Raw genomic sequence first — 165,711 nt, forward strand, 5'->3', positions numbered from 1 at the left:
AGCAGGACAAGCAGTCCGACCGTCTGCCCGACCGTATCACGGACACTGAACGCCTGCGCCGTGTCCAGGCTCGTCACCGTGACCCAGTTCGTCGTCGGGACGGGTGCGAACGCGTACACGCGACCATCGGAAACTGCTGTCACCGGTGTTGCCGTACCGTTTGCGTCGCGGATCGCTGCGAGGCTCTCACTGTGGGTGTCGGCATCGAACTCGCGGTCGATGTTCAGTACCGTCTCGTCGTTGGTGTTCAGAATCGTGGTTTCTTTCGTGGAGTTCGTATCGCTGAGGCGGTCGACCTGGCTCTGGATGCGCGTGACGACGACGAGATGCGAGCCGTCACGCTTCGGGACCGAGCTAGCGAACGCCATCACGGGCTCGTCGTTGAGGACCGGTGAGCGGTACGACCGACTACTCGACCACACCTGAGTGTTGTTCCCAGGCCCTTCCGGCACTTCGGCGTTCGTCCACGGCGCGTCAAGGTCTGACAGCGACCGCCCCTCCAGCGGGAGTTCCGTGCTGGCGACTACTTCGCCACGTGTGTCGTTTACGAGGTGCATACTGACAACATCGTCGGGCAGTAGCTGGTCCTGCAGAAGGATGTACGCCGCGGCGCGCCGGTCGCTCCGGAGCGGCTCGCCCTGCGAAACGGAGCGCGTGTGCGTGCGCTGTTGCTCGACCCACGAGCCGATAGCGTCCCCTTCCAGTTGGCTGGTTTCAGCGAGCTGTCCGGTCGTCTGGCGCTCGACTGCTGTTGATGTCGCCTGGAAGGTGAACGCGCCAGCGCCCGCGATGACGAGCAACACGGCGAGGAACGCGACAGCGAACTTCGCAGCGAACCGCTGCCGGACGAACTCGGGGGCGACCCGATCAAGTGCGCTCGCCAGCTCATCGAGCGGACCGCTCGCCATCAGGCACCACCCGTGCTGGAGCGCTCAGTGGGGACGACGATGTCGCCGGCGGCGATCTGCTCCCGCGATGTCGACAGTGCCGTCCTGACGTCATCGGGAATCGCCGGCTCGAGGGAAGTGCCATAGACAATGCCGACCCCGTCACTATCTAGCCCGAGAGAGACGACCTCACCAGCGGGGAGGCTGTCCGCGACCGTCGCCGTCGCCGCGTCGTAGACTGCGACGTTCACCCGCTTGACCATGCTCGCCAGCACGACATCAGCGTACCGGGGGTTACTGCGAGACTGGTCTGAGTCCACTCCGATTGCGTACCGGCCGTGGGCCTGTGCGGCCTGGAAGATGCCAACACCTGCACCACCCGCTGCGTGGCAGACAATATCCGCCCCATCATCGTACATCCCGGCTGCGATGTCGCGGGCGCCCTGCACGTCGTCGAAATTCCCGAGATACTCCGTGAGGACATCGACGTCCGTGTTGGCGTACTCGACGCCGGCTCTGAAGCCGGCCTCGAACTTGTGGATGAGGGGCTGGTCGAGGCCGCCGACGAATCCGACGGTCGTCTCGTCCGGGTTCGTCGAGCCTGCCCCGAGGTCGATATCTCTGGTCGTGAGCAGCCCAGCGAGGTTCCCGGCCTGGAACGACCCCTCGTGTTCTCGAAACACGTAACTCGCCACGTTGTCGGCATCCACGACAGAGTCGACGATCATGAACTGCTGGTCCGTGTACTCCGTTGCAGTCTCAGATAGCCCCTCAGCCTGCAGAAAGCCGATACAACAGATCAGGTCGTATGACGGGTTTGTCGAACTCGCCAGCTCAGCCTGTACTTCGGCGAATCCGGCGACACTGGTTGGCTCGTGGTTCGTGTATTCGACCCCGTCATCGAGCCGCGCGCGCTGAATGCCGCGGTTCGCCGCATCGTTGAACGAGCGGTCATCGAGTCCGCCCAGCGCGTACACCATTCCGACAGTCGCCGCCGCATCGCTCTCGTCGATGCCACTGGCGGTCGCTTGCTGGCTGTCGCTGGCCACTTCATCTGCCTCTCCACTCCCCGCAAAACTCTCGAAGCGGCTCCCGCAGCCAGCGAACGCTGCGGTTGCAGCCACGCTACCGCTGGCGAGAAGCCGCCGTCTTGTGATTTTTTGTTTACGCACGGTTATTCTATTCTGAGTGGACCAGGTATACCAGCAAAAAATACTGGTCCCAGTTCTCGACACTGATACTAATACCACCCCCGTACAGCCGCGGTTCAGTTCCACCCCGGTTTGCGAACCTTCTTAGGCCAGTGGGCACAACCACTGTCCACTCAGATGGCGACCGCCGAGAACACCGAACTCATCGACCGCTTCGAGGAGTTCTACCGCAACTACTACCGCAACGAAATCGGTGAGCTCGCCCAGAAATACCCGAACGACCAGAAATCGCTGTATATCGACTGGGACGACCTCTATCGCTTCGATCCGGACCTGGCGGACGACTACCGGACCAAGCCAGAGCAGATTCAGGAGTACGCCGAGGAGGCCCTTCGACTGTACGACCTCCCGGTCGACGTCTCGCTTGGCCAGGCTCACGTCCGCGTCCGGAACCTCCCCGAGTCGGAGGACATCCGGGACCTGCGCCACGAACACCACGGCAACCTCGTCGCCGTCCAGGGCATCATTCGGAAGGCGACCGACGTGCGGCCGAAGGTTATCGAGGCCGCATTCGAGTGCCAGCGCTGTGGCACACTCACGCGCATCCCACAGGCTGCCGGTGACTTTCAGGAGCCCCACGAGTGTCAGGGCTGTGAGCGACAGGGGCCGTTCCGGCTCAACACCGACCAGTCTCAGTTTATCGACGCCCAGAAGCTCCGCGTCCAGGAGTCCCCCGAAGGACTCCGCGGCGGCGAGACGCCCCAGTCTATCGATGTCAACATTGAGGACGACATCACGGGCCACGTCACCGCGGGCGACCACGTCCGCGTGACCGGTGTCCTCAAACTCGACCAGCGGGGATCGGACAACGAGAAGTCCCCGATGTTCGACATCTACATGGAGGGTATCAGCGTCGAAATCGAGGACGAGCAGTTCGAGGATATGGAGATCACCGACGCCGACAAGAAGGAAATCGTCGAACTCTCCAACGAATCCGACATCTACGACAAGATGGTCGGCGCTATCGCCCCCTCCATCTACGGCTACGAGAAGGAGAAGCTCGCGATGATGCTCCAGCTCTTCTCGGGCGTGACCAAGGAGCTTCCTGACGGCTCGCGTATACGCGGGGACCTCCATATGTTGCTGATAGGTGACCCTGGGACGGGGAAATGCGTTCACGGTGATACCAGAGTGACACTCGCAGACGGTCACGAACGCCCGATACGGGAGCTCGTCGAATCGAACTTGGACGACCCCAAACCGGTCGACGACGGGGTGTGGGACACCGCTGATTTCGATGTCCCGTCACTCCAGTCCGACGGAACGATAGCCGCCCAGCGAGCGACAAAGGTCTGGAAACGCGAAGCACCGGACTCCCTGTATCGGATACGGACCGCGACTGGGCACGAACTCGACGTCACTCCGTCCCATCCACTGTTTGTCCAATCCGCCGGTCGGTTCCAGGCCAGGAAAGCCGAGGACTTGGAGACCGGGACTCACATCGCAGTCCCTCGGAACCTCTCTACAGCCGCCTGCGACGAACTGGACGTCACGTTCCGAAAATCACAGGCGAACAACAGGGTCGACCTCGACCTGCCGGCGACGTGGACTCCCGAACTGGCCCGGCTCATCGGATACATCGTCGCCGAAGGGTACGTCGAACAGCGCCCGGACAACACCGGCTTCGTTTCGATAACGAACAACGACTCCGAAGTGCTCGATGACGCGAAATCCGTTCTAGAGTCGCTCAATCTCAACGTCACGGAGCGCGACTCCCACGACGGGAAGGCTGCCCGCGAACTGCTGTGTTCGGCCGGTGAGTTCGTGAGCTTCCTCGCATCTCTGGACGAGACGCTGCTCGCGTCGTCGGCGGACAGACGCGTTCCGCGAGCTATCATGCGGGCTAGCGACGACGTCGGCTCCGGATTCCTTCGGGGATATATCGAAGGGGAGGGCCACGTCTCGAAGTCACAACGGGAAATTACCGTTGCTTCGATGAGTAAACCGCTGCTGGAAGATGTCCGGACACTCCTCGTGACACAGGGAATCACGGCGCAACTCCAATCCCGAAACAACGGAAGTTACCGGCTCCGCATCTCCGGGCAGTCCGTCCACGAGTACGCGGAAACCATCGGATTCGTTACGGAGCGAAAGACTGAGGCCTGCCAGAAATTCGAGGGCACCCGCGGAGATACGAACCTGGATACCGTCCCTGCTCTGGGTCCGGAACTCCGTCGCATCCGGGAGACGCTTGGACTGACGCAGTCCGAATGTGGCCTTCCACGGTCGACGTATCAACACTACGAACGGGGGCGCAGAAACCCGAGTCGTGACAGTCTCGAATCGGTTCTCGATGCGTTCGAGACGCGGTTAGCTGAGATGAGTCACGAGCCTCCGTCCGGTGACGTTGCGGCCAGCGACGGGGGCGGAACCGGCTCACTCCGTCAAGACCTGGATGCACTCACTGCACTCGTCGAAGGAGACGTCGCGTGGGACCGAATCGAATCGATAGAACCCATCGACCACGACGAAGAGTGGGTCTACGACCTCGAAATCGAGGGCACGCACAATTACCTCACTAACGGGGTTGTCTCGCACAACTCCCAGATGTTATCATATATCGAGAATATCGCGCCCCGCTCTGTCTACACCTCCGGGAAGGGGTCGTCGAGCGCGGGGCTGACCGCCGCGGCCGTGCGCGACGACTTCGGCGACGGCCAGCAGTGGACGCTTGAAGCGGGCGCACTCGTGCTCGCCGACCAGGGTATCGCTGCCATTGACGAACTGGACAAGATGACGCCGGAGGACCGGTCGGCGATGCACGAGGCGCTGGAACAGCAGCGAATCAGCGTCTCGAAGGCCGGCATCAACGCGACGCTCAAGTCCCGCTGTTCGCTGCTGGGCGCGGCCAACCCGAAGTACGGCCGCTTCGACCAGTACGAACCAATCGGCGAGCAGATAGACCTCGAACCGGCGCTTATCTCCCGGTTCGACCTCATCTTCACCGTCACCGACAAGCCCGACGAGGAGGCCGACCGGAACCTCGCCGAACACATCATCCAGACCAACTACGCCGGCGAACTCAACACCCACCGGACGCAGAATCCGACCTCGAATTTCAGCGAGGAAGAGGTCGACACGGTCACCGAGGAGGTCGCACCGACCATCGAACCAGATCTCCTCCGGAAGTACGTTGCCTACGCGAAGCGCAACTGCTTCCCGACGATGACTGAGGATGCGAAATCGCGAATCGAGGACTTCTACGTCGACCTGCGGCTCAAGGGCCAGGACGAAGACGCGCCGGTCCCGGTCACCGCCCGGAAACTGGAGGCGCTGGTCCGGCTTGCCGAGGCGTCCGCCCGGATTCGGCTGTCGGACACCGTCGACGAGGCCGACGCCGACCGGGCCGTCGACATCGCCCACTACTGCCTGAAAGAAATCGGGGTCGACCCCGAAACCGGCGAGTTCGACGCCGATGTGGTCGAGACAGGCCAGTCCAAGACCCAGCGCGACCGCATCCAGAACATCAAGGGCATCATCTCCGACATCGAGGACGAGTACGACGAGGGCGCACCCGCTGACGTGGTCATCGAGCGCGCGGAGGAGGTCGGCATCGACGAGTCCAAGGCCGAACACGAGATTGACAAGCTGAAACAGAAGGGCGAGGTGTACGAGCCCCGGACGGACCATCTCCGGACGACCTGAATATGGACCGTATTTCCGCACTCCGCAACATCGAAGAGGCGCTGGCCGACTTCGAGGCCGGGTCGAAATCGCTCGGTGACCTCGAACGGGACGTTCGCGGAACGCTCCGGACCTACGCAACTGAGTTCGAGGGCGACCTGCAGGCATACCGGGCGAGCGGCGGGGCCGCCGTTGACGGGCTCGTTGTCCTTGCGCCGTCCGAGACAGCAGCCCGCGAACGGGTTCGAGACCTCGTTTCGGACGCCGGTGAGTTCACCGTCACGGCCGTCGAGTAGGCCGCCTCGGGGTCGTGGGACTGTCGACTTCTTCTGAAGGCTGTACCGTTTGTCCCGATTACCATCTATTTTCTCCTCCAGACCTTCATATATTCACTATAAAACTACTTCAATTCAGTAAAATTTTATAGCAATAATAGCAATGTCTATCCAGTGCTACTCGTCGTCACGTACTCCCGGCCGGCACGCAGAGACCTGCGGAACGTCTGTCGTGCCCACGAAGATTGTGTCGTTCGGCAGTTCGGGAGAGCAGCGTTGTTCTCCGGGACCGAGTTCGGGGCGTTTCAGGCGCTCCGACTCCACGAGAAACACGGGCTTGACGTTCAGATCGAGCGCGTTGAGCCGTTCGAACCGACGGATGTCCCGAAACACGTTCGTGAGGCGGCCAGGCGGTACGAGGCACGCGAGCAACCGGCGACGCCCTACGAGCGGTTCGCGTCGGGACGTGATCTCCCGGACCCGGACCAACTCCGAGGCGTTAACCTGTGAAGCTCCGCGTCGCTGGAACTACTTATACGGGTGCTGTCGTCGACCTCCGTGCCCGAACCGTCGACGGTCGGACCGTCGCCGCGAGCATCCGCGGACGGCGGTGCCTTCCGGCTGTGTCCTGTCCGGAACCGCCGGCCGTGTACGTTTACGCCGGACACGTCCACCCGTCGATGGGACTCCGAACGCGAACTGCACTTGCGGCTGCCGCCCGGTCACGGGGATACGAGACGCCGCAGGACGACGCTATCGCGGACTGCCGCGCAAAACTGGCCAAGCTTGAGTGTTCGCCGCCGGAGCTGCCGGACCCTGTCGACCCGGTCTCGGAGTCGACCATCGACGGCCTGCAGGAAGCGGTCGCTACCCACCGCGGGCGTCTCACCGCTCGGCAGGCGGTCGGTGCAGACGACGAAGCGGCACAGGCCGCCCTCCGCGACGCGGCAACGGAACTGAGCGAACGGGAGACGCGGCGGGCTGCCGTCAGCGAAACTCGCGAACTCCGCCGGGAGCGGGCACGCGCCTACCGGGACACGCTGGAGGAACAGCGTCGGTTTGCCGACGAACTGGCCAACCTCCGGCGGAGCGCTCGGGCAACTCTCGTCGACCGATGTACCGAGACGTTTGCTCGGGCCATCGACACCGTTCCGGGGCCAGTTCCGGACAGCCCGTTCGACGCCGATCCAGTAACGGCCGCTCTGGGCGTGCTCCGGTTCGCGAAGACGCCCGCACCGGTCGTCCTCGAAACGAACCGGTTCAGATCGCCGACAGCTGCATCAGACTGTCTCGACGCCCCTGTCGTTCGTTGCTGACTTTTAAATCAGAGGGCCAGGCCACCGACCCTATGGTTACCTTCGACTGTCGCGCCGAGCGAGTCGACGACGTGACGCTCGTCACGGCCACTGTCGGCGACATCCTCGAACCGACTCGAATTACCGTTCAGAACCGTCTCGATGGTCCGCTCTGGCCACCGAGGACGCAGGGCGTCCCTGAGGCCGGCTGGTCGGAAGGTGGGTTCGAGGGAGTCGTTAGGCCGGGGACACACGCGCTCGGGTACGCGACGCCGGCCCCGCCGGCCGCCAAGCCGGCGGAGCTGGTGCGTGCCGAGCCAGCGCCTGAGACTACTATCGCCGACGAGCGACTCGACTCTGCAGCTGCCGTACTCAGAGAGCTGGGTGACCCGTCACCGCCTTCTGATGCTGTGCCAACAGCTGAGTCGGCCCACGTATCCCAAACCTCGAGCGCTGGACCGCTCGGCCCCACACCCGGGCGGGACATCGAACGACTGCCAGAGGGAAGTCATCAGTCAACCGGGCCGGGGGCGTCCGGCCGGTGTCCGGAGCAGCAACTCCCCGATGCGGTCTTGCAGTGGCTCGAAACCGTTGCTCGGCGGGTAGACTGTGCCGAGCGGCTGGCTGAGGCAGAGTCGCTGTCGGCGGCGACAGCTGCAGTTCGCGCGGCAGACGGCCTCTCCGGCGTCCGGACGGTTGCGGCACGCGGCGATACTGACGAGCAAATGCTCCGGGCGCTGGCCCGGCGGGCCGAGCGGCTCGCCGACCGACGAGCGGCCGCCACGGTGCCGACCGAAACGCTGGCCCGGCTGGCATGATTCTGGCAGTCACCGGCGGCAAGGGCGGCGTCGGCAAGTCGACTGTCGCGTACAATCTCGCGGCGGAACTCGACGAACTCGAACGGGCTGACAGCAGGGGTTCGTTCTCGAACCCGAACGCGGGGAGCGTCGTCGTCGACGGCGATCTTGGGATGGCGGACCTCCCGTCCAGCCACGGTCCCGACCTGCACGACGTTCTCGCTGACCGCGCCGACCCACACGAGGCTGTCCGCGAGGACGGTCCCGTGACTCTCGTCCCGTGCGGACGAACGCTGGCCGGCGCTCGAAGTACCGATTTGCAGGCCCTCACAGACGTATTCGCCGCGCTGGAGCGGACCTATCGCTGGGTCATCGTGGATTCGCCAGCCGGCCTGCACGCCGACGTGGGGCTGCCCCTTGCAGCCGCCGACGCCGCGGTACTCGTCACGACGCCGGAAGGTGCGGCCCTCGCCGACGCGCTCCGGGTTCGGGCGCTGGCCCGCGAACTCGACGCCGGACTCTGTCGGGTCGTTCTCAACCGAGCCGGTCCGAACTCTGCGACCGGCGCCGCCGCAGACCGGTTCGGTGCGCCAGTCGTTGCCATCCCGGAAAGTGAGCCACTAGCGACGGCACAGGCGCACGGACAGCCGCTTCGAGACATAGCCCCGGACACGCCGGCCAAACACTCGCTTGAAGCGCTCGCCGACGCCGCTTACTCCTGTAGCTCGGTGTAGGTCCCCCGTAACGTGACCGGCGTTACGTCTGCTGTCTCTGCTGCTTCGGCCTGCGTGAGCGCCACGTCCTGCTCCTGGGCTGCGGTGTAGAGACACGCCGCAGCGACACCGGCCGGATTGCGCCCGCTGACCAGTCCACGGTCCTGTGCCACGTCGACGAGCCGCTCTGCGCGCTGTCGCACTTCCGTAGGCAGGTCCAGCGTCGTTGCGAACCGGGGGACGTACTCGCGGGGGTCAATCGGCCCAGTCGGTAACCCGAGTTCTCTGTTCAGGGCGTCGTACGCCGCGCGAAGCTCTGCCTGGGTCGCTTTGGCGACAGTACAGAGTTCGTCGACGGTCCGGGCAACGCCTTCGGTTCGGCAAGTGGCGTAGATGGCCGCGGCTGCGAACCCTTCAAGCGTCCGTCCCTGCAGCAGGCCCTCGTTCTGTGCGGATTCGAACAGCACGCACGCTCGGTCTCTGATTGCGTCTGAGAGCGCCATCGAACTGATGATACGCCGTATCTCGGTGAAGGCATACACCTTGTTTCGCTCACGCTTCGAACTGATCTGGGCGCGGTTGTGTTCGCGGCGGAGGCGAGCAAACTGACGGCGTTTGCGCCCTTTGAGCCGCGTCGACCGGCCGATTTTCGTCGAAAGGCCGCGGTCGTGACGGGACCGCGTCAACGGCGCGCCCGTGCGTGCCCGGTCCGTGTCGTCATCGTCGAACGACCGCCACTCTGGGCCGGGATCAATGGCGTCCTCACCGACGACTAACCCACAGCCGCTACAGACCGACTCGACGCCCTGCTGTTTGACTGACCCGTTACACTCCGGACATTGCGTTACCGTCGTACTCATGTTTCCACCTACGGCTGGATGGCGGGTTAAAAAACCGATGCAAAGACGGGTTTCCGGGCGGTTTTCGTCGAAACTGCCAACCGGTAACCGGTAGGTAGCTGTCGGGGTCGGTACCAGAGTCTATCGGGATACCGACAGCATTAAATTCCAATACGGAAAAGAAAATTTTTAATGGCACTGTCGGATATCGCTGCCGGTGTCGAGGTCACGACCCACCAGCGTGACCACGGCGTCGCTGCTGTCGACGAAACGGACGCGCCGCTCTCGGAGCGCTTGGCTCCCGTGGCCGACGACCTCCCGTGCTCGGCGGCGACAGCGGCGACCGTCGTCGAGGCCTACGCAGCCGGCAAGAGCGTCGGCGATGCGGGCCGCACCGCCGGTGTTGCGCCTGTGATGGCCGCCAAGACGCTCCATCTCGTCGGTGAGCAAGTGTCACCGGTCGGCCCACAGGGCCGTGAGATAATCGCCGATTGGCTCGCCGGGGACCTCTCTCGCAGCGATGCCATCGCACTCGCTGACGTAACTGAACAGGAGTTTGCCCTGGCGGTGTACATCGAAACGCACGAGCCGTTGCCCGCGGCCCGCGATGCGGTCGAGGGCGCACTGACGACTGCGGAACGGGACCCGTTAAGAGAGACGATGAGCGACATCGGCGAGCTGTTGTGAGGGTGTGCGCATAACTCTCTCGGCGAGGTCGGGAGTGAGTAACATCGGCGAGCTGCTGTGGGGGTGTCGAAACCGCTGTCTCGCTCCTCGCGACCTGTCTGGGGCATGCTTAACACCTATGGCTGCAAACGCGGAGTTATGTCGGCTTCGGAACTGGCAGACCGGGTGGCCGAGGTGCTTGCGGCGGATAGCGAGTCGTTCAACGAACAGGCGCGCGAGGAAGCCGAAGCGCTCAAATCCGCTGTTCGCGACGGGACGTTCGACAACACGGAAGCGATCGTCGGTATGGAACTGGAGCTGTACGCCGTTGACGAGCAGACCGACGCGCTCCAGCGGGTCCCTCGACAGTTGCTCGAACTCATCGGATTCGAGAAGGAACTCGGCCTGCACAACGCGGAGATGCAGACGAGTCCGCAGCCGCTGAATACGCATGGGCTGGCGGCCCAGCGAAACGAACTGAAGGCGTCGCTGATGCCGGCCCAGCAACGGGTACGCAACGAGGGTATCCGGCTCGTCTCCGACGGTATGTGGACCGTTCCACCCGCCGGTGAGACGGCCCGGGAGTACCTCTGTGACTGCGTCGAACAGAACGGCGTCCGCATCGGGACGAACATGTCCGACTCCGTCCGCTATCACACGATGGCCAACACGGACTACCCCTCGGCGTTCGAAATCGACGCGCCACACGTCTCGCTACAGGCCGAGACGGTGATGCCGGAGTCGCTCATCACCTCGATTCAACCCCACTACCAGATTCCACACGCCCCGGACCTACCGGAGTATTTCACGTACGCACTCCGAATTGCTGCGCCGCTGCTGGCGCTTGGCGTCAACTCTCCGTTTTTCCCGCCGGACCTCTACGACGACGCGCCCGATCTGGAGATCGTCGCCGGGGCGAACATGGAGAACCGTATCGGCGTCTTCGAGTCAGTGCTCAACCCGCCCGACGGCGATTCGACGCCACCGAAAGTGTGTTTTCCGCCGGATTTCGACTCAGTCGAGGCGGCCATCGACGATATCGTCGAGGACGACACCATCGTTCCGGTCGAACTACAGTCGGGGACCCGCTTCGACGACGATTTCGTCCACTTCCGACACAAGCACGGCACGTACTGGCGGTGGGTCAGGCCGGTGTTCGAGGGGCCGACCCGGTCGGCGGCCAACGCTCGCATCGAGTTCCGCCCGCTGGCTGCACAGCCGACCGTCGACGATGCAATCGGATTCGCCGCTGTCTTTGCTGGCCTGATGGAGAGCCTACCACAGCTCGAACACCCTATCCGGTCGCTGGACTGGGAGACGGCGAAGAAGAACTTCTACACCGCCGCCCGGAACGGTCTCCGGGCGAAAATCGAGTGGATAACCGCCGACGGGGCGACGACGACCAGCACCGAAGAAATATACGGCGAACTGTTCGAGCACGCACGCGAGGGTCTCGAACAGCGCGGTCTCTCGGCTGAGGAGGCCCACAGCTACATCCGGCCGCTGCGCGAGCGCGTCGATCGCCGGCTCACGCCCGCACGGTGGAAACACGACTACGTTCGCCGCCGCGTCGAGGAGAACGTCCCGCTTGCTGAAGCGATCTGGGGGATGCAGGCCACCTACATCCGTCATCAGGAAGAGAATCTGCTTGAGGGGAGTTTCGTCGACTGGTTCGAGTAACCTCAGTCACCGGTCGCCAGTTCCGACTGCTCTGTCTCCCCGTGTCGGTCCGCAATCCCTGCGTACGCGACGACGTCTTCGCCCAGTTCCTCGATGCGGTCAGCGATGTCTCTGTTGGTGATGCTGCCGTCCTCGAAGGCAGCCCACGTGTCGGGGTCGAACAGCGAGAGGTCCCACTCCCGCAGGTCGATGTGCGCAATCGTTGCGCCAGCCCCCGCCGCCGCGTCGAGGGTGCGCTGAACGGCGACTCTGGTTCCGATGTCGTCTCGAAGGCTGCCGTTGATCCCGATAACGTGTGGCGTGTCGTGCATGGTGTGCCTGTCCATAGCCGGTGCCTATTGGTGAGTACTCTGAGAAATAAATTTCAGTACGCACTCTGAGAGGTAGCTACGCGGCTAGACGGTCCAGAGTGACATTATGAAACCGTCGCCACGGCCGACGATACTGAACACTGATCGCCCCCTCTCAATCACACCGCTGAAGAGCCACGGGCTCCGACCGGTACGCACCTGCGATCGGAACTTGATTTCCTCTCGCTTACTGAAGATCGTCCTGCCGATCGCCGCTGTCGCTGTCTGTGACTACTTTTGATCTTCGTCGCTCTCCGCTGTCCCGTCTATCTCCTCGTCGACTTCCGACTCCGCCGTCTCGTCCATTGCCTCGTGTTCGTCGCTCTCGGCGAACTCGACTTCAGCTTCTAGTTCGATTTCGACGCCCTTGCCTTCCAGTTCGGCTTCGAACTCCGCCATATCTTCGACTTCTGCTTCCAGTTCCGCTGTGTCTATCTCTACCTCGACTTCGACTTCGACGGACACGTCGTCTCGGTCCATACCCACGTTCCGAGGGGCTGACATAATTCCGTTTTGCAACCGGCATGCTGCGGACAACTTCGACATCGCTATGTGCGTCAACCGCCGACAACTCGCTATGAGTGATCCCGTGGACGTGACCGTCGACACCGACGGCGAGTCGGAGTCGGTCCGCATCCACGACGACGGTGGCGAGGTCGAAGCCGGCGACGCGACCGTCCGGTTCAGTTTTTCGGGCACTGGCGACAACGACCAGCCTGGCGATGACGACGAGCGGTCACCCAACGGCAACGACGACGGTGCGGACCCGCGCCGCATCGTCGCGCTCGATTCGGTGCCCACCGACAGCACGCTCGTGTTCGAAGCGCGCGACGGTCGACGAGGTGTCAACTGCATCCTGCATCGTGCAGGCGACGCCGTCGTCGCCTGGCGTAACTCCTGTCCCCACCAGCCCGAGGTCCCGCTGGACCCCGGTCGGGGCGCGATTGTCCGCGGTGACCAACTCGTGTGTCACAAGCACGGCGCGCAGTTCGAACCCACGGACGGCGTCTGTACGCACGGTCCATGTGCCGGTGACGCTCTCGACGGTGTTGAGGTCGCAGTACAGGACGGCGACGTGTACCTCACGGACGAGCGCTTCGAGCGGGCCGAACGGCGCTGACTCACGTCTGCGTTTTTCTGCGGTTGTCTCCCAGCAAGCGACGCCGTCAGTCGTCAGCGACGGCTGGTTCGCTGCCGGCCCGCGCGTCGGCGTCGCGCCACGTTCCTCGGAGGAACCAGGCGGCGGCGATGAAAGCAGCGAGTACGTTCGAGACGGCGAAGGCGAGCCAGATACCCTGTTCAGCCAGCGAGTACGCGAAGAGGTCGACGACCTGCGGGCCAAGCCACGCTGGGACCGTGACCGGTCGGGATGCGACCCAGGCGACCGGGAGTCGGATAATACCCAGCATGGTAATCGCCAGCGCCGCCGCGGTGAGGGTCTTGCCGGCCCCGCGGAACCCGCCAGAGTAGGCCCGAACGATGCCGATGAAGCCGAAGGTCGGGGCGACCCACTGGAGGAACTCGGCCCCGATGCGGACGACCTCGGGGTCGTCGCTGAACACGCTGACGACGGTCGGTGCGGCGAAGATAGTGACCGCGCCCAGCACGGTGAGGATGACGAACGACACCTTCGCGGCGAAGTGGTTGGCCGTCGCCGCGCGGTCAGGCCGCTCGGCACCGAGGTTCTGGCCGGTCATCGTCTCGACGCCGCGGTCCATCGCGATGGCCGGCATGAACACCAGCGAGAACACGCGGATGCCGACGCCGAAGGCCGCCACGACGGTGACCGAGAACGTCCCGACGATGAACAGCATGGCGTTGACCGACAGCGCACGCCCGGTCCCCTCGACGGAGGCCGGGACGCCCAGCCGCAGCAGTTTCCGGAGGTACTCCAGGTCGGGCGACATGTCGCCGAGGTGAATCCGCACGCCGCGCCTGCCCGACAGCAGGATGGCGATGCCGACGACCAGCGCGACACCACGCGAGAAGATGGTCGCGACGGCCGCGCCGACGACGCCCATCTCGGGGAACACCCACCAGCCGAAGATGAGGAACGGGTCGATGACGATGTTCAGGACGACGGTCCCGAACATCACCAGCATCGGCGTGATGGTATCGCCGGCTCCGCGCATCAGCGAGATGAATACGAAGAAGCCAAACATCGCCGTCAGCCCGAGCGAGACGACCTGCAGGTAGCCGGTCGCGCCCGGGAGCACCTCGCTGGATGCGCCTAGCAGTGACAGGAAGTCCTCGACGAAGAAGTAACCCGTCGCGCCGAGCAACACAGAGGCCAACAGCGCGAACGTCACCGTCTGGGAGGCGGCGTACTCGGCCTCGCGGTGCTCCTCGGCCCCGGTGTGTTGGGCGACCAGTACGCTGCCCGCCACTGACAGTCCCATGCCGAGCGAGATGAGCAGGAAAATCATCGGGAAGGCAAAGGAGATGGCCGCAAGCGCCGTCGTGGAGTACTGGCCCAGCCAGAACGTGTCCGCGAGGTTATACGCCACCTGTAGCAGGTTCGTGATGACGATGGGGAACGAGAGAAACAGTAGCGGCTTGCCGATGTCGCCACTGGTCAGGTCCAACTCATCCTGTCCCTTGAACAGGTTCCCGAGTCGCGCACCCAGCCGAGCCAGTTTCTGCCGGACGCTCACGCTGTGACCTCCTGCTGGCCGTCCAGAAGATGTGTCTCGACATACTCGGTGAGCATCCGTCTGGTACACTCGACCGGGCGACCGGTCGTAACGCGCTCGGTCGCTGCGCCGGTCAGCACGGTGACGATGAACCGGGCCGTTTCCTCGGCGTCGAGGTCTGATTTGAACGTCCCGTCAGCGATGCCGTCTTCGAGAATCGCTTCGAGTTCGTCGATGAGGTACTCGTCGAATTTCGTCAGCCGCTCACGAAAGCCGGGTTCGTATGGTGCGTGGGCACGGATTTCGAGAATCGCCGTCCCGAACTCCTCGCTCCCGTCGTCCGGCTTGTCAAGCACAGAGTCAACGAGCGAAAGCAGGCGCGCGTGTGGAGTTTCGTCCTCCGGGTCTTCGATCCGGTCGACAAACCCGTCGTACAGGTATTCGAGAAACGCACAGAGGAGGTCGTGCTTGCTGTCGTAGTGGTAGTGGAGGGCGGCCTTGCTCTTGTCCGACTCGTCGGCGATGTCCTGCATCGTCAGGTCCGCATAGCCGTGCGTACACAGCGCACGGTAGGTCGCATCCATAATATCGTCGGCCGTGTCGCCGTCGTTCATTACGCGAAACTAACTGACTGGTCAGTCAAGTATTCGTCGGTACTCTCTGCGGATGGGTGTGCATGCCATGCCATCGATGGGTCAGACTCACGAGAGCTGTCGCTCTGAGAGCGTTCGGCACGATGGTAGAAGGGCGGTCGCTACTCCTTCAGATCGAGGTCGAACTGCTCGTGTTCGCTGGCGGCGTTGAGCACAACGGAGGTGTTCGACTCCCTGATGTCGGGGTCGGTGAGCAGCTCCTTTATGTGAGCATTCATGCCGTCGGTGTCGGTGAACTTCCCGACCGCGATGATGTCGTAGTCGCCGGTGACCTCGTACACCGAAATCATCTGCTTGTGCTCTTTGAGGTCCTCGGTGACCGCCGGGAGCGACGACCCCTCAACCTTGAGCTGGATGATTGCCGTCACGTCGTAGCCGAGCTTGTCGTAATCGACCTTGGGAGTATACCCGTTGATGATCCCCTCGTCTTCGAGGTCGGAGAGGTGGTTCGAGACGGTCGTTACCGACACGTCGAGGTCTTCTCCGAGGCTCCGGAGGCTGGCACGGCCGTCACCCAGAAGTGCATTCACCAACTCACGGTCGAGATTTTCGTACGTCATTACGCTTGGAGACGCCCCCCAGGGATTAGAATTTTACGAATGTCCAAATGTAGGCGAAAGCGTCGAAACCTTTGCGCAAATCAGCAGGGTTTTAGTAGTAGCACCGCTCCTATCGGGTGTCCAAAGATGACAAGCGAACTTTCAGAGGCGGCGGAGGAGGTACTCGACGAGATCGAAGAGAAGAACGTCGACTTCCTTCGGCTCCAGTTTACCGACATCCTCGGCACGATCAAGAACGTCTCGATCACAGCCGACCAGGCAGAGAAAGCGTTCACAGAGGGCATCTACTTCGACGGGTCCTCCATCAACGGCTTCGTCCGGATTCAGGAGTCCGACATGCGCCTGGACCCGGACCCGTCGACGTTCTCCGTGCTCCCGTGGAGAGAAAACGTCGAAGGCGGTTCCAGCGCCCGCCTCATCTGTGATGTCATCGACACCTCAACCGGTAAGCCGTTCTCCGGCGACCCGCGTGGCGTCCTGAAGCGTGCCATTGAGCGCGCAAACGACATGGGCTATACGGTCAACGCCGCACCCGAGCCCGAGTTCTTCCTCTTCGAGGAAGACGAAGAGGGTCGCGCGACCACCAAGACCAACGACGCCGGTGGCTACTTCGACCTCGCGCCGAAGGACCTCGCCTCCGACGTGCGCCGTGACATCATCTACGGCCTCGAAGACATGGGCTTCGACATCGAAGCCTCCCACCACGAGGTCGCACAGGGCCAACACGAGATCAACTTCACCTACGACGACGCCCTGACCACGGCCGACAACGTCGCCACCTTCCGGTCCGTCGTTCGCGCCATCGCGGCCGAACACGACCTGCACGCGACGTTCATGCCAAAGCCCATCCCGAAGATCAACGGCTCCGGCATGCACACGCACATCTCGCTGTTCACCGAGGACGGCGAGAACGCGTTCCACGACGAAGACGACGAGTTCAACCTCTCCGAGACGGCAAAGAGCTTCACCGCCGGTATCCTCGAACACGCACCGGCCATCACCGCGGTCACTAACCCGACGGTGAACTCATACAAGCGTCTGGTCCCGGGCTACGAAGCCCCGGTCTACGTCGCCTGGTCGGACCGCAACCGCTCGGCGCTCATCCGCAAGCCGGCCGCCCGAACCCCGGCCGCAAGCCGTATCGAGGCTCGCTTCCCCGACCCGTCGTGTAACCCGTACCTCGCCTTCGCGGCGCTCATTCACGCCGGGCTCGACGGTATCGAGCGCGACCTCGAATGCGAGGACCCGGTCCGGGAGAACATCTACGACTTCGACGAAGAGAAACGCGAGGAGTACGGCATCACCACGCTGCCAGAGAATCTCGGCGAAGCCGTCGACGAACTCGAACAGGACGAAGTCATCAGCGACGCGCTCGGCGAGCACGTCTTCGAGAACTTCGTCGAGGCAAAGCGTCAGGAACACAAAGAGTACCTGGTCGACGTCTCCGACTGGGAACTCGACCGCTACCTCGAGAAGTTCTAAACGGCCACCGCTTCAGTATTTTTTCGCGAGTCGCTCACCAGCCAGCGGTAGCGTCAGCAGGGCTCCGGTCCCGAGCGCCGCAAGCAGCGTGACGGCAACCGGTGACGGGTCTAATCCGAACGTCACGCCGAGGAACGTTCCGACTGAGACAACGCCCAGCAACGCCGTGATACCGACACCGTGCCGGGTCGGCTCCGGAATCGTATCACCCAGTCGCGACCAGACCACAGCGCCCGCGACAGCAACGCCTAACGCTCCGGCCGAATTACGAGAGACGCCGCTGACGAGCAGCCCTATGACGGCGATGACAGCCGCGAGTCCGAACACCCGCTCGGGCGTTTTGAGCGTCTCGAGGGCGAGTGCGAGGGCCGTCCCGGCGATGACAAAGCCCGCGAGGATGTCGGCGAGGTAGTGGACGCCCAGTACTAGCCGAGAGAGTCCGATGAGGGCAACGATTGTCGCGGCGACAGCGGTGCGCTGTCGGCGCGTGCCGACCCGGAGCGCCCACGCGATACCGCCCCAGACGAGCAGCGAAAGGGTGGCGTGGCCGCTCGGGAAGCCGAACCCTTCTCCGGTCGCCATCGACTCGTAGACGCCCCGCAGCGCCGCTGGAAGTAGCTCGGCGTGGGTGGCCGTGCCTGCCCCGGGCGGCCGCGGCAGTGCAAACATACCCTTCAGTGACACGACGAGCGCGACACCGACTGCGAGCAGCGCCACCAGCATCGCCGTCCGGTCGCGAGTGAGGTCCCGACCGAGTTTCGGTGTCCACGGGCCGAGCCAGTACAGCAGGCCACAGGCCAGAAAGGTGAACCAGAAGTCCCCAAGCTGGGTGAGCAGCGCGAACAGCACGACGACTGGACCGGGCAGCGCCGACAGCACCTCGGTGATGCCGACAGCCCGTATCACTGTCGCCAGTCGCGCACGCGGTCGATGAGCCGTCCGGGGAGGCCGGTGGCAGTCAGTGTCACGCCGACCGCAATCATGATGATATAAAGGCCCAGCACTGACAGCCAGATGACCAGCATCGCCAGCACGGCCCACATGCCCTGCAGGTAGTAGAACGCGCCAAGGGTCATGATTGTACCGTACAGCAAGACGATGTAGGGACCCCACTGCCGGGCGTGGCCGCGGCGCATCCGGCGGCGGACGTACTGCTTGAGGTCCGATTTCACCTCGTCACGGTGGAGCGTTCGGTCCTCGACGTCCTCGCGGAACGATTCGAACTCCTCGCGGAGGTCCTGCAGTTCCTCGTCTGTCAGCGCATCGGCGTCTCGTCCGGTTCCGGCCGGCGGGGGCGTGTCGGTTTCGTCAGCGTCCTCACTCATCGCTTTGCCGGACCGTCGGTGCGATACCTGTTGTAGTTGCCGGTCCGTGAGCGCCGCGTTGACCGCTGCCCCCACGAGCAGCACCTGTCCGGCGAAGTAAAACCACGTCACGAGCAGCAGGACCCCGCCGATGATCCCGTACACCTGATAGGAGTCGGCCTGTGCCGCGTAGACGTTGAACCCCGTCCCGAGCACCGTCCACCCGACACCGGCAAACACCGCGCCGGGGACGGCCTCCCGCAGCGTCATTTTCTGATCGGGGAACAGGTAGTACAGCGGAAGGAACGCGATCGCCAGCACGGGAACGAGCGCGAGCCCGCCGAGCGCGACTTGCACACCGAGTACCGTCCCGAACGCGCCGATGATACCGAGCCCGACCAGTGCGATGCCGATGCCGCCCAGCGCGGCCAGCCCGTCGACGAGTTCACCGACGATGGAGTCGGGGCCGTCCGTCCCGTAGACGCGACTGAAAGCTGTATCCAGCCCGCGGAACACCTTGAGCGCGCTCCAGAGTGTGACGCCGACACCGAGCACAGTCGCACCCCCGCGGCCGGCCCCGCTGGTCAGCGCGTCTTCGAGCAGTGTCGACGCCGCCGGCGTAAGCACGTCACCGGCGGCGCTGACGACTCGCTCGGCGAAGGCCTCCCCGCCCGCCAGCGTACCGACAACCAGCGTCAGCAACAACAGCGGCAGCAGGGAGACGAACATGTAGTAGGCGATGCCGGCTGCGAGAAAGGAGACCTCCTCCTCCCGTACCGTGCGGATGACCTCCTGACCGACGGAGACAGCGCGTGTGCGGTCCACGCGAGCATGTCGGAGTGGGGCTACAAATATACTGTCGACTGATTGATGTCAGTCGTCGAGCGCCGCGTCGGGCCGGTAGGATCGGCTCACGGCCCGCCACGTCCCCGAGTGGAACCGATAGTAGGTCACAGCCGCGGGAACCGCCGTCTCGAACACCAGCGAGGCGTACAGCGCAAGCGTGCCCAGCGGCGTGACGTAGCCGAGATACGCAAGCGGGAGGGCGAACAGGTACATCCCGGCCAGCTGTGAGTAAAACGGCCAGCGCGTGTCGCCGCTGGCACGGAGCGGTCCGATTGCGCCGCCGTCGACGCCCCGGAACACGACACTGCCACACGCGACGGCGACGAACACCGTCACCAGCGGGAGCACCGCGGGGTCCGAGACGAACAGGCGGGCGATGCCCCGTGAGAACGGGAGCAGTGTCGCTGCGACGACGATGTACACCCCGATACTCAGCCGGAGCACCGTCTGTGCCCAGACGCTCGCCTCGGCCTCGTTCCCGTCGCCCAGCGCCTGCCCGACCAGGCTACTGGACGCGAGACTCAGGCCCCAGTTCGGCGTATCGAGCAGCGCCCGGACGCGAAGCGCCACGACGTAGGCCGACACCACGCCCGGTCCGAACAGGCCGACGATGAACAGCCGCGGGAACTGCGCACCGGTCCGCGCGAGGTTGGCCCCGACCAACGGCGTTCCAGTTTCCGCGAGGCCCCGCCCCAGTTGTCGGTCGAGGAACGGGCGCGACACCGGAACCCGGACCGGAAACGCGCCGATGATCGGCAGGCCACCGCGAGCTAGCCCCACCGCGAACCCGACCGTGACCAGCGCGTTCGCGATGACCGTGCCAAGCGCCGCACCGACGACGCCGAGGCCGAACCCGAAGATGAAGACGGCGTTCAGCGCGATGTTGACGACTGCGCCGCCGGCCCGCAACAGCATCGGCGTCCAGGCGTCGTCGGCCCCGACCAGCGTCCGGCTGCCGATAAGATTCAGTGCGGCGAAGGGGACACCGAGGGCGATAATACGCAGGTACTGGACCCCGTACCCGACGGCTTCGAACCCCGTTCCGACGAGGTCGACGAGTAGTCCGGGGACGACCCAGTACGCCGCCGCCAGCGGGAGTGTCAGCCCGAGCACGACAGCGGCGCTGGTCGTGACGGTGACCGCCAGTTCCCCGTCGGCGTCGGCCCCGTACCGCTGTGACACCATGCCGATTGTCCCGCCGGCAACACCTGCGCCCAGCGCGAACACCAGTTCCCAGAACGGCGCGGCGAAGCCGACGCCGGCGATGGCGGTCGGTCCGAGCGCCAGCCCCACCATCGCCACGTCGACTGTCGACTTCGACATCCGTGCGAGCCCGGTGACGATTCGGGGCCAGGACAGGTCCGTCGCCCGGCGGACCCGCTCGTGCTCGACGAGGTCGTATCGTGCGAGCAGACTGCCGACGAGCAGTAGGACGCCACGGACCGGATTGAACGTGAAGGGCACGTCTCGCCACTGCTTTGCGGTCGACTCCGAAAGGTGTTAAGAAAGCGACGCCGCCCTCACAGGCTTTATACAGCGCCGCTGCAACGACCGGATATGGATACGGAAGCGGCCATCCGGCACGGGACGATGCAGGTAACCGTCCTGTTGCTCGTCGCGGCCGCGCTGGCTATCGGCTTCGGCGTTGCCGGCATCGGTGCGTCCCTGCCGATTGTCGTGGGGCTGCTGGTACTGACGGCTGTTCTGTTTGTTGCCCGTCCGGACGCGGACCGGTTCGGTCCCGTGGCTGGTGTCGATGTAGGCGGTATCGCCCGGTCGCTGTGGCTCGCGCCGCTCGTTACGGCGCTGGCGCTGCTCGTCCGCCTGTCGGCCACACCCGGAGAGGTACAGGCCATTGGCGGGCTGCTCGGTCTCGCGGGGATGGCGAACTACTTCCTGCGCCCGGTGTATCTGCTCGGCTACGATTTCGTCGCTGCGGTCCGGGAGAGCGTCGGGCGGGCGAACGGTCGGTAGGCATTGCTTCAACGCACATTTCTGTCGCAATCTGTGGCACTGTCCCCGATTCCCGATTCTACGACTCCGCCGTCGCCTCGCGGATTTCGACCACGTCGGCGTCCGTTTTGAACGTCGTCCCGCCGTAGTGCGTGCGTGAGGCCTCGTAGCCGGCGTCGCGCAGTTTCTCGATGAAGGTGTCCATCGCCTCTGCGCCGCGGCCCCAGCGCTTGCAGAGGCGGTGCTGGTCGTAGTGGGTCGGCGTGTCGAGTTCGGCCGACAGCGCCGCCAGCAGGTCCGTCGCCTCGTCGGCGGTGCCCATTTCTTCGGTCACGTGGCCGGCGACGGCGTCGGCGAAGTCGCGCTCGCAGGTCCGGCCGAGCCAGATGGGGCCGGCGGTCTGGAGGTGCTCGTCACAGACCGGACAGGCGTCGGGGACGTCGGCGATGAGGCCGTAGTCGTGGTCGCGCCAGAGGCAGTGCTGGCAGTGGTGGACGTAGCCCAGTTCGTCGATACAGTCGTTGGCGACTTTCGCGCCGTGGTCGAACTCCAGATAGGTCCGGGCGTAGTGTTTCGTCGCGTGGCTGAGAATCGGCCGGGCGGCGATGTCGTAGCGGGCGGCCGTGCGGACCATCGCCGACAGGAGGACGCGCATCCCCATCTCGGCGTGGAACTCGGTGTTGCGCGGCACCGCGCCGTAGGACCGGACGCCGCTCTCGAAGTGGGCCCCACACAGCGGCGCGGTGTCGGTGGCCGTCACACAGAGGAGGTGCTTGGTCCCCTGGACGGCCGCGTCGGCGAAGGGAATGGGCGTCCCGAACGGGTCCACGTCGACCACGTCGAAGGCCTCCGAGTGCATGAGGACGTTCGCGTCCGACCGCCGGACCGAGGCCGCGAGGTCGTTGCGAGCGAGGTTCTCCTCGCACAGCGCCGTCGCGTCGTCGTCGATGTCACACAGCGTCGTCTCCCAGTCGTTGGCCGCGGCGCGGACGCCCCGGATGCCGCTGGCGGCGGTGGCGTCCAGATACGTCGACACGCGGGGGGTTCGCTCGCGGTAGGCCCGCAGCGCCGCCACGGTGATGTCGCGGTTCAGCTCCTGAACGGGGTTGAAGAACACGTCCGCGCCCTTCCCGGCGTCGGGCTGTTCCGGCACCGTGACGCTCACTCGGCCCTCACTGACGCGCATACTCCCCGGTCCGTGCGGGCGCCGTTAAGTCGTTCGGACCTGCCTGTTGGGTCTGGCGGTGCTTGATTTATTACGAACGGCCAGAAAGCCCCCGGCCGCTCGACTACTGCGACTCGTTGCGCCCTTCACTCGCCACGCTCGTTCCAGTGCTTACGTCGTCTCGCACGTCGAGCGGCCGGCCCCTTTCGGTCCCACCCGATGTCGGCTGTGCAATGGCACTGAGTCTGGTCGGTTGTGGCGGCTGCCTACGTCGATTACCACATTCACGCCGCTTCGGTGGCCGTCCGCTCCTGTGGCAGTCGGACGGTCGCCGTCGTCCCGTCGCTCGTGTCGAAATCGAGGTCCCCCTCAAGCGTCGTGGTCGTCCAGCGGACGAGCCAGAGGCCGATGCCGCTGCCGTGGCTCAGGTCCGTCTCGCGGCCCCGCTCCAGCACGCCGAGTTCGTGCTCCGGCACCCCGGGACCGTCGTCGCTGACCGTCACCACCACGTCGTCGCCCTCGATTGTTGCGCCGACGGTGACGGCGGCGTCCGGGACGTGCTGGAGGGCGTTCTCGACGAGGTTGGCGAGCAGAATCTCTAACAGGGCGGGCTGGGTCGTCAGCCGGAGGTCGTCCGGTATCTCCACGGCGACCGAGCCGCCGTACTCCTCGCGGGCGGCCGCCACGACCTCGGCGGCGAGGTCGGCCAGCACGACGGGTTCGGGGGCCGCGTCGCCAGCCCCGGCTTCCGCGAGGGTGCGGGCCTTCTGGCCGGACTCGACCAGGCGCGTGACCGACCGCTCGATGGTCGTCGCGTGGTCGGCCTGTTCGCCGTCGAGCTCCGACGCCAGCAGTTCCGCCCGAGCCTGGATGACGACGCTTTCGTTGCGGACGTTGTGTCTGAGAAAACGGTTGAGCACTTCGAGGCGGCGCTCGCGGCGGATTTCGTCGGTGATGTCCTGAAAGACGACCGTGTAGCCCAACTGGGTGCCCGCCTCGTCCCGGAGCGCTGTCTGTTGGACTTTGAACTCGCGGTGTCGACCACCGGCCTCAACGGACACCCGTGAACTCCCGCCGTCGGTCGCGATGTCGTCGTCGCCGAGAAAGTCGTTCAGCGGCTCCGTCAGTGTCTCGTGCTTGTCGACGGCGAGCATCCGCTCGGCGGCGGGGTTGAGGTTCACCACGCGGCCCTGCCCGTCGACGATGGCGACCGGCGTGGCGATGTCGTGGATGGCCGCCCGCTCGCCGGCCCGGCGGGTCGCCGGGTGGAACTCGAACATGTCGCTGCGGACGAACGCGTACAGGTCCAGGGCGACGTGGGGCAGGAACATGAGCGTCGTCAGGTTCACCGCCGGCACCGGCCCGACGCCGCCGGCCCACAGCAACACCGCAGCGCCGGGCGGTATCGGACTCAGTCCGACCGCCAGCGCCTCGCGCCGGTACAGCGGGCCGTAGCTGACGACCGTATCGAACACCAGCAGGGTCCCGAAACTGACGAACAGCATCGCGACGATAATCGTGAGCAGTCCGACCGGCAGGACGGCGTACTCGGCCCCCGCGCTGCCGGCGGCCGGTACGACACGGAACCCCTGCCAGACCACGGTATGGAGCGGGTTCGTGACGACGAGCGCCGTGCCGGCCAGCGGGAGCGCTGCCACAGCCCGATACCACCAGCTCTCTAGGACGGTCGTCCGGCCGGTGTATCCCAGCGCAAAGGAGAGGAAACAGAAGCCTATCCAGATGATGCCCAGCCAGGCGACCATCTCCAGCGCGAGGCGAAGGGTCGGGTCGAACACCAGCAGCGCCACGCCGTAGCTGAAACACCAGACCGTCTGCGTGACGATGGTCGCGACGAACCACCGCGCGCCGGGCTTGTCCCAGTGCGTCCGGAGCTGTGCCAGCAGATACAGCGACCCGATCCCCGAGGCAAACGAGCCCAGCGCCAGCCACGGGAGGTCGAGATTCATGTCGGAACAAATCTGTACTCCGTGTTTATCTTTCTGGGCACAGTACAAGCATTGATAACTCCTCCGTCGCCTGCCAGATAGCCGGGACGTGGCTATTGAAGCCGACGCCGTTTTGTCACCCCTTTCCGTAGCATGGATGTGACCGGAGTCGAGGAGTGGGTGGCCGACCTCGAAGCCGCCGGGGAGCTGACCCCCGACGCAGTGTCGGCTATCGTCGATGTCCACGGCGACCGCGGCCACCAGGCCATCGAGGCTGTCGGCGAGAGCCGGGTCAAGCAGTACCGGGATTTCACCGTCGTCGTGGGCCACGACGACGAGTACATCGTCGAGGACGGCGGCTGTACCTGCGCCGACAGCGAGTACAACCTCGACGCCGACGACCCCGACCAGCTCTGCTGGCACGCCATCGCCGTTCACGTCGCCGAGGCCATCGACGCCGTCGACGAGCACGATATGTGGTACTCTGAGGTCCGGGAGTTCCTGTAGACCACCTTTTTCAGCGTCGGGTTCGAGTCGCGCTCCCCGAGCGCGCTCGAACCACTCCTTGAAAAACGTGGGCGAAAAAGGCCGGATTCGCCGCTTGCGGCGAGTCCGGGGAAACCGCACGCCGTCGGCGCGCGGTATGCTATGCGGCACGGCTTCCGCACCGCTCTGCTCCGTTCCTGCTACTGCACCGCCCCGCTACCGCTCCACCGGTCGCCCAGCGCCGTACGCGATCCGACCATCCAGCGAGAACCGAAGGACGGACCGGGTACCGAGGTCGAGGGAGCGGAGCGTGTCGGCCCGCTCGTGGTTGCCCAGGTCCACGTCGACGCGGTTGCTCAGCGGTGCGATCCCCAATTTCCCCTGGAACTCGATTAGCGTCCGTTCGAGTTGTCCCTCCCGAACTGCGTAGCTCTCGACCGTTTCCCGGCGCTTCCAGGCTCGGGGCCAGTCTATGCCGACCGTTGCCACGCGGCTACCGTCCTCGACGACCGTCGTCTCGCGGCGGGTCGCGTCGTCGCGGTGGGTGATGTCGGCGACCGTTTTCGGATAGCCCCAGATTTCGTCGCCGAGGGCGCGAGCGGGTTCAGTCGTAACCGGGAGTGACCAGACGTAGCCGCCGACGTCGCGAGTCAGCAGTGGAAGCAACGGCGGCCGCCGCCCGTCTGGCGTCGCCGCGACTATCACCGCGAACTCGTCGTAGGGGGCCATCGCGTCGTCGCCGATGCGGTGGTACTCGACACAGAGGACCACGACCGCGGCCCGGCGGGCCGTCGCCCGAACCGGCGCCAGCCCGTCGGGTAGCAGTGACTCCGCAACGTCGTGCCGCGCCGGGAGCACCGCGCCGGCGACCGTCGCCTCGGTGACCAGCGGGAGCGTCACTTCGTGGCCGGTCGAGAGCCGAACTCTGTCGCCGTCGCTCAGTCGCTTCACCGCAGCCACCGCCCCAGAAACGAACTCGCTCGACCGAACCCGCGGTGAATCGGGTCCTGCAGTCGCGCCGGAAGCCAGTGGGTCCACCGGACGAACGTGGCGAAGGCCCCGACGGGGTAGCGAGCCTTTGGCGCGGTGTCTGTCGCCGCGGCCAGCACCGTCGCGGCGACTGTCTCCGGGGTTGTCGCCAGCGGTCCGCCGGTGAGTACCCAGCCGTCCTCCAGCGCCTCGTACGTCTCGTCGTAGGCTGGCGTCCGGCCCTCGTCACGCAGACTCCCCAGCGCGCCATCAGCGAAGCCGGTGTCTACCCACGCCGGTTCGACGAGCGAGACGTGGACATCGTCCGCGCCGGCGACCTCTATCCGCAGTGCGTCGGACAGCGACTCGACGGCGGCCTTGCCGGCCGAATACACGCCGAGCCCGGGCGAGGCGGTATGGCCCAGCACGCTAGAGACAGTAATGATGCGCCCGCCGTGCTCGCGCATCTCGGGTAGCACTGCCTGTACGAGCCGGTGTGGGCCGTGGACCAGCACGTCGAACTGCTTGCGAACGTCGCCGCTGCCAGTGTCCTCGACCGGGCCGGCGACGCCGTAACCGGCGTTGTTCACCAGACAATCGAGTCGTCCCGCCTCTTCGACGATGTGGTCGACGACGCCCTCGACCTGCGCCTCGTCGGTCACGTCGAGTTCGAGACAGCGACAACGCTCGTGGATATCTTCGGGAAACGCCGTCCGAACGTCCGTCGCGTAGACGGTCCAGCCGTCGTCGGCGAACGCCCGCGCCGTCGCCGCTCCGATACCCGACGCTGCCCCGGTGAGCAGGACGACAGAATCTCCTGTAGACATACGAACGAATCCCGAGTCCAGAACTCAGTGGTCGAGGCAGTAGTCGACGTAGTTCCGGAGGATGCGCAGCCCCGTCTCGCCCGACTTCTCCGGGTGGAACTGCGTGCCGAAGACGTTGCCGGCGTCGTTGGCGACGATGGAGGCGAAATCCGTCCCGTAGTCCGTCGTCGCCACCGTCGCGTTCTCGTCGTCCGGGACGGCGTAGTAGGAGTGGACGAAGTAGGCGTGCTCCCCATCCACGCCCTCGACGAGCGGGTGGTCCCGCGTCACGTCGAGTTCGTTCCAGCCCATGTGCGGGACGGTCTGGTCGCGGCTGAACCGGACGTTCTGTCCGGGGATGAGGTCGAGCCCCTCGGCGTCGCCCTGCCCTTCGTGGTCGGCCTCCTCGCTCGTCGTCAGGAGCATCTGCATCCCGAGACAGATCCCGAACAGGGGCTTTCCGGCCTCGGCCTGTTCGACCAGCGCCTCGCGGAACGGGCCGGCGTTGTCCATCCCTTCGGAGAAGGCCCCGACGCCGGGCAGAACGATGCCGTCGGCCGCGTCGAACTCCGCGGGGTCCTCTGAGAGGGTCACGTCCGCGCCGGCGCGTTCGAGGCCGCGCGTGACGCTCCGGAGGTTCCCCAGTCCGTAATCGACGACGACCACGTCCGCGGTCGTCTGTCTGACACTCATACGTCGTCGTAGGCGAACGGAGGGTAAGTGATTTCCTGTTCGCGCAAGGCTGGACTCAGAACTCGCCGAGCCGCGACTGTCCGCTCCGAGCGTCGGTGAACTCCGCGGCGGTTTCCAGCGCCGCCTCGAACGTCTCCTTCTGGCTCGGGTCGTACAGCGTCGCCGCCGGATGGACAGAGACGAGGATGCGTCGTGGCTGACCGGCGATGGCCACGTCGAACACGTCGCCCGCTTCGCCGGTGACGGCGACGTCACGCCCAAGCAGATGTTCGGCCGGGACTTTCCCGAGCGTGACCACGACCGCCGGGTCGACACGGTCGATCTCGGTTTCCAGGTACTCCCGGCAGTTCGCCAGTTCGCCCGCCCGCGGGTCGCGGTTGTCCGGCGGGCGACACCGCACGCAGTTCGTGATGCGAACGTCGCCGCGGTCAAGGCCGGCATCGCGTAGCCCATCGTCCAGCACGTCGCCGCTGCGACCGACGAACGGCTCGCCCTGTTCGTCCTCGTTCGCGCCGGGAGCCTCCCCGACGAACAACAGATCCGCATCCGCGGGGCCGACACCGTTGACGATGCGCGAGCGCGAGTGACAGAGGTCATCACAGCGCTCACAGCCGACGACGTTGAGGCCGTCCATCTGCTCCATGCGCTGCCGTTTGCACTGGGGACTCTCAAACGCAGCGGTCCGCCGCGCGGTCGCCGACGAGGCCGCCGGCAACGACTACCGTTTCACACCCGTTGCTTCGATCTGCACCGCCGCGTCGTTCGGCAGGCTTGAAACGCCGACGACGGTCCGTGACGGTCGCTGTCCGTCGAAGAACTCCGCGTACGCCCGCTTGACTGCCGGTAGCTCGTCCATCTCGGCGAGGTACACGGTCGTGCGAAGCAGGTCGTCCGGTTCGAGGCCGGACTCGGCCGCCATGGTCCGAACCCGGTCGAGCGCGTCACGTGTCTGCTCCCGAACGCCGCCGCTCCGGGCCGTCTCCCTGTCGGGGGTCTGCCCGTCGAAGAACACGAGCTGGCTGTCCTGCCGGCGCGTCCCGTAGACGCTGCGGTCCGTCGGCTGGTCGCTTTCGTACCGGGTGACGGTACTGTCGACGTTGCGCTGTTCGTTCTGCTCTACCGATTCGACGGTCTTCCTCGTGCGCGTTCTGCTTTCGGCCATCGTGGTCCTACGTACACCGTGCCGTACAATCAGTGTGGGTTTAGTAATAGCTAAAGAATTGCCTGAGTCTGAACAGGGCAGATAGCCTTTTCCTCCACTTTCTGAGAATGCGTTAGTGATAGGTAAGCCAGTCACCGGCAGCGTCACGCCATCTCGACCAGGCCCCGCGCCGCCAGTCGGGCGACACGGAGCGGTTCCGGACGGCCGCCCTCAGGCGTGAACGCGCGGACGACGTCGGCGGCGGCACTGTCGTTAAGACCGACGCTCCGGACGTACACTGTCTCGTCGTTCACCGTCACCGGTCGGCGCTCCGGCTGGGTGCGGTAGGTCGCCAGCCGGTCCTGTACGACATCGGGGTTGTCGAACGCCTCGCGGATGGCCCCTTCCAGCCCCGGCGAGGACTCGAAGGTGACAGAGACGACTGGCAGGTCGGTGTGGCCGTGAATCTGTTGGAGGTCAAGTATGTTGAACCACGCCGGCGCGATACCCGCCACCAGCAGGCAGCGGATGTCCTCCCGGTCCAGTCGGTCAACCATCGCACACACCGTCTCGGTCGCGTCGCTCCCACCGACCGTGGCAGTGCTGAAAACAAAGCCGTCAGTCACTCTACTGGCGCGGACGACAGCGCCAGCGAACTGACTGGTTTCCGCTCGGTACGACTCCGCAACGCCGAGGGCCCGTGCCCCTGATTTCACGTGTTCTGGTTGTCTTTGATGTCTTCCAGTCTGTCGAGTAGTTCGTCGTTCGACGCGGTGAACTCGTATTCGATGTCGCCCTCGTGGGCGTTTTCTTCAGCATCGAGGCCGTCCTCGTCCTCGAAGTCTGTGTCGTACTCCTGATTGTCTTGTTCCGATTCGTCGTAGCTCCCGAACCCCATGGTACGTGTACAACTATGACGTTCACAGTAAAAAATCACTCGCCGACCCAATCGTATAAGTGAATTAATACGACGGGGCGTCGCTCTTGGAGACGCTGTGGCGACCGGCAGCCGGGACAGTACACTCAAGCGGGCCGCGCCACAGGGTTCGTGTATGGACGTTCACAACGTCACCGCCGAGGCCGAGACGTTCACCTGCAACGCCTATCTCGCGACCGGCGAGCAGACGACGCTGGTCGACGCCGGCGCGATGCGCGGCGTCGTCGACGTCATCCGCGAGCACGTCGATACGCTCGACGCCGTCGTCTTGACCCACCAGCACGGCGACCACGTCCAGCAGCTCGACGCCGTCCTCGACGCCTTCGACGTGCCGCTGTACGCCTACGGCTCCTATCCGCGCCGGGACCACGCACTCGCCGACGGCGACACGCTCACCGTCGGCGACGAGGAGTGTGAGGTCATCTACACGCCGGGCCACGCCGACGACCACGTCTCGCTCGTCTCCGAGTCGTCCCTGTTTTCCGGTGACGTGGTTGTTCACGACGACGGCGCGTTCGGCGACGGCTCCTTCGGCCGCACGGACCGCCCCGGTCAGTCCCGCGAGCGCCTCATCGAAAGCATCGAGACCCTCCTCGACCGCATGCCTGCCGGCGTCGAACACATGTACTCGGGTCACGGCGGCGTCTTCCACGGCGATGTCCGCGAGGTCGTCGAGCGCGCCCTCGAACGGGCCGAGCGCCGCGAGCCGAAGTATCCCGACGAGTGACCACCCGAAACCGGCACAACGCTCTCGTGGGCGGGCCGATATTCGACACCATGAACCAGCGACTTCTGACGGGGGCGGCCCTGGCGCTTTCCGGCGTTGTACTGGCCGCCATCCAGGTGCTTCACGCGGTCCAGCAGACCCGGATTCCAGTGGCGGTCGCGGTAGATGCGCTCCCCTTTGCGGCGATGGGGCTGGCGATAGCGTACGCGGGCGTCTGGCTCGCTCGCGACACAACGTCCGAGGGGGCAGCGTCCCGGGTGGCCGCGTGGGCCGCCGGCGGAACTGTGACGTTCGCCGCTGTGGCGGCGCTGCTGTTGTTCAGCCAGCGCGTGACCTCCGGCTCACTCGCCCGGGCGTCGTACGTAACGGTCGATCTCGTTACCGTTGGCGCGCTGGCCGGTGTTCTTGTCGGTCTGTACGACGCCCGGAGCCGCAGTCGGCTCCGCGAACTGGCGGCCGAGCGCGACCGCATTGAGGCGTTCGCCGGGAAGGCGGCCGACGTAAACAACTACGGACGCGCCATCGCCAGCGCCCCCAGCGTCGACGGCGTCGCTGCCTTCGTCGTCGAGGCCTTCGGCACGATGACCGGCATGGAGGAGACGGCCGTCATCCGGCTCAGGGACGGCGATGCGGTGGCGCTCGCGAACACGATTCGAACCGTGCCGGTCGACGCCGTCGGCTCGCTCGCACGGGAAGTCCGGACACAGCAACAGGGCGAGGTCACCGTTCACGACCGGCCGTTCGCCGTCGACTTCCCCGAGTCAGTCACCGATTGCGTGTCGGCGGTGGTTCTGGACGACGCGGACACGACGACAGTCGTTCTCTCAGTGACGACAGACGAGACGACTGTCGGCGAAGAAGACACAAAACTGCTGGAACTCATTGTCTCACACGCATCGGTTCGCCTGGCGACGCTCGACCGGCAGGCAGTGGACAAAGACCCAACTGACCGGTAAGCTGCCGACGAAGTGCCACCGGATACCGGCGGCAACTGATCCGAAAATTAGGCGCTGCGGGTTTCTTTCGCCTTCGGACGCAGGTTGCCGTAGCCACACTTCCGACACTGTTGGGCGCGCTCTGGGTTCCGAGCGTTACACCGCATGCAGATCTGCTTGTTGAGGAGTCGATCGGACGCTGTCTCGAAGCTAGCCATGCGCGCTTATTTCCGGTGCGCGCGTTTAAGCTTTGAGTTTCGGTCCGGGACCGATTCAGCGTGGACCGACATTGAAAGACAGGGAGACACCGTAAGTCGCCGCCGGCTTTAGATACCCGAGCGGCGAAGCCGGCGTATGTACGAGCAGGTCGCAGACCTCCCGGTCACCGTCGAGCGCTGTGCGTTCGAGCGCCGAGAACGGGCGACGTCCAGCGGATTCGACCGGGTGACGACCGGTATCCGACTCTCCGGCGCGGGGAAAACCGGCAGTGGGGAGGACGTGACGTACAGGACAGAGGCCCACGATGCACTGCAGGATGCCGACGCGTTGCAGGGCGCGGACTTCCCGCTGGTCGGCGAGTACACCGTCGATTCCTTTTCGACGGCGCTGGCCGAGGCCGACCTGTGGCCCGAACCCCCAGACGAGGAGCGCTTCCGTCACTACCGGCGCTGGGGGTTCGAGAGCGCGGCGCTCGACCTGGCCCTGAAGCAGGCCGACACGGACCTCGGGTCGGCGCTCGGACGGCAGTACAACCCGGTGAACTTCGTCGTCTCGACGCGGCTCTCGAACGCGGACGACGACACGCCACCGACGGCTGACAGACTGGCGATGCTGTGTAAGCGTTACGGCGACCTTTCGTTCAAACTCGACCCCACGCCGTCCTGGAGCGACGCCCTCATTGACGAGCTGACGGACTACGACGTTCGGGTGCTGGACCTGAAAGGGCTGTACGAGGGGACGGATGTCGACGTAGAGGCAGACCCCGAGTTCTACCGCCGTGTCGTCGACGGCCTCCCGGACGCGCTGATTGAGGACCCCGACCTGACCGACGCGACTCGGCCGGTTTTCGACGGACAAGAGGCGCGCGTCACCTGGGACGTGCCTATCACCGGCGTCGAGAGCATCGAGGCGCTGCCGTTCGAACCGGAGTGGCTCAACATGAAACCGTCCCGTTGCGGGACCGTCGAGTCGGTGCTTGCGACCATCGACTACTGCGAGGAACACGGCATCGACCTGTACGGCGGCGGCCAGTTCGAACTCGGCGTCGGCCGCGACCACATACAGGCGCTGGCGTCGCTGTGTTACCCTGACGGGCCGAACGACGTCGCGCCCGGCGGATACAACGACCCCGAGCCGAATGCGGACCTACCGACGAGTCCACTTACGCCACCTGACGAGCCGGCCGGAATCGGGACCGGGTTCTCGTAGGCGACCTTAGATATGAAGCCGAAGTTACATTATTGTACGCATACTAACTATTGTTATGCGGTGTCAAGTCTGCGGAGAACGCATCGACGACGTGCTGGAGGCACACGCACGGCAGGCCTGTCCACACTGTGATGCGCCGCTCCTCGAAAAGCCAGCAACGCCACAGTGACTACTCCTCGGCGAGGTAGTCGTCCTGTACGTCGATGACGTCGCTCGAATCCTCGCAGTTCGCGTACCGTCCCAGCGGCTCCTCGTTCAGTTCCAGAAACGTGTGGCCCCAAGAGAACGTCGACAGAATCCGTTCGGCGTGGTCGCGCTCCCCGAGAATGACGAGTGCGCCGGCGAACGCTTCGACGGTATTGAGCTGGAAGGCCGTCCCGTAGTTGACCGGATTGCCGGCGACGAGAAACGGGAGCGAGCGGTGTATCCCCTCGAGGTCGAACGCCTCCCGTTCGGCGGTCTCCCAGGAGCAATCGAGCGCGACCAGGCGGCTGTGGCGAGCGCCGTCGCCGGCGGTCGGCCGGTCGGCCGGGGACAGCGCCTGCTCGGCGAAGGGGTTGAGCACGATTCCGGGCGGCGTCGACCGCGTCGCGCGGTGGAGTTCGGCCTCGTCCATTCGGGCCAGCTTCCGCGCGCTACATTTGTCGGGGTCGTCGTCACCCTCATATCGGACGTGCAGTTCCACACGAACGGTACCACCGTAGCCGATAAAAACGCCTCGCTCTGCGATAGTGTGCAAACACTGTTATAGCCGGCCTCAGTTGTACAACGTGTGCTTTCAGAGGGGACAGCGGCACCACTGTTCGAACTACCGGCGCTCGTTGATGGCGACTGCCAGCGAGTCGGACTGGCAGACTATCTCGGCGAGGATGTCGTCATCCTCGCGTTCTATCCGGCGGATTTCAATCCGGCCTGTGACGAGACGTCCTGTGATCTGGACGAACTCGACCTCTTTACGATGCAGAAAGACGTGACTATTCTGGGGATCAGCCCGGATTCGGTGTACAGCCACCGGGCTTTTGCCGACCGCTACGGCCTGAAAATTCCGCTGCTGTCCGACACTGACCACGAGGTCGCCCGCGAGTACGGACTCGACTTTATCGACGATATCGGCCAGCAGCTCATCGAGCGCGCCGTTGTCGTCATCGACCACGACGGCGACGTGCAGTACGCCTGGAGTACCGACGACCTTCAGGCACTTCCCCGTGTCGGAGAAATCAAAGACGCTATCGCGGACACCGGCGGTGACGACACTGCGTTCGCCCGCTACCGCGTCGGCCACGCCCACTACACGGAGGGGCGGCGCGCATTCACGTCGGCGATGAGTGCCTTCGGCGAATCGGAGTGGATGGTCGCACAGGGCGACTTCCAGCAGGCACGCGACGAGTTCGCCGACGCCGAAGACCACTTCGACACCGCTGTTCGGTTCGTCGACGACGAGTCTCTGAGACCGATTTACGAGGACGCAAAGACGAAGGCGAACTCGCTGTGGCAGGCCAGCGACTGGCTCACACAGGCCGCCCGTGCCTACTCTAGCGGGAACGGCGCCGAGGGCCAGCAACTCCGCGACGACGCGGAGCGGCCGCTTGAAACCGCCCGCGGCTACGAGGAACCCCCGGACCCTGACGGCCCGTGGCCGCCAGATGTGGAGACGCTGGAAACAGAGGCAGACGACGACCGACCAGCCTTCCTCACACAGGACGAGACGGCTGTGGATACTTCGCTCGACGTAGATATCGACGAGGAAGTCGAACAGACGGACCGCGAACTGTCTGAGACAGCGCCGCCGCCTGAGGACGCCGATGCGGCCGATGACACGCGAGATGGTGCCGATGGGCCGACGATAGAAGCAGCCGAGGAGACGACGGCGGGGACAGCTGACCAGCCACCGAATTCGGCGGAGACTTCGACCAGCGACGCGACCGCTCTTGCGGACCAGTCGACAGCGGCGGAATCTGATGCTTCGTCGGCCGACGACGGCCCGCCGGAGTCGGTGTCGCCGCCGGACGGGGACGGTGAGCTTTCGGACGTTGATGACACCGATATCGAGGAGATTCAGGCCGAACTGGCCGCCAGCGACGCCGAGAACGAGCCGACGGAGCCGCTGGACGAGACCCCGACCGCGATGGTCGAAGCGCCTCCAGACACAGTCGGTCGCGGGGACGACGCTCCCACACAGGATGCGCCGGACGGCGAGCAGTCGACCGCCGGCTCGTCGCCGGACGCCGCCACCGCCTCAGGGACGGAGACCGACGACGCAGTTGAGCTGGACCTAGCCGACCCGACGGGCGACGACGGCGACACGGGAGAAGCAGCCGAACCGGGACACACTGACGATGCTGTCCCGGACGCAGCTGACGAGCCGTCCGATGCGGAGAGCGATAGAGACACGCCTGACGACCACGAAGCAGACCTGTGATGCGACCCGCGCTTCTTCGGCGGACACGGGCCTACTACGACGCCATCGACGGCGACGACTACGACCAGTTGGCCTCGCTGCTCACCCCGTCGTTCGTCCACGACCGCCCCGACCGGACCATCGACGGCCGGGACCAGTTCGTACAGTTCATGCGTGAGGGACGGCCCCAGACGGACACCACGCATCCGCTGGACGGCCTCTACTGTCGGCAGAAAGACAGCGCGGCCGAGTCGATAGACGGCGACGACACGGCGACGGCGGAAGTCATCGCTCGCGGTCGCCTACTCGATGCTGACGGTGAGCGTATCGTCGGGTTCGTCGACGTGTTCACGTTCGCCGGGGACGACATCGAGCGCATCGAGACGTACACGCGCTGATGCTGCCCGCCCGCGGCGTTATTAGTTCACCCTCCCGGTAGCGACAGCCGAACGCCGTACATCGACCCGTCGGTTTCGGTCTCGACGAGCGCGTCCACGGTCCACGGGGTCTCGCTGACCGCGGTACGGAACTGCGAGGGTGTAATCAGTAGCAGGTCCGTCCACGGGCCGGCCAGCCCGTCGTACTCGACGCGGAAGGTCCGGTAGGCGACACCGAGCTGGACGAGGTGGGCCGCGTCAGTCTCCGGGTCTGCCGGGTCGAGCGTGTCCATGTCGGCGACGAGACGACCGCCGGGCCGCGTCACCGCCGCCAGTTCGGTGAGCGTCGTCCGGAGGTCGGCCAGCGAACTGCCGAGGCCGAGTTGTTTGCCCAGGGCCACGACCGTCTCAAACCCGTCACCGGGTGGCTGTCGAAGGTCGACGACCACCGGACGCGTGACGCCGCGCTCGCTGGCGACCGCGACAGCCCCCGGACTCCGGTCGACCGCTAGCACGCTGTGGCCGCGCTCCTGTAGCGCGAGTGTGTGCCGGCCGACGCCACAGCCGGCGTCGAGGACACGTCCCGTCACGTCCGAGAACAGATCCCGCTCGATAGGATGCCATTCCGACGGCCGCTCGAAGTAGCCTGCCAGATGCGCCTCGGTCACATCGTCGTCGTCGCGGCGATAGCGGGGCCGTTCGGCGAGGTCCCCGCGGTGGAAGTCCAGTACCATCTGCCCGAAAGCGTCGTCCAGCATACTTCGGCGGTGCCGGCGAACGAATGTAATACTGTATTGAAATATGGTTCCGTGTAACACGACGCATACGAGAAAGCGGGACACCGGCTGAGCGAAACGGACCGCGGCGGCCTACTCTTTCTCGCCAGCGCCAACGGCGCTCTCGCCGATTTTCTCGGAGCCCTCGATGACTTCCTGGCCGCCCATGTACGGGCGGAGGGGTTCGGGCACGGTGATGGTGCCGTCGTCGTTCTGGTAGTACTCCATGATGGCGACGAGGACGCGGGGCACGGCCAGTCCGGACCCGTTCAGCGTGTGGAGGTAGTCGGCGGACTCGTGGCGCTCGGGGCGGTACCGCAGGCCGGCGCGGCGCGCCTGGAACTCCTCGAAATTCGACACCGAGGAGACTTCGAGCCAGCGGCCACCGCGGTCGGGACCGTCCTCCATGTCGTCGCCGGGAGCCCACACCTCGATATCGTACTTCTTGGCCTGCGTAAAGCCCATGTCCCCGGTACACATGTCGAGGACGCGGTAGGGTAGTTCGAGGCGGTCGAGCACTTCGGCAGCCTCGTCAAGCAGGCTCTCAAGCCGGTCGTAGCTGTTCTCCGGGCGGACGAAGTTGACGAGTTCGACCTTGTGGAACTGGTGGACGCGGACGTACCCCCGCGTCTCGGTCCCGTGTTCGCCGGCCTCGCGGCGGAAGTTCGGCGAGAACGCCTGATGTTTGACCGGCAGGTCGTCGTCCAGCAGAATCTCGTCGCGGTACATGTTGGTGACCGGCACCTCCGCCGTCGGCAGGAGCCACAGGTCGTCGCTGTCGTAGTCGTCGTCCTGTCTGGCTCCGACGCGGTAGGCGTCCTCGGCAAATTTGGGGAGCTGGCCGGTCCCTTCCATCGAATCGGAGTTGACGGGAATCGGCGGGAGTACGTCGACGTACTCCTGCTCGCGGTGGACATCGAGCATGAACTGGACGAGCGCGTGCTCTAGGCGCGCGCCCTCGCCCTTGACGAACTGGTAGCCGCCGCCGGACACCTTCGCGCCACGCTCGAAGTCGAGCAGGTCCAGTTCCTCGCCGAGGTCGTAATGCGGGACGACCTCGTCGGGCAGGTCCCGCAGGTCGTCGAATCCCTCGCGGTAGCGCTCGACGTTGTCTGCCTCGTCCTCGCCGGTCGGGACTGACTCGTGAGGGATGTTCGGCAGTTCAAGCAGGGCGTCTTCCAACTGGGACTCAAGTTCGTCGGCCCGCTCCTCGATATCCTGCAGTTCGTCTTTGAGTTCCTGCGAGCGGTCGATGGCCTCCTGTGCCTCCTCGTCCTTGCCCTCCTGTTTGAGCTGGCCGATTTTGCTCGACACTTCGTTGCGTTCCTGTCGCAGACCGTCGCCTTCGGCTTTCAGTTCCCGCCACTCCTCGTCTATTTCGAGGATTTCGTCGAGGTCGACGCCCGTGACGCCCTTCCGCTCGATAGCGTCACGAACCGTCTCGGGGTTCTCCCGGACGAACTGTCTCGATAACATGGCCGACGGTTCTCGACGGCAGAAATTAGTCGTGTCGGTCCCGCGGCAGAGCGACCCCGGCTGTCGGCCCGTCCCGCTACGACTCGCCGCCGACCTTGGTCGCAAGTACCGGGACCGGCGAGGCCCGAACGACCGACTCGGTAACGCTGCCGATGAGTTCCCGGGACGGTCCGGTCCGGCCCTCCGTCGCCATTACGATGATGTCGATGTCGTGGCGCTCGACGTACGCCACGACTTCCTCGTGGGGCACGCCCTGTTCAACTGCTGTCGTCACTGCGTCGATACCGGCGTCTTCGGCCTGTGCACGCAGGTCGTCGACAGCCTGCTGCCCAGCGTCGGCGAGGCGGTCGTAGATGCTGCTGTCCTCGAAGTCGGGAATCTGGTCGACTACCTGTTCGGTTTCGAGGACGTGTAGCGCGTGCAGACTCGCGTCGTGGCGCTGTGCGAGGTCGATGGCGTGTTCGGCTGCAGTGGCAGACCCGTCGGAGCCGTCGGTCGGAACGAGTACGGCGTCGTACATACAGTGGTGTTTCTGATTCCGGGTAAATGGCTTTGCGCTTCCTCCCTATCAACTGTCAGGACAGCCGCAGCACAACGGTTTTGCCCCCGCCGGTCACGAGGAACTGTATGGGAATCGGTGACGTTTACGAGGTGACGGTCGGGGACTGCACGGACGTCCACTACGTCGACACCGGGATGTACGACGTAGCCGAGTACGGTTCCGTCTACATCATCGACGCCGAGCGACCGGCACTGGTCGACACTGGTATCGGTGCGCGACACGAGAACATCCTTTCAGCCATGGAGTCAGTCGGCATCGCGCCTGAGGACCTGGAAGTCATTGCGGCGACCCACGTCCATCTGGACCACGCTGGCGGGGCCGGCTACCTCGCCGAAGACTGCCCAAACGCGACGGTCTATGTCCACGAATCCGGCAAACGCCACCTCGTCGACCCCGAGCGGCTCTGGGAGGGGACAAAACACGCCGTCGGTGACCAGATCGAGTTCTACGGGAAGCCGGTCCCGGTCGCCGAAGACCGTATCGAGACGCTGACCGACGGCGACGTGATCGACCTGGGCGACCACTCGCTGGATGTCCTGCACGCACCGGGTCACGCCCCCCATCAGGTCGTCTTCTACGACCCCGCCGTCGACGGCGTGTTCACCGCCGACGCCGCCGGTATCTACACGCCGTCGACCGACGAGATGCACGTCACGACCCCGCCGGTGAACTTCACGCTTGAGGGTTCCCTCGACGACGTGGCGATGTTACGGGACCTCGACCCAGAGATTCTCATGTTCGGCCACTACGGCCCAGCCGAAACCGGCGACAAACTGGCGACATACGCCGAGATTCTGCCCGAGTGGGTCGCCGAAGTCGAGCGAAAGCGCGCGGAACTCGACGACGACGAGGCGGTCATCGAGCACTTCGTCGAGCAGGCCGACACCGATCTCTGGGGCGAGCGCAAGGGCCGCGCCGAGATGCGCCTGAACGTCCGCGGCGTCCTCGTGGCGCTCGATAACCGGAAAGAATAGTCAGTGTCATAACGGGCCTGAAACTGGGTGATGGTGCCCCCGTCTGCCGGTGAGTGAATGCGCTTATACGGTGGCGACGCGATAGCCCGGACAGATGGAGGCCAACTGTGGCTGGTAGTTCGGGGCTACTGATTCCGCTCGTCGCCGGCATCATCGGACTTGGCGTCCTTGCACAGGTCCTCGCCGCACGCCTGCGCGTCCCCAGTATCATCTTCTACCTGCTGGTGGGTGTCATCATCGGCCAGCCTGGACTGGACATCATCGGTGATGGTACCTTTGGCGGGGCGCTGTCGGCAATCGTCGGCTTAGCAGTCGCAATCATCGTTTTCGAGGGGGCCTATCACCTCCGATTTGACCGTCTGCGCGAGGCCCCGGCCGCCACGTTCAGGCTCGTAACCGTCGGTGCGGCTATCGCACTCGTCGGCACCGCTATCGCCGTCAAGTTCGCGTTCAGTTCCGCGGCCGTCTCCTGGAACCTCGCGTTCCTTATCGGTGCGTTGCTGGTCGCGACCGGGCCGACGGTCATCACGCCGATTCTCGATGTTGTCCCGGTTCGAGACCGCGTTGCCGCCGCGCTGGAGACGGAAGGGATCGTCAACGACGTGACCGCGGCCATCATCGCTGTCGTCATCTTCGAGACGGTCAATCCGGCCGTCGCCAGTGAGAACCTCCTCCGGGGATTTGCCCTTCGACTGGGGACGGGGCTACTGGTTGGCCTCATCGTCGCTGGCGTGGTGTACTACCTCCTCCAGTACGTCGACCTCTCGCCCGGTGACGCACCGCGGAACTCCCGACTGCTCGTCCTCGCCGGGGCGCTCATCGCATACGCGGGCGCGAACACGATAGCGACCGAGGCCGGCGTCGCCGCCGCCGCCACGGCGGGGATGGCGCTCGGGAACGTCGACCACCCGTACGAGGAAGATATCGAGGAGTTCAAAGGCGACATCACGTTGCTGGTGCTGTCGTTCGTGTTCATCGCCCTGGCGGCGCAACTGGAACTGGCCTCGCTCATTGATGTCGGGCTAGCGGGCATCATCGTCGTCCTCGCGGTCGCTCTGCTCATCCGCCCGCTGCTGGTGTTCGTCTCGACTGTCGGTGACCGGTTTACGACCAACGAGAAGCTGTTCGTCAGCTTCGTGGGGCCGCGCGGTATTATTCCGGCGTCCGTCGCGACGCTGTTTGCCGTTGAACTGAACGCCGCGGCCGAGGAGGTCACCGGGGCACAGGCCGAACTGCTGGGGACGCAGGCGGATATCCTGCTGGGCACCGTCTTCCTCGTTATTTTTGCGACCGCCCTGTTTGAGGGCGGACTGGCGCGCTACATTGCGGAAAAACTGGATGTGATACCAATGCGAGTCATCATCGTCGGCGGCGGACAGGTGGGCCGAGCGCTCGCCGCACGCCTCGAAGACCGGGGCGAGAACGTCGTCATCATCGAACAGGACGAAGAGACCGTCGAACGAGCCCGCAACGAGGGATACGCCGTCGAGATCGGCGACGGCACCGACACCGACGTGTTGCGGTCGGCCGGGGCCGAGAACGCCAAGACCGTCGTCGCGGCGACCGGTGACGATGACGCGAATCTGCTGGTGTCTCAGCTGGCGAGTTCGAAGTTCAGCGTCGACCGAGTGATAGCCCGCGCGAACAATCCGGACAACGTCGAAGCCTTCGAGGACCTCGGCGTCCGGACCATCTCCTCAGCGATGGCGACGGCATGGGCCATCGACAACCAGATCGAGCGCCCGGCTATCGCTCACTGGATGACCGATGTCGGTCGGAGCGGCGATGTTCAGGAGGTCGCGGTCAAGAACCGGGAACTCATCGGCAAGCCGATCCGCGAGATCGGGCCGATGCTGCCCGACGCCTGTCTGGTCGCGCTCGTCAGCGGGGACCTCCACGAGAATGCCGAGGTACCCACGGCCGACTACGTCCTCGAAGAAGGCGACATGGTGACGCTGCTGGGCCGCCGAGAGTCCGTGCGCGACGGAATGAAGATGGTCAGTGGCGATTAGTCGTCAGTCAGGTGGGTGACCTCTGATTCGTCGACGCCTGCTGTCCACGGCGACTCCCCGCGATCGCCGTCCGTCTTGTACGTCCCACGAGCGCTTGCGATGTGGTGGCCGTCGGTGTCGTACACTTCTGCATCGACGACGGAGACGCTCCCGCCGCTTCGGATGACCTCCGCCTCAGTCCGTAAATCGGCGGTCGCTGGCGCGAGGTAATCGATCCGCATGTCGACCGTCGGTGAGACGGTGCCGGATTGCGAGACGACGGCCGCCCCGCCGACGGTGTCGACGAGCGAGTACGTGACGCCACCGTGTGCGATTATCGATTCGGGGTTCGAGGAGTGGCCGTCCTCCAGCGGGAGTTCGCCCGCCGCATACCCGTCATCGACAGCCGTGATCTCCATCCCTAACTGCTTGACAAACGGGATGTCGTTGAACATCGATTTGAGACTCATAGCTGTCCCCACGGAATCGAGTCTGATAAGCCTCCGAGAACGGACAACAACGGGTCAGGTGTGGGCGTTTACCCGGATCCGCTCTGCTGTCAGTCGTTTACTCCCAATCACTGTCCCTCTTTGGCCCCTGATGACCTAATATGATTTTAGGCAGATATGTGGGTACTACTATATGTTCCCCGTCGCAACCAGATGCTATGCAACCACAGCGGGCGACGTACGTAAAGAAAGCCTGTGCCTACATCACCAGAAACGGGTCGGAACTTCTGGTGTTCGACGGGCCGGGCCACGACGGGCTACAGATACCAAAAGGAACTGTTGAACCGGGCGAGGAACCGCGGGTCGCCGTCCAGCGCGAGGCCGTCGAGGAGAGCGGTCTAGCCTCCTTCGAGCACCTGCGACATATCGCCACCGACGTCTGGACGCGTCGCCAGTCCCCGCCGAAGCGGTACGTGCGGTCGTTCTACCATCTTCCCGTTCACGAGTCCCGGGACCACTGGGTCCACACCGTCACCGGGACGGGCGAGGAGCGCGGCGCGGAGTTCGAGTTCTCGTGGGTTGACCTCCCGACCGATGCCACCTTCGCACTCGACCTTGACGACTATCTCCACTCGCTGACGAGTCCCGCCAAGGCGACGACAGCTGGCGATGTGGCTGCCGATTAGCGACAGCCTTCTCTCAAATAGTGGTCACGCGAGCGTCGCAACGGTCGCAAATCACGGAGCCACAAGCGACGGACTGCGGTAGCGTACTGCACCCGCGCCGACAGCGGCCGTTCAGGGTAGCCGGAACTCGATGGCCGCACCCTGACCGAAGCCGACACACTCGGTCGCCAGACCAAGCTCCGCGTCACGGCGGTTCATCTCGTGGACGAGCGTCACTGGCAGTCGGGCACCGGAGGCCCCGAGCGGGTGACCGATGGCGATTGCGCCGCCGTTGACATTGTAAATGTCGTCGTCGAAGTCGAGTTCGCGCTGACAGTACAGACACTGGGATGCGAAGGCCTCGTTGAGTTCCACGAGGTCGTAGTCGCCCGTCTCACGGTCCGTCCGTTCGGTGAGTTTGCGAACGGCGGGGACTGGCCCGATACCCATTACCGTCGGGTCGACGCCGGCGACTTCGTGGGAACCGATTTCCGCCAAGATGTCGAGTCCGCGATCCTCCGCGAACTCGCGTGACGTGACCATCAGCCCCGCCGCGCCGTCGGAAACTTGCGAGGCGTTGCCGGGTGTGACCGTCCCGTCCGATTTGAACACCGTCGGAAGCTGGGACAGCTTTTCCAACGTGGTGTCGGGACGGATACCTTCGTCTGCTTCGAGTTGCCCGTCATCGGTATCGATAGGGACAATCTCGTCGTCGAAGCGACCGGACTCCGTCGCGTCGGCGGCGCGCTGGTGGCTCCGGAGTGCGTACTCGTCTTGTTCCTGACGGGTGACTTCCATCTCGCTGGCGACCTTTTCCGCGGTCATTCCCATCTGGAGTTCGCCGATGTTGTAGTGTTCGGCCAGTCGCGGGTGGACGTTGTGGGTGTTCTCGTCCATCTGCACGCGGGACATCGACTCGACGCCGCCGGCGATGAGCACGTCGCGCTGGCCGGCCGCGATAGCGTCGGCAGCCCGCATCAGCGCCTCGGCGGAGGACGCACACCAGCGGTTGATCGTCGATGCGGGGACGCTCTCGCCGAGGTCGGACAACAGCGCGATGACTCGGGCCATGTTGTTGCCCTGTTCCCCGCGCTGCTGGGCACACCCCCACAGCAGGTCGTCGGCCTCGTCGGCCTCGACGCCGGTCGACGCGAGCAACTGGTTGATAAGCGGCACCGAGAGGTCTTCGCTCCGGACGCCGGCGAGTGCGCCGTCCTCCTTTCCTTGTGGCGTTCTGACTGCGTCCACGATGACAGGTGTGGGCATGGACAACGGAACGTTTCGGCCTGTGTTAAATCCTGACAAACTCGACACAGTGGGGGAACCGTTGTCGCCTGCCCGGTCCGACCGCTACCCGTCGCGGTCGGGCGACGGGGTCACTCTGGCTCGAACCCCGGTGGGAGGCCAGCGTGTCTGAGTCCTTCCCGCTCGTCGATATGGAAGCGGTAGACTGTGATGTCGCCGTCTTCGATAGCGTCCCTGAACAGTTCCGGCCGCCATGCCGTATCGAGCACGCCCGCGAGGTCGTCCCACTCGGACTCGGGGACGGCCTCGATACTGCCCTGCAACAGGACGCTCTCCCAGTGGAACATCGACTCGACTTTGTACACGAGCACGGTCGCGTCCGCTGCCGCTTCGGTCAACTGTTGCTTGCGGCTCGCCGACCCGCCGACGAAGGTGAAATACAGCGCGCTGTCGCCGTCGTAGCCAAACGACAGGGGAATCATGTACGGGCCGCTCTCGGTCGGCAGGCCGAGCACGCCGACACGCTGGTTCGACAGGAACGCCCCGATGTTGTCGTCGTCCATGCGCCTGAGTCCGGCCGCTTCGAGCCTCTCTACTGTCATATGAGTGTAACTTCGACCGAAAACTGCTTAATTAATTCGGCTATTCTTCCTGACGGAGAATCCCGGTCCGAGGGGCGCTCCGGCGACGCTACTCCGTTTGCGGCGCACCAGGCGGGTGGCGCTTGACCCGCTTGATTGCGGCGACGGCCTTGTTGCGCTCGGCGTACCCCTCGCCGGAGTCGGCGACGATTTCGCCATTGTGGTGGCAGAGCCGCCAGCGCCACTCCGCACCCCGGTCCTCGTACACTTCGAAGGCCGCACTCCCGGTCTCAAGCAGGTCGGCGTAGGACTGGACCCGCTCGCGGCTCGCCTGTTCGGCGGCCTGGGACTGCTGTGTCGCTTCCCGCGCGGCCGTCTCGGCCTCCCGGGTAGCCTGTTCGGCTACTTCCGTCGCTGTCCCGTCCGTATGGCCTCGGCATCGACCTCTTTCCGGCCGGTCAGCAGCGGAGAAACGACCGCGCCGACTGCCATCAGCGCCAGCCCCACGATGTACAGCGTCACCGCCGGGTTCCCCTCGGGACCGGTCCAGTTCGACGGGTAGAACGTGGTGAACCACACGATTGCGACCAGCCCGACCACGACACCGACGGACGTGAGTATCAGGCCCCGGCGTGTCAGCGGCAGTCTGGTGGTAGGGCCCGCAAACAGCGAGATGAGCCCGATAGCACCGAGGAGATAGGCCAACTGCCGGGGCGTGCTCCGCGAGCCTGTCAGGTAAAACAGGAGAAGGCCGACGATACACAGCACGATGCCGAACACGAACAGCCAGTACCCGTAGGCCTCGTCGTCGGTCGTTGGTCACCGATGCGGTCCCGGTACACCGAGAGTAGTGTGTTATTAGTTGCCACGATAAGGGTTCACTGGGGTGATATATTACCTTGGTGTCGGCCACCGGGGCTTCGAGTGACTTATACCGGTCGCGTGGTAACATCAGTGGGAATGAGCAATCCGGAACTGGATGTCGTTGAGTTTCTGCTGACGGCCACTATCTACAGCGAGCGGCGAGACCTCGAGCCGGACGACCTGCCGGCCTCGTACCGGTCCGTCTTCTGGAGCGACGGCGAGATCGAACGGCCGTTGTCGGTCACTAACACAACCGCGAGCGAGGCCACCGGCGTCGAGCGCCCCTGGGCGGCCATCTCCGGCCTGATGTTCACCGACCGCGACGACTTCTCGGGGAGCATCTCCCTGACCGACCGCGACCTCGCCGAGGAGTGGTTCCTCGAACGGGTCGACGTCTCGGCTCTCGAAGACAACCCGGTTCTGGCGAAAGCCTTCGAGGACCAGGTCGAGGGTGCTGACTACGAGCGGGCTCGCGAGCAGAACCGACCGTCGCGCGCCGACCGCGCGTTCATCGACGCCAAACTGGAGGAGGCGTTCGACACCGACGACGAGGACGACGAGGAGATGCTGGACCTGGTCGACGTGCGCGCCCCCGAGGAGGTGGAGATGACGCTGGCCGATCTGGTGTTGACTACTGATCAGGAAGACGAGATCCAGAAGATCGTCAAGGCCATCGAGCATCGCGACTACCTCGCCCGGATCGGCCTGCGAGAGATCGGGAAACTCCTGTTTGTCGGCCCGCCGGGGACCGGGAAGACCAGCGTCGCTCGCGCGCTCGCACACGACCTCGACCTCCCCTTCGTCGAAGTGAAGCTGTCGATGATTACCAGCCAGTACCTCGGCGAGACGGCCAAGAACGTCGAGAAGGTCTTCGAGGTCGCAAAGCGGCTCTCGCCGTGTATCCTCTTTATGGACGAGTTCGACTTCGTCGCCAAGACCCGCTCCTCGGACGAACACGCCGCCATCAAGCGCGCCGTCAACACGCTCCTCAAGAGCATCGACGAGATTTCGCTCATTCAGGACGAGGTGTTGCTCATCGGCGCGACGAACCACCCCGACCAGCTCGACGCCGCCGCCTGGCGACGTTTCGACGAAATCGTCAATTTCCCCAAGCCGGACCACGGGATGCGCGCGGACATCCTCCGCATCGTCACCCAGCAGATGGATATCGACGATTTCGACCCGGAGACACTGGCGGACCTCACCGAGGGGCTGACCGGCAGCGACCTCCGACTCGTGCTCCGTGAGGCTGTCCTCAACGCGCTAACCGAGGAGCGCACCACGCTGACCCAGCAGGACCTCGAAGACGCCATCATCGACTTCGAGGAGCGTGACAACCTCAAGAACATGGACATGATGGACGGCGATGCCGACGCGCTGGTCGCCGGGAGCGGCGGCTTCTCCGGCGACGGCGGCAGCGATCACGACCACTGAGGCGGCTTATCAGCGCAGGAACCCGTTCCGGCTGTCGGTATGAGCGATTTACTTATCACTACAGAAACCATTCTCTGCAGCCATGGCTGACGACCCCGTGTTCACTGAGACAGACGACCCCGCCGAGTCGTGGGTTGACGTTCGCATGACTGATCCGCAGGAAGGCGAGTGGGACGTAGACGTGGTTATCGCCGAGAAGCAAGTCGAGTACGTCGACCTGCGCATCCGGCCGGAGTTACTTGAGGGATTCTTCGAGTGTCTGTTCGACGACCTCTCGGACGAGCGCGCTCGGTCCCTGCTGGCGGCGACGATAGAGCGACAGGATATCGACCCCGCGATGTTCGTCGACGAGGAGTAACGAAAGCGAGGGGCTTACGCGGGTCGCCCTCTGACCCATAGGTAATGGAGGTCACGCTGCTTGGGACCGGCGACACGACTGGGACGCCGACTGTCCAGTGCGACTGTGACACGTGCGAACGGGCGCGCGACCCCGACGAGGAACTCCGGGCCCGCGTCCGCGAACGCGGCATCGACCCGACGGGGGGCGTCGAACGGTCGCGCTTCTCCGTCGCCGTGGCGAACGACGAAACCGGCGAGTCGCTGCTGATTGATCTGAGTCCGGACTTCCGTCACCAGTTCCTCCGTGAGTCGGTCCCGCTACCGGACGCGGCCATCGTCACGCACGTCCACTTCGACCACCTCGACGGCCTCGGCAACGCCTACCGCCTGTTCGACGACCTGCCGGTCCACGCCGCTGACGAGACGGACCCGGTGACCGACGAGAGCGTCGCCGAGAGTGTCCGGAGCCGCTATGATTACCTCGATACGGTCTCGGTCCACGCACAGACGCCGTTCGAGCCGTTCAGTGTCGCGGGCTTCGAGGTGACCCTCGTCCCGGTCACGCACCCGCCGCTGCTGTGTTACGGTCTACGCATCGAGGAGCCCCAGACCGGCGCGGTACTGTCGATATCCGGGGACACCTGTTACGACGTGCCCGAGCGCTCGAAATCCGCGCTGACCGGTGCCGACCTCGCGCTCGTCGAGGGCATCGTCCACCCGGAGGCCTGCGAGTACCACCCGAAAGGCGGCGCTCACCACGACGCGGACGGTGTGCCGCGGACCTTTGGCACGAAACACATGACCTTGCCCGGTGCGCGGGACTTCGCCGACGACATCGCGGCCGACGACTACCGTATCGTCCACACCGCCCATTACGTCCCCGCGGACCGAGCCTTCGCCGACGATATCGGACTCGACGGCGAGCGGTTCACGCTCTAATGTCGCGCTCGGCTGGATGAAACAGGCCGTAGCTTATAGGCACTGGCGCATGATCCGGCTGTATGGACAGGCGTGGCATCGCGGAGATCGGTGGGCTGTCGCTGGCCGGCGGCGTCCTCGCAATCGCCGGTCAGCAGATCATCGCGAACAGCATCGACTGGGTGTTTGTCGTGGGGCTGGTAGCCTGTGTCGGGATTGCGGCCGCAGCGAACTATCAGGCCAGAACGAAACACGCAGCCAAGGTCGCCACCGAAGCCCCGGCGGTGACCGAAGACAACTACGAACAGCACGGCCGCCCGACCGCCGGCGACGGCGGTGTCCCGCCCGATGATGCGCAATCAGGCGACGAACGGTAGCCTTGCCGACTTCTTCTAGCCGAACCGATCTAGTCCCGACTGGCGTCGCCTGCGTCCGTCGGGGTCTGCCCGCCACGGCGTCCGCTCGGCCCGGAGCGCGTCGCCGTCGATGGCCGGCGGGTCGGCCGCTTCGTACCCCCCGCAGTCCGGTCCGCACTCGTCGCTCTCCCGGACCGCGCGGTCCTTCCACTGACAGTACGGAATCCCGTCGCTATCCGGCGAGCATCGCTCGCACGAGGGGTAGTCGAAACTCCGCCACCCCTTGCCGTAGGCTCGCTCGGCCAACTGCCGGCGCGTGCGGGCCTTCTCAGCGGCGCTGACCACGCGCACGTCCGCCCGAACCGGACGCTCGTCGAGGAGTTCGACACCGGCGTCGTCTGTCGGCAGTGGTGTCGCCTCCCGACGGACATCTATCGTTCTGCTGTCGGCGTCGAACCGCCAGACGCCGACTTCCTCTGGAATTCGGTTGAGGTGCGCTCCGGTAACGTAAGAGGCCGTCGCCAGTACGACGCGGTCGGCGAGCGCGAGAGAGACATCGGTCCGCAACTGCGATTCCAAGTCGCCGGGCCGGCCCAGGTCCGGCTTGTTCTCGATGGCGACGATTTCGCCGACCCAGTTGGGGTACCGCGTCGTCTGGCGGACGTAGGTCCGGCCGCCGCGGCGCTCGCGTTCGAAGAACCCGCGCTCGACCGCCAGTTCGACGGCGCGCTCGGCGCGGTCGGGATGGCAGTCGAAGGCGTCCTTCCAGTATCGCGCCCGACCCGGGCCGACGCTGCTTTCGATGGCCGCCGTCGGCAGCCGTTCGGGAGTGATGGCTGCTCGCTCGTCGAACTCGGGTCCCGGCTCGACAACGACGGTGTCGAGGACGCGCCGGCCGTGGACAGCGCCGCCGAGCTGGCGGCTCACCAGCCGGCCCTCGCGTTCGAGGTGGGCACACAGCGCCAGTTCGAAGTCGAACTCCCGCACGACTGGAGGCAGGGCCGGGACGGGCAAAAGCACCGCGCCCGGTTACCGAGTCGCGACGAAGAAACAGGTCAGCGCCGCCAGCCCGAGGACTGGACTCTGTGAGAGTATCGTCAGTAAGCCGAGATAGGCAGCCAGCACTCCGAGCAGGGAACGGGCGGTCAGCGGTGGATACGTCGGCCGGTACAGTTCGGCATCGGCGTAGGGCGCGGGTTGGTACATTACAGTGAAACGATGGTCCCAAGCTCAGATAAGTATAATCTGAATGATATTTCTGTGGAAGACGCGTACCGGCGCTCTCCTGAAGACGATTTCAGTCAGCACGAAAACAGCTCGCTGGGGCCAGCACCGCCCGCATATCCGGCGGGTCGGCTCAGTGTTTGCAGGCCTGTCGCTCGAACTCGACCGGCTGTAGGTCGCCGTCCAGATAGGCGGTCAGTTCAGCTTCTGCCAGCGGAATCCGGACCGCAAGCCGCCACGGGTCGGTGTCTTCGACGGTGGTATACTGGTCGTCGACACACCAGGGGAGCGTCCAGTAGGGTCGACTCGACAGGTCGACGCCGTGGTCGTCGTAGAACGCTGCGACGCGGGAGTCGTCCAGTAGCGTCAGCCCGACGGGCGAACAGAGTTCGTGACGACACCGTTCGCAGACGAACTCGGCGCGGACCGACACGTCGAGACAGCAGTCGCCGTCGCGAGAGATCTCCGTCCCCATCCGGCCGGCGCAGTCCGGGCAGACGCCGTCGGCGGCCAGACAGTGGAGGTGGCGCACCCGTTCGGCGAAGGCCGTGGCGACTTCCGCTGGCGTCCGGTCGACCAGACCGCCCGGCGGGAACGGGTACTCGCCGTGGGCTTTCCCGCAGTCCTTGCAGTCGATAGCGAACTGCTCGCCGGCGTACTCGGCCAGCAGGCCGCCGCCACACCGCGTACAAGCGCCGGTCACCCGGAACGGGTCGATGTCGGGCGTCCGCGTGAACGTTCCCGCCCGCACCGCGCGGATGACCTGCGCCCCGGCGTGCCGGAGGTCATACCCGTCTGCTCCCTGGCTGACGAACTGGCCGGTGAGTTCCTGCAGGTGATAGTTGAACTGCCCGCTGTCGCCCAGTTCGACATCGTCGAACAACTCTGAGAAGCGAACCGGCCGGTCGTCTGCGCGCCACAGCGCCTCCAAGATGTCTAGGCGCGTCTCGCTCGCGATGACCGAGAATGCTGTCGCTGGGTCGATGTCTGCATCTGTTTCGGGGGACTCATCGACTCGCATCGTACGCTAATCTGTTCCCCTGGGAACAAAAGCGTTCACAGAAACACAGTTACGTAACAGGTCCGACAGGAACGGGCCGAAATCCGCACGTGTCTCAGCGTCTGCATCCCGCACAGCGGACGCGGCTCGACCTTTTGTCACGGACGACGACAGGGGCTGCCTTGCTACCTCCCCAGCTATCGCAACGGCGACTGCCGCCGTGACATCCGACTCGTACAGCCCGCCGCTCGCACCAACCGACAGGCGTGGCGTCGCTATAGCAAGGGCGAGACCGAGCAAGACGGTGCCGTCGCCGCCGTCAGGCGGGACCAGATCGGCGATTGAACGGGGGCCGTCGGGGCGCAAACAGTAGGTTTATCAGTTGCACGCGGCGAAACTCCACCAAGATTACTCTCGAAATGACATCGAACAAACAACCGGAGGTGAACATCGGACTCGTCGGGCACGTCGACCACGGAAAGACGACGCTCGTACAGGCGCTGTCCGGCGAATGGACCGACCAGCACTCCGAGGAGATGAAACGCGGTATCTCTATCCGACTCGGCTACGCCGACGCGACGTTCCGTCGCTGCCCGGAGGCCGAGGAGCCGGAGGCCTTTACCGTCGACGAGCACTGCGACGACCACGACGTCGACACCGACCACCTCCGGACGGTGTCGTTCGTGGACGCGCCCGGCCACGAGACGCTGATGGCTACCATGCTGTCCGGTGCGGCCATCATGGACGGGGCCGTCCTCGTCATCTCGGCGACGGAGCCTGTCCCGCAGGCCCAGACCGAGGAACACCTGAGCGCGCTCGATATCATCGGCATCGACAACATCGTCATCGCCCAGAACAAGGTCGACCTCGTCGACGAGGAGCGGGCGATGCAGAACTACGAGCAGATTCAGGAGTTCGTCGAAGGCACCGTCGCTGAAGGCGCACCGATTGTCCCCATCAGCGCGGGTCAGGAGGCCAACATCGACCTGCTCATCGAGGCCATCCAGTCTGAGATTCCGACGCCGGAACGGGACCCAGACGAGGACGCCCGCATGATGGTCGCACGCTCGTTCGACATCAACCGACCCGGAACGACCTGGGAGGACCTGATGGGCGGCGTGCTGGGCGGCTCGCTCGTGAGCGGGCAACTGGACGTCGATGACGAGATTGAACTCCGTCCCGGTCGCGAGGTCGAGGAAGGCGGCCAGACGGAGTGGCAGCCCGTCACGACGACGGTCCGGTCGCTCCAGTCGGGCGGTGACTTCGTGGACACGGTCACGCCGGGTGGTCTGCTCGGCGTCGGGACCGGTCTCGACCCCGCCATCACGAAAGGCGACGCGCTCGCCGGGCAGGTCGCCGGGCCGCCCGGAAGCCTCCCGCCGGTCCACGAGACGTTCACGATGGACGTAGACTTGCTGGAACGCATCGTCGGTGACGATGGCGGCGAGGTCGACGAGATATCGACCGGCGAACCGCTCATGCTGACTATCGGCACCGCCACGACTGTCGGTTCAGTCACGAGCGCGCGCGACGACGAATGTGAAGTCGCGCTCAAGCGCCCGGTCTGTGCGGCGTCGGGCTCGAAGATCGCTATCAACCGCCGCGTCGGTGCTCGGTGGCGGCTCATCGGTGTCGGCACGCTGCGGTGATGATTGTGCTGGACACGAACGCGCTGATGATGCCGGTCGAATGCAACGTGCGACTGTTCGAGGAACTCGACAGAGTGCTGCCAGACGCGACGGACTACGTCGCGCCCGCCGCCGTCCGCGACGAGCTAGCGAAACTGGCCGACGGGGCTGGCGCGGAAGCGACCGCCGCTTCGGTCGGACAGGACCTGCTGGATCGGTGCACGGTTCGGGAGACGACGGCGGACTACGCGGACGACGCCGTCCTCGAACTGGCACAGACAGACGATGCGACACACGCGGTCACGAACGACGCCCCCCTCAAACGACGCCTGCTGGACGCGGGCGTTCCAGTAATTAGTTTAAGGGGCCGGAACAAACTGGGTATCACTCAACCATAACACATGTATAAACGGGTACGCCTACGCGATACGGTCGAAGTCCCGCCACGCTTTCTGGCGGAGGTCAGTCCGGGGCTGGTCAAACGGCTCCTGCAAGAGAAGCTCGAAGGTCGGATGGACGAGGACGTCGGCAGCGTCGTCTCGGTCATCGAGGTCCACGACATCGGTACCGGTGCCGTGTTGCCGAACAAGCCCGGCGTCTACTACGAGGCCGAGTTCGACGCGCTCACGTTCGACCCGCAGATGCAGGAAGTGGTCGACGGAGAGGTCGTCGAAGTCGTCAACTTCGGGGCCTTCATCGGCATCGGGCCGGTCGACGGGCTGCTGCACGTCTCCCAGATATCCGACGAGTATCTGGCATACGACGAGGAGAACCAGCAACTCGCCTCTCGCGAGTCCAACCGCACGCTCACCGTCGGCGACGCCGTCCGGGCGCGTATCGTCACCAAGAGCATCGACGAGCGCAATCCCCGCGACTCCAAGATCGGCCTGACGGCGAAACAGGTCGGCCTGGGCAAGCACGGCTGGCTTCAGGAGGAGCGCGAGCGCCGCGAAGGCACGGCGGAAGCCGGTGATAGCTGATGGCGGACCGCCTCGTCTGTCGCGACTGTCACCGTGTCCAGAGTGCGGAGATCGAAAGCCAGTGTGAGGCCTGTGGCGGCACCGCACTGACCGAGGACTGGGCCGGCTACGTCGTCATCGCGCACCCGGAGCGCTCCGACATCGCCGCCGAGATGGAAGTGACCGAGCCGGGCAAGTACGCGCTGAAAGTCCGCTAACGTGTCCGACGTCGTTCTCGAACTCCCGAGCGGCCTGCGAACGGAACTGAAAGAGCCGCTCGGACGCATCTACACCGACACAGCGGCGCTGCTGGGCGACGCCGGCGACCCGATTATCGCCGTCGGCGACATGGTCACCTACCACCTCGTCGAGGCCGGCCGCGTGCCGGACCTCGCGCTGATCGACGAACGGACCAAGCGCTCGGCCGTCGACGCGGACGTGACGGCGGCCATCGGCGGCTTCGACCGGGAACTCGCCGTGGCGAACCCGGCCGCGACGCTCACCGCTGAACTGCTTACTGCACTCAGGGGCGGTATCGACAGCGATGGAACGACACTTCTGGATGTCGACGGCGAGGAGGACCTCGCCACGCTCCCTGCGGTGCTCGCCGCGCCCGCAGGAGCCAGTGTGGTGTACGGCCAGCCCGACGAGGGGATGGTGCTGGCCGACTGCGACGACGCGGCCCGGGACCGGGTTCGGTCGCTACTGGAGCGGATGGACGGTGACGCCGAGCGAGCGATTGCACTCGTGTCGAGCTAGCCGCAAAAAACGCAGACCGGTTTTATTCCGGCCGTGGAACGCTGAGATTCTGCATTTCCGTCTCACACCGGTCACAGGAGACTGTCGAGCGGTCGCTACAGAGCCGCTTTCCGCAGTCTGGACATTCGAACAGCTGTTCATCGTCGTCGCATGGGGCGGGGTCTGACCACGTTGGCATACTTGGTACTAATTAGCATTTGTCATGGCATAAACCTTGCTCATACCGGAATAACTTACGACGATTGTCCAAAGAAAGTGGACGTATGTTCACTCAAGCACATGGACGTGTCTGACAAGCGAGCGATGGACGCGACGCCGGAAGTAGTCGGTGACGGTCCAGCCCGCACTGGTCCCCGCATCGCGCCAGTCGCGGTCGGCGACCAGTACGCACCGTCTTGCGACGCGATTGGCTTCGCCGAGTGCACCGGCCACGAGGGGTGCCAGTTCCCCTTCGATACGGGACTGGCGGCCATAGGGTGCGTCGAAGACGGCGGCGTCGACGGCGTCGTCGGCCACCGGCAGCGCGGACGCGTCGGACCGGAACACCTCCCACTCGCCCGGCTCAGGATAGGCGTCTCTGTCGGGGTGGCCGCTCCCGTCGAGTGCGTATGTGAGGTTCTCGTGTGTCCCCGAGACCATCTTTTTTTGTGCGTCACCACCGACCACGTCGGCCCCGACCAGCCCCGCCTCCAGCAGGAGACCGCCGGTGCCACACATCGGGTCCAGTATCGTGGCGTCCGGGCCAGCCCCGGCGATGTTGACCAGTGCGCGGGCTTCGAGCGGGTCCATGCTGCCGGGCTGGAAGAACGGACGGTCTGTTGGCTGGCGGTCCCCGAAGTCGCGGACGCTCTCGGCGGCGAGCCAGCCCAGTGCACAGCAGCGCTTGCCGGTCCCGCCCTCCTCGTCGCCGGCGGGGTCCGAGAAGTAGGCATAGAGAACGTGGTCAGGGTTGTCGAGGTCGACGGCGAAGCCGCGATCGGTTAGGACGCCGCCCAGCGTCCGCTCGGCCTGTTGGGTATCGACGCCGGTGCTTGCTCGCACGTCGACGGCACGCACGGCGACGCTCCCCTCGCGGTCGATTGTCGCGGCCGACAGCAACGTGGCGGCGCTTTCGATGTTCGGGTCCGAGGTACCGAGCAGGGCACAGGCTCGGTGGGCAAACGCGAGGTGGCGAACGCGGTCGCTGATACCGCGCGCTGTCGCCAGTCCGGGGGCGAGCACGTCGACGGCGCTCGCGGCGCTTGCGGCTTCCCGCCGCGCGAACGCGTCGTCCTGCCCGCCGAGTTCGAGGACGTACACGCCCGAGCGGTGTGGGCGAGCGGCTATGAGCGTGCCGGTCGCGGCCGGGAACAAAACGCACAAACGACCAGCCGCCGAACCCGGAGTATGCTCCAGTCCGGGTTCTCTAGCCTTACCGGCGGTGGTATCCTCGCGGTCCTCGTGACCGTCCTCGTCACCTGGCTCTTTTACGCCGTCACCCTCCATCTGGCTGCGACGTTCTTTATCGGCGACGTGCCGAGCCAACTCGCCGCCAAGGCCGCCCTCGCGCCCGCACTCGTTTCGCTCATCCTCCAGCGCTGGGGCGTCGAGTCCGGCGTCGTCTCGGCCGACCTCGGCGTCGCAGTCGTTCTGTTTCTCACTCTCGTCGCCGACGGCATCGCCATCAGCCTCTCCTACCGGCTGTCGACCCGCTCGACGGCCCCTCTCGTGGCGCTGCATCTGGCGTTCGCGGCGGTGCTCGGGTTCGCGCTGAACAACATCTTCAGGTTCTTTTGACTCCCCGAGCCACAAAAAAGCGAGAGAGGAAGTGACGAACGCCCTCGGTCGTTTGCGGCGCGGGACGGACGCGGCTTGCATACCGCGCCGGAGGCGCGGTTTTACTCTGAGCGCGGCCACAGGCCGCGACTCGGAGCCTTTTTAACGTAGATTTTCACAAGCGGGGGGTACCCGCAGGCCACAAAGCGGCAGAGGATTCCCTCCGCAGTAAAAAGGTACTATTCCACCAGCCGCTCGATTTCAGTCACGAGGATGTCGCTCGCGCCCACGTCCTTGAGTGAGCTAATCGTCTCGAAGACGGCGCGTTCCTCGACGACGGCGTGGACGGCGAGCTGGTCGGAGCCGGCGATGTCCATCACGGTGGGGCCGCCCATCCCCGGAAGCACGTCTTTCACGTCATCGAGGGCGTCCTCGGGGGCGTTCATCATCAGATAGCGTTTGTCTTCGGCGGCGAGGACCGAGCCGAGCGCGGTGTCGACTTGCTTTACTTTCTCATTGTCGGCGGTGTCCTCGCGGGCGAACAGGCGCACGGAGCTTTCGAGCACCTCGTCGACGACGGCCAGCCGGTTCATCCGGAGCGTCGTCCCGGTCGAAGTGATGTCGACGATACCGTCGGCGATGTCGACATGGGGGGTCAGCTCCGTCGCACCGGACACCTCAGTCACGTCCACGTCCACGTCGACGCGGTCGAAGTATCGGCGGGTGATGGTCGGGAACTCCGTGGCGATACGGCCCCCCTCGAAGTCGTAGACTGTCTCGACGTGGCTGTCCTCTGGTGCGGCGAGGACGAGGCGACAGCGGCCGAAATCGAGGTCCCGGAGTTCGACGAGGTCGTCGGCGTCGGACTCTCGGACCTGGTCGAGACCGGTGATACCCACGTCGGCAGCGCCGTCCGCGACGTATTCGGGGATGTCGGCGGCGCGGGCGTACAGGACGGTCACGTCCGGGTCAACGGTGTCGGCGTGCAGTTGGCGGTCGGCCCCGTCGACCAGATGGAGGCCGGCCCGTTCGAGCAGTTCCTCGCTTGGTTCGTGCAGGCGGCCCTTGTTGGGGACGGCGATTCGCATACGCCTACTGGCAGGCCGTGGGGCAACTGTCTTTCCCCTCAGGCTGGCCGGGGCCTGTGGGCGGAGCCGCTACAGGCGGTCCCGGCGTGGGAGGGCAACGAAGGTCCCCGCAGCCAGCAGCGTCAGGCCAGCGAGACCGTAGAACGCGACGGCAAACAGGTTCTGGTCGGCGAGCAGGCCGACAGCCGTCGAGCCCAGTGAACTGATCGCGAAGAAACCGGTCCGGAGCAGCCCCCAGCCGGTCCCTTCGGCAGCGTCAGGCAGCGTGTCGACGATGTAGGCGTTTGCCAGCGGGCCGACGCTCATCCGAACCCCGATGAGGCCGGAGACGACGGCCAGCGGCACGACGCCGCGGACGGACGGAATGAGCACGAGTGGAACGGTACTGACGAGCGCGACAGCGGTCAGGACACTGGGCGTTCCGTATCGGTCGGCGAGCCGGCCAGTGGCTGTCTGTGAGAGCGCGCCACCGACGAACAGCACCGAAAGGAGCGCCCCGGCGGTCCCCTGTGAGATACCCCGGACCGTGACTAGGTACGTGGTGAGAAACGCTGTCACAGCCTGAAAGGCGAACAGCATCAGTGTCTTGCCTGAAACCGACAGCACGAGCCGGCGGTTGCGAAAGCCGGTGAGAACCGTTCGGAGGTCCCGCCGGAGGCTCCGTTCGGACTCGCCGGTCGGACGGTCCGACACCGAGAGCCAGAGCGCGCCGGCGACAAGCATGAACAGGGGGGCGGCGCTGGCAAGTGCCAGCCGCCACCCGTACCGTGTGGTGACGAACGCGGCGACGGCGGGCAGTGCGGCCGCTCCGAGGGAGCCGGCGGCCATCACGATACCGAAGGCGGTCCCCTCGCGGGCGTCGAACGTCCGCGAGAGGGCGGTCCCCCGGGTGGGGCCGTACAGTCCCGTCCCGAACCCGAACGCGCCCGTCGCGATGAGGAACAGCGAGAACACCGGCGCGAAAAAGTAGCCCAGCAGCCCGACGCCGGACAGCAACGCCGCGGCCACCAGCAGCGTCCGCTCCCCGATTCGGTCGATCAGCACCCCAGCGGGAAACTGAACCGCCGCGTACGTGAGCCAGAGCACCGTGACCGCGAGCCCCGCCTGCGCGTTCGAGATGACGAACTCCTCTCGTATCGTCGGCAGAACCGCGGGCACGACAAACCGCATCCCGAGGACGAGGAACCAGCCGGCGGCGACGGCAAGCAGCATTCGGACTGGGCTCCCGTGCCGAATCGCGCTGACCCGCTGCCGGAGTTGCTCTGCCGCCGCCATTCTCTTGCCCGCTTGAACGCGCCGGAGCCGAAAGACCTCTGCGGAACAGGCACTGCTGTCACCGCTACCTCGCAGAAAGGCGTGGTAATACGACACACGGCGGCGCTGTCGACCCGGCGAACTAAGACCCGCGGTTGCGAAGCCATCGGCATGAGTGAACTCCTCGTCACCGGCGGGCAGGTCCTCCGGCCGGACATGACCGTCGAGCGTGCGGACGTACTGGTTTCACAGGATAGCGGCGACATCGTGGCGGTCGACGAACCGGGCACACTGGACGGTGACGACGAACTCGACGCCAGCGACGGCCTCGTCATTCCCGGGCTGGTCAACGCTCATACACACGTCGCTATGACGTTACTGCGCGGCCTCGCGGACGACAAGCCCCTCGACGCGTGGCTCCAGGAGGATGTCTGGCCGGTCGAGGCGGAACTGACCGCCGAGGACATCCGCGCCGGCGCGGAACTCGGGCTGGTCGAGATGATTCGTTCGGGGACGACCAGCCTCTCGGACATGTACTTCGCGGTCGAGGAAATCGCTGAGGCCGTCGACCAGGCCGGGATGCGGGCGGTGCTCGGGTTCACGGCGGTCACGGTCGGCAAAGACGACGAGGGCGCGCGGGCTGACCTCGAAGAGAGCCTCGACGTGGCTCGAAACCTCGATGGCGCGGCCGACGGCCGGGTTCGGACGACGTTCCAGCCGCACTCGCTCACGACCGTCGGCGAGGAATACCTCCGGGAGTTCGTCCCGCGGGCCCTCGACGACGACCTCTCGATTCACCTGCACGCCAACGAGACGCGCGACGAGGTGACCCCCATCGTCGACGAACACGGCCAGCGTCCGCTCGCCTACGCCGACGACATCGGCCTGCTCGACGGCGACACGTACGTGGCCCACGGCGTCCACGTCGACGACAGCGAAATCGACCTGCTGGCCGAGACGGGCACCGGCGTCGCCCACTGCCCGGCCTCGAATATGAAACTCGCCAGCGGGATGGCTCCGGTACAGGACCTGCTTGACGCCGGCGTCACCGTCGGCATCGGGACCGACGGCGCGGCCTCGAACAACGACCTCGACATGTTCGACGAGATGCGCGACGCGGCGATGCTCGGCAAGCTCGCGGCCGACGACGCCAGCGCGGTCGACGCGGGCACGGTCGTCGAGATGGCGACGGCAAACGGCGCGGCCCTGCTGGGCTTCGACAGCGGGCGCATCGAGGCCGGTGCGAACGCTGATTTAGCCGTCATCGACCTTGCCGCGCCGCACCTGACCCCGGCCCACGACCTCGTCTCGCACCTGGCCTACGCCGTCAACGGGAGCGATGTGCGACACACGGTCTGTGACGGCGAGGTGCTCATGCGGGACCGCACTGTCGAGGTGTTCGACGAGGCGGCGGTGCGGGAGCGGGCGAACGAACACGCCGCCGCGCTGGTTGAACGCGCCGACTCTTAGCCAATCGAAGTGAAGTGGTAACTAAACGACGAGAACAGCGCATAAACGATATCGACGATTTTTGGACGGTCTCGCCGCGGCCGCGAACGGGGTGAACGAGTTGAACGGGAGGGGGTGTTTATCGCCCTCTCGGCGAACCTATCGGGCACGATGCGCACCAAACTCTTCGCACTGTACGCCGCTGTCGGACTGGTCGTGCTGGCCGCCGGGCCGGGACTGGCCGCCGGGGCGGACTCGGCCGGCAACACTGCCGCGGGCAACACGCTCGCGGTCGGCGTCACACAGGCCGACGACGGCACGGCGACGGTATCGGTCACGGCGAACGAGACGGGCGTCGAGAACGCCTCGGTAGCTGTCGAGACGGTTGACAACGCCTCCTACGCCGGAACGGGCAACTACACGACCGACGCTGACGGCACGGTCGGGCTGTCAGCACCCGAGCAGAACGTCACGGTCGAGGTGACGGCGACGGCGGACAACCACACCGCGACGACGACGGCGGACCTGACCGTTGCGGCCGCGAACGTCACCGAGTTCGACACCTTCGGCCTCCGGGTATCGGCCTACGTCAACGACCTGCTGAGTGACGAGAACCGGACCGGCGGCATCGGCCCGGCAGTCGCCAGTTTCGTGACGGCGAACAACCCCGGCAACGCGCCGGACCACGCCGGCCCGCCCGCACACGTCACCGGTGAGAACGAGTCTGCCGACAACGAGACTCACCCCAGCGACCGGCAGGGTCCGCCGGCCGATATCTTCGGTGACGACGAGAACGAGACCGGGGACGAGAACGAGACGGACGACCAACGCGGTCCGCCCGAGAACGCCGGCCCGCCCGAGGACCGCGGTAACGACGACGAGGAATCCGAGGAGGAAGACGAAGAGAACGAGACCGAAGACGAGGACGACGGCGAAGACGTAGAGAGCGAAACTGAAGACGAGGAATCGGAGGACGAGTCCGACGACGAAGAGAGCGCTGAAGACGACGAGGACAGCGACTCCAAGGAGTCAGAGGACGACGGCGATGACGGCGACGATAGCGACGACAGCGACGATGACGACGGCGGCGACCGCGGCCGACCGGACGACGCCGGTCCGCCCGCTGACCGCGGCAACTGAGCGGCTTCGGTAGCGTTTTAGGAGTTCTCTTCCTCTATCGTGCCATGACGACGCCTATTTCCGAGCGACTTGACGACCTCGACGAGGCACGCGATTCCGGCCGCCGAAAGATGGACTGGGCCATCCAGCATATGCCCATCTGCGGCGCGCTCCGCGAGCAGTTCGAGGCTGACCAGCCCTTCGCCGGTGAACGCATCGGCATGGCGATGCACGTGGAAGCCAAGACCGCTGTCCTTGCGGAGATCCTCGCGGTCGGCGGCGCGGAGGTCGCTATCACCGGCTGTAACCCGCTTTCGACACACGACGACGTGAGCGCCGCACTCGACGCCGTCGACGGCATCACCTCTTACGCCGAGCGCGGCGTCGACGACGAGGAGTACTACGCGGCTATCGAGGCCGTCATCGACCACGAGCCGACCATCACTGTCGACGACGGCATGGACCTCGTCGCGGCCATCCACGAGGACTACCCCGAACTCATCGACACAATCATCGGCGGCGCGGAGGAGACGACTACCGGCGTCCACCGGCTGCGCGCGATGGACGAGGACGGCGAACTCGACTACCCGGTGTTCGCGGTCAACGACACGCCGATGAAGCGTCTGTTCGACAACGTCCACGGCACCGGCGAGTCCGCGCTGGCCTCGATTGCGATGACGACGAACCTCTCGTGGGCCGGCAAGACCGTCGTCGTCTCCGGGTACGGTGACTGCGGCAAAGGTGTCGCGAAGAAAGCCAGCGGCCAGAACGCCGACGTGATTGTCACCGAAGTCGAACCTCGCCGCGCGCTCGAAGCGCACATGGAGGGCTACGAAGTGAAGCCGATGGCCGAGGCCGCCGCCGAAGGCGACGTGTTCATCACGACCACCGGCAACCGCGACGTCATCGTCGAGGAGCACTTCGAAGCGATGCAGGACGGCGTCCTGCTCGCCAACGCCGGTCACTTCGACGTCGAGGTCGACCTCGACGCGCTGTCCGACCTCGCCGTCGACACCTACGAGGCTCGCGACGGCGTCCAGACCTACGAGATGGCCGACGGCCGCCGCCTGAACGTGCTGGCCGAGGGCCGCCTGGTCAACCTCGCGACGCCCATCGCACTCGGGCACCCCGTCGAGGTGATGGACCAGAGCTTCGGCGTGCAGGCCGTCTGTGTCCGCGAACTGGTCGAGAACGGCGACGAGTACGAGGCCGGCGTTCACGCCGTCCCCGATCGACTGGACAAGGAGGTCGCCGAAATCAAACTGGACGCCGAAGGCGTCGACTTCGACTCGCTAACCGACGCACAGGCCGAGTATATGGATTCCTGGCAGCACGGGACGTAGAGTGGTCTGAGCGCAGCGAAGACCACTTATCAGCCGAGCGGCGAAGCCGCGAGACATAGTGAAGCCGACCGGAGGGAGGCCTCGGATACCCGAGCGGGGAGGGACGACCCACGAGGGACGTAGAGCGGTCTGAGCGCAGCGAAGAACCTCCGACCGGAACGGCGAGCGGAACGAGCTGTAGAGGAGATCCGTTCTCGCCCCGGACGCGAGGACCGAACAGCCGACCGAGAGATCGAGGGTGGTAGGGTTTTCTGACTGGTGGGTGTAACACGCGATACCCGGACGGCCGGCCTCCCTGAGTCGGGATGCAAACACCCACCGTTCGACACCACGATGATTACGGTCGGGGCTGATGGCTGCATATGGCTGTCCACGAGACCGCGCAGATTGAGAATGCGACGCTGGGCACGGTCGAGATTCGAGAATACGTGACGATCCACGACGCCGACATAGACGACGGCGTCCAGATTTACGAGGGGACTTCGATCAAGAAGGCGACTATCCACGGACCGACCGATATCAACGCAAACGCCTACGTCGAGAACGCCACAGTCGGCGAGTCCGTCCAGATCGGACCCAACGCCTCTATCGTCGGTGTAACCCACGACTTCACCGACACAGGCATGGAGTTCCAGAACGACACGTTCGACGAGATAGTCATCGAGAACGGGGCTTTCGTCGGCGCTGGCGCGGTGGTCCTCCCCGGCGTCACGGTCGGCGAAAACGCCGTCGTAGGAGCCGGGACCACTGTAGCTGAAGACGTTCCGTCCGAGACTGTGGTCCGGAGCGCCACGGAAACGGTCCGCCGCTCCCTCTGAATCGCTAAGCTAGCAGCCGTCCAAGAAGCAGACGCTCGCTCCCGTGGCGCAAATAATATTTGAGAAGTGATATAATATCTCAGGGTCGTGGGGATATTCGTCCTATACAGACGCAAAACCGCTTGACACGTTGATGTCGCCGACCGACTGCGGACTGGCGCTACTCAGTTACGTCAACGAAGACCGTCGACTGAATCCACGCAGACGGGTTCTCGGGGTCGCCGATGTGGGCGACCGTGTCCGCGCCGACGTCGTACTCTTCGAACGTCGCTCTGATGCCCTCTTGTGAATTGGCGTCGTGTTCGTGCGTCATCGGTGTGTTCAGTGTGTCGTTTGGCAGCTACCGCGTCGCAAGTGACTGCACTGGTCCGGTTCCTCGACCGGACCAAGTGTCGTCGCCGACCCGCGTCCTTACCACACCCTGTCAGTAGGGGATTGCAGGTATTTGCTTGTCTACTAGCTGTATTCACTTGTCGCCGGTCCGGGTCTATGTGTATAGCCCCACAGTCTAGCCGCCTTCGCTGCCGGACTACCTTTTGGGAACCTGACACTATCTATCTCGGTGACGGCAATTTTATTCGCTCCCATCCGAAAGGTGGTGGCAATGGAACCGCTCCACGCACGCTACCCCTTTCTGGCGCGGTCGCGGGAGGCCGTCGAAGCCGCGGCGGTGGACCTAGGCGAGATTGTCGCCACGGACGAGACGGTCACGGCGCGCGCGCTGGAGCGGGTCGAGTCGGCAATCACTGACGGGACCGTCGGAGAGCCACACCGGCGGACTCGCGTCGAACTGCTTTCGTACCCGGTCGCCCGCGTGCTCGTCTCGCTCGTCGACGTCCACATCTGTACCCGGAAGTACGCGCAGGCGGAAGCCGAGGCAGCGTACGACCGGTTCACCGAGGAGTTCGAAACGACCACAGAGCTGAAATCGACCCAGCGCGAGACGCTGGACCGCACGGAACTGCTTGCGGAGTTCGACCTCGCGAGCGCTGTCCGGGACGCCGGCGACGGCTACCGCGTCGAGGTCGGCGCGTATCTCGACCTGGCAGCCGACCAGCGGGGCGATTCCTGGCGGCTGGTCAATCGGCCACTGGCAGACGGCCAGGTTAGGATCACCGCCGAGGAACTGCACGTCCTGCTGAAACAGGCGATCCGTCACCGCGTCACTGAGGGCCTGCCGTTCAACGTCCCCGACGCCATCGCCGACGAACTGACAGCGGAGGTCGACCGGTTAGAGGAAGTCCTCTCGGAACTGGAACTCACCCGCGAGATCGACACCGTCGTCCCGGAGCTGTTTCCGCCCTGCATGAAATCGCTTCTCGACCGGGTCCAGAAGGGCGAGCATCTCGAACACCACTCCCGGTTTGCCATCGCGACCTTCCTCGTCGGCATCGGGATGACGACGGACGAGATCGTCGACCTGTTCCAGGTCAACCCTGGCTTCGGCGAGGAAGCCACCCGTTATCAGGTCGACCACATTCGCGGGGAGACCAGCCCGACGGAGTACTCGACGCCGGCGTGTTCGACCATGCAGTCCTACGGCGACTGTGTCAACATGGACGACCTCTGTGAGGCGATTTCCCACCCTATGGGCTACTACGAGCAGAAGTTAGACGACACCGACGAGGAGGAACTGGTCGACTGGCGCGAAGACGAGGGCGACGAAGAGGCCGACGCCTAGAACTGCTGGCGTTCGAGCCAGAGGCCGGCAGCGGTCATAAACACGACGAACAGCCCGATTGCGCCGATGAGCGCGTAGCCGCCCGTTGCCTCTACGGTTGACCCACTGAGATACATCTGTGAGACGGTAACAGTTGCGCCGACGAACAGCACGACGGCGACCGCCGAGATGACGATTTGCAGGAGCGTCTCCCGCTCGATATCCATGCTCTGCGGTTTCACAGGGCCGGCAAAAAGGGTATCGAAGCGCCGGAGCCCGCTGGCCGAGCGATTTACCAGCGTGTAGCACCTACGTTTCAACTGGACGCATTGGAAAATACAGCCGCGTCCGCACCTATGACGCTCATCGAGTCAGCAGCCGACCGGCAGAGTACCGCACTTGCACCGGACCTCCGATCCCTCCCGGACCGGGCCGCCCGCGCGTGGACCGAGCGCATGGCTGTCCGACCACGGGCGGGCAGCACGTACGCCGTGACGACGGAGAGCGACAGCACGTACCTCGTCGACATCGCACGTCGGTCCTGCTCCTGCCCCGACAACCGTATCCGCGGCGAGCGCTGCAAACACCTCCGGCGCGTCGCTATCGAAATCACCGCACGACGGGTCGCACCGCCCGGCAAGCAACGGGCGGTCTGTGACGCCTGTGGGACCGTCACGTTCGTCGCCGCGGACGCGGGGCCACCCCACCTCTGTGGCAGCTGTCGGCTAGAAACCGGCGACATCGTGCGGGACCGCGAGACGGGCGACAGGCTCGTCGTTACGGCTGTCACCGACACGGCGGCCGACGACGGGACCATCGAGGCGACCGACGAGACAGTCGCCGACTACGACACCAACAACGGCTACCCGCCCGATGACCTCGTGGTGCTGGCCGCATATCTTTCAGACGCCGTCAGCGCGTCCGAACCGCGAGAATACGCCTTTCCCCTGTCACGGCTCCGCCGCGTCGAGGATGCCGAACTCGTCGGCGGCGGGAGCCAGTAACCGAACGCCTGCGAACCGCTACTCCAGCATTGCCGCGGCGTCCTCCTTGTCGAGGTCGCCGCGCTCGAAGGCCGACAGCACATCCAGCACGCTCTGGTCGGGGCCGTCGTCGCCCACCTCGTCCAGCGTGACCTTCTCTGAGTTGCCCACGAACTCCTCGAAGTCAGTCCCGTCCGAGAGGGCTTTCTCCTTCTTGACGCGGTAGTTGCCGCCGTCTGTCGTGTGGAGGTCCGCCGGGTGGAAGAAATACCAGTCCTCGCGGTCGAACCGGACGCCGATACGCGGCTTCGCGCCGAAGTTCCGGGCGAAAAACAGCAGCGCCTCGACCTCCTCACCGGTGAGATAGATGGGATCGCCGGCGCTTGATTTCGCCTCGATGGCGTAGAACGTCTCGCCGTCGCCCGAGAGCACGTCCGGCAGTTCCCGCTCGGTGGCGCTCCCGCTGGCCGGCGCGCGCATCACCGCAAAGCCAGCCTCGTCGAGTGCGTTGACCAGTTCGCGCTCGCGGCGGTCGCCCTTCGCGTTCGAGTTTGCCATTATCAGGACGTGGAGCGACGGGGGTAAAACCGTTCAGATACGGACAGACCGTTCATTCCGTTCAAAGATGCGCACATGGTTTGACCTATCACGGGGCATATACGCACCAGTCCCATCCCACGTCATGGAATGAGTACGTACGTAACAGCAGCGATAGAATCGACAGCGACGACAGCGCAGATGGGATGTGGCCGATGAGACGACGACGGTTCATCGCCACGGGCGCGGGCGTCGGGGTCGGTCTCCTCGCCGGCTGTTCCGGGTCAAGCGACTCCGGGGGGGTCTGACGGGACCAGCGGTGACGGAACCAGTGCCAGCGGCTCCACCGACGAGGACGCGATGACGGACGACGGCGGAACCGTCGGGACGTTCCGGTTGCTGATCAGCGACCAGCCCGCAGCTATCGGCGATTTCGACTCGCTCGATGTGTCATTCTCCAAGGCTCGCATCTTCCGGGCCAAAGACAGCGAGGAGACGGACGAACGCGCAGACGCGACCAAGACTGAAGCGACGGAAGCGGCGACGGCCGAGGCAACTGAGACGGAGACGGCCGAGTCGACCGAGATGGACACGGCGGACGACGACGCCGAGGACGAGGCCGAAGATGGCGAGGACATGGACGAGGAAGCCGATGAGGACGAGGGTGGCTTCGAGGTTCGCGACCTCGACGGCGCAACTGTTGACCTCACCGAGGTCGTCGGGGACAAGGCCATCGGCGTTCTCGACGGTGAACTCGAAGCGGGCCGCTACAGCAAGATCGAACTGTACGCCGAATCCGTCGACGGGGTCGTCGACGGTGAGTCTGTCGACGTGAAGATCCCGAGCGAGAAGCTCCAGCTCACCAAGCCGTTCGAAGTCGTCGCCGGTGAATCGGTCGAGTTCGTCTTCGACATCAACGTCGTCAAGAAGGGTACCGGCGGCTACAATCTCTTGCCGGTTATCTCGGAAAGCGGAGTCGCTGGCAAGGACGTTGAGATCGAGGAGGTCGATAGCAACAGTGTAGAAGACGCGGCTGACGATGAGAAGGAGAACAGCGACGATACCGCCGATGACGAGGAAACAGAGCGCGACTCGATGACGGACTCGGACCGGGGCGGCAACGAAACGACGACCGCCGAGTAACGCTCACTTACGCTTAGTCTTCGATTCGCGACTCCAGTTCCTGAATGACCTCGTCGGTCGTACCGCCGTCGCCGCGAACCGCCTGCGTGTAGCGCTTGTACTCCTGTGGGGACACCTCAACAGTCTTGGTTTCGCCTTTTTGAGAAATCTCAAGTTTCACCGTACCCTGTGGATTGTTCCGCCGCCGGAAGCTCGCCATCGCGGTGAAGACGAACCAGAACGCCACGCACGCCCCGATGAAATACGCCATGGTCGTTTCGAACGCCAGCGTCTGCCCACCGACGGTCCAGTTGTAGGGATACGCCGTTTGAAACAGCCCCACACCGACCAGACAGAGGACCGCGCCGACGGCGACGCCGCTCTGTTCCCGGCGGCTTGAGGGAAGTACGGCAACGACACTCAGGAACATTGCGGGAATACCAAGGCCGCCCAGTGTCCCACCGAGTTTCTCGGCAGCGTGGGGCTCAGTTGCGCCAACAACTGCCGACAGCGGCGTCGTTACCAGCAGTATTGCGACGACCACCGTCAGCGCGCCGACACCCCCCAGGGTCGCACCGGCAACGACACGGCGAGGGTCACGCCCCTCCCAACGCCGGTTGCTGTACGCGTCCCCGAGGTTCTCCATACCGGCCCGTTAGCACCAGACCTACAAAACGGTACGTCAGACGCGCGTGCGACGCTGTACGGTGGCCAGCGCGTCGTCGCCAGCAGTTGTCAACGTCCCGAGATGGTCGCCGTCGACCGATTCAAACGAGGCGTCCGGAAGCCGCTGTGCGAGAGCTTTCCCCGTCGACGGGGCAACGTTGGCGTCGTTTTGCCCCTGGAACACGCTCACCGGGACCGAAATCTCTTCGAGGGCAAACGGCCATGGCTGTGAAAGCAGTTGCTGCTCGCGGATGATTCCGCTCGGACCGCGTGCCATCGACGTGAGCATATCCGCACGGACGATTCGTGCCACCTCGTCGGCTGCCAGGGCGTCCGTCTCCGGTGTCTCCTCGGCAACGAACCCGACGGCGTAGGACGGGCCCCGGCGAAGGGCGAACCATCGCTGCAGCCGGAACAGCCGCCCGAGCGCCCACGGAGCGTGCCGGGACAGTGCCCTGACAAACTGCTGGACGCGCCCTGTTGTGCCGACTGACGGCGGGCCGCTGCTGCCCAGCAGTGCGAGTCGCTCTATCTCGGGTAATCGATGGCAGGCCAGCGCGAACGGGCCGCCGCCGGAGAAGCCGACGGCACCAGCCGCGTCGACATCGAGGTGGGACAGGAGGTGTGCGGCGTCGTCTGGCCAATCTTCGAGCGTGACAGACGCGTCTTCGGAATTCCCGATACCCGGCCGGTCCGGGGCGATGAGGTGGACGCCGCGTTCGCGGGCCGGTGCGGCAAGCAGCCGTGCGGCGACGTGTGACCCGGGGGTACCGTGACAGAAGAGGACCGGATAGCCGTCGGTGTCGCCGTAGGTGGCGTAGGCCAGCCGCCGGCCGTCTGGGAGCGAGAGCGTCTCCGTCTCGGCGTCGTCGGGCAGCCAGTCAGTGGCTGGAATTGGCGGCGTGGACGGCATTTGTCCTTATTCGCTCTGGATGCGCGGCGCGAGCATGTACGTGACCCTGCCCTGCCCCTCGGCGAAGCTGAAGTGCATCTTGACCGGGAACTCCTCGCCGAGTTCCATCTCGACCTCGGCGTCTTTCGGGATGGCCTTGTTCATGTTCTTCAGGTAATCCAGCGAGAACAGCGAGTGGGCGTCACCGGGGGTGAGGTCGATGAGGTCGTCGCGAGTGAGTTCGAGGTGGACATCGTCGGTGTCGCCCTCGGCGTCGACGTAGAACAGTTCCTCGGTCGCGTCGACGCCCAGCGCGATGTGGTCGCTGACCATGTCCGCGGCGGTGACCGACCGGTCGATGTCTTTGCCCTCGATGACGATATTCGCCGAGAGGTCCAGATCCGGGAGGTCGGGCTCCTGCCGGATGGAGTCAGGGTCGATCAGCGCGAGGGTGTATTCGAGACCGTCGATAGAGATGTGGAGTTTCCGCGTCTCCTCGTCCAGATCGAGGTGGACGAGCTGGCCGGCGTCGGCCATGCCAGCGATGTCTTCGAGGCGGGAGAGATTGACGCCGATGAGCCCACCGTCAGTCTCGTAGGACTCGAACGCCGCCGCGTCGAGCCGCAGGTCGACCATTCCAACGTTTGCCGGGTCGACTGCCCGGATTTCCAGCCCGTCTTCTTCGAGGTGGATCTTGCACTCGTCCACCAGCACGCTCACAGAGTCGAGAGTCGCCTGGAGCGTGTCTGCGCTCACGATGGCGTTGAACATCTTGAACCGGACTATGCCCCCATCCATTAAAAAGTCCCTCATTGAAACCGCGTGCGCGCGAGCGACCGCGAGTGGAACGGCGTTCGCGAGCGATACTGTCAGCAGGGTGATTAGAACGCGACGCGGCAGTTCGCAGCGCTACTCCGGCGAAGCGCTCAGGCTTCCGGTTCGAACACGTCAGGGTTTGCCGAACCCTCGCGGTTGATGACGGCCATCATGCCCTTGCGGGCGACCCGGGAGAGCGCGTGGTCAACCAGTTTGATCGGGCCGGGCACCTCGGCGTGGAGCGTCGCGATGGCACAGGACCCGGGCTTGACCGGCGTGGTCTGGACGAACTTGTTCGGCGGCCCGGCGATAGATCCCTGCTGCCAGACTTCGTCCCAGACGGACCCGATGGGGTGGAAACTGGAGTCGAGGTTCGGCCCGCCGGCCACGAAGTACACGCGAGCGGTGTCGCCGACCGAGATACTCGGCGCGCCGTACCGGTCCGGCGTGATAGCGTACTTCTCGCCGTTCATCAGGACGTACGTCGGCTCTTCGGCCGCCATCGCCTCCATGTCGAAGTCGTGGTGCCCCTTCTCGCCGGTGTCGCCGGTGGTGTACAGCTCGTGCTGGCCGAAGTAGAACTCGTGGTCTACTTCGGGGAGCCCCTCTTTCGGCTCGACGAGTATCATCCCGAACATCCCCGAGGAGATGTGCATATCGAGGTTCGGGACGGCGCAGTGGTAAATGAACGCGCCGGGGTAGGTGGCCTTGAACCGGAACGTCTTGGTCTGGCCCGGCGTGACCATCGACGCCTCAGCACCGCCACCAGGGCCGCGGACGGCGTGGAGGTCGATGTTGTGGGGCATCGAGTTCCTTTCCTCGTTCGTGATGGTGAGTTCGACGGTGTCGCCCCGGCGGACCCGGATCATCGGACCGGGAATCTGGTCGCCGAACGTCATGTAGGTGTAGGTGACACCCGGCTCGACCTCTGCGACCTGCTCTTTGGTGGTCATCTCGACCGACACGGTCTTTGGCTCCGACCGGTCGATGGGCTCCGGGATTGCGGTCGGGTCCGCGGCAATACGGTCAACGTCGGTCTGTTGTGCGGCGTTCATAGCTGGCTCCTGTGGGGTCGTCTCTGTCTCCGCCTCGGTTGATTGCTCTTGTGCGCCCGGCGCGCTGGCACAGCCCGCAAGCGCGGCCGTGCCGACGCCCAGGGCTTCTAACACCCGCCTCCGCGTCGCCGTCGGAATGTTTGACATTGGGAGGTCACTTCCTACAGATGGGACTCGGCGCGTGATCTGTATATATGGGGCCGGCGAATCTCAGCCGTTGAGACGCGTTCTTATGCGGTAAGAACGGCACTGAACGTGTTCGGGTTGGTGATAATGTAGTCCCGGAAACTGCCGACATCCCGGTCCGCTTCCGAGCAACTGATAGCGGCCGTCGTGCAGTGGTGACCGAAAACTCCGAGTCGGCATCCATTTGAGCGCTGACCGCTTCCGTGGTACTATGACTGCGATTTCGCCATCTTTCGGCGGTCGAGACGCACGCGATGTGTGGTAACCATGTCGGGCAAAGACGACTACTACAACAGAGCGAAGCAGGAGGGGTATCGCGCGCGGTCAGCCTACAAGCTCCAGCAACTGGACGACACGGCCGGCCTGCTCGGCGAGGGACGGACCGTCGTCGACCTCGGGGCCGCCCCGGGCGGCTGGATGCAGGTCGCGGCCGAGCGCATCGGCGAGCGCGGGACGCTGGTCGGTGTCGACCGCCAGACCATCGACGATTTGGAGGACCCCGAACCGACCGTCGAGTACGTCTGCGGCGACATGACTGAGGACAGCACGAAAGACGAAATCCGGGACATAGTCGGCGAGAGCGACGGCGAGGGCGGCCCGGTCGACGTGGTCATCTCCGACATGGCTCCGAACATGACTGGGCAGTACGACCTCGACCACGCCCGGTCGGTCCATCTGGTCCGGCAGGCCTTTGAGATGGCGACGGACCTGCTCGACGCGGGCGGGGACTTCTGTGCGAAAGTGTTCGACGGGCAGGACCTAGACGACCTCATCGCCGACATCGAACCGGAGTTCGAGTACGTCCGCGAGGTCCGTCCCGACGCCTCGCGGGACTCCTCCTCGGAGCTGTATCTGGTGGCGAAACACCGCCTGACCGGGCCGGTCCGCGAGGGTGATATCATCGACGTCACCATCGACGACATCGGCGAGGAGGGCGACGGTATCGCCAAAGTCGAGAACTTCACCGTCTTCGTCAGCGGTGTCGAAGAGGGCGAAACAGTCGAGGTCCGCATCGACGACGTGAAGCCCCGGTACGCGTTCGCTGAACCGGTCGAATAAGCCGCTTGCAGCTGTTTTCAGTCGGCGCTCGCCGGGGCCGTAACGACGTCGTTTCGGCGGGCGAAGCCGACGACAGCGTAGACGAACGGCGTGTCGACGACAGCGATAGCGAGCTTTAACAGGTACTGGCCGACGATGAGCGCCAGCGCCTCGGCCGGTGGGACGCCCTGAAACAGGACGAAGCCGACGCCGACGAAAATGACCGTATCGATAAGCTGGCTGGAGGCCGTCGAACCGATGTTGCGGAGCCAGAGCTTCTCGCCGTCGGTTCGGTCCCGAAGCCAGTGGAAGACGAACACGTCCCAGTTCTGGCTCACGACGTAGGCCGACAGGCTGGCAACGACGATGGCTGTGCTGGCCCCGAGGACGTTCCGGAAGGCCGCGAGGTCGACTGGCTGTGCCGACTGCGGGAGGCCGGGCGCGAGAATCGTGCTCCAGACCAGCGCCAGCAGGACGAAGTTCATCGCGAAGCCGACGTTGACGACGACCGTCGCGGCCCGGCGGCCGTACAGTTCGGCGTAGCAGTCGGAGGCGAAGAACGTCAGCGCGTACGCCAGCGCGGCCCCCGGCAGGACGAGCGTCGACCCGGCGAGCGGGAGCGAGAACGGTAGCGAGAACGCCAGAAGCTTCGAGGCGGTCACCTGCGAGGTGACCAGCGCCGTCACGAACAGCGCGACGAGACCGACGCGCACCGCCTCCGACCGCTCACTGGTCATCGTCGAGTCGTCCCTGCCGTTCATCGATGTCGTCGAGCATGTCAAGCGTCTTTCGCACCGAAGCGCGGATAGCCTCGCTCCGGTTGACGAACTTCCCGTCTTCGCCGACGTGCTTGTCGATGTCGTTCAGCAGCTCGGCCGGGACTTCGACGCTTATCTTGGGCATATCTGGAGAATATATCGAGCATATGCTTAGCCACTGTGGTTTGCCGACCGGGCGTATCGCCCTCCGTAGATAATATATACCGAGACAACTACCTGATATATTTTCATCCTCTCATTTAATATCTGAAATATGAACACATTGAAACGACGTACCGTACTTTGAGTGTTCCGCTGGCACTCGGGATGTCGGGCTGTAGCAGTGAGAACGGTGCTGAACAAGACGATACCGCCGACCGAGCGTCGCAGTGCGACAGACGCGCAGTTGACGACCGCGACGGTGGCACAAATATCGTCGAATAACGTCCCGTGACCTGTCGCTGAGTACGACTCTCAGTCGGCGGGTTCGCTGCGGCGGTTCGACGTCCGCCGGCCGCCGAGCGTGTACACCCAGAGGACGCCGAGTCCGAGCAGGTACGCAAGCGCGGTTGGAATACCGACGATGAACATCGTGAAGATGCCGCTGGGCGAGAGGATCGCCGAGAGGGCGACGATGGCGATGACGACCTCTCGCCAGCGCTCGTACATCAGCCGGAACGGAATGATACCGCCCTTGTGGAAGAGGAACATCGTCACTGGAATCTCGGCCAGCAGGCCGATGCCGATGGTGAGGAAGAACACGAGCCAGCCGAAGTTGCTCACCCGATAGGCGATGACCATGTTCGAGTTCAATTGGTCGTAGGCGATCCAGGAGATGGTCATCGGGGCCACGTAGAGGAACCCGAGCAGGCTTCCGCCGATGAGTGCGGCAAACAGCGTCCCGCCCCAGATACCCAGGATGTTGCGGTTCCCGATGACCAGGCCGCGCTCGCGCATCGCCGGCCACGCGAAGTACAGCACCACGGGAATGACTGCAACGGCCCCGAGTATCGTCGAGAACTTGACGATGAACACGAGGTGCTCCACGGGGTGGAGCGTGACGATGCTCACGTCGGCGGCCATCTCCGGCGGGAGCCGGCTAACGAACGTCCGCTGAATCGTCCCGATGCCGCCCTGATAGAGGAACAGGAACGCGGCGGCGAGCACCGCCCCGAAGATGCCCAGAATCACGAACGCCCGGGAGGCCAGCGCGCTGAGGATGAACTGGATGTCGTAGTAGTAGCCGCCGATCTCGTCTTCGGTGGTTTCATCCTCGGTGAACGCGTCGACCATGCCAGCGGTCGTCGAGGTGAACACGCCCGCTTCTTCCTCCGATTCAGCGGCCCCGTCCGCGGTATCGCCGGTCTCGCTTCCCGGGTCGTCTTCGTGGGCCATGTCCCAGCGGTCGAGGACGGCCTGCGCTTTTTCCTTGTTGTCGTCCGCAAGCGCGCGGTCGGCGTGGGCAAGCGCCTCGTCCTCGTTCATCTCCTCGAACACTTCGGGCGGTGCGACCTCGACGGCCGAGGCGTTGAGTTCGCTGATGTCGATGGCCGTCGGGTCGCCGACCTGACCGGGACCGGCCTTCTCCGAGAGCGCGGTCAGGACGTGGTAGTACAGGACGACGACAGCACCGATGATACCGAACCCGACGGCGAGAAGTACTGCTGTACTCTCGACCGGGAGGCCGAATAGTGCCGGCGGCTGGATGTCACCGGTGAGCCGGTCGGACGGGAACACTTCAGCGAACTGCTGGATGTACTGGAACGCCGGCGTCGCCAGGACGTAGTACACCACACCGCCGCCAAGCACTGCACCGCCGAGAATCGTGTTCCAGTGCTCTCGGGCGACGGCACTGGTACTGACGAGGTCACCGGAGCGTCTGACCAACATTGCAAGCTTCGCCAGCGCGAGGCTGATACCGTAGAGGCCACACAGCGGCGCGGCCCACATAATCTGGGTGAAGGGGTCCGGCGGCGAGAACAGCGCCCCGAAAGCGAAAATCCCCATCACCGCGTAGCGCCACTTGTCACGGAACGTCTCGTAGGGGACGATTTCGGTGTATGAAAGCACCGTCATCACGAGCGGCAACTGGGCGGCGAGGCCGAAGGAGATGGCCAGCAGAAAAACGAACTGGAACCACTTGACGATGGAGTACTGTGGCGTGAAGCCGGCCTTGAACGCGTCCCCGGCGAGGAAGTTGAACATCAGCGGGAAGAACAGCTCGTAGGCGTAGGCGACACCGCCGAAAAACAGCCCTAAGCTGATCGTGACGAACAGCGCGCCCTTCCAGGTCGGGATGTGCTCGGCCGGCCACCAGCCCCGCTGGCGGAGTCCGTCGCGGCCGAAGTATATCAACAGCGGCAACGACATGAGAATCCCGATGACGGCTCCGATTTTCACCTGCAGGAGGATGACGTCGAACGGCGTGACCGCGACGATGCTCGTGGCCTCCTGCGTGGTGAGGTCCATCTGCGAGTACAGGAGATCGGCGCGCAGCGTGTCCCAGACGCCGTACTGCAGTCCCATGATCGTGCCGATCATCCCGATGACGAAGACGACGAACACCTTCTGGAGGTGCACCTGCGCCGAGCGAAGCATCGCACCGAGCGTCGCCCGCCCGCTCTGGACCGTCTGGACGGTGTCCTCGTCGATAGCACTCGCCATCTTCTCTGTGCCTAGCCCAGTGGGCGTTATCAATTTATTCATCCCGGTGACAGCCACTGCTCGAAAAGAAAGTTTACAACACCCACCGTCTAAGCCGGGGACAGATGGAGGACGGTGACGCAGACGACGAGCGGCGCAGGCCCGATGAGCCGCCACTACCGTCCGACGACGAGGCCGACGAGTCGGCGGTCCCCACCGACCCGGTGGCCGAGGCCGATGCCAACCGGGAGACGGCCGAGGTGACAGGCCCGGGTCCCGCGCCGGCCGGCGGTGACGAGGACACTGTTGGCTCGCACGCCGCGCCGACCGAAGCCGAATCCAGCGATGGGCTGTTCGACCGGGATGCGTCGGATATCGCCGCCGCCGTCCCGGCGGACGTTCCGACCGACTGGGGCAAGTCGACGCCCTCGCCGGCTGGTGCCGGTGGTGCTGCGCCGACGACCGGTGGCGGGACCGCACCGAGCTACGACCCCGACGACGATATCGTCGACGAGGGCGCACCCGACGACGAGGAGATGCCGCTGGCCGACCACGTCGAGGAGATGGCGATGCGGTTGTTCGTCGTCGTCGGCGTGATGGCCGTCGTCGCTGTCATCGCCCTGCCGTACTCCGACGAACTCATCAACTTCCTGTGGTACTCCTTCCTCGACGGGCCGGCTGAGGCCTGCGGACAGGTCGCGACGAATGCCGACGGCAGCGTCGTCGAGGGAGCGGACTGCCCGAACGTATACAATCCGCTCGCGCTCATCTTGGCGCGGCTGAAAGTGTCGTCACTGGTCGGCTTTATCGTCGCGCTCCCGGTGTTCGTCTACCAGACGTACCTGTTCATGCGACCGGGGCTGTACCCCCGCGAGCGGCGCTACTACCTCGCGGCGGTCCCGACGAGTCTCGTGCTCGCGGCCGTCGGCGTCGGCTTCGCGTACTTCGCGGTCCTGCGGGCGATGTTCGATTACTTCATCACCTACTCCGACCGCGCGGCCGACCTCGCCTTTGGCCTCAGCGAGACGTTCAACCTCATCATCCTGATGCTCGGGCTGTTCGCGCTCATCTTCCAGATTCCGCTGTTCGTGATGCTCGCGGTGATGATGGGCGTGACGACGCGCCAGTGGCTTCAGGACCGGCGGCTGTACTTCTGGGGTGGCTTCGCCGCCGTGGCGTTCCTGTTCAGTCCCGACCCGACCGGGATGGCCCCGCTGATGGTCGCGGTGACGATGATCGGCCTGTTCGAGGGGACCCTGCTGCTCCTGCGGTGGACCGGCAGCACGTCGCCGATCCCGACCGCCGCCGACCTCGCCGCTCGTCGCCCGGTCGCGTGGCTGACCGCCGGTATCGCCGGCTACGTCCTCAGCCCCGCGCCGGTCCCGACAGGCTACTACGAGCAACTGCCAGCCACAGTGACTGAGACGCTCGCAGCCGTCGGCCTCGGGAACGCCACGCCGATGCTCGTCGGCGGCGGGATGATCGTCCTGTTCGAGGCGCTGGCATACCTCAACAAGAACTACTACGGCTCGGTCAGACTCTGGCGCGGGTTCCGGGCCGCCCGCCTGCCGGTGTGGGCTGTCGCCATCGTCGTCGGCTACCTCGGCAGCCCTGACCCGACGCTGTTCCGGCTCGTGAACCAGTTCAGCCTCCCGCGAAACGCCGCCATCGCCGTCGCCGCCGGCCTCATCCTCCTCTACGAGGGGACCATCGCCGTCGCGCGCTGGCGAAACCGGGGTGAATAAGATGGGGACCCTACTTGTCGCCCGGCACGGGGAGACCACCTGGAACCGCGACGGTCGCATCCAGGGGTGGGCCCCGAGCCGACTCACAGACCGTGGCCAGCAACAGGCCACGGCGCTCGGGGCGTGGCTCGATGAGCGATGCAGTGTTGACCGCGTCTTCGCCTCGGACCTCCGGCGCACCCGCGAGACGGCCGCTGCGGTCGGTGACGGCTACGGCGGCCTGCCCGACCGCGCGTTCGACACCGACTGGCGCGAGCGCGGCTTCGGAATCATGCAGGGCCTGTACGCCGACGAACTGCTCGATGAGTTCCCCGACCACGACCCGGACGCAAGCGTCATCTCGCTCGATGCGGCCCCAGAGGGCGGCGAGGGCATCCCGACCTTCCGGGGACGGGTCGAATCGGGGTGGGATCGAGCGATTGCGACCACCGACACGGGTGAGACGACGCTCGTGGTCACTCACGGCGGCGTCATCAAGGTCCTGCTGGCGAAACTCACGGACAGAGACCCGGACGCGGCGCTGGCCGAGGACTCACAGCCGAACTGCGCCGTCAACGAGATTCGACTTGATAAGGACAGCCCCGAACTGGTCGGTGAGGAACTGACTGGCTGGCGGACGTTGCTGGACTGAGCGCGCTTCTTTCAGTCGACGGACGGGTAGTCGGCGTCGAAGACGTTGCTGACCACGTCCTCCGTCTCTTCTTCCGCTGGCTCCTCCGTTTCTGGGCTCACACTGCCGGTTTCGTACCCGTGGAGGTCGAGCGTCACGTGGTCGAAGCCACAGTCCTCGATGTGGTCGCGGGCGGTGCGGACGAAGTCGGGGTCGAGCGCGGTTTCGAGTTCTTCTTCGCCGACCTCGATGCGGGCGAGGCCGTCGTGGTCGCGCACGCGGAACTGCTCGAAGCCCCACGTTCGCAGGAGACGTTCAGCCTTCTCGACGCGGGAGAGGCGTTCCTCTGTGACTTCCAGCCCGGTCGGAATCCGCGAGGAGAGACACGCCATCGAGGGCTTGTCGGCCACGGAGAGGTCGTACTCGCGGGCGATCTCTCGGACCTCCTCTTTCTCGATGTCGTGTTCCAGCAGCGGGGAGTAGGCGTCAAGTTCCTCGACGGCACGGAGGCCAGGCCGGTGGCCCTCGCCCACGTCTGAGGCGTTCGTCCCATCACACACCACGTCAATACCGAGTTCGCGGGCGCGGTCGTACATCGCGCCCAGGCGCATCGACCGGCAGTGGTAACACCGCATGTCGTCGTTCTGTATGAACTCCTCGCTGTCGAGTTCGGAGAACTCCACGATCTCGTGTCGGATGCCGATCTCCTCGGCGACGCGGGTGGCGTCGGTAAGCTCGGCGGCGGGGAGCGTCTCAGACTTGGCGGTACAGGCGATGGCGTCGTCGCCGAGGGCGTCGTGCGCCAGCGCGGCGACGACACTCGAATCGACACCACCGGAGAAGGCGATCAGCACGCCGTCTCGCGACTTGAGGTCTTCGCGGGCGGCCGCTAGCTTCTCCGAAACAGCAGACATGGAACGTCTTTCTCGGTGGAGCGCAAAAACGCCTTCGCGTTCGGTGTTCGACTGACTGAGCCGGGGCGGTTGACCGCTCCGCTGCCGCCGGAGCCGCTGGCAACGGGTTTTTTCTCGCTGGCGTCGAATGGGCGGGCAGATGGAGCTCGAATCGGTTCCGGGCGTCGGGGCGAAAACAGCCGCGGCGCTCCGGGAATTAGACGATCCGGAGGCGGCACTCCGGGACGGCGACGTGGCGTCGCTCGCACGCGCACCGGGTATCAGCGAGGGCCGGGCCGCCCGCATCGCTCGCGGTGCGATCCGGGCTGAACACGACGACCCCGGTGGGTTCACCGCGACGAAACGCGCCCGCGAGATCTACGCGGACGCGCTGGCGCTGCTGACTGACCGGACAGTGACTGACTACGCCGCGAAGCGCCTGGAAACGATTTACCCCAGTGGCGTCCGCAGCCGTATCGAGGAAGTCCGCTCGTTCGCCGAGTCGGCGATGACCCGCGACCCAGACCCGGCGGTTCTCGACGCTCTCTCTGCCGTCGAACCGCTTGCCGAACCCGGCGATGTGCGGGTGCGGGACCGGTGTCTGGCGACCCGCGACGCCGAGCGCTACGCCGACGCGCAGGCCGCGATTCCGGAGGTCAGCGTCGAGGTCGTCGACGACGCCCGTCAGCTGGCCGAACTCGCCCGTTCGTACTCGACGGTCATCGCGCTGGATGAAGCATTCGCCGGCGTCGACATCGAGGGCGACGTGCGCGTGGAGCCGACCGCACTGGAGGAGCCCGAATCCGTTGTGCCCGAGCGAGTCCTCACCTTCTTTGCCCGCAACTGCGACCGGATACGGGCCGCCGCCGAGGTCCACCGCGTCGCCGACCTCGACGCGCCGTGTGACCTGGAGACGCTCCTGTCGGCGCTAGAGCAGCTCGACGAGGACGGGGGCGTCAGCGGTGACGAGGAACTCGACCGCCTGACCACTGCGGTCGACGACCTCGATGCCGCGGTCTCAACCGCCGAGAGCGTCGCCAACGACCACCTCCGAGAGGCCATTGAGGAGCAGGATGTGACCATCGAGGGGACGGACCTGCTGTCGCTGGTTGAGCGCGGCGCGGGCGTCGACTCGCTCCTCCAGCGTGAACTCGCCAACGAGTACGCCGCGGCTGTCGAGAAGGCCCGCGACCACCTCGTCGATGCCCTGGCGCTCCGGGACATGGAGGCGACGGCGCGCCGGGCCTTCCCTGACGAGCCCGCCTATCCCGTCGAACACAGCGAAGACGTCGTCGCCCGTCTCCGCGAGGAACTGACCGCCGCGCGCGACCAGCGCGCGACCCGCCGGAAGCAGGAACTGGCCGACGACCTCGCCGAGATGCGCGAGGACGCCGCGGCGCTGGTCGACGCCGCGCTGGAACTCGACGTAGAGCTTGCCATCGCCCGCTTTGCCGACGACTTCGACTGCACGATGCCAGACGTTACCGAGTCCGAGGGGGTCGCAATCGAGGGCGGACGCTCGCCACTGCTCGACGTGTCCTTTGAGGCCGTCGAGCCAGTCGACTACGCTGTCGACGGTGTGACCGTCCTTTCAGGCGTCAACAGCGGCGGGAAGACCTCGACGCTGGACCTCGTCGCACTCGTGACGACGCTGTCCCACATGGGCCTGCCCGTCCCGGCAGAGTCAGCCCGTGTCGGGCGGATTTCTGAACTCCACTACCACGCCAAGACGCAGGGGACGCTCGACGCCGGCGCGTTCGAAGCGACGCTTCGGGAGTTTGGCGACCTCGTCGCGGACGTGGACCACCGCAACTCAGAACCAGACGCCGGTGGCGATACTGATGGACCAGCAGCCGGGACCGACAACCGCCCGGTGATGGTGTTGGTCGACGAACTTGAATCGATAACTGAGCCGGGGGCCAGCGCGAAGATTATGGCCGGTATCCTCGAAGCGCTGGGCGAACGGCAGGCGACGGCCATCTTCGTCTCGCATCTCGCCCGCGACATCCGCGAGGCCGCCGACACCGACATCAGCATCGACGGTATCGAGGCAAAGGGGCTGGAGGACGGCGAACTGCGCGTCGAGCGCTCGCCGGTCAAGGGCAAGCTCGCCCGCTCGACGCCGGAGCTCATCGTTGAGAAGCTCGCCGACGACGGAACCAAGGACGGCTTCTACGGCGACCTGCTCGAAAAGTTCGAGTAGCGACGGCCGGCGAAACCGCGCCCCTCGCGCACCTGTCACTGCTCGTGAAGCTGTGGCAAATGGTTAAGTGCGCCGCGAAGCTCGGTGAAAGTGATGAGCGACGACCCCGAGGACCGGATGCTCGGCTGGGACGAATCCGTCTTTCGGGACGAACACGTCTTCGAAATCGACTGGCTCCCGGAGACGTTCAAACACCGGGACACACAGATGGAGACGCTGAAGTACGCGCTCCGGCCGGCCGTCCGGGGGTCGCGCCCGCTCAACGTCATCGCCCGCGGGCCGCCGGGGACGGGGAAGACGACGGCCGTCCAGATTCTGTTCGACGAACTCACCGCCCAGACGGACGTGAAAACCGTCCGGGTGAACTGCCAGATGGACTCGACGCGCTACGCCGTCTTCTCGCGGCTGTTCGCCGAGATATTCGACTACGAGCCGCCGTCCTCTGGAATATCGTTCAAGAAATTGTTCTCACAGATCACCAACAAACTGGTCGAGGAAGACGAGGTGCTCGTCGTCGCCCTTGACGACGTGAACTACCTGTTCTACGAGAGCGAGGCCAGCGACACGCTGTACTCGCTGTTGCGCGCCCACGAAGCCCACTCGGGCGCGAAAATCGGCGTCATCTGCGTCTCCTCTGATCTCGAGCTCGACGTCATCGACGCGCTCGATACCCGCGTCCAGTCCGTGTTCCGGCCCGAGGAGGTGTATTTCAACCCTTACGGACAGGCCGAAATCGCAGATATCCTGGGCGAGCGCGCCGACCGGGGGTTCAACGAAGGCGTCGTCGGTCCCACGGTGCTCGACCGCGTCGCCGAACTGACCGAGGAACAGGGCGGCGACCTCCGGGTCGGTATCGACCTCCTGCGCCGGGCCGGAATGAACGCCGAACGGCGCGCCTCCCGCTCCGTCGAGACCGAGGACGTCGAGGCGGCGTACGACAAGTCTAAATACGTTCACCTGTCCCGCCGGCTGCGGGAACTGTCCGACTCCGAGACTGCGCTCGTGGAGGTCATCGCCGCCCACGACGGCCAGCAGGCCGGCGACATCTACGACGCCTTCTCCGAGCAGACGGACCTGGGGTACACCCGCTACTCCGAGATAATCAACAAGCTCGACCAGCTTGACATCATCGATGCCGAGTACACCGATGTCGAGGGCCGGGGCCGCTCGCGGGAGCTGACGCTCAACTACGACGCTGACGCGGTGCTGGAACGGCTGTAATACAGCGCATCAAAACGTCTACGCGCTCATTCCATCTTCTCGAAGGTCGTCTCGGCCCACTGGACGGCGTAGTCAGCGCCGTACTCCAGATACGCGTCGGTGTCGAGTGCGGCAAAGGGCGCGGGCAAGTCCAGACCGTGTTTGACGCCACTACAGGCGAGTTCGGCGGCCGCAGCGAACTCCGTCTGGCCCTGTGCAATTTCGCTGGGGAGGTCTTCGAGGCGGGGTTGCAGGCGCTCGCCGGCGTCGTCCCATGCCGCGTACAGGTCCGGGAAGTCGTCGGCCCAGCCGGCAAACGCCGAACGGGTCTGGAGTCCGAGATACGCGGCGTAGAGGGCAGCTGCGAGCTGGTATCGGGCGTTTGCATCGAGATGGTCCTCTGTAGCAGCTACGAACGCCGGGTACTGCTCGGCAAAAAAGCCCAGAAAATGCTCGGGTTCGTCGAGGCTCACTTCGACGAGCGCCTCCGCGACGAGAAACGAGACGAAACCGTCCGGTGAGGTCTCCAGCCGCGGCTTGACGAACACGCAGGGCGGGACCGTCTGGCGCGTCCAGGCGACGCCGCCGTCGCCGGGCATCCCGATGGTGAGGCTGTTACCGATGTACTCCTGTAGCACCTCTGGCGCTGTGGTCGGAAGCCACGCACCGTCGTAGGAGATCTGATCGAGGCTGTCGGTCACCAGCAGGAGTTCTTCGGCGACTGCGGGGTCCAGTGTCTCGAAGTCGCGGTCGCAGTTCAGTACGAGCGCCTCCGGGGCGTAGGCCTCACGTACTGCCGGCAATTCGCCGGTCAGTGAACGCTCGGTGAACATCTACGCCGAGAACAGGACGAGGTTGATGACGATGCCGATCGACAGCAGTGCTGACACGCCGATTGTTCCGAGGACGATTTTCGTGGCCTTGCTCATGTCAATGAGTATCCCGGGCCAGACATTAAAACTTGAGAAACGATTTTCTGGGTCCACAGCGTTCGTCGAGTATGCGCCGCGAACGCACCTCGACAGGCACTGCCTGGGAGCAGCAGGTCGGGTACTCGCGGGCGATACGTGCGGGTGACACTGTTCGTGTTGCCGGCACCATCGCCACGGACGACGACGGCGAGGTCGTCGCGCCGGGTGACCCGTACGAACAGACGAAACACGCCTTCGGTATCGTCGCGGATGCACTGACGACTCTCGACGCCGACATCGAGGACGTCGTCCAGACCCGAATGTACGTCACTGACATCGACGATCAGGAACAGGTCGGCGAGGCCCACAGCGAATTCTTCGGCGACGTCCGTCCCGTGGCGACGATGGTCGAGGTGAGTGGGCTGGCAACACCAGAGGCCGCCGTCGAGGTCGAAGCCGTCGCGCAGGTCGAGTGATGCTGGGCCGGGGTGCCGTCTTGATTACTTGTCAGTCCTGCCGACACCCGCACGGTGGGCGACGGCACGCCACTTTCCGGAGCGGAACCGACCCACATTGACAGCGGCTTTCAAATAGAAATCCCCGATTAGCGCGGCGAAGATAGCCGGAAGGCCGAGTCCCAGTCCCGGGGAGAACGAAACGCCAGTCACGGGGATTGCTATGACGAACGCCGTCGGTAACGCGAGCGCTGCGACCGGCAGGCGGTAACAGTAGCTTCCGAGTACCGTTCCGTACAGCGGCCACCGGGTGTCACCAGCACCGCGAAGGCTTCCGCGCATCGTCCGCGAGACGGAGAAGCCGGCGACGAGCAGCCCGAAGACGCGGACAAACGTCGCCGCCAGGTCCGGGTAGGCGGTCCCGAACAGAGCAACGATCGGCCGGGCGAACACCACGAGAAATAGTGCGACAGTGAGCTGGACCGCGAGTGCAACCCCGAGCGACTGCCAGCCGTACGCCGTCGCCTCTTTCGGGTCATCTGCGCCCAGCGACTGCCCAACCAGTGTCGACGCGGCGGTCGCATAGCCCCACGCTGGCATCAGCGCGAGTAGCATGACCCGGCGACCGATGGCGTACGCCGCGAGTGTCGGGGTGCCGAGTACGCCGAGAATGAACAGAAACGGAAACCGGCCAAAGGTCTGGAGCAGGCGCATTCCCGACAGCGGAAGTGCGACACGGACGAGTTCGGCGAGTAGTCCGAGGTCGAACTGTTTGCCACCGAGCGGCAGCGCCGTCGCGTACCGACCGGAGGCCAACAGCACGAAAAAGATGACTGCAGCGAGCGTGTTCGCTGCGACAGTCCCCCAGGCGGCTCCCGCGATTCCCATCGGTGCAACCGGCCCCAGGCCGAATATCAGCACACCGTTGAGCCCGACGTTGGTCGGCACAGTCAGCAACCGGACGTACATCGGCGTCCGCGTGTCGGCGCTCCCCGCGAGGGCGCGTGCGGCGACCATACTCCAGAACCGCGGCACCATCGACAGCATCACAATTGCGAGATACGTCGCGCCGTACTGGATCGCGGCCGGGTCATTGGAGAGACTATCGAGCAGTGCAGTCGGATACACCCACGCGATAGCAGTCAGTGGCAACGATAGCACGATTGCGAGCCACAGCGACTGCTTGACAGCCAGATTTGCTCGCTCCGGCTCGCCGCTCCCCTGCAGGCGAGAGACGACGCTTATTGTCCCGGAGGAGACAGCGAGCGCAAGTCCGAATCCCACGAAGTAGTACTGAAACCCCAGCTCGAGACCGGCCAGTGCGGCGTCACCCAGCGCCAGACCGACCATCAGAAAGTCCGCAAGCCGCAACAGGATTCGCAGACCTCCGGTGACCATCACCGGCGCGGCCAGGTCTGTCGCCTCGATGGCCCGGTCCCGGTCGACAGCATCCAATCTGGAGAGCGCGACTGGGACGGTGCGTACCAGCCGGCGGAGGGCGTCGCCGAGCACAGTTGTGTCACGGCGGGCAGGCAAACGTAGCTTACGACTCCATGCCCCTGTAGAGTTGCACACAGCGCTTATCTATGCAAATCCCTACCTGTAGATATGGATCAAATACCCTCTAGACGGTCGTTTTTGGCCGGCGCCGGGGCTGCTGCCACCGCTGGGATTGCCGGGTGTACTGGCCTCGGGATCGGGGACCAGACGCTAACGATGATTGACTGGGGGTACGTCTACAGTAACGGCGTCATCGAAGCCTTCGAGGAGCGCCACGGGGTAACGGTGGAGCGACAGGCCGCACAGGGATCGGCCGAAACCCTCGCGCAGTTGCGGGCCGGTCGCGCCGATTACGACCTAGTGCCGCTTGGCAACTACGCGGTGACGCCGGCGATGGAAGAGGGCTATCTCCAGCCGCTCGACCTCGATCAGGTCCCGGCATACGACGACGTGTTCGATTTCCTGAAAGCGGAGTACTTCGAACAGGACGGCGAGGTGTACGGGATTCCACGGAGCTTTGGGCAGACGCCGCTCGCCGTCAATACCGACATCGTCGAGCAGGATGTCACCGCGCTGGCTGACCTCTGGACCGAACCACTGGCCGGTGTCGTCGGCGGTCGCGACGACGCGCGCCTGCAGGTCCTGTACCGAAACGCGGCGAAAGGCGAGCCACTCAACCCGGCAAGTGCCGACGACGTGGACTTCGACTCGCTCCGTGCCGACCTTATCGACCGGCTGGAACTCACCGCCGGTCTCTGGAACAACGGGGGCGAGTCAGAGCAACTCCTCCGCAGTGAGGAGGTCGGCGTCCAGCCGGTCTGGAACTACGTCATCCAGTCGATGCAGTCGGATGGTCTCCCCGTCGAGCGAGTCTACCCCTCCGAAGGAACGAAAGCGTGGTTCATCCAGCACTGTATCCGGGACGGTGCGGAGAACCCAGAACTGGCACACACCTTCATTCAGGAGTGGCACACGCAGATGGGCTACAAGTCGCTGATGAAACCGAGCAACATCGCCGTCCCGAACGAGCAGGTGTTCTCCGAACACGATGTCGAGATGGCGGCGTACGGACTCGACGACCCGGACCAGTTCATCTACGAGGAACCGAAGCCACAGTCGCTCATCGAGCAGTACACCGAGACGTGGAACCGGGCAAAGACGGAGGCTGATCTGTAGTGAATGCGCTCGCTGTCGACGGTCTCACGAAGACCTTCGACGGAGCGCCTGCTGTCGACGATGTCTCGCTGACTGTCGAGCAGGGGGAGTTCTTCTCGCTCATCGGACCGTCCGGCTGCGGCAAGACGACGACGCTCCGAATGCTCGCTGGCCTCCTCACGCCGGATTCAGGGCGGGTGCTGCTCAACGGGCAGGACGTGACGGACCGGCCCGCCCGCGAGCGGGCGACGAACATGGTGTTTCAGGACCTCGTGTTGTTCCCCCACATGAACGTCGCGGAGAACGTCGGCTACGGGCTGGCTCGAAGTGGTGTTACAGAGCCGGAGCGCGGACAGCGCGTTGAGGACGCTCTGGCACTGGTCAATCTGGCGGGATTCGGCGACCGTGACCCGTCTGACCTCTCTGGCGGCCAGCGCCAGCGGGTCGCACTGGCCCGGGCGCTGGTCAACGACCCGGCGATACTGCTGCTTGACGAACCGCTTGCGTCGCTCGACCGGGCACTCCGAGAAGAGATGCAGGCGGAGTTCCGACGGATTCAGCGCGACAGCGACACGACCTTCCTGTACGTCACACACGACCAAGAGAGCGCACTGAGTATGTCCGACAGAGTCGCCGTGATGCGGGACGGGCGCATCGTCAACGTCGGCCCCCCTCGCCAGTTGTACACGGACCCGCAGACCCGGTTTGTCGCGTCGTTCCTCGGCGACGCCACGCTGCTTGAGGGCGACGTCATCAGGCGCGAGGGTGCCGATGTCGTAGTCCAGACCGGCGCTGGCCCGCTTCGGGCCAACGCAGACGCAACGAGCGACGCCGTGGGCGATGCGGTGACGGTCGCAGTCCGGCCGGAAGCCGTCACCCTCGGCGGCGACCTGACTGGCACCGTCACTGATGTCGCGTACAAGGGGTTCTACGAGGAAGCGACCGTCGACTGCGGCGGCGCGGAACTCGTCGTCCGACGCGAACGCAACACGGTGGCGGCCCCGGACAACGCGACATCCGCCGACGGCGGTACAGCCCTCCCGTTCCGCGTCGGAGAGACCGTCGAACTGGGCGTCAACCGGGCCGTCCTCGTCAGGGATGAGCGTCGCTAACGCACCCGGTCGGCTCCGGGACTGGCTGGTCGCCGGCAGCCCACTCTTGCTGGCACTGGCCCTGGGCGTGTTTCCGCTCCTGACACTGTTCGTCGAGAGCATTGGTCCCGGCCTTGGCAGCGAGAATTACGCGGAAGTGCTGTCGCCCCTGTACCGCGGCGCACTGCTGTACTCTATCGGCGTCGGTGTCGGCGTCACTGCCATCTGTCTCGCCGTCGCGTATCCGATTACGTACTGGATTGCCCACCGGTGTCCGGACCGGTACCGGCTCGTCGCGCTGGTCTCGGTGACGTTGCCGCTGTGGCTCAATTACGTGGTGCTCAACTACGCTTGGGTGTGGATTCTGGCCCGGGGCGGCGTGGTGAACCGAATCCTCGTCGGGACGGGTCTCCTCGATTCGTCGCTTGACCTCCTGTACAATAACATCTCGATGACCATCGGGTTCGTGTACATCTACCTGCCCTACGTCGTGTTGACGATGTACGTCTCGATGGAGCGATTCGATTACCAGCTCATTGAGGCCGCGCGGGACCTCGGTGCGAGTGACATTCGAGTGTTTCTCGACGTCGTGCTCCCGCGAACACTTCCCGGCGCGGCGGCGGCGACACTCATCGTCTACGCACGCATCGCCGGCGCGTTTGCAACTCCTGAAATCCTCGGCAGTCCCGGGAACGTCATGATCGCACGGCTCGTCGTGCAGGCGTTCCGGCAGTACACGAACTACGGGTTCGCGGCGGCGCTGTCGTTCGTGTTCCTGCTGCTGGTGCTTGGAACGCTCGGACTCGGGGCGCTTTCGCCGCGGGTCAGACAGGAGTTACGACAATGGTGAGCCGCGTCACACGGCTGGCCGAACGCGGTGCCGGGCGGCTCCCGGGCATCGTTGTCGCGCTGGCGCTCGTGTTCCTGTACACTCCCGTTCTCGTCATCGGGTACCTGTCGCTCTCACCCGCTGGCCAGCCGACGATTCCCATCGACGGGTTCTCGCTCCGGTGGTACACCGCGGTCCTGACTGATACCCGGTTTATCCGTGCGCTACTGACGAGTCTCGGCATCGGCGTCGTCACAGCCGTTGTCGGTACTGCGCTGGGGCTGGCCGGCGCATACGTGATTGTTCGGAGCCAACTCTCCCAGATTGCCCGTCGAACCATCGCCGTGATTATCGCCCTGCCGCTGTTCGTTCCGACGGTCGTCGTCGCCTTCGGTATCGGACGCGCTAGCGCGCTCGTCGGCCTCGGCTACGGGTACCTTCCGGTCGTTCTCGGCCACTTGTTCTGGGTACTCCCGTTCACTACGTTCCTCATTGCTGCCCGCTACGCGGAGCTCGACGACCGCCTCTCGGCTGCGGCCCGCGACCTCGGTGCCGATGACCGGACTGTGTTCAGGACGATCACGGTGCCGTTGCTGTGGCCGGCACTGACGGCGAGTGTGTTGTTCGCGTTCGCGCTCTCGTTCAACGAGTTTCTCATCACCTTCTTCCTCGCCGGGTCAAGCGTGACGACGGTCCCGCTGGAAATATTCGGCAAGGTCAGAATCGGTGCCACGGCCTTCCTGAATGCGGCGAGTGTGCTCGTCATCGTTGTCAGCGCTGTGGCGGCCGGTGTGGCTTCGACACTGCGCCGTCCTGTGTGAGTGGTTCCAGCCGCCAATCTGCTCCGCGACCCAGCGGCACGCTTTTGTGACCGAGCGGCGAGCGACGTAGTGATGCCAGACATTGAAGTCGGTGAGACGTTCACCGAAACCCGAACGTTCCAGCCCGACGATGTCGACCAGTTCGCCGCCCTCTCTGGAGACGACCAGCCCCGCCACACAGAGCCTGATGGGGACGGTCGGCAGATGGTCCAGGGGTTGCTCACCGCGTCGCTGCTAACCAGCATTGGCGGCGACCTCGAAGTGCTCGCCTCGCGGATGGAACTCCAGTTCCAGCGCCCGGTGTACACCGGTGAGACGCTGGTCTGTGAACTGACAGTCGTGAGTACCGACCCGGATGCCGACGGCGGCGTCGCTGTTGTCGGCGATGTGGCTGTCCGACGGATCAATCGCGGCGATGAGTCCACTCAGGCCGACACAGCCGCCGCGAACCCGGCCGACGGAGACACCGCTGGAACCGTCGTGCTTGAAGCGACCGTCGAGGGACTAATCAGGGAATGAGCTGTTCGCCGTCGTCGTCGTAGAGTGTGATGGCGTCGACCGGACAGGACCGGGCGGCGAACTTCGCGTCCAGTTCGGCGTCGTCCGGGACCTCCCGCACGAACACGTCCGAATCGGTTTCCTCGCTGTCCGCCAGCACCGCTTTGCCGGCGTCCTCGTCGCGCTCGAAGGCGTCCCACTCCGCGACACACTGGAACATCCCGATACAGGTGTCGTAGTCGTACTCGACTCGCATACCTCGTGTTGGCCGCTCGCGGGCAAAGGCGTTCCCCTCGCCGCCGTCGCGGGTGTAGTGCGACAGTTTAAATCGGGGCAGGACCCAAGCGGGGTGTAATGGACGTTGCGGACCTGCCGGGCGTGCCCGAGTGGCTCCCGGACCACCTGCGCGACGACGGCATCGAGGAGCTGTATCCGCCCCAGGCCGAGGCCGTCGAGGCCGGCGTCACCGAGGGGAAGAACCTGGTCGCGTCGATTCCGACGGCCAGCGGGAAGACCCTCATCGCCGAGCTAGCGATGCTTTCATCGGTCGCTCGCGGCGGTAAGGCACTGTACATCGTTCCGCTGCGGGCGTTGGCCAGCGAGAAACAGGCTGACTTCGAGGAGTTCGAGCAGTACGGCCTCGACATCGGTGTCTCGACGGGCAACTACGAGTCCGAAGGCGGGTGGCTCGCGGACAAGGACATCGTCGTCGCCACCAGCGAGAAGGTCGACTCACTCGTGCGCAACGACGCCCCCTGGATAGAGGACCTCACCTGCGTCGTCACCGACGAGGTCCACCTCGTCGACGACGGCGAACGAGGGCCGACTCTGGAGGTGACACTGGCGAAACTCCGTCGGCTCAACCCCGACCTGCAGACCGTCGCGCTGTCGGCGACCATCGGCAACGCGGAGGCGCTGGCGACGTGGCTCGACGCGGGCCTCGTCGATTCGGACTGGCGGCCAATCGACCTCCAGAAGGGGGTCCACTACGGGCAGGCGCTACACCTCGAAGACGGGAGCCAGCAGCGGCTCTCGGTGCAGAACAACGAGAAACAGACGGCGGCTATCGTCCGCGATACGCTCGAAGACGACGGGTCGACGCTGGTGTTCGTCAACTCCCGGCGCAACGCCGAGGCGGCCGCGGGCCGGCTGGCCAACACCGTCCGGCCACACCTCAGCGACGAGGAGCGCGGGCGGCTGGCCGACATCGCGGAGGAGATCCGTGACGTGAGCGACACGGAGACGAGCGACGACCTCGCGGACGCCGTCGCCGACGGGGCGGCGTTCCACCACGCCGGCCTCTCGCGCGGCCACCGCGAACTCGTTGAGGACGCGTTCCGGGACCGGCTGGTGAAGGTCGTCTGTGCGACGCCGACGCTCGCGGCCGGCGTCAACACGCCCTCGCGGCGCGTCATCGTCCGCGACTGGCGGCGCTACGACGGCTCAGCGGGTGGGATGGCCCCGCTGTCGGTACTTGAGGTCCACCAGATGATGGGACGAGCCGGCCGGCCGGGGCTCGACCCCTACGGCGAGGCGGTCCTCATCGCCAACAGCCACGACGAAGTGGACGAACTGTTCGAGCGCTACGTCTGGGCCGACCCCGAGCCCGTCCGGTCGAAACTGGCCGCCGAGCCAGCCCTGCGGACACATATCCTCGCGACGGTTGCCTCCGGATTCGCTCGGTCGCGTGAGAGCCTGCTGGAGTTCCTCGAACAGACGCTGTACGCCAGCCAGACCGACGAGGGCGGCCAACTGGAACGCGTCGTCGACGACGTACTCACCTACCTCCAGCGCAACGGCTTCCTTGAAATAGAAGCCGGCGAACTCGATGCTACCTCGCTGGGCCACACCGTCTCGCGGCTCTATCTGGACCCGATGAGCGCCGCCGAAATCGTCGACGGCCTCCGGGACTGGGAGCGAGGAGCCAGCGATAGCACCTCGGCAAGCGGGTCGCCGGCTGACCCGCAAGCGGAACCGCCGGCTGACAGCGGCTTCACAACCGCAAGCGAGCTGGCTGAGAATGCCGCCGGGAGCGACGACGATAGGGACCCGGACGACATCTCCGCACTGGGCCTGTACCATCTCGTCTCGCGCACGCCGGACATGTACCAGCTGTACCTCCGCTCGGGCGACCGCGAGGAGTACGAGATGGAGTTGTTCGAGCGCGAGGAAGAGTTGCTCGGCCCGACCCCCTCGGAGTTCGAGGAGGGCCGATTCGAGGACTGGCTCTCGGCGCTGAAGACCGCCCGCCTGCTCGAAGACTGGGCGACGGAGGTCGACGAGGCGACCATCACGGAGCGCTACGGCGTCGGTCCGGGTGACATCCGCGGGAAAGTCGAAACCGCCCAGTGGCTGCTGGGAGCGGCGGAGTCGCTGGCCAGCGAGGTCGACCTGGACGCCGCGCGGGCCATCAGCGAGGCCCGCATCCGCGTCGAACACGGCGTCCGGGAGGAGCTGGTCGACCTGGCCGGCGTCCGCGGCGTCGGCCGCAAGCGCGCCCGGCGGCTGTTCCAGGCCGGCATCACCGACCGCGCACAACTCCGGGACGCGGACAAAGCCGTCGTGCTGGCGGCGCTCCGAGGCCGCCGGAAGACGGCCGAGAACGTGCTGGAGAACGCTGGCCACCGGGACCCGTCCATGGAGGGCGTCGAGCCCGCACCCGACGTATCCGTCGACCTCGACGACGGTACAGATGGGGAGGCGAACGCCGACCCGACAGCCAACGACGACCAGTCCAGTCTGGGTGATTTCTGATGGAGGTTGTCGAAGGAACTGCTGAAATCGACGACGTGGGGTCGTTCGTGGAGACGCTCGGCGCAATCGGCGACCGCCACGGCGTCATAGTACAGGCATTCGACGCTCGCTACGTCGTGGACCGCGCCCATCTCGAACTGGCTGTCGAACTCGCAACCCGGGCCCACCGTCGGGGTGACGCTATCGCCGAGGACTTCGGCGTCGAGATACTGCTGTACGCAGCCGGTCGCCGCCAGATAAACCGCGCGCTGACGATGGGCGTCGGCGAGGGCTCCTGTCCCGTCGTAGCCGTCGTCGTCGACCCCGAAAAGGTTAGTTCCCACAAAGGTAATGACGAGCCGCGGGACATCGGCGCAGCCGCCGACGAGGTGCGTGACGCCCTCACGCCCGCGTCGACGCTCGGCGAGTACGACGCGGAGCGCGTCCGGTCGTTTTTCGACGTGACCGACGCCGAACTCGCCGCGACGGCCGGTGGCCTTCCCGACACCGTCCGGGAGCGCGTCGCGCTGTTGCCGGTCGAGAAGTAGCGACAGTATTTTTGACGATGGCCGTGTTATCGTCACACATGGACCCACAGCGGACGGCACGGCAGCGGGCCAGCGAGCGTGCCCGCCGGGTCGAAGCGACGGTCGACCGCACCACCGGCGGGGCCGCGTACCCGGTCCGCGTGGAGGAGCTGGCAGACGAATACGGCAGCGCCGACCCGCCTGCCGAGGACCTCTCGGCCGCGATCGAACGCAGTACCGACGGCGAGTTCGACTCGCCGACGGAGGTCCGGGCGGCCATCCAGCAGGTGACAGCGCAGAACAGCGCCCGCACCGAGGCGACGTTCGACGAGCGCGAGCAGTCGTGACTGCGCTGGAGACGCCGCTGTCCATCGGCGGCGTCGAAGTCCCCAACCGACTGTATCGCGCACCGGTACTGGAGTGTGCCGGCAACGGCGAGGCTGCTGTCGACACGCTCGTCGACGAACTTGAACCGACGGCGGCCTCCGGCGTCGGCCTCATCTTTCAAGGCGCGAGCATCGTCACCGACCGCGGCGGCTGCGCCGCGCCGAACATGACGCGGGTCCACGACCCGGCCTTCGTCGAGCGGCTCGCCCGGCTCACCGGCGCGGTCCACGACCACGGCGGCCGAATCTTCCTGCAACTGGCCCACGGCGGTCTCCGGAGCATGGCGACCTGGCACGCCGAGTACCGTCGGCGGCACCCAGACCAGCGCCAGCTGGCCGTCAGCCGCCCGCCCTGGCAGCTCCGGGCGCTCGACTGCGCCGGCCTGATTTCGCTGCGGCCGGACGTGCTCTCGACCGCGGAGGTGTGGGACCTGGCCGAGCAGTTTGGTCGGTGTGCCGGCTACGCCGTCGACGCTGGCTACGACGGCATCCACCTCTCGGCGGCGAACATGAGCCTGATCCAGCAGTTCCTCTCGCCGTTCTACAATCACCGGGACGACGAGTTCGGCGACGGCATCCGCTTCCTCGAAGCGGTCCACGACGCTGTCCGGGACCACGCCGGCGACATGCCGCTGGTCACGAAGGTCCCCGCCGAGACCGCTGCGCCCAGCTTCGTTCGAAGGTATCTCACCCAGACGGACGGCGTGAACATCGCTGAACGGGCGGCAGCCATCGGCTACGACGGGCTCGTCCCGGTCGTGGTGTCGCCGTTCTGGGACATGAGCATCGTTCGCGGCGCGTTCCCCGACCGGGCCTGGGACGCGAGCGACCTGCGGGACGACTACGCGGCGGTCTTTGGCGGTCGACTCCGGGCGCGTGCCGTCCGGCTGCTCAACAGCCTGCAGGCCCGCCGGTTCGGCCACGACCCGGGCTGGAACGCCGACTTCTGTCGAGCGGTCCGCGAGCGCGTGGACGTGCCGGTCCTGCTGGAGGGCGGGCTGCGGACGCGTGTCGACTGCGACCGGTATCTCGGCGCGGACGGGGCCGCGCCCGCTGCCGATGCGGTCGGGATGGCTCGGCCGTTCTACGCGGAGCCGCGGCTCGGCGCGCGCCTGCTCGACGGCGCGGACGCGCTGTGTGAGAGCTGTAACAACTGTACTGTTCCGCAAGTCACCGGCGAACCGGGCCGCTGTCGAACGCCCGCGATCGTCCGCGAACAGGCTCGGCTCCGGCGGGATGGTGCCTACGAGCGAACCGAGTAACGGACTTCGGATACTGCCACCGCCACAACTGGGCAGATACAAAGGCTCATACGCGCTCGGTCCCGAACGGACGCCGATGACGACAGGGATTTCGTCCGAACGCGTCGAGCTGTCCGTCGACGGCGAAGACGTCGATATTCACTACCGGACCGGCGGCGAGGGGCCGCCGATGGTGTTTCTCCACGGTATCGGGCTGGACGCCGCGACCGTCTCGTGGCGACACGCACTGCCCGCACTCGCGCCAGAGCGGACGGTGTATGCGCTCGATTTGCCGGGCCACGGCGACAGTGACAAGCCCGACCGTGCGTACACGACCGAGTACTACCTCGAGACCCTGTCCGAGTTCATCGACGCGCTCGATATCGAGGAACCCGCACTCGCCGGCCTTTCGATGGGGGGTGCCATCGCACTCGGCCACGCGCTCGATGGCGGCCCCGTCGAGCGGCTGGTGCTGGTCGACAGCTACGGGCTGGGAGCTGACGCCTACTGGCGGACAGCGGCCAGCAGCGTCCTGCAGACGCCGATACTCGGAAACATGCTCTGGCAGGGTGTGGGGTCGTCCCGGCCGGCAATCCGGAACAGCCTCCGCAGCATGGGTCCTGGAGAGCCGCCCCAACAACTGGTCGAGGACGTGAATAGCGCTGTCGACCGACAGACGGTCCGGGCGATGCGGCGCTGGCAGCGTAGCGAGTTTCAGTGGTGCGGGTTTCGGACCGACTACTCCGATCGGTTAGCGGAAATAGATGTGCCGACGATGCTGATTCATGGAGCTGTCGACCCGCTGCTCCCTCGTCGGTGGTCCGAGCAGGCGGCTGGAATGGTCACTGATAGCACGCTGAAGATTTTCGAGAACTGCGGGCACTGTCCACCGCGGGAACACCCCGACCGGTTCAACCGGGCCGTTCGAGCGTTCTGCTGAGTTATTCCGGCAGTTCGTCGATGAGGACGACCGCTTCGCCATCGATGACGACATCGTCGTCAGCAAGGACGCGCGTGGTCAGCCGGTACTGTTCGTCGCCGAGGTCCTCGACGATTTCACATTCGGCAGTGAGCCGGTCACCAATACGGACCGGGTTGTGGAACTCCAGGTCCTGCGAGAGATAGATAGTCAGCCCCGGCAGCCGTGCCAGCGCCGCGCTGATGAGACTCCCGACGAGCGTCCCGTGGGCGATTCGGCCGCGGAAGCGTGTCTGCTCCGCGAACTCGTCGTCGAGGTGAAGCGGATTCGTGTCGCCGCTCGCGGCGGCGAACTGTTGCACGTCGTTTTCCGAGATCGTCTTTGTGAAATCGACGTGGTCGCCGACGCCGAGGCGGCCCGGATGGTCTTCGGAGATCGAGACGTGCCATTCGGGGAGATCTTCGTCTGGTTCGATACGGTCTGCGGGCGTTACGCCGTCTTCGTCCTCCTGCTGGACGCCGAACGCGGCGAACGCTGCCCGGTTAGCTGCGACGACGCTGCTGAACATATGTGACGATGTTTCAGTCCATGTGTCTAACAGCGGGTTTCGTGGCGATTCAGAACTCATCTGTTCTGGTAGTTTATTGGTCGGAGTATTAAACCTTGGTGTTGGTTTCGTCTCAGCTGTCGGTAAACGCCGTCTAACGGGCGTCAGACGGGTGTTTGGGGGTGCCGTTATCGGCGCTGCAGGGCGCAGCACTTCCCTCGACGCCGCTGAACCACTAATACCACTCTCTACCATTCAATGGTAATCAATGGTTTTCAGCGGAAGATTTATATTGTTGAGGAGAGTACATGTAGCTGACCGATGGCCGACGAGGATGATGGCCTGCTGTGGCCTCCGATGTTCAAGGGGATGCAACAGGCGAGCGAGAACGCGATGGAACAGCAACAGCAGCTGATGAAACAGATGTTCGCCAACGGTGGCATGCCGAGTTTCGATATGAATCAGCTCGGTGCCATGAGCCAGATGGCGACGTTCAAGACCCGCGTGCAAAGCGGGGGTCGGATCAGCATCCCCGATGCGGAGCGAGAGGCGCTGGGCATCGACGAAGGCGACATCGTGCAAGCCGTCGTCCTCCCGGTCACTAACAACAACAGCGAGTAATCCAACAATGGTAGACTACACAACCCCCGTCACGACAGCGTTCGAGATGCAGCGTGCGACGATCGAGCAGAGCCAGAAGGCGCTCGAACAGAGCGTTTCCTTCCAGCAGAACGTTAACAACGCGGTTATCGACAGCCTCGACACGCAGGAGTCGGCACAGCGCCGCGGTGTCGAGCTCCAGCAGACTGCGTTCCACAGCTACCTCGACGCGATGGCGTCGACCATGCCCGGCATGACCGAAACCGTCGAGCAGATCCGTGAGACCGTCGACGAGCAGTTCGACTTCTTGCTCGAGAACCACGCCGAACTGTTCGACAACATGGAAACCGAGCTCGAAGAAGGCGTTGACACCTACGACGAGATGACCGACGAGTACGTCACGGCCGTCAACGACCAGGTCGACATGCTCGTCGAGGCCCACGAGGAACTCGAAGCGCAGTCTGTCGAGGCCGCCGAGCAGTTCGGCGAGCAGCTCGAAGAAGTGCAGGAGCAGGTCGAGGAGATTCAGGAGCAGGTCGAGGAAGTGCAGGCCGAAGCCGCCGACGCTGTCGACGTCGAAGCGTAACGACGACAGTCGGTTTTTTTGTGCGCCCGCCGCCGAGGTACTATTATGAGTAACACAAACGACATTCAGGAGGAATGGACGGAGATGGTTGAGGAGATGAACAACGCGGTCGCCGACTCGATGGAGCAGAACATGAAGGCCCAGGCGGCCTTCGTGGAGTCGTGGGCCGATGCTGTCGAGGATACAATCCCGGAGCAGGAGGACCTTGCTGACGGGATGGACGGCTACAACCGCGCCTACGAGGAGTGGATGGACGCCGCCGAGCAGATGGTCGAACGCTCTACCGACGCCGCTCGGGGCGAGGATGTCGACCCCGCCGAGTTCCGTGACATCTGGCTGCAGTCCGCCAATGAGGCGTTCAAACACGTCATGGGTACCTCGGCCTTCGCGGCCGCCAACGGCCAGCTCGTCGAGTCGATGATGGAGATGCAACAGGAAGCCGACGACCTGAGCCAGGACACGCTGGAACAGCTCGGCTTCCCGACGCGAGACGATGTCGACGAGGTCGGCGAGCGCCTCATCGAACTGGAGCGCCGCCAGCACGCGGTCGAACAGAAGCTTGACCGCGTGCTCGAACATCTAGAAGAGTAACTATGTCCAGCAACCCCTTCAATCCGTTCGAGGCCGCGCTCAACTGGCAGCGCAAGACACTGGAGAACATGACCGACGCCGCCGAGACTAGTCAGATCGCCGACGAGCGGCTGGAACTGCTGGAGTCCGTCGAAGTCGGTCAGACGCCAAGCAACGTCGTCTACGAGGAGAACAAGCTCGAACTCCTCCATTACGACGCCGAGGCTGCCGGCATCGAGGTACCGGACGAGGAGAAGGAAGATATCCCGATCCTCATCGTCTACGCCCTCATTAACCGGCCGTACATCCTCGACCTGCAGGAGGAGCGGTCGGTCGTCCGCCGACTGCTGGAGGCGGGCCACGACGTGTACCTCATCGACTGGAACGAGCCCTCGCGGCTCGACCAGCACCTCACGCTCGACGACTACGTCAACCGTTACATGGACAACTGCGTCGACGTGGTCCGCGACCGCTCCGGCCAGGACGCCATCAACATCCTCGGCTACTGCATGGGCGGGACCATGTCGGTGATGTACACTGCACTCCACAAGGAGAAGGTCAACGCTCTCGGGCTGATGGCGGCAGGACTGTGTTTCGACCACACTGGTGGCGTCCTCGAAGAGTGGGGCTCCGACGAGTACTACGAGCCAAGCGACGTGACCGAGACCTTCGGCAACGTCCCCGCGGACATGCTCGATATCGGGTTCGCGCTGATGGACCCCGTCGAGAACTACGTCACGAAGTACATCCGGTTCGCGGAGAACATGGAAAACGAGGGCTTCGTCGAGAACTTCGGCCGGATGGAGAAATGGCTCGGCGACGGTATCGACGTGGCCGGCGAGGCCTATGTTCAGTTCCTCGAAGACGTGTATCAGGACAACAAGCTCTACAGGAACGAGCTGGAACTCGACGGCAAGCACGTCGACCTGGACAACATCGACATGCCGGTCCTCCAGCTCATGGGCGAGTACGACCACCTCATCCCGCCAGAGGCCTCCAAGCCGTTCAACGACGTCATCGCTAGCGACGACACGCGCACCATCGAGTTCTCGACGGGCCACATCGGCCTCTCCGTCTCGTCGTCGACTCACGCCGACCTCTGGCCCGAGGTCGCCGAGTGGTATTCTGAGCGCAACAAGGGAAGCGGCGAAGTCGACATCGAGGTCGAATCTCCCGACGAGGCTGACGACGACCCGGTAGACCAGTCGGAACCTACTGACATCGACGTTGACGCGACTACCGATGTCGATGCCACCGAGGACGAAGACGATGCGACCGACGAACCCGCGGATGTCGATAGCGTCTCTGGTATCGGCCCGACCTACGCCGACCGTCTGCACGGCGCTGGCATCCACAGTGTTGCGGACTTGGCTGAATACGATGCGGCCGAACTGGCCGACATCGCTGAGACTACCGAGTCCCGCGCGCAGGACTGGCTCGACCAGCTGTAATCCGGCGCTGTTTTTCTGTTTCGCGCTGCACGGGTAGCCATGCGCGTCTCGGTCATCGGCGGCTCGACAGTTACCGACGAACAGTATCAGCAGGCACGCGAGGTCGGACGACAACTCGGTGAGCACGGCCACGACATCGTCTGTGGCGGCCTCACCGGTGTAATGGAGGCAGCCTGTCACGGCGCGAGCGAGGCCGGCGGCCACACTATCGGCATCCTGCCCAGTGAGCGCCGGGCCGCCGCAAACGACTACGTCGAGACGGCCATCGCCACGGGACTCGGAAACGCCCGCAACGTCCTCGTCGTGATGAACGGCGCGGCAGTCGTCGCCGTCGACGGCGGCCCCGGGACGCTCTCGGAACTCGGCCACGCGCTTGACATGGGTCGACCGGTCGCCGGGCTCGGAACCCACCGCCTCGACGGCGGCGACGCAATCGAACACGTCGACACGCCCGCCGAAGCCGTCGAGTACGTCGAGTCGGCCGTGCAGTAGCTTTCACTCCAACAGCCGCTTGAGAGCCGCCGCGATTGCAAGAAACGCGACGCCGAGCAGCCTGACCCGCCGACGGGACTTCTCCTGTGGCGCGAACTCCACAGCGAGCACCCAGCGATAGCCCAGCCGTGCCGACGACAGCAACAGCCCCGGAACGAGCAGATGAAGCGCGCCCGCTAGTGCTGTTCCGACCCACAGCAACCGCCGTTCGGTCCGTGTCAGGTCCATACCGGCTCAAGGGGACGCGTCGGTTTGACCGTGGCGTCTGCTTGCGAAGTGCGTACTGCCCGACACTCTTGCAGAATCGAAACAGCGCCGTGGCTCACTCAGACTGAAGACAGAAAATGTAGAACCGCAACGATTCTTCGCGGGGTCGACGGGCGAGGCAGGCATCCGCGGCCGAAGGCCGCGGTTCTCGGAATCGCCGCAGTGCGGCGATTCCGCCTTTTTCGCCAATGTGGCTTGCCTCGCGGGTCACTTCGTCGTCGGGCGGCGATGCCGCCCGACTGCCTGCGGGACCTTCGGTCCCGCTCTGTTCCCCGCTCGGCGTGCCGAGGTTTCTTCGAAACCTCGCTTACATCATGCCGCCCATGCCGCCGCCCATGCCGCCCATGCCGCCGCCCATGCCGCCGGGCGCGCCGCCGGGGCCGCCGGGTCCGCCTTCGTCCTCGTCGTCGTCGCCCTGGCCACCCTTGAGGTCGCCAGCGGCGATGACGTCGTCGATGCGGAGGATCATGACGGCTGCTTCCGTTGCGCTTTCGACTGCCTGGGTCTTGACACGGAGGGGCTCGACGACGCCGTCCTCTTCCATGTCGACGACCTCTCCGGTGTAGGCGTCAAGCCCGGAGGTGACTGCACCACCGTCGTGCTTGCTGCGGAGGTCGACCAGCGAGTCGATCGGGTCGAGACCGGCGTTCTCCGCGAGGGTGCGCGGGATGACGTCGATGGCGTCGGCGAAGGCCTCGACGGCGAGCTGTTCGCGCCCACCGACGGAGTCGGCGTAGTCACGCAGGCCGAGCGCGAGTTGAGTCTCGGGGGCACCGCCGCCGGGCAGGACCTTGCCGTCCTCCAGCGTGGCGGCGACGACGCCGAGCGAGTCCTCGATGGCGCGCTCGACTTCGTCGACGACGTGTTCGGTGCCGCCGCGGAGAATCATCGTGACAGCCCGGGCGTCCTCGACGTCCTCGACGAAGATGCGCTCGTCGCCAGCGATGTCCTTCTGGGCGACGGAGCCGGCGAAGCCGAGGTCGTCGGCTTCGATGTCGTCGATGTTCGAGATGATGCGCGCGCCGGTCGAGCGCGAGAGCGCTTCGATGTCGGACTTCTTGGCGCGGCGGACGGCCAGAATACCTTCCTGAGCGAGGTAGTGCTGGGCCATGTCGTCGATGCCCTTCTGGCAGAAGACGACGTCAGCACCGGCCTCGGCGAGCTTGTCGACCATCTCCTTGAGCTGTTCCTCTTCTTGGTCGAGGAACTGCTGGAGCTGGTCGGGGTCGGTGACGTTGACCTCGGTGTCGAGCTCCGTTTCCGGAACCTCGATGGCCGTGTCGAGCAGGGCAACGTCGGCGTCCTCGACGGCGAACGGCATGTTGTCGTGGACGCGCTCCTTGTCGACGATGACGCCTTCGACGAGTTCGGACTCGTCGGTTGCGCCGCCGACGACGGTTTCGATCTGGATGTTGTCGGTGTCGACGCTGCCGTCGTCGTCGACGACGGACTGTGCGGCGCGGACGACGAGTTCGGCGAGGACGTCCTTGGAGGATTCGGCGCCCTTGCCGGTCATCGCGGTCGCGGCGACCTTTTCGAGGGTCTCCGTGTCGTCGGCGTCGACGTCGATGGCGTTGTCTTCGAGAATCTCCTTGGCTTTCTCGGCGGCCTGGCGGTACCCCTGGGCCAGGATGCTGGCGTGGATGTCCTGGTCAAGGAGTTCCTCGGCCTTCGAGAGGAGTTCGCCGGCCATGACGACCGCCGTCGTGGTGCCGTCGCCCACTTCGTCTTCCTGGGTCTGGGCGACCTCGACGATCATGTTGGCGGCGGGGTGCTCGATGTCCATCTCGTCGAGGATGGTGACGCCGTCGTTCGTGACGACGACCGAGCCCGAGTTGTCGACGAGCATCTTGTCCATGCCCTTCGGACCCAGTGTCGTCCGAACGGCCTCGGCGACGGCCGTCCCGGCCGTGATGTTCATCGACTGCGCGTCCTTTCCGGATGTCCGCTGGGACTCCTCGGAAAGTACAATCATGGGCTGGTTGCCCATCTGCTGTTGAGCCATAGTCAAACGATGATTGAATGTGATTCTATATAAAAGCTTTGGTCACGGCCGGTATATCGCCCCACTGCATGCCACACTCGACGGTGTGATACTACCTAACGTGGGTGGTTTATATACCGACGCAGGGGCGCTCAGCGACCCATTCCGAACCGCCGGTGGCGCAACTCGGGCGTAATCTGGATGCGGGAGATGTCCTGTCCGGTCCGGTACCAGACGAACGCCGCCCTGGTGAACAGTTCGCGACACTCGATGCGGACTTCCCGGGGGTTGCCCTCCGTCCGCTCGTGGATGTCCTCGATTGCGGCCCGGGTGAACAGGTCCGGGGCCTGCCCTTCGTAGGGGTTGTCCCGGAAGTACGAAAGCGAGCGGGCGGCGTACTCGGCCACGTCGTCCGGCGAGAACGGGTCGATGCCCTCGTAGTACCGCAGCCGTGAGTCGAGGGTCCCGCGAATCTCGGCGACGCGGCGCTTCCCCTCCGGTGTCCCGGTGAGGAACAGCCGAACGCCGGCGTCGCCGGCCACCTGCAGCGGCGACAGCAGGTCCGCCTCCAGCACCTCGATTTCGTCGACGACCAGCAGAAGCGTCTTGCCGTCCTCGCGTACGCGACGGACGATTTCGTGGACGGCGTCTTTCGCTTCAGCGGTCGCCCACGGAATCCCGTCTCGGACCTGCGAGTAGTTGCGCTGGTCGATGGAGTAGCCCGCGGCGTAGGCGGCGGTTAGCACCGTCTGGTACAGTTTCCGGGGCGTTGTCTCACGGGGGTTGTCCAGATGCGTGATGACAAAGCCCTCGTGTTTCGAGAGGTCCCGCAGCACGATTTCCCGGAAGGCCGTCTTTCCGGTGCCGTAGGGACTCACTAACCCGATGTGCTGGTCCTGAAGCAGCCAAGATGTGACCTGATTCAGCATCTCGGTGTCGTGGCGGACGTACAGCGGCTCGGGCATGTGATCCAGCCCGGCTTCCTCGGTAAACGGGAGGTCCGTCACGGTCCCGGCCGTGCCGCCCAGCGCCTCGCCGAAGGCCAGCAGGCGCTGTTCGACCTCTTTCAGCTGGTCCAGCAGGACGCCGGCGGTAGCGCTCTCGGCGCGCTCCGCCTCCTCAGACCGGAGCGACTCGAGCCGGTCCATCACCTCAGAGACGGACTGTCCCGAACCGCTGGTCTTCGGTTGCTCTGTGTCGTCTACCACGGCTGTCTCTCTCAGCCTTGCTGGTCCGGCGCGTTATATGTTACGCCCCGAATTTCGGGGAAGATACCGCGGTCAAAACGGCAGCGGGAACGGAACCGAGCCGTAGGCATACCCTTCCATGCCACTCTCGGGCCGGGCGCGGAACACGACGGTCGGCGAGTAGCCCACGTCGGGCTGTTCGCCGTACACCCGCCGCCAGTCGTCGTCCGGGAAGGAACTGCAGTCGACGACGAGGACGGCCCCCGGGTGGGCCGCCAACTGGTCGCGGGTCTTCGCGTCGCCGGAGGCTTTCACCGCGGCGACGGCCGTGTCGACCTGTCGCCGGGACGGCGGCCGCGGCCGGGTGACCTCGATGAGCGTGTCCTCGACTCGGAAGTCGACGGAGTGGCCCGAGTCCAGTTCGACCTCGGGTCTGATGTCGTTGCCCGCGTCGACGAGCAGCTTGGCGACGTTGAACTCGCCCATCGTCGCCCGCATCCGCGAGAGGTCAAAGCCCTCGCTGGTCCCGAGTTTGCTCGCCATCGTGTAGCGGTAGTCGTCGAGTTCGCCGGTCGCGAGGAAGTCATCGTAGAATGCCAGCCCGTCCGCCCGGTCGGCGTCCGGGAAGCCGCCGGCGTGGTCTCGGAAGAACGTCCGTGTCGACTCGCGGCCGTCCTTCGACAGAAACACAGGGAGGAAGAAGTGCGCCAGCGCCTCGTACTCGGTGAGCCACGGGTCTTCCACCTCTAGCTGTGCGAACAGTTCACGCTGGACCCACTCGCTGATGGCGTCGGGGACCTCGTCGAACGTGTATTTCTCTGTCCGCCACAGCGTCTCCGGCGTCTCCGTGTTTCCGACCCAGTAGGCGCGCTGACCGTTCCAGCAAAACAGCGCCAGATCACCGTTGTCCATCTCCAGCCGGCGCGCGGCCCACCCCTCCGGCGGGGCGAACCACGGGCCGTTCATCGCCGCACCGAAGGTGTTCTGCAGCGGTGTCAGCAGGTCGTTCCGGACCCGATTTTCGCTCCATCGCTCGTTCGACTGTCGCAGACGTAAGGGACCAGCCACACAGTCGTGTAGACGGTCAGTGGTCTTGGGCGTTCCGCCCTGCCGAAACGCCGCCGCTCGGACTGCTTGATACCTCTACCGCCCGTGTGGGACGGTTTCTGGCACCACCGTTACATTGATAGTCACTAGCAGCCAAGTTTCACTGTGGTAACCTATGTCGATGGGAGCGTACGACGACGACGAACACGAACGCCGTGAACGCAAGAACAGCGAGGTCGACCTGTCGGAAGACGACGACCGCAGTACATACCACGGGAGCGTCGATTACGACGGTGACGAGTCGACAGAAGAGTTGCTCGACCAGTTCAAGCAGATCAACTCCGACTGACTGCGGCCGTTCTCGACCGATAGCGCAATAGTCCGACAGAGACGGCCGTCACGGCTGTGACGGCTAGCACGTGGCCGACTAGCGCCGCGAGCAGCACCGGCTGATCAAGCACGAATGGCACGAGCACGAGCTGGAGAACGCCAAAGCCCCAAATCTCTAAGTCGGCCCGCATGAACACCCGCGCTGTCTCGGGGTCGAACCGGTAGCGAGCCGACCGCCACAGGCCTGTGACGCTGGCCCACCACCCGGTCCCGATGCGGTAACTCACATCCCAGAGAATGAGCAGCGTCAGATACACGACCAGTACCGGCGGCTCCGACCCGAACAGCCGGTTCAGCAGCGGCATCGAACTGACCTGCGGGTCGAACACGAACAGATGGGTGAGCAATGCGATGTACGCAAGGACGGACAACACGACTTCGACGTTCGAGGCGAACAGCAGCGCACGGTAGGTCGGTGGCACGTCGATACGCCGGATGAGCGTGCTGATCCGGAGCATTTCTGCGCTTCCGATGGTGGCGACGAACACGACGACCGTTCCAGCGATTGCGGCGCTCCAGACCTCGTAGTACCACGACAGGGCGATGATGGCAACCTCGAAGACGAGGAGCTGAATCGCCATCGCTGCCCACGTCGGGAGGCGAATCCCCGGCAGCGCGCCGATGATGCTCTCATACACCCACGTTTCGCCGTACTCGGGGCGGGCGCTGTCGCCGCTCATCTGCCAGCACCACCCGTGGCCGCGGCCGCCCGTGCCGCGTCTCGACTCCGCGACTCGCTGAGGGCTAGCCTGACCGCATCCGCGAACGATGTCGGGTCCACGGCGAACTGTGCCTGTGCAGCCTCGGTGTCTGCTACCACCGGCGTTTTCAGCCCGTGGATGAGCGGGCGGGCGACGCTCGATGGCACGTCGGTCATGAGGGCGACCCAGTACGCTGATAGTTTCGGCGTCAACACCGGTATCGGAACGATTGTCGGCGCACCGGTCCCCATGAGTCGGCCCGTCTGTTCCAGAATCTCAGCGTATGTCAGCACCTCCGGCCCGCCGATTTCGTAGGTTTCACCCGCCGTTTCCGGCTTGTCGAGCACGTCGACCAGGTACGAGACGACGTCATCGATAGCGATGGGGTGGCAGTCCGTCCGTACCCAGCGCGGTGTCAGCATCACGGGCAGTCGCGTCGTTAGCTCGCGTATCATCCGGAAGCTCGCCGAACCCGCGCCGATGATGATGGCCGCCCGGAACGTCGTCAGGTCGTATTCGCCGTCCCGGAGAATGAACTCGACCTCCCGGCGCGACCGGAGGTGTTTCGACAGCGTCTCGTCGTCCTCGCCGAGGCCGCCGAGGTAGACGACGCGGTTGACGCCGGCTTCGTCGGCTGCCCGACGGAAGTTCCGTGCCGCCCGTCGGTCTCGCTCGGCGTAGTCGCTCCCGGCACGCATCGAATGGACCAGATAGTACGCGACATCGACGCTGTCGAGGCCGGCATCGAAACTGCCTGCGTTGCGCAGGTCACCTGTCACCACGTCAACGCCGTCTGGTGGAGTGTACTCGCTCGGGTCGCGAACGAGCGCGCGGACGCTGTGACCGGCCGCGAGGAGCGCCGGGACGAGATGGCTCCCGACAAACCCCGTTGCACCGGTCACGAGCACATGCATACCCTTCCTGCAGGACGGGACGAGGTTAAAACCGTGGCCTGTTCGGTTGCCGTCGTGTCAGACTGCCTGCGATTCAGGACTGCCGAACGAGCGGCTCGTACCAGTCGCGGTTGTCCCGATACCAGTCGATGAACTTCTCGACGCCCTCCCGGATGGTGTGGTCCGGGTCGTAGCCCAGCAGTTCCTCGGCACGGTCGGTCGCGGCGTGGGTGTGTTCAGCGTCGGCGTCGTGGCGTTCTTCATAGACTAGCTCGAGGTCCGGGTCGATCTGGTCACGGATCTCCGTCGCGAGCGTCTTAATCTCGATGTTGTCCGTCGACCCGATGTTCACGGCCTTACCGTCGGCGGCGTCTTCGTGTAGCAGCGTCATGTTCGCGTCGATGACATCCTCGATATAGGTGAAATCACGCGTTTGCGTGCCGTCACCGTAGATGACCGGCGGTTCGCCGTTGTGACACCGCGAGACGAAGTTCGAGATTGCCATGTTCGGGCGCATCCGCGGGCCGTAGACGGTGAAATAGCGGAGGGCAACGGTGGGGAGGTCGTACACTTCGCTGTAGGCACAGGCGTAGCGCTCGGCGGCGAGCTTCGACGCGCCGTAGGGCGAGACCGGTGTCGTCGGATGCTCCTCGTCGTAGGGCAGGTACTGCGGCTTCCCGTAGACGGAGGAAGAAGAGGCCATCACGAACCGTTCGATGCCTTCGTCGCGGCAGGCATCGAGGAGGTTCAGGGTACCGTCGACGTTGACCTCGTCGTACTTTCGGGGGTTCTGCACGCTCGGGCGGACGCCGGCCTGTGCGGCCTGATGGTAGACGTAGTCGGCGTCGGCGACGAGGTCCGTCACCAGCTCCGCGTCACGCACGTCGCCCTCGATGAACTCGTAGCTTCCGCCGCTGTTCCGGGCGGCTTCCCGCCCCGCTTCGACGTTATGCTGCTTGATATCCAGATCGTAAAACGGGTCGCGGTTGTCAAGTACGACCACGTCGTGGCTGTCGGCGGCGAACCGCTCTGCTAGATGACCACCGATGAACCCGGCACCGCCTGTGACCAGTATTTGCATCATCCGGATGCTGTCCATCGGACGACAAAAGTATGTCGAGAGTTAATCACACTGAACTGTCCGAAGGAGCCAGCTACCTTGAAGTGTATACAGTACATAAAAACCGGGCAGTGGCCTCCAGAGCCTGCGATGGGTGCGATACGAACGTTTCGATAGCTGGCGGCATCGCCAACATCTGGTCGCAGGAGTCCAGACCGACCGAGGGCATCGTCCTCGAACTCGCCGATGACACAGAGCATTTCCTCTGTTATGACTGCATCGACCGGCTACCCGACGACCGGGACGTGACTGCGGCGGACGTGGCCGCTCTCTCTGCACAGACTGACGACTGATCGTTAGTTCTTGTCTGGGCTACTGCGAACCGGCGCTGTCGCTTTTCGAGTAGTTCGATAAGAACAAGTGTCAGATGTGGTCGCCCGAAGGCGACCGAAAATCTGCCTTAGTTGCGGACGACGTTCGTCGCGCGGGGGCCCTTGTCGGCCTGTTCGATGTCAAATTCGATCTCCTCGCCTTCTTCGAGGTCAGGGCCGCCAACGTCTTCCATGTGGAAGAAAACGTCATCGTCCGCGTCCTCAGTCGAGATGAAACCGTAACCGCCTGTGTCGTTGAAGAAATCAACCTTACCGTTTGCCATTGCAAATATACGTACAGGGGGTATATGTATAAGAGTTCCGAGAGTACCAGTACCACGACCGTGTGCCTGTGAACACGACCCACGCTCTCATCTCGGGTAACTGCTGACGCACACCCGGCGACAGGAAAGGTTTAGGCCGCCTCGTCCGTTGCCTTCTCGCGTGTACCCCGCGCGGATCACCGACGAGTTCCCGGCCCCGTCGTACCGGGGCAACCAGAAACAGGCCCTGGCTGATATCCGCGCGGCCTTCGAGCGCGGCAAGGACGTTGTGCTCGTCCGCGCGCCGACCGGCAGCGGGAAATCGCTCCTCGCCCGGGCTATCGCCGGGTGTGCCCGGACCGCTGGCGAAGCTGCCGCCGAGCAGGTCATCGACGCCTACTACACCACACCACAGGTCTCGCAACTGGACGATGTGGCCGAAGATGCCCTGCTGGAGGACCTCTGTGTCATCCGCGGGAAGAACAACTACGACTGTATCCTCCCCGGCGAGACGGACACGCCGGTGAACCAGGCTCCATGCGTGCGCGAACGGAAGTTCGACTGCCAGGTCAAACACCGCTGTCCGTACTTTTCGGACCGCGCTATCGCCTCAAACCGCCGAATCGCCGCGATGACGCTCGCCTATTTCATGCAGACTGCCGGTAGCGACGTGTTCGGGAAACGCGACGTGGTTGTCATCGACGAAGCTCACGGCCTCGGCGAGTGGGCGGAGATGTACGCCACTATCGACCTCTCGCCGGGGACCATCCCGATGTGGAACGATATCGACGTGCCCGAAATTGACGGGCTGGACGAGGCTGTCGCGTTCACGGAGCGCGTCGAACACCTCGCCGAGCGCCGCGTGAAGGAACTACGAAAGAAGGCGGAACTCACCGGCGAGGAGGTGGCCGAGCGCGACTCGCTGAACACGCTCCGGCAGGACCTCGGGTGGTTCCGCGAGGACTACACGGACGCCGAGAGCGCGACGACGTGGGTCGTCGATCAGGCCGACGGCGAGAACGCTCCGGTGACTATCAAGCCGATGAACCCAGAGCGGTACCTCAAACATACCGTCTGGGAGCGTGGCAATCGCTTCGCCTTGCTGTCGGCGACCATCCTCAACAAGGAGGCGTTCTGCGCCAACGTCGGTCTCGACCCCGAGAACGTCGCGCTCGTGGAGGTCGGCCACACCTTCCCCGTCGAGAACCGGCCGCTGTACGATGTGACACAGGGGAAAATGACATACGAGTACCGCGACGACACGCTACCGGACATCGCCCGGACCATCGTTCGTATCATGGCTCAGCACACGGACGAGAAGGGGCTGGTCCACTGCCACTCCTACGCTATCCAGGAGCAACTGAACGAACTCTTAGACGATTTCGGCGTCGGCGCGCGCGTCCGCACCCACGACAAGGATGGCCGGGACGGGGCGCTCGCGGCCTGGAAGCGAAGCGACAACCCCGACGTATTCCTCTCGGTGAAGATGGAGGAGGCCCTGGACTTGGAGGGGGACCTCTGTCGCTGGCAGGTGCTGTGCAAGGCCCCGTACCCGAACACGCGGGACTCCCGCGTCGCCCGACGGCTCGAAGACGACCAATGGGGCTGGTACTACCGGACCGCGCTGCGGACGGTCATCCAGGCCTGTGGCCGCGTCGTCCGCGCGCCCGACGACTACGGCGCGACCTACCTCGCGGACTCGTCGCTACTGGACCTGTTTGACCGCGCCGAACACGACATGCCCGACTGGTTCCGTGCACAGGTCGACCGGCTCTCCCGGCCCGACCTGCCGCGGTTCGCGCCGGACCGGGCGCTGTCGGCGGTCAGTTCGGGCACGAAACGTCGGCACAATCGCTCACGGTCTCGGTCTGGGGACGAAAATCACCCGCTTTCGGACGTGTGGGACTAAAAGAAGGCGAAGGCTAATCCGTAAATCACTGACGACCCGACCATCAGGCCGACCAGAATGATGGCGATAATCTGCTGTCTATCCATACCTCTCCTTGACCGCTGGCGCAATTAGGCGTTACGACCGCCCGTTCGACGCGCCCCGTTACGGACGACCTACTCCACCCGAGCGTCGACAACGACGTGGGCGACGCCCTCGCTGTACTCCTTGACGCGCCGGGTGTCCAGTACCTCGACCGCCCGGTCGGCCTCGGCGGCGGCTGCCTCCAGGCGCTCTATCGGGCGGTCGAACACGAGCGCGTCCGGCGTCGCCTCGTGCATGTGGAGGACGCCGCCGGGCGCGAGCGCATCGAGCGCGCTGCCGAGGTACTCGTGTGCTTCGTAGTAGCCCATCACCACGCGGTCGGCGCGCCCCTCCTCGGCGAAGCCCGGAATGACCTCCCGACAATCAGCCCGATACGGGTGAACCCGCTCGTCTACGTCGTTTAGCATGACGTTCTCGACCAGAAAGCGAAACGCCGTGGGATTGCGCTCGACGGCGGTGACGTTCGCGCCGGCGCGGGCCATCGGGAGGGTGAAGTAGCCGATGCCGGCGAACATATCCAGCACGCGCTCATCTGCCGCAACGACATCGCCCATCCGTGCCCGCTCGGCCTTGTTGCCGGGTGAGAACATCACTTCGGCAAGGTCCATCGCGTACCGGGTCCCGTGTTCGGTGTGGATCGTCTCAGTATCACCGTCACCGGCGATGACCTCGACGCTGGGTTCGCGGTGCTCGCCGGAGATGCCGTGGCGGGCCAGCACCGTCTCTGCCTCGCCGTGGAGCGCCAGTAGCGCCTCGCCGACCTCGGACGGCCGGGGACTGTCGCCGATGTCGACCAGCACGACGGAGCCCAGTACGGCCCAGGAACCGGGTGCGGCGGCGATTTCTGCGTCGGTCCAGCCGCGCTCCCGAAGGTGGTCATCGAGCGTTCGGAGGCGGCGTTCGCCGACCTGGCGGACGACCTCCCGGAACTGCGTCTCCTGTGGCGGTGCCGTCACCGGAACGGCAACGCTGTCGGCGGTCCATTCGGTGATGCTTCTGGTGTCGTCGTAGACGCCCTCGGCCTGCAGGGACTTGATAGCGGCCTGCGAGCGTGGTTTGGCGACGACGGCGGCGAGCCGCTGGTCGCCATGCCCTCCCGCGTCGTCACTCATCGGCGTCCGTCTCGGCCGGGAGGACGTGCAACCCGGCGTGGCTTTTCAGCACCGGCACCTCGTCGGCGTCGGTGTCGAGGTAATCCGGTCGCGGGACGGTCTTGCTCTCGAAGGTTTCGGGGTCGAGGACCTGCACGGCCCGCTCGTCCTCGACAGCGACGAGCGTGGTCGTCTGGGCATCATCGCGGAACCCCAGCCGCTGAGCGTCTGGTGTCTCACCCTCTTCGAAACTCGCCTCGTAGTCCTCGCCGGTCGCCAGCCGGACCCCCTTGAGGTTCCCCTGGACCGACCGGACCAGCACCGGCCCGTCGCCGTCCTCCGGGTCGATAATTTCGCCCTGTCGGTAGCGGGGCAGGCGGACGGCGTAGGTCATCCGATACAGCTCTTGGCCGTCCTCGTCCTCGGAGATGAGACGCCGCGAGTCGGAGTAGGAGCCGCCGAGCTGGGCGGTGATGCGCTTGGCGATGCCAAGCCCCATCTGGTTCGTCGATATCTTCATGTCCAGCCCGTCGTCGACGGACTTGGTCTCGGTGATGAAGGCGTTGCGGTCGCCGGTCTCCTCGCGGGCGGCGATGTACTCCTGAGCTATCTCTTCGGCCCGCTCCCGCTCCTCGTCGGTCGGGTCGCGCCCGCTGGCCCGCACCTGAACGATGCTGGCGAAGGAGCCGCCGGCGATTTTCCCGCAGCGCTTGCACGTCTGCCGGGAGATACGGACGGGGACGGTGACCTCCTCAGTGACCGGCGTCCCGCGGATGACGCCGGAGAACTCGGCGTGCATTCGGATGTTGTTCTTGTCGAGTTGCTCGGGAGCGACCTGCCAGGCGACCGACTGGGCGTCGACGTGAATTCCCAGGGCCTCGCTGACCTGTTCGACGGCGATGTCGGTGTAGTCCTCCGCGCCGATGTCGACCCAGCGGTTCCCCTTGTGGACTGCGCCACACCGGGAACAGACCCGCACCTGAATGGTGTCAGGGGCGTCCACCAGGTCGAACTCCTCGAAGTAGCAGGCGTCACAGAGGACGTGCTCGGAGTTGCGCTGGCCGCCGGCACCCGAAAGCTCCGGGCGCTCGTCGGTGCCCTCCGGTATCTCGTCACCGCAGCGTGGACAGAACTCTCCCGACCGGCTCATTACCGGTCCTACTGTACTGAACCGCTTAAGCCGTGTGTTCCGCCATCGAGATGACGCCGCTGGCAGGCCCGATACCGCCTTCGCCTACTCACCCGTGAGTGTCGGCGCGGTAACGTCGACGTCGGCGGCCTCACGCCATTCGTGTTCGGGCACCCAGTCCAACAGCCCCTGTGCTTTCGCGGTCGAGAGCGCCGACTGGTCGCCGTCGAGCTTGCACTCCGCGGGAAGTTCGCCCCACTGCTCCTCCACGAGGTCGGCCGTTGGCCGTCCGACGTAGTTCTCGGCGGCGGCGACGTTGAACGCTTCGTGCCCGCCGATGTCGGCATCGAGCGCCGCCGCGACGGCCGTCGCTACGTCACGGACATCGACGTAGGACCAGCAGTTACCCGCACCGTCGGCGAGGTCGCCTGCGGCCACGTCCCGGCAGTTGTACTCGCCGGGGTACTGAATCCACGACGGCCGTATCGAGGCCACGTCCACGTCGTCGCGCCGGACGACCATCTTTGCGATCTCTTCGCCGGCGACCTTCGACGTGCCGTACGGGTCCTCCGGCGCGGTCGGATGTGATTCATCTATCGGGAGATACGCCGGCAGCGGCGTCTCGTCGGCGAAGGCCAGCCCGTAGGCGCTTTCGGAGGACGCCCAGACGACATCTGCGCCGGCGCGACCTGCGGCGTCGATGACGTTGTACGTCGCCGAGACGTTAGTGTCGAACACCCGCGTGCCCGCGTGCCGCTCCGGCGCTGGCAACGCAGCCCAGTGGACGACGGCGTCCGGATCGACCTCGCTGAAGAGGTCCCGAACTTCCACCCCCTCGGTCACGTCGACAGCTTTGAAATCTATGCGCTGTCGCGTCGGAATCTCCCAGCCGGGGTGGTCTAGGTCCACGCAGACGACGTGGTACTCGCCGGCGAGGTGGTCGCAGATCCAGCGCCCGGAGCGCCCGCGCCCGCCAGTGACGGCGACTGTGTCGGTCATGTATCCGATTGTTGCCCGGAGAGTAAATGTGTGTGGACAGCTGCCCCGTTGACGGTCCACTGGCCCGTGCCGTGTGGCGCTTTCCCACGATAGCGAGGTTTTAGAGTGTCGACCGTCTATCAGTGGGTATGGAGTGGCAAACAGACTGGGGGCTCCGTGGCCGGATGGCTCTGACGATGTTCCTGCTGTTCGCGCTGTACATCGTCTTCCTTGGAGCGCTCACGCTGTATTTCAGCAATCTCGCCCTTATCGTGGTCGTCATGGGACTGTTCCTCGGCGCGCAGTTCTTCTTCAGCGACAAGCTCGCCCTGTATTCGATGGGAGCCCGGACGGTCGAACCGGAGGAGTATCCGGAACTCCACCGGACCGTCGACCGCCTGGCCCAGCAGGCCGACCTCCCGAAGCCGAAGGTCGCCGTCGCCGACTCTCGGGTGCCCAACGCCTTCGCCACCGGCCGGTCGAAGAGTAGCTCGGCCGTCTGCGTGACGACGGGCATCATGAATACGCTGGACCAGGACGAACTGGAGGGCGTCATCGCGCACGAACTGGCCCACATCAAGAACCGAGACGTGATGGTGATGACCATCGCCTCGTTCCTCTCGACGATTGCCTTCCTCATCGTCCGATGGGGCTGGCTGTTCAGCGGCGGCCGCGAACGCGGCGGCCAGCAGGTCCCGGTTATTGTCGCCATACTCATCTCGCTGGTCGTCTGGGTCGTTTCCTTCCTCTTGATCCGGACGCTCAGCCGCTACCGCGAGTACGCCGCTGACCGCGGCGGCGCGATGATTACCGGCAAGCCTGCCGCCCTTGCGAACGCACTGATGAAAATCGATGGTCGGATGGACAAGGTGCCAAAGGAGGATATGCGCGATCAGGCCGAAATGAACGCGTTTTTCATCATCCCGATTGACGTCGGGTGGATCGGCCGTCTGGCCAGCACTCATCCCTCGACGGAGAAACGCATCGACCGCCTGCAGGACCTCGAACGCGAACTCGAAAGTCGGTAATTTCCGCTGGCTGTCTGGCTGTTCGAATACGCGTCACCGAACACAGACACCGACTGGTCGAGACGCAAACCACCTTGGTCTCCGGCCCGTAGGGGCTCGCATATGGGACTGCTCGACGGACTCAAGAGCGTCCTCGGGGTGAAAGCCGAGGCCGACGCGACGCGGGACGCCGACCCGGACGACCTGTTCGGGATGAGTACCGCCTACATCACGATGGAAGCCGACTTGGGGTACGAGTCGACCGGCGAGGCAGCGCTATGTTTCGCCGACGTGGATAGCACGGACTTTCAGGACGCCGTCGACGAGGTCGAATCCATCCTCGACGCCGGAATGGTCGAGACGGGCACGCGGGCGACGTTTGAGACCGACGACCACGGCTACCAGTGGGTTGTGCTCCACGACAACGACTTCGAGGATTTGCTCACGTCGATCCACTTCGCAGCGGACACGCTCGTCGAGCGGCGCTACGGGTCGCGCCTGCTCGCGGCGCTGTTCGCGTTCGAACACACGCGTGACGACCAGACCGTCTACTGGGTGTACTCCTTCCGCCGGGGCGCGTACTACCCGTTTGCGCCGGCCCCTCACAACAGCCACGAGCGCAACACGTCCGCGGAGTTCAAACTGGACAGCAACCTCAGCGACGAGATCACTGTCGAGGGCGACAAGGAGTATTGGTATCCACTGTGGCCCGACCGTCCCGGCTACCACCCCTGGGAGTAAGACGGCTCGCTCTTTCCCTTTCACATCTAAAACTCCCGATTCCATTCCGTATTATCCCGCTGCTGTCCTACACTTTCACTTTCACTCTGGTGTTAACGAGGCTTTATACCCACGGACGCACAAGCCACGTCTATGTCCGCAAGTGAGGACCTCGAAGAGCTGCCGGGTGTCGGTCCGGCGACAGCAGAGAAACTCGAAGACAACGGCTACGACTCCTACCAGGGAATTGCGGTTGCCTCTCCCGGCGAACTGTCGAACACGGCCGACATCGGCGAATCGTCGGCAGCCGATATCATCCAGGCAGCTCGTGAAGCGGCCGATATCGGTGGTTTCGAGACTGGATCGACGGTACTCGAACGCCGCGAACAGATCGGGAAGCTCTCCTGGGGCGTCGACGAGGTCGACGACCTGCTCGGCGGCGGCGTCGAGACCCAGTCCATCACCGAGGTGTACGGCGAGTTCGGGGCCGGTAAGTCTCAGGTAACGCACCAGCTCGCCGTCAACGTCCAGCTCCCCGCCGAACACGGCGGGCTGGAGGGCAGCGCCATTTTCGTCGACTCCGAGGACACGTTCCGCCCCGAGCGTATCGAACAGATGGTCAAGGGCCTCGATGACGAGGTTCTGGCCGACACGCTGGTCCTCCACGGCGTCGTTGAGGAAGCAGACGACGCTGACCCCACCGACGACGACCAGCTCGACGCCCTCGTCTCTTCCGTGCTGGAGAAGATTCACGTCGCGAAGGCGTTCAACTCCAACCACCAGATCCTTCTCGCCGAGAAGGCACAGGAAATCGCCAGCGAGAGTCAGGACGAGGAGTTCCCCGTCCGCCTGCTCGCCGTCGACTCGCTGACTGCTCACTTCCGCGCCGAGTACGTCGGGCGTGGCGAACTCGCCGACCGCCAGCAGAAGCTCAACAAGCACCTCCACGACCTGATGCGCGTCGGTGACCTCAACAACACTGCTGTCGTCGTCACGAACCAGGTCGCCTCGAACCCGGACTCCTTCTTCGGCGATCCGACTCAGCCCATCGGTGGCAACATCCTCGGCCACACTTCCACGTTCCGGATGTATCTCCGCAAGTCCAAGGGGAACAAGCGCATTGTCAAGCTCGTCGACGCGCCGAACCTCCCGGACGGCGAGGGTGTCATGCGCGTCGAAGAGGACGGCCTGCTGAACGAGTAGTCCAGATCCGGCAGTCACGGCTCGCCGACTCGATCGACTGCAGACCGTTTTCTCCAGCGGCCTTTGACACCTCCGACAGCTTTTTTCCGGACTAGTATGTGGACTGGTCCCGCGACTCGAACCCCTTCGTTTCATCTCGAACCGACTCCCGTCTGGCGTCTTGCGGCTGTCAGACGCACCGTGGTGAATGTGAAAGTTCAACACCCGAACCGCAGGACGGCGATACATCTCCTGTTGAAACAGAGGGGTAGTAGCCGGGAACCGGCAGACGACTGTCCAGTCGTCGATGTTTGCAGAGGGTAAACCGTCGACTGGAGATTTCGGTACCCACTCTTCGGTGGTCGGACGATGCGAAAATCAGGTGCGCAGCGTCAAGTCAGTCGCCCGTCTGCCTGTGCGTCGGCGCTCTACCGCCTCGCCGTCAGTCCCCGGCAGACTTCATGCCGGTGTCTTCGAGGTCCGCACCGCCGACCGACGAGCGCAGGGCGTCCATCCCGTCGTCGCGGTCGATGCCGAAGTTGTCCCGGTACAGGTCCTGCACGCGGTCGTACTCCTCGTCGCTGAGCGGCGGCGTGTCGGGTGCGCCGGCCCACTCGTCGATGTCGGCGTTCGTCCGGAACGTCGGGGTGACCGACGCCACCTCGTCGTTGTAGAGGAGCCACTGGATGGCGGCCTGTCCCATCGTCCGCGCGCCGTCCCGCTCTAGGAAGCGGATTTCCTCGACTTTCTCCCAGCCGGTCTCGTACCACTCGCTGGGTCGGTGCGAGCGGTGGTCGCCCTTGCCGAGTTCCGTCTCGGGGGTCACCTGCTCGTTCAGCAGGCCCGAGGAGTGCGGGACACGAGCGAGTACCGACGTATCGGCGTTCTGCTCGCGGATGGTGTCGATGAAGTGCTGGCCGGGAGTCTGCTCGAAGAGGTTGAAGACGGTCTGGAGCGCGTCGAACTCGTTTGCGACCGCGGCGTCGCCCTCGGCGAGCCAGCCGATGGAGGGGCCAAGCGCCCAGCCGATGGCCTCGACTTTGCCTTCCTCGCGGAGTTCGTCCAGCGCTTCCAGTACGTCCTCGTCGACCTCGTCGACGTTGGCGTTGTGAAGCATCAGGAGTTCGACGTGGTCCATGCCGAGGCGGTCGAGCGAGCGGTCGACGGCGGTGTGGACCCACTCGGGCGTAATCTTCTTCGGGAGTTCGCCGTGGCCTGCCTGTGGGTTGTTGTAGAAGTCGTAGCCGATTTTCGTCGAGACCGTCACCTCGTCGCGGTGTTCCGCCAGCGCTTCGCCGATTATCTCCTCGCTGTCGCCGTGGCCGTATACGTCCCCGGTGTCGAAGAACGTCACGTCTTGGTCGAGCGCGTGCTGGACCATGTCGACCGCATCGTCGCGAGTGCGGTCGCCCCACCAGTCCGTCCCGACGACCCAGGCACCGAACCCGACTTCCGAGACCTCGACGCCGGAGTTTCCGAGTGTCGCGTATTCCATACCCGACGTAGCGGCGCTGTCCACTTAGCCGTCTTGGTTTGCCGTGTCGGACCGCGTTCGAACCCGGAGCTGTGGGGTCGCAATGTCGTCAAGCAACTCGACCGCGCCGTACTCGCGGTGGACCCACCAGTACAGCGCGGCCCCGCCAACGCCGAGCAGTGGAATGGCGATGAGTCCCCCTTCGGGACCGAACCCGCCGCCGGTCACGAGCGCGGGGCCGGTTGCGGTCGTCGAGAGCATGGCGACGCCCATCCGGAGGCCGCTGACTGGGAAGCCAAGCAGTGCCAGCGTGTAGTTCCAGGCGACGTGGAAGCCGCTGGCGACTCCGAGCCGCCCGGTCAGGACGTAACACGCACCGAGCAGGAAGCCGTAGAGAGTAATGTTGGCCACACTGAGCAGCGACGCGCTGGGGTTTGTCCAGTGGAGGACACCGAACAGTGCGCCCGTCAGCCCTGTCGCCGCGATGATCGCGCCTCGCTTACCGACCCACCCGGCGAGCCCCTCAGCCGTGTTTGTCAGGAGATATCCACGGACGAGCACCTCCTCGGCAGTTGCTTGGACGAGGAAGAACGCCCCCAGAAGGATGACGGCGACCGGTGGTCCGAACGCAGTCAGCGGAAGCGGTCCGCTGTCGACGGTTGCGAGGGCGACGCTGACCTCGGCGAACCCGACGGCCACCTCGACGAGGAGGACGAGCGTGGGCAGCCCCGCCCCGAGCGCGAGGCCGAACGCCGCGTCGCGCCACCACTGCCCGTCGAACCCTAGGCCGTAGTCCCGGAGTGTCCGCCGGTCGAGCAGATAGCCGATTACAACAGCGATGCCGGTTCCGGCAGCGAAGAGCGCAATCTGGCGCGTGACTGCGACCGCCGGCGTCATGCGCACTACCGACGACACCACCGCGACCACCCCTGAGAGGAGTACGAGGCCGAATCCGGCGAGAAACAGCCACACCGTCACCCGCCACGGCGCTCGCAGCCGGCGCTCGGCGGGATTGACAATGTAGCGCCGTATCTCCATGATGAAATCCGACCTGACCATGCCGTCGTCTGGGACGGCGTTGTCTTAACTGTGGCTTGCTCGCTGTGCCACTTGGTGTCGTGACACGGATGTTACTGGGTAGGTTTCACGTAACGGAAACCCCTATCTGCCCGCGAAGCCACGTACTCGACATGACGAAGCGTCACGTGTCGCTGCCACCGCTCGCCGAAGAGGGGCTCAGGGCGTTCATCGACGAGGTTGACGAACGCCTCTCTGGTGACGAGGACACCTGCGACGTTGTCACTGACGTGCTCATCGACCTCCACGGCGACCGAGAGGCCTACGAGCGCTGGCAGGACGGCGCGGATATCTCCCCGGCCGAGCGGGTCCGGCTCCAAGGGTATGACCCCTGTAACACGACCCTCGAGAGCGAGTACTACGCCGAAAAAGACGAGGAACGGTTCAAACGCTCGAAGCACCTCCAGTGGCTCTGGCGGCAGTTCGACGCGACGCCGATGGCGGACAACGTTGAGTTCGCGCTCCGGTTCCGGCGGATGCTCGCCGACCACCTCTTTGAGTCCTGTGGTGAGGGCTGTCGATTTTTCAAGGGTATCTCCTTTACCTACGGCCACAACATCGAGATCGGCGACAACGTCGTTGTCCATGACGACGTTCATCTGGATGACCGTGGGAAGCTCACTATCGGCGACCGCGTCTCCATCTCCGATGACACCCACGTCTACAGCCACGACCACGACGCCGTCGACCAGACCCACGTCGACAACTACCACACCATCCTCGAGGACGACGTGCGCCTGACCTACGACTCGATGGTCCGGGCCGGCGTGAAGGTCGGCGAGAACGCCATCCTCGCGGCGAAGTCCATCGCCGGGAAGGACATCCCCGCCCACCACATCGCTGCCGGCACGCCGGCGAAGTCCCTGACCGTCAAGGACGGCTGGGAGTCCGTTGCGGAGCCAATCGAAGGGGCGAACGTCGACCGCCGTGCCGAGCGGCAGTTGTCGTACGACCTCCCTGACGACCTCGACAAGTTCGACGAGTTCCAGCGGACTCTCTCGCCGCCGGACCGAGAGTAGGTGTCAGCACGCGCCGTCATCCCTTTTGTTACACCCGACGACGGTTACGTATGCGCAGCGTCGCCATCAACGTCGGAGCTAACACGAACGAACCCGGCTTCCGAGGACCGCTGTTTCCCGACGGCTCCTTCGAGTACGTCCCGATTCCCGAGTCGGAGCCGACCAGCGAGCCAGTGCCGACTTACGCCGACCTCGACCTGGGGACTGACGTCTCCGCGGTGGCCGACCGGCCGGTCCACTTCGACCCGGAGTTCCCCGAGGCCGGCGGCGAGCGCTACACCTACGGCGACGAACACGGCGTGAAGGCCAGCCCGCTCTCGGGGCTGTCGGCCGGCGACTACCTCTTTTTTTACGCGACGCTCTCGACCGTCGGCGACGCGCCGGCCTGGGCTCCGCCAGAATGGGGCGCGTATGTCATCGGCCACTTCCGCCTCGTCCGCGACGCGGTGACCGGCGACGAGTACCGCGACCTCTCGCCCGAGGACCGGGCCCAGTTCGCCTCGAACGCCCACGTGAAACGGGACCCGTTCGACGCTCGCGTTCTCATCCGCGGCAATGCCGCCGAGTCACAACTGTACAACACAGTGGTCCCGCTGTCGGCCCCGAGCGGCGGCACCGACGCGAACGAACTGGTCACCGAACTGTCGTCCGACTCGGGGAAGGGGCCGTGGTGGCGACGGCCGATGCGGTTCGACGAGGCCGGCACGGAGCGACTGCTCGAACTGGCTGATAGCAACCCCAGCGCTATCGAACGCTGACGCAGCCGAATGAGTTATCACCGGTGAAAATAGAATGTGAAAGCATATGTCCAGACGGACTCAGATAGCTGATATGCGTCTCTCTAGTGGGGTCCCCGGATTCGATGAACTCATTGAGGGGGGCTTACTTCCGAACCGTCTCTACGTGGTCAGCGGCCCGCCGGGCAGCGGGAAGACAACGTTTTGCTCACAGTTCATTACACAGGGCGTCAAGGAGGGTGAGACGTGCCTGTACGTGACGATGCACGAGACCAAGTCGGAGTTGATGCAGGACATGGCCGGCTACGACTTTGGTCTCGACCGGGCCATGCAGTCTGACGCCATCCAGTTCCTCAACCTCGTTACTGAGAGCGGGAAGCGAACAATCACCCAGTTCGGTAGCGAGGGTGGCCTGACGAACCGACTCGTCGCCTACATCAGACAGAACGACATCCAGCGGGTCGTCATCGACTCGACGATGCTGTTGCAGCACTTTATGAACGACGTTGAGGACGAGATCACGGGCTTTCTCTCCGCGCTGAAACAGACGGACGCGACGACGTTGCTAATCTCCGAAATGACGGACCCGTCCTCCTACAGCGACGAACACTACCTCGCTCACGGCGTGGTTTTCTTCCACAACTTCCTCGAGAACGGGAGCATGACCCGCGGCGTTCAGGTTATCAAGATGCGTGGCACCGCCATCGACTGTGACATCCGTGAAATCTCCTTTTCTGACGCGGGACTGCGGGTCAACCCTGATCGAAAAGTGGAGACATGAGCCGCTACGAGCGCGAGTTCGGCACCGACTGGGACACTCTCGACAAAGACGAGGCCACCGACCGGGCCTACGCTATCGGTGTGGCCGAGCGCCTCGGGGAGTTCAACCGCGACGAACTCGAAGCCATCTACGCCGAGATGAACTCGGCGTACCACAAGAGCATGGTCGAACTCGCGTACGACGAAGGACGCAACGAAGCGAAGGAAGCGGCAGAGACGACCAGTGCCGACCGGGACGCCCTCTGGGCTGACCTGATTAACGGCGAGAAGACGTACATCGACGAAGACGACGTGCCGACCGGCGGCCGCGACGGCCTGCCGTCGGCTCTTGACTCCTCGGAACTGCTGGATAGGCAATCAATCGACAGCACTGACGCCGTCGATAAACCGGACTTTCTCGACCGATAGCCGTTCTATGGTGCGTGCGGCGACTGCCCGAACAGTGCTGCCGCTCGCCTGTGTAAAACCGAAGGAGACGGAAAATCCGTCCAGAGCTGGGGATGACTGCAGGCCGCTCTAGGCCGTTAGAAGGAGACCTGGTCCGGCCCGTCTTCGCCCATGCAGATCGGGTCGCGGTCGGAGTAGCCCTTCCGGCCGATGGCCTTGCTCGACACACCTGAGAACGCTGCGAACTCAGCGTCTTCCGCGCTTTCGAAGGTTTCTGGGGCCGATCGGCTGAGTGCGTCGCCCAGCCGTTCGGTGCCGTTTGGCAGTTCCAGTTCCATGTCACCGTCGCTCTCGATGATTTCCTCCGCGGAAATCGGGTAGTCGTACGATTGGAAGGCGTCCGTCGCGTTGCTTAGCATTCGCATGTCTACCGAAAGTTCATGGTTCCTAATAAACCTTCACTATAGATAATCATAATATCCCTTAATGCGTATAAGGAACTCACGTTTCGTGTGGTCACGACGCATGGTCCAATCAGAAGCGGCTTGCTGTTGGGGGGTGTGGACGTGGTATGGTCGTCGCTGACTTGCACGTACACACGACTCGCTCCGACGGGACGCTCACGCTCGATTCGGTCCCGGCCGCCGCGAGACAAGCGGGCGTCGAGGTCGTCGCCGTTACGGACCACGACCGCCTCCAGCCTGCTCTCGACGGTCCCGTCACCGAGCGCGACGGTGTGACGCTGCTCCACGGTATCGAACTCCGCGTCGAAACCGAGACCCAGCGACTGGACCTGCTGGGCTACGGCGTCGACCCCACCGACGAACTCCGGGCCGAGTGCGCGCGCATCCAGCGGAACCGCCGCGAGCGCGGCGCGCGCATCATCGAGTGTGTCGAGGACCGCCTGGGCGTCTCGCTACCTGTCGAGCCGCGCGACGGCCTCGGTCGTCCCCACATCGCCAGCGCTATCGCAGAGGTGTCGGATCACTCCTTCCAGTCCGCGTTCGACGAGCTAATTGGCGACGACTGTCCCTGTTACGTCGCCCGGGAGGTACCGTCCTTCGAGCGCGGCTGTGCGGTCCTCTCAGACGCGTGCGGGCTGGTCGGCCTCGCGCACCCGTTCAGATACCCTGACACGGCGGCTGCGCTGTCCACGTGTGCGTCGCTCGATGCCGTCGAACGGTGGTATCCGTACGGCCGACCGGTCGGCAACGGTCTCGTCGACGACGCCATCGAGCGGCACGGACTGATTCCGACCGGCGGCAGCGACGCCCACGGCGAGACACTGGGCGACACTGGTCTGGGCGCGGCCGCCTGGGACCGGGTCGAAACAGCCCTCGGTGTCTGACAACCGGCAGACGGAACCCGAGGGTTCAATGTCGTGCGGGACTACTATTCGAGTATGCAGTGTCACTACTGCGACCGTGAAGCCGACATCGCCGTCGAGAACGACGGCGTCAAGGTCGGTGTCTGCAAGACGCACTTCCGTGAACAGATGGCGGAGCTGGAAGACGCCGACTGGCTCGAAGACCTCGACGAGGAACTCGACATCGACCGACGCGAGTGACCGACGCTCCGTTTTGCTGCTTCTGCTGTGTCCCCCGCGTCTCCGCTGTGACCCACTCTGACTAACCGTTAAGGACTGTCCCCCGTACATGGCAACTATGGAGAAAGTCAGTATCGACGCCGTCGAATCGCGGATGGGGCCGGCGTCGGTCAAGCGGGCGCTCGCTGGTCCACTTGGCACCGACAATATCGCGTTGAATCACTACGAACTGGCACCCGGCGAATCCTTCGGCTTCGGCTACCACCGCCACCCGGAGCAGGAGGAAGTATTTATTATCCAGTCGGGCACGGCGACGTTCGAAACGGAGGACGGTGATGTCCGCGTCGCAGCCGGAGAGGCGATCCGCTTTGCGCCCGGTGAGTGGCAACGCGGCCACAACGAGGGCGAGGAGCGTGTCGTCGCTCTTGCGCTCGGCGCACCACAGGAGATGGGCGATACGGATATGCTTCGACACTGCGAGGAGTGTGGCGGTCGTACGCACAACTACGTCGAGATGACGGCCGACCGGGACGCGCTCGTGACACGCTGTGCGGAATGTGACGCAGAAACCGGCCGGTTCTCGTAGCGCCACTGCGGCGAAGCCGGTCGGTTAGTCGTCGGCAGCGGTGGTAGCGCCGGTCACGTCACCCGCGTAACGCGCAGCGAACTCGGTGAAGTTGTCGAACAGCTGCTTGGCCTCGCAGGCGGCGCGATAGTTCGCCTCGGTGACGCCGTCCAGTACCGCTTCGATGCGCTCGTCGGCGAGCTGGTCGTCCTTGCCCTTCGTCACTGTCTCGGCCGTCTCGGGGTCGTACTCGGGGTGGAACTGCACCGAGAAGACGTTCTCCTTCCGGAACCCGTGGATGCCGTAGTTGTTCTCGGCGAACGTGGTCGCGCCCGGTGGCACTTCGGCGACGCGGTCCGAGTGCGTCGTAAAGACAGTGAACGACTCGTCGACGCCTGCGAGCAGTTCGTTCTCGCCGTCGTGGTCGACCGTCCGGTAGCCGATCTCGTACTCGTCCATCGGCTCGACGGTGCCGCCGAGCGTATGTGCGAGCAACTGGTGGCCGAAACAGACGCCCAGGAACGCGATGTTACGGTCGACTGCGTCCGTGACCCAGGATTCGAGCTCACGGATCCATGGTTCGTCCCAGTAGACGGACGCGCGGCTGCCCGTGACCAGACAGCCGTCGAACGCGAAGGTGTCGGGCAGTTCGCGCTCAGTCACGTCGTATTCCACGAGGTCGGCGTCGAGTTCCCGCCGAAAGTTCCGGCGGTTGTCGTCGCCGTCGTGGGCTGCGTTCAGCAGGGCGATTCGTGGCCTCATTACCAGTACGGAGCGGTTCGAATCGTAAAAACGTGCGTACCGACGGCAGTGATTGCCGCTCACAGTGACGGGACACCGGATCGAAGCGCCCGCTGGCTCAGCGGCTATCAGGAACAGCTGCCCACTCAGAATCGTCCCGCTACGGGGCGACGACTGCGATACGTGTTACGTCTGGTCCGCTTCCGGGTTGTTCGTCCGCCGATAGGAGCCAACCATCTTCCACAGCGTGTCGTTGAAGTCGTCGTTGTTGGCCTCGCTCTCGATCTGCCGGTACAGGTTTTCCGAGACTTCGATACGGGGCATCAAGCGTGTATAGAGAGCGGGAGTAAATAAATCTCCGCTGACACGGAATCGAGTAAAAGCTTCAACGCACCCCTCTAGGGGCCGTATAACCATTTGGCACCGAAAGAGACGAACCAGGCCATCCAGATGCAAAAGACGATCAGCCACGTCCCGTACTGGATCGTCGGGTCGGGAATCAGCACGTACGCCACGACAAGCAAAACGGCGATGCTTGCCGCGGCCGTGGCGTCCCAGCGGTCCAGTGCGGGCGGTTCGACCATCGGAACCTATTGCGAGATACCGTAGGTGTCGTTGTCCCAGTCGTAGACACCGGTATCGTAGACTGCCTGCTCGCGTTCGATGGCATCGATGCGCTCGTGGTCGGCGGCGTCGAGGTCCCAGTCGAACAGGTCGCAGTTCTGGCGGACGTGCTCGGGCGAGGAGGACTTCGGCAGGACGACCACCTCGTTCTCGACCGCCCACTTCAGGACGACCTGAGCCGGCGACCTGTCGTATTTCTCTGCCAGGTCCTGAATGACATCGTCCGCGAACACTTCCGTTCGACCCAGTGGCGCGGCGGCCTCAACGACAGTGTCGGTGTCGCGACAGAACTCGACCACCTGGTCCTGCGTGTTCCAGGGATGGTACTCGATCTGATTGACAGCGATAGGCACGTCGGCGACATGCTGGGCGGCCCCGAGCTGGTACGCGCTGAAGTTCGAGACGCCGACGTTGCGGATCTTCCCCTGATTGAGGAGCGTGGCCATCGCGTTCATCGTCTCCCGGATGGAGGTTGCGGGGTTGGGCCAGTGGACGAGATACAGGTCGAGGTAATCAGTCCCAAGTCGGTCCAGCGACGCCTCACAGGCCTCGATGACCGACTCGTAGTCGAGATGCTTTGGCAGCACTTTTGATGTGAGGAACACGTCCTCGCGGTCGTAGTCGGCGAGGGCCGCGCCGATTTCGCCCTCGTTCTTGTACCCTTCGGCCGTGTCCACGTGGCCGTAGCCCGCGTCGAGTCCGGCTCGAACGGACTGCTGAACGGTGTCGCCGTCGATGTCCCACGTCCCGACGCCGACCATCGGCAGTTTGTCGCCACTCGGGAGTGTCGCTGTTGGGGGTGTCACAGTACGTGCCTCACCCGCGGCAGTCAAAACTGTTTCGCGCTCGCCGCATTGCAGTACACACCCGGTCGTCTCTCACTCGGGACTGGCGACGTGGACCGGTTCGCCGGTGTCCGCGCTTCTGGCCAGCGCATCTATGGCGCGCATATTCCCCAGTGTTTCGGCCCGGTCGATGGGCGGTGTCTCCCCGCTCTCGATAGCGTCTGCGAACGCCTCAACCTGCAACTGGTAGTGGTCGACCGGATCGAACGTTTCGGTGACCTCGCGGCCGTCGACGCTGTAGATCAGCGAGACGGACTGGTCGTGGTCCGGGCCGAAGCAGTTCGGCGCTTCGAGCCAGCCGTCGTCCGTTTCGACTCGGTAGTACTCCCGTCTCGGTCCGTCAAACCCACAGGAAATCGAGGCGACCCGCCCGTCGTCGTACGACAGGACGCCGCTGAGGTTCGTGTCAACGCCACTGTTCTGGGAGTCCCGGGCATGCGCAAACGCTTGGCTTGGCTCGCCGAGGAAGCCCCGGACCGCGCTGACGGCGTAACAGCCCACGTCCATCAGGCTCCCACCGGCTAGCTCCGGGTCCAGACGGATGTCGTTGGAGTCTGTGAGCGCGAATTTGAATGATGCATCGACGGTGTGCACCTCGCCCAGTTCGGTTTCGACGATTTCCCTGGCCCGCCGGGTCCGCGGGTGGAACTGATACATGAACGCTTCCATCAGCGTGACGCCCTGCTCGGCACAGTAATCGAAGAGGTCCACTGCCTCAGCGGTGTCGACGGTCAGGGGCTTTTCACAGAGTACGTCGAGGCCGTGATCGGCGGCCCGCTGGCTCCACTCGGCGTGGAGCGCGTTCGGAAGCGGGTTGTACACCGCGTCGATGTCCGCCTCGGCGAACATCGTCTCGTAGTCGCCGAAGGCACTGTCGATACCGAGGTCGTCGGCTACCTCGCTGGCACGGTCTTGGGTTCTGGAGCTGATGGCCGCGACCGTGTGGGCAGACTTCTGGATACCCGGAATCACGTCCTTGCGCGCGATTCCTGCCGTCGAAATAATTCCAAAGCGCATACCGATACCCGGCTCCGCGGTGATAAACAATTACCGACCTTTCGGCTCCGCCTCGACGCTGACGCCCTGTTCGGACACGGCGGCTAGTTCGTCCGTCGCCGACTCGCGTCTGTCCGGCACGAGTTCGGCGGCAACTTCGCGTGCGCGCTCGAAGTGTATCGTCGCGCTGTCACACGCGGTCTCGGACGCCGCTCGTTTTGACTCGCCAGCTTCCCCAAGCGCCTGTCGCCCCGCCTCACGATGTGTATCGACCAGCTTGACAGCGATGTCCGCGAGCGCCTGTCGGAGCGACGCCCGGTCGCCGTCGAAGCGACGGTCACGACCCCAGTCAAGTTCGTACGCCGTCCGGTAGCGGTCGAGAGCGTCCTCCCAGTGTCTCGCTCGCTCTGCTGGGTCTGTCGTGGCTCTGGCCGCGCTTGCAGCCACCTGCGCCGCGTCGACTGGGGCTGACAGGAGTTCGGTGTACTCCGCTTCGACCGCGTTTCGAGCATCCGTGATGGCTTCTGTGGGCGGCTCCGATGCCGTTACGGCCAGCGCTCGCTCGTACTCGACGCCGGCCTGTGCGTATGCATCTGCGGCCCGTTCGTACGACCGGTTCTCCCATGCGCGGCGGGCCGTGTCGCGGTACTCATCGCCCGCGCTGACGTGGCGTCGGCGCTGGCAGGTGTCGATCCGTGCTTGCGCTGACTGTAGTCGTCCATCGACACCCGCTCTCGCCCCCTCGCCCAGTGCTTCGACCCGCTTTCGCCCGTTGTCGAGCGCTTCCTGTGCGGCCGTGATATGCGTGGCTGCTGTCTCGAAATCTGTTGCTTCGAGTGCTGTCACAGCGGCCTCGACCTGGGACTCTGCCCGATCAAGCTCGGTGAGCGTGCGCGTCCAGACCTGTGTGGCTTCGTCGATGAACGACCGAACTGGCGCTAGATCGCCCTTGCATTCGAACGCCCAGCGGTCTTCGTCGACGGTGACGATTTCGAGCGTCGACGTGCGGAGTCCCGACGAACAGTGCACGGCAACGATGTCTTCGTGGGGAAGCGAGATGGTCCGGTCGCGGTCGTCGTCGCCGACGACGAACAGGACTCGAACGGTCGTGGCGAGCAGATACGCGCGGTAGTCGCCGGCCGGCGTGAGCGACTCGCTGTTCCCCCGGGCAGCGACGACGCCGGACTGGTCGTTGTACGCGAGATAGCTCGGCGTCTCTGCCCGCTGTAGATACTGCTCCAGCGGCTGCTGCAGGCGGCGCTTGCGTCCGAACAGCCCGTCGGTGTTCGCCCGGTCGAATACCGCTGGTCGACCCGCGGAACGTACGTCGATAACAGTTTCCACAGTTCACCCCTGTCGTGACAGTGTATTCAAATATATTGTCGTAGAAATAAATCCTTTGGCCGATAGCAGCGCTCAAACTGGTCGTTTCGACCCTCCCTTGCAACGCTCTCAGTACGGCTGGCTTCGGTCCGTCGGCTGGCGCTGCGGGCTTCCGCTGGTCAGGTCGGCGACGCACTGCCGGCAGAACTGGTAGTCCTGCTCGTTCCTCGCCCCGCAGTGGGGACAGTCGATGGATTCAGTGCTGTCGTCGGTGGCGCTGCCACGGCGCCCTTCGGCCTCGCCCTGCCCAGTCGCACCGGCTGGGTCACCCCGGTGCCGGTACGCGTACAGCATGGTCAGGACGTGGAGCCCCACGAGAAGCGCGATTGCGCCGTAGAGCCACTCGCTCACCATCATATGTTACGGTACGTGAACGTACTACTTGAGGGTTGTGCCGAGTTACCAATGGTCGGCGATTTCGACGGGTCTGGCACTGTCTCCCGTACCGAGCAGGCATCGGAGGTGTCCTGTGGGCCAGCATTCAAATAGGACCACGCAGCCAGGGGTACGCATGCCCGTTGACACGCTCGGAGGTCCCTGATGGGCCGTCGCACGCTCGTCGCTGTCGCTCGCCCCGACGGCCGCTACGACTGCCGCGTCGCACACTGGGGCGTCGACGCCGACCCCATCGCTCAGTCTCGACTGCTCGGGACTGGCCTGACAGCGTCGGCTGCCCTCAGTGCCATCGATGCCACCTACGAGCAGTTCGTCGTGCTCGACCGCTCGGTCCGGACCTACGCCGTCTGCTGGCTCGACCCGACACTGTCGGCTCCCGACGACATCGTCCTCGCCCGCACTGCCGACCCTGAGTCGTTCCGGACGTGGTGGATCGATCGGAAGGACAAGGCCTGTCGCGCCCTCGACAGCGAAGGCCGTGACCCGGCGACCGTTCGGCGTGCCCTGCTCGCGTCGCTCCGTGACCGTGCTTCGTCCGTCCACTGCCCCGACGACGCGTCCTTTTTACGCGGGGACCGCTAACCGCCATCCGTGACCGCCGTCGAAACGCTGACCTACCCTGACCCCGCCGACGCGCTGGACCTCGCGTCGCGTGCCACTGACCGCGGCGCGCTAGTGACGCTTGTCGGCACCTGTGCGGTCGAGTACGAGGGGCGAGCGGCCAGTTCGCTGGGGCTTGGCGACCGCCACGTGATGCTCAAGCCCGACGGGGCCGCACTGGTCCACACCGATGAGGGCCAACAGCCGGTGAACTGGCAGCCGCCGGGCTGTGAACACAGCATCAGCGTCGACGACGATTCGCTGGTCGTCCGCTCCACGCGGTCGGCCCCCGAGGAGTCGCTGGAGGTCGCGTTCGAGACAGTCGCCCACGCCGCCGCCTTCGACGTGACGGACTCCAAAGACCTCACACTCACCGGGACGGAAGCCGACCTGAAAGACCGCATCCTCGCCGAGCCGGCGCTGGTCGAGTCAGGGTTTACGCCGCTGGCGACCGAACGTGAGACCCCCGCCGGAGCGGTCGACGTTTACGGCGAGGACGCCGACGGTCGGACGACGATACTCGAACTCAAGCGCCGCCGCGTGGGTCCCGACGCTGTCGGCCAGCTTGGTCGGTACGTCGATGCTCTGGGACGCGACTTACACGCTGACACCGAGGTCCGGGGGATCCTTGTCGCACCGTCCGTGACGGATCGGGCGCGGCAGTTGCTTGCCGAGAACGGTCTGGAGTTCGTCTCGCTGGAGCCGCCGTAACGCCCGTGTCGGCTCCTAGTCCACGGTGACCGTTCCGTCGATGTCGACGACCACGCGGTGGCCGCTGTAGTCGAACGCGACGTGACCGGTAGTGTTCGAATCCGCGATACACGTCGTCAGTGCATCTGGATTGATACTGTCGGCCAGCGGCGGGAGCGTCTTGACCGGCCGTCTCTCCACGGTCGCGACAGCGCGAACGACTGCTGTGACGACAGACTGGTCAGGGCCGTGAGCTTCGATAACGGTTGGTGATGTTCCAAACACGGTTCTCTGCCCTTATGCTGGATTCACTCTGTACTGTGAAGTTCAGTATGGCTAGTATAGTAAACGCCGAACCACGACCTGGCTGCTGAGGGTGATAGCTGACCGGCGCTGTCATTCGAGTCTGTCCTGCAAGTCCGCGAGCGCGTTCATCGCCTCTATCGGCGTCATCGTCGCGACGTCCAGCGACGCTAACTGCTGTGCCACTGACTCTGGCAACTCGCCCTCGGCGGCTCCGTTCGCCCGAAGCATCCCTTGTCTGTGGTCGTCTGCTGGAGCCTCATCGGCCGCCGCCACCGCTGGTCCGTTCTCCGTCGCTCTAGTCGTCGCCGTGGGGGCGGAACCCGTATCGGAGTCACCCATCGTTTTGCCCTCGGATTCTGCCCCACTCGACCCTTCGACGCCCGAATCAGTCGCTTCGGCCTCCGCCAGAAGGGCCCGTGACCGGTCGACGACGGATTCGGGGACGCCGGCCATACTCGCGACCTCAACGCCATAGGAGGCCGCCGCGGGGCCGGGCGCGAGTTCGTGGTCGAAGCGAACGTCGCCGTCCTCGCGGCTGGTCTCGAAGTGGCGGTTGGTTGCGCCCAGTAGGTCGGCCGCGACGGCAGTCAGGTCGTGGTGGTGGGTCGCAAACAGCGTGTACGCGCCGACCTCGTCGTGGAGGTACTCGGTGACGGCGCGGGCGATAGCCAGCCCGTCGGCCGTCGACGTGCCGCGGCCGACCTCGTCTAGCAGGACCAGCGAGTCTCCGGTCGCCGCGTCCAGAATCGTCGCCAGTTCGGTCATCTCTATCATGAACGTCGAGCGGCCGCCGGCGATGTCGTCGCTGGCCCCGACGCGGGTGAACACCCGGTCGAGAATCGGGAGGTCCGCCGCCTTCGCGGGGACGAAACTCCCCGCCTGCGCGAGCAGGCATATCAGCGCGACCTGGCGCATGTACGTCGACTTCCCGCTCATGTTCGGTCCCGTGACGACCGCGAGGAAGGGCTGTCTGTCGTCCGCGGCGTCGCCGTCGCCGCTCCCGTCCGTTTTGTCCCCGGCCGGCCCGCCGCCCAGCCCCGTATCGTTGGGGACGAAGGCGTCTTCGGTGCGTTCGACGACCGGGTGGCGGCCGGCGGTGATGTCGATACCGTCGCTTCCAACGGTGGGCCGGCAGTAGTCGTACTGCGCCGCGACCTCGGCAAAAGAGACCAGCACGTCGAGGCGAGCCAGCCGCTCGGCTAGGGCTTGCACGCGCTCGGCCCCGTCGGCCACCTCGTCCCGGACCGCACAGAACAGGTCGTACTCTAGGTCGTCGGCCGCGCTCTCGGCCCGCAGAATCTCCTCTTCGCGCTCCTTGAGTTCCGGCGTGTAGTAGCGCTCGCTGTTTTTCAGCGTTTGACGGCGCTGGTAGTCCTCGGGGACGGAATCGAGATTGGCGTTGGTCACCTCGATGTAGTAGCCGTGGACAGAGTTGTGGCCGACCTTCAGCGAGTCGATGCCGGTGCGCTCGCGCTCGCTCGCTTCCAGTTCGTCTATCCACTCTTTGCCGGACTGCTCGGTCGAACGCAGTCGGTCCAGTTCATCGTCGTAGCCCTCGCGGATGACGCCGCCTTCGGTCACCTGCTGTGGCGGGTCCGGGCGAATGGCCGCCTCGATTTCTTCGCGGGTTTCAGTTAGCGGGTCCAGCGTCGCGTGCAGGTCCGCGAGCAGGCGGGCATCGGCGTCGGCCAGTTCGTCCCGGACCTCGGGTACGACCGACAGCGTCGACGCCAGCGACCGGAGGTCCCGCGCGTTCGCCCGGCCACGCGAGACCCGCGAGATGAGCCGTTCGAGGTCGTACACGTCCGCGAGCAGGTCAGACAGGGCTTCTCTGGTCACGGGGTCGCGCTGGAGTTCCGCGACCGCGCCGTGGCGGGCCTCGATGCGGTCGGCGTCGAGCAGGGGGCGGCGGAGCCAGTCGGTCAGTTTCCGCCGGCCCAGCGCACACGCCGTCTCGTCGACCGTGTCCACGAGCGTGCGGTTCTCGTGGCCCCGCACCGACCGCCGCTCGAACAGTTCGAGGCTCTCGACGGCGACGGCGTCAAGCAGCATGTACTCCCGCGGGTCGTACCGCGTGAGGTGATTGAGGTAATCGAGCGTGCCGGCGGGGTCCACGTCGGGGTCGACCGGTTCGCCGTCGGGGCCGACCGCGCCCGCGCTGCCACGGGTGTACTCCGCGTAGGCCAGCAGGCCGCCGCAGGCCCGAATCTCCGCGTCGCCGGCGAGCAGGCGCTCCGGCGGGCCGAAGTACTGGGACACGCGGTCCTCGGCGCGCTCCCGGGCGAAGGCGTCCGCGTCGTAGCGCGTCACCAGACAGGCCGGGCCGAAGACGGCGTCCCGGTCTACGTCGACATCCGGCCCGACGATTGCCTCGGCGGGGCCGAACCGGCTGAGTTCGTCGGCGACGGCGGCCTCCGAGCCGACGCTCGTGGCGTAGCAGTCGCCGGTCGACACGTCCAGCAGCGCCAGCCCGTACCGTTCGCCTTCGGTCAAAGCAGCGACGTAGTTGTTGTCCGCGCCGCCGAGCAGTTCGCTCTCGGTGAGCGTCCCCGGCGTGACGATGCGGGTGACCGCCCGCTTGACCACGCCGCTGACCTCGTCGGGGTCCTCGACCTGGTCGGCGATAGCGACCCGGTAGCCAGCGTCCAGCAGCGTCTCGACGTAGGACTCGGCGTTGTCGATGGGGATACCGGCCATCGGGTACTCGCCGGTCGAGTCCTCGCGCTGGGTCAGCGTAATCTCACACAGCCGGGCGACCCGTTTCGCGGCCGCACAGAAGGCCTCGTAGAAGTCCCCGACCTGAAAGAGGACCAGGGCGTCGTCGTACTGGCGGCACAGCTCGTAGTACTGTGCCATCATCGGCGTCAGGTCCCCCTCGAGCTCGGCCATCTGCTCGGGCGGGCCAAGCGCAGCGTCCATACCCGGTGGCAACAGCCGACTCCTCATAGGCGCTCCGCTCTCCGCCGTAGCGTGACCGCTAGGTATCGCCGACCCGGCCTCTGATTTTTATACCGCCCGAGAGACGTAGGGTGTATGTCACGTCGCGCCAACTACGCGCTCTGTCAGTTCCAGCAACACCTCGGCCCGTCGGCGTACTCGCTCGACGTTCCGTGGGCCGAGTACAGCGGTGATTCGACCGACCCGGTTTCCGTCGACATCCCCACCTCGTCACCAGCAGACCCGTACGTGCAGATGCAGGTCTACGACGTCGAGGACTTCGACCACGAAATCGTGGTCAACGGGGACCCGCTGTCGGGGTTCGACATCGCGCCGGGCGAGGGGTGGCAGCTCTGGATGGACACGATTGCGCCCGAGCGACTGCACCGCGGCGAGAACACGATTCAGTTCCGACGGGACACTGACTCGAAGGACGCATTCGTCGTCGGATCGGTCACGATCCACTGGACGGAACCCGTCGAGTGAATATATAAACAGCCCGGCACCGCCCTGATGGGGCGTGCCAACAGCTACCACTGTTGACGGACAGTACCACCTCAGTCGGGTGATTTCACCTGTTCCGGTCGTGTCGGCGGGCGGCCGGTGAGCATCCTATAACCCCTACTTTTATATAGAACCACATGCAATCTTCGCTTGATTATGAGCCAACGCCAGATGCAGGGCCAGCCGATGATCATCCTGGGAGAGGACTCCCAGCGGATGAAGGACAAGTCTGCACAGGAACACAACATCTCGGCCGCTCGCGCGGTCGCCGAGTCAGTACGCTCGACGCTCGGCCCGAAGGGGATGGACAAGATGCTCGTCTCCTCGATGGGCGACGTGACCGTCACGAACGACGGCGTCACCATCCTCTCGGAGATGGATATCGACAACCCGACAGCGTCGATGATCGTCGAGGTTGCCGAGACACAGGAAGACGAGGCCGGTGACGGCACCACCTCCGCCGTCGCCATCGCAGGCGAACTCCTCAAGAACGCCGAGGACCTCCTCGAACAGGACATCCACCCGACGGCCATCATCAAGGGCTTCAACATGGCCGCCACGCAGGCCAAGGATGAGCTCGCGGACATCGCCACGGAAGTCGACCCCGACGACGAGGAACTCCTGAAGAAGGTCGCCGAAACCTCGATGACGGGCAAGGGCGCGGAGCTCAACAAGGAGCTGCTCGCCCAGCTCATCGTCGACGCGGTCAACGCCGTGACCGTCGAGGCCGATGACGGCTCCGTCGTCGCCGACCTCGAATACCTCAACATCGAGACCCAGACCGGCAGCTCCGCCGGCAACTCCGAGCTGCTGGAAGGCGCGGTCATCGACAAAGACCCGGTCCACGAGGAGATGCCGACCGAAGTCGACGACGCCGATGTCCTGCTCGTCGACACGGCCATCGAACTCGACGAGACCGAAGTCGACGCCCAGCTCTCCGTCGACGACCCGAGCCAGCTCCAGAACTTCCTCGACAAGGAAGAGGAGCAGCTCAAGCAGATGGTCGACCAGATCGCGGACACCGGCGCCGATGTCGTCTTCTGTCAGAAGGGTATCGACGACATGGCCCAGCACTACCTCGCCGAGAAGGGTATTCTGGCCGTCCGCCGCGCCAAGAAGTCCGACATCGAGTTCCTCAAGGAAGTCCTCGGCGCTCGCATCGTCTCGGACCTCGACTCCGCGGCCGCGGAGGACCTCGGCCACGGCTCCGTCACCCGCGACGACGCCGAAGGCCTGTTCTACGTCGAGGGCAGCGGCGACGAGGCTCACGGCGTCACCCTCCTGCTCCGTGGGTCGACCGACCACGTCGTCGATGAACTCGAACGTGGCGTCACGGACGCGCTCGACGTCGTCGCGTCCACCGTTGCCAACGGCAGCGTTCTCGGTGGCGGCGGCGCACCCGAAGTCGAAGTCGCCCGCCGTCTCCGCGACTACGCCGACGGCGTCGAAGGCCGCGAGCAGCTCGCCATCGAGTCCTTCGCCGACGCGCTGGAAATCATCCCGCGCACTCTCGCCGAGAACGCCGGCCTCGACAGCATCGACACGCTGGTCGACCTGCGCGCCGCCCACGAGGACGGCGATGTCAGCGCCGGCCTGAACGTCTTCTCCGGTGATGTCGAGAACACGCTCGATACCGGCGTTGTCGAGCCAGCTCACGCCAAGCGACAGGCGATTTCCTCGGCTGCCGAGGCCGCGAACCTGGTCCTCAAGATCGACGACATCATCGCTGCCGGCGAACTCTCGACTTCCGGCGGCGACGAAGAGGGCCCCGGCGGCCCCGGTGGCGCCCCTGGCGGCATGGGCGGCATGGGCGGCGGTATGGGCGGCATGATGTAAGCGAGGTTCCGTCGGAACCTCGGATAGACGAACGGGCCATCGGCCCGTGAGTCAGCAGTCGACCGGAGAGACCTCCGAACGAGCGAATCGCCGCTTGCGATTCGGTTTTTTGCGGTTCTGTAACGCGCCGAGTCATCCCAGCGTGTATATCGAGACGTGAAACTGGAGGAACAGTTAGGTATCTCTCTACGAAGTATCGACTGTCCCGGTTCGTTTGGTGGGACGGACTGGTGACAGCGGGTGGGGGCCTCTCTCCGTTTTGGCGCTCCCGTGACAGTGTCCAGCCGTCCCTCGCATCAGTCGGGTCCTGTTGTTCGGTTTCGCTGGTGTCGGTCTTCGAACACCACGTCCGTCGTCCCGAGGTCGCTGTAGCGGAGGATCTCAGTCACTCGGTGGGTAGCCGTTCCGTTGACGGCCGTGTACTGGAGCGCGTAGCTCCGAACGATGCCGTTAGGCGTCACGGTTGCCGAGAGGGAGACATTGCTCACACGGTCGACGGGGCGGGTGGCAATCGCGCTGTCGTCGGTTGTGCCGGTTCCTTTGACGCGATACAGCGACACTCCGTACAGTTGCTTGATGACCTCATCGCCGGGGCGGATGGCTGTGCTGTTGGTGGCGGAAAACAACGCCATGAGACGCGCATTGAACGTTGGCTCGATGAACAGCGCGGCCCGAGGAGAGCGCGGCGGGCCACCGATACCCCGACTGTCCGCCACCACCTTCGCCGATGTCGACCCGTTGACGGTCGTCCGCCTGAGCGCACGGCCGTCCCGCCAGGTGCTGTGGACCGCACGCGCTGTCACACCCTGTCCGGATATCGTTCGAGTGGCCGTGTACGACTCGTAGCCCGCGCTGATACTGGCACGGGTCCGGACGCGCTTGTGCAAGCCGCTGCCGTTCATGACGGTTCTGGTGTGGTGGACTCGATAGGAGGTGTTCGAGAGCTGGCTGACGTGGGCGCGGCCGAGCGCGGTAGCGTTGACGACGCGGTCGCCGACGACGCCCGGGGCACGCTGTACCGGACCCGTCGGTGCGTCTGCAGTCGGGACTGGGGCTGGCGTCACCGTCTCTCTGGCAGCCGCGTCGTCCCCCAACAGACCGGTACACCCGGCGCTCAGCAGACAGAGACAGACCGCGGCAATTGCCACCCCGCGACGCATACCGATGCCTGGTCGCGTGGTAATATAACCCCTGTGACAGCGGGGGTATAAGTGCTACCGAGTGCCAATATTTCGTATGCAGACGCTGCTTCTCGGCGCGGACGCGGTCGAGGACCACGCGACGATGCCAGCAGTTATCGACGCGGTTGCCGCGGCCTTTGCCGCCGATGCCAGAGACAACACCATCATGCCGGCCAAGTCCTACATCGACCTGCCGCAGTACAACGGCGATTTCAGGTCGATGCCGGCCTACGTCAACGCGGAGACGTGGGACGCTGCCGCGGTCAAGTGGGTCAACGTCCATCTGGACAACCCCCGCGACCACGACCTACCGACCGTCCTCGGGACGCTCATCTACTCGGACCCCGAGACGGCGTTCCCGCTGGCCGTGATGGACGGCACCGTCCTGACCCGCCTGCGGACCGGGGCGGCGGCCGCCGTCGCCACCGACCACCTTGCCGTCGACGACGCGGACTCGCTCGGACTGGTCGGGGCTGGCACGCAGGCCTACACGCAACTGGAAGCCATCTCGTCGGTGCGGGACATTGAGACGGTGATCGTCGCCGACCGGGACGCGGAGAAACAGCAGGCGTTCGTCGACACGTTCGCCGACCGATTCGACGTGCAGGCGGGTCCCATCGAGGACGCCGCCGGCTGTGACGTGCTGTCGACGATTACGCCCGTCGAGTCCCCCATCGTCGAGCGGGCGTGGCTCGACGAGCACACCCATATCAACGCCATCGGGGCCGACGCCGCTGGCAAGCAGGAACACGACGAACGCACGCTGCTCGACGCGAAAGTCGTCATCGACAACTACGAGCAGTGTACTCACTCCGGCGAGATCAACGTCCTGTGGGGCGAGGGGGTTCTGACAGATGCCGATCTCCACGGGGAACTCGGCGACATCGTCGCGGGCACGCTCTCGGGGCGGACCGACGACGACGGGATCACGCTCTTTGATTCGACAGGGCTGGCTATTCAGGATGTCGCGGCCGCACACGTCGTCTACGAGAACGCGAGCGCCGAGGGCGACGGGACGGCGTTCCCGCTCGTCGACACCGACGCGACCTGACTATGTCGGCGTGAGGGCGTCCGTGACCTTCGAGATGCCCCAGACGATGACGATGAACGGCAGGAGCGGGAAGAGCAAAACGAGCAGGCCGGCGAGCATGCCCCAGCCGATCATGTCCATCCCCTCGTTGGGACGGCTCCGCGTCCCCGGCGTGACCGACCGGAGCGCCGCCGGCAGTCGTCCGTCCGTGTCGTCAGGTGATTCTGCCATACGCTCTCTTGCGCTGATACGTGTATAAGCCTAGCCCCGGCGGTTACATCGCGCCGGCGACGCCGCTGCCGATGGCGGCCCCGCACTCGCCACAGGCGACGAGGTAGAACCGCTTCGAGGCCGTGAAGAAACCGGTCGTCGAGTCCATATCGAGGAACTCAACGTCGTCCTGGTCGGCCATCTCCGCGTCGCACTCGGGACAGTGGACCATCAGGCCGCACCCCCGTTGGACTTCGCGCCGGCGACGCCGCTACCGATAGTCACGCCGCACGCTGCGCAGTTTGCGGTGTAAAATCGCTTGGAGGCTTTGATGAACCCGGTCACAGCATCCACTTCGACGAACTCGATGTCGTCGGCCGTTTCGAGCGAGGCCTCACAGTCAGGGCAGTGTACCATACATCTGTGACACCTGCTGAGTCCGGCAAAAATCTTGTGTGGGGTCCCGACCGCCGACCGTGGTCTGGCGGCCCCGGTACCGCGGCCGCCGGTGGGTCGCCGACTCGGCTACGGCTGCGTCTCGTCGTCCCCAGCGATGTCGGTGACGTCGGTGTACACCGCGAAGGCCGAACAGACCCCGCCCGTCTCGTCGGGGCCTATCGGCACCGCCTAGAGCTGGAACGTCCGGGGGCCGTCGACCGTCTGGCGCGTGACCTCGGTCGTCGTCACGTCCCCCGTCTCGGCGCGTCTCGTGATGCGCTCGGCCTGTTCCCGCTGGGCGTCGGTCGCCGTGATGACCCGGGCCAGGTTCCGGCCGACGACCTCCGCTCCCGGCGGGACGAACGTCGCCTCGAACGCGGGGTTGACCGACTGGATTATCGGGGCCCCGTTTCGCAGTTCGACCGAGGCAATTGCGTTGGTCGTGTGCGTAAACAGCGTCTCGTAGCGCTGTGTGGTTTCGAGCGCCCGCTGCTGGGCCCGGTTCTGCGCGACGGCGTTCATGACCCGGTTCGCCAGGAGTTCGTACCGCTCGACGTCGCTGCCCTTCTGGAGGTAGTCGGTGACGCCGGCGGAGATGGCCTCGCTGGCGATCTCCTCGCTCCCCTTCCCGGTAAACAGGATAAACGGGAGGTCGGGATACTGCTCGCGTATCGCCTGCAGGAACTCGATGCCGTTCAGGCGCGGCATGTCGTAGTCGGAGACGACACAGTCGACGGGCCGCTCCGCCAGCAGCGCCTGGCCGTCGCTGGCGCTGTCTGCCCGGACCACGGTGAGGCGGTCGTCCTGCCGCTCCAGGAGGCTCGCCGCAAACTCGGCGAAGTCGGGGTCGTCGTCGACGTGGAGAACGGCGATTGCTTCGGGCACGCTGCAGTAACCACCGTTCCCAGCCGATAAAAGCATCTCGGCGAAACTGGTCGATGCACAGACAGGCCCGCTCGCGTCGCCCGTGGCGGCCGTCCGGTCTCCCGAAGGGAAAGGTATAGCACCGTCGCTATCGGATGTTCCGATATCATGACCACGACCGGCGAGGAACGCGAGCGGGGCTTTGACCACACCGAGGTCGAGCCCCGGTGGCAGCGCACGTGGGACGAGGCCGACGTGTTCCGCATCGACGACGACGAGACCGACCCGGAGTACGTCCTGGCGATGTTCCCCTACACCTCCGGCGAGCTACACATGGGTCACGTCCGGAACTACACCATCACGGACGCCTACGCCCGCTTCGAGCGGATGCGCGGCGAGAGCGTCCTCCACCCGATGGGGTGGGACTCCTTCGGCCTGCCCGCCGAGAACGCCGCCGAGGAACGGGACACCAACCCCCGTGACTGGACGATGCAGTGCATCGACTCGATGCGCGAGCAACTCACGGAGATGGGCTTTGGCTACGACTGGGAGCGCGAACTCGCCACCTGCGAGCCCGAGTACTACCAGTGGAACCAGTGGTTGTTCAAGCAGTTCCGCGAGGAAGGGCTCGTCGAGCGACAGGCCGCTGAACTGAACTGGTGTCCCTCCTGTGAGACCGTCCTCGCGGACGAGCAGGTCGAGGGCGAGGACGAGCTCTGCTGGCGGTGTGACACCCCCATCGAGGCCCGCGAGATGGACCAGTGGTTCTTCACCATCACCGACTACGCCGAGGAACTGCTGGAAGACTTAGACGATCTGGACGGCTGGCCGAACAACGTCCGGGAGATGCAGCGCAACTGGATCGGCAAACAGGAGGGCGCGAGCGTCGCCTTCGAGGTCGGCGACTACGGCGACGTGGACATCTTCACCACGCGGCTGGACACCATCCACGGGGCGACCTTCTTCTCGCTTGCCCCTGGCCACCCCGTCGCTCAGGAAATCGCCGCGGACAACGAGGAAGTCGCCGAGTACATCGAGATGGCCGAGGACGCAGACGAGGACGACCTCGACGTGACCTCCGGCGTGTTCACCGGCGAGTACGCGACCAATCCCGCCACCGGCGAGGAGATTCCCGTCTACGTCGCCGACTACGTCCTGACCGACGTTGGGACGGGCGCGCTGTACGCCGTGCCGGCCCACGACGAGCGCGACCACGAGTTCGCCGAGGCTCACGACATCGACATCGTGCAGGTCGTCGAGCCGACCGAAGACGCGGACGCCGACCCTGACGACATCGACGTGCAGGAAGCGGCCTACACCGAGGACGGCGTCCTCGTCAACAGCGGCGAGTTCGATAGCCTCACCAGCGAGGAGGCGCGCGACCGCTTCGTCTCCGAGTTCGACGGCGAGCACCGCACGGAGTACAACCTCCGGGACTGGGGCATCTCGCGCCAGCGGTACTGGGGCACGCCCATCCCGATGATTCACTGCGACGACTGCGGCTATGTCGAGGTCCCCGACGAGGACCTGCCCGTCGAACTGCCGGAGTTCGTCCACACCACCGGCAATCCGCTCGACGCCGCCGAGGAGTGGAAGCAGGTCGACTGCCCCGACTGTGGGGCCGACGCGGTGCGGGAGACGGACACGATGGACACGTTCGTCGACTCCTCGTGGTACTTCCTGCGCTACACCTCGCCGGACCTCGACGACGCGCCCTTCGACGCCGAGCGGGCGAGCGACTGGATGCCCGTCGACCAGTACGTTGGCGGCATCGAACACGCCGTCATGCACCTGCTGTACGCCCGCTTCTTCACGAAGGTGCTCGACGATCTCGACATGGTCGACGGCGTCCGCGAGCCCTTTACGAACCTCACGAACCAGGGGATGGTGCTGGGCGAGGACGGCAACAAGATGTCAAAGAGCCTCGGCAACGGCGTCTCGCCACAGCGCATCATCGAGGAGTACGGGGCCGATACGGCCCGGTTGTTCATCATGGAGGCCGCCCAGCCCGAGAAGGAGTTCGCCTGGAGCCCCGAGGGCGTCCAGTCGGCCCACAGTTTCCTCCAGAACGTGTACACGCTGGTCTCGGAGTATTCTGAGGGCGAGGTTGACACAGGCGACGCCGGCGACATCGCCGACTACGTCGCCCGTGAAATCGACGCCACCGCCGCGAACGCGACGGCGGAGTTCGAGGACTTCCGGTTCAACCACGCGCTCCAGGCCGTACGGGAACTGGTGTCGCTGCTGCGCCGGTACCAGGAGGCGACCACTCCCGACGCCGACACCTTCGAGCGCGGGCTGGCGACGGCGGCGAAACTGCTCGCCCCGGTCGCCCCCCACGCCGCCGAGGAGATGTGGGCGGAACTGGACCGCGACGGTCTCATCGCCGAGGCCGAGTGGCCGGCGGCCGAGGCCCCTGACGACTACGAGACGGAGCGGCAACTGGTCGAGAACACCCGCGAGGACGTCCGCGACATCGTTGACACCGTCGGCATCGAGGACCCCCAGACCATCACGCTCGCGGTCGCACCGCAGTGGAAACACCGCGTGCTCGACCTCGCCCGCAATGCCGACGGCAACGTTGTCGGAACGGTCATGCAGGACGAGGAACTGCGCGAACAGGGCGAGGCGGCCGCGGACTTCGCCAAGGAAATCGCAGGCCGGGCGCAGTCGCTTGACGAGCAACTGCCGCCCGAGCGTGAACAGACGGCGCTCGAACGGGCTGCGTGGCTCGTCGAACGGGAGTTCGGAGCCGAGGTCGTCGTTCAGGGCCCCGAGGAGGCCGCCTCGGACCTCGTCGGCAAAGCCGGTCCTGGCCGCCCGGCCATCGACATCGAAGAGTAGCCTGCGGCCGGCCGATTTTCGCCTGCCGCGGCTTACTCGGCCCTGACAAGCCCGGTATCGACGAGGTCTTCGAAAACGCTCGCCGCGTGCCCGTCGGGGCCGACCCGCTCGTAGACGGCGACGACCTGTTCCCGCGCGATGACGTACGTCGTCCGCTGTGCTCGGCCGTCGACGAGTGGCACGTCGAACGCTTCGGACAGTCGTCCATCGGGGTCCGCCAGCAGGTCGAAACTGATGTCGGTGGCTTCAGCAAAGTCACGGTGGCTCTCGACGCTGTCCGTCGAGACGCCGTACAGCTCGACGCCGGCCTCGATAAACCGCTCCGCGTGCGCCTCGAACTGATTTGCTTCTGTCGTGCAGCCGGGGGTGTTGTCGGCCGGGTAAAAATACAGCACCGTCGGCTCCTCGAAGCCCGGCTGGACCGCGTCGCCGTGCTGGTTCGTCGCTCTAATCGTCGGCACGTCCGTGCCGGGGTCGAGCACCATCGTCAGTTTACCGGGATATCCGTTCCGTCGTCGTCCTCGCTGTGGACGACCTTCGCCAGCCGTACCGTGAGGACGCCGTTGTCGTAGCTCGCAGTGGTCTCCTCGTCGTCGACGGCTTCGGGGAGGTGAACCGACCGGCTCAGCGACTGCTGGCGGCGTTCGCGCTGGACGTACTGGCCGTCGGTCGACTCCCGTTCCTGACTCGACGTGGCGCTGATGGTGAGCTTCCGGTCTTCGACGAGTTGGACCTCAATGTCCGCACTGTCGAAGCCGGGGAGGTCTGCACTGACGACGAAGGCGTCGCCCTCGTCGAGAACGTCGACCGGGACAGCGCCCATGTCGACGCCGAACTGCTCGCCGAGCATATCGAACGCGCGCTCAATCTCACTGAACGGATCGCGATCAGACATACGTGGGGGTACACAGCCCCGGGACTTAACCCTTGAAGCGGGGCTGGTGGATGACTGGTGGCTCAGTTGACGACCGTCTTGGAGTCGTAGGACCCGAGCCGGCGGACCCACCCCTTCTCGGCGATGGCCTCGATGTCGGCGAGGGCATCCTGGGTGCGCTGCTCGTAGAGCCCGGCCGAGATGTCGATGTGGAAGACGTAATCGCCCAGCCGCTCGCCGCTGGGGCGGGACTCGACGCGGGTGAGGTTGATATCGCGGTCGGCGAACGGCTCCAGCAGCTCGAGCAATAGGCCGGGGTAGTCGACGTCGGGATAGACAATGAAGGAACTCTTGCCGCCGGCCTCGCTGCGCTCGCTTTTCGGGGCGACGACGACGAAGCGGGTCGCGTTCGACGATCGGTCCTGAATGTCTTCGGCGAGCACGTTCAGTTCAGTGCCGTTGGTTGCGTTTTCCGGGTGGCCGATAGCGGCGATGTCTGTGTCGTCTCGGGCGCGTTCGACGCCGCGGGCGGTCGACGCGACGGCCTCGACATTGACGCCGGGGTAGTGCTCGTCGAGCCAGCCGCGACACTGGGCAAGCGCCTGTGCGTGGCTGGCCACCAACGAGAAGGAGTCGTCCTGTGCGAGCAGGGCGTGACGGATGGGCGTGATGATTTCCTCGACGACGGCGATGTCGTACTCCGCGAAGGCGTCCAGCGACTCGGTGACGGAGCCTTCGATGCTGTTCTCGACGGGAACGACGCCGCGCTCGGCCTCGCCGCTGGCGACGGCCTCGACGATGGCGGTTACCGACTCGGAGAAGTCAATCTCGTCGTCGGTGACTGCCTGTGCGGCGCGGTGGGAGTAGGTCCCCTCAGGACCCAGAGTAACAGTGGTCATACCCGGGGTACAGCGGTAGGAACCAAAAGAACGGTGGTCATCGGCAAGCGCTGTTCCGCCGCCGTCTCCCGTGGGTCAGGACAACCGCGCCAGTTCCTCGTCAGTGAGATCGATAGCGCTTGCGGCCAGTTCTGTTCGAGGTTGAACACAGCCGTCCGAACGCCTGAAAACAGCCCGCAAGCTCCGCTCGTCACTGCCACCGGTGTCGAACGCCACGTCGAGCGCTCACTCGCCGCCGCGGTGGAACAGGGCGAGGTGAACGAGGAGATACCGCGAGGCGTAAAAGACCGCGACACTGGCGACGAAGGCGAACAGCGAGACGCCCGCGACTGAGACGCCGAACCCGGAGGCGACGAACGGGTTCCGACCCATCGCCGCGATGTACGACGACACCATCTCGCCGCCGCCCAGCCCCACGGCGAACAGGCAAAGCGAGAGCGCGATAGCCAGTCCGCCGGTTCCGAGACCGACGTAGCGGGCGAAGTCCTCGGCGTTGAGCGCCGCGTGTGCCTGTCGCTCGGTCAGCGGGGCGAGCCGAACGCGGTAGAGGACTGACCCGACGAGCAACGTCGCACCGAACACCTGCAAGAATCCGCCGAACAGTCCAAGCAACAGCACCTTCGGCGAAGCAACGGCGGGGTCAACTGCCGGGAGAAACGCCGCGGTGCTGTCCGGATACAGCCCGTAAATCGGCAGTAACAGCGCTAGCGCGCCAAGGAGGGCGCTCTGGAGCGCCAGCGTTCGCGGGACAGTCTGTCTGAGATACGAGTGCCGTTCGTAGCGGAGTCGTTCATACGTCGACCCCGAGATGATCGCTTTGGCGATGGTGTCGTCGGGTTGTGAATCAGTAGACATATCTTACCGGTTCCTATTCACCGACAGTTTACTCAATCCACCATATAACCCTTTTGCACGGTGCAAGATTCAGACTTGCTGTCGGTAAACCGCTCCAGAGTTGTGTTTAAATCACCCTCTGGTGGCCCCGTCCAGAACGGTCTTAGCGCGTATGGACCGCCTCGCCGCGTGCCGCCGCGGCCGCCTCGTGGACCGCTTCGGAGAGCGTCGGGTGCGTGTGGATCGTCCCAGCAATGTCCTCAAGCCGCGCGCCCATTTCGATGCCCAACCCGAGTTCCGCGATGAGTTCCGACGCCTCCGGACCGACAATCTGTGCCCCGAGCAGGAACTCCTCGTCGGCGTCGGCGACGACGCGGACGAAGCCTTCCCTCTCGTTGACGGTGAGTGCACGGCCGTTGGCCCGTATCGGCATCTGTCCGATGACTGGCTCGAAGCCCGCCGCCTCGGCCTCCGCCTCAGTCATACCGACGGTCGCGATTTCAGGGTCGGTAAACACCGCGGCGGGAATCGCCTGATGATCGAACGCGGCCGGTTCGCCGGCGGCGGCTCTCGCAGCAACCTCACCCTCTGCCATTGCCTTGTGAGCGAGCATCGGCTCGCCGGCCACGTCGCCGACTGCGAACACCGACTCGAACGCCGTTCGGCACTGGTCGTCGGTCGGAATGACGCCGTTCTCGTCCGTCTGGAGGTCGATGTTCTCCAGCGCGAGCGTCTCCGTGACCGGCTCGCGGCCGACCGCGACGAGACATTTCTCGGCGTTGTACTCGGTGACCGCGTCGTCTTCGTCGACGGTCTGGACGCGAATGCCCTCCTCTGTCTCGTCCCAGTCGTCGGCCGCCTCGCCGAAATTGAAATCGATCCCCAGCTCCTCGGCGCGGTCGCGGACGACCGCCGCGATATCGTCCTCGTAGCCGGGCAACACGTCATCGAGCATCTCGACGACGGTGACCTCGGCGCCAAGCTTTGCGAACACCGTCGAAAGCTCCATGCCGATGTAGCCCGCGCCGACGACCAGCAGCTTCTCGGGGACCGATTCGAGTGCGAGCGCGTCTTTCGAAGAGAGGATGTGTTCCCCGTCGAACTTGAAGCCCGGGACCGCCATCGGTCGGCTTCCCGTCGCAACGATGGCGTGTTCGAACGACAGCGACTCCGAGCCCTGCCCCTCGCCGCCGTGAGCGACTCGGACCGTCCCGTCGTCGACGAACTCGGCAGTGCCCTCGATCAGATTGACGCCGGCGTTCTTGCACAGCGATTCGACGCCTCGTGTCAGCCGTGTGACGACGCCGTCCTTCCACTCTGTCATCCCGGCCATGTCGACGGCCGGGTCCGCGAACACGCCCATCTCCTCGGCCTGCCGGGCATCGTGGGCGACGTCCGAGGCCGAGATGAGTGCTTTCGAGGGGATACAGCCGTGGTTCAGACAGGTCCCGCCGTAGGCGTCCCGCTCAACGAGCGTCGTGTCCAGTCCCAGTTGTGCGCCCCGGATGGCGGCAACGTAGCCGCCCGGACCGCCGCCGATAACAAGCAGTTCCGTTCCCGTAGTGACATCTCCGACGACCATAGCGGTGCCTCGTCCGGGTCCGTGAAAAGCTATCGCCCTTCACCTTGGTGACGTGTCTCGCCTCCGCCGCCGATACAGGTAGTAGCCGACGACCGGCACCGACACCACAAACGTCGCGAACAGTGTTGTTCCGACAGCGTGGACGATGCCGGCGAGCGCAGACAGCGGTGTCGGGGACCAGTCTCGGTCAGTCTGCCGGAGCTGTCGACTGTAGAAAAAGAGGCCGACCGTGAGAAGCAGGCTGAACAGTACACTCGCCCAACTGGCGAGGACGGTCAGGGCAAACGCGCCGAGAAACGTCCCGAGATTCCCATCACTGACTGACCCCGACGAAACGACCAGCGCCATTCCTAGTCGGGAGAGGGCGGCACAGCCCGGAACCAGCACAAACAGCGCGGCTAATCCGTACCAGATTCATGTGTCTCGCGTGGCGGGCAGCACGAATCGTGTCTGTCCTGTGACCTGTCTGGTTTTCGGTTGCGACCCGGCAGCTACTCCAGCAGGAGTCGCGTTGGGTCCGCCAGATACTCCTTGAGCGTGTTGACGAAGCGCGCCGCGTCGGCCCCGTCGATGACGCGGTGGTCGATTGCCAGCGAGAGTGGGAGCGTGGGTTTCGCGACGACCTCGCCGTCTTCGGCCACCGGCCGCTCTTTCAGCGCTCCGATACCGAGAATCGCCGTCTCGGGGACGTTGATGATCGGGCTGGCGTACTCGCCGCCGATGGCTCCGAAGTTCGTGACGGTGAACGTCCCGCCCTGCATCTCCGACCGCCCGATGTCCCGCTCTCGGGCCCGTCCGACGAGGTCGTTGATCTCGTCTGCGAGTTCGACCAGCCCCTTCCCGTCCACGTCGTCGACGACCGGCACGACCAGTCCGTGGTCGGTCGCTGCCGCCACGCCGATGTTGTGGACGTCTCTGTAGACGATTTCCTCGTTTTCGGTGTCAAGCGCGGTGTTGAGCACCGGGTGCTGGTCCAGCGCCGCGGCGACGCATTTCACCACGAAGGGCGTGTACGTCAGGGTGACATCACGTTCTTCGGCGAGTGGGGCGAGCCGCTCACGGGCCTCGACGAGGCCAGACACGACGACCTGGTCGTGGTGGGTCGCGTGGGGCACCTCTCTCCGGGACCGAGCCATCTGTTCGCCGATGGACCGACGGACGCCACGGTACGGTTCGCGGCGTTCGCCGTCGCCTGTCTCGACGGCCGTCGCGTCGGCCCCAGTGCCGCCCGCCTTGGCTGCCGTCCCTGCCGCGCCACCTTCGGCACTGACAGCTTCGGCATCGGCTGCCTGTGCGGCCCGCTGGGTCTCCGCGTACGTCCGAACGGCCGATTCGTCGACGTAGGGCTGGCCGTCCCGCGTCTGGTCAGTCGGGACGGCGTCGATGTTCACGCCGAGTTCGCGGGCGGCCTTTCTGGTGGCCGGCGTCGCCAGCGTCTGGTCGCGGCTAGCGGCCTCCTGTCCGTCCCCGGAGACACTTCTGACGGCTGACTTGACAGCATCCCCGTCGTCTGTATCGTCCGTATCGTCGACCTGCGAAACTACTGCGGTCGGGCCGTCCCCGTCGTCCGACGCCTTCGAGACAACCGACGTCGGACCGTCGTCACTGCCAGCCGTCTCGCCGGCTGATGCCGTGGCCGCCTCGACATCTCCCTCGGTGACGCGGCCGCCCGGCCCGCTCCCGTCGACGGCCGCGATGTCGACCCCTTTCTCACGGGCGAGCCGGCGCACGCTCGGCGAGGCGAACACGCGACCGTCGGCCGTGGTTGCGTCCGACTGGTCCGGTGCATCGGCCGCTGTGGCTTCGCCCGGACCGCTATCGGCCTGTGCTGTGTCGGCACCCGCCGATTCAGCCTCATCCGTACCCCCAGCCGCCGCGTCAGCCGATTCGCCGTCGCCCGCTTCCTCGATAGTGACGAGCACCTCACCGGTCTGTACCATCCCGCCGACTTCGGCGTGCAGTTCCCGTACGACGCCGTCGACCGGCGACGGAACGTCGACGGCGGCTTTATCGGTTTCTACCTCCGCGAGGACCTGATCCTCGGTGACGGCGTCGCCCGGCGAGACGTGCCAGGTCAGCACCTCACCCTCTGCGACCCCTTCCCCGAGGTCCGGGAGATTGAACTCGAACATGCGTCAGAACTCCACTGCCTCTCTGATACCGTCTTTGATGCGGGCGGGTTCGGGGAGGTAGTAGTCCTCCAGCGCGTACAGCGGGTACGGCACGTCGAAGCCGGTCACCCGGGTCACAGGGGCCTCCTGATACAGCAGGACTTCCTCCTGAATCGTGGCGATGATTTCGCCGGCCAGCCCGCCGGTCTTGGGGGCTTCGTGAACGACGGCCGCTCGCCCGGTCTTCTTGAACGACTCGACGATGGCGTCGGTGTCCATCGGCGACAGCGTTCGCAGGTCGATCACTTCGGCGTCGATGCCCTCCTCGGCCAGTTCTTCGGCAGCTTCGACCGTCGGCCGGGTCATCGCGCCCCAGGTGAACACGGACACGTCGCTTCCCTCACGGCGGGTCTTCGCTTCACCCAACTCAACCGTGTATGGGTCGTCGGGGACCTCCTCGCGGAACGACCGATAGATAAGCTTCGGTTCGAGGAAGATGACAGGGTCCGGGTCCCGGATAGCCGCCGTCAACAGCCCCTTTGTCTCCTTCGGCGTCGACGGGACGACCACCTTCAGCCCCGCCTCGTGAACGTAAAACGCTTCCTTGGATTCGGAGTGGTGTTCCGGCGCGCGGATGCCACCGCCGTAGGGCGCGCGAACGGTGAGCGGGCAGTTGTATCGGCCGCGGCTCCTGTTCCGAAGTCGGGCGGCGTGGCTGACAATCTGGTCGAATGCGGGGTACATGAACCCGGAGAACTGCATCTCCGGCACCGGCCGGAGCCCGTAGGCGGCCATGCCGATGGCCGTCCCGACGATACCGGCCTCTGCGAGCGGCGTGTCGATGACCCGGTCGTCACCGAACTCCTCATGCAGGCCCTGTGTCGCCCGGAAGACGCCGCCGTTCTTCCCGACGTCTTCACCCATTACGACCACGTCTTCGTTCCGTTCCATCTCGCCGTAGAGGCCGTCACGAACGGCCTGTACGAGCGTCAAACTCTGTGTCGCTGCGTCCTGTGTACTCATTCCAGTAGCACCTCGTCGCCGTGTCGCTCGCGCAGTTCTTCGAGGTAGGTTAGCTGCTGTTCGAGTCGCTGTGGCATCTCCGCGTACACGTCCGCGAACATCTCCTCCGGTTTCGGTCGCTCGGTCGCCTCGGCCTCGTCGATGGCTGTGGCCACCTCATCCTGAACCGATTCGTCGATAGCGTCGACCCGTTCGTCGTCAAGCAGGCCCCGGTCCCGGAGGAACGTCTCCATCCGCGGGATAGGGTCTTTCTGCTTCCAGCGTTCGACCTCGCTGTCGTCGCGGTACACTGACGGGTCGTCGGCAGTCGTGTGTGCGCCAAAGCGGTACTGCACCGCCTCGATCATCGTCGGGCGGAGCCCGTCCTCGGGCGGGTCGTGCGCCTTCTCGACGGCCTCCCGAGTCACCTGATACACCGCCAGCGGGTCCATGCCGTCGACCTGCACGCCGTCGAAGCCGTAGGCGTTGGCCTTCTGTGCGAGCGTCTCGCTGGCGGTCTGGCGCTCCCGCGGCACCGAAATCGCCCACTGATTGTTGTTACAGAAAAACACCGCTGGAACGTCGAACACGCCCGCGAAGTTCAGGCCTTCGTGGAAGTCGCCCTCGGAGGTCGCACCGTCCCCGAAGTACACGAGGACAGCGGTATCATCGCCCTTGAGTTTCGATGCCCACGCAGCCCCGGTTGCGTGCGGAATCTGCGTCGCGATTGGGACTGCAAAGGAAAACGCCTGCACGTCCTCCGGCGGCGAATTACCCGACTCAGACCCCATCCAGTACAACAGGTCGTCGGCTAGGGGCCATCCCTTGACGTACATCGCGAGATGTTCTCGGTAGCTCGGGAAGGCCCAGTCGCCGTCTCGCAGCGCGAAGGCGCTGCCGACCTGCGAGGCCTCCTGTCCAGACATCGGGGGGTAGGTTCCCATCCGGCCCTGCCGTTGCAAACTCACCGCCCGCTGGTCGAAGTGCCGGCCGAGTTTGAGATACCGGTACATCTCAACCAGTTCGTCGTCCGAGAGGTCTGGGACGGTTGCGCCGTCGACTACTGTTCCGTCTTCGTCGAGAATCTGTACCCTGTCCGCTGGGTCGCGCTGGAGGACACTCATAGAAACCGCCTCCCTCGAAGTGGCATACGCCGACTGTTCACTCGCACTACGTTTAGAGCTTTCGCGGCGCTGAAAAATATATCCGACGTGGGTATTACTGGCTATATGGGCGATTCAGATGTTCTAAGGCATCTTTAATTCTGGAAAATTTATCACCGATAACTCGGATGTATCAGTTGTTCGCACGAATGTCCGTCCGCGCATCGTCGGCACTTTGCCCCTCGCGCAGGACGCTCTCGACGAACAGTTCGCCCGCCCGGTACGACGAGCGAACCATCGGTCCCGAGGCGCAGTACAGGAAGTCGAACTCCTCCTCGGCGACCCGCCGCCAGGTGTCGAAGGCGTCCGGGTGGACGTACTCCGAGACTTCGAGGTGCGAGCGGGAGGGCTGGAGGTACTGGCCGAACGTCACCACGTCGACGCCGGCCTGCCGGAGGTCCGACAGCGTCTGGTACACCTCGTGGGCGTACTCGCCGACGCCAAGCATCAGGCTGGTCTTCGTGTACACGTCGCTCTCTCGGTCGACCTGCCGGAGCACCGAGAGGGACTGCTCGTAGCCCGCCCGACGGTCCCGGACCGGCCACTGGAGGCGGTCGACCGTCTCGATGTTGTGGGCGATGACGTCCGGGTCGGCGTCTATAATCTTCCGTACGAGGTCCGGCTCACCCTGAAAATCGGGGATGAGACACTCGACGAGGATTGACGGGTCACGCTCTTTGATGGCCCGGATCGTCTCGGCGAAGTGGCCCGCGCCCTGGTCGGGCAAGTCGTCGCGGTCGACACTCGTCAGTACTACGTAGTCCAGCCCGATATCCGCGACAGCGTCGGCCACCTGTTGTGGCTCGTCAGGGTCCAACGGCTCCATCCCGCCCGTCTCCACGTCACAGAAGTTACAGCCCCGCGAACAGCGGTCGCCCATCAGCATGAACGTGGCTGTCCCCGGTCCGTCGCGCCCGCTCCAGCACTCCCCGAGGTTGGGGCAGTTAGCCTCCTCACAGACCGTGTTGAGGTTTCGATCCCGGAGCGTCTGCTTGATATCGGTGAACCGCTCGCCCGACGGTGGCCGAATCTTCAGCCAGTCAGGCTTGCGCGAACGACTCATTATCCGGAGTTCGGTTCGCCCGGTGAAAAACGTGCGGGGCTCACGCGGTCTCCCGTATAGCGTGTGAACGACAATCGACTGGTCCGGAGACCGGATCGAAACGGTGGCCGGCGGCGTACTCCCGAGCACTCACTTTGCTGATTCACGCCCGGCAGACAGCAAGCATGTGTGCGGACATGTCTGCGACAGTCCGGTCTGTCCGAAGTTCGTCGACGAGCGCCCGGACACCGGCCCGCTCGCGCGCTGACAGCTCGTCAGCGGTTCCCCGGAGTGGGGCGGCGGCAAGTACTGACGCCAGCCCTTCCAGTCCGACCAGCGTCTCGACGGTTGCTCCGCCCGCCTCTAACAGCGCCTCGAACTCGTCGGCACGGAAAAAATGGGTCTCGGTGAACGCTGCGTCGTGACCGAGCTGTGCCACGAACGGACGGTCGTAATCGCCCGTTCCGGCCAGTTCGGCCGCACGGACGAGGTGGTCTGACCCGCCGACCAGGGAGAGCACCAGCCAATTGAGCCGACCCATAACGGATGCAAAAACTGGACACGCAGCCTTTGTCACCCGCATAAGCTCCTGCACGGCAGCCACGCGTCCGTCGGCGTCGAGCGCGTGCGAGAGCGGCCCACCCAGACACAGCGTCGCGTCGAATGCGTCCCGGTCGAACCCGAGGCCGCGTACGTCCCCCGCCCTGACGGTCACCCGCTCCTCGTGCCCGTGCTCGGCGATCTTCTTCTGTGCGAGAGCCCGCTGGCCCTCGCTGGGGTCGACGAGCGTGACATCGTACCCTTGTTCGGCCAGCCAGACGGCGTACCGACCAGCGCCGCCGCCCACGTCGAGGACGCGTCCCGTGTCGGGGAGGTTCGCTTCGAGCTGTTCGACGGTCCCCGTCCACTCTAACTGCCCGTGTAGCGTGGCCGCCAGACGGTCCCACTCGCTCTCGTCGTTCTCGTCGTAGTAGTCTTCGGGGTCGCTGAGGGGCACGCTTGCGCACTGTCAGCCGGCCGGGTTAATCTTTGGGCAGGCGTGTGGGGCGCTCACAGCGGGCAGCTACGCAATGGCTCCGGAACTATGTCTTCATCTCCCACACTTCGGTTCCCCCATAGAAACGCCTTTGCCGTCGCGGAACTGCGACTGTGACGTGCCATCCCGAACCGACAGCGAGCCGACTGTGGCGGTCGCGGAGGTGCTCCCCGAGTTTGCCGAGGCCTTCCCCTTCGAGGAGTTCAACCGGATGCAGTCGGCGGCCCTGCCGGCCCTGCTGAACCGCGACGACAACGTCGTCGTCAGCGCGCCGACGGCCAGCGGGAAGACCGCGCTGGCGGAACTGGCCATCTGCAAGACCCTCGCCGAGGACGGGACCGCGCTCTTTCTCGCGCCGTTGCGTGCGCTCACCAACGAGAAAGAGAGCGAGTGGGAACGGTTCGAGGACCTGGGCTACTCCGTCTACGTCGTCACCGGCGAGCGTGACCTGAACCCTCGCCGCGCCGAGCGGGCCGACATCCTCGTGATGACGCCGGAGAAAGCCGACTCGGCCACCCGGAAACACGAGACCAGCCGCTACTCCTTTATTACTGACGTGGACTGCTGTGTCATCGACGAGGTCCACCTGCTGGACTCGGACCGTCGCGGGGCGGTGCTCGAAGTCACCGTCTCGCGCCTGCGCCGGCTCTGTGACCCGCGTGTCGTGGCGCTGTCGGCGACGATGCCGAACATCGACGACGTGGCTGACTGGCTGGACGCTCCCGACGAGACCACCTTCGCCTTCGGTGAAAAGTACCGCCCGGTCCCACTCAACGCTGACGTGAAGACGTATTCCCACGGCGAGAACGCCTTCGCCGACAAGTACCGCCGGCTCTACCGGGCGCTGGACCTCGCCGAGCCACACATCCGCGAGGAGGGTCAGGCGCTCGTGTTCGTCTCCTCGCGGCAGGATACCGTCCAGGCCGCGAAGAAGGCCCGCGACGAAATTGTCGAGCGAGATATTCCGATGGGCGCACGCGGAGACTACGACTTCCACAACGACGCCGCGGACCTCTCGAACGACACGCTCCGCCAGTCCGTGCTCGACGGCGTCGGCTTCCACCACGCCGGCCTCGCGCGCGAGGACAAGAACCGCGTTGAGCAGTGGTTCAAGGAGGGCAAGATACAACTGCTCTTCTCGACCTCGACGCTGGCCTGGGGCGTGAACCTCCCCGCCCGCTGTGTCGTCATCCGCGACACCAAACTCCACGACCCGCTGGAGGGCGAGGTCGACATGAGCCCGCTCGACGTACTCCAGATGCTCGGCCGCGCGGGTCGGCCCGGCTACGACGACATGGGCTACGCCTGGGTCGTCTGCGACCGTTCGGACGCCGACAAGTACCGCCGCCTGCTCCGTGACGGCAAGGAGATCGAGTCCCGGCTGGCGGCCGAACTCGACGCCCACCTGAACGCCGAAATCGCGCTCGGCACCATCGACGACGTGGACGACGTAATGGAGTGGCTCGGGACCACGTTTTACTACGCCCGCTCGCAGTCGGCCCCCGACGAATATGACGCCGGCAGCGATCTCCGAAACCGGGTCAGCGATACGCTCTCGGCGCTTGTCGACGAGGGCTTCGTCGAGCAGGACGGCCTCAACGTCGAGCCGACGCGACTCGGCCAGCTCGCCTCGAAGTTCTACCTCCGGCTGTCGACCGCACGCCGGTTCGCGGACGTTGCCGAACGGTGTCAGGACGCCGCGGACCCGGATTCCGCTGTCTCTGTTGACGCGGACGACCTGCTGACCGCGGTGGCCGGCGCGACGGAGTTCGACAGCGTCAGCGCCCGCTCCGACGAGGAGGACGCTGTCCACGCGGTGCTGGGAGACAGCGTCGACGACAGCCTCGATGCCGGCCAGCGGAAGGTGCTGGCCATCCTCCGGTCGGGCATGACCGGGACGACGCCGACCGAACTCAAAAGCGACGCGTGGGTCATCCGCCAGAACGCCCTGCGCCTGCTCGCGGCGATGCGGGAGTTCGTCGACACGCTCGGGCCGGCTCGCTACGCGAACCTGGCCTGCCGGGTCGAGGCCCGCGTCGAACACGGCATCAGTGCCGACGCGGTGGGGCTGACCGCCATCGACGGCGTCGGCAGCGGTCGCGCGGGCAAGCTCGCCGCCGCGGGCCTGTCCTCGCCCGCCGAGGTGGTCGAAGCCGGCGAAGACGGCCTCGTCCGTGCCGGACTCTCCGAAGGCGTCGCCGAGCAAGTGCTGGCCAACGCCCGGGACCTCCCTGTTGTCTCCATCGACTGGGGTGAGTTCCCCGAGACCATCGCGCCCGGTGACAACGATATGCGGGAGGTGACGGTGAAAAACACTGGTGGCAGTGCCCGTGCGGGCCTGCGGGTCACTGTCAACGGGCGTGAGATGACCGCCAAACCGTCGTATCTCGGTGAAGCGACGCTTCCGGTGGCCGTCTTCGGCGCGGACGCGGACGAACTCACGTTCACCGTCGAGGTGGCGTTCCCCGCGTTGCCGCTCCCGACGATCACCGAAACCCGGTCAGTTCTCGTTCGGTAATTGCCGTTTCGACTACTGCTATGAAACTTGCTTAGAAGGGCCGATAAAATTTATAAATACCTCTCAAAGCGTTACAGTGCTCTGTGAAACATCGCTGAAAGGTGCTGAAATCCGGTTAACATTCCGAAAAGAGCACGAATTCTCCCCAAGGGTCTGGCGTTTATATTGGGGTATGGGTTCATACGAAGAACTGAGGAAGCCCACAATGTCCAGTGCATCGCCCTTCCGTTCCCCGATGGAAGCCGCCCCCAGTAGCGTCGCCCTCCGATCACTCGTTCGTCCCCTGCAATTCATCGCGTTCTGGCTGGCTATCGTTACGCCACTGGCATATCCGCCGCTACTGCTGGGCGGACTGGACAGTCAGAGCTTCCTCATCTTCGTGGGTGTCGTTGCCCTCAACATCTTCGGCCTCCTCGCGGGCCGCGGATACGGTGACCCCGCCTGACCTGGCCGGGTCTTTCCCCCCACACTGGCATTTCCTGCACGCCGTTCTGTGGCTCTTGAACTTCTGCGTACCGTACTAAAGTATTGCCTCTCGGTTTCTGGCTCAACTCTGTACCGGAGCGCCATACCGCTGCTTCTGCGTCTGTCATCTCTCACCTCCGCACAGACTCGCGGGCGTTACACACCGGTTAAAAGTACCTGTCGCAGCGACGCGGCATCGTCTGCGGTCTCGTGGACCATCGAGAGGTCCGTCTCGTCGCCGTCGCCGCGGAACCCGACGGTCGTCATTCCGGCGGCGACGGCGGCGCGTGCGCCCGCGGTGGAGTCCTCGACGGCCCAGCAGTCCTCGGGCGCAACGCCCAGTTCTGCCGCGCCCTGCTCGTAGATGTCTGGCTCCGGCTTTCCGGGGCCGTCGATGTCATTTGCACTGATGGCGACATCGAACTTCGAGAGGAGGTCGAAGCGTTCGTCGGCCACGTCGATCCAGGCCCATGGTGCGGAGGTCGTCAGCGCCAGTGCCACGCCGGCGTCCCGCAGGTCGTCGAGCAGTTCGTGTGCCCCGTCGAGGACGGTCGCTTTTTCGCCGTAAATCCGCTCGCCGTGCTCCTCGAACAGTCTCTCGAAGCCCTCGCGGCTGATTTCGAGGTCGTACTCGGCGTTCAGGTCCGGATACACCTCTCGGTAGTTCCGCCCGGTAATCGCGGACACCGGGATGTCGTCGTTCGGTGCGGTCGTCGGAAGGATATCCTCGCGCTGGGCACGGACCCAGTGGTCTTCAGACTGGACGAGGACGCCGTCCATATCGAAACAGACCGCAGCAGGCGGTTCACTCATTGCCTTGCTGTCACTCGGCGACGGCTTTGGCTGTTGTGACTCCGGCAGCGACGACCGCGCTGTGAAACCCCGTCCACCGCCTGAGGATTTAAATACCGAAACCCGGCCAGCCCAGTCCATGCACGACGGAACCCGTGTGATTGCTGGTGAATGTACGACCGTTTTCGAGGGCGCGCGCGAGCGAGAGCAGCGCGGTGATGTCCTCGTCGTCGTTAAACCGGACAACACTGTTCTGGTTCACGATGCCGAAGGATATCAGCCGGTCGCGTGGCTCACGCGCGCTGAAAGCGTCACCATCGACAACGGAGCGGTGACCGCCCGCGACGGCGACGAACTCCTCCGGGTGGTCACTCACGAGGAACACGGCAGTGGCCGCTATCCGGCCTCGAACGCCGGCGTTCCGGTGCGCGACTGTCCCGACTGCGGCGGGACGCTGGTTTGCACCCGTAGCGAGGTTACCTGTACCGGCTGTGACGCCGCCTATGGGATTCCGAGCGATGCCGCGGTCACTGGCGGTCGGTGTGACGACTGCGGACTCCCGACGCTTCGAGTGGAACGTGGGCGGGCGTTTGAACTGTGTCTTGACCGGGAGTGTGACTCACTAGACGACGCCGTTATTGCGGCCTTTGACCGCAAGTGGAGCTGTCCTCACTGTGACGGCGACCTGCTGATTCTCCGCCGTGGTGGCCTGCTCGCCGGCTGTGAACACTACCCCGACTGTGACACCGGCTTCTCGATGCCGTCCGGCGTCGTCGTCGGTAACTGTGACTGCGGCCTGCCGCTGTTCGAAACCGCTGGCGGCACGCGATGTCTGGACAGTTCTTGCGCAGAACGGGAGTGAGCACTGACCCTCCGCATCCGCCCAACTCCGCTACCGGTTCGGACCCGCAGGGGCTTTGTCGTCGCGGGAGCCACGTCAGAGCATGGGACTAACGCTCGACGGTGATGTTGTCCGGGCCGGCTACGAGGCCCGCGAGCGGTTCTACGACTCGCGTGGCTACGGGAAGGTCCGCAACGGGGACCTCGACCTGGCCCCGGTGGAGGCCGCACACCTCCTTTACCGCGGAGATATCGAGAGCATCGACGGCATGGACTTCCGGGCGTTCCTCGGGTCGACGGCCGTTTCCGAGGTCGACTTCGCTGTCTACAAAGACCTCCGTGACCGCGGCTTCTACCTCACGCCGGCCCGCGAAGGGTGGGTCGACGACGCGTCGGGGGCAGACTTCGTGGTCTACCCGCGCGGGAACGGGCCATGGGACACCGGAGTGGCGTACCGCGTCAGGGTCGTCGGCGAGCGTGATACCGCCGCCGCCACGGCCTTGGGCGACTGCGTGCTGGCGGTCGTCGACGAGGAGAGCGAGGTCACCTACCTCGACACCGACCGGCGCGACGTTGAGGGAACCAGCGACGCTGTCGTCCCGGCAACGGAGGGGGAACTGCTCGGAGAGCGCGTGGTGTGCTGGGAGCCGCCGGCGGAGCTGTACGAGCAGGCCTTCTACGGCCAGCGGCTCGGTGACGACGGCGCAGTGCAGCTCTCCCTCGTTGAAGCCGCGTATCTCGCACAGGCGGGACTGCTCACAGTCGATGGCGGGGCTGACGCTGTCGTCGAGCGCGGCCGCGAGGTCGAGGGCGACCGCTTCGACCGCCGGCTAGCTGTCTATACGGCCCTGCGAGCGAGCGGCATCGCGCCGAAGACCGGCTTCAAGTTCGGCGCTGACTTCCGGACCTACGCCGATGTCGAAAGTGCGGCGAACCTCGGGCACTCGGAGCTACTGGTTCGCGTGCTGCCGGCCGACCACCGGTTCGAGCCGAGGGACCTCGCGCTGGACGTGCGCCTCGCTCACGGCGTCCGGAAGACGATGGTATTCGCACTCACAACGGACGGCGGTGATGTCGATATCGAGTGGATAGCTGTCGAACGACTGACGCCCTGAGCCGCCCGGGCATCGGGGTCGGCCAGTGGGTATCTGCCCGTCGGTCCCTCGGCGCACCGAAACGAACCCTTTTTGCGCCGACCGGGACCAAAACACCTGTAACGTGGCTCACCGCGAGCCGACCACAGCTATGACAACGGACGACTCCCACCACGACGACGCATCGCCCGACGAGGACCGCCGCCAGTCGGGCGCAGCGTGGCGGGAGCCTGACGCCCCCTCCGGTGACGACCCGGTGCTGCCGGACGGCGGCACCGAGGCCGAGGGGGCCGACGAGGCGACGCTTGACCCGTGGGGCTCCTCGACCATCGCCGACTACCGCAAACTGTTCGAGCAGTTCGGCATCGAGGAGTTCGACGAGGTGCTCCCCGAAGTCCCCAATCCCCACTACCTGATGCGGCGGGGCGTCATCTTCGGCCACCGGGACTACCGACCGGTCGCCGAAGCCATGCGCAACGACGACCCCTTCGCCGCGCTGTCGGGGTTCATGCCGACCGGCGACCCACACATCGGCCACAAGCTCGTCTTTGACGAGATTATCTGGCACCAACAGCAGGGCGGGGACGCGCACGCGCTCATCGCGGACCTCGAAGCCCACAGCGCCCGTGGGCTCTCGTGGGACGAAATCGACGAGCACGCGACGGACTACGTCCTCTCGCTGCTCGCGCTGGGATTCGACCCTGACGAGGGGACGCTGTACCGTCAGTCCAACAACCGCGAAGTGCAGGACCTTGCGTTCGAACTCGGGGCTGAGGCGAACTTCTCGGAGCTGCAGGCCATCTACGACTTCGATGGCGAGACCGACATCTCACACATGCAGTCGGTCGTCACGCAGATGGCCGACATCCTCTATCCGCAACTGGACGAGCCCAAGCCGACGGTCATTCCCGTCGGCCCGGACCAGGACCCCCATATGCGGTTGGCCCGAGATCTCGCCGCGCGGATGCGGTATTTCGGCGTGACAGAAGCGTTTGCCAGCTTCGAGGCCGACGGAGTCGAACGGACACTGCTCCGACAGGCCTACGACGCCCGCGAGGACTACGCCGAGGATGCCGACCGACCGCGGTGTGGCGAGGCCGCCGACTGGCTGCGCGACCACCAGCCAGCACCCGCTGACGCCCGCGAGTCCGTCGTCTCGAAACTCGACGAGGCCGGGAAGGAACCACTCCGACCGCGGATCCGGTTCCTCGACCGCAACGCTACCGACGTAGCCTTCGAGGCCCTCATCGAAGCTATCGACGGCGAGAAGCGAGTGTACGACGAGCACATCGACACGTTCGACCTGGACCACGTCGAGGCGGAGGAACTCGCTCGGCAGGTCGAACTCGACAACGGGGGCTACGGCTTCCAGCCGCCATCCTCGATCTACCACCGGTTCATGACCGGACTCACTGGCGGGAAAATGTCCTCGTCGATTCCGGCCTCCCATATCTCGCTACTGGACGACCCGGAGGACGGCTACGACAAGGTAAAATCCGCGACGACCGGCGGCCGCTCTACTGCAGAGGAACAGCGCGAGAAGGGTGGGAAGGTCGATGAGTGCCCCGTCTACGAGCTGTATGCCTACCTGCTGTCGGGCGACGACGACGAGTTCGCCAAGGAGGTGTACGACGAGTGCGTCGGCGGCGAACGGCTCTGTGGCGGCTGCAAGGAACAGGCCGCCGAACTGATGTCCGAGTTCCTCGAAGACCACCAGGAGAAACGCGCAGAGTGGGAAGACAGGCTCGACGAACTCGACATCGACCTCGACTCCGACCGAAAGCGCTCGGGCGCGGACTGAGCGCCCGGTCGCGTCGCCGGGTTCGTGTCGGGACGGCCACACGCGCAACGTTTTTGCCCGACAGCCACAATCGCTGAGACATGGCACCCGAATCCCACCGTGCCGGTGTCGCGCGCCAGCCATCCGACAGACAGGGGTTCGGCTTCTTTTATACTGCCTGACCGCGTGTGGACTCTGACGGCGCTGAGAGGCGTGGTCGGACGAAACCGTGAGCAGGAAGTAAGAACCGTTAACTGAGCGACCCGCGGTTATCCCCACAAGACCGAGACACCCGTATGAAACGACCACAGGCACAGGTGGCCGTCCTGCAGGCCGCCGACGCACAGGAGGACAGGCGCACCGACGCGGTAGCCGAGGACGCGGGCCTCAAGCCCGAAGCGGCCACCAGAGCGGCGTTCGAACTGGAAGCCGACGGCCTCGTCGCCGTCGACGAGGAGACGCTGGAACACTACGAACTCACCGAGGAGGGCGAGGCGTACGTCCGCGAGAGCCTGCCCGAACAGGACCTCTATGAGGCCGCTATCGATGCCGGTGCGGCCGACGGCCCAGTCCAGATGGGGCAGGTCATCGGCGCGTCCGGTCTCGAAGGCGGCGCGGTCGACATCGCGCTCTCGAACTACGCCCGCAAGGCCTACGGCGACATCGACAGCGGCGAAATCACGGCCAACCAAGATGCCGACCCCGGGTCCGACCCCGAGATGCTGGCACTGGAGGCCGTCGCAGACGGGCGTGTCGAGGACGCCGATGCGGACGCGCTCGACCAACTGGAACGGCGCGGCCTCGTCGACGTGCGTGAGGAGACCGTTCGGTCGGTCCGGCTCACCGACGACGGTGTCACCGCGCTGATGGAGGGCGTCGAAGCCGCAGAGACCGTCGACCAGCTCACCCCCGAGATGCTGACGAGCGGCGAGTGGGAAGACGTGGCGTTCACCGAGTACAACGTCGAGGCCGACGCCGAGGACGTGAGCCACGGCAAGGAGCACATCCTCCGCCAGACCGCCAACCGCGTGAAGGACACGCTCGTCGGGATGGGCTTCCAGGAGATGGAAGGCCCCCACGCCGACGCCCAGTTCTGGATAAACGACTGCCTGTTCATGCCACAGGATCACCCGGCCCGGACCCACTGGGACCAGTTCGCGCTGGAACGGCCCGTCGAGATTCGGGACCTGCCCGACGACCTCGTCGAGCGGGTCCGGTCGGCCCACCGGGAGGGCGTCGGCCCCGACGGCGAGGGGTATCACTCGCCCTGGACCGAGGACATCGCCCGCGGGATGGACCTCCGGGGCCACACCACCTCGCTGTCGATGCGCTACCTCTCGGGCCACCAGGTCGGTGACCTCGAACCGCCCGAGCGTTACTTCAGCGTCGAGAAGGTGTACCGCAACGATACGCTCGACCCGACCCACCTGCTGGAGTTCTTCCAGATTGAGGGGTGGGTGATGGCTGAAGACCTCTCCGTGCGGGACCTGATGGGGACGTTCACGGAGTTCTACGAGCAGTTCGGCATCACCGACCTGGAGTTCAAGCCCCACTACAACCCCTACACGGAGCCGAGTTTCGAACTGTTCGGGACCCACCCCGAGACCGGTGAGGTCGTCGAGGTCGGCAACTCCGGAATCTTCCGCGACGAGGTGCTCACGCCGCTTGGCGTCGACTGCGACGTGATGGCGTGGGGTCTCTCGCTCGAACGACTACTCATGCTCATGTACGGCTTCGAGGACATCCGCGACGTGCACGGGACGCTGTGTGATCTTGAACTGCTGCGGGAGACGGAGGTGATGCGCTGATGCCCGTCGTCGACGTCGACCCCGACGAACTGCGGTATCTGACCGGTCACGACGAGAAAGACGACGACGAACTCAAATCGGACCTGTTCGACCTCGGCCTGGAGTTCGAGGGCTGGACCGAGGACGACGAGTTCCAACTGGAGTTTGCTCCCGACAGACTCGACCGCCTCTCCGTTGAGGGCGTCGCCCGCTCGCTGCGCTACCACTACGGCGACGACCGCGGGGTGGACATCCCCAACACGAACAGCGCCGACTGGACCATCGAGGTCGAGGACCAGCCAGACGAGCGCCCGTACGTCACCGGCGCTATCGTCCGCGGGCTGGACATGGATGAGGCAGCGCTGGAGTCGCTCATCCAACTGCAGGAGAAGCTCCACGCGACGATGGGTCGCAAGCGGGCGAAGGGTGCGATTGGGGTCCACGACCTCACGATGTTGAAAGGCGACTCGGTCACCGACGAGACTGGCAAGTCCATCACATACACCAGCGCGGACCCCGACGAGGCGACGTTCGTACCGCTTGACGCCGACGCGGAGATGACCCCCAGCGAGGTCATGGCGTCCCACGAGACCGGCCAGACCTACGGCGACCTCGTCGCCGACTTCGACCGCGTGCCGGCCATCTACGACGCCATCGGCCTGTTCTCGTTCCCGCCGGTTATCAACGGCCGCCGGACCGAGGTCAGCGTCGACTCCCGGGACCTGTTCATCGAGATGACCGGGACCGACCAGTGGACCATCGACCACATGTGCAACATCGTCTGCTACGCCCTCGCCGCCCGCGGCGGCCAGGTCGAGAAGGTCGACGTGTCCTACGCCGACGACGCGCCCGGCGAGTACGCCGGCAAGACGCTGGAACGGCCGGACCTCTCGGTGCGGACGAAGACGGTGACCCACGACCGCATCGAGTCCATCCTCGGCGTCTCGCTCGACAGCCGCGAGATCATCGACTACGCCGAGCGGGCCGGCCTCGACGCGACCGAGACTGAATCCGACGACGGCGTGGCCTACGAGGTGGAGATTCCGCCCTACCGCGTCGACGTCATCCATCCGCTGGACATCATCGACGACATCGGCCGGGCGCTCGGGTTCAACAGCCTCGAACCGACGTATCCCGACGTGTCGACTGTCGGCGGTCGCCACGACCGGTCCAGACTGGAGGACGCCGCCCGCGACGCCCTGGTCGGCCTCGGCTTCGAGGACCTGCTGAACTTCCACATGACCAACGAGGCTGAGAACTTCGAGCGGATGAACCTCCCGATGCCCGACGACGGCGACGCCGACACCGTCGGCCTGGCCGACCCGGTCACCATTCAGGAGCCCTACAGCGAGGACTACACTATCCTCCGGACGTGGGCGCTCCCCTCCATCATGATGGTCCTGGAGAACAACACCCACCGGAGCTATCCGCAGGACCTCGCCGAAATCGGGCTGGCCGCCGGCCTCGACGACTCGGAGAACACTGGCGTCGCCGAACACCGCACCGTCGCCGCCGCGCTCGCGCGCACGGACGCCTCCTATGAGGACGCGAAGGCCCGCCTGCAGGCGCTGGCCGACGCCTTCGACAAGGACCTCGAAACGCCCCCGACCGCGCATCCGTCGTTCATCGGCGGCCGCGCCGCCGAGGTCGTCCTCGACGGGGAGTCGGTTGGCGTCGTCGGCGAAATCCACCCGAAGGTGCTTGTCGAGCACGACTTGGAACTGCCGGTGGCGGCGTTCGAGTTCCGACTGGACGCGCTGGAATAGCGGCCAGCCGTCGGTCTATCGCTGTTCAAAAAGGCCAGCAAGCCCCAAGCTACAGGTCCGCGCCGACGGCGTCCTTAACCGAGTCGAAGCCGTCCTCCGCGAGCAGTTCGAGCAGGCCCTCGTTGATTTCGCGGGCGATGGACGGGCCGCGGTAGACCAGGCCGGTGTACAGCTGGACGAGCGAGGCCCCGGCGCGAATCTTCCGGTACGCGCCTTCCGCCGTCGAGACGCCGCCGACGCCGACGACGGGTACGTCGACGCGCTCGGCGACGAACCGAACCATCTCGGTCGCTCGGTTCTCGATTGGCTTGCCTGAGAGGCCGCCAGTCTCGACGGCGTTGGGCGAGCGCAGGCTCGCGGGCCGCTCCGTCGTCGTGTTGGTCGCGACGACGCCGTCCAGGTCGAGTTCGGTCACCAGGTCCAGCGCGTCTTCGACTGCCGGTTCGGGGAGGTCCGGCGAGAGCTTCACGAGCAGCGGGGCCGCACCCGCATCCCGGAGTTCGCCGAGGATGGCTTCCATCGCGTCGCGGTTCTGGAGCTCTTCGAACCCCTCCGAGTTGGGACAGGAGACGTTGACGACGAAGAAGTCTCCCCCCTCGGCGACGTGTTCGTACGTGGTGCGGTAGTCGTCCGGGGCCTCCTCGGTTCCGACGTGTTCCGTCTTGGCAATGTTGACGCCGACCGGGAACGGCGCGTCGACGTGTTTCAGCCGCTCGCCGACGACGACAGCGCCGTCGTTGTTCAGGCCCATCCGATTGATGATCGCCTCGTCCTCCCTGAGCCGGAACATCCGCGGGCGGGTGTTGCCGGCCTGTGGCTCGGCTGTGACGCCGCCGACCTCCGCGAAACCGAAGCCGAGTGAGGCCACCGCTCCGGGGATGGTTGCATTCTTGTCGAAGCCAGCGGCGACTCCGACGGGGTTGTCGAACGTGTAGCCGAACGCCTCCACTGCAAGTCTGTCGTCAGTGACGGTGTAGCGGTCGGCCATCGCGTCGGCGACTCGGGTTCCGTCGACCGCCTCTAACAGCCGGTGGACGCTCCGGTTGGCGGTTTCTGCTGGCAGCGAAAACAGGAGTGGTCTGGCGATATCGTAGGGTCTCATTGTGTTGGTGTTCGGGTTACCTCGAAGAACGTCGTTGCATGTCCGGTATCGGGCATCGGCCCAATGGCCCGGTGGCACTGTGTCACCGTCGATGGTGCCTCAAAAGTCGTGTTCGACCTCTTCCGGGTCGGCTTTCTGGATAATAATCTTGTTATCGCGGACGCGAACGAACACCTCGTCGCCGATCTCCATCCCGGCGACAGCTAGCTCGTCTTCGTGAATGTTGATATGTACGTTGTGGTACTCGCCGTCCTCATCTTTGGCGCCACTCGGGCTGAGCTTCTTCTTTCGCACCATCGCGCTATCCTACTCCGCACTTCACCGCAGGATACACTTAAGTCTACCGTGCCGCCGGCCGCTGGCTGGTGGTTTCGTAGGCGCGCGTGACGATTTCGACCCGAATATCCGGGCTGAAACGGCCGGTCTTGGCGTTCAAAAGGGCGTGTGACCGTGCGAGCGTATATAAATACCCCCCGAGGGAGGCGGGATTGGGGGGTATATTTATGTTCTGCCATGTGCTGAATTGGCATGGAGCGGTGAAATCCATGGCACCCGACAGTGACAAGCGCAACTTCGCACTGCGCGAAGACGGTGACGAATCGAGCGTCTTCTCGGGCGGAACGCCTCGGCAGGCTGCACTGAAGGCAGCACGTCGACTCGAACCGGCTGACGGTGAAGATCAGGCTGATCCTGAGGAGATACGACTACGGGAGAAGGGGACCCACAAAGTCCACATCTATGAGGCGTGGGCATGGGTTGAGGAGGCTCCTGACGACAAACCCGACTGGATGCCCGGCGATATCACGAAAGGGAACGTCTCGAAGCAGGGCGTCGAACACCTAGACGAGATCTAGGTCGCGATTCGACGTTTTCGGTGGCGACATCACAGTGGCTACACCCGCGTGTGCGCGCGAGCGAAAACTACGATCCAGCAGTCCGTCGACCCCGAGGCCCGTACGGTCCGTCTATACACGTGTGGGACACTCACACCCGTGTAATTCCGTCTCGCAGTCGACTTCCTTCGACGGGGTTAAGTGTGGCTCACCCATCGGAATGAAATGCGAACGCGGTCAGGGGCGATGGCCCCGAACGAACGAACTCGTTCCGACGCCCTTAAGTGTAACAGGGCACTCGGAATGAACGCGAAAGTCGCTCGCGTCGTGCGGTTCGACGCGAGCCCGTTCCGATGCCCTTAAGTGTAACAGGGCACTCGGAATGAACGCGAACGACGTTCGGTCGGGGACATCGAATCCCTGCCGACACGGACCAGGCGGGGCCGACCCGCCAACGAAACTCGAAGCCTTTATGGTGGCTTCGAGACAACAATCAGGTCCGAAGAAATGAGGATTCCACCCCTGCGGTCCGCCGTCAAGATGGAATCTGATGTTAGCCCTGATAGTTCGGTGACACTCGGTCGACGGGTGTCCTCGAACACCCTTCGATAGCGACCACACCCATTATCTGGGTGTGATCCCGCCTAACCCCCCGGCATCGTGCCGGGATACATTCCGGTTGATCCTGCCGGAGGCCATTGCTATCGGAGTCCGATTTAGCCATGCTAGTCGCACGAGTTCAGACTCGTGGCATATAGCTCAGTAACACGTGGCCAAACTACCCTACAGACCGCGAT

The 165,711-nt window shown here is 65.0% G+C and carries 179 protein-coding genes, 1 rRNA gene and 1 pseudogene (1 of these 181 running past the window's edge); 87 read left to right on the forward strand and 94 right to left on the reverse strand.

Translation table 11 applies throughout. From position 1 onward, the window contains the following. Together D3D01_RS09240 and D3D01_RS09245 are read right to left on the reverse strand one after the other, a co-directional pair. On the reverse strand, window positions 1-908 hold the 5' end (the start) of the coding sequence (locus D3D01_RS09240) for a methyl-accepting chemotaxis protein (protein WP_121511988.1). The gene continues 1,465 nt to the left of window position 1, outside the view; 908 of the gene's 2,373 nt are visible here — the first part of the coding sequence; it begins with the start codon at window positions 906-908; its stop codon lies off the left edge, out of view. Next, window positions 908-2,059: a BMP family protein gene (locus D3D01_RS09245; protein WP_121511989.1), complete on the reverse strand. Its 1,152-nt coding sequence runs from the start codon at window positions 2,057-2,059 to the stop codon at window positions 908-910. The genes D3D01_RS09240 and D3D01_RS09245 overlap by 1 nt, the downstream gene beginning before the upstream one ends. A gap of 156 nt (window positions 2,060-2,215) precedes the next feature. Here D3D01_RS09245 and D3D01_RS09250 point away from each other — a divergent pair, with 156 nt between their 5' ends. The 6 genes from D3D01_RS09250 (at window position 2,216) to D3D01_RS09275 (ending at window position 8,823) form a co-directional block, all read left to right on the forward strand. Then, window positions 2,216-5,743, forward strand: coding sequence for an LAGLIDADG family homing endonuclease (locus D3D01_RS09250; protein ID WP_121511990.1), 3,528 nt, complete (start codon window positions 2,216-2,218; stop codon window positions 5,741-5,743). A gap of 2 nt (window positions 5,744-5,745) precedes the next feature. Next, entirely contained in the window at window positions 5,746-6,018 is a 273-nt protein-coding gene (locus tag D3D01_RS09255) for a hypothetical protein (protein ID WP_101348867.1), read from the forward strand. Between the two features lie 153 nt (window positions 6,019-6,171). Then, on the forward strand, window positions 6,172-6,507 hold the full coding sequence (locus D3D01_RS09260; RefSeq protein WP_101348868.1) for a hypothetical protein: 336 nt from the start codon (window positions 6,172-6,174) through the stop codon (window positions 6,505-6,507). Continuing rightward, entirely contained in the window at window positions 6,504-7,313 is an 810-nt protein-coding gene (locus tag D3D01_RS09265) for a hypothetical protein (RefSeq protein ID WP_101348869.1), read from the forward strand. Before D3D01_RS09260 ends, D3D01_RS09265 begins: the two co-directional genes overlap by 4 nt. 32 nt (window positions 7,314-7,345) lie before the next feature. Then, on the forward strand, window positions 7,346-8,110 hold the full coding sequence (locus D3D01_RS09270) for a hypothetical protein (RefSeq protein ID WP_121511991.1): 765 nt from the start codon (window positions 7,346-7,348) through the stop codon (window positions 8,108-8,110). Further along, window positions 8,107-8,823 carry a P-loop NTPase gene (locus tag D3D01_RS09275; RefSeq protein ID WP_121511992.1) on the forward strand — a complete coding sequence of 239 codons (717 nt, stop codon included), beginning with the start codon at window positions 8,107-8,109 and terminating at the stop codon, window positions 8,821-8,823. The genes D3D01_RS09270 and D3D01_RS09275 overlap by 4 nt, the downstream gene beginning before the upstream one ends. On the opposite strand, the gene D3D01_RS09280 is transcribed toward D3D01_RS09275, so the two are convergent. Continuing rightward, the gene (locus D3D01_RS09280; protein WP_101348872.1) at window positions 8,802-9,662 is read right to left on the reverse strand and encodes a transcription initiation factor IIB family protein; all 861 of its coding nucleotides are present in this window, start codon (window positions 9,660-9,662) and stop codon (window positions 8,802-8,804) included. The genes D3D01_RS09275 and D3D01_RS09280 overlap by 22 nt on opposite strands. A gap of 171 nt (window positions 9,663-9,833) precedes the next feature. Here D3D01_RS09280 and D3D01_RS09285 point away from each other — a divergent pair, with 171 nt between their 5' ends. Both D3D01_RS09285 and D3D01_RS09290 read left to right on the forward strand, forming a co-directional pair. Then, the gene (locus D3D01_RS09285; RefSeq protein ID WP_121511993.1) at window positions 9,834-10,328 is read left to right on the forward strand and encodes a hypothetical protein; all 495 of its coding nucleotides are present in this window, start codon (window positions 9,834-9,836) and stop codon (window positions 10,326-10,328) included. Between the two features lie 138 nt (window positions 10,329-10,466). Beyond that, window positions 10,467-11,987, forward strand: a complete 1,521-nt coding sequence (locus tag D3D01_RS09290; protein ID WP_101348874.1) for a hypothetical protein — start codon at window positions 10,467-10,469, stop codon at window positions 11,985-11,987. Window positions 11,988-11,989: 2 nt separating this feature from the next. Here the strand turns inward: D3D01_RS09290 and D3D01_RS09295 are convergent, their stop codons facing one another. Continuing rightward, entirely contained in the window at window positions 11,990-12,298 is a 309-nt protein-coding gene (locus D3D01_RS09295; RefSeq protein WP_101351374.1) for an NAD(P)H-dependent oxidoreductase, read from the reverse strand. A gap of 270 nt (window positions 12,299-12,568) precedes the next feature. Continuing rightward, window positions 12,569-12,817 carry a hypothetical protein gene (locus D3D01_RS09300; protein WP_121511994.1) on the reverse strand — a complete coding sequence of 83 codons (249 nt, stop codon included), beginning with the start codon at window positions 12,815-12,817 and terminating at the stop codon, window positions 12,569-12,571. Window positions 12,818-12,914: 97 nt separating this feature from the next. Here D3D01_RS09300 and D3D01_RS09305 point away from each other — a divergent pair, with 97 nt between their 5' ends. Next, the gene (locus D3D01_RS09305; protein ID WP_199725382.1) at window positions 12,915-13,457 is read left to right on the forward strand and encodes a Rieske 2Fe-2S domain-containing protein; all 543 of its coding nucleotides are present in this window, start codon (window positions 12,915-12,917) and stop codon (window positions 13,455-13,457) included. Window positions 13,458-13,503: 46 nt separating this feature from the next. Here the strand turns inward: D3D01_RS09305 and D3D01_RS09310 are convergent, their stop codons facing one another. The 3 genes from D3D01_RS09310 to lrp form a co-directional block, all read right to left on the reverse strand. Further along, entirely contained in the window at window positions 13,504-14,991 is a 1,488-nt protein-coding gene (locus D3D01_RS09310; protein ID WP_121511996.1) for an MATE family efflux transporter, read from the reverse strand. After that, window positions 14,988-15,584, reverse strand: a complete 597-nt coding sequence (locus D3D01_RS09315) for a TetR/AcrR family transcriptional regulator (protein WP_121511997.1) — start codon at window positions 15,582-15,584, stop codon at window positions 14,988-14,990. The genes D3D01_RS09310 and D3D01_RS09315 overlap by 4 nt, the downstream gene beginning before the upstream one ends. A gap of 140 nt (window positions 15,585-15,724) precedes the next feature. After that, on the reverse strand, window positions 15,725-16,183 hold the full coding sequence (gene lrp / locus D3D01_RS09320; RefSeq protein ID WP_121511998.1) for an HTH-type transcriptional regulator Lrp: 459 nt from the start codon (window positions 16,181-16,183) through the stop codon (window positions 15,725-15,727). A 126-nt stretch (window positions 16,184-16,309) separates the two neighbouring features. On the opposite strand from lrp, the gene glnA reads away from it, so the two are divergent. Beyond that, window positions 16,310-17,665 (forward strand): type I glutamate--ammonia ligase, encoded by a 1,356-nt coding sequence (glnA, locus tag D3D01_RS09325; protein WP_101348879.1) that lies wholly within the window; start codon window positions 16,310-16,312, stop codon window positions 17,663-17,665. A 12-nt stretch (window positions 17,666-17,677) separates the two neighbouring features. Here glnA and D3D01_RS09330 read toward each other — a convergent pair whose 3' ends face one another. The 3 genes from D3D01_RS09330 to D3D01_RS09340 are packed head-to-tail and all read right to left on the reverse strand — an operon-like array spanning window position 17,678 to window position 21,279. Beyond that, the gene (locus D3D01_RS09330; protein ID WP_121511999.1) at window positions 17,678-18,571 is read right to left on the reverse strand and encodes a phosphatase PAP2 family protein; all 894 of its coding nucleotides are present in this window, start codon (window positions 18,569-18,571) and stop codon (window positions 17,678-17,680) included. Further along, a complete protein-coding gene (locus D3D01_RS09335; protein ID WP_121512000.1) occupies window positions 18,568-19,794 on the reverse strand; it encodes a YihY/virulence factor BrkB family protein in 1,227 nt (408 codons plus the stop codon). Before D3D01_RS09335 ends, D3D01_RS09330 begins: the two co-directional genes overlap by 4 nt. Window positions 19,795-19,842: 48 nt before the next feature. Then, the gene (locus tag D3D01_RS09340) at window positions 19,843-21,279 is read right to left on the reverse strand and encodes an MATE family efflux transporter (RefSeq protein WP_121512001.1); all 1,437 of its coding nucleotides are present in this window, start codon (window positions 21,277-21,279) and stop codon (window positions 19,843-19,845) included. A gap of 93 nt (window positions 21,280-21,372) precedes the next feature. Between D3D01_RS09340 and D3D01_RS09345 the strand changes: the two genes are divergently transcribed. Next, window positions 21,373-21,789 (forward strand): hypothetical protein, encoded by a 417-nt coding sequence (locus D3D01_RS09345; RefSeq protein ID WP_101348883.1) that lies wholly within the window; start codon window positions 21,373-21,375, stop codon window positions 21,787-21,789. A 58-nt stretch (window positions 21,790-21,847) separates the two neighbouring features. On the opposite strand, the gene D3D01_RS09350 is transcribed toward D3D01_RS09345, so the two are convergent. Beyond that, complete coding sequence (locus D3D01_RS09350; protein WP_121512002.1) at window positions 21,848-22,954, reverse strand: tRNA (guanine(26)-N(2))-dimethyltransferase; 1,107 nt, start codon at window positions 22,952-22,954, stop codon at window positions 21,848-21,850. A 263-nt stretch (window positions 22,955-23,217) separates the two neighbouring features. After that, entirely contained in the window at window positions 23,218-24,900 is a 1,683-nt protein-coding gene (locus D3D01_RS09355) for a histidine kinase N-terminal 7TM domain-containing protein (protein WP_121512003.1), read from the reverse strand. 132 nt (window positions 24,901-25,032) lie between these two features. On the opposite strand from D3D01_RS09355, the gene D3D01_RS09360 reads away from it, so the two are divergent. Continuing rightward, window positions 25,033-25,386: a hypothetical protein gene (locus D3D01_RS09360; RefSeq protein WP_121512004.1), complete on the forward strand. Its 354-nt coding sequence runs from the start codon at window positions 25,033-25,035 to the stop codon at window positions 25,384-25,386. A gap of 195 nt (window positions 25,387-25,581) precedes the next feature. On the opposite strand, the gene D3D01_RS09365 is transcribed toward D3D01_RS09360, so the two are convergent. The 7 genes from D3D01_RS09365 to D3D01_RS09395 all read right to left on the reverse strand — a co-directional run bounded on the left by D3D01_RS09365 (window position 25,582) and on the right by D3D01_RS09395 (window position 29,872). Continuing rightward, the gene (locus D3D01_RS09365) at window positions 25,582-26,316 is read right to left on the reverse strand and encodes an acetoacetate decarboxylase family protein (protein ID WP_199725383.1); all 735 of its coding nucleotides are present in this window, start codon (window positions 26,314-26,316) and stop codon (window positions 25,582-25,584) included. Further along, entirely contained in the window at window positions 26,313-27,161 is an 849-nt protein-coding gene (locus D3D01_RS09370; RefSeq protein ID WP_121512006.1) for an SDR family oxidoreductase, read from the reverse strand. Before D3D01_RS09370 ends, D3D01_RS09365 begins: the two co-directional genes overlap by 4 nt. Before the next feature lie 24 nt (window positions 27,162-27,185). Continuing rightward, complete coding sequence (gene hisH / locus D3D01_RS09375; RefSeq protein ID WP_121512007.1) at window positions 27,186-27,833, reverse strand: imidazole glycerol phosphate synthase subunit HisH; 648 nt, start codon at window positions 27,831-27,833, stop codon at window positions 27,186-27,188. Window positions 27,834-27,888: 55 nt separating this feature from the next. Continuing rightward, window positions 27,889-28,476, reverse strand: a complete 588-nt coding sequence (locus D3D01_RS09380; RefSeq protein ID WP_121512008.1) for a uracil-DNA glycosylase family protein — start codon at window positions 28,474-28,476, stop codon at window positions 27,889-27,891. 75 nt (window positions 28,477-28,551) lie between these two features. Beyond that, window positions 28,552-28,995 (reverse strand): RidA family protein, encoded by a 444-nt coding sequence (locus D3D01_RS09385; RefSeq protein WP_121512009.1) that lies wholly within the window; start codon window positions 28,993-28,995, stop codon window positions 28,552-28,554. Window positions 28,996-29,138: 143 nt separating this feature from the next. Further along, window positions 29,139-29,690 carry a DUF99 family protein gene (locus D3D01_RS09390; RefSeq protein WP_121512010.1) on the reverse strand — a complete coding sequence of 184 codons (552 nt, stop codon included), beginning with the start codon at window positions 29,688-29,690 and terminating at the stop codon, window positions 29,139-29,141. After that, window positions 29,687-29,872: a DUF5786 family protein gene (locus tag D3D01_RS09395; protein ID WP_004515979.1), complete on the reverse strand. Its 186-nt coding sequence runs from the start codon at window positions 29,870-29,872 to the stop codon at window positions 29,687-29,689. Before D3D01_RS09395 ends, D3D01_RS09390 begins: the two co-directional genes overlap by 4 nt. 154 nt (window positions 29,873-30,026) lie before the next feature. Between D3D01_RS09395 and D3D01_RS09400 the strand changes: the two genes are divergently transcribed. Both D3D01_RS09400 and D3D01_RS09405 read left to right on the forward strand, forming a co-directional pair. Next, entirely contained in the window at window positions 30,027-30,638 is a 612-nt protein-coding gene (locus tag D3D01_RS09400; protein ID WP_121512102.1) for an MBL fold metallo-hydrolase, read from the forward strand. 50 nt (window positions 30,639-30,688) lie between these two features. Further along, the gene (locus tag D3D01_RS09405; RefSeq protein WP_121512011.1) at window positions 30,689-31,594 is read left to right on the forward strand and encodes a hypothetical protein; all 906 of its coding nucleotides are present in this window, start codon (window positions 30,689-30,691) and stop codon (window positions 31,592-31,594) included. 47 nt (window positions 31,595-31,641) lie between these two features. Here the strand turns inward: D3D01_RS09405 and D3D01_RS09410 are convergent, their stop codons facing one another. Continuing rightward, window positions 31,642-31,791: a 50S ribosomal protein L40e gene (locus tag D3D01_RS09410; RefSeq protein WP_004515982.1), complete on the reverse strand. Its 150-nt coding sequence runs from the start codon at window positions 31,789-31,791 to the stop codon at window positions 31,642-31,644. Window positions 31,792-31,927: 136 nt separating this feature from the next. Here D3D01_RS09410 and D3D01_RS09415 point away from each other — a divergent pair, with 136 nt between their 5' ends. After that, window positions 31,928-33,001, forward strand: a complete 1,074-nt coding sequence (locus tag D3D01_RS09415) for a hypothetical protein (protein WP_121512012.1) — start codon at window positions 31,928-31,930, stop codon at window positions 32,999-33,001. 169 nt (window positions 33,002-33,170) lie between these two features. Here D3D01_RS09415 and D3D01_RS09420 read toward each other — a convergent pair whose 3' ends face one another. Continuing rightward, window positions 33,171-33,686, reverse strand: a complete 516-nt coding sequence (locus D3D01_RS09420; RefSeq protein WP_101348894.1) for a DUF367 family protein — start codon at window positions 33,684-33,686, stop codon at window positions 33,171-33,173. Window positions 33,687-33,773: 87 nt separating this feature from the next. Between D3D01_RS09420 and D3D01_RS09425 the strand changes: the two genes are divergently transcribed. Both D3D01_RS09425 and D3D01_RS09430 read left to right on the forward strand, forming a co-directional pair. After that, window positions 33,774-35,420, forward strand: coding sequence for a redoxin domain-containing protein (locus D3D01_RS09425; RefSeq protein ID WP_121512013.1), 1,647 nt, complete (start codon window positions 33,774-33,776; stop codon window positions 35,418-35,420). Further along, window positions 35,417-35,797 carry a nuclear transport factor 2 family protein gene (locus D3D01_RS09430; protein ID WP_121512014.1) on the forward strand — a complete coding sequence of 127 codons (381 nt, stop codon included), beginning with the start codon at window positions 35,417-35,419 and terminating at the stop codon, window positions 35,795-35,797. Before D3D01_RS09425 ends, D3D01_RS09430 begins: the two co-directional genes overlap by 4 nt. Window positions 35,798-35,823: 26 nt before the next feature. Here the strand turns inward: D3D01_RS09430 and D3D01_RS09435 are convergent, their stop codons facing one another. The 3 genes from D3D01_RS09435 to D3D01_RS09445 all read right to left on the reverse strand — a co-directional run bounded on the left by D3D01_RS09435 (window position 35,824) and on the right by D3D01_RS09445 (window position 38,548). Continuing rightward, the gene (locus tag D3D01_RS09435; RefSeq protein WP_121512015.1) at window positions 35,824-36,534 is read right to left on the reverse strand and encodes a class I SAM-dependent methyltransferase; all 711 of its coding nucleotides are present in this window, start codon (window positions 36,532-36,534) and stop codon (window positions 35,824-35,826) included. A gap of 111 nt (window positions 36,535-36,645) precedes the next feature. After that, window positions 36,646-38,028, reverse strand: a complete 1,383-nt coding sequence (gene serS / locus D3D01_RS09440) for a serine--tRNA ligase (RefSeq protein ID WP_121512016.1) — start codon at window positions 38,026-38,028, stop codon at window positions 36,646-36,648. A gap of 76 nt (window positions 38,029-38,104) precedes the next feature. Beyond that, window positions 38,105-38,548 carry a universal stress protein gene (locus D3D01_RS09445; RefSeq protein ID WP_101348899.1) on the reverse strand — a complete coding sequence of 148 codons (444 nt, stop codon included), beginning with the start codon at window positions 38,546-38,548 and terminating at the stop codon, window positions 38,105-38,107. A gap of 107 nt (window positions 38,549-38,655) precedes the next feature. Here D3D01_RS09445 and D3D01_RS09450 point away from each other — a divergent pair, with 107 nt between their 5' ends. Both D3D01_RS09450 and D3D01_RS09455 read left to right on the forward strand, forming a co-directional pair. Further along, the gene (locus D3D01_RS09450; protein ID WP_121512017.1) at window positions 38,656-39,564 is read left to right on the forward strand and encodes an MBL fold metallo-hydrolase; all 909 of its coding nucleotides are present in this window, start codon (window positions 38,656-38,658) and stop codon (window positions 39,562-39,564) included. 107 nt (window positions 39,565-39,671) lie between these two features. Then, complete coding sequence (locus D3D01_RS09455) at window positions 39,672-41,576, forward strand: cation:proton antiporter (protein WP_121512018.1); 1,905 nt, start codon at window positions 39,672-39,674, stop codon at window positions 41,574-41,576. Here D3D01_RS09455 and D3D01_RS09460 read toward each other — a convergent pair. Next, window positions 41,573-42,025, reverse strand: coding sequence for a PaaI family thioesterase (locus D3D01_RS09460; protein WP_121512019.1), 453 nt, complete (start codon window positions 42,023-42,025; stop codon window positions 41,573-41,575). The two genes, D3D01_RS09455 and D3D01_RS09460, sit on opposite strands and share 4 nt — an antisense overlap. A 197-nt stretch (window positions 42,026-42,222) precedes the next feature. On the opposite strand from D3D01_RS09460, the gene D3D01_RS09465 reads away from it, so the two are divergent. Then, entirely contained in the window at window positions 42,223-42,690 is a 468-nt protein-coding gene (locus D3D01_RS09465; RefSeq protein ID WP_101348903.1) for an NUDIX domain-containing protein, read from the forward strand. Between the two features lie 111 nt (window positions 42,691-42,801). Here the strand turns inward: D3D01_RS09465 and D3D01_RS09470 are convergent, their stop codons facing one another. The 4 genes from D3D01_RS09470 to D3D01_RS24505 all read right to left on the reverse strand — a co-directional run bounded on the left by D3D01_RS09470 (window position 42,802) and on the right by D3D01_RS24505 (window position 45,275). Further along, window positions 42,802-43,935 carry a thiolase family protein gene (locus D3D01_RS09470; RefSeq protein ID WP_121512020.1) on the reverse strand — a complete coding sequence of 378 codons (1,134 nt, stop codon included), beginning with the start codon at window positions 43,933-43,935 and terminating at the stop codon, window positions 42,802-42,804. Between the two features lie 110 nt (window positions 43,936-44,045). Further along, a complete protein-coding gene (locus tag D3D01_RS09475) occupies window positions 44,046-44,516 on the reverse strand; it encodes a pyridoxamine 5'-phosphate oxidase family protein (protein WP_121512021.1) in 471 nt (156 codons plus the stop codon). An 88-nt stretch (window positions 44,517-44,604) separates the two neighbouring features. Then, complete coding sequence (locus tag D3D01_RS24500) at window positions 44,605-44,763, reverse strand: YegP family protein (RefSeq protein WP_233563292.1); 159 nt, start codon at window positions 44,761-44,763, stop codon at window positions 44,605-44,607. Window positions 44,764-44,897: 134 nt separating this feature from the next. After that, the gene (locus D3D01_RS24505) at window positions 44,898-45,275 is read right to left on the reverse strand and encodes a hypothetical protein (protein ID WP_233563294.1); all 378 of its coding nucleotides are present in this window, start codon (window positions 45,273-45,275) and stop codon (window positions 44,898-44,900) included. 180 nt (window positions 45,276-45,455) lie between these two features. On the opposite strand from D3D01_RS24505, the gene D3D01_RS09485 reads away from it, so the two are divergent. From D3D01_RS09485 to D3D01_RS09500, 4 genes are all read left to right on the forward strand, one after another. Beyond that, window positions 45,456-46,793 carry an ATP-binding protein gene (locus tag D3D01_RS09485; protein ID WP_121512022.1) on the forward strand — a complete coding sequence of 446 codons (1,338 nt, stop codon included), beginning with the start codon at window positions 45,456-45,458 and terminating at the stop codon, window positions 46,791-46,793. Between the two features lie 82 nt (window positions 46,794-46,875). Further along, window positions 46,876-47,151: a hypothetical protein gene (locus D3D01_RS09490; RefSeq protein WP_121512023.1), complete on the forward strand. Its 276-nt coding sequence runs from the start codon at window positions 46,876-46,878 to the stop codon at window positions 47,149-47,151. A gap of 44 nt (window positions 47,152-47,195) precedes the next feature. Beyond that, entirely contained in the window at window positions 47,196-48,071 is an 876-nt protein-coding gene (locus D3D01_RS09495) for an MBL fold metallo-hydrolase (protein ID WP_121512024.1), read from the forward strand. A 62-nt stretch (window positions 48,072-48,133) separates the two neighbouring features. After that, window positions 48,134-48,427, forward strand: a complete 294-nt coding sequence (locus tag D3D01_RS09500; RefSeq protein WP_101348909.1) for a hypothetical protein — start codon at window positions 48,134-48,136, stop codon at window positions 48,425-48,427. A gap of 15 nt (window positions 48,428-48,442) precedes the next feature. On the opposite strand, the gene D3D01_RS09505 is transcribed toward D3D01_RS09500, so the two are convergent. The 3 genes from D3D01_RS09505 to D3D01_RS09515 all read right to left on the reverse strand — a co-directional run bounded on the left by D3D01_RS09505 (window position 48,443) and on the right by D3D01_RS09515 (window position 50,651). Beyond that, on the reverse strand, window positions 48,443-49,393 hold the full coding sequence (locus D3D01_RS09505) for a DUF5787 family protein (RefSeq protein ID WP_121512025.1): 951 nt from the start codon (window positions 49,391-49,393) through the stop codon (window positions 48,443-48,445). A gap of 42 nt (window positions 49,394-49,435) precedes the next feature. After that, complete coding sequence (locus tag D3D01_RS24040; protein WP_199725384.1) at window positions 49,436-49,612, reverse strand: hypothetical protein; 177 nt, start codon at window positions 49,610-49,612, stop codon at window positions 49,436-49,438. A 151-nt stretch (window positions 49,613-49,763) separates the two neighbouring features. Further along, window positions 49,764-50,651 (reverse strand): helix-turn-helix transcriptional regulator, encoded by an 888-nt coding sequence (locus tag D3D01_RS09515; protein WP_121512026.1) that lies wholly within the window; start codon window positions 50,649-50,651, stop codon window positions 49,764-49,766. Window positions 50,652-51,049: 398 nt separating this feature from the next. Here D3D01_RS09515 and D3D01_RS09520 point away from each other — a divergent pair, with 398 nt between their 5' ends. The 5 genes from D3D01_RS09520 to D3D01_RS09540 are packed head-to-tail and all read left to right on the forward strand — an operon-like array spanning window position 51,050 to window position 53,976. Beyond that, on the forward strand, window positions 51,050-52,279 hold the full coding sequence (locus D3D01_RS09520) for a translation initiation factor IF-2 subunit gamma (RefSeq protein WP_101348911.1): 1,230 nt from the start codon (window positions 51,050-51,052) through the stop codon (window positions 52,277-52,279). Further along, on the forward strand, window positions 52,279-52,656 hold the full coding sequence (locus tag D3D01_RS09525; protein WP_101348912.1) for a DUF188 domain-containing protein: 378 nt from the start codon (window positions 52,279-52,281) through the stop codon (window positions 52,654-52,656). Before D3D01_RS09520 ends, D3D01_RS09525 begins: the two co-directional genes overlap by 1 nt. Before the next feature lie 3 nt (window positions 52,657-52,659). Further along, entirely contained in the window at window positions 52,660-53,238 is a 579-nt protein-coding gene (locus D3D01_RS09530; RefSeq protein ID WP_004516007.1) for a DNA-directed RNA polymerase, read from the forward strand. Beyond that, entirely contained in the window at window positions 53,238-53,435 is a 198-nt protein-coding gene (gene spt4, locus D3D01_RS09535) for a transcription elongation factor subunit Spt4 (RefSeq protein WP_080508795.1), read from the forward strand. The genes D3D01_RS09530 and spt4 overlap by 1 nt, the downstream gene beginning before the upstream one ends. Window position 53,436: 1 nt before the next feature. Then, a complete protein-coding gene (locus D3D01_RS09540) occupies window positions 53,437-53,976 on the forward strand; it encodes a GTP-dependent dephospho-CoA kinase family protein (protein ID WP_121512027.1) in 540 nt (179 codons plus the stop codon). 22 nt (window positions 53,977-53,998) lie between these two features. Here the strand turns inward: D3D01_RS09540 and D3D01_RS09545 are convergent, their stop codons facing one another. Both D3D01_RS09545 and D3D01_RS09550 read right to left on the reverse strand, forming a co-directional pair. Next, on the reverse strand, window positions 53,999-54,154 hold the full coding sequence (locus D3D01_RS09545; protein WP_121512028.1) for a rubrerythrin-like domain-containing protein: 156 nt from the start codon (window positions 54,152-54,154) through the stop codon (window positions 53,999-54,001). A gap of 89 nt (window positions 54,155-54,243) precedes the next feature. Beyond that, window positions 54,244-55,275: a TIGR01177 family methyltransferase gene (locus D3D01_RS09550; protein ID WP_121512104.1), complete on the reverse strand. Its 1,032-nt coding sequence runs from the start codon at window positions 55,273-55,275 to the stop codon at window positions 54,244-54,246. Window positions 55,276-55,362: 87 nt separating this feature from the next. On the opposite strand from D3D01_RS09550, the gene D3D01_RS09555 reads away from it, so the two are divergent. Then, complete coding sequence (locus D3D01_RS09555; RefSeq protein WP_101348914.1) at window positions 55,363-55,752, forward strand: hypothetical protein; 390 nt, start codon at window positions 55,363-55,365, stop codon at window positions 55,750-55,752. Window positions 55,753-55,970: 218 nt separating this feature from the next. Here D3D01_RS09555 and hisG read toward each other — a convergent pair whose 3' ends face one another. Then, on the reverse strand, window positions 55,971-56,819 hold the full coding sequence (hisG, locus tag D3D01_RS09560; RefSeq protein ID WP_121512029.1) for an ATP phosphoribosyltransferase: 849 nt from the start codon (window positions 56,817-56,819) through the stop codon (window positions 55,971-55,973). A 69-nt stretch (window positions 56,820-56,888) separates the two neighbouring features. Beyond that, a complete protein-coding gene (locus tag D3D01_RS09565; protein WP_101351378.1) occupies window positions 56,889-58,031 on the reverse strand; it encodes an MFS transporter in 1,143 nt (380 codons plus the stop codon). A 213-nt stretch (window positions 58,032-58,244) separates the two neighbouring features. Between D3D01_RS09565 and D3D01_RS09570 the strand changes: the two genes are divergently transcribed. The 4 genes from D3D01_RS09570 to D3D01_RS09585 all read left to right on the forward strand — a co-directional run bounded on the left by D3D01_RS09570 (window position 58,245) and on the right by D3D01_RS09585 (window position 62,802). Next, window positions 58,245-59,543, forward strand: a complete 1,299-nt coding sequence (locus tag D3D01_RS09570; RefSeq protein WP_121512030.1) for an amidohydrolase — start codon at window positions 58,245-58,247, stop codon at window positions 59,541-59,543. Between the two features lie 150 nt (window positions 59,544-59,693). Then, complete coding sequence (locus D3D01_RS09575; protein ID WP_121512031.1) at window positions 59,694-60,662, forward strand: hypothetical protein; 969 nt, start codon at window positions 59,694-59,696, stop codon at window positions 60,660-60,662. 44 nt (window positions 60,663-60,706) lie between these two features. Continuing rightward, on the forward strand, window positions 60,707-61,984 hold the full coding sequence (locus D3D01_RS09580) for an adenosylhomocysteinase (RefSeq protein ID WP_101348918.1): 1,278 nt from the start codon (window positions 60,707-60,709) through the stop codon (window positions 61,982-61,984). A gap of 362 nt (window positions 61,985-62,346) precedes the next feature. Beyond that, window positions 62,347-62,802 carry a DapH/DapD/GlmU-related protein gene (locus tag D3D01_RS09585; RefSeq protein ID WP_121512032.1) on the forward strand — a complete coding sequence of 152 codons (456 nt, stop codon included), beginning with the start codon at window positions 62,347-62,349 and terminating at the stop codon, window positions 62,800-62,802. Window positions 62,803-62,962: 160 nt separating this feature from the next. Here the strand turns inward: D3D01_RS09585 and D3D01_RS24045 are convergent, their stop codons facing one another. Continuing rightward, window positions 62,963-63,115 carry a hypothetical protein gene (locus D3D01_RS24045; protein WP_198560206.1) on the reverse strand — a complete coding sequence of 51 codons (153 nt, stop codon included), beginning with the start codon at window positions 63,113-63,115 and terminating at the stop codon, window positions 62,963-62,965. Window positions 63,116-63,406: 291 nt separating this feature from the next. Between D3D01_RS24045 and priL the strand changes: the two genes are divergently transcribed. Then, window positions 63,407-64,483, forward strand: a complete 1,077-nt coding sequence (priL, locus tag D3D01_RS09590) for a DNA primase regulatory subunit PriL (RefSeq protein WP_101348920.1) — start codon at window positions 63,407-63,409, stop codon at window positions 64,481-64,483. Here the strand turns inward: priL and D3D01_RS09595 are convergent. After that, window positions 64,480-64,689, reverse strand: a complete 210-nt coding sequence (locus tag D3D01_RS09595; protein ID WP_101348921.1) for a hypothetical protein — start codon at window positions 64,687-64,689, stop codon at window positions 64,480-64,482. The genes priL and D3D01_RS09595 overlap by 4 nt on opposite strands. Window positions 64,690-64,818: 129 nt before the next feature. Between D3D01_RS09595 and D3D01_RS09600 the strand changes: the two genes are divergently transcribed. Then, window positions 64,819-65,466: an SWIM zinc finger family protein gene (locus D3D01_RS09600; RefSeq protein WP_121512033.1), complete on the forward strand. Its 648-nt coding sequence runs from the start codon at window positions 64,819-64,821 to the stop codon at window positions 65,464-65,466. Window positions 65,467-65,484: 18 nt separating this feature from the next. Here the strand turns inward: D3D01_RS09600 and hjc are convergent, their stop codons facing one another. After that, the gene (gene hjc / locus D3D01_RS09605) at window positions 65,485-66,003 is read right to left on the reverse strand and encodes a Holliday junction resolvase Hjc (protein WP_121512034.1); all 519 of its coding nucleotides are present in this window, start codon (window positions 66,001-66,003) and stop codon (window positions 65,485-65,487) included. 194 nt (window positions 66,004-66,197) lie between these two features. Between hjc and D3D01_RS09610 the strand changes: the two are divergent. Beyond that, window positions 66,198-67,125 (forward strand): annotated as a pseudogene (locus tag D3D01_RS09610) (DUF4382 domain-containing protein). A 13-nt stretch (window positions 67,126-67,138) separates the two neighbouring features. Here D3D01_RS09610 and D3D01_RS09615 read toward each other — a convergent pair. The 4 genes from D3D01_RS09615 to nirK all read right to left on the reverse strand — a co-directional run bounded on the left by D3D01_RS09615 (window position 67,139) and on the right by nirK (window position 70,680). Then, the gene (locus D3D01_RS09615) at window positions 67,139-67,750 is read right to left on the reverse strand and encodes a hypothetical protein (RefSeq protein WP_121512035.1); all 612 of its coding nucleotides are present in this window, start codon (window positions 67,748-67,750) and stop codon (window positions 67,139-67,141) included. Window positions 67,751-67,786: 36 nt separating this feature from the next. Beyond that, the gene (locus tag D3D01_RS09620) at window positions 67,787-68,683 is read right to left on the reverse strand and encodes an alpha/beta fold hydrolase (RefSeq protein WP_121512036.1); all 897 of its coding nucleotides are present in this window, start codon (window positions 68,681-68,683) and stop codon (window positions 67,787-67,789) included. 6 nt (window positions 68,684-68,689) lie between these two features. After that, window positions 68,690-69,433 (reverse strand): DNA polymerase sliding clamp, encoded by a 744-nt coding sequence (locus tag D3D01_RS09625; protein ID WP_004516027.1) that lies wholly within the window; start codon window positions 69,431-69,433, stop codon window positions 68,690-68,692. A 155-nt stretch (window positions 69,434-69,588) separates the two neighbouring features. Beyond that, window positions 69,589-70,680 (reverse strand): copper-containing nitrite reductase, encoded by a 1,092-nt coding sequence (gene nirK, locus D3D01_RS09630; protein ID WP_121512037.1) that lies wholly within the window; start codon window positions 70,678-70,680, stop codon window positions 69,589-69,591. Between the two features lie 306 nt (window positions 70,681-70,986). Here nirK and D3D01_RS09635 point away from each other — a divergent pair, with 306 nt between their 5' ends. Then, on the forward strand, window positions 70,987-71,778 hold the full coding sequence (locus D3D01_RS09635; protein ID WP_121512038.1) for a 23S rRNA (uridine(2552)-2'-O)-methyltransferase: 792 nt from the start codon (window positions 70,987-70,989) through the stop codon (window positions 71,776-71,778). Window positions 71,779-71,795: 17 nt separating this feature from the next. On the opposite strand, the gene D3D01_RS09640 is transcribed toward D3D01_RS09635, so the two are convergent. Both D3D01_RS09640 and D3D01_RS09645 read right to left on the reverse strand, forming a co-directional pair. Next, window positions 71,796-72,494, reverse strand: coding sequence for a queuosine precursor transporter (locus D3D01_RS09640; RefSeq protein ID WP_121512039.1), 699 nt, complete (start codon window positions 72,492-72,494; stop codon window positions 71,796-71,798). Beyond that, the gene (locus tag D3D01_RS09645; RefSeq protein WP_101348929.1) at window positions 72,484-72,660 is read right to left on the reverse strand and encodes a ribbon-helix-helix domain-containing protein; all 177 of its coding nucleotides are present in this window, start codon (window positions 72,658-72,660) and stop codon (window positions 72,484-72,486) included. The genes D3D01_RS09640 and D3D01_RS09645 overlap by 11 nt, the downstream gene beginning before the upstream one ends. A gap of 158 nt (window positions 72,661-72,818) precedes the next feature. On the opposite strand from D3D01_RS09645, the gene D3D01_RS23680 reads away from it, so the two are divergent. Further along, a complete protein-coding gene (locus tag D3D01_RS23680; RefSeq protein ID WP_158600450.1) occupies window positions 72,819-72,959 on the forward strand; it encodes a hypothetical protein in 141 nt (46 codons plus the stop codon). A 30-nt stretch (window positions 72,960-72,989) separates the two neighbouring features. Here the strand turns inward: D3D01_RS23680 and D3D01_RS09650 are convergent, their stop codons facing one another. Next, window positions 72,990-75,179, reverse strand: coding sequence for a twin-arginine translocase subunit TatC (locus D3D01_RS09650; protein WP_121512040.1), 2,190 nt, complete (start codon window positions 75,177-75,179; stop codon window positions 72,990-72,992). A gap of 104 nt (window positions 75,180-75,283) precedes the next feature. On the opposite strand from D3D01_RS09650, the gene D3D01_RS09655 reads away from it, so the two are divergent. Beyond that, the gene (locus D3D01_RS09655) at window positions 75,284-76,903 is read left to right on the forward strand and encodes a twin-arginine translocase subunit TatC (protein ID WP_121512041.1); all 1,620 of its coding nucleotides are present in this window, start codon (window positions 75,284-75,286) and stop codon (window positions 76,901-76,903) included. 1 nt (window position 76,904) lies between these two features. Then, window positions 76,905-77,534: a histidine phosphatase family protein gene (locus D3D01_RS09660; protein ID WP_121512042.1), complete on the forward strand. Its 630-nt coding sequence runs from the start codon at window positions 76,905-76,907 to the stop codon at window positions 77,532-77,534. A gap of 11 nt (window positions 77,535-77,545) precedes the next feature. Here D3D01_RS09660 and larE read toward each other — a convergent pair whose 3' ends face one another. Next, window positions 77,546-78,427, reverse strand: a complete 882-nt coding sequence (larE, locus tag D3D01_RS09665) for an ATP-dependent sacrificial sulfur transferase LarE (RefSeq protein ID WP_101348934.1) — start codon at window positions 78,425-78,427, stop codon at window positions 77,546-77,548. Between the two features lie 139 nt (window positions 78,428-78,566). Here larE and D3D01_RS09670 point away from each other — a divergent pair, with 139 nt between their 5' ends. Both D3D01_RS09670 and D3D01_RS09675 read left to right on the forward strand, forming a co-directional pair. Further along, window positions 78,567-80,609, forward strand: a complete 2,043-nt coding sequence (locus tag D3D01_RS09670; RefSeq protein WP_121512043.1) for a helix-hairpin-helix domain-containing protein — start codon at window positions 78,567-78,569, stop codon at window positions 80,607-80,609. A gap of 93 nt (window positions 80,610-80,702) precedes the next feature. Continuing rightward, window positions 80,703-81,830: an ORC1-type DNA replication protein gene (locus tag D3D01_RS09675; RefSeq protein WP_101348936.1), complete on the forward strand. Its 1,128-nt coding sequence runs from the start codon at window positions 80,703-80,705 to the stop codon at window positions 81,828-81,830. Between the two features lie 26 nt (window positions 81,831-81,856). On the opposite strand, the gene D3D01_RS09680 is transcribed toward D3D01_RS09675, so the two are convergent. Then, window positions 81,857-82,642, reverse strand: a complete 786-nt coding sequence (locus D3D01_RS09680; RefSeq protein WP_121512044.1) for a hypothetical protein — start codon at window positions 82,640-82,642, stop codon at window positions 81,857-81,859. Window positions 82,643-82,809: 167 nt separating this feature from the next. Here D3D01_RS09680 and D3D01_RS09685 point away from each other — a divergent pair, with 167 nt between their 5' ends. After that, window positions 82,810-83,196 carry a RidA family protein gene (locus D3D01_RS09685; RefSeq protein ID WP_101348939.1) on the forward strand — a complete coding sequence of 129 codons (387 nt, stop codon included), beginning with the start codon at window positions 82,810-82,812 and terminating at the stop codon, window positions 83,194-83,196. Window positions 83,197-83,220: 24 nt separating this feature from the next. On the opposite strand, the gene D3D01_RS09690 is transcribed toward D3D01_RS09685, so the two are convergent. Then, window positions 83,221-84,687 carry an MATE family efflux transporter gene (locus D3D01_RS09690; protein ID WP_121512045.1) on the reverse strand — a complete coding sequence of 489 codons (1,467 nt, stop codon included), beginning with the start codon at window positions 84,685-84,687 and terminating at the stop codon, window positions 83,221-83,223. Between the two features lie 96 nt (window positions 84,688-84,783). Between D3D01_RS09690 and D3D01_RS09695 the strand changes: the two genes are divergently transcribed. The 5 genes from D3D01_RS09695 to D3D01_RS09715 all read left to right on the forward strand — a co-directional run bounded on the left by D3D01_RS09695 (window position 84,784) and on the right by D3D01_RS09715 (window position 89,090). Further along, window positions 84,784-85,851, forward strand: a complete 1,068-nt coding sequence (locus D3D01_RS09695) for a PotD/PotF family extracellular solute-binding protein (protein WP_232794500.1) — start codon at window positions 84,784-84,786, stop codon at window positions 85,849-85,851. After that, complete coding sequence (locus D3D01_RS09700; protein ID WP_101348942.1) at window positions 85,851-86,942, forward strand: ABC transporter ATP-binding protein; 1,092 nt, start codon at window positions 85,851-85,853, stop codon at window positions 86,940-86,942. Before D3D01_RS09695 ends, D3D01_RS09700 begins: the two co-directional genes overlap by 1 nt. Further along, a complete protein-coding gene (locus D3D01_RS09705; RefSeq protein ID WP_101348943.1) occupies window positions 86,929-87,771 on the forward strand; it encodes an ABC transporter permease in 843 nt (280 codons plus the stop codon). Before D3D01_RS09700 ends, D3D01_RS09705 begins: the two co-directional genes overlap by 14 nt. Continuing rightward, a complete protein-coding gene (locus D3D01_RS09710) occupies window positions 87,765-88,571 on the forward strand; it encodes an ABC transporter permease (RefSeq protein WP_101348944.1) in 807 nt (268 codons plus the stop codon). Before D3D01_RS09705 ends, D3D01_RS09710 begins: the two co-directional genes overlap by 7 nt. A gap of 72 nt (window positions 88,572-88,643) precedes the next feature. Beyond that, window positions 88,644-89,090, forward strand: a complete 447-nt coding sequence (locus D3D01_RS09715) for a MaoC/PaaZ C-terminal domain-containing protein (protein WP_121512046.1) — start codon at window positions 88,644-88,646, stop codon at window positions 89,088-89,090. Here the strand turns inward: D3D01_RS09715 and D3D01_RS09720 are convergent. Beyond that, a complete protein-coding gene (locus tag D3D01_RS09720; protein ID WP_101348946.1) occupies window positions 89,080-89,325 on the reverse strand; it encodes a ferredoxin in 246 nt (81 codons plus the stop codon). The two genes, D3D01_RS09715 and D3D01_RS09720, sit on opposite strands and share 11 nt — an antisense overlap. A gap of 98 nt (window positions 89,326-89,423) precedes the next feature. On the opposite strand from D3D01_RS09720, the gene D3D01_RS09725 reads away from it, so the two are divergent. The 5 genes from D3D01_RS09725 (at window position 89,424) to D3D01_RS09745 (ending at window position 94,896) form a co-directional block, all read left to right on the forward strand. Beyond that, window positions 89,424-91,823 carry an ATP-dependent DNA helicase gene (locus D3D01_RS09725; protein ID WP_121512047.1) on the forward strand — a complete coding sequence of 800 codons (2,400 nt, stop codon included), beginning with the start codon at window positions 89,424-89,426 and terminating at the stop codon, window positions 91,821-91,823. Beyond that, window positions 91,823-92,350, forward strand: a complete 528-nt coding sequence (gene cgi121, locus D3D01_RS09730) for a KEOPS complex subunit Cgi121 (protein WP_121512048.1) — start codon at window positions 91,823-91,825, stop codon at window positions 92,348-92,350. The genes D3D01_RS09725 and cgi121 overlap by 1 nt, the downstream gene beginning before the upstream one ends. Before the next feature lie 38 nt (window positions 92,351-92,388). Continuing rightward, window positions 92,389-92,676 (forward strand): hypothetical protein, encoded by a 288-nt coding sequence (locus D3D01_RS09735; RefSeq protein WP_101348949.1) that lies wholly within the window; start codon window positions 92,389-92,391, stop codon window positions 92,674-92,676. Next, window positions 92,673-93,977: an NADH:flavin oxidoreductase gene (locus tag D3D01_RS09740; RefSeq protein ID WP_121512049.1), complete on the forward strand. Its 1,305-nt coding sequence runs from the start codon at window positions 92,673-92,675 to the stop codon at window positions 93,975-93,977. The genes D3D01_RS09735 and D3D01_RS09740 overlap by 4 nt, the downstream gene beginning before the upstream one ends. 76 nt (window positions 93,978-94,053) lie before the next feature. After that, the gene (locus D3D01_RS09745) at window positions 94,054-94,896 is read left to right on the forward strand and encodes an alpha/beta fold hydrolase (RefSeq protein ID WP_101348951.1); all 843 of its coding nucleotides are present in this window, start codon (window positions 94,054-94,056) and stop codon (window positions 94,894-94,896) included. 1 nt (window position 94,897) lies between these two features. On the opposite strand, the gene D3D01_RS09750 is transcribed toward D3D01_RS09745, so the two are convergent. Next, complete coding sequence (locus D3D01_RS09750) at window positions 94,898-95,443, reverse strand: MaoC family dehydratase (RefSeq protein ID WP_121512050.1); 546 nt, start codon at window positions 95,441-95,443, stop codon at window positions 94,898-94,900. A 300-nt stretch (window positions 95,444-95,743) separates the two neighbouring features. On the opposite strand from D3D01_RS09750, the gene D3D01_RS09755 reads away from it, so the two are divergent. From D3D01_RS09755 to D3D01_RS09775, 5 genes are read left to right on the forward strand one after another with little or no spacing between them, the layout of a single operon-like run. After that, window positions 95,744-96,043 carry an AbrB/MazE/SpoVT family DNA-binding domain-containing protein gene (locus D3D01_RS09755; protein WP_053966935.1) on the forward strand — a complete coding sequence of 100 codons (300 nt, stop codon included), beginning with the start codon at window positions 95,744-95,746 and terminating at the stop codon, window positions 96,041-96,043. A gap of 7 nt (window positions 96,044-96,050) precedes the next feature. Next, a complete protein-coding gene (locus tag D3D01_RS09760) occupies window positions 96,051-96,608 on the forward strand; it encodes a hypothetical protein (protein WP_101348952.1) in 558 nt (185 codons plus the stop codon). Window positions 96,609-96,653: 45 nt separating this feature from the next. After that, complete coding sequence (locus D3D01_RS09765) at window positions 96,654-97,199, forward strand: poly(R)-hydroxyalkanoic acid synthase subunit PhaE (RefSeq protein ID WP_101348953.1); 546 nt, start codon at window positions 96,654-96,656, stop codon at window positions 97,197-97,199. 2 nt (window positions 97,200-97,201) lie between these two features. Then, entirely contained in the window at window positions 97,202-98,629 is a 1,428-nt protein-coding gene (gene phaC, locus D3D01_RS09770) for a poly(3-hydroxyalkanoate) polymerase subunit PhaC (RefSeq protein ID WP_121512051.1), read from the forward strand. 39 nt (window positions 98,630-98,668) lie between these two features. Then, window positions 98,669-99,121, forward strand: a complete 453-nt coding sequence (locus tag D3D01_RS09775) for a TIGR00725 family protein (protein ID WP_101348955.1) — start codon at window positions 98,669-98,671, stop codon at window positions 99,119-99,121. A gap of 3 nt (window positions 99,122-99,124) precedes the next feature. Here the strand turns inward: D3D01_RS09775 and D3D01_RS09780 are convergent, their stop codons facing one another. From D3D01_RS09780 to D3D01_RS09795, 4 genes are all read right to left on the reverse strand, one after another. Continuing rightward, a complete protein-coding gene (locus D3D01_RS09780; RefSeq protein ID WP_121512052.1) occupies window positions 99,125-99,349 on the reverse strand; it encodes a hypothetical protein in 225 nt (74 codons plus the stop codon). Window positions 99,350-99,695: 346 nt separating this feature from the next. Then, window positions 99,696-101,378 (reverse strand): thermosome subunit alpha, encoded by a 1,683-nt coding sequence (gene thsA, locus D3D01_RS09785; protein ID WP_004516477.1) that lies wholly within the window; start codon window positions 101,376-101,378, stop codon window positions 99,696-99,698. Window positions 101,379-101,524: 146 nt separating this feature from the next. Next, window positions 101,525-102,520 (reverse strand): AAA family ATPase, encoded by a 996-nt coding sequence (locus D3D01_RS09790; protein ID WP_121512105.1) that lies wholly within the window; start codon window positions 102,518-102,520, stop codon window positions 101,525-101,527. Between the two features lie 132 nt (window positions 102,521-102,652). Continuing rightward, the gene (locus D3D01_RS09795) at window positions 102,653-103,627 is read right to left on the reverse strand and encodes a DUF5784 family protein (RefSeq protein WP_121512053.1); all 975 of its coding nucleotides are present in this window, start codon (window positions 103,625-103,627) and stop codon (window positions 102,653-102,655) included. A gap of 154 nt (window positions 103,628-103,781) precedes the next feature. On the opposite strand from D3D01_RS09795, the gene D3D01_RS24050 reads away from it, so the two are divergent. After that, entirely contained in the window at window positions 103,782-103,955 is a 174-nt protein-coding gene (locus D3D01_RS24050; RefSeq protein WP_004516474.1) for a DUF5786 family protein, read from the forward strand. Here D3D01_RS24050 and D3D01_RS09800 read toward each other — a convergent pair. From D3D01_RS09800 to D3D01_RS09810, 3 genes are all read right to left on the reverse strand, one after another. Continuing rightward, window positions 103,942-104,676, reverse strand: coding sequence for a hypothetical protein (locus D3D01_RS09800; protein WP_121512054.1), 735 nt, complete (start codon window positions 104,674-104,676; stop codon window positions 103,942-103,944). The two genes, D3D01_RS24050 and D3D01_RS09800, sit on opposite strands and share 14 nt — an antisense overlap. Continuing rightward, window positions 104,673-105,611 (reverse strand): NAD(P)H-binding protein, encoded by a 939-nt coding sequence (locus D3D01_RS09805; protein ID WP_121512055.1) that lies wholly within the window; start codon window positions 105,609-105,611, stop codon window positions 104,673-104,675. Before D3D01_RS09805 ends, D3D01_RS09800 begins: the two co-directional genes overlap by 4 nt. Before the next feature lie 73 nt (window positions 105,612-105,684). Next, a complete protein-coding gene (locus tag D3D01_RS09810; protein ID WP_121512106.1) occupies window positions 105,685-106,671 on the reverse strand; it encodes an SDR family oxidoreductase in 987 nt (328 codons plus the stop codon). Between the two features lie 110 nt (window positions 106,672-106,781). Here D3D01_RS09810 and D3D01_RS09815 point away from each other — a divergent pair, with 110 nt between their 5' ends. Then, the gene (locus tag D3D01_RS09815) at window positions 106,782-107,003 is read left to right on the forward strand and encodes a hypothetical protein (protein WP_121512056.1); all 222 of its coding nucleotides are present in this window, start codon (window positions 106,782-106,784) and stop codon (window positions 107,001-107,003) included. A 107-nt stretch (window positions 107,004-107,110) separates the two neighbouring features. Here the strand turns inward: D3D01_RS09815 and D3D01_RS09820 are convergent, their stop codons facing one another. Then, a complete protein-coding gene (locus D3D01_RS09820) occupies window positions 107,111-107,305 on the reverse strand; it encodes a cold-shock protein (RefSeq protein ID WP_004516469.1) in 195 nt (64 codons plus the stop codon). A 160-nt stretch (window positions 107,306-107,465) separates the two neighbouring features. Here D3D01_RS09820 and D3D01_RS09825 point away from each other — a divergent pair, with 160 nt between their 5' ends. Further along, a complete protein-coding gene (locus D3D01_RS09825; protein WP_101348961.1) occupies window positions 107,466-109,193 on the forward strand; it encodes an ATP-dependent DNA helicase in 1,728 nt (575 codons plus the stop codon). A 155-nt stretch (window positions 109,194-109,348) separates the two neighbouring features. Here D3D01_RS09825 and D3D01_RS09830 read toward each other — a convergent pair whose 3' ends face one another. The 3 genes from D3D01_RS09830 to D3D01_RS09840 form a co-directional block, all read right to left on the reverse strand. Then, the gene (locus D3D01_RS09830) at window positions 109,349-110,389 is read right to left on the reverse strand and encodes a class I SAM-dependent methyltransferase family protein (RefSeq protein ID WP_101348962.1); all 1,041 of its coding nucleotides are present in this window, start codon (window positions 110,387-110,389) and stop codon (window positions 109,349-109,351) included. Beyond that, entirely contained in the window at window positions 110,382-111,518 is a 1,137-nt protein-coding gene (locus D3D01_RS09835) for a 60S ribosomal export protein NMD3 (protein ID WP_101348963.1), read from the reverse strand. Before D3D01_RS09835 ends, D3D01_RS09830 begins: the two co-directional genes overlap by 8 nt. Before the next feature lie 84 nt (window positions 111,519-111,602). After that, window positions 111,603-112,496: an NAD(P)-dependent oxidoreductase gene (locus D3D01_RS09840; protein ID WP_121512057.1), complete on the reverse strand. Its 894-nt coding sequence runs from the start codon at window positions 112,494-112,496 to the stop codon at window positions 111,603-111,605. Between the two features lie 128 nt (window positions 112,497-112,624). Between D3D01_RS09840 and htpX the strand changes: the two genes are divergently transcribed. The 3 genes from htpX to radA all read left to right on the forward strand — a co-directional run bounded on the left by htpX (window position 112,625) and on the right by radA (window position 115,405). Next, window positions 112,625-113,503, forward strand: coding sequence for a zinc metalloprotease HtpX (gene htpX, locus D3D01_RS09845; protein ID WP_101348965.1), 879 nt, complete (start codon window positions 112,625-112,627; stop codon window positions 113,501-113,503). A gap of 102 nt (window positions 113,504-113,605) precedes the next feature. After that, on the forward strand, window positions 113,606-114,223 hold the full coding sequence (locus tag D3D01_RS09850) for a hypothetical protein (RefSeq protein ID WP_121512058.1): 618 nt from the start codon (window positions 113,606-113,608) through the stop codon (window positions 114,221-114,223). A 132-nt stretch (window positions 114,224-114,355) separates the two neighbouring features. Beyond that, a complete protein-coding gene (radA, locus tag D3D01_RS09855; RefSeq protein ID WP_101348967.1) occupies window positions 114,356-115,405 on the forward strand; it encodes a DNA repair and recombination protein RadA in 1,050 nt (349 codons plus the stop codon). 421 nt (window positions 115,406-115,826) lie between these two features. On the opposite strand, the gene D3D01_RS09860 is transcribed toward radA, so the two are convergent. Together D3D01_RS09860 and D3D01_RS09865 are read right to left on the reverse strand one after the other, a co-directional pair. Continuing rightward, the gene (locus D3D01_RS09860; protein WP_121512059.1) at window positions 115,827-116,879 is read right to left on the reverse strand and encodes an aldo/keto reductase; all 1,053 of its coding nucleotides are present in this window, start codon (window positions 116,877-116,879) and stop codon (window positions 115,827-115,829) included. 24 nt (window positions 116,880-116,903) lie between these two features. After that, window positions 116,904-117,917 (reverse strand): CPBP family intramembrane glutamic endopeptidase, encoded by a 1,014-nt coding sequence (locus D3D01_RS09865; protein WP_101348969.1) that lies wholly within the window; start codon window positions 117,915-117,917, stop codon window positions 116,904-116,906. A 131-nt stretch (window positions 117,918-118,048) separates the two neighbouring features. Here D3D01_RS09865 and D3D01_RS09870 point away from each other — a divergent pair, with 131 nt between their 5' ends. The 4 genes from D3D01_RS09870 to D3D01_RS09885 all read left to right on the forward strand — a co-directional run bounded on the left by D3D01_RS09870 (window position 118,049) and on the right by D3D01_RS09885 (window position 120,879). Further along, entirely contained in the window at window positions 118,049-118,954 is a 906-nt protein-coding gene (locus D3D01_RS09870) for an acyltransferase (RefSeq protein WP_121512060.1), read from the forward strand. A gap of 50 nt (window positions 118,955-119,004) precedes the next feature. Beyond that, window positions 119,005-119,712: a hypothetical protein gene (locus D3D01_RS09875; protein WP_121512061.1), complete on the forward strand. Its 708-nt coding sequence runs from the start codon at window positions 119,005-119,007 to the stop codon at window positions 119,710-119,712. Window positions 119,713-119,785: 73 nt separating this feature from the next. Further along, window positions 119,786-120,472, forward strand: coding sequence for an ATPase domain-containing protein (locus tag D3D01_RS09880; protein ID WP_121512062.1), 687 nt, complete (start codon window positions 119,786-119,788; stop codon window positions 120,470-120,472). Further along, window positions 120,469-120,879 carry a hypothetical protein gene (locus tag D3D01_RS09885; RefSeq protein ID WP_121512063.1) on the forward strand — a complete coding sequence of 137 codons (411 nt, stop codon included), beginning with the start codon at window positions 120,469-120,471 and terminating at the stop codon, window positions 120,877-120,879. Before D3D01_RS09880 ends, D3D01_RS09885 begins: the two co-directional genes overlap by 4 nt. Window positions 120,880-120,995: 116 nt before the next feature. On the opposite strand, the gene D3D01_RS09890 is transcribed toward D3D01_RS09885, so the two are convergent. Next, on the reverse strand, window positions 120,996-121,283 hold the full coding sequence (locus D3D01_RS09890; RefSeq protein ID WP_080508797.1) for a DUF2795 domain-containing protein: 288 nt from the start codon (window positions 121,281-121,283) through the stop codon (window positions 120,996-120,998). 146 nt (window positions 121,284-121,429) lie between these two features. Between D3D01_RS09890 and D3D01_RS09895 the strand changes: the two genes are divergently transcribed. From D3D01_RS09895 to D3D01_RS09900, 3 genes are all read left to right on the forward strand, one after another. After that, on the forward strand, window positions 121,430-122,206 hold the full coding sequence (locus D3D01_RS09895) for a PHP domain-containing protein (RefSeq protein WP_121512064.1): 777 nt from the start codon (window positions 121,430-121,432) through the stop codon (window positions 122,204-122,206). 54 nt (window positions 122,207-122,260) lie between these two features. Beyond that, on the forward strand, window positions 122,261-122,425 hold the full coding sequence (locus tag D3D01_RS24055; RefSeq protein WP_004516452.1) for a DUF6757 family protein: 165 nt from the start codon (window positions 122,261-122,263) through the stop codon (window positions 122,423-122,425). A gap of 97 nt (window positions 122,426-122,522) precedes the next feature. Continuing rightward, window positions 122,523-122,990, forward strand: coding sequence for a cupin domain-containing protein (locus tag D3D01_RS09900; RefSeq protein ID WP_101348974.1), 468 nt, complete (start codon window positions 122,523-122,525; stop codon window positions 122,988-122,990). A gap of 24 nt (window positions 122,991-123,014) precedes the next feature. Here the strand turns inward: D3D01_RS09900 and D3D01_RS09905 are convergent, their stop codons facing one another. The 7 genes from D3D01_RS09905 to D3D01_RS09930 form a co-directional block, all read right to left on the reverse strand. Next, window positions 123,015-123,731, reverse strand: a complete 717-nt coding sequence (locus tag D3D01_RS09905) for a type 1 glutamine amidotransferase (protein WP_121512065.1) — start codon at window positions 123,729-123,731, stop codon at window positions 123,015-123,017. Window positions 123,732-123,896: 165 nt separating this feature from the next. Beyond that, window positions 123,897-124,034 carry a hypothetical protein gene (locus D3D01_RS24060; protein WP_004516449.1) on the reverse strand — a complete coding sequence of 46 codons (138 nt, stop codon included), beginning with the start codon at window positions 124,032-124,034 and terminating at the stop codon, window positions 123,897-123,899. Window positions 124,035-124,108: 74 nt separating this feature from the next. After that, window positions 124,109-124,294, reverse strand: coding sequence for a hypothetical protein (locus D3D01_RS09910; protein ID WP_101348976.1), 186 nt, complete (start codon window positions 124,292-124,294; stop codon window positions 124,109-124,111). A 6-nt stretch (window positions 124,295-124,300) separates the two neighbouring features. After that, window positions 124,301-125,095 (reverse strand): aldo/keto reductase, encoded by a 795-nt coding sequence (locus D3D01_RS09915; RefSeq protein WP_121512107.1) that lies wholly within the window; start codon window positions 125,093-125,095, stop codon window positions 124,301-124,303. Between the two features lie 117 nt (window positions 125,096-125,212). Beyond that, window positions 125,213-126,196, reverse strand: a complete 984-nt coding sequence (locus D3D01_RS09920) for a Gfo/Idh/MocA family protein (protein ID WP_121512066.1) — start codon at window positions 126,194-126,196, stop codon at window positions 125,213-125,215. Window positions 126,197-126,226: 30 nt separating this feature from the next. Beyond that, window positions 126,227-127,519 carry a hypothetical protein gene (locus D3D01_RS09925; protein WP_121512067.1) on the reverse strand — a complete coding sequence of 431 codons (1,293 nt, stop codon included), beginning with the start codon at window positions 127,517-127,519 and terminating at the stop codon, window positions 126,227-126,229. A 108-nt stretch (window positions 127,520-127,627) separates the two neighbouring features. Further along, window positions 127,628-127,915: a zinc ribbon domain-containing protein gene (locus D3D01_RS09930; RefSeq protein WP_101348979.1), complete on the reverse strand. Its 288-nt coding sequence runs from the start codon at window positions 127,913-127,915 to the stop codon at window positions 127,628-127,630. 183 nt (window positions 127,916-128,098) lie between these two features. Here D3D01_RS09930 and D3D01_RS09935 point away from each other — a divergent pair, with 183 nt between their 5' ends. Both D3D01_RS09935 and nucS read left to right on the forward strand, forming a co-directional pair. Next, entirely contained in the window at window positions 128,099-128,536 is a 438-nt protein-coding gene (locus D3D01_RS09935; RefSeq protein ID WP_121512068.1) for a DUF6735 family protein, read from the forward strand. A gap of 9 nt (window positions 128,537-128,545) precedes the next feature. After that, the gene (gene nucS / locus D3D01_RS09940; RefSeq protein WP_121512069.1) at window positions 128,546-129,265 is read left to right on the forward strand and encodes an endonuclease NucS; all 720 of its coding nucleotides are present in this window, start codon (window positions 128,546-128,548) and stop codon (window positions 129,263-129,265) included. Window positions 129,266-129,280: 15 nt separating this feature from the next. Here the strand turns inward: nucS and D3D01_RS09945 are convergent, their stop codons facing one another. Both D3D01_RS09945 and mutS read right to left on the reverse strand, forming a co-directional pair. Then, window positions 129,281-129,529: a HalOD1 output domain-containing protein gene (locus tag D3D01_RS09945; RefSeq protein ID WP_121512070.1), complete on the reverse strand. Its 249-nt coding sequence runs from the start codon at window positions 129,527-129,529 to the stop codon at window positions 129,281-129,283. Between the two features lie 111 nt (window positions 129,530-129,640). Then, a complete protein-coding gene (mutS, locus tag D3D01_RS09950; protein ID WP_121512071.1) occupies window positions 129,641-132,469 on the reverse strand; it encodes a DNA mismatch repair protein MutS in 2,829 nt (942 codons plus the stop codon). 114 nt (window positions 132,470-132,583) lie between these two features. Here mutS and D3D01_RS09955 point away from each other — a divergent pair, with 114 nt between their 5' ends. Both D3D01_RS09955 and thsB read left to right on the forward strand, forming a co-directional pair. Then, window positions 132,584-132,973 (forward strand): hypothetical protein, encoded by a 390-nt coding sequence (locus tag D3D01_RS09955; protein WP_121512072.1) that lies wholly within the window; start codon window positions 132,584-132,586, stop codon window positions 132,971-132,973. Between the two features lie 174 nt (window positions 132,974-133,147). Beyond that, window positions 133,148-134,827, forward strand: a complete 1,680-nt coding sequence (gene thsB / locus D3D01_RS09960; protein WP_394343393.1) for a thermosome subunit beta — start codon at window positions 133,148-133,150, stop codon at window positions 134,825-134,827. 296 nt (window positions 134,828-135,123) lie between these two features. On the opposite strand, the gene D3D01_RS09965 is transcribed toward thsB, so the two are convergent. Beyond that, window positions 135,124-135,987, reverse strand: a complete 864-nt coding sequence (locus D3D01_RS09965; RefSeq protein ID WP_121512073.1) for a hypothetical protein — start codon at window positions 135,985-135,987, stop codon at window positions 135,124-135,126. Between the two features lie 76 nt (window positions 135,988-136,063). Here D3D01_RS09965 and D3D01_RS09970 point away from each other — a divergent pair, with 76 nt between their 5' ends. Then, the gene (locus D3D01_RS09970; RefSeq protein ID WP_121512074.1) at window positions 136,064-137,059 is read left to right on the forward strand and encodes an ornithine cyclodeaminase family protein; all 996 of its coding nucleotides are present in this window, start codon (window positions 136,064-136,066) and stop codon (window positions 137,057-137,059) included. Here D3D01_RS09970 and D3D01_RS09975 read toward each other — a convergent pair whose 3' ends face one another. The 4 genes from D3D01_RS09975 to D3D01_RS24995 all read right to left on the reverse strand — a co-directional run bounded on the left by D3D01_RS09975 (window position 137,060) and on the right by D3D01_RS24995 (window position 138,571). Then, window positions 137,060-137,269 carry a hypothetical protein gene (locus D3D01_RS09975; RefSeq protein ID WP_121512075.1) on the reverse strand — a complete coding sequence of 70 codons (210 nt, stop codon included), beginning with the start codon at window positions 137,267-137,269 and terminating at the stop codon, window positions 137,060-137,062. It lies immediately after the preceding gene. Window positions 137,270-137,312: 43 nt separating this feature from the next. Continuing rightward, window positions 137,313-137,480, reverse strand: coding sequence for a hypothetical protein (locus D3D01_RS24065; RefSeq protein WP_014039217.1), 168 nt, complete (start codon window positions 137,478-137,480; stop codon window positions 137,313-137,315). Then, window positions 137,480-137,665: a hypothetical protein gene (locus D3D01_RS09980; protein WP_121512076.1), complete on the reverse strand. Its 186-nt coding sequence runs from the start codon at window positions 137,663-137,665 to the stop codon at window positions 137,480-137,482. The genes D3D01_RS24065 and D3D01_RS09980 overlap by 1 nt, the downstream gene beginning before the upstream one ends. Before the next feature lie 210 nt (window positions 137,666-137,875). Next, on the reverse strand, window positions 137,876-138,571 hold the full coding sequence (locus D3D01_RS24995; protein WP_394343394.1) for a response regulator: 696 nt from the start codon (window positions 138,569-138,571) through the stop codon (window positions 137,876-137,878). 147 nt (window positions 138,572-138,718) lie between these two features. On the opposite strand from D3D01_RS24995, the gene leuS reads away from it, so the two are divergent. Then, the gene (leuS, locus tag D3D01_RS09990; protein WP_121512078.1) at window positions 138,719-141,394 is read left to right on the forward strand and encodes a leucine--tRNA ligase; all 2,676 of its coding nucleotides are present in this window, start codon (window positions 138,719-138,721) and stop codon (window positions 141,392-141,394) included. A gap of 32 nt (window positions 141,395-141,426) precedes the next feature. Here the strand turns inward: leuS and D3D01_RS09995 are convergent, their stop codons facing one another. From D3D01_RS09995 to D3D01_RS10045, 11 genes are all read right to left on the reverse strand, one after another. After that, entirely contained in the window at window positions 141,427-141,879 is a 453-nt protein-coding gene (locus D3D01_RS09995) for a peroxiredoxin (protein WP_101348992.1), read from the reverse strand. Between the two features lie 2 nt (window positions 141,880-141,881). Further along, entirely contained in the window at window positions 141,882-142,289 is a 408-nt protein-coding gene (locus tag D3D01_RS10000) for an Hsp20/alpha crystallin family protein (RefSeq protein ID WP_101348993.1), read from the reverse strand. 62 nt (window positions 142,290-142,351) lie between these two features. Continuing rightward, a complete protein-coding gene (pheA, locus tag D3D01_RS10005; RefSeq protein ID WP_101348994.1) occupies window positions 142,352-143,167 on the reverse strand; it encodes a prephenate dehydratase in 816 nt (271 codons plus the stop codon). 225 nt (window positions 143,168-143,392) lie between these two features. Next, complete coding sequence (locus D3D01_RS10010) at window positions 143,393-144,022, reverse strand: hypothetical protein (RefSeq protein WP_101348995.1); 630 nt, start codon at window positions 144,020-144,022, stop codon at window positions 143,393-143,395. A gap of 142 nt (window positions 144,023-144,164) precedes the next feature. Further along, entirely contained in the window at window positions 144,165-145,583 is a 1,419-nt protein-coding gene (lpdA, locus tag D3D01_RS10015) for a dihydrolipoyl dehydrogenase (RefSeq protein ID WP_121512079.1), read from the reverse strand. Between the two features lie 39 nt (window positions 145,584-145,622). Beyond that, the gene (locus D3D01_RS10020) at window positions 145,623-145,931 is read right to left on the reverse strand and encodes a hypothetical protein (protein WP_121512080.1); all 309 of its coding nucleotides are present in this window, start codon (window positions 145,929-145,931) and stop codon (window positions 145,623-145,625) included. Between the two features lie 143 nt (window positions 145,932-146,074). Further along, a complete protein-coding gene (locus D3D01_RS10025) occupies window positions 146,075-147,715 on the reverse strand; it encodes a dihydrolipoamide acetyltransferase family protein (RefSeq protein ID WP_121512081.1) in 1,641 nt (546 codons plus the stop codon). Window positions 147,716-147,718: 3 nt separating this feature from the next. Beyond that, entirely contained in the window at window positions 147,719-148,717 is a 999-nt protein-coding gene (locus D3D01_RS10030) for an alpha-ketoacid dehydrogenase subunit beta (protein WP_101348998.1), read from the reverse strand. Further along, window positions 148,714-149,820, reverse strand: coding sequence for a pyruvate dehydrogenase (acetyl-transferring) E1 component subunit alpha (pdhA, locus tag D3D01_RS10035; RefSeq protein WP_121512082.1), 1,107 nt, complete (start codon window positions 149,818-149,820; stop codon window positions 148,714-148,716). The genes D3D01_RS10030 and pdhA overlap by 4 nt, the downstream gene beginning before the upstream one ends. Window positions 149,821-149,992: 172 nt before the next feature. Then, window positions 149,993-151,051, reverse strand: a complete 1,059-nt coding sequence (lipA, locus tag D3D01_RS10040) for a lipoyl synthase (protein ID WP_255410431.1) — start codon at window positions 151,049-151,051, stop codon at window positions 149,993-149,995. 13 nt (window positions 151,052-151,064) lie between these two features. Then, a complete protein-coding gene (locus D3D01_RS10045) occupies window positions 151,065-151,898 on the reverse strand; it encodes a bifunctional 2-polyprenyl-6-hydroxyphenol methylase/3-demethylubiquinol 3-O-methyltransferase UbiG (RefSeq protein ID WP_121512084.1) in 834 nt (277 codons plus the stop codon). A 187-nt stretch (window positions 151,899-152,085) separates the two neighbouring features. On the opposite strand from D3D01_RS10045, the gene D3D01_RS10050 reads away from it, so the two are divergent. Both D3D01_RS10050 and D3D01_RS10055 read left to right on the forward strand, forming a co-directional pair. Next, window positions 152,086-154,455, forward strand: a complete 2,370-nt coding sequence (locus tag D3D01_RS10050) for a DEAD/DEAH box helicase (RefSeq protein WP_121512109.1) — start codon at window positions 152,086-152,088, stop codon at window positions 154,453-154,455. Window positions 154,456-154,660: 205 nt separating this feature from the next. Beyond that, window positions 154,661-154,900 carry a hypothetical protein gene (locus tag D3D01_RS10055; RefSeq protein ID WP_232794503.1) on the forward strand — a complete coding sequence of 80 codons (240 nt, stop codon included), beginning with the start codon at window positions 154,661-154,663 and terminating at the stop codon, window positions 154,898-154,900. Between the two features lie 176 nt (window positions 154,901-155,076). Here D3D01_RS10055 and D3D01_RS10060 read toward each other — a convergent pair whose 3' ends face one another. Further along, a complete protein-coding gene (locus D3D01_RS10060; RefSeq protein WP_101349010.1) occupies window positions 155,077-155,733 on the reverse strand; it encodes an HAD family phosphatase in 657 nt (218 codons plus the stop codon). 118 nt (window positions 155,734-155,851) lie between these two features. On the opposite strand from D3D01_RS10060, the gene D3D01_RS10065 reads away from it, so the two are divergent. From D3D01_RS10065 to pheT, 5 genes are all read left to right on the forward strand, one after another. Continuing rightward, entirely contained in the window at window positions 155,852-156,574 is a 723-nt protein-coding gene (locus D3D01_RS10065; protein WP_121512085.1) for an endonuclease NucS domain-containing protein, read from the forward strand. Between the two features lie 82 nt (window positions 156,575-156,656). Beyond that, window positions 156,657-157,667: a tRNA-intron lyase gene (endA, locus tag D3D01_RS10070; RefSeq protein WP_121512086.1), complete on the forward strand. Its 1,011-nt coding sequence runs from the start codon at window positions 156,657-156,659 to the stop codon at window positions 157,665-157,667. A gap of 130 nt (window positions 157,668-157,797) precedes the next feature. Next, entirely contained in the window at window positions 157,798-159,447 is a 1,650-nt protein-coding gene (locus D3D01_RS10075; RefSeq protein ID WP_121512110.1) for a tryptophan--tRNA ligase, read from the forward strand. Window positions 159,448-159,722: 275 nt separating this feature from the next. Continuing rightward, window positions 159,723-161,234, forward strand: coding sequence for a phenylalanine--tRNA ligase subunit alpha (locus D3D01_RS10080; RefSeq protein WP_121512087.1), 1,512 nt, complete (start codon window positions 159,723-159,725; stop codon window positions 161,232-161,234). Then, window positions 161,234-162,979 (forward strand): phenylalanine--tRNA ligase subunit beta, encoded by a 1,746-nt coding sequence (gene pheT / locus D3D01_RS10085; RefSeq protein ID WP_121512088.1) that lies wholly within the window; start codon window positions 161,234-161,236, stop codon window positions 162,977-162,979. The genes D3D01_RS10080 and pheT overlap by 1 nt, the downstream gene beginning before the upstream one ends. Window positions 162,980-163,028: 49 nt before the next feature. Here pheT and D3D01_RS10090 read toward each other — a convergent pair whose 3' ends face one another. Together D3D01_RS10090 and D3D01_RS10095 are read right to left on the reverse strand one after the other, a co-directional pair. Continuing rightward, window positions 163,029-164,081 (reverse strand): quinone-dependent dihydroorotate dehydrogenase, encoded by a 1,053-nt coding sequence (locus D3D01_RS10090; protein WP_121512089.1) that lies wholly within the window; start codon window positions 164,079-164,081, stop codon window positions 163,029-163,031. Window positions 164,082-164,180: 99 nt separating this feature from the next. Continuing rightward, window positions 164,181-164,378 carry a hypothetical protein gene (locus D3D01_RS10095; RefSeq protein ID WP_004516407.1) on the reverse strand — a complete coding sequence of 66 codons (198 nt, stop codon included), beginning with the start codon at window positions 164,376-164,378 and terminating at the stop codon, window positions 164,181-164,183. Between the two features lie 248 nt (window positions 164,379-164,626). Between D3D01_RS10095 and D3D01_RS10100 the strand changes: the two genes are divergently transcribed. Beyond that, window positions 164,627-164,935, forward strand: a complete 309-nt coding sequence (locus tag D3D01_RS10100) for a non-histone chromosomal MC1 family protein (protein ID WP_004516406.1) — start codon at window positions 164,627-164,629, stop codon at window positions 164,933-164,935. Window positions 164,936-165,586: 651 nt separating this feature from the next. Continuing rightward, a 16S ribosomal RNA gene (locus D3D01_RS10105) occupies window positions 165,587-165,711 on the forward strand; the annotation flags it as partial.

The sequence above is a fragment of the Haloarcula sp. Atlit-7R genome, assembly GCF_003666065.1.
Classification (GTDB): domain Archaea; phylum Halobacteriota; class Halobacteria; order Halobacteriales; family Haloarculaceae; genus Haloarcula; species Haloarcula taiwanensis.

What these genes read in the sequence shown, in the direction of transcription:
- D3D01_RS09250 (WP_121511990.1), top strand. Translation starts at nt 2,216, where the DNA reads ATGGCGACCGCCGAGAACACCGAACTCATCGACCGCTTCGAGGAGTTC.
- D3D01_RS09255 (WP_101348867.1), top strand. Translation starts at nt 5,746, where the DNA reads ATGGACCGTATTTCCGCACTCCGCAACATCGAAGAGGCGCTGGCCGAC.
- D3D01_RS09270 (WP_121511991.1), top strand. Translation starts at nt 7,346, where the DNA reads ATGGTTACCTTCGACTGTCGCGCCGAGCGAGTCGACGACGTGACGCTC.
- D3D01_RS09275 (WP_121511992.1), top strand. Translation starts at nt 8,107, where the DNA reads ATGATTCTGGCAGTCACCGGCGGCAAGGGCGGCGTCGGCAAGTCGACT.
- D3D01_RS09280 (WP_101348872.1), bottom strand. Translation starts at nt 9,662, where the DNA reads ATGAGTACGACGGTAACGCAATGTCCGGAGTGTAACGGGTCAGTCAAA.
- D3D01_RS09285 (WP_121511993.1), top strand. Translation starts at nt 9,834, where the DNA reads ATGGCACTGTCGGATATCGCTGCCGGTGTCGAGGTCACGACCCACCAG.
- D3D01_RS09290 (WP_101348874.1), top strand. Translation starts at nt 10,467, where the DNA reads ATGTCGGCTTCGGAACTGGCAGACCGGGTGGCCGAGGTGCTTGCGGCG.
- D3D01_RS09295 (WP_101351374.1), bottom strand. Translation starts at nt 12,298, where the DNA reads ATGCACGACACGCCACACGTTATCGGGATCAACGGCAGCCTTCGAGAC.
- D3D01_RS09300 (WP_121511994.1), bottom strand. Translation starts at nt 12,817, where the DNA reads ATGGACCGAGACGACGTGTCCGTCGAAGTCGAAGTCGAGGTAGAGATA.
- D3D01_RS09305 (WP_199725382.1), top strand. Translation starts at nt 12,915, where the DNA reads ATGAGTGATCCCGTGGACGTGACCGTCGACACCGACGGCGAGTCGGAG.
- D3D01_RS09315 (WP_121511997.1), bottom strand. Translation starts at nt 15,584, where the DNA reads ATGAACGACGGCGACACGGCCGACGATATTATGGATGCGACCTACCGT.
- lrp (WP_121511998.1), bottom strand. Translation starts at nt 16,183, where the DNA reads ATGACGTACGAAAATCTCGACCGTGAGTTGGTGAATGCACTTCTGGGT.
- glnA (WP_101348879.1), top strand. Translation starts at nt 16,310, where the DNA reads ATGACAAGCGAACTTTCAGAGGCGGCGGAGGAGGTACTCGACGAGATC.
- D3D01_RS09345 (WP_101348883.1), top strand. Translation starts at nt 21,373, where the DNA reads ATGGATACGGAAGCGGCCATCCGGCACGGGACGATGCAGGTAACCGTC.
- D3D01_RS09350 (WP_121512002.1), bottom strand. Translation starts at nt 22,954, where the DNA reads ATGCGCGTCAGTGAGGGCCGAGTGAGCGTCACGGTGCCGGAACAGCCC.
- D3D01_RS09355 (WP_121512003.1), bottom strand. Translation starts at nt 24,900, where the DNA reads ATGAATCTCGACCTCCCGTGGCTGGCGCTGGGCTCGTTTGCCTCGGGG.
- D3D01_RS09360 (WP_121512004.1), top strand. Translation starts at nt 25,033, where the DNA reads ATGGATGTGACCGGAGTCGAGGAGTGGGTGGCCGACCTCGAAGCCGCC.
- D3D01_RS09370 (WP_121512006.1), bottom strand. Translation starts at nt 27,161, where the DNA reads ATGTCTACAGGAGATTCTGTCGTCCTGCTCACCGGGGCAGCGTCGGGT.
- hisH (WP_121512007.1), bottom strand. Translation starts at nt 27,833, where the DNA reads ATGAGTGTCAGACAGACGACCGCGGACGTGGTCGTCGTCGATTACGGA.
- D3D01_RS09380 (WP_121512008.1), bottom strand. Translation starts at nt 28,476, where the DNA reads ATGGAGCAGATGGACGGCCTCAACGTCGTCGGCTGTGAGCGCTGTGAT.
- D3D01_RS09385 (WP_121512009.1), bottom strand. Translation starts at nt 28,995, where the DNA reads ATGGCCGAAAGCAGAACGCGCACGAGGAAGACCGTCGAATCGGTAGAG.
- D3D01_RS09395 (WP_004515979.1), bottom strand. Translation starts at nt 29,872, where the DNA reads ATGGGGTTCGGGAGCTACGACGAATCGGAACAAGACAATCAGGAGTAC.
- D3D01_RS09400 (WP_121512102.1), top strand. Translation starts at nt 30,027, where the DNA reads ATGGACGTTCACAACGTCACCGCCGAGGCCGAGACGTTCACCTGCAAC.
- D3D01_RS09405 (WP_121512011.1), top strand. Translation starts at nt 30,689, where the DNA reads ATGAACCAGCGACTTCTGACGGGGGCGGCCCTGGCGCTTTCCGGCGTT.
- D3D01_RS09410 (WP_004515982.1), bottom strand. Translation starts at nt 31,791, where the DNA reads ATGGCTAGCTTCGAGACAGCGTCCGATCGACTCCTCAACAAGCAGATC.
- D3D01_RS09415 (WP_121512012.1), top strand. Translation starts at nt 31,928, where the DNA reads ATGTACGAGCAGGTCGCAGACCTCCCGGTCACCGTCGAGCGCTGTGCG.
- D3D01_RS09435 (WP_121512015.1), bottom strand. Translation starts at nt 36,534, where the DNA reads ATGCTGGACGACGCTTTCGGGCAGATGGTACTGGACTTCCACCGCGGG.
- serS (WP_121512016.1), bottom strand. Translation starts at nt 38,028, where the DNA reads ATGTTATCGAGACAGTTCGTCCGGGAGAACCCCGAGACGGTTCGTGAC.
- D3D01_RS09445 (WP_101348899.1), bottom strand. Translation starts at nt 38,548, where the DNA reads ATGTACGACGCCGTACTCGTTCCGACCGACGGCTCCGACGGGTCTGCC.
- D3D01_RS09450 (WP_121512017.1), top strand. Translation starts at nt 38,656, where the DNA reads ATGGGAATCGGTGACGTTTACGAGGTGACGGTCGGGGACTGCACGGAC.
- D3D01_RS09460 (WP_121512019.1), bottom strand. Translation starts at nt 42,025, where the DNA reads ATGAGTCTCAAATCGATGTTCAACGACATCCCGTTTGTCAAGCAGTTA.
- D3D01_RS09465 (WP_101348903.1), top strand. Translation starts at nt 42,223, where the DNA reads ATGCAACCACAGCGGGCGACGTACGTAAAGAAAGCCTGTGCCTACATC.
- D3D01_RS09470 (WP_121512020.1), bottom strand. Translation starts at nt 43,935, where the DNA reads ATGCCCACACCTGTCATCGTGGACGCAGTCAGAACGCCACAAGGAAAG.
- D3D01_RS09475 (WP_121512021.1), bottom strand. Translation starts at nt 44,516, where the DNA reads ATGACAGTAGAGAGGCTCGAAGCGGCCGGACTCAGGCGCATGGACGAC.
- D3D01_RS09485 (WP_121512022.1), top strand. Translation starts at nt 45,456, where the DNA reads ATGAGCAATCCGGAACTGGATGTCGTTGAGTTTCTGCTGACGGCCACT.
- D3D01_RS09490 (WP_121512023.1), top strand. Translation starts at nt 46,876, where the DNA reads ATGGCTGACGACCCCGTGTTCACTGAGACAGACGACCCCGCCGAGTCG.
- D3D01_RS09495 (WP_121512024.1), top strand. Translation starts at nt 47,196, where the DNA reads ATGGAGGTCACGCTGCTTGGGACCGGCGACACGACTGGGACGCCGACT.
- D3D01_RS09500 (WP_101348909.1), top strand. Translation starts at nt 48,134, where the DNA reads ATGGACAGGCGTGGCATCGCGGAGATCGGTGGGCTGTCGCTGGCCGGC.
- D3D01_RS24040 (WP_199725384.1), bottom strand. Translation starts at nt 49,612, where the DNA reads ATGTACCAACCCGCGCCCTACGCCGATGCCGAACTGTACCGGCCGACG.
- D3D01_RS09515 (WP_121512026.1), bottom strand. Translation starts at nt 50,651, where the DNA reads ATGCGAGTCGATGAGTCCCCCGAAACAGATGCAGACATCGACCCAGCG.
- D3D01_RS09520 (WP_101348911.1), top strand. Translation starts at nt 51,050, where the DNA reads ATGACATCGAACAAACAACCGGAGGTGAACATCGGACTCGTCGGGCAC.
- D3D01_RS09525 (WP_101348912.1), top strand. Translation starts at nt 52,279, where the DNA reads ATGATTGTGCTGGACACGAACGCGCTGATGATGCCGGTCGAATGCAAC.
- D3D01_RS09530 (WP_004516007.1), top strand. Translation starts at nt 52,660, where the DNA reads ATGTATAAACGGGTACGCCTACGCGATACGGTCGAAGTCCCGCCACGC.
- spt4 (WP_080508795.1), top strand. Translation starts at nt 53,238, where the DNA reads ATGGCGGACCGCCTCGTCTGTCGCGACTGTCACCGTGTCCAGAGTGCG.
- D3D01_RS09545 (WP_121512028.1), bottom strand. Translation starts at nt 54,154, where the DNA reads ATGCCAACGTGGTCAGACCCCGCCCCATGCGACGACGATGAACAGCTG.
- D3D01_RS09555 (WP_101348914.1), top strand. Translation starts at nt 55,363, where the DNA reads ATGCTCCAGTCCGGGTTCTCTAGCCTTACCGGCGGTGGTATCCTCGCG.
- hisG (WP_121512029.1), bottom strand. Translation starts at nt 56,819, where the DNA reads ATGCGAATCGCCGTCCCCAACAAGGGCCGCCTGCACGAACCAAGCGAG.
- D3D01_RS09565 (WP_101351378.1), bottom strand. Translation starts at nt 58,031, where the DNA reads ATGCTGCTTGCCGTCGCCGCCGGCTGGTTCCTCGTCCTCGGGATGCGG.
- D3D01_RS09570 (WP_121512030.1), top strand. Translation starts at nt 58,245, where the DNA reads ATGAGTGAACTCCTCGTCACCGGCGGGCAGGTCCTCCGGCCGGACATG.
- D3D01_RS09575 (WP_121512031.1), top strand. Translation starts at nt 59,694, where the DNA reads ATGCGCACCAAACTCTTCGCACTGTACGCCGCTGTCGGACTGGTCGTG.
- D3D01_RS09580 (WP_101348918.1), top strand. Translation starts at nt 60,707, where the DNA reads ATGACGACGCCTATTTCCGAGCGACTTGACGACCTCGACGAGGCACGC.
- D3D01_RS09585 (WP_121512032.1), top strand. Translation starts at nt 62,347, where the DNA reads ATGGCTGTCCACGAGACCGCGCAGATTGAGAATGCGACGCTGGGCACG.
- D3D01_RS24045 (WP_198560206.1), bottom strand. Translation starts at nt 63,115, where the DNA reads ATGACGCACGAACACGACGCCAATTCACAAGAGGGCATCAGAGCGACG.
- priL (WP_101348920.1), top strand. Translation starts at nt 63,407, where the DNA reads ATGGAACCGCTCCACGCACGCTACCCCTTTCTGGCGCGGTCGCGGGAG.
- D3D01_RS09595 (WP_101348921.1), bottom strand. Translation starts at nt 64,689, where the DNA reads ATGGATATCGAGCGGGAGACGCTCCTGCAAATCGTCATCTCGGCGGTC.
- D3D01_RS09600 (WP_121512033.1), top strand. Translation starts at nt 64,819, where the DNA reads ATGACGCTCATCGAGTCAGCAGCCGACCGGCAGAGTACCGCACTTGCA.
- hjc (WP_121512034.1), bottom strand. Translation starts at nt 66,003, where the DNA reads ATGGCAAACTCGAACGCGAAGGGCGACCGCCGCGAGCGCGAACTGGTC.
- D3D01_RS09615 (WP_121512035.1), bottom strand. Translation starts at nt 67,750, where the DNA reads ATGGAGAACCTCGGGGACGCGTACAGCAACCGGCGTTGGGAGGGGCGT.
- D3D01_RS09620 (WP_121512036.1), bottom strand. Translation starts at nt 68,683, where the DNA reads ATGCCGTCCACGCCGCCAATTCCAGCCACTGACTGGCTGCCCGACGAC.
- D3D01_RS09625 (WP_004516027.1), bottom strand. Translation starts at nt 69,433, where the DNA reads ATGTTCAACGCCATCGTGAGCGCAGACACGCTCCAGGCGACTCTCGAC.
- nirK (WP_121512037.1), bottom strand. Translation starts at nt 70,680, where the DNA reads ATGTCAAACATTCCGACGGCGACGCGGAGGCGGGTGTTAGAAGCCCTG.
- D3D01_RS09635 (WP_121512038.1), top strand. Translation starts at nt 70,987, where the DNA reads ATGTCGGGCAAAGACGACTACTACAACAGAGCGAAGCAGGAGGGGTAT.
- D3D01_RS09640 (WP_121512039.1), bottom strand. Translation starts at nt 72,494, where the DNA reads ATGACCAGTGAGCGGTCGGAGGCGGTGCGCGTCGGTCTCGTCGCGCTG.
- D3D01_RS09645 (WP_101348929.1), bottom strand. Translation starts at nt 72,660, where the DNA reads ATGCCCAAGATAAGCGTCGAAGTCCCGGCCGAGCTGCTGAACGACATC.
- D3D01_RS09650 (WP_121512040.1), bottom strand. Translation starts at nt 75,179, where the DNA reads ATGGCGAGTGCTATCGACGAGGACACCGTCCAGACGGTCCAGAGCGGG.
- D3D01_RS09655 (WP_121512041.1), top strand. Translation starts at nt 75,284, where the DNA reads ATGGAGGACGGTGACGCAGACGACGAGCGGCGCAGGCCCGATGAGCCG.
- D3D01_RS09660 (WP_121512042.1), top strand. Translation starts at nt 76,905, where the DNA reads ATGGGGACCCTACTTGTCGCCCGGCACGGGGAGACCACCTGGAACCGC.
- larE (WP_101348934.1), bottom strand. Translation starts at nt 78,427, where the DNA reads ATGTCTGCTGTTTCGGAGAAGCTAGCGGCCGCCCGCGAAGACCTCAAG.
- D3D01_RS09670 (WP_121512043.1), top strand. Translation starts at nt 78,567, where the DNA reads ATGGAGCTCGAATCGGTTCCGGGCGTCGGGGCGAAAACAGCCGCGGCG.
- D3D01_RS09675 (WP_101348936.1), top strand. Translation starts at nt 80,703, where the DNA reads ATGAGCGACGACCCCGAGGACCGGATGCTCGGCTGGGACGAATCCGTC.
- D3D01_RS09680 (WP_121512044.1), bottom strand. Translation starts at nt 82,642, where the DNA reads ATGTTCACCGAGCGTTCACTGACCGGCGAATTGCCGGCAGTACGTGAG.
- D3D01_RS09685 (WP_101348939.1), top strand. Translation starts at nt 82,810, where the DNA reads ATGCGCCGCGAACGCACCTCGACAGGCACTGCCTGGGAGCAGCAGGTC.
- D3D01_RS09695 (WP_232794500.1), top strand. Translation starts at nt 84,784, where the DNA reads ATGGATCAAATACCCTCTAGACGGTCGTTTTTGGCCGGCGCCGGGGCT.
- D3D01_RS09705 (WP_101348943.1), top strand. Translation starts at nt 86,929, where the DNA reads ATGAGCGTCGCTAACGCACCCGGTCGGCTCCGGGACTGGCTGGTCGCC.
- D3D01_RS09710 (WP_101348944.1), top strand. Translation starts at nt 87,765, where the DNA reads ATGGTGAGCCGCGTCACACGGCTGGCCGAACGCGGTGCCGGGCGGCTC.
- D3D01_RS09715 (WP_121512046.1), top strand. Translation starts at nt 88,644, where the DNA reads ATGCCAGACATTGAAGTCGGTGAGACGTTCACCGAAACCCGAACGTTC.
- D3D01_RS09720 (WP_101348946.1), bottom strand. Translation starts at nt 89,325, where the DNA reads ATGCGAGTCGAGTACGACTACGACACCTGTATCGGGATGTTCCAGTGT.
- D3D01_RS09725 (WP_121512047.1), top strand. Translation starts at nt 89,424, where the DNA reads ATGGACGTTGCGGACCTGCCGGGCGTGCCCGAGTGGCTCCCGGACCAC.
- cgi121 (WP_121512048.1), top strand. Translation starts at nt 91,823, where the DNA reads ATGGAGGTTGTCGAAGGAACTGCTGAAATCGACGACGTGGGGTCGTTC.
- D3D01_RS09735 (WP_101348949.1), top strand. Translation starts at nt 92,389, where the DNA reads ATGGACCCACAGCGGACGGCACGGCAGCGGGCCAGCGAGCGTGCCCGC.
- D3D01_RS09745 (WP_101348951.1), top strand. Translation starts at nt 94,054, where the DNA reads ATGACGACAGGGATTTCGTCCGAACGCGTCGAGCTGTCCGTCGACGGC.
- D3D01_RS09750 (WP_121512050.1), bottom strand. Translation starts at nt 95,443, where the DNA reads ATGTTCAGCAGCGTCGTCGCAGCTAACCGGGCAGCGTTCGCCGCGTTC.
- D3D01_RS09755 (WP_053966935.1), top strand. Translation starts at nt 95,744, where the DNA reads ATGGCCGACGAGGATGATGGCCTGCTGTGGCCTCCGATGTTCAAGGGG.
- D3D01_RS09760 (WP_101348952.1), top strand. Translation starts at nt 96,051, where the DNA reads ATGGTAGACTACACAACCCCCGTCACGACAGCGTTCGAGATGCAGCGT.
- D3D01_RS09765 (WP_101348953.1), top strand. Translation starts at nt 96,654, where the DNA reads ATGAGTAACACAAACGACATTCAGGAGGAATGGACGGAGATGGTTGAG.
- phaC (WP_121512051.1), top strand. Translation starts at nt 97,202, where the DNA reads ATGTCCAGCAACCCCTTCAATCCGTTCGAGGCCGCGCTCAACTGGCAG.
- D3D01_RS09775 (WP_101348955.1), top strand. Translation starts at nt 98,669, where the DNA reads ATGCGCGTCTCGGTCATCGGCGGCTCGACAGTTACCGACGAACAGTAT.
- D3D01_RS09780 (WP_121512052.1), bottom strand. Translation starts at nt 99,349, where the DNA reads ATGGACCTGACACGGACCGAACGGCGGTTGCTGTGGGTCGGAACAGCA.
- thsA (WP_004516477.1), bottom strand. Translation starts at nt 101,378, where the DNA reads ATGGGCAACCAGCCCATGATTGTACTTTCCGAGGAGTCCCAGCGGACA.
- D3D01_RS09790 (WP_121512105.1), bottom strand. Translation starts at nt 102,520, where the DNA reads ATGGACCGGCTCGAGTCGCTCCGGTCTGAGGAGGCGGAGCGCGCCGAG.
- D3D01_RS24050 (WP_004516474.1), top strand. Translation starts at nt 103,782, where the DNA reads ATGTCGATGGGAGCGTACGACGACGACGAACACGAACGCCGTGAACGC.
- D3D01_RS09800 (WP_121512054.1), bottom strand. Translation starts at nt 104,676, where the DNA reads ATGAGCGGCGACAGCGCCCGCCCCGAGTACGGCGAAACGTGGGTGTAT.
- D3D01_RS09805 (WP_121512055.1), bottom strand. Translation starts at nt 105,611, where the DNA reads ATGCATGTGCTCGTGACCGGTGCAACGGGGTTTGTCGGGAGCCATCTC.
- D3D01_RS09810 (WP_121512106.1), bottom strand. Translation starts at nt 106,671, where the DNA reads ATGCAAATACTGGTCACAGGCGGTGCCGGGTTCATCGGTGGTCATCTA.
- D3D01_RS09820 (WP_004516469.1), bottom strand. Translation starts at nt 107,305, where the DNA reads ATGGCAAACGGTAAGGTTGATTTCTTCAACGACACAGGCGGTTACGGT.
- D3D01_RS09830 (WP_101348962.1), bottom strand. Translation starts at nt 110,389, where the DNA reads ATGAGTGACGACGCGGGAGGGCATGGCGACCAGCGGCTCGCCGCCGTC.
- D3D01_RS09835 (WP_101348963.1), bottom strand. Translation starts at nt 111,518, where the DNA reads ATGAGCCGGTCGGGAGAGTTCTGTCCACGCTGCGGTGACGAGATACCG.
- D3D01_RS09840 (WP_121512057.1), bottom strand. Translation starts at nt 112,496, where the DNA reads ATGACCGACACAGTCGCCGTCACTGGCGGGCGCGGGCGCTCCGGGCGC.
- htpX (WP_101348965.1), top strand. Translation starts at nt 112,625, where the DNA reads ATGGAGTGGCAAACAGACTGGGGGCTCCGTGGCCGGATGGCTCTGACG.
- D3D01_RS09850 (WP_121512058.1), top strand. Translation starts at nt 113,606, where the DNA reads ATGGGACTGCTCGACGGACTCAAGAGCGTCCTCGGGGTGAAAGCCGAG.
- radA (WP_101348967.1), top strand. Translation starts at nt 114,356, where the DNA reads ATGTCCGCAAGTGAGGACCTCGAAGAGCTGCCGGGTGTCGGTCCGGCG.
- D3D01_RS09860 (WP_121512059.1), bottom strand. Translation starts at nt 116,879, where the DNA reads ATGGAATACGCGACACTCGGAAACTCCGGCGTCGAGGTCTCGGAAGTC.
- D3D01_RS09865 (WP_101348969.1), bottom strand. Translation starts at nt 117,917, where the DNA reads ATGGTCAGGTCGGATTTCATCATGGAGATACGGCGCTACATTGTCAAT.
- D3D01_RS09870 (WP_121512060.1), top strand. Translation starts at nt 118,049, where the DNA reads ATGACGAAGCGTCACGTGTCGCTGCCACCGCTCGCCGAAGAGGGGCTC.
- D3D01_RS09875 (WP_121512061.1), top strand. Translation starts at nt 119,005, where the DNA reads ATGCGCAGCGTCGCCATCAACGTCGGAGCTAACACGAACGAACCCGGC.
- D3D01_RS09880 (WP_121512062.1), top strand. Translation starts at nt 119,786, where the DNA reads ATGCGTCTCTCTAGTGGGGTCCCCGGATTCGATGAACTCATTGAGGGG.
- D3D01_RS09885 (WP_121512063.1), top strand. Translation starts at nt 120,469, where the DNA reads ATGAGCCGCTACGAGCGCGAGTTCGGCACCGACTGGGACACTCTCGAC.
- D3D01_RS09890 (WP_080508797.1), bottom strand. Translation starts at nt 121,283, where the DNA reads ATGCGAATGCTAAGCAACGCGACGGACGCCTTCCAATCGTACGACTAC.
- D3D01_RS09895 (WP_121512064.1), top strand. Translation starts at nt 121,430, where the DNA reads ATGGTCGTCGCTGACTTGCACGTACACACGACTCGCTCCGACGGGACG.
- D3D01_RS24055 (WP_004516452.1), top strand. Translation starts at nt 122,261, where the DNA reads ATGCAGTGTCACTACTGCGACCGTGAAGCCGACATCGCCGTCGAGAAC.
- D3D01_RS09900 (WP_101348974.1), top strand. Translation starts at nt 122,523, where the DNA reads ATGGAGAAAGTCAGTATCGACGCCGTCGAATCGCGGATGGGGCCGGCG.
- D3D01_RS09905 (WP_121512065.1), bottom strand. Translation starts at nt 123,731, where the DNA reads ATGAGGCCACGAATCGCCCTGCTGAACGCAGCCCACGACGGCGACGAC.
- D3D01_RS24060 (WP_004516449.1), bottom strand. Translation starts at nt 124,034, where the DNA reads ATGCCCCGTATCGAAGTCTCGGAAAACCTGTACCGGCAGATCGAGAGC.
- D3D01_RS09910 (WP_101348976.1), bottom strand. Translation starts at nt 124,294, where the DNA reads ATGGTCGAACCGCCCGCACTGGACCGCTGGGACGCCACGGCCGCGGCA.
- D3D01_RS09915 (WP_121512107.1), bottom strand. Translation starts at nt 125,095, where the DNA reads ATGGTCGGCGTCGGGACGTGGGACATCGACGGCGACACCGTTCAGCAG.
- D3D01_RS09920 (WP_121512066.1), bottom strand. Translation starts at nt 126,196, where the DNA reads ATGCGCTTTGGAATTATTTCGACGGCAGGAATCGCGCGCAAGGACGTG.
- D3D01_RS09930 (WP_101348979.1), bottom strand. Translation starts at nt 127,915, where the DNA reads ATGATGGTGAGCGAGTGGCTCTACGGCGCAATCGCGCTTCTCGTGGGG.
- D3D01_RS09935 (WP_121512068.1), top strand. Translation starts at nt 128,099, where the DNA reads ATGGGCCGTCGCACGCTCGTCGCTGTCGCTCGCCCCGACGGCCGCTAC.
- mutS (WP_121512071.1), bottom strand. Translation starts at nt 132,469, where the DNA reads ATGGACGCTGCGCTTGGCCCGCCCGAGCAGATGGCCGAGCTCGAGGGG.
- D3D01_RS09955 (WP_121512072.1), top strand. Translation starts at nt 132,584, where the DNA reads ATGTCACGTCGCGCCAACTACGCGCTCTGTCAGTTCCAGCAACACCTC.
- thsB (WP_394343393.1), top strand. Translation starts at nt 133,148, where the DNA reads ATGAGCCAACGCCAGATGCAGGGCCAGCCGATGATCATCCTGGGAGAG.
- D3D01_RS09965 (WP_121512073.1), bottom strand. Translation starts at nt 135,987, where the DNA reads ATGCGTCGCGGGGTGGCAATTGCCGCGGTCTGTCTCTGTCTGCTGAGC.
- D3D01_RS09970 (WP_121512074.1), top strand. Translation starts at nt 136,064, where the DNA reads ATGCAGACGCTGCTTCTCGGCGCGGACGCGGTCGAGGACCACGCGACG.
- D3D01_RS09975 (WP_121512075.1), bottom strand. Translation starts at nt 137,269, where the DNA reads ATGGCAGAATCACCTGACGACACGGACGGACGACTGCCGGCGGCGCTC.
- D3D01_RS24065 (WP_014039217.1), bottom strand. Translation starts at nt 137,480, where the DNA reads ATGGTCCACTGTCCCGAGTGCGACGCGGAGATGGCCGACCAGGACGAC.
- D3D01_RS09980 (WP_121512076.1), bottom strand. Translation starts at nt 137,665, where the DNA reads ATGGTACACTGCCCTGACTGTGAGGCCTCGCTCGAAACGGCCGACGAC.
- leuS (WP_121512078.1), top strand. Translation starts at nt 138,719, where the DNA reads ATGACCACGACCGGCGAGGAACGCGAGCGGGGCTTTGACCACACCGAG.
- D3D01_RS09995 (WP_101348992.1), bottom strand. Translation starts at nt 141,879, where the DNA reads ATGGTGCTCGACCCCGGCACGGACGTGCCGACGATTAGAGCGACGAAC.
- D3D01_RS10000 (WP_101348993.1), bottom strand. Translation starts at nt 142,289, where the DNA reads ATGTCTGATCGCGATCCGTTCAGTGAGATTGAGCGCGCGTTCGATATG.
- pheA (WP_101348994.1), bottom strand. Translation starts at nt 143,167, where the DNA reads ATGACCACTGTTACTCTGGGTCCTGAGGGGACCTACTCCCACCGCGCC.
- D3D01_RS10010 (WP_101348995.1), bottom strand. Translation starts at nt 144,022, where the DNA reads ATGTCTACTGATTCACAACCCGACGACACCATCGCCAAAGCGATCATC.
- lpdA (WP_121512079.1), bottom strand. Translation starts at nt 145,583, where the DNA reads ATGGTCGTCGGAGATGTCACTACGGGAACGGAACTGCTTGTTATCGGC.
- D3D01_RS10020 (WP_121512080.1), bottom strand. Translation starts at nt 145,931, where the DNA reads ATGGCGCTGGTCGTTTCGTCGGGGTCAGTCAGTGATGGGAATCTCGGG.
- D3D01_RS10025 (WP_121512081.1), bottom strand. Translation starts at nt 147,715, where the DNA reads ATGTTCGAGTTCAATCTCCCGGACCTCGGGGAAGGGGTCGCAGAGGGT.
- D3D01_RS10030 (WP_101348998.1), bottom strand. Translation starts at nt 148,717, where the DNA reads ATGAGTACACAGGACGCAGCGACACAGAGTTTGACGCTCGTACAGGCC.
- pdhA (WP_121512082.1), bottom strand. Translation starts at nt 149,820, where the DNA reads ATGAGTGTCCTCCAGCGCGACCCAGCGGACAGGGTACAGATTCTCGAC.
- D3D01_RS10055 (WP_232794503.1), top strand. Translation starts at nt 154,661, where the DNA reads ATGTCCAGTGCATCGCCCTTCCGTTCCCCGATGGAAGCCGCCCCCAGT.
- D3D01_RS10060 (WP_101349010.1), bottom strand. Translation starts at nt 155,733, where the DNA reads ATGAGTGAACCGCCTGCTGCGGTCTGTTTCGATATGGACGGCGTCCTC.
- D3D01_RS10065 (WP_121512085.1), top strand. Translation starts at nt 155,852, where the DNA reads ATGCACGACGGAACCCGTGTGATTGCTGGTGAATGTACGACCGTTTTC.
- endA (WP_121512086.1), top strand. Translation starts at nt 156,657, where the DNA reads ATGGGACTAACGCTCGACGGTGATGTTGTCCGGGCCGGCTACGAGGCC.
- D3D01_RS10075 (WP_121512110.1), top strand. Translation starts at nt 157,798, where the DNA reads ATGACAACGGACGACTCCCACCACGACGACGCATCGCCCGACGAGGAC.
- D3D01_RS10080 (WP_121512087.1), top strand. Translation starts at nt 159,723, where the DNA reads ATGAAACGACCACAGGCACAGGTGGCCGTCCTGCAGGCCGCCGACGCA.
- pheT (WP_121512088.1), top strand. Translation starts at nt 161,234, where the DNA reads ATGCCCGTCGTCGACGTCGACCCCGACGAACTGCGGTATCTGACCGGT.
- D3D01_RS10090 (WP_121512089.1), bottom strand. Translation starts at nt 164,081, where the DNA reads ATGAGACCCTACGATATCGCCAGACCACTCCTGTTTTCGCTGCCAGCA.
- D3D01_RS10095 (WP_004516407.1), bottom strand. Translation starts at nt 164,378, where the DNA reads ATGGTGCGAAAGAAGAAGCTCAGCCCGAGTGGCGCCAAAGATGAGGAC.
- D3D01_RS10100 (WP_004516406.1), top strand. Translation starts at nt 164,627, where the DNA reads ATGGCACCCGACAGTGACAAGCGCAACTTCGCACTGCGCGAAGACGGT.